The sequence below is a fragment of the Limimaricola variabilis genome (genome assembly GCF_034371605.1).
GTDB classification, from domain to species: Bacteria; Pseudomonadota; Alphaproteobacteria; order Rhodobacterales; family Rhodobacteraceae; genus Limimaricola; species Limimaricola variabilis.
Genome location: NZ_CP139691.1, coordinates 1764841 through 1989218 on the forward strand (window position 1 = coordinate 1764841; position 224378 = coordinate 1989218).

222 protein-coding genes, 1 tRNA gene and 1 pseudogene (2 of these 224 only partly in view) are annotated in these 224378 nt (G+C 68.0%); 138 read left to right on the plus strand and 86 right to left on the minus strand.

The features are described 5' to 3' along the window. On the plus strand, window positions 1-812 hold the 3' end of the coding sequence (locus T8T21_RS08780) for a hypothetical protein (protein WP_456085782.1). 1477 nt of this gene lie to the left of the window's left edge; 812 of the gene's 2289 nt are visible here — the last part of the coding sequence; the start codon falls outside the window, past its left edge; the stop codon is at window positions 810-812. A 69-nt stretch (window positions 813-881) separates the two neighbouring features. Here T8T21_RS08780 and T8T21_RS08785 read toward each other — a convergent pair whose 3' ends face one another. Together T8T21_RS08785 and T8T21_RS08790 are read right to left on the minus strand one after the other, a co-directional pair. After that, window positions 882-1118: a DUF2842 domain-containing protein gene (locus tag T8T21_RS08785; protein WP_322335314.1), complete on the minus strand. Its 237-nt coding sequence runs from the start codon at window positions 1116-1118 to the stop codon at window positions 882-884. Next, complete coding sequence (locus tag T8T21_RS08790; RefSeq protein ID WP_183475145.1) at window positions 1118-2410, minus strand: adenylosuccinate synthase; 1293 nt, start codon at window positions 2408-2410, stop codon at window positions 1118-1120. The genes T8T21_RS08785 and T8T21_RS08790 overlap by 1 nt, the downstream gene beginning before the upstream one ends. Before the next feature lie 174 nt (window positions 2411-2584). Between T8T21_RS08790 and secG the strand changes: the two genes are divergently transcribed. Both secG and T8T21_RS08800 read left to right on the plus strand, forming a co-directional pair. Next, entirely contained in the window at window positions 2585-2950 is a 366-nt protein-coding gene (gene secG / locus T8T21_RS08795; RefSeq protein ID WP_183475144.1) for a preprotein translocase subunit SecG, read from the plus strand. A gap of 173 nt (window positions 2951-3123) precedes the next feature. After that, window positions 3124-4767 (plus strand): CTP synthase, encoded by a 1644-nt coding sequence (locus T8T21_RS08800; protein ID WP_183475143.1) that lies wholly within the window; start codon window positions 3124-3126, stop codon window positions 4765-4767. Window positions 4768-4805: 38 nt separating this feature from the next. Here T8T21_RS08800 and T8T21_RS08805 read toward each other — a convergent pair whose 3' ends face one another. Both T8T21_RS08805 and T8T21_RS08810 read right to left on the minus strand, forming a co-directional pair. Then, on the minus strand, window positions 4806-5273 hold the full coding sequence (locus tag T8T21_RS08805; protein ID WP_183475142.1) for a lysozyme inhibitor LprI family protein: 468 nt from the start codon (window positions 5271-5273) through the stop codon (window positions 4806-4808). Window positions 5274-5395: 122 nt separating this feature from the next. After that, a complete protein-coding gene (locus T8T21_RS08810; RefSeq protein WP_322335315.1) occupies window positions 5396-6196 on the minus strand; it encodes a MipA/OmpV family protein in 801 nt (266 codons plus the stop codon). A 167-nt stretch (window positions 6197-6363) separates the two neighbouring features. Between T8T21_RS08810 and T8T21_RS08815 the strand changes: the two genes are divergently transcribed. The 10 genes from T8T21_RS08815 to T8T21_RS08860 all read left to right on the plus strand — a co-directional run bounded on the left by T8T21_RS08815 (window position 6364) and on the right by T8T21_RS08860 (window position 15786). After that, window positions 6364-7149: a 23S rRNA (adenine(2030)-N(6))-methyltransferase RlmJ gene (locus tag T8T21_RS08815; RefSeq protein WP_322335316.1), complete on the plus strand. Its 786-nt coding sequence runs from the start codon at window positions 6364-6366 to the stop codon at window positions 7147-7149. A 38-nt stretch (window positions 7150-7187) separates the two neighbouring features. Further along, window positions 7188-7634 carry a tellurite resistance TerB family protein gene (locus tag T8T21_RS08820; protein ID WP_322335317.1) on the plus strand — a complete coding sequence of 149 codons (447 nt, stop codon included), beginning with the start codon at window positions 7188-7190 and terminating at the stop codon, window positions 7632-7634. A 113-nt stretch (window positions 7635-7747) separates the two neighbouring features. Then, on the plus strand, window positions 7748-8536 hold the full coding sequence (locus tag T8T21_RS08825; protein WP_183475138.1) for an ABC transporter ATP-binding protein: 789 nt from the start codon (window positions 7748-7750) through the stop codon (window positions 8534-8536). Between the two features lie 41 nt (window positions 8537-8577). Further along, on the plus strand, window positions 8578-9315 hold the full coding sequence (locus T8T21_RS08830; RefSeq protein ID WP_322335318.1) for a transporter substrate-binding domain-containing protein: 738 nt from the start codon (window positions 8578-8580) through the stop codon (window positions 9313-9315). 43 nt (window positions 9316-9358) lie between these two features. Continuing rightward, complete coding sequence (locus T8T21_RS08835) at window positions 9359-10264, plus strand: ABC transporter permease (protein WP_322335319.1); 906 nt, start codon at window positions 9359-9361, stop codon at window positions 10262-10264. Further along, complete coding sequence (locus T8T21_RS08840; protein WP_322335320.1) at window positions 10261-11070, plus strand: ABC transporter permease; 810 nt, start codon at window positions 10261-10263, stop codon at window positions 11068-11070. Before T8T21_RS08835 ends, T8T21_RS08840 begins: the two co-directional genes overlap by 4 nt. Then, window positions 11067-12398 carry a glutamine synthetase family protein gene (locus T8T21_RS08845; protein ID WP_322335321.1) on the plus strand — a complete coding sequence of 444 codons (1332 nt, stop codon included), beginning with the start codon at window positions 11067-11069 and terminating at the stop codon, window positions 12396-12398. Before T8T21_RS08840 ends, T8T21_RS08845 begins: the two co-directional genes overlap by 4 nt. Window positions 12399-12458: 60 nt before the next feature. Beyond that, complete coding sequence (locus T8T21_RS08850; RefSeq protein ID WP_322335322.1) at window positions 12459-13136, plus strand: type 1 glutamine amidotransferase; 678 nt, start codon at window positions 12459-12461, stop codon at window positions 13134-13136. Next, complete coding sequence (locus T8T21_RS08855; RefSeq protein ID WP_183475132.1) at window positions 13133-14485, plus strand: glutamine synthetase family protein; 1353 nt, start codon at window positions 13133-13135, stop codon at window positions 14483-14485. Before T8T21_RS08850 ends, T8T21_RS08855 begins: the two co-directional genes overlap by 4 nt. Then, complete coding sequence (locus T8T21_RS08860) at window positions 14482-15786, plus strand: NAD(P)/FAD-dependent oxidoreductase (protein WP_322335323.1); 1305 nt, start codon at window positions 14482-14484, stop codon at window positions 15784-15786. Before T8T21_RS08855 ends, T8T21_RS08860 begins: the two co-directional genes overlap by 4 nt. A 69-nt stretch (window positions 15787-15855) precedes the next feature. Here T8T21_RS08860 and T8T21_RS08865 read toward each other — a convergent pair whose 3' ends face one another. Both T8T21_RS08865 and T8T21_RS08870 read right to left on the minus strand, forming a co-directional pair. After that, window positions 15856-17154 (minus strand): NAD(P)H-dependent oxidoreductase, encoded by a 1299-nt coding sequence (locus T8T21_RS08865; protein ID WP_322335324.1) that lies wholly within the window; start codon window positions 17152-17154, stop codon window positions 15856-15858. Window positions 17155-17302: 148 nt separating this feature from the next. Then, the gene (locus T8T21_RS08870; RefSeq protein WP_322335325.1) at window positions 17303-18235 is read right to left on the minus strand and encodes a LysR family transcriptional regulator; all 933 of its coding nucleotides are present in this window, start codon (window positions 18233-18235) and stop codon (window positions 17303-17305) included. A gap of 140 nt (window positions 18236-18375) precedes the next feature. Here T8T21_RS08870 and T8T21_RS08875 point away from each other — a divergent pair, with 140 nt between their 5' ends. Then, window positions 18376-20037, plus strand: coding sequence for a GMC family oxidoreductase (locus T8T21_RS08875; RefSeq protein ID WP_322335326.1), 1662 nt, complete (start codon window positions 18376-18378; stop codon window positions 20035-20037). A 28-nt stretch (window positions 20038-20065) separates the two neighbouring features. Here the strand turns inward: T8T21_RS08875 and gcvA are convergent, their stop codons facing one another. The 4 genes from gcvA to T8T21_RS08895 all read right to left on the minus strand — a co-directional run bounded on the left by gcvA (window position 20066) and on the right by T8T21_RS08895 (window position 26605). Then, window positions 20066-20962 (minus strand): transcriptional regulator GcvA, encoded by an 897-nt coding sequence (gcvA, locus tag T8T21_RS08880; protein WP_322335327.1) that lies wholly within the window; start codon window positions 20960-20962, stop codon window positions 20066-20068. Between the two features lie 150 nt (window positions 20963-21112). Further along, the gene (locus T8T21_RS08885; RefSeq protein WP_322335328.1) at window positions 21113-23626 is read right to left on the minus strand and encodes a CoA transferase; all 2514 of its coding nucleotides are present in this window, start codon (window positions 23624-23626) and stop codon (window positions 21113-21115) included. A 295-nt stretch (window positions 23627-23921) separates the two neighbouring features. Further along, window positions 23922-25592, minus strand: coding sequence for a BCCT family transporter (locus tag T8T21_RS08890; protein WP_322335329.1), 1671 nt, complete (start codon window positions 25590-25592; stop codon window positions 23922-23924). A 527-nt stretch (window positions 25593-26119) separates the two neighbouring features. Further along, the gene (locus tag T8T21_RS08895) at window positions 26120-26605 is read right to left on the minus strand and encodes a DUF421 domain-containing protein (RefSeq protein WP_322335330.1); all 486 of its coding nucleotides are present in this window, start codon (window positions 26603-26605) and stop codon (window positions 26120-26122) included. A 222-nt stretch (window positions 26606-26827) separates the two neighbouring features. Here T8T21_RS08895 and T8T21_RS08900 point away from each other — a divergent pair, with 222 nt between their 5' ends. After that, window positions 26828-27631: an alpha/beta fold hydrolase gene (locus T8T21_RS08900; RefSeq protein WP_322335331.1), complete on the plus strand. Its 804-nt coding sequence runs from the start codon at window positions 26828-26830 to the stop codon at window positions 27629-27631. Beyond that, on the plus strand, window positions 27631-28974 hold the full coding sequence (locus tag T8T21_RS08905) for a sensor histidine kinase (protein ID WP_322335332.1): 1344 nt from the start codon (window positions 27631-27633) through the stop codon (window positions 28972-28974). Before T8T21_RS08900 ends, T8T21_RS08905 begins: the two co-directional genes overlap by 1 nt. A 124-nt stretch (window positions 28975-29098) precedes the next feature. Here T8T21_RS08905 and iolB read toward each other — a convergent pair whose 3' ends face one another. Beyond that, on the minus strand, window positions 29099-29902 hold the full coding sequence (gene iolB, locus T8T21_RS08910) for a 5-deoxy-glucuronate isomerase (protein ID WP_322335333.1): 804 nt from the start codon (window positions 29900-29902) through the stop codon (window positions 29099-29101). A 213-nt stretch (window positions 29903-30115) separates the two neighbouring features. On the opposite strand from iolB, the gene iolG reads away from it, so the two are divergent. Beyond that, on the plus strand, window positions 30116-31117 hold the full coding sequence (gene iolG, locus T8T21_RS08915) for an inositol 2-dehydrogenase (RefSeq protein WP_322335334.1): 1002 nt from the start codon (window positions 30116-30118) through the stop codon (window positions 31115-31117). A 268-nt stretch (window positions 31118-31385) separates the two neighbouring features. Here iolG and T8T21_RS08920 read toward each other — a convergent pair whose 3' ends face one another. From T8T21_RS08920 to T8T21_RS08935, 4 genes are all read right to left on the minus strand, one after another. Next, window positions 31386-32294: an MBL fold metallo-hydrolase gene (locus T8T21_RS08920; RefSeq protein WP_322335335.1), complete on the minus strand. Its 909-nt coding sequence runs from the start codon at window positions 32292-32294 to the stop codon at window positions 31386-31388. Window positions 32295-32355: 61 nt separating this feature from the next. Then, on the minus strand, window positions 32356-33402 hold the full coding sequence (locus T8T21_RS08925) for a YeeE/YedE family protein (protein ID WP_322335336.1): 1047 nt from the start codon (window positions 33400-33402) through the stop codon (window positions 32356-32358). A 38-nt stretch (window positions 33403-33440) separates the two neighbouring features. Next, on the minus strand, window positions 33441-33776 hold the full coding sequence (locus tag T8T21_RS08930) for an ArsR/SmtB family transcription factor (RefSeq protein WP_183475178.1): 336 nt from the start codon (window positions 33774-33776) through the stop codon (window positions 33441-33443). Between the two features lie 89 nt (window positions 33777-33865). Then, window positions 33866-34249, minus strand: coding sequence for a thioredoxin family protein (locus T8T21_RS08935; RefSeq protein WP_322335337.1), 384 nt, complete (start codon window positions 34247-34249; stop codon window positions 33866-33868). 95 nt (window positions 34250-34344) lie between these two features. On the opposite strand from T8T21_RS08935, the gene T8T21_RS08940 reads away from it, so the two are divergent. From T8T21_RS08940 to T8T21_RS08995, 12 genes are all read left to right on the plus strand, one after another. Then, on the plus strand, window positions 34345-35085 hold the full coding sequence (locus tag T8T21_RS08940) for a cytochrome c biogenesis CcdA family protein (RefSeq protein ID WP_322335338.1): 741 nt from the start codon (window positions 34345-34347) through the stop codon (window positions 35083-35085). A 12-nt stretch (window positions 35086-35097) separates the two neighbouring features. Then, window positions 35098-35658: a thioredoxin family protein gene (locus T8T21_RS08945; RefSeq protein WP_183475181.1), complete on the plus strand. Its 561-nt coding sequence runs from the start codon at window positions 35098-35100 to the stop codon at window positions 35656-35658. A gap of 114 nt (window positions 35659-35772) precedes the next feature. Beyond that, complete coding sequence (gene soxX / locus T8T21_RS08950; RefSeq protein ID WP_322335339.1) at window positions 35773-36249, plus strand: sulfur oxidation c-type cytochrome SoxX; 477 nt, start codon at window positions 35773-35775, stop codon at window positions 36247-36249. A 23-nt stretch (window positions 36250-36272) separates the two neighbouring features. Further along, window positions 36273-36695, plus strand: a complete 423-nt coding sequence (gene soxY / locus T8T21_RS08955) for a thiosulfate oxidation carrier protein SoxY (RefSeq protein ID WP_183475183.1) — start codon at window positions 36273-36275, stop codon at window positions 36693-36695. A gap of 23 nt (window positions 36696-36718) precedes the next feature. Continuing rightward, on the plus strand, window positions 36719-37048 hold the full coding sequence (gene soxZ / locus T8T21_RS08960; RefSeq protein ID WP_085897779.1) for a thiosulfate oxidation carrier complex protein SoxZ: 330 nt from the start codon (window positions 36719-36721) through the stop codon (window positions 37046-37048). Window positions 37049-37085: 37 nt separating this feature from the next. Further along, window positions 37086-37946 (plus strand): sulfur oxidation c-type cytochrome SoxA, encoded by an 861-nt coding sequence (soxA, locus tag T8T21_RS08965; RefSeq protein ID WP_322335340.1) that lies wholly within the window; start codon window positions 37086-37088, stop codon window positions 37944-37946. Between the two features lie 86 nt (window positions 37947-38032). Then, a complete protein-coding gene (gene soxB / locus T8T21_RS08970) occupies window positions 38033-39727 on the plus strand; it encodes a thiosulfohydrolase SoxB (RefSeq protein ID WP_322335341.1) in 1695 nt (564 codons plus the stop codon). Window positions 39728-39762: 35 nt separating this feature from the next. Further along, window positions 39763-41022, plus strand: a complete 1260-nt coding sequence (gene soxC, locus T8T21_RS08975; RefSeq protein WP_322335342.1) for a sulfite dehydrogenase — start codon at window positions 39763-39765, stop codon at window positions 41020-41022. After that, complete coding sequence (locus T8T21_RS08980; protein ID WP_322335343.1) at window positions 41006-42331, plus strand: c-type cytochrome; 1326 nt, start codon at window positions 41006-41008, stop codon at window positions 42329-42331. Before soxC ends, T8T21_RS08980 begins: the two co-directional genes overlap by 17 nt. Before the next feature lie 108 nt (window positions 42332-42439). Then, window positions 42440-42871, plus strand: a complete 432-nt coding sequence (locus T8T21_RS08985; protein ID WP_183475188.1) for a DUF302 domain-containing protein — start codon at window positions 42440-42442, stop codon at window positions 42869-42871. A 3-nt stretch (window positions 42872-42874) separates the two neighbouring features. Next, window positions 42875-44098: a 5-aminolevulinate synthase gene (gene hemA, locus T8T21_RS08990; RefSeq protein ID WP_322335344.1), complete on the plus strand. Its 1224-nt coding sequence runs from the start codon at window positions 42875-42877 to the stop codon at window positions 44096-44098. Window positions 44099-44110: 12 nt separating this feature from the next. Continuing rightward, a complete protein-coding gene (locus tag T8T21_RS08995) occupies window positions 44111-44692 on the plus strand; it encodes a rhodanese-like domain-containing protein (protein WP_322335345.1) in 582 nt (193 codons plus the stop codon). A 27-nt stretch (window positions 44693-44719) separates the two neighbouring features. Here T8T21_RS08995 and T8T21_RS09000 read toward each other — a convergent pair whose 3' ends face one another. Continuing rightward, window positions 44720-45190, minus strand: coding sequence for a DsrE family protein (locus T8T21_RS09000; protein ID WP_322335346.1), 471 nt, complete (start codon window positions 45188-45190; stop codon window positions 44720-44722). Between the two features lie 232 nt (window positions 45191-45422). On the opposite strand from T8T21_RS09000, the gene T8T21_RS09005 reads away from it, so the two are divergent. Next, window positions 45423-46820 (plus strand): MBL fold metallo-hydrolase, encoded by a 1398-nt coding sequence (locus T8T21_RS09005; RefSeq protein ID WP_322335347.1) that lies wholly within the window; start codon window positions 45423-45425, stop codon window positions 46818-46820. Window positions 46821-46828: 8 nt separating this feature from the next. Next, window positions 46829-47281 (plus strand): beta-lactamase hydrolase domain-containing protein, encoded by a 453-nt coding sequence (locus T8T21_RS09010; RefSeq protein WP_322335348.1) that lies wholly within the window; start codon window positions 46829-46831, stop codon window positions 47279-47281. Window positions 47282-47610: 329 nt separating this feature from the next. Here T8T21_RS09010 and T8T21_RS09015 read toward each other — a convergent pair whose 3' ends face one another. The 6 genes from T8T21_RS09015 to T8T21_RS09040 form a co-directional block, all read right to left on the minus strand. Then, window positions 47611-49314, minus strand: a complete 1704-nt coding sequence (locus tag T8T21_RS09015) for a M14 family metallopeptidase (protein ID WP_322335349.1) — start codon at window positions 49312-49314, stop codon at window positions 47611-47613. Then, window positions 49311-50135, minus strand: coding sequence for an ABC transporter permease (locus tag T8T21_RS09020; RefSeq protein WP_085897032.1), 825 nt, complete (start codon window positions 50133-50135; stop codon window positions 49311-49313). The genes T8T21_RS09015 and T8T21_RS09020 overlap by 4 nt, the downstream gene beginning before the upstream one ends. Window positions 50136-50139: 4 nt before the next feature. Next, a complete protein-coding gene (locus tag T8T21_RS09025) occupies window positions 50140-51066 on the minus strand; it encodes an ABC transporter permease (RefSeq protein ID WP_322335350.1) in 927 nt (308 codons plus the stop codon). A gap of 63 nt (window positions 51067-51129) precedes the next feature. Continuing rightward, window positions 51130-52653, minus strand: coding sequence for an ABC transporter substrate-binding protein (locus T8T21_RS09030; protein WP_322335351.1), 1524 nt, complete (start codon window positions 52651-52653; stop codon window positions 51130-51132). Beyond that, window positions 52650-54485, minus strand: coding sequence for an ABC transporter ATP-binding protein (locus tag T8T21_RS09035; RefSeq protein WP_322335352.1), 1836 nt, complete (start codon window positions 54483-54485; stop codon window positions 52650-52652). The genes T8T21_RS09030 and T8T21_RS09035 overlap by 4 nt, the downstream gene beginning before the upstream one ends. Window positions 54486-54595: 110 nt before the next feature. Next, on the minus strand, window positions 54596-55144 hold the full coding sequence (locus T8T21_RS09040; RefSeq protein WP_246391420.1) for a winged helix DNA-binding protein: 549 nt from the start codon (window positions 55142-55144) through the stop codon (window positions 54596-54598). Between the two features lie 166 nt (window positions 55145-55310). On the opposite strand from T8T21_RS09040, the gene T8T21_RS09045 reads away from it, so the two are divergent. The 4 genes from T8T21_RS09045 (at window position 55311) to T8T21_RS09060 (ending at window position 58248) form a co-directional block, all read left to right on the plus strand. Next, complete coding sequence (locus T8T21_RS09045; protein ID WP_322335353.1) at window positions 55311-56045, plus strand: 5-oxoprolinase subunit B family protein; 735 nt, start codon at window positions 55311-55313, stop codon at window positions 56043-56045. Between the two features lie 80 nt (window positions 56046-56125). Then, window positions 56126-57106 (plus strand): 5-oxoprolinase subunit C family protein, encoded by a 981-nt coding sequence (locus tag T8T21_RS09050; RefSeq protein ID WP_322335354.1) that lies wholly within the window; start codon window positions 56126-56128, stop codon window positions 57104-57106. Next, window positions 57103-57873, plus strand: coding sequence for a LamB/YcsF family protein (locus T8T21_RS09055; protein ID WP_322335355.1), 771 nt, complete (start codon window positions 57103-57105; stop codon window positions 57871-57873). The genes T8T21_RS09050 and T8T21_RS09055 overlap by 4 nt, the downstream gene beginning before the upstream one ends. Window positions 57874-57996: 123 nt before the next feature. After that, window positions 57997-58248 carry a hypothetical protein gene (locus T8T21_RS09060; protein ID WP_322335356.1) on the plus strand — a complete coding sequence of 84 codons (252 nt, stop codon included), beginning with the start codon at window positions 57997-57999 and terminating at the stop codon, window positions 58246-58248. A 157-nt stretch (window positions 58249-58405) separates the two neighbouring features. Here the strand turns inward: T8T21_RS09060 and T8T21_RS09065 are convergent, their stop codons facing one another. Continuing rightward, window positions 58406-58792 carry a hypothetical protein gene (locus T8T21_RS09065; RefSeq protein WP_322335357.1) on the minus strand — a complete coding sequence of 129 codons (387 nt, stop codon included), beginning with the start codon at window positions 58790-58792 and terminating at the stop codon, window positions 58406-58408. Between the two features lie 254 nt (window positions 58793-59046). On the opposite strand from T8T21_RS09065, the gene T8T21_RS09070 reads away from it, so the two are divergent. Further along, window positions 59047-60006, plus strand: a complete 960-nt coding sequence (locus tag T8T21_RS09070) for an aldo/keto reductase (RefSeq protein ID WP_322335358.1) — start codon at window positions 59047-59049, stop codon at window positions 60004-60006. A 404-nt stretch (window positions 60007-60410) separates the two neighbouring features. After that, window positions 60411-60746, plus strand: a complete 336-nt coding sequence (locus T8T21_RS09075; protein ID WP_322335359.1) for an H-NS histone family protein — start codon at window positions 60411-60413, stop codon at window positions 60744-60746. A gap of 214 nt (window positions 60747-60960) precedes the next feature. On the opposite strand, the gene T8T21_RS09080 is transcribed toward T8T21_RS09075, so the two are convergent. Next, a complete protein-coding gene (locus T8T21_RS09080; RefSeq protein ID WP_183475203.1) occupies window positions 60961-61461 on the minus strand; it encodes a hypothetical protein in 501 nt (166 codons plus the stop codon). A gap of 393 nt (window positions 61462-61854) precedes the next feature. Beyond that, window positions 61855-62981, minus strand: a protein-coding gene (locus tag T8T21_RS09085) for an IS3 family transposase (protein ID WP_322335360.1) whose coding sequence is annotated in 2 segments (ribosomal slippage) — window positions 61855-62717 and window positions 62717-62981 — 1128 coding nt in all. Because the reading frame shifts where the segments join, the coding sequence is not laid out codon by codon here. A gap of 89 nt (window positions 62982-63070) precedes the next feature. Between T8T21_RS09085 and T8T21_RS09090 the strand changes: the two genes are divergently transcribed. Further along, window positions 63071-63460, plus strand: coding sequence for a hypothetical protein (locus T8T21_RS09090; protein ID WP_322335361.1), 390 nt, complete (start codon window positions 63071-63073; stop codon window positions 63458-63460). 109 nt (window positions 63461-63569) lie between these two features. Here T8T21_RS09090 and T8T21_RS09095 read toward each other — a convergent pair whose 3' ends face one another. After that, window positions 63570-65846: an adenosylcobalamin-dependent ribonucleoside-diphosphate reductase gene (locus T8T21_RS09095; protein WP_183473738.1), complete on the minus strand. Its 2277-nt coding sequence runs from the start codon at window positions 65844-65846 to the stop codon at window positions 63570-63572. Between the two features lie 200 nt (window positions 65847-66046). Here T8T21_RS09095 and T8T21_RS09100 point away from each other — a divergent pair, with 200 nt between their 5' ends. Continuing rightward, window positions 66047-66469 carry a DUF1489 family protein gene (locus tag T8T21_RS09100; protein ID WP_322335362.1) on the plus strand — a complete coding sequence of 141 codons (423 nt, stop codon included), beginning with the start codon at window positions 66047-66049 and terminating at the stop codon, window positions 66467-66469. A 1-nt stretch (window position 66470) separates the two neighbouring features. Here the strand turns inward: T8T21_RS09100 and hisG are convergent, their stop codons facing one another. Genes hisG through hisS form a run of 3 tightly spaced genes read right to left on the minus strand, consistent with a single transcriptional unit; the run spans window position 66471 to window position 69759 of the window. Continuing rightward, on the minus strand, window positions 66471-67163 hold the full coding sequence (gene hisG, locus T8T21_RS09105; protein ID WP_322335363.1) for an ATP phosphoribosyltransferase: 693 nt from the start codon (window positions 67161-67163) through the stop codon (window positions 66471-66473). Next, window positions 67160-68254 carry an ATP phosphoribosyltransferase regulatory subunit gene (locus T8T21_RS09110; RefSeq protein ID WP_322335364.1) on the minus strand — a complete coding sequence of 365 codons (1095 nt, stop codon included), beginning with the start codon at window positions 68252-68254 and terminating at the stop codon, window positions 67160-67162. Before T8T21_RS09110 ends, hisG begins: the two co-directional genes overlap by 4 nt. Further along, window positions 68251-69759 carry a histidine--tRNA ligase gene (hisS, locus tag T8T21_RS09115; protein ID WP_322335365.1) on the minus strand — a complete coding sequence of 503 codons (1509 nt, stop codon included), beginning with the start codon at window positions 69757-69759 and terminating at the stop codon, window positions 68251-68253. The genes T8T21_RS09110 and hisS overlap by 4 nt, the downstream gene beginning before the upstream one ends. Before the next feature lie 109 nt (window positions 69760-69868). Between hisS and T8T21_RS09120 the strand changes: the two genes are divergently transcribed. Beyond that, window positions 69869-70072, plus strand: coding sequence for a SlyX family protein (locus tag T8T21_RS09120; protein WP_183473726.1), 204 nt, complete (start codon window positions 69869-69871; stop codon window positions 70070-70072). A gap of 3 nt (window positions 70073-70075) precedes the next feature. Here T8T21_RS09120 and T8T21_RS09125 read toward each other — a convergent pair whose 3' ends face one another. Together T8T21_RS09125 and dnaE are read right to left on the minus strand one after the other, a co-directional pair. Further along, on the minus strand, window positions 70076-70633 hold the full coding sequence (locus T8T21_RS09125) for a hypothetical protein (RefSeq protein ID WP_322335366.1): 558 nt from the start codon (window positions 70631-70633) through the stop codon (window positions 70076-70078). Window positions 70634-70701: 68 nt separating this feature from the next. Continuing rightward, window positions 70702-74211, minus strand: a complete 3510-nt coding sequence (gene dnaE, locus T8T21_RS09130) for a DNA polymerase III subunit alpha (RefSeq protein ID WP_322335367.1) — start codon at window positions 74209-74211, stop codon at window positions 70702-70704. 315 nt (window positions 74212-74526) lie between these two features. Here dnaE and xdhA point away from each other — a divergent pair, with 315 nt between their 5' ends. The 8 genes from xdhA (at window position 74527) to T8T21_RS09170 (ending at window position 84598) form a co-directional block, all read left to right on the plus strand. After that, on the plus strand, window positions 74527-76011 hold the full coding sequence (xdhA, locus tag T8T21_RS09135; RefSeq protein WP_322335368.1) for a xanthine dehydrogenase small subunit: 1485 nt from the start codon (window positions 74527-74529) through the stop codon (window positions 76009-76011). Continuing rightward, a complete protein-coding gene (gene xdhB / locus T8T21_RS09140) occupies window positions 76008-78410 on the plus strand; it encodes a xanthine dehydrogenase molybdopterin binding subunit (protein ID WP_322335369.1) in 2403 nt (800 codons plus the stop codon). The genes xdhA and xdhB overlap by 4 nt, the downstream gene beginning before the upstream one ends. Then, the gene (gene xdhC, locus T8T21_RS09145) at window positions 78407-79336 is read left to right on the plus strand and encodes a xanthine dehydrogenase accessory protein XdhC (RefSeq protein ID WP_322335370.1); all 930 of its coding nucleotides are present in this window, start codon (window positions 78407-78409) and stop codon (window positions 79334-79336) included. Before xdhB ends, xdhC begins: the two co-directional genes overlap by 4 nt. Then, on the plus strand, window positions 79333-80856 hold the full coding sequence (locus T8T21_RS09150; RefSeq protein ID WP_322335371.1) for an ABC transporter ATP-binding protein: 1524 nt from the start codon (window positions 79333-79335) through the stop codon (window positions 80854-80856). Before xdhC ends, T8T21_RS09150 begins: the two co-directional genes overlap by 4 nt. Window positions 80857-80915: 59 nt before the next feature. Next, window positions 80916-81998, plus strand: a complete 1083-nt coding sequence (locus T8T21_RS09155; RefSeq protein ID WP_322335372.1) for an ABC transporter permease — start codon at window positions 80916-80918, stop codon at window positions 81996-81998. Further along, the gene (locus T8T21_RS09160; RefSeq protein ID WP_085896867.1) at window positions 81995-82906 is read left to right on the plus strand and encodes an ABC transporter permease; all 912 of its coding nucleotides are present in this window, start codon (window positions 81995-81997) and stop codon (window positions 82904-82906) included. Before T8T21_RS09155 ends, T8T21_RS09160 begins: the two co-directional genes overlap by 4 nt. 31 nt (window positions 82907-82937) lie before the next feature. Next, window positions 82938-84014 (plus strand): BMP family ABC transporter substrate-binding protein, encoded by a 1077-nt coding sequence (locus tag T8T21_RS09165; RefSeq protein ID WP_322335373.1) that lies wholly within the window; start codon window positions 82938-82940, stop codon window positions 84012-84014. 104 nt (window positions 84015-84118) lie between these two features. Continuing rightward, window positions 84119-84598, plus strand: coding sequence for a VOC family protein (locus T8T21_RS09170; RefSeq protein ID WP_322335374.1), 480 nt, complete (start codon window positions 84119-84121; stop codon window positions 84596-84598). Window positions 84599-84615: 17 nt separating this feature from the next. Here T8T21_RS09170 and T8T21_RS09175 read toward each other — a convergent pair whose 3' ends face one another. Next, complete coding sequence (locus T8T21_RS09175) at window positions 84616-87114, minus strand: GcvT family protein (RefSeq protein WP_322335375.1); 2499 nt, start codon at window positions 87112-87114, stop codon at window positions 84616-84618. 161 nt (window positions 87115-87275) lie between these two features. Between T8T21_RS09175 and T8T21_RS09180 the strand changes: the two genes are divergently transcribed. The 4 genes from T8T21_RS09180 to T8T21_RS09195 all read left to right on the plus strand — a co-directional run bounded on the left by T8T21_RS09180 (window position 87276) and on the right by T8T21_RS09195 (window position 90244). Continuing rightward, window positions 87276-87923: an alpha/beta hydrolase family protein gene (locus T8T21_RS09180; RefSeq protein WP_322335376.1), complete on the plus strand. Its 648-nt coding sequence runs from the start codon at window positions 87276-87278 to the stop codon at window positions 87921-87923. Between the two features lie 70 nt (window positions 87924-87993). Continuing rightward, a complete protein-coding gene (panC, locus tag T8T21_RS09185; RefSeq protein ID WP_322335377.1) occupies window positions 87994-88851 on the plus strand; it encodes a pantoate--beta-alanine ligase in 858 nt (285 codons plus the stop codon). Further along, the gene (gene panB / locus T8T21_RS09190) at window positions 88848-89660 is read left to right on the plus strand and encodes a 3-methyl-2-oxobutanoate hydroxymethyltransferase (RefSeq protein WP_183473687.1); all 813 of its coding nucleotides are present in this window, start codon (window positions 88848-88850) and stop codon (window positions 89658-89660) included. Before panC ends, panB begins: the two co-directional genes overlap by 4 nt. A 23-nt stretch (window positions 89661-89683) precedes the next feature. Next, a complete protein-coding gene (locus T8T21_RS09195) occupies window positions 89684-90244 on the plus strand; it encodes a hypothetical protein (RefSeq protein WP_322335378.1) in 561 nt (186 codons plus the stop codon). 16 nt (window positions 90245-90260) lie between these two features. Here the strand turns inward: T8T21_RS09195 and T8T21_RS09200 are convergent, their stop codons facing one another. Beyond that, on the minus strand, window positions 90261-90461 hold the full coding sequence (locus T8T21_RS09200) for a hypothetical protein (RefSeq protein ID WP_322335379.1): 201 nt from the start codon (window positions 90459-90461) through the stop codon (window positions 90261-90263). Between the two features lie 269 nt (window positions 90462-90730). Between T8T21_RS09200 and T8T21_RS09205 the strand changes: the two genes are divergently transcribed. Both T8T21_RS09205 and T8T21_RS09210 read left to right on the plus strand, forming a co-directional pair. After that, window positions 90731-91363, plus strand: a complete 633-nt coding sequence (locus tag T8T21_RS09205) for an SH3 domain-containing protein (protein ID WP_322335380.1) — start codon at window positions 90731-90733, stop codon at window positions 91361-91363. A 4-nt stretch (window positions 91364-91367) separates the two neighbouring features. Next, on the plus strand, window positions 91368-92243 hold the full coding sequence (locus tag T8T21_RS09210) for a cation diffusion facilitator family transporter (RefSeq protein ID WP_322335381.1): 876 nt from the start codon (window positions 91368-91370) through the stop codon (window positions 92241-92243). 2 nt (window positions 92244-92245) lie between these two features. Here the strand turns inward: T8T21_RS09210 and T8T21_RS09215 are convergent, their stop codons facing one another. After that, entirely contained in the window at window positions 92246-92542 is a 297-nt protein-coding gene (locus tag T8T21_RS09215; RefSeq protein ID WP_183473777.1) for a hypothetical protein, read from the minus strand. A 118-nt stretch (window positions 92543-92660) separates the two neighbouring features. Here T8T21_RS09215 and T8T21_RS09220 point away from each other — a divergent pair, with 118 nt between their 5' ends. Beyond that, on the plus strand, window positions 92661-92912 hold the full coding sequence (locus T8T21_RS09220) for a hypothetical protein (RefSeq protein ID WP_322335382.1): 252 nt from the start codon (window positions 92661-92663) through the stop codon (window positions 92910-92912). 50 nt (window positions 92913-92962) lie between these two features. Continuing rightward, window positions 92963-93361: a cytidine deaminase gene (locus T8T21_RS09225; RefSeq protein ID WP_322335383.1), complete on the plus strand. Its 399-nt coding sequence runs from the start codon at window positions 92963-92965 to the stop codon at window positions 93359-93361. Between the two features lie 108 nt (window positions 93362-93469). Here the strand turns inward: T8T21_RS09225 and T8T21_RS09230 are convergent, their stop codons facing one another. The 5 genes from T8T21_RS09230 to T8T21_RS09250 form a co-directional block, all read right to left on the minus strand. After that, the gene (locus T8T21_RS09230; RefSeq protein ID WP_322335384.1) at window positions 93470-95485 is read right to left on the minus strand and encodes a M3 family metallopeptidase; all 2016 of its coding nucleotides are present in this window, start codon (window positions 95483-95485) and stop codon (window positions 93470-93472) included. 22 nt (window positions 95486-95507) lie between these two features. Continuing rightward, a complete protein-coding gene (locus T8T21_RS09235; RefSeq protein WP_322335385.1) occupies window positions 95508-96572 on the minus strand; it encodes a HesA/MoeB/ThiF family protein in 1065 nt (354 codons plus the stop codon). Then, window positions 96569-97045, minus strand: coding sequence for a dUTP diphosphatase (gene dut, locus T8T21_RS09240; RefSeq protein WP_322335386.1), 477 nt, complete (start codon window positions 97043-97045; stop codon window positions 96569-96571). Before dut ends, T8T21_RS09235 begins: the two co-directional genes overlap by 4 nt. Before the next feature lie 13 nt (window positions 97046-97058). Continuing rightward, the gene (gene coaBC, locus T8T21_RS09245; RefSeq protein ID WP_322335387.1) at window positions 97059-98276 is read right to left on the minus strand and encodes a bifunctional phosphopantothenoylcysteine decarboxylase/phosphopantothenate--cysteine ligase CoaBC; all 1218 of its coding nucleotides are present in this window, start codon (window positions 98274-98276) and stop codon (window positions 97059-97061) included. A gap of 64 nt (window positions 98277-98340) precedes the next feature. Then, window positions 98341-99219, minus strand: a complete 879-nt coding sequence (locus T8T21_RS09250; protein WP_183473654.1) for an RNA polymerase factor sigma-32 — start codon at window positions 99217-99219, stop codon at window positions 98341-98343. Between the two features lie 108 nt (window positions 99220-99327). On the opposite strand from T8T21_RS09250, the gene cobU reads away from it, so the two are divergent. The 3 genes from cobU to T8T21_RS09265 all read left to right on the plus strand — a co-directional run bounded on the left by cobU (window position 99328) and on the right by T8T21_RS09265 (window position 101988). After that, window positions 99328-99852 (plus strand): bifunctional adenosylcobinamide kinase/adenosylcobinamide-phosphate guanylyltransferase, encoded by a 525-nt coding sequence (gene cobU, locus T8T21_RS09255; RefSeq protein ID WP_322335388.1) that lies wholly within the window; start codon window positions 99328-99330, stop codon window positions 99850-99852. Next, window positions 99849-100415, plus strand: a complete 567-nt coding sequence (locus T8T21_RS09260) for a histidine phosphatase family protein (RefSeq protein ID WP_322335389.1) — start codon at window positions 99849-99851, stop codon at window positions 100413-100415. The genes cobU and T8T21_RS09260 overlap by 4 nt, the downstream gene beginning before the upstream one ends. Window positions 100416-100476: 61 nt before the next feature. Then, window positions 100477-101988, plus strand: coding sequence for a YifB family Mg chelatase-like AAA ATPase (locus T8T21_RS09265; RefSeq protein ID WP_322337476.1), 1512 nt, complete (start codon window positions 100477-100479; stop codon window positions 101986-101988). Here T8T21_RS09265 and gshB read toward each other — a convergent pair. The 3 genes from gshB to rsmI form a co-directional block, all read right to left on the minus strand. After that, window positions 101985-102929, minus strand: a complete 945-nt coding sequence (gene gshB, locus T8T21_RS09270; RefSeq protein ID WP_322335390.1) for a glutathione synthase — start codon at window positions 102927-102929, stop codon at window positions 101985-101987. The two genes, T8T21_RS09265 and gshB, sit on opposite strands and share 4 nt — an antisense overlap. A 93-nt stretch (window positions 102930-103022) precedes the next feature. Continuing rightward, a complete protein-coding gene (locus T8T21_RS09275) occupies window positions 103023-103439 on the minus strand; it encodes a YraN family protein (RefSeq protein ID WP_322335391.1) in 417 nt (138 codons plus the stop codon). A 136-nt stretch (window positions 103440-103575) separates the two neighbouring features. Further along, window positions 103576-104463 (minus strand): 16S rRNA (cytidine(1402)-2'-O)-methyltransferase, encoded by an 888-nt coding sequence (gene rsmI / locus T8T21_RS09280; protein WP_322335392.1) that lies wholly within the window; start codon window positions 104461-104463, stop codon window positions 103576-103578. Between the two features lie 74 nt (window positions 104464-104537). On the opposite strand from rsmI, the gene T8T21_RS09285 reads away from it, so the two are divergent. Genes T8T21_RS09285 through murJ form a run of 3 tightly spaced genes read left to right on the plus strand, consistent with a single transcriptional unit; the run spans window position 104538 to window position 110084 of the window. Beyond that, the gene (locus tag T8T21_RS09285) at window positions 104538-105722 is read left to right on the plus strand and encodes a penicillin-binding protein activator (protein WP_322337477.1); all 1185 of its coding nucleotides are present in this window, start codon (window positions 104538-104540) and stop codon (window positions 105720-105722) included. Further along, window positions 105682-108501 (plus strand): [protein-PII] uridylyltransferase, encoded by a 2820-nt coding sequence (locus T8T21_RS09290; RefSeq protein ID WP_407660024.1) that lies wholly within the window; start codon window positions 105682-105684, stop codon window positions 108499-108501. Before T8T21_RS09285 ends, T8T21_RS09290 begins: the two co-directional genes overlap by 41 nt. Next, the gene (murJ, locus tag T8T21_RS09295) at window positions 108498-110084 is read left to right on the plus strand and encodes a murein biosynthesis integral membrane protein MurJ (RefSeq protein ID WP_322335393.1); all 1587 of its coding nucleotides are present in this window, start codon (window positions 108498-108500) and stop codon (window positions 110082-110084) included. Before T8T21_RS09290 ends, murJ begins: the two co-directional genes overlap by 4 nt. Here the strand turns inward: murJ and T8T21_RS09300 are convergent. Further along, entirely contained in the window at window positions 110081-110794 is a 714-nt protein-coding gene (locus T8T21_RS09300) for a rhomboid family intramembrane serine protease (RefSeq protein ID WP_322335394.1), read from the minus strand. The two genes, murJ and T8T21_RS09300, sit on opposite strands and share 4 nt — an antisense overlap. Before the next feature lie 78 nt (window positions 110795-110872). Here T8T21_RS09300 and trpS point away from each other — a divergent pair, with 78 nt between their 5' ends. Continuing rightward, entirely contained in the window at window positions 110873-111889 is a 1017-nt protein-coding gene (gene trpS / locus T8T21_RS09305; RefSeq protein WP_183473615.1) for a tryptophan--tRNA ligase, read from the plus strand. 227 nt (window positions 111890-112116) lie between these two features. Here the strand turns inward: trpS and T8T21_RS09310 are convergent, their stop codons facing one another. Continuing rightward, window positions 112117-112668, minus strand: a complete 552-nt coding sequence (locus T8T21_RS09310; RefSeq protein WP_322335395.1) for a L,D-transpeptidase — start codon at window positions 112666-112668, stop codon at window positions 112117-112119. 382 nt (window positions 112669-113050) lie between these two features. Between T8T21_RS09310 and T8T21_RS09315 the strand changes: the two genes are divergently transcribed. The 14 genes from T8T21_RS09315 (at window position 113051) to T8T21_RS09380 (ending at window position 125767) form a co-directional block, all read left to right on the plus strand. Then, entirely contained in the window at window positions 113051-114277 is a 1227-nt protein-coding gene (locus tag T8T21_RS09315; RefSeq protein WP_322335396.1) for a hypothetical protein, read from the plus strand. 9 nt (window positions 114278-114286) lie between these two features. After that, a complete protein-coding gene (locus T8T21_RS09320) occupies window positions 114287-114742 on the plus strand; it encodes a universal stress protein (protein WP_183473605.1) in 456 nt (151 codons plus the stop codon). Window positions 114743-114823: 81 nt separating this feature from the next. Beyond that, window positions 114824-115393, plus strand: coding sequence for a NifU family protein (locus T8T21_RS09325; protein WP_322335397.1), 570 nt, complete (start codon window positions 114824-114826; stop codon window positions 115391-115393). After that, a complete protein-coding gene (gene tsaB / locus T8T21_RS09330) occupies window positions 115393-115971 on the plus strand; it encodes a tRNA (adenosine(37)-N6)-threonylcarbamoyltransferase complex dimerization subunit type 1 TsaB (protein ID WP_322335398.1) in 579 nt (192 codons plus the stop codon). Before T8T21_RS09325 ends, tsaB begins: the two co-directional genes overlap by 1 nt. Further along, on the plus strand, window positions 115968-116384 hold the full coding sequence (locus T8T21_RS09335; protein WP_322335399.1) for a GNAT family N-acetyltransferase: 417 nt from the start codon (window positions 115968-115970) through the stop codon (window positions 116382-116384). Before tsaB ends, T8T21_RS09335 begins: the two co-directional genes overlap by 4 nt. Window positions 116385-116571: 187 nt before the next feature. Next, window positions 116572-117567, plus strand: coding sequence for a BMP family lipoprotein (locus T8T21_RS09340; protein WP_183473593.1), 996 nt, complete (start codon window positions 116572-116574; stop codon window positions 117565-117567). 73 nt (window positions 117568-117640) lie between these two features. Next, complete coding sequence (locus tag T8T21_RS09345; RefSeq protein WP_183473590.1) at window positions 117641-119242, plus strand: ABC transporter ATP-binding protein; 1602 nt, start codon at window positions 117641-117643, stop codon at window positions 119240-119242. A 1-nt stretch (window position 119243) separates the two neighbouring features. Continuing rightward, the gene (locus tag T8T21_RS09350; RefSeq protein WP_183473587.1) at window positions 119244-120365 is read left to right on the plus strand and encodes an ABC transporter permease; all 1122 of its coding nucleotides are present in this window, start codon (window positions 119244-119246) and stop codon (window positions 120363-120365) included. Window positions 120366-120369: 4 nt separating this feature from the next. Continuing rightward, complete coding sequence (locus tag T8T21_RS09355; RefSeq protein WP_183473584.1) at window positions 120370-121338, plus strand: ABC transporter permease; 969 nt, start codon at window positions 120370-120372, stop codon at window positions 121336-121338. Continuing rightward, a complete protein-coding gene (locus T8T21_RS09360) occupies window positions 121322-122125 on the plus strand; it encodes a purine-nucleoside phosphorylase (protein WP_322335400.1) in 804 nt (267 codons plus the stop codon). The genes T8T21_RS09355 and T8T21_RS09360 overlap by 17 nt, the downstream gene beginning before the upstream one ends. 87 nt (window positions 122126-122212) lie before the next feature. Then, window positions 122213-123130, plus strand: a complete 918-nt coding sequence (locus tag T8T21_RS09365; protein ID WP_183473578.1) for a sulfite exporter TauE/SafE family protein — start codon at window positions 122213-122215, stop codon at window positions 123128-123130. After that, complete coding sequence (locus tag T8T21_RS09370) at window positions 123127-123879, plus strand: TIGR02186 family protein (protein ID WP_322335401.1); 753 nt, start codon at window positions 123127-123129, stop codon at window positions 123877-123879. The genes T8T21_RS09365 and T8T21_RS09370 overlap by 4 nt, the downstream gene beginning before the upstream one ends. A 97-nt stretch (window positions 123880-123976) precedes the next feature. Beyond that, a complete protein-coding gene (locus T8T21_RS09375; RefSeq protein WP_322335402.1) occupies window positions 123977-124183 on the plus strand; it encodes a hypothetical protein in 207 nt (68 codons plus the stop codon). Window positions 124184-124234: 51 nt separating this feature from the next. Beyond that, on the plus strand, window positions 124235-125767 hold the full coding sequence (locus tag T8T21_RS09380) for an ATP-dependent DNA helicase (RefSeq protein ID WP_322335403.1): 1533 nt from the start codon (window positions 124235-124237) through the stop codon (window positions 125765-125767). On the opposite strand, the gene T8T21_RS09385 is transcribed toward T8T21_RS09380, so the two are convergent. Then, window positions 125742-127148, minus strand: a complete 1407-nt coding sequence (locus T8T21_RS09385; RefSeq protein ID WP_322335404.1) for a 1-acyl-sn-glycerol-3-phosphate acyltransferase — start codon at window positions 127146-127148, stop codon at window positions 125742-125744. The two genes, T8T21_RS09380 and T8T21_RS09385, sit on opposite strands and share 26 nt — an antisense overlap. Window positions 127149-127425: 277 nt before the next feature. Here T8T21_RS09385 and T8T21_RS09390 point away from each other — a divergent pair, with 277 nt between their 5' ends. The 3 genes from T8T21_RS09390 to deoD all read left to right on the plus strand — a co-directional run bounded on the left by T8T21_RS09390 (window position 127426) and on the right by deoD (window position 130048). Then, window positions 127426-128853: a methylmalonyl-CoA mutase family protein gene (locus tag T8T21_RS09390; RefSeq protein WP_322335405.1), complete on the plus strand. Its 1428-nt coding sequence runs from the start codon at window positions 127426-127428 to the stop codon at window positions 128851-128853. A gap of 111 nt (window positions 128854-128964) precedes the next feature. Then, window positions 128965-129285 (plus strand): H-NS histone family protein, encoded by a 321-nt coding sequence (locus tag T8T21_RS09395; RefSeq protein WP_322335406.1) that lies wholly within the window; start codon window positions 128965-128967, stop codon window positions 129283-129285. A 58-nt stretch (window positions 129286-129343) separates the two neighbouring features. Further along, the gene (deoD, locus tag T8T21_RS09400; protein ID WP_322335407.1) at window positions 129344-130048 is read left to right on the plus strand and encodes a purine-nucleoside phosphorylase; all 705 of its coding nucleotides are present in this window, start codon (window positions 129344-129346) and stop codon (window positions 130046-130048) included. Here deoD and T8T21_RS09405 read toward each other — a convergent pair. From T8T21_RS09405 to T8T21_RS09445, 9 genes are all read right to left on the minus strand, one after another. After that, entirely contained in the window at window positions 130045-130890 is an 846-nt protein-coding gene (locus T8T21_RS09405) for an urea carboxylase-associated family protein (RefSeq protein ID WP_322335408.1), read from the minus strand. The two genes, deoD and T8T21_RS09405, sit on opposite strands and share 4 nt — an antisense overlap. Beyond that, entirely contained in the window at window positions 130887-131666 is a 780-nt protein-coding gene (locus T8T21_RS09410; protein ID WP_183473552.1) for a succinate dehydrogenase iron-sulfur subunit, read from the minus strand. Before T8T21_RS09410 ends, T8T21_RS09405 begins: the two co-directional genes overlap by 4 nt. Window positions 131667-131730: 64 nt before the next feature. After that, window positions 131731-132015: a hypothetical protein gene (locus T8T21_RS09415; protein WP_183473549.1), complete on the minus strand. Its 285-nt coding sequence runs from the start codon at window positions 132013-132015 to the stop codon at window positions 131731-131733. Further along, window positions 132015-133820, minus strand: coding sequence for a succinate dehydrogenase flavoprotein subunit (gene sdhA / locus T8T21_RS09420; RefSeq protein ID WP_183473546.1), 1806 nt, complete (start codon window positions 133818-133820; stop codon window positions 132015-132017). The genes T8T21_RS09415 and sdhA overlap by 1 nt, the downstream gene beginning before the upstream one ends. 13 nt (window positions 133821-133833) lie before the next feature. Then, window positions 133834-134205 (minus strand): succinate dehydrogenase, hydrophobic membrane anchor protein, encoded by a 372-nt coding sequence (sdhD, locus tag T8T21_RS09425; protein ID WP_183473543.1) that lies wholly within the window; start codon window positions 134203-134205, stop codon window positions 133834-133836. An 11-nt stretch (window positions 134206-134216) separates the two neighbouring features. After that, window positions 134217-134600, minus strand: a complete 384-nt coding sequence (gene sdhC, locus T8T21_RS09430) for a succinate dehydrogenase, cytochrome b556 subunit (protein ID WP_183473540.1) — start codon at window positions 134598-134600, stop codon at window positions 134217-134219. Window positions 134601-134834: 234 nt separating this feature from the next. After that, the gene (locus T8T21_RS09435; protein WP_183473536.1) at window positions 134835-135038 is read right to left on the minus strand and encodes a DUF1737 domain-containing protein; all 204 of its coding nucleotides are present in this window, start codon (window positions 135036-135038) and stop codon (window positions 134835-134837) included. Continuing rightward, window positions 135035-135583, minus strand: a complete 549-nt coding sequence (locus tag T8T21_RS09440) for an NnrU family protein (RefSeq protein ID WP_322335409.1) — start codon at window positions 135581-135583, stop codon at window positions 135035-135037. The genes T8T21_RS09435 and T8T21_RS09440 overlap by 4 nt, the downstream gene beginning before the upstream one ends. Beyond that, window positions 135580-136407, minus strand: coding sequence for an HpcH/HpaI aldolase/citrate lyase family protein (locus tag T8T21_RS09445; RefSeq protein WP_322335410.1), 828 nt, complete (start codon window positions 136405-136407; stop codon window positions 135580-135582). The genes T8T21_RS09440 and T8T21_RS09445 overlap by 4 nt, the downstream gene beginning before the upstream one ends. Window positions 136408-136653: 246 nt before the next feature. Here T8T21_RS09445 and T8T21_RS09450 point away from each other — a divergent pair, with 246 nt between their 5' ends. The 11 genes from T8T21_RS09450 to lpdA all read left to right on the plus strand — a co-directional run bounded on the left by T8T21_RS09450 (window position 136654) and on the right by lpdA (window position 148671). After that, the gene (locus T8T21_RS09450) at window positions 136654-136884 is read left to right on the plus strand and encodes a hypothetical protein (RefSeq protein WP_322335411.1); all 231 of its coding nucleotides are present in this window, start codon (window positions 136654-136656) and stop codon (window positions 136882-136884) included. 151 nt (window positions 136885-137035) lie between these two features. Next, entirely contained in the window at window positions 137036-138289 is a 1254-nt protein-coding gene (locus T8T21_RS09455; protein WP_322335412.1) for a PRC-barrel domain-containing protein, read from the plus strand. A 162-nt stretch (window positions 138290-138451) separates the two neighbouring features. After that, on the plus strand, window positions 138452-139414 hold the full coding sequence (gene mdh / locus T8T21_RS09460) for a malate dehydrogenase (protein WP_322335413.1): 963 nt from the start codon (window positions 138452-138454) through the stop codon (window positions 139412-139414). 248 nt (window positions 139415-139662) lie between these two features. Further along, window positions 139663-140856 carry an ADP-forming succinate--CoA ligase subunit beta gene (gene sucC / locus T8T21_RS09465; protein ID WP_183473518.1) on the plus strand — a complete coding sequence of 398 codons (1194 nt, stop codon included), beginning with the start codon at window positions 139663-139665 and terminating at the stop codon, window positions 140854-140856. A 5-nt stretch (window positions 140857-140861) separates the two neighbouring features. Beyond that, window positions 140862-141743, plus strand: a complete 882-nt coding sequence (gene sucD, locus T8T21_RS09470) for a succinate--CoA ligase subunit alpha (protein ID WP_322335414.1) — start codon at window positions 140862-140864, stop codon at window positions 141741-141743. Window positions 141744-141852: 109 nt separating this feature from the next. Further along, the gene (locus T8T21_RS09475) at window positions 141853-144816 is read left to right on the plus strand and encodes a 2-oxoglutarate dehydrogenase E1 component (protein ID WP_322335415.1); all 2964 of its coding nucleotides are present in this window, start codon (window positions 141853-141855) and stop codon (window positions 144814-144816) included. A 2-nt stretch (window positions 144817-144818) separates the two neighbouring features. Next, window positions 144819-146063 (plus strand): 2-oxoglutarate dehydrogenase complex dihydrolipoyllysine-residue succinyltransferase, encoded by a 1245-nt coding sequence (gene odhB, locus T8T21_RS09480; protein WP_183473509.1) that lies wholly within the window; start codon window positions 144819-144821, stop codon window positions 146061-146063. A 57-nt stretch (window positions 146064-146120) separates the two neighbouring features. Further along, window positions 146121-146363: a hypothetical protein gene (locus T8T21_RS09485; protein WP_183473506.1), complete on the plus strand. Its 243-nt coding sequence runs from the start codon at window positions 146121-146123 to the stop codon at window positions 146361-146363. Window positions 146364-146446: 83 nt separating this feature from the next. Next, window positions 146447-146833, plus strand: coding sequence for an MAPEG family protein (locus tag T8T21_RS09490; protein ID WP_322335416.1), 387 nt, complete (start codon window positions 146447-146449; stop codon window positions 146831-146833). A gap of 16 nt (window positions 146834-146849) precedes the next feature. Continuing rightward, entirely contained in the window at window positions 146850-147263 is a 414-nt protein-coding gene (locus tag T8T21_RS09495) for an MAPEG family protein (RefSeq protein ID WP_183473501.1), read from the plus strand. 19 nt (window positions 147264-147282) lie between these two features. Further along, the gene (gene lpdA, locus T8T21_RS09500; RefSeq protein WP_322335417.1) at window positions 147283-148671 is read left to right on the plus strand and encodes a dihydrolipoyl dehydrogenase; all 1389 of its coding nucleotides are present in this window, start codon (window positions 147283-147285) and stop codon (window positions 148669-148671) included. 78 nt (window positions 148672-148749) lie between these two features. Here lpdA and T8T21_RS09505 read toward each other — a convergent pair whose 3' ends face one another. From T8T21_RS09505 to T8T21_RS09515, 3 genes are all read right to left on the minus strand, one after another. After that, window positions 148750-149799, minus strand: coding sequence for a CAP domain-containing protein (locus T8T21_RS09505; protein WP_322335418.1), 1050 nt, complete (start codon window positions 149797-149799; stop codon window positions 148750-148752). A 289-nt stretch (window positions 149800-150088) separates the two neighbouring features. Then, window positions 150089-150164: transfer RNA gene (locus tag T8T21_RS09510), tRNA-Ala, on the minus strand. A gap of 112 nt (window positions 150165-150276) precedes the next feature. Further along, the gene (locus tag T8T21_RS09515) at window positions 150277-150612 is read right to left on the minus strand and encodes a TIGR02300 family protein (RefSeq protein WP_183473493.1); all 336 of its coding nucleotides are present in this window, start codon (window positions 150610-150612) and stop codon (window positions 150277-150279) included. A 148-nt stretch (window positions 150613-150760) separates the two neighbouring features. Between T8T21_RS09515 and T8T21_RS09520 the strand changes: the two genes are divergently transcribed. From T8T21_RS09520 to T8T21_RS09530, 3 genes are all read left to right on the plus strand, one after another. Next, a complete protein-coding gene (locus T8T21_RS09520; protein ID WP_322335419.1) occupies window positions 150761-151471 on the plus strand; it encodes a M48 family metallopeptidase in 711 nt (236 codons plus the stop codon). After that, complete coding sequence (locus T8T21_RS09525; RefSeq protein WP_183473487.1) at window positions 151468-152130, plus strand: GntR family transcriptional regulator; 663 nt, start codon at window positions 151468-151470, stop codon at window positions 152128-152130. Before T8T21_RS09520 ends, T8T21_RS09525 begins: the two co-directional genes overlap by 4 nt. A 93-nt stretch (window positions 152131-152223) precedes the next feature. After that, window positions 152224-152691, plus strand: coding sequence for a hypothetical protein (locus tag T8T21_RS09530; protein WP_183473484.1), 468 nt, complete (start codon window positions 152224-152226; stop codon window positions 152689-152691). On the opposite strand, the gene T8T21_RS09535 is transcribed toward T8T21_RS09530, so the two are convergent. Together T8T21_RS09535 and T8T21_RS09540 are read right to left on the minus strand one after the other, a co-directional pair. Further along, on the minus strand, window positions 152672-153778 hold the full coding sequence (locus T8T21_RS09535; RefSeq protein ID WP_322335420.1) for an ABC transporter ATP-binding protein: 1107 nt from the start codon (window positions 153776-153778) through the stop codon (window positions 152672-152674). The two genes, T8T21_RS09530 and T8T21_RS09535, sit on opposite strands and share 20 nt — an antisense overlap. Beyond that, window positions 153763-154818: a LacI family DNA-binding transcriptional regulator gene (locus tag T8T21_RS09540; RefSeq protein WP_322335421.1), complete on the minus strand. Its 1056-nt coding sequence runs from the start codon at window positions 154816-154818 to the stop codon at window positions 153763-153765. Before T8T21_RS09540 ends, T8T21_RS09535 begins: the two co-directional genes overlap by 16 nt. Window positions 154819-155011: 193 nt before the next feature. On the opposite strand from T8T21_RS09540, the gene malE reads away from it, so the two are divergent. The 6 genes from malE (at window position 155012) to T8T21_RS09570 (ending at window position 161459) form a co-directional block, all read left to right on the plus strand. Continuing rightward, entirely contained in the window at window positions 155012-156178 is a 1167-nt protein-coding gene (gene malE, locus T8T21_RS09545) for a maltose/maltodextrin ABC transporter substrate-binding protein MalE (protein ID WP_322335422.1), read from the plus strand. 112 nt (window positions 156179-156290) lie between these two features. Continuing rightward, complete coding sequence (malF, locus tag T8T21_RS09550) at window positions 156291-157835, plus strand: maltose ABC transporter permease MalF (protein ID WP_322335423.1); 1545 nt, start codon at window positions 156291-156293, stop codon at window positions 157833-157835. Further along, window positions 157832-158722, plus strand: a complete 891-nt coding sequence (gene malG, locus T8T21_RS09555; protein WP_183473469.1) for a maltose ABC transporter permease MalG — start codon at window positions 157832-157834, stop codon at window positions 158720-158722. Before malF ends, malG begins: the two co-directional genes overlap by 4 nt. A 258-nt stretch (window positions 158723-158980) precedes the next feature. Further along, a complete protein-coding gene (locus tag T8T21_RS09560; protein WP_183473466.1) occupies window positions 158981-159310 on the plus strand; it encodes a hypothetical protein in 330 nt (109 codons plus the stop codon). A gap of 116 nt (window positions 159311-159426) precedes the next feature. Next, window positions 159427-160614 (plus strand): NAD(P)/FAD-dependent oxidoreductase, encoded by a 1188-nt coding sequence (locus T8T21_RS09565; protein WP_322335424.1) that lies wholly within the window; start codon window positions 159427-159429, stop codon window positions 160612-160614. Between the two features lie 11 nt (window positions 160615-160625). Continuing rightward, a complete protein-coding gene (locus T8T21_RS09570; protein WP_322335425.1) occupies window positions 160626-161459 on the plus strand; it encodes an NAD-dependent epimerase/dehydratase family protein in 834 nt (277 codons plus the stop codon). Window positions 161460-161625: 166 nt separating this feature from the next. Here the strand turns inward: T8T21_RS09570 and rpe are convergent, their stop codons facing one another. Beyond that, window positions 161626-162312, minus strand: a complete 687-nt coding sequence (rpe, locus tag T8T21_RS09575) for a ribulose-phosphate 3-epimerase (protein WP_322335426.1) — start codon at window positions 162310-162312, stop codon at window positions 161626-161628. A 101-nt stretch (window positions 162313-162413) separates the two neighbouring features. Between rpe and T8T21_RS09580 the strand changes: the two genes are divergently transcribed. Continuing rightward, window positions 162414-163259 (plus strand): helix-turn-helix transcriptional regulator, encoded by an 846-nt coding sequence (locus T8T21_RS09580; RefSeq protein ID WP_322335427.1) that lies wholly within the window; start codon window positions 162414-162416, stop codon window positions 163257-163259. Here the strand turns inward: T8T21_RS09580 and T8T21_RS09585 are convergent. From T8T21_RS09585 to T8T21_RS09595, 3 genes are read right to left on the minus strand one after another with little or no spacing between them, the layout of a single operon-like run. Then, window positions 163256-163867: a DUF1523 family protein gene (locus T8T21_RS09585; RefSeq protein ID WP_322335428.1), complete on the minus strand. Its 612-nt coding sequence runs from the start codon at window positions 163865-163867 to the stop codon at window positions 163256-163258. The two genes, T8T21_RS09580 and T8T21_RS09585, sit on opposite strands and share 4 nt — an antisense overlap. A gap of 53 nt (window positions 163868-163920) precedes the next feature. Beyond that, window positions 163921-164253 carry a hypothetical protein gene (locus T8T21_RS09590; protein WP_322335429.1) on the minus strand — a complete coding sequence of 111 codons (333 nt, stop codon included), beginning with the start codon at window positions 164251-164253 and terminating at the stop codon, window positions 163921-163923. 1 nt (window position 164254) lies between these two features. Beyond that, window positions 164255-165097: a L,D-transpeptidase gene (locus T8T21_RS09595; RefSeq protein WP_322335430.1), complete on the minus strand. Its 843-nt coding sequence runs from the start codon at window positions 165095-165097 to the stop codon at window positions 164255-164257. A gap of 219 nt (window positions 165098-165316) precedes the next feature. Here T8T21_RS09595 and T8T21_RS09600 point away from each other — a divergent pair, with 219 nt between their 5' ends. Beyond that, entirely contained in the window at window positions 165317-166297 is a 981-nt protein-coding gene (locus T8T21_RS09600) for a P1 family peptidase (RefSeq protein WP_322335431.1), read from the plus strand. Window positions 166298-166368: 71 nt separating this feature from the next. Here the strand turns inward: T8T21_RS09600 and T8T21_RS09605 are convergent, their stop codons facing one another. Continuing rightward, window positions 166369-167151 (minus strand): alpha/beta hydrolase, encoded by a 783-nt coding sequence (locus T8T21_RS09605; protein WP_322335432.1) that lies wholly within the window; start codon window positions 167149-167151, stop codon window positions 166369-166371. A gap of 79 nt (window positions 167152-167230) precedes the next feature. On the opposite strand from T8T21_RS09605, the gene T8T21_RS09610 reads away from it, so the two are divergent. Next, a complete protein-coding gene (locus T8T21_RS09610) occupies window positions 167231-168709 on the plus strand; it encodes an NAD-dependent succinate-semialdehyde dehydrogenase (protein WP_322335433.1) in 1479 nt (492 codons plus the stop codon). A gap of 227 nt (window positions 168710-168936) precedes the next feature. Here T8T21_RS09610 and T8T21_RS09615 read toward each other — a convergent pair whose 3' ends face one another. Beyond that, window positions 168937-169524, minus strand: a complete 588-nt coding sequence (locus T8T21_RS09615) for a DUF1285 domain-containing protein (RefSeq protein ID WP_322335434.1) — start codon at window positions 169522-169524, stop codon at window positions 168937-168939. Between the two features lie 59 nt (window positions 169525-169583). Here T8T21_RS09615 and T8T21_RS09620 point away from each other — a divergent pair, with 59 nt between their 5' ends. From T8T21_RS09620 to T8T21_RS09635, 4 genes are read left to right on the plus strand one after another with little or no spacing between them, the layout of a single operon-like run. Then, entirely contained in the window at window positions 169584-170600 is a 1017-nt protein-coding gene (locus T8T21_RS09620) for an AAA family ATPase (protein ID WP_246391269.1), read from the plus strand. Next, window positions 170597-171487, plus strand: coding sequence for a DUF58 domain-containing protein (locus T8T21_RS09625; RefSeq protein WP_322335435.1), 891 nt, complete (start codon window positions 170597-170599; stop codon window positions 171485-171487). Before T8T21_RS09620 ends, T8T21_RS09625 begins: the two co-directional genes overlap by 4 nt. Beyond that, window positions 171487-174270, plus strand: a complete 2784-nt coding sequence (locus T8T21_RS09630) for a DUF4159 domain-containing protein (RefSeq protein WP_322335436.1) — start codon at window positions 171487-171489, stop codon at window positions 174268-174270. Before T8T21_RS09625 ends, T8T21_RS09630 begins: the two co-directional genes overlap by 1 nt. Then, window positions 174267-176339, plus strand: coding sequence for a hypothetical protein (locus T8T21_RS09635; protein ID WP_322335437.1), 2073 nt, complete (start codon window positions 174267-174269; stop codon window positions 176337-176339). Before T8T21_RS09630 ends, T8T21_RS09635 begins: the two co-directional genes overlap by 4 nt. Window positions 176340-176425: 86 nt before the next feature. Here the strand turns inward: T8T21_RS09635 and T8T21_RS09640 are convergent, their stop codons facing one another. Next, window positions 176426-176986 (minus strand): DUF599 domain-containing protein, encoded by a 561-nt coding sequence (locus T8T21_RS09640; protein WP_322335438.1) that lies wholly within the window; start codon window positions 176984-176986, stop codon window positions 176426-176428. A gap of 235 nt (window positions 176987-177221) precedes the next feature. Between T8T21_RS09640 and T8T21_RS09645 the strand changes: the two genes are divergently transcribed. From T8T21_RS09645 to T8T21_RS09665, 5 genes are all read left to right on the plus strand, one after another. Continuing rightward, entirely contained in the window at window positions 177222-178652 is a 1431-nt protein-coding gene (locus T8T21_RS09645; RefSeq protein ID WP_183473420.1) for an FAD-linked oxidase C-terminal domain-containing protein, read from the plus strand. Then, complete coding sequence (locus T8T21_RS09650) at window positions 178649-179758, plus strand: FAD-binding protein (RefSeq protein ID WP_322335439.1); 1110 nt, start codon at window positions 178649-178651, stop codon at window positions 179756-179758. The genes T8T21_RS09645 and T8T21_RS09650 overlap by 4 nt, the downstream gene beginning before the upstream one ends. A gap of 10 nt (window positions 179759-179768) precedes the next feature. Continuing rightward, entirely contained in the window at window positions 179769-181058 is a 1290-nt protein-coding gene (gene glcF / locus T8T21_RS09655; protein WP_322335440.1) for a glycolate oxidase subunit GlcF, read from the plus strand. Between the two features lie 81 nt (window positions 181059-181139). Further along, window positions 181140-181958 (plus strand): trypsin-like serine peptidase, encoded by an 819-nt coding sequence (locus tag T8T21_RS09660; RefSeq protein WP_183473411.1) that lies wholly within the window; start codon window positions 181140-181142, stop codon window positions 181956-181958. Window positions 181959-182114: 156 nt separating this feature from the next. After that, on the plus strand, window positions 182115-182585 hold the full coding sequence (locus tag T8T21_RS09665) for an Hsp20 family protein (RefSeq protein WP_183473408.1): 471 nt from the start codon (window positions 182115-182117) through the stop codon (window positions 182583-182585). 121 nt (window positions 182586-182706) lie between these two features. Here the strand turns inward: T8T21_RS09665 and T8T21_RS09670 are convergent, their stop codons facing one another. From T8T21_RS09670 to T8T21_RS09680, 3 genes and pseudogenes are all read right to left on the minus strand, one after another. Beyond that, a complete protein-coding gene (locus T8T21_RS09670; RefSeq protein WP_183473405.1) occupies window positions 182707-183201 on the minus strand; it encodes a pyridoxamine 5'-phosphate oxidase family protein in 495 nt (164 codons plus the stop codon). An 83-nt stretch (window positions 183202-183284) separates the two neighbouring features. Continuing rightward, window positions 183285-186086: a DNA polymerase I gene (gene polA, locus T8T21_RS09675; RefSeq protein ID WP_322335441.1), complete on the minus strand. Its 2802-nt coding sequence runs from the start codon at window positions 186084-186086 to the stop codon at window positions 183285-183287. A 165-nt stretch (window positions 186087-186251) separates the two neighbouring features. Beyond that, window positions 186252-186425 (minus strand): annotated as a pseudogene (locus T8T21_RS09680) (zinc-finger domain-containing protein); the annotation flags it as partial. A gap of 108 nt (window positions 186426-186533) precedes the next feature. On the opposite strand from T8T21_RS09680, the gene T8T21_RS09685 reads away from it, so the two are divergent. Both T8T21_RS09685 and T8T21_RS09690 read left to right on the plus strand, forming a co-directional pair. After that, on the plus strand, window positions 186534-187484 hold the full coding sequence (locus tag T8T21_RS09685) for an ABC transporter ATP-binding protein (RefSeq protein WP_183473397.1): 951 nt from the start codon (window positions 186534-186536) through the stop codon (window positions 187482-187484). 30 nt (window positions 187485-187514) lie between these two features. Continuing rightward, window positions 187515-188519, plus strand: a complete 1005-nt coding sequence (locus tag T8T21_RS09690; protein ID WP_322335442.1) for a mechanosensitive ion channel family protein — start codon at window positions 187515-187517, stop codon at window positions 188517-188519. Window positions 188520-188564: 45 nt separating this feature from the next. Here T8T21_RS09690 and T8T21_RS09695 read toward each other — a convergent pair whose 3' ends face one another. Both T8T21_RS09695 and T8T21_RS09700 read right to left on the minus strand, forming a co-directional pair. Further along, window positions 188565-188930, minus strand: a complete 366-nt coding sequence (locus T8T21_RS09695; protein ID WP_322335443.1) for an HIT domain-containing protein — start codon at window positions 188928-188930, stop codon at window positions 188565-188567. Window positions 188931-188940: 10 nt separating this feature from the next. Further along, the gene (locus T8T21_RS09700) at window positions 188941-190512 is read right to left on the minus strand and encodes a DUF5928 domain-containing protein (protein ID WP_322335444.1); all 1572 of its coding nucleotides are present in this window, start codon (window positions 190510-190512) and stop codon (window positions 188941-188943) included. A gap of 147 nt (window positions 190513-190659) precedes the next feature. Here T8T21_RS09700 and T8T21_RS09705 point away from each other — a divergent pair, with 147 nt between their 5' ends. Together T8T21_RS09705 and T8T21_RS09710 are read left to right on the plus strand one after the other, a co-directional pair. Then, on the plus strand, window positions 190660-191478 hold the full coding sequence (locus T8T21_RS09705; RefSeq protein WP_322335445.1) for a sulfotransferase family protein: 819 nt from the start codon (window positions 190660-190662) through the stop codon (window positions 191476-191478). Window positions 191479-191519: 41 nt separating this feature from the next. After that, window positions 191520-192245 (plus strand): phosphatase PAP2 family protein, encoded by a 726-nt coding sequence (locus tag T8T21_RS09710; protein WP_322335446.1) that lies wholly within the window; start codon window positions 191520-191522, stop codon window positions 192243-192245. Between the two features lie 14 nt (window positions 192246-192259). Here T8T21_RS09710 and T8T21_RS09715 read toward each other — a convergent pair whose 3' ends face one another. Together T8T21_RS09715 and nth are read right to left on the minus strand one after the other, a co-directional pair. Beyond that, window positions 192260-193243 (minus strand): adenosine kinase, encoded by a 984-nt coding sequence (locus T8T21_RS09715; protein WP_322335447.1) that lies wholly within the window; start codon window positions 193241-193243, stop codon window positions 192260-192262. Further along, entirely contained in the window at window positions 193240-193884 is a 645-nt protein-coding gene (nth, locus tag T8T21_RS09720) for an endonuclease III (RefSeq protein WP_322335448.1), read from the minus strand. Before nth ends, T8T21_RS09715 begins: the two co-directional genes overlap by 4 nt. Before the next feature lie 118 nt (window positions 193885-194002). Here nth and T8T21_RS09725 point away from each other — a divergent pair, with 118 nt between their 5' ends. The 4 genes from T8T21_RS09725 to T8T21_RS09740 all read left to right on the plus strand — a co-directional run bounded on the left by T8T21_RS09725 (window position 194003) and on the right by T8T21_RS09740 (window position 196847). After that, entirely contained in the window at window positions 194003-194833 is an 831-nt protein-coding gene (locus T8T21_RS09725) for a bifunctional helix-turn-helix domain-containing protein/methylated-DNA--[protein]-cysteine S-methyltransferase (protein ID WP_322335449.1), read from the plus strand. A gap of 153 nt (window positions 194834-194986) precedes the next feature. Continuing rightward, entirely contained in the window at window positions 194987-195646 is a 660-nt protein-coding gene (locus T8T21_RS09730; protein ID WP_183473369.1) for an OmpA family protein, read from the plus strand. 112 nt (window positions 195647-195758) lie between these two features. Then, window positions 195759-196532 (plus strand): FadR/GntR family transcriptional regulator, encoded by a 774-nt coding sequence (locus T8T21_RS09735; protein WP_183473366.1) that lies wholly within the window; start codon window positions 195759-195761, stop codon window positions 196530-196532. Between the two features lie 60 nt (window positions 196533-196592). Next, window positions 196593-196847: a hypothetical protein gene (locus T8T21_RS09740; RefSeq protein WP_322335450.1), complete on the plus strand. Its 255-nt coding sequence runs from the start codon at window positions 196593-196595 to the stop codon at window positions 196845-196847. A gap of 86 nt (window positions 196848-196933) precedes the next feature. Here the strand turns inward: T8T21_RS09740 and T8T21_RS09745 are convergent, their stop codons facing one another. From T8T21_RS09745 to T8T21_RS09765, 5 genes are all read right to left on the minus strand, one after another. Further along, window positions 196934-197494, minus strand: a complete 561-nt coding sequence (locus T8T21_RS09745) for a F0F1 ATP synthase subunit B (RefSeq protein ID WP_322335451.1) — start codon at window positions 197492-197494, stop codon at window positions 196934-196936. Then, on the minus strand, window positions 197491-198048 hold the full coding sequence (locus T8T21_RS09750; protein ID WP_407660031.1) for a F0F1 ATP synthase subunit B': 558 nt from the start codon (window positions 198046-198048) through the stop codon (window positions 197491-197493). Before T8T21_RS09750 ends, T8T21_RS09745 begins: the two co-directional genes overlap by 4 nt. 81 nt (window positions 198049-198129) lie before the next feature. Further along, the gene (locus tag T8T21_RS09755; protein ID WP_183473356.1) at window positions 198130-198366 is read right to left on the minus strand and encodes a F0F1 ATP synthase subunit C; all 237 of its coding nucleotides are present in this window, start codon (window positions 198364-198366) and stop codon (window positions 198130-198132) included. A gap of 67 nt (window positions 198367-198433) precedes the next feature. Then, entirely contained in the window at window positions 198434-199210 is a 777-nt protein-coding gene (locus T8T21_RS09760; protein ID WP_183473353.1) for a F0F1 ATP synthase subunit A, read from the minus strand. Between the two features lie 4 nt (window positions 199211-199214). After that, window positions 199215-199550 (minus strand): AtpZ/AtpI family protein, encoded by a 336-nt coding sequence (locus T8T21_RS09765; protein ID WP_183473350.1) that lies wholly within the window; start codon window positions 199548-199550, stop codon window positions 199215-199217. A gap of 215 nt (window positions 199551-199765) precedes the next feature. On the opposite strand from T8T21_RS09765, the gene T8T21_RS09770 reads away from it, so the two are divergent. Continuing rightward, window positions 199766-200125, plus strand: coding sequence for an ArsR/SmtB family transcription factor (locus tag T8T21_RS09770; protein ID WP_322335452.1), 360 nt, complete (start codon window positions 199766-199768; stop codon window positions 200123-200125). A 139-nt stretch (window positions 200126-200264) separates the two neighbouring features. On the opposite strand, the gene T8T21_RS09775 is transcribed toward T8T21_RS09770, so the two are convergent. Further along, window positions 200265-201140, minus strand: coding sequence for a LysR family transcriptional regulator (locus tag T8T21_RS09775; RefSeq protein WP_183473344.1), 876 nt, complete (start codon window positions 201138-201140; stop codon window positions 200265-200267). A 235-nt stretch (window positions 201141-201375) separates the two neighbouring features. Here T8T21_RS09775 and ffh point away from each other — a divergent pair, with 235 nt between their 5' ends. The 11 genes from ffh to T8T21_RS09830 all read left to right on the plus strand — a co-directional run bounded on the left by ffh (window position 201376) and on the right by T8T21_RS09830 (window position 207924). Next, on the plus strand, window positions 201376-202872 hold the full coding sequence (ffh, locus tag T8T21_RS09780; RefSeq protein WP_183473341.1) for a signal recognition particle protein: 1497 nt from the start codon (window positions 201376-201378) through the stop codon (window positions 202870-202872). Continuing rightward, window positions 202869-203390, plus strand: a complete 522-nt coding sequence (locus T8T21_RS09785; protein ID WP_322335453.1) for a GNAT family N-acetyltransferase — start codon at window positions 202869-202871, stop codon at window positions 203388-203390. The genes ffh and T8T21_RS09785 overlap by 4 nt, the downstream gene beginning before the upstream one ends. Next, window positions 203387-203683, plus strand: coding sequence for a chorismate mutase (locus tag T8T21_RS09790; RefSeq protein WP_183473334.1), 297 nt, complete (start codon window positions 203387-203389; stop codon window positions 203681-203683). Before T8T21_RS09785 ends, T8T21_RS09790 begins: the two co-directional genes overlap by 4 nt. A gap of 39 nt (window positions 203684-203722) precedes the next feature. Continuing rightward, a complete protein-coding gene (rpsP, locus tag T8T21_RS09795) occupies window positions 203723-204085 on the plus strand; it encodes a 30S ribosomal protein S16 (RefSeq protein WP_183473331.1) in 363 nt (120 codons plus the stop codon). Further along, entirely contained in the window at window positions 204085-204735 is a 651-nt protein-coding gene (gene bluB / locus T8T21_RS09800) for a 5,6-dimethylbenzimidazole synthase (protein WP_322335454.1), read from the plus strand. Before rpsP ends, bluB begins: the two co-directional genes overlap by 1 nt. Window positions 204736-204793: 58 nt before the next feature. Beyond that, window positions 204794-205303, plus strand: coding sequence for a ribosome maturation factor RimM (gene rimM, locus T8T21_RS09805; protein WP_183473314.1), 510 nt, complete (start codon window positions 204794-204796; stop codon window positions 205301-205303). A gap of 83 nt (window positions 205304-205386) precedes the next feature. After that, entirely contained in the window at window positions 205387-205551 is a 165-nt protein-coding gene (locus T8T21_RS09810; RefSeq protein ID WP_183473311.1) for a DUF1328 family protein, read from the plus strand. A gap of 75 nt (window positions 205552-205626) precedes the next feature. After that, on the plus strand, window positions 205627-206457 hold the full coding sequence (trmD, locus tag T8T21_RS09815; RefSeq protein WP_322335455.1) for a tRNA (guanosine(37)-N1)-methyltransferase TrmD: 831 nt from the start codon (window positions 205627-205629) through the stop codon (window positions 206455-206457). Window positions 206458-206508: 51 nt separating this feature from the next. Continuing rightward, window positions 206509-206901, plus strand: coding sequence for a 50S ribosomal protein L19 (gene rplS, locus T8T21_RS09820; RefSeq protein ID WP_183473305.1), 393 nt, complete (start codon window positions 206509-206511; stop codon window positions 206899-206901). Between the two features lie 11 nt (window positions 206902-206912). Beyond that, window positions 206913-207134, plus strand: a complete 222-nt coding sequence (rpmE, locus tag T8T21_RS09825; protein WP_183473302.1) for a 50S ribosomal protein L31 — start codon at window positions 206913-206915, stop codon at window positions 207132-207134. A 247-nt stretch (window positions 207135-207381) separates the two neighbouring features. Further along, the gene (locus T8T21_RS09830) at window positions 207382-207924 is read left to right on the plus strand and encodes a hypothetical protein (protein ID WP_183473299.1); all 543 of its coding nucleotides are present in this window, start codon (window positions 207382-207384) and stop codon (window positions 207922-207924) included. A gap of 58 nt (window positions 207925-207982) precedes the next feature. Here the strand turns inward: T8T21_RS09830 and T8T21_RS09835 are convergent, their stop codons facing one another. Then, on the minus strand, window positions 207983-209254 hold the full coding sequence (locus T8T21_RS09835; protein ID WP_322337481.1) for a DEAD/DEAH box helicase: 1272 nt from the start codon (window positions 209252-209254) through the stop codon (window positions 207983-207985). Between the two features lie 372 nt (window positions 209255-209626). On the opposite strand from T8T21_RS09835, the gene T8T21_RS09840 reads away from it, so the two are divergent. Both T8T21_RS09840 and T8T21_RS09845 read left to right on the plus strand, forming a co-directional pair. Continuing rightward, complete coding sequence (locus T8T21_RS09840; protein ID WP_183473293.1) at window positions 209627-210436, plus strand: division plane positioning ATPase MipZ; 810 nt, start codon at window positions 209627-209629, stop codon at window positions 210434-210436. Window positions 210437-210453: 17 nt separating this feature from the next. After that, window positions 210454-210936: a GNAT family N-acetyltransferase gene (locus tag T8T21_RS09845; protein ID WP_322335456.1), complete on the plus strand. Its 483-nt coding sequence runs from the start codon at window positions 210454-210456 to the stop codon at window positions 210934-210936. A 31-nt stretch (window positions 210937-210967) separates the two neighbouring features. Here T8T21_RS09845 and T8T21_RS09850 read toward each other — a convergent pair whose 3' ends face one another. Then, the gene (locus T8T21_RS09850; protein ID WP_183473286.1) at window positions 210968-211822 is read right to left on the minus strand and encodes an SDR family oxidoreductase; all 855 of its coding nucleotides are present in this window, start codon (window positions 211820-211822) and stop codon (window positions 210968-210970) included. Window positions 211823-211980: 158 nt separating this feature from the next. Between T8T21_RS09850 and T8T21_RS09855 the strand changes: the two genes are divergently transcribed. Beyond that, on the plus strand, window positions 211981-213288 hold the full coding sequence (locus T8T21_RS09855; RefSeq protein ID WP_322335457.1) for a dihydrolipoyl dehydrogenase family protein: 1308 nt from the start codon (window positions 211981-211983) through the stop codon (window positions 213286-213288). Window positions 213289-213536: 248 nt separating this feature from the next. Beyond that, a complete protein-coding gene (locus tag T8T21_RS09860; RefSeq protein ID WP_322335458.1) occupies window positions 213537-214769 on the plus strand; it encodes a hypothetical protein in 1233 nt (410 codons plus the stop codon). Between the two features lie 269 nt (window positions 214770-215038). On the opposite strand, the gene glgX is transcribed toward T8T21_RS09860, so the two are convergent. The 3 genes from glgX to treZ form a co-directional block, all read right to left on the minus strand. Continuing rightward, window positions 215039-217159: a glycogen debranching protein GlgX gene (gene glgX / locus T8T21_RS09865; protein WP_322335459.1), complete on the minus strand. Its 2121-nt coding sequence runs from the start codon at window positions 217157-217159 to the stop codon at window positions 215039-215041. A 154-nt stretch (window positions 217160-217313) separates the two neighbouring features. Then, a complete protein-coding gene (treY, locus tag T8T21_RS09870) occupies window positions 217314-219719 on the minus strand; it encodes a malto-oligosyltrehalose synthase (RefSeq protein WP_322335460.1) in 2406 nt (801 codons plus the stop codon). Further along, on the minus strand, window positions 219716-221473 hold the full coding sequence (gene treZ / locus T8T21_RS09875; protein ID WP_322335461.1) for a malto-oligosyltrehalose trehalohydrolase: 1758 nt from the start codon (window positions 221471-221473) through the stop codon (window positions 219716-219718). The genes treY and treZ overlap by 4 nt, the downstream gene beginning before the upstream one ends. A 145-nt stretch (window positions 221474-221618) precedes the next feature. On the opposite strand from treZ, the gene T8T21_RS09880 reads away from it, so the two are divergent. After that, window positions 221619-222413, plus strand: a complete 795-nt coding sequence (locus T8T21_RS09880; protein ID WP_322335462.1) for an SDR family NAD(P)-dependent oxidoreductase — start codon at window positions 221619-221621, stop codon at window positions 222411-222413. Window positions 222414-222467: 54 nt separating this feature from the next. Here the strand turns inward: T8T21_RS09880 and T8T21_RS09885 are convergent, their stop codons facing one another. Both T8T21_RS09885 and T8T21_RS09890 read right to left on the minus strand, forming a co-directional pair. Continuing rightward, window positions 222468-222839, minus strand: coding sequence for a rhodanese-like domain-containing protein (locus T8T21_RS09885; protein WP_322335463.1), 372 nt, complete (start codon window positions 222837-222839; stop codon window positions 222468-222470). Between the two features lie 77 nt (window positions 222840-222916). Continuing rightward, window positions 222917-224098 (minus strand): ammonium transporter, encoded by a 1182-nt coding sequence (locus T8T21_RS09890; protein ID WP_322335464.1) that lies wholly within the window; start codon window positions 224096-224098, stop codon window positions 222917-222919. 231 nt (window positions 224099-224329) lie between these two features. Between T8T21_RS09890 and T8T21_RS09895 the strand changes: the two genes are divergently transcribed. After that, window positions 224330-224378, plus strand: partial view of a THUMP domain-containing class I SAM-dependent RNA methyltransferase gene (locus tag T8T21_RS09895; RefSeq protein ID WP_322335465.1) — the beginning only. It continues 1094 nt past the right edge of the window; the window shows 49 of its 1143 coding nt (coding positions 1-49); the start codon lies at window positions 224330-224332; the stop codon falls past the right edge of the window.

The following is a 224378-nucleotide window of genomic DNA, read 5'->3' on the forward strand; positions in this document are numbered from 1 at the left end:
CCAAAGCCGATGCACCGGCCACGTCCGAAGAAACCCGCGCCCATCCGGTGAACAGCCATCCGGCGCTGGCCACCGACGAAGCCGACCTGTCGCGGATCATGTCCGCCACCGATGCCCGCATGGCCGACCCCGAATCGGGCCGCCGCCGCGACTCGATCTCCCAGCTCAAGGCCGCGGTCGCCGCGACCGAGGCCGCGCGTCAGCTCGGCGACGTGGCCAAACCCGACCACGCCGAAGAGGCCTTCCGCGACGATCTGCGCCAAGCGGTGCGTCCGCGCCGCCCGGCCATGCCGTCGCGTGGCGACGAGGGTACCGCGGCACAGCCCGAACGGCCGCGCCCGGCCCCGCTCAAGCTGGTCGCTGCGCAGCGCGTCGATCTCGGCCAGACGGCACCGCGCCCCGAGCGGGTGGTCCCGGTTCGGCCCCGCCGGGTCGTCTCGGGCGACAGCGCGGCGCAGGAGCTGCATCACGACGCGGTCGAGGCGCAGCCCCAGCGCGCCGCCATGCCGGACGCCACCCCTGCCCCGGCCGAGAGCTTTGCCGCCTTTGCCGCACGGATGGGCGCTCAGGAGCTGGGCGAGCTGCTGGAGGCCGCCGCTGCCTACACCGCCTTCGTCGAAGGGGCCGAGGATTTCTCGCGCCCGCAGCTGATGGAGCGGGTGCGCGAGGCCAGCCCCGAACCGGTCAGCCGCGAGGATGGGCTGCGCTGCTTCGGCACGCTGCTGCGCCAAGGCGCGCTGACCCGCGTGCGCGGCGGCCGCTTCGCGGTGGCTCGCTCCAGCCGCTTCAACCCCGAGCGCCGCGCCGGCTGACGATCGGCAGCGGACATGAAAAAGGGGCGGCACCGCGTGGTGCCGCCCCTTTTTTCTTGCCGGTCCCGCTCAACGCTCGCCGGGATCCTCTTCCGGGTCGGGTTTGCCCACCCCCAGAAAGATTCTGCGGAACGGCAGGGCCCAGAGAATGCCAAGCCCGACATAGATCGCCAGCTCGACGAGGATCGAGGGCCGGTCGATCAGCCCGACCAGCGTGATCGCCACCACGATATAGGCCGGCAGGCCGACCAGCAGGATCAGCAGCGACAGCCTGCGCCGGGTCTTGTGGCTGAGCTTGCGCGCCATCAGTCCGAGAACGGATCGGTGACGAGGATCGTGTCGTCGCGCTCGGGGCTGGTCGAGACCATCGCAACCGGGCACTGGATCAGTTCCTCGATCCGGCGAATGTACTTGATCGCCTGCGCCGGGAGGTCGGCCCAGCTGCGCGCGCCCGCCGTGCTTTCCTGCCAGCCCGGCATCTCTTCGTAGATGGGGGTGCAACGGGCCTGCTGGTCGGCGGCGGTGGGCAGGTAATCGTAGCGCTCGCCATCCAGCTCGTAGCCGGTGCAGATCTTGAGCGTCTCGAAGCCGTCGAGCACGTCGAGCTTGGTCAGCGCGATGCCCGAGACACCGCTGGTCGCGCAGGTCTGGCGCACCAGGCAGGCGTCGAACCAACCGCAGCGGCGCTTGCGCCCCGTCGTGGTGCCGAATTCGTGGCCCCGCTCGCCCAGGCGCTGACCGTCATCATCGTCGAGCTCGGTCGGGAACGGGCCCTCGCCGACGCGGGTGGTGTAGGCCTTTACGATGCCGAGCACGAAATCAATCGCGCCGGGCCCGATGCCGGTGCCCGTCGCCGCCTGTCCCGCGATCACGTTCGAGGAGGTGACGAAGGGATAGGTGCCGAAATCGATGTCCAGCAGCGCACCCTGCGCACCCTCGAACAGGATCCGCTGGCCGGCGCGACGGCGCTCGGTAAGCACCTTCCAGACCGGGGCCGCGTATTCGAGGATGGCGGGCGCGATCTCGCGCAGCTGCTCCAGCACCGCGTCGCGGTCGATCGGCTCCAGCCCGAGGCCGTTGCGCAGCGCGTTGTGATGCACCAGCGCACGGTCGACCCGAAGCTCGAGGGTAGCGGCGTCGGCGAGATCGGCGACGCGGATCGCGCGGCGACCGACCTTGTCTTCATAAGCCGGCCCGATGCCGCGCCCGGTGGTGCCGATCTTGGCGACGGTGTTCTGACCTTCGCGCGCCCGGTCCAGCTCGCCATGGAACGGCAGGATCAGCGGGGTGTTCTCGGCGATCATCAGCGTCTCGGGGGTGATTTCGACGCCTTGGGCACGGATGCCCTCGATCTCCTTGAGGAGATGCCACGGGTCGAGCACGACGCCGTTGCCGATCACCGAGAGCTTGCCGCCGCGCACCACGCCCGAGGGCAGCGCGTGCAGCTTGTAGACCTCGCCGCCGACGACCAGTGTGTGACCTGCGTTGTGGCCGCCCTGGAAGCGCGCGATCACGTCGGCGCGCTCGGACAGCCAGTCCACGATCTTGCCCTTGCCCTCGTCGCCCCACTGGGTACCGACGACCACCACATTCGCCATGAACCTGTCCTCTCCGGTCATGCAATCCGGCGTCCCTATAGCGCCGGGGGCGGCAGCGCGAAACCGCAAACTGCCCCGGTCGGTGCGCCTGCCCCCACTTCGGGGTTGCGACAGGACCGCCCCTCTTCTAGATACGGCGCGTTCCGCCCCGCCCCGCCGCAAGCAGAGGTCCGCATGGAAAACGTCGTCCTGATCGTCCACCTGATCCTCGCGCTGTCGCTGATCGGCGTGGTGCTGCTGCAGCGCTCCGAGGGCGGCGGCCTCGGCATGGGAGGCGGCGGTGGCGGCGTGATGTCCGGCCGCGCCGCGGCGACCGCGCTGGGCAAGGTGACCTGGGGCCTCGCGGCCGCCTTCATCGTGACCTCGATCGCGCTGACCATCATCGCGGCCGAGAACTCGGCCGGCGGTTCGGTGCTCGACCGGCTGGCCGACAGCCCCGAGGAAACGGTCGGCACGCCCGGTACCGCGCCCGAAGAGAACGGCCTCGGCAGCGACCTTCTGCCGCCGTCGAGCGGCCCGGTCGTGCCGCAGGCGGACTGACGAGAATCCACAACCACTGGGCGTCGGCCGGTTTCGGCCACATGATCTTGCGCCCCCGGTTGCGGTCACGGGCCGAATCCGGATATCCTCAAATCCCGTGATGCCGCGAAACCCACGTTTCGCGGCAGTCTTCCATTCGATGCTCATTCGACGATCACGGGGTACTTCCGACCATGGCGCGTTACATCTTCATCACCGGCGGCGTTGTCTCCTCGCTCGGCAAGGGACTGGCTTCGGCGGCGCTGGGCGCGCTCCTGCAGGCGCGGGGCTACACGGTGCGGCTGCGCAAGCTCGATCCGTATCTCAACGTCGATCCGGGCACGATGAGCCCGTTCGAGCATGGCGAGGTCTTCGTCACCGATGACGGCGCCGAGACCGATCTCGACCTCGGCCATTACGAGCGCTTCACCGGGGTGGCCGCGCGCCGCACCGACTCGGTCTCCTCGGGGCGGATCTATTCGAACGTGCTGGAGAAGGAGCGCCGCGGCGACTACCTCGGCAAGACGATCCAGGTGATCCCGCACGTCACCAACGAGATCAAGGACTTCCTCTCGATCGGCGCCGACGAGGTCGATTTCCAGCTTTGCGAGATCGGCGGCACGGTCGGCGACATCGAGGGCCTGCCCTTTTTCGAGGCGATCCGGCAATTCGCGCAGGAGCGCCCCCGCGGCCAGTGCATCTTCATGCACCTGACGCTGCTGCCCTATGTCGCCGCCTCGGGCGAGCTGAAGACCAAGCCGACGCAGCACTCGGTCAAGGAGCTGCGCTCCATCGGCATCGCGCCCGACGTGCTGGTCTGCCGCTCCGAGCACCCGATTCCCGAGAAGGAGCGCGAGAAGATCGGCCTCTTCTGCAACGTCCGCAAGGAGAGCGTGATCGCGGCCTACGACCTCAAGTCGATCTATGAGGCGCCGCTGGCCTATCACCGCGAGGGCCTCGACCAGGCCGTGCTCGACGCCTTCGGCATCGCGCCCGCCCCCAAGCCGAACCTCGCGCGGTGGAACGACGTGATGGACCGCCTCACCCATGCCGAGGGCGAGGTCCGCGTGGCCATCGTCGGTAAATACGTGCAGCTCGAGGACGCCTACAAGTCGATCAAGGAAGCGCTGACCCATGGCGGCATGGCCAACCGGGTCAGGGTGACGGTCGAATGGGTCGACAGCGAACGCTTCGACCGCGAGGACCCGGCTCCGCATCTCGAGGGCTACCACGCTATTCTCGTGCCCGGCGGCTTTGGCGAGCGCGGCACCGAGGGCAAGATCAAGACCGCCCAGTTCGCACGTGAGCGCGGCATCCCCTACCTGGGCATCTGCCTTGGCATGCAGCTCGCGGTAATCGAAGCCGCGCGCAACGTCGCGGGCTTCAAGACCGCCGGCTCCGAGGAGTTCGACCACGAGGCCGGCAAACGCCGCTTCGAGCCGGTCGTCTATCACCTCAAGGAGTGGATCCAGGGCAACCACGTGGTCGAGCGGGCGGTGACCGACGACAAGGGCGGCACGATGCGGCTCGGCGCCTACACCGCCGCGCTGGCCGAGGGCAGCAAGGTCGCCGAGGTCTATGGCGCGAGCCGCATCGAGGAGCGCCACCGTCATCGCTACGAGGTCGACACCAAGTATCGCGAGGCGCTCGAGGCCAAGGGGCTGTGCTTCTCGGGGATGTCGCCCGACGGGCGCCTGCCCGAGATCGTCGAGTGGAAGGACCACCCGTGGTTCATCGGCGTGCAGTTCCACCCCGAGCTGAAGTCCAAGCCCTTCGCGCCGCACCCGCTCTTCGCCGATTTCGTGCGTGCGGCGGTCGAGACGTCGCGGCTGGTCTGAACGGATTTCCGGGCCGTCCGAGCGGCGGCCCGGACCCTTCAGCGATAGAGGCTGAAGTAGAACTCGATCGCCTTGCGGGCGGTGAGATCGCGGTGGCAGGCCGCGCCGTAGATCACGCGCAGCGATCCACCATCCACGCTGTCATAGGCGCGGAAGCATTCGGCATCCCGATCCTTGATCCACTGGCGTTGCGCGGCGAGCAGCCGCTCCCACGAGCCATTCGCCTCTGCGCGCGTGCGCATCGGCTTCCACCAGGCGTTCAGCCAGGTATCCCAGGCATTGGTCTCGCGCATCAGGCAATCGGCGATCTCGAGAGTCGTCCCGTTGCGGCACGGGCCGGCGATGAGCTCGGTGCAACTCCTGAACACCTGTCTCTGGTTTCCGCGCGCGCCGACCGATCGCACGCATTGTTCAATATTCGCAATGTCTTGCTGGGTCGGGGTCGTCTCGGCCGAGGCAGTACTGGCAAAGGCCAGCGCGCCGAGAAGGGCGGCTAGGCGGCGCATGGGGAACCTCCCGTAACTGGTGAGAACGGGGCCATGCTACCACGGATTGAGAAACGGCCACAGGTCGCGGGCTGCGAAAGCGCGCCGGGCCGGTCTCGTCAGGGACGGCGCGCGGGCCCTTCTCAGAACCGGAAGTCGAGTTGCCGGGTGATTCCCAGCCGCGCCCCGAACTGCTCGTCATCTTCGGTCACGGGGCTGTCGGCGGCATCGTTCATCAGCCGTTCATAGGTAACGGCGGCGTCGACGCCCCAACGGTCGTCGATCTCGTAGACGCCACCGATTTCGGCCCCCGCCGAGATCAGGCCGCCACGCGCTTCGAAACCCGGTGCACCGAAATAGGTCTGCGCGTAGTCATCCTCAGCGAAGAGGGCGCGCGGTCCGGCCCGCAGCGTCAGCCGGTCGTTGGGATAGAAATAGGCATCGGCGCCCAGCTCGGCCACGTAGCTTTCATGGCCGCCAAAGCCACGACGCACATCCGCGAAGACCCCGAAGTTTCGCGTGTCGTAGCCTGCGCCCAGCCCCAGCTCCAGCGCCGCATCGACATCGTCGAGCCCGGCCACGGCATCCACGTCGGCCGCCTCGCGCTCGCCGATATAGCGGAACGAGCCGCGCAGCCCGAATCCCTCGGAGACGAAATCGGGATCGTCGCTGCCGATGTCGAAGGGGCCGAAACGCAGCCGGTCGAGTGCAAAGCCCAGATCCGGGCCGACCACGTAATCATCCGAGCCGAAATATTCCGGCGAGACCGCCAGACCGCCGCGCAGCGTGAAGCCCAGCGCGTTGGCAGGCGCGGCCTGAACCGGGGTCGGCGCGGGCAGGACCGTCACCGGTGCCTCGGACACGGGCTGGTCCAGCGATCCGGCGAGCGCGGTCAGCGGCGCGAGGGCCATGATCGGGGCAATGGCGAGCATGATCCGGCGCATCGGCGAAATCCTTTCGGCAGTCGGGGCTTGTTCTAGAGATACGCCTCCCGCGGCGCCGGACAATCCCCCCGCCCCGGTATCGGTGGGCGACGCGGCGTCGATGCCACGGCTTGCCCCGCCACCGCCCCCCCGCTACCAGCGGGGCGCACGCGCCAAGGGAGATGATCATGCTGTCCTACCAGCACGGCTATCATGCCGGAAACCTCGCCGACGTGCACAAGCACGCGGCGCTGGCATGGATGCTCGGCTATCTCGCGGCCAAACCCAAGCCGCTGAGCTATCTCGAAAGCCATGCGGGCCGGGCGCTCTACCGGCTTGACGCGGCCGAGGCGGAAAAGACCGGCGAGGCGGCACAGGGCATCCTGCGGGTGCGCGACTGGTTCGCGCCCGATCACCCCTATGCGCAGGTCATCGAGGCGGTGCGCGCCGATCACGGGGCGCAGGCCTATCCCGGCTCGCCGGAAATCGCGGCCCGGCTCTTGCGCGAGACTGACCGGATCGACCTTGCCGAGCTGCACCCTCAGGAGCATGCGGCGTTGGCCACGGCGATGGGTGACCGCGCGCGGACGCATCGCCGCGACGGCATCGAGATGGCCGTGGCGCTGACCCCGCCCGAGCCGCGGCGCGGGCTTTTGCTGATCGACCCGAGCTGGGAGATCAAGGAGGACTACCGCGCCATCCCGCAGGCGATGCTCCGCATCGCGCGCAAATGGCCGGTGGGCGTGATCGTGCTGTGGTACCCGATCCTGCGCGATGCGCCGCATGCGCCCATGCTGCGGCAGCTGGAGCGCGACATTCCCGAGGGCGTGCGCCACGAGGTGGCCTTTCCGCCCGCCCGAAAGGGGCATGGCATGACCGGCTCGGGGCTGTTCGTGGTCAACCCGCCCTATGGCTTCCACGCGCAGGCGCAGTGGCTGAGCGATCGCTTCGCCACCATGGCGCCGCAACCCTGACCCCTTTCCCGCGGACCGGGAACCTCTATATTCGCCGCATGTTCGCAGATCTCCTCCGCCGCCTCACCGATCCCGCGCCCGCGCGCCTTCCCGATGCCGACGCCCGGCTCGCGCTCGGCGCGCTGCTGGTGCGGATCGCCCGCGCCGACGGGCATTACAGCCCCGAAGAGGCCCGGCGCATCGACCGCATCCTCGGCGCGCGCTACCGGCTCGACCCCGCCGCCGCGGCGCGGCTGCGCGCCGATTGCGAGGTGATGGAGAGCGAGGCCCCCGACACGGTCCGGTTCACCCGCGCGATCAAGGACGCGGTGAGCTACGAGGACCGCGAGGCGGTGATCGAGGCGCTGTGGGAGGTCGTGCTGGCCGATGGCCAGCGCGACGACGAGGAGGACGCGCTGATGCGGATGGTCGCGCCGATGCTGGGGGTGTCCGATCCCGACAGCGCACATGCCCGCCAGCGCGCCGCCGAACGGATGCACAGCTAAGCGGCAGCGTTTTTTCCGTTGCGTGCGTGACGCCGGGGCAAAGGCCCCGCCCCCGTTGCATTTTCGGTGAAACTGTCCCCTACTCCCTCGTCAGAAAAGGGACATGAGAGCACGTGAGCGACAGCAAGCCGGTCATCGAGATCCGCGATCTGCACAAATCCTATGGATCGCTCGAGGTCCTCAAGGGGGTCGACATCCGTGCGCCCGCCGGCCACGTCGTGTCGATGATCGGCTCCTCCGGGTCAGGAAAGTCGACGCTGCTGCGCTGCTGCAACCTGCTTGAGGACAGCCAGCAGGGCGAGGTGATCTTTGAGGGCGAACCGGTGCGTTGGAAGGGCCAGGGGCTGAACCGCCGTCCCGCCGATCCCAAGCAGGTCACGCGCATCCGCACCAACCTCGCGATGGTGTTCCAGCAGTTCAACCTCTGGGCCCACATGTCGATCCTGCAGAACGTCATGGAGGCGCCGGTGACGGTGCTGGGCCGGCCTCGCGACGAGGTCGAGGCCAAGGCGCGCGAGTATCTCGACAAGGTCGGCATCGGCGACAAGGCCGACGCCTGGCCCGCGCAGCTCTCGGGCGGCCAGCAGCAACGTGCCGCGATCGCCCGCGCGCTGTGCATGGAGCCGCGCGCGCTCCTGTTCGACGAGCCGACCTCGGCGCTCGACCCGGAGCTGGAGCAGGAGGTGGTGCGGGTGATCAAGGATCTGGCCGCAGAGGGCCGCACCATGATCATCGTCACCCATGACATGCGCATGGCGCATGACGTGGCCGACCATGTCGTGTTCCTGCACCAGGGGCTGATCGAGGAGCAGGGCCCGCCCGCCGAGCTTTTCGGCAACCCGAAGTCAGAGCGGCTGCGGCAGTTCCTGTCGCATTCCGCCCCGCACCCGCAGCCCGCCTGAGAGCGGGCACGGCACTATCCCCAACAGGAGACCACCTGACGATGAAGACGCTGATCCTCACGACCGCCGCGCTCGCACTGAGCGCCGGTGCCGCGCTGGCCGAGAGCCACTCGCAGACCGTGCGCTTGGGCACCGAGGGTGCCTACCCTCCGTACAACTTCCTCAACGATGCGGGTGAGGTCGACGGGTTCGAGCGCGAGGTCGGCGACGAGCTGTGCGCGCGCGCCGAGCTGACCTGCGAGTGGGTCACCAACGACTGGGATTCGATCATCCCCAACCTCGTTTCGGGTAACTACGACACGATCATCGCCGGGATGAGCATCACCGACGAGCGTGACGAGGTCATCGACTTCACCCAGAACTACTTCCCGCCCGCGGCGTCGGCCTATGCCGCGCCGTCTGACGACGTGGATCTCGAGGGCGGGGTGATCTCGGCCCAGGCCACCACGATCCAGGCCGGCCATGTCGCCGACAGCGGCGCCGCGCTGCTGGAATTCGCCACCCCCGACGAGGCGGTCGCCGCGGTGCGCAACGGCGAGGCCGACGCGGTCTTCGCCGACAAGGACTTCCTGGCGCCGATCGTAGAAGCCTCGGGCGGCGAGCTGATGTTCGTGGGCGACGACGTGCCGCTCGGTGACGGCATCGGTGTCGGCCTGCGCGAGAGCGACGGCGAGCTGCGCGACAAGCTCGATGCCGCGATCCAGTCGATGAAGGATGACGGCTCGCTCAACGAGCTTATCCTGAAATGGTTTGGCGAAAACGCCAACACCTTCGAGTGACACTTGACGGGGCGGCCACGCGCCGCCCCGATCGGATCCTTTGATGTTCGCTTCCTGCGCCGATCCCGAAACGCTCTCCGGCCTGAACTGGCTCGCGTGCTACCTCACCACGGGCAAGCACCTCGCCTTCTATGGTGCCTTCGGCACGGTGCTGCTGCTGCTCGCGGTCACAGCACCGGTGGCATTGCTGTTCGGCTTCGGCGGGGCGGTGGCGGCACGCTCGCGCTTCGCGCCGCTGTCCTGGCTGGGACGCAGCTACATCGCGGTGGTGCGCGGCGTGCCCGACATCGCCTTCTTCCTGTTCTTCGTGATCGCGCTCGACCAGGGCATCGAATGGCTGCGCCACAAGGCGAAATGCCCTGACTGGGACCAGCCGATCCGGCAGGGCAACGATTTCATCGTCTGCGCCGAGGCCAAGATGCCGCTCTCGACCTCGGCCCAATGGGTGCATGAGGTCTACGGCTTCTGGCTCGCCGTCTTCACCTTCGCACTGGTCTTCGGCGCCTTTGCCGCCAACGTGCTTTTCGGTGCGATGCGCGCCGTGCCGCGAGCCCAGATCGAAACCGCCGAGGCCTATGGCATGACCCGCGCGCAGGTGTTCCGCCGCGTGCTTGTGCCGCAGATGTGGGTCTATGCCCTGCCCGGCCTGTCAAACCTGTGGATGGTGCTGATCAAGGCCTCGCCGCTGCTGTTCCTGCTGGGCGTCGAGGACATCGTCTACTGGGCGCGCGAGCTGGGCTCGACCAAGACGCCGCAATTCACCGCCTACCCGCATGGCGACTGGCGGATGTGGTACTTCCTGTTCCTGCTGGTGTTCTACCTCGGCTTCACCCGGATCTCCGAGATCGTGCTCGACCGGATCATGCTGCGCCTGAGCCATGGCCGCGAGACGCTGGCCAACCACGCCCGCACCGGACCCATCGGCATGAACAAGGCAGGCCCGCCATGAGCTGCTACGACACGATCATGGATTACGGGCTGCGCTCGCTGGGCTATGGCGAGCGGCTGCTGCCGCGCTCGGACTTCACCTTGTGCCAGCAATTCGTGCTGATCGGCTCCGGCATGATCTGGAACGTCTATTTCGGCCTCGTGGCGCTGCTGTCGGGCTTCGCCCTCGCCACCGCGCTGGCGGTGGGCAAGGCGTCGCGCTCGCCCTGGTTCCGCAAGCCGGCTGAATGGACGATCTTCCTGTTTCGCGGCTCGCCGCTCTTCATCCAGTTCTTCTTCGCCTATTTCCTGTTCCTGTCGCTCAAGGGACAGGTTCCAGCCTTCGACGCGCTGACCAGCGCCTGGCTCGGCGCCGCGGTGGTGCTGTTCTTCAACACCGCCGCCTATTCGGGCGAGATCTTCTACGGCGCGCTGCGCTCGGTGCCCAAAGGCGAAATCGAGGCCGCCGACGCCTATGGGCTGTCGGGCTGGGCCAAGTTTCGCCGCGTGGTCTGGCCGACGACGCTGCGCCTGGCCTGGCCCGCCTACACCAACGAGGCGATCTTCCTGTTCCACGCCACCACGCTGGTGTTCTTCTCGGGCTTCCCGGCCTCGCGGCAGCAGGGCGACGCGCTTTACTATGCGTCCTATTTCGCAGACAAGACATTCAACCCTTTCGTGCCCTACCCCATCCTCGCAGGCTATTTCGTCCTGCTGACGCTGGTGGTCATCGCTGCGATGGGGCTGATCGGGCGCCGTCTCAACCGTCACCTCCCCGATGCCGCGGGCGCCCCGCGACGCGGCGGTCTCAGGACGATTTTCAGATGAGCTGGCTCGACGAGCACCCAGAGGTTCGCAACATCCGCGTCGGCGCCGCCGACCTCAACGGCCAGGCCCGCGGCAAGCGCGTTCCGGTCCGCTTCGCCCGCAAGATCGAGGAAGAGGGCACCCGCTTTCCGCTCTCGGTGCTCAATCTCGACATCTGGGGCGAGGATGTCGAGGACAGCCCGCTGGTCTTCGAGATCGGCGACCCGGACGGGGTGCTGAAGCCGACCGAACGCGGTTACGTGCCGATGCCCTGGCTGTCGATCCCCTCGGCGCTGCTGCCCTTGTGGATGTATACCGAGGCCGGCGAGCCCTTTGACGGCGATCCGCGCCATGCACTGGCCCGGGTGGTCGAGCGCTACAAGGCGCGCGGCCTCAAGCCGGTGGTTGCGACCGAGATGGAATTCTACCTCGTCGATGACAGCGGCAAGGAGATCCGCCAGCCGAAGAGCCCCCGCTCGGGCAAGCGGCGCATGGGCGCCGACATCCTCAGCCTGCGGGCGCTGGACGCCTTCGACATCTTCTTCAACGATCTCTACGACGCCTGCGAGGTGATGGACATCCCGGCCGAGGCGGCGATCTCGGAGGTGGGTCTCGGCCAGTTCGAGGTCAATCTCGTCCACGTGCCTGACGCGCTCAAGGCCGCTGACGACGCCTGGCTGTTCAAGATGCTGGTGCGCGGGCTGGCCCGCAAGCATGGCATGGCCGCGAGCTTCATGGCCAAACCCTACGAGGAATTCGCGGGCAACGGCCTGCACACGCATTTCTCGGTGCTCGACGAAACCGGCCGCAACATCTTTGCCGATGGCAGCCACGAGGGCACGCCGGTGCTGCGTCACGCCATCGCCGGCTGTCTCAAGGGCATTCCGGACTGCGCGCTGGCCTTCGCCCCGCATGCCAACAGCTACGACCGGTTGGTCCCCGAGAGCCATGCGCCGACCGGCATCTGCTGGGCCTATGACAACCGCACCGCCAGCGTGCGCGTGCCCGGCGGCTCGCCCATGGCGCGGCGGATCGAGCATCGCGTCGCCGGCGGCGACGTGAACCCCTATCTCTTCCTCGCCGCGGTGCTCGGCGCCGCGCTGGTGGGCATCGAGGACGCGATGACCCCGCCGCCGCCGATCGTCGGCAACGCCTACGAGCAGGAGATGGCGCAGATCCCGCAGACCTGGGGGGCCGCGATCGACGCCTTCGAGGCCTCGCCGCTGGTCAAGCGGATCTTTCCGCAGCTCCTGATCGACAATCTGGTGATGACCAAGCGGCAGGAGCTGCACTACATGGCGGAGTTGAGTCCCGATCAGCAGCTCGAGCTCTATCTCGACACTGTGTGACCGGCTTGCCGAGCGGGGCTGCGGGGACTAGCTTCGGGCCATCCACAAACACGGTGCTTCATGCAGATCGGCATTCTTGAGACCGGCCACGCGCCAGACGCGCTGCGCCCGGAACTCGGCGACTATTCGGACCTGTTCGAGCGGCTCCTCGGGGGGCACGGCTTCGCCTTTCGTCGCTTCGACGTCGAGGCGATGGAATTCCCGGGGGGCGCCAACGCCTGCGACGGCTGGTTGATCACCGGCTCGAAGCATGGCGCCTACGAGGATCACCCCTTCATCGCCCCGCTCGAAGAGCTGATCCGCGAGATCCACGCGCAGCGGATCCCGCTCGTCGGCGTCTGCTTCGGCCACCAGATCATCGCCCAGGCACTGGGCGGCCGGGTGGAGAAATTCGCCGGCGGCTGGTCGGTGGGCCGCAAGAGCTATGATTTCGAAGGCCGCGAGATCGCGCTCAACGCCTGGCACCAGGACCAGGTGGTGACGCTGCCCGAAGGGGCGCGGGTCTGCGCCAGCAACGATTTCTGCGCGCATGCGGCGCTGGCCTGGGGGGATCACGTCTTCACCATCCAGCCGCATCCCGAGTTCGGGTCGCGCTTCATCGAGGGGCTGGCCACCACCCGCGCCATCGGCGTGGTGCCGCAGGACCAGATCGATTACGCGCTCGCCAATCTCGACAAGCCGGTCGATGCCGACATCCTGGCCGACCGCATGGCGCGTGTTTTGAAGGGGGCTGCATGAGCTGGCTCGACGAGATCCCGGAAGCCGCTCGCCTCTATCTCGACCAGCATCGCCTCGACGAGGTGGAATGCGTGATCGCCGACCTGCCGGGCATCGCCCGCGGCAAGGCGGTCCCCGCAGCCAAGTGGGAGCGCCAGCAGTTCTTCCACCTGCCCAACTCGATCTTCTTTCAGACCATCACCGGTGACTGGGGCGAAGCGGCGGGGCCGGAAGGCTTCGTCGAGCCGGACATGATCCTCAAACCTGATCTCTCGACCACCACCGCAGCCCCATGGGCCGCCGACGGCACGCTGCAGGTGATCCACGACGCCTTCGACCAGAAGGGCCGGCCGGTGGGCTGCTCCCCGCGCAACGTGCTCAAACGCGTGGTGGATCTCTACAAGGCCGAGGGATGGACCCCGGTGGTGGCGCCCGAGATGGAGTTCTACCTGGTCGGCCGCAACGTCGACCCGGCCAAGGCAATCGAACCGATGATGGGCCGCACCGGCCGCCCGGCCGCCGCGCGGCAGGCCTACTCGATGACCGCCGTCGACGAATACGGCCCGGTGATCGACGACATCTACGAATATGCCGAGATCCAAGGCTTCGAGATCGACGGCATCACCCAAGAGGGCGGCGCCGGCCAGCTGGAGATCAACCTGCGCCATGGCGACCCGGTCAAGCTCGCCGATGAGGTGTTCTACTTCAAGCGGCTGATCCGCGAAGCCGCACTCAAGCATGACTGCTTCGCCACCTTCATGGCCAAGCCGATCGAAGGCGAGCCGGGCTCGGCCATGCATGTCCATCACTCGATCATCGACGCCAAGGGGCGCAACCTCTTCACCGGCCCGCAGGGCGGCGAGACCGATGCCTTCTTCAACTTCATCGGCGGGTTGCAGGAGCACATGCCGAGCGTGATCGCGATGATCGCGCCCTATGTGAACTCCTTCCGCCGCTACGTGCGCGACCACGCCGCCCCGATCAACCTCGAATGGGGCCGCGACAACCGCACCACCGGCATTCGCGTGCCGATCTCGCCGCCGCAGGCGCGCCGGGTCGAGAACCGATTGGCGGGCATGGACTGCAACCCCTATCTCTGCATCGCCGCTTCGCTGGCCTGCGGGTATCTGGGCATGAAGAACGAGATCTGGCCCGACAAGCGGTTCCGCGGCGACGCCTACGAGGCCGCCGACGAGATCCCGCAGGGGCTTTATGCGGCGCTCGACCTGTTCGACGGGGCCAAGGAGTTGCACGAGGTGCTGGGACCGGAATTCGTACGCGTCTACTCGATCGTCAAGCGGGCCGAATATAACGAGTTCCTGCAGGTCATCAGCCCCTGGGAGCGTCAACACCTGCTGCTCAACGTATGAACCCGCTCTACCGTAACGACCGCCCCGGCCAGATGCCGCGCAGCTGGTACGTGGCCTCGGCCGAGCCGGCAGCCGACCGCGATCCGCTCGACGCCGACCGGCGCTGCGATCTCGCCATCGTCGGCGCGGGCTTGACCGGGCTCTGGGCCGCGTTGACGGCGGCGCGGGCCGGGCTCGACGTCGTCGTGCTCGACGCCCACCGCGCAGGCTTCGGCGCCTCGGGGCGCAATGGCGGCCAGGTCGGATCGGGTTTCAACAAGGGGCAGCTATGGCTCGAGGACAAGCTCGGCACCGGCCCCGCGCGGCAGCTCTGGAATCTGGCCGAAGAGGCCAAGCGGCAGCTGCGCGACTTCTGCGACGCGCATGCGCCCGAGGCCCGGTTCCTTCCCGGCGTGGTGCATGGCGCCTATTCCGAGAAGGAGGCGGCGGGCGACCGGGCCGAGGCCGAGCACCTGTCGAAGCGCTACGGCTATGACGCGATCCGGCCGCTCGGGCGCGACGAGATCCGCGACATCGTCAGGACCGAGGCCTATCACGGCGGGCTGATCGACGAAGGCGCAGGCCACCTTCACCCGCTGCGCTACGCCCGGGCGCTGGCCCGCGAGGCGGAAAAGGCGGGCGCCACGATCCACGAGCTGACCGAGGTGACGCGGGTGGAGCGGGGCACCCCTGCGGTGCTGCACACGCCACATGCCAAGGTGACCGCCGATCACGTGATCCTTGCCGGCAATGGCTACCTGCCCGGCATCATGCCCGAGGTCGCGGCCCGGGTGATGCCGATCAACAGCTTCATCGCCGCGACCGAGCCCTTGGGCGAGCGCTGGCGCGAAGTGCTGAGCCGCGACATCGCCGTGGCCGATTCCCGTTTCGTGGTGAATTACTACCGGATGACCGAGGATCGTCGTTTCCTCTTCGGCGGGCGCGAAAGCTACTCCATCGGCTTCCCGACCGACATCACCTCCGCACTGCGCGGCCGGATGGAGAGCCTGTTTCCGCAGCTCGCGGACGTGCGCATCGACAATGTCTGGGGCGGAACGCTGGGCATCACCATGTCGCGGCTGCCGTCGCTGCAGCGCATCGGTCCCAACATCTTGTCGGGCGCGGGCTTTTCCGGCCATGGTGTGGCGCTGTCGGGCATGGCCGGTCGGGTGATGGCCGAGGCGGTGGCCGGACAGGCCGACCGCTTCGACACCTTCGCCACCCTGCCCGTCCCCCCGTTTCCGGGCGGCGGCCGCTTCCGCGCGCCGCTGCTGACGCTGGCGATGACCTGGTACGCGCTGCGCGACCGGCTCGGGGTCTGATCCCGCAGGGGCGGTTGGCGAGCATGGGGCGACATGGCCTCAAGACCCGCCGGAGACTGGGCTCTAGCCCTACGCCATGGCGAGGCAGTCGCGGTAAAGCCGCACGGCCTCGTCCTCGCCGATCTCGACATCCGCGAAGCGCAGGGCCGTGCCCTTGGCCACCGCGCGGCGCAGCGTGATCCCCTGCGCCAGACCGATCGGCAGCACCTCGTCGCGCGCCGCCCGGGTGGCGGGCATGACCCGACCCCAGACGGTATAGCCGCCTTCGCCATCGAGCCGGTCGCCGGGGCCGAGTTCCCGCTTGGCGATGGCGGCGACCGTCGCGTGAAAGCCTAGGGGCGCTCCCGTGGCCTCGCCCCTGAGCGCCGCTGACAGCACCGAGGTCGCGAGTTCCAAGCCGATCATGTGAAACGGCCGGTACATCGCGGCATAGCGCCCGGTCGCGTCGGTCGGCAGGCCGTATTGTGCGAAGCAGGCGGCTGCGTAGTCGCTCTGCGCCTCGATCACCACGTAGACGCCCCAGCGCAGATCCCGAAACACCGGCCGCCCATCGCGTTCGAGGCTTGAAACCACCTCGACCATGCCGGACCTCTCCAGCTGCCCGCCGATCTCGCGTGGCCGCAGCACGCGGGCGAGATCATCCGCGCCGCAAGGCGGGAAGGCCAGCCCCTCTTCGGGCACCGAAAGCCCGGTGGCGTTGGCGATCGCCGCCGCCTCGATCGCGCTCTTGGTGCCGTCGAGAAAGGAGTTGAACATTTGCGGGTTCATCCCCGCCGCCTTCGCCGCCTCTGGCGTCAGCCCGTAATGCTCCCAGACTGCGTCCGGCGTCACCTCGTGATAGGCGGGCAGGTATTTCGTCCCCTTTCCCGCCGCGACCACGCGAAACCCGTTCGAGCGCGCCCAATCCACCATCTCGCAGACCAGCGCCGGCTGGTCGCCGAAGGCCATGGAGTAGACCACGCCCGCCTCGGCGGCACGGCGCGCCAGCACGGGGCCGGCCAGCACGTCGGCCTCGACATTGACCATCACCACGTGCCGCCCCGCCGCAATCGCCGCTTGCGCGTGGCGGGTGCCCGCGCGCGGATGGCCGGTGGCCTCGATCACCACCTCGACCCCGTCCATCGCCGCCAGTTCCGCCCCGTCGGTGACGAAGTGCGTGGCCGCGATCCGCGCCTCGTCCCAGCCGACCTCGCGGCAGGCGGCGCGGGCGCGCTCGGGGTCGAGATCGGCGATCGCCGCCACCTGCAGCCCTTCGACATGCGGCACCTGCGCCAGGAACATCGAGCCGAACTTGCCCGCGCCGATCAGGCCGGCGGTGACGGGCCGCCCCTCGGCCGCGCGCGCTGCGCAGAGCTTCGCCAGATTCATGGATGCCTCTCCTTCTCCCTGTGCGCAGTGAAGGCGAAAACCTGGGCGGGGTCCATGCATCCCGTCATGGGGCCATAGGAGTGCCTGCCCCTGTGTCTGCCCAATCCAACACGGCGTGCGTCCGATTATAGAAACGGCGCGCCGCCCGTCAGAATTCCGACGCCCAGACCCGTTCCAGCGTCTGCAGGGCGAGGGCCAGGCTGGGCTCTTCCATGCGCGACGTTGCCATCGAGAAACCGAGCGTGGCCGGCAGGCGATGTTCGCCGACGATGGTCAGCCCCCGGACCTGGTTCTCATGCAGGGCGATCGCCTCGCGGCAGAGGCTCAACCCCACGCCGGAGCGGACCATGGCCAGCATCGAGGGTTCCTGATCCACGAGCGCGACCCGGTTCTGCACGACACCGGCCTCCTCGAACCGGCGCTCGAGCAGCCGCGAATGGATCGAACGGGGCGGCGTCCCGATCCAGGGCAGTCGCGCCAGCCCGGCCCAATCCAGCCCGGCGGTGCGGCGCTGCCAGCCGGCCGGTGCCAGAATGCGGTAGGCAAAGCTGGTAAGTGGTCGGAACAGCAGGTCCGTGGCGAGCGCCGATCCGCCAAAGGCCGTCCCCTGCACTGCCCCGGGATCCTCAAGCATGAAGCCGGCATCGATCTCGCCCCGGTCGAGCCGCACCGGCACGTCGCCGCTCATGCCCTGAACCAGCTCGGTCCGCAGCTCCGGCGCCGCCTCGAGCAGCCCCGCAAGAAAGCTTCCGAGCCGGATGAAGTCAGGATCGATGATGGTCCCGATCCGCAGCGTGCCGCGCACGCTGCCGGTCATCCGGCGCGCGGTCTGGCCCAACTCCTCGACCGCCTTCAGCACCTGCTCGGCCTTCTTCAGCAGCAATTCGCCATCCGGCGTCAGGTCGAGGCCCTTGGCGGTGCGGCGGAACAGTTCCAGCCCGGCCTCCTCGGCGAGCCGTTTGAGCTGCAGGCTCACGGCCGGCTGGGTCAGGTGCAGCCGCTCGGCCGCGCGGGAGACATTGCCCTCGCGCGCCACGGTGACGAAGGACCGCAGGGTCCGCAGATCGGCGAGTGGCTTCATAAATCCGGCTTATAATGATCGGGTCCAATAGTCATTGGATTTTGCCGGCCGCGCGGCGCATCGCTTGATGCAGCAACCGAATGGGCGGCCTGCGCTGGGAGTGAGCAGCGGACGGCCCTCGGCGAGGGGAGGGAAATCGAATGACGCGTGACTGTTTCGACCACATCGTCGTCGGCGCCGGCTCGGCCGGTTGTCTGCTCGCCAACCGGCTCAGCCGTGACCCCGGGCGGCGCGTGCTGCTGCTCGAGGCGGGCAAGCGCGACAACCATCCCTGGATCCATATCCCGGTCGGCTATCTCTACTGCATCGGCAACCCGCGCACCGACTGGCTCTACCAGACCGCGCCCGAGGCCGGGTTGAACGGGCGCTCCTTGCGCTATCCGCGCGGCAAGGGGCTGGGCGGCTGCTCCTCGATCAACGGCATGATCTACATGCGCGGCCAGGCGCGGGACTACGACAACTGGGCCCGGCTTACCGGCGATGACGACTGGAGCTGGGACAAGGCGCTGCCAGACTTCATGGCGCATGAGGATCACTACCGGCGCGACGGCGGCGCCGACCCGGCGACCGGGCATAACGGTCGCTTCTCGGACCTGCACGGCCATGGCGGCGAATGGCGGGTGGAGAAGCAGCGCCTGCGCTGGGACGTGCTCGAGGATTTCGCCACCGCCGCCACGCAGGCGGGCATACCGCGCAGCGACGATTTCAACACCGGCGACAATGGCGGGGTCGGCTATTTCGACGTGAACCAGAAGAACGGCTGGCGCTGGAACGCGGCCAAGGCCTTCCTGCGCCCCGCGAAGGGACGGGCCAACCTCGTGATCTGGACCGAGGCGCAGGTCGAACGGCTCGTCTTCGAGACCGGCGCCGACGGCCGGCCGCGCTGCAGCGGCGCAGTGGTGCGGCGCGGCGGCGAAACGGTGACGGTGCAGGCCAGTCGCGAGGTCATCCTCTCGGCCGGGGCGATCGGCTCGCCGCAGATCCTGCAGCTGTCCGGCATCGGCCCGGCCGCGCAGTCGAAAGCGCACGGGATCGAGGTGAGGCAAGACCTGCCCGGCGTCGGCGAGAACCTGCAGGACCACCTGCAGATCCGCGCCGTCTACAAGGTGAAGGGCGCGAAGACGCTGAACACGCTGGCCGGCAGCCTGTTCGGCAAGGCGCGGATCGGCCTCGAATACGCGCTCAGGCGCTCCGGGCCGATGAGCATGTCGCCCAGCCAACTCGGCGCCTTCACCCGCTCCGAGCCGGAGCGGGCGCACCCCAACCTTGAATACCACGTGCAACCGCTCAGCCTCGACGCCTTCGGCGAGCCGCTGCACGGCTTTCCGGCGATCACCGCGAGCGTGTGCAACCTCAACCCCACCAGCCGGGGCGCGGTGCGGATCCGCTCGGCCCGCTGCGAGGACGCGCCGCTGATCGCGCCGAACTACCTCGCCACCGAGGAGGATCGTCGGGTCGCGGCCGCCAGCCTGCGGCAGGTGCGCGAGATCCTGTCGCAGCCCGCGATGGCGAAATACGCGCCCGAGGAGTGGAAGCCCGGCCCGCAATACCAGACCGACGCGGAGCTGGCCCGGCTCGCCGGCGACATCGCCAACACCATCTTCCACCCGGTCGGCACCGCCAAGATGGGCCGCGCCGACGATCCGATGGCGGTGGTCGACTCGCGGCTCAGGGTGCGGGGCGTGGACGCCCTGCGCGTCGTGGATGCCAGCGTCATGCCCGAGATCACCAGCGGCAATACCAGCGCGCCCACGATGATGATTGCCGAAAAGGCGGCGCGCTGGATCCTCGAAGACGCCTGAACGCCCGGGCCGCCGCAGGGCATGTTCTTCAGCCGGCGGCGGCCTCCTCGACCAGCCAGTCGCGGAAGGCCCGCGCCTGCGGCGGCTGATACTGGCCGCGGGCGCTGACTACATAGAACGCCTCGGAGGTCGGCGCCTCAACATCGAATGGTGCCACGAGCCCGCCTTCGGCCAGAGCGCCTGCGACCAGCGAGGTCCGGCCCAGCGCGATCCCGTGACCGCGCTCGGCCATCTCGAGCGCGGTGATCAGCGTGTCGAACTGCATCCCGTGCGAGGCGTCGAGATGGGTGAAACCGGCACGCCGGAGCCAGTAGCCCCAGCCTTCCTCGTATCCGATGACGTGCAAAAGGGTGTTGACGGTCAGCGCCTCGTCCATGCTCTGCGCCGCGACGCCCCGGGCCAGTTCCGGGCTGCAGACCGGCATGAGCGAGTCCCAGGTCAGCCGGTCGGCGTCGAGACCTGGCCAGTTGCCCTTGCCGTAGCGGATGTCGAGCTGGGCGGCGACCTTTTCGTGCTCGGTCAGCCAGATGTTGCTGTTGAAGCGCAGGCCGATATCCGGGTGCCGGTCGCGAAACCGCGCTAGCCGCGGCGCGAGCCACCGGGTGAAGAACACCAGATTGACCCGAACCGTGAGCAACCGTCCGCGTCCCTCGCCGAAGATCTCGTTGGTGGCGGCGGCGAGCCGCTCCATTGCCTCATGCACGGCAGGCAGATAGGCCTTGCCGGTCTCGGTCAGCTCGAGACTGCGCGGAAGCCGGTTGAACAGGCTGGCGCCGAGATGCGCTTCGAGTCCTTTGATCTGCTGGCTGATCGCGGCCTGCGTCATGTTGAGCTCCGCAGCCGCGCGCGTGAAGCTCATGAGACGCGCGGCCGCTTCGAAGGAGCGCAGCCAGTTCAGTGGCGGCGTGTTCTTCTTGCGTGCCATGAATTCGACACCCCTCCCCTCGTCCCTGCCCAGACGCTCGGCCAAGCGCGCTGCGAGCGCAACCCGCAACCGCCGCCCCGGCAGATGGCAAGGCCCGGACCGTTGACCGGTCCGGGCCGCCGCAGTCGCGGATGAAACCCTCGGGCAGGCTCAGCTCGGCAGGAACTCCCGGCTCCAGCCGAGGCTCGCCACGTTGGTCTCGATCAACCGGGCGATCTCGGGCTCCTCGTAGCCGATGCTGCCCAGCACTTCGCGGGTCGAATGTCCCCAGCGCTCGGGGAGCGAGATCGCGCGGATCCGCGAATTCTCGGGCCGGATCGCGTAGTGGTCGATCTGGGTGACGGTGTGTCCGCTCGGGTGATCGCGGTGGATCGTGAAGGCAAAGCTGCCAAGATCCGTCCCGACCCGATCGTCGGCATCGCGGGCATGCATCTCGCGCAGCTTCTCGATCGACATCGGCTCGGCGGCCGCGATGTCGGCCGCACGCAGGCGTTCGGCCCAGTCGGCGGCAGGCGCCGTGCGGAAGGCCTCGGACAGGAAGGCGCCGATATCGTTGGTGCCGGCGATGCCTTCGAGGCCGGGCACCTGATCGAGCAGCGGCACCTCGTCGAAATGCGAATCTAGGAAGAGCCAGCCCTCCGCGGTCTCGTAGAAGCGCGACATCACGCCATTGCCGAGCACGCCGCGGCCCGAGGGCTCGTCGAAGGGCGCGCGCCCCTCGTAGTCGAAGGCGAAGGGGATCTGCGCGAGGTTAGTGACCGCCGAGAGCGAGGTCCGCGACCGCGACACGGCGCCGGTCCGCTGCTTGCGGTAGAGCGCCACCGCCACGCTGAGCCCGGCGGCAAAGCCGCAGTTCACATCGAGCGTGCCGAGATGGGCGTGCTCCTCGGGCGTGTCGACCCCGCCGAAGCGGCTCATGATACCGCTATGGGCCTGGATGATGTCGTCATAGCCGATGTAGTTGCTCTTGGGTCCCGGCAGGGGGCCGCCGAGGCAATCGAGCCGGCAGAACAGCACGCCGGGGTGCAGCGCCTGCAGCGCCGCGTGATCGAGGCCCAGCCCGGCGAGCTGTCGCTCGGCGGCGTTGATCACCACGACATCGACCGAGCGCACCAAGCGGTTGAAGATTTCGCGCCCTTCCGGCGTGGTCATGTCGGCCAGCGCGCTGCGTTTGCCCATGCCGGTCTGGAAGGTGAACAGCGTGCCGATCAGAGGATCATAGAGCGGCTTCACCGGGTCGAGCTTGATTACCTCGGCGCCGAAACGGGCGAGGAAGGCGGTCGAATGCGGGCCGGCGATGACGTTGGTGAGGTCGAGCACCCGCACCCCGTCGAGCCAGCCGCCCGAGCCCTCGGGGGCGATCGCATCACCGGTCGGACGGGTGATCGTCTCCGCTGCCTCCACCGCGGCCAGCTCGGCCAGCGCCTCGTCGAAGCCGACCTCGCGGCGCGGGCGCGGGGTCACCATCAGATGCGCGCAATCCTCCATCCAGACCACCGGGCCGGGCTGCTTCATCAGCCCGTATTGCGGATCCTCGACCTCGACGATCAGCTTGGCGGTGTTGGTATGCTCCATGTTCACCCATTCCTGGGTAGTGCGGTGGGGCGCGCCGGGGATCTTGCCCTCGCCGAAGATCCGGCCCCATTCCTCCGAGGTCTTGGTGAGAAAGACGCGCTTCATCTTGGCCGAGATGATGTCGGCCCACTTCTTCGGCAGCGGATAGACCCCGATCGAGGTCTCGCCCTTCCACTCGCTGATCGGGGCGTGCAGATCCTCGACCTCGGGCAGGCCCTCCGCCAGCAGCTCCTCGTAGAGACCCATCGCTTCCAGCGCGCGCTTGGCGTGGTTCCGGTGCGAGGGGCAGACGCAGTAGAAGTAGCGGCCGTCGGCGCACAGATAGGTGCGGTAGAACGGGTCGAGATACTCCTGCAGATCCTCGTAGCTCAGATCCATCGGGATGCCCGCGGCGCGGCGGCGCTCGATCTCGGTCTCGCGCATGGTCTTGTAGCGCTCGGGCAGCCCGTCAATGACGTAGGAGTTGTAGGACAGCCCCTCCATCAGCGCCGCGACGACCGGTACCTCGATGCTGTCACCGCGCCCGGTGCGCTCGCGCGCCTGCAGCGCCAGCGCCACCGAACCGGCAGCCAAGGTCGAGGCATAGGCCGAGCCCAGCGGCAGCGGCGAGAAGCTCGGATTGAGGCCCATCAGCACGCGGTTGAAGCCCATGTCGGTGAAGGCGCCGGCCGTGGCAGCGATCACCGCCTCGGTGGCCTTCCATTCACGCCGCAGCGTGTCATTGCTGGCAAAGCCAGGCACCGACAGAGTGATCAGCTCGGGGCGCGCGGCGCGCAGCGCGGCGAAATCGATGCCGGCCGCCTTCATCGCGCCGGGGCGGTCGCTCTCGATCACGATGTCGGCGCGGGCGATCAGCGCATGCGCCTGTGCGAGGCCTTCCGCCTGCCGAAGGTCGAGCCGCAGGCAGAGCTTGTTGCGGTTGAGCACGGCATTGGCCGGGTGATCCCACAGCGGCCCGTCGATCGGATCGATATGCACGACCGTGGCGCCGAGATCGGCCAGGATCATCGCGACCGCCGGTCCGGCGATCTGCTGCCCGAAATCGACGACCCTGACACCGTTCAGGGGCAACTTGTTGGTGACTTCCATTTCGACCTCCCGCCGAGGAATTCTGATCCCTGAGACAATCCGCAATTCCTCCTTCGCGGGCCGCGTTGCGGCCGCGTCGGGTGTCGTCGAATTCGGAAAACCTCTCTGGCATCGGTATCCGCCATGAGCCCAATTCGAACAAAGGAAATAAATTCGCTCTGAGGCCTCAGAAAATTTATCGACATGCCAGGATGTGCCGCGCTCACTTTCCGCATGGCGCGGCAGGCGCCATCTCACGCAAACGAAAGGGCCCCCCGCTTGCGCGGGAGGCCCCGTTCCGGCCTCTCAAACCGCGCTATTCGGCGGCGGTCAGCACGACCTCCGAAGCGACAAGGCCCCGCCGCATCCGCAGCGAATCCCGCCAGATCGCCTTGATCAGCGCCAGCCCCATCAGCACCATCACGAGGCTGAAGGGCAGTGCGCCGATCACCATCGCCATCTGGATTGCGCCGAGGCCCCCGGCCATGATCAGGCCGCCCACCACCAGTGCCAGCGCCGCGCCCCAGAAGACGATGTGGGGGCGCGATTTCGGGCCCTCGTCACCTGCCGCGGCGATGGTGTTGATGATCAGCACCGCGCTGTCGGCCGTGGTCACGAGGAAGGTCAGCAGCAGCACCACCACCACGATCGACAGCAGATAAGCCAGCGGGCCGTTCAGGATCACGCCCAGCATGGCGAAGAGCTGATCCGCCTGCCCCGCTTCGGCGATCGCCCCCTGGGCCACCCCCGACAGCTCGAGGTCGATCGCCGTGCCGCCGACGATGGCGAACCAGACGAAGCACATGAAGGCCGGGATGATGATCGCGCCGAGGACGAATTCACGCACTGTGCGCCCCTTGGAGATACGGGCCAGGAACAGCCCGACGAAAGGCGCGAACGCGATCCACCAGGCCCAGTAGAAGATGGTCCAACCGCCTTGCCAGGCCGCCAGCGCATCGCCGGTCTCGGTGCCGTCCTCCACCCAGACCGCGAAGAGGTTGCCGGGCATCGATGCGAGGTAGTCGAAGACGCCGACGAACAGCGTCGTCAGGCCGAACCAGGTCGAGCCCAAGGCCACGAAGAACAGCAGCAGGAACAGGCTCAGCACCATGTTCAGGTTGGAGAGCCACTTGATGCCCTTGCCGACGCCCGAGAGCGCTGACAGCGTCGACAGCCCCATGATCACCGCGAGCGAGACGACGATACCCATGGCTGAGGTCGACTTGGTGCCGTCCGCGGCCACCGTGTAGAGCCAGTCGCCAGCCCCGATCCGCCACAGTCCGGAGACGAACTGTTCGGAGCCGAAGCCCAGCGTCTGCGACACGCCCAGCACCGTGGCGACCACCGCGAAGATGTCGACGGCGTGGCCGAGCGGACCGGACATGGCCCGGCCGAAGAGCGGCGTCAGCGCCGAGCGGATCGTCAGCGGCAAGCCGCGACGATAGCAGAAATAGGCCAGCGCCAGACCGACGATGGCATAGGCCGACCAGGCGGCAATGCCCCAATGGGTAAAGGACCAGACATAGGCCTCGCGCACGTTGCCGGCGGTGCTGCCCTCGGTGAGTCCCATGATCGTGCTGGGGTTCTTGGCAAAGTGATACATCGGCTCGGCGGTGGCGAAGGTCAGCATACCGACCCCGATGCCGGCGCCGAACATCATCGAGAACCACGAGAAGTTGGAGAATTCCGGCCGATCGCCCTCGCGCCCGAGCTTCAGGCGTCCGGATGCCGGCAGCAGCGCCAGCCCGACGCAAAGCAGGAAGAAGAAGGCCGTCACGTAGACGTACCAGTAGTTGAAGCTGGCGAGGATGAAGGCGTTGAACGCCCCGAGAATGGCGGCGGCGTGCTCGGGAAAGGCGATGGCCCACAAAATGAGGGCACCGACGATCACCTTTGCGGTGACCGCCACGTCCTTGGCAAATCCGCGGTAGAAGCCGGAGTCCGCGACCCGGATCGGCAGCTCGGTCAGTGGTGGTTTCATGGGCATCAGATCTCCTCCCGTAGATCTCGTGAATGTCGTCTCGCCTCTGCCGGACCCGCGCGGCAGGCTCCTCCCTGCCTGCCGGCGCAGCCGACCGCAGCGCGCAATCCTTTCCCGATCGGCGCGCTCGCGGAGCGGACGCGGCCGTCTGCTCTGGCCGGTTCGTAGGGTCGAACAGGTCAGGTCACCTGTTTTGTCAGCAGACTCATTTTCGGTAGAAACGCGCCTATTCGCGCGATGGGGCATTCGATTTCGAAACGTGCCGGCTGCCCTCGCTCCGAGAATGAAACTGCACAATTCCTGCGCCCGAACTTAACTTCGGTCAAAACAGAAAAAACAAGCCTGAGCCTGCGCTGCACTTATTCGTCCCGCAGGTAGGATTGGCTTCCGCCCCGCAATCAACAAGTGAAATGGAATGGCCCGATGACCGATACCGCCAGGTCCGACCGATCCTTCGGTCATGTTTCTAATACAGGCTGGACTGCGGTCTCGAAGTTCGTAGGTCTGACTATCGGTTGGCCCTCAGTACCGCGTCACTCCCGCGATACCACGGAGACCGAGCCGTTGCGTTCGATATAGGCCAGCGGCACGTCCTCCACCCGTCGATATCCCTGCCCGCGGATCTTCTGCTCGAGATCGCGCCGCCCCATATGCGCGCGGCGCAGGGCCGCCTCGTCCACCTTGCCGTCACGGATGATCTCGAGCGGCCGGCCCTTGAGCAGCCGCGACGCCCATTCGCTCCTCATCGCCAGCATGCCCATGCCGATCCAGAGCGCGGCCAGCACGATGCAGGCCACGAAGGTCGGACCGATCGCCGCGTTGCCGGTCAGGGCCCGGCTCAGGCTCGAACCGATGAGCAAGGTCAGCACCAGGTCGATGACCGACGTATCGGCCAGCGACTTGCGCGGCAGCAGCCGGAAAAGCGCGACCGCGAAGAGGAACACCAGTACCGCCCGCAGGCCGACCTGCAGGGCCGTGAGGTCGGAAGAGGCATCTCCCAGAAGATTCGTCAGGTCCATGCAATTCACCTAGGGCGGCGCGCCTGTCAGCCCACCGGCGCCGGTCGAACGCTCCCGACAACCCAAGCTCATCGAACCGGCCACGCTTGGCATCTCCGGTTGAAAACAGGTCGTTGCGACATTCGGGACAGGCCACTTCTCATTCGTCCAGTGGCGCAATCCCACCTCATGCGGTAGGCACGAAGGAGAGCCGAAGAACCGATACCGCGGAAAGGGACCGGCATGATCGTCGAGCGCAACCAAGTCGTCGTTTCCGGCCAGCCCCAGGGACGGCCCATCGTCTTCGTTCATGGGTTCGGCTGCGATCAGTCGATGTGGCGCCAGGTTGCCCCGTCTTTCGAGGCGGAGATGCGGGTCGTGACCTACGACCTGACCGGAATGGGCCGCTCGGATCTCTCGGCCTATGACATGAGGCGCTATGCCGATCTCGAGGCACATGCCGAGGACCTGCTTTCGATCCTGAGCGAGCTCGATCTCCGGGATGCTGTGATCGTCGGCCATTCGATCGGCGCGACGATCGCGCTCCTCGCCGCCAACCAAGCGCCCGAGCGGGTGTCGCGGCTCGTGTTCGTCTCCCCCACCCCCTCTTTCCTTGAGGATCAGGCGCATGGCTATCACGGCGGGTTCTCCGCCGCGGATCTGGGCGAGCTGATAAGCTTTCTCGACGAGAACCATCTCGGCTGGTCGGCCCAGATGGCGCCGACCATCGCGGGCCAGCCGGCCGGCGAGCCGGCTGCGGAAGAGCTGACGCAGAGCTTTTGCCGCACCGATCCCGCCATCGCCCAGCATTTCGGGCGGGTCACCTTCTTTGCCGATCGCCGATCGGAATTCGAGCACGCCGCCCGGCCGGCGCTGATCATCCACTGCAGCAACGACGCGCTGGTGCCGATGCAGGTCGCCGACTGGATGCGCGAGAACGTGCCGGGCGCGACCCTGAAGGTGTTGGACGCGACCGGCCACACCCCGCACATGACCGTCCCTTCGGAGGTGACCGCCGCGATACGTGAGTTTCTCGAGGATATTTGATGGCGAAGGACGCCGGTGACGAGCGACTCCAGACCCTCGCCGAAATGGTCGAGGACGCGCCTTGCGGGATGGTCGTCACCGATCCGAACGGGCGGCTGCGCTATGTCAACGAGACCCTGAGCCGGTGGCTCGGACTGCCGGCGGCGCCGGCAGACCGCCCCTCCCGGCTGCCGGAATTGATGACCCTGCCTGGCCAGCTCTATTACGAGACGCACTTGGCCCCGATGATGCGCTTGCAGGGTTTCGCGCGCGAGATCTCCTGCTCCCTCAAGGTCAGGGACGGCGCACCGCTGCCGGTGCTGCTCAGCGGGGTCACCCGCTACGATACGGCCGGCGATCCCGTCCGCTTCGACTACACCATCTTCGATGCCCGCGAGCGTCGGATCTACGAGGACGAACTTCGCAGCGCCCGGCGCAAGGCCGAGGAACTGGCCGCGATCGTACGCACCTCCCCGAACGCCATACTGAGTGTCGATCAGTCCGGCTGCATCAGCAGTTGGAACGCGGGCGCGGAACGGCTCCTCGGCCAATCTCTCGAATCCGTTCTGGGGCACCCAGTCCAGGAGGCCGTTCGTTTCGACGAGCAGCCGAACTGGTTCGATGACGCCGTGGAGGTCTGCAGGGCGGCCGAGGAAGCCACCTTCGAGACCACCTCTTCGCAGGGCCATCACTTCGAGATCACGGTGGCCCCGATAGACGAACAGGAACCCCTCCCGGCGACGCGGCACTATTCCGTCGTGCTGCGCGACATCTCCAAGCGCAAGCGGGCGGAGCGTCGCCTTCAGATGGCGCTGGGCGAAATGAAGCATCGGGTGAAGAACACGCTCGCGGTGGTCTCGGGCATTGCCCGGCAGACCCTGCCCGCCGAGGTGTGCCACGGCTTCATCGCCCGCCTGCATGCGCTTTCGCGTGCGCATGACGCGCTGGCGTCGGAAGATCAGAAGGGCGCGGATCTGCGAGACCTGCTCGCCTTCACCGCGGAGGAGGCGGGCGGCCGCGAGCGTTTCCGCATCACGGGGCCGAGCGTCGTCCTGCCGCCGCATCAGGCGACGAGCCTGTCGATGGCGTTTCATGAACTCGCGACGAACGCTCTGAAATACGGCGCGCTCTCTCAGCCCGGAGGGCATGTCTCGGTCGGGTATGAGCAGGACGAAGCGGGCCAGGTCCGCTTTGTCTGGCAGGAAAAGGACGGCCCCCCCGTCACCCCGCCGACCCGCCGGGGCTTCGGCAGCAAGATGATCAATTCCGTGGTCAAATCCGACCTCTCCGCCCAGGTGGATTTCGACTACCGGCCCGACGGCGTCCGCTGCGAAATCCTGTTCACTCCGGGCGAGGCGGAGTAATTAGCGGCGCGTAGGTTCGACCGGTTGTCCCTCCGACGCTGACGCCGCAGGGCCCGCTAGCGTAGGCAATCTCACATCAGAACTCGGCACCACCCGCGTTGTGCGTCATCTCTGGGCAGGCCTGTCAGCTGTCCCGCTTCATGATCCACTCGACCTCCGGCGCGGGCACGAAGCGCCAGTTGCGGCGCGGACCGGCCATGACGTTGAGGTAATACATCTCGAAGCCGTAGGGCGCGCCGCAGGGATGGTGGCCGCGCGGCACGAGCACCACGTCGTGGTCCTTCACCGCCATGGTTTCGTCGAGGCTGCCATCATCGGTGTAGACCCGCTGCACGCCAAAGCCCGAGGCGGGGTTGAGGCGATGGTAGTAGGTCTCTTCGAGATAGGTGATGCGCGGGAAGTCGTCCTCGTCGTGGCGATGCGAAGGATAGGACGACCAGTGGCCCGCAGGGGTGAAGACCTCGGTGACCAGCAGGCTATCGGCGTAGTCCTCGTTCTCCATCGCGATGTTGTTGATGTGGCGGGTGTTGGTGCCCTTGCCGCGTTCGGTGAGTGTGATGCCGTCGGGGCCGATGCGGCGCGCTTCGTGACCGCCCCTGCCAGGTGCCGAGCAGACCGCAATTGTACAGTCGGTCGTGGCCTCGGCCTGCCATTCGCTGCCATTCGGCAAATAGAGGCAATGCGGCGGGGTCTTTTCGAACACATCCATGCGGTCGCCCAGCTCGCCCCATTCCCGACCGGCGCCGGTCAGACGGGCCTTGCCCTCGACCATGACGAGGATCACCTCGCGATTGCCGGTGACGTCGGCCACCCGGTCGCCCGGGCGCAGCCGGTGCAGCGCAAAGCCGACATATCGCCAGCCCGCGCTCTCCGGGGTGATCCGGTGCACCTCTCCACGGGTGCCGAAGGGTTTGCGCAAAAGGGTCATCTCGTCTCTCCGTCCGTATCCGTCCGTGGGCCGCGTAGTGGCCCCGAACCACCGCGCGCTGCCATGCTCCGACGCACCATCGCATTCTGCATGCCGATCCGTCCCGATTTTACCGATGAATTTGTCGCGGAAGCGGTGAATTATGGAATGGACGTCTCGGCCCGGCGGGGCCGTCGCGTCATGCCCTGACCCCGATTCCAGAAGGTACTCCCCATGAAAGTCGCACTCTTCGGCGCCGGCCGTATCGGCAAGGTCCACGCCGCCTCGATCAAGACGGATCCCCGCTCCGAGCTGGTCGCCGTCACCGACGTGATGACCGAGGCGGCGCAGGCTCTCGCGCAGGAACACGGCATCGCGGTGCGCAGCCCCGAAGAGATCCTCGCAGACCCGAGCATCGATGCGATCCTGATCGCCTCGTCAACCAACACCCATGCCGACCTGATCGAGGCGGGCGCCAAGGCGGGCAAGGCAGTCTTCTGCGAGAAGCCGATCGATCTCGACCTGAAGCGCGCGCTCGAGATCGGGCGCATCGCCAAGACGCATGACAAGCCGATGATGATGGGCTTCAACCGCCGCTTCGACCCGAACTTCGCCGCCGTGAAGGCCGCGCTCGACGCCGGCGAGGTCGGCAAGGGTGAACTTCTGGCCGTGACCTCCTACGATCCCGCCCCGCCGCCGGTGAGCTACATCGAGGTTTCTGGCGGGCTCTACCGCGACATGATGATCCACGACTTCGACATCTGCGCCTTTCTCTTCGGCATGCCCAAGACGGTGATGGCGCACGGGTCCTGCCTTGTGGACCCCGAGATCGGGGCGGCCGGCGATATCGACACCGCCGTCGTGGTGCTGACCTATGCCGACGGCCGTATCGCCACGATCCGCAACTCGCGCCGCGCGCCTTACGGCTACGACCAGCGGGTCGAGCTGCTGGGCTCCGAGGGCACACTCGAGGCGCGCAACGAGGTCGAGAACACGGTGGTCAAATCAACCGCCGCCGGCACCGTCTCGGCCAAGCCGGTCTTCTTCTTCCTCGAGCGCTACATGCGCGCCTACGCGATCGAATGGCGGGCCTTCGTCGATGCCTGCGTCGACGGCAAACCGGTGCCCGCCACGGTGCAGGACGGGGTGAACGCGCTGGCGCTGGCCGAAGCCGCGAACCTGTCCTTCCGCGAGGGCCGGCCGATCGAGGTCACATCGGAGATGACCGGCGTCTGAACGCCCAAGGCTTTCCAGGAACCGTCTGCACCAAGGGCGCCCGCTCTATTGGTGCAGATCGGTGAGGGCTTCGAAGACGATCCTTGAAGTGGACCGGCTTCCTAAGGGGCAGGTCGGAGCGCTCCGACCTGCCCAGCGCGCGCGGATATCCATCTCGACGGATGGATGCTCCGGGTGCGGGCGCAGATGCAGCTGGTCCATCGCGGGCCTATGGAAGCCGCCCTATTTCGTCGAGGACCGATCATCGCATCGCCGACGCCTCCCGCGGCTACACCTCCGGAACAAAGGAATAGCCCTCGTCACCCTTCGTCACCCTGCCCACGCCCCCGTCCGGAAGGTGGAAGCCAATCAGCGGCACCCCGCGCTCGGCCAGCTCCTGCAGCAAGGCCAAACGGGTCCGGGCAGCCAGTTCCGGATCCTGATCGGCGGGCATCGGCCAGTCGGGGCGGGCGAAGGCCAGATGCGCGTTGCCAATCGCGTCACCGGCGATCAGCGCCCGCCCACCGCCAATCTCGAAGGACATGTGTCCCGGCGTATGGCCGAAGCTGGCCCGTGCCAGAACACCGGGCAGTACCTCGTCCCCTTCCTCGAACGTCTCCAGCATGTCCTGAAGAAGCTCGATCCGCCGCGCGGCGCCGGCGGCGAAGCTCTGCCGTTCGGCGCCGATCGTCTCCGGCGTTTCCGGGTCGATCCAGTAGTCACGCTCGACCCGCCCCATGAGATGCCGCGCATTGGCGAAGAGGGGTTCGTCGAAATCGTCGATCGCGCCCCAGAGATGATCCGGGTGGCCATGGGTGAAGACAACATGGGTGACGTTCTCGGGCGACAGGCCGAGAGCTGCGAGCGCATCCGGCAGGCGCCCCGTGCTGTCCATGAAGCCAGGCCCCGCCCCCGCGTCGAACAGCACCACGTCCTCGCCCGAACGCAGCAGCGTCACGTTGCAGGGCGGCTCGTAGCCCCCTGCCGCGACGCCGGCCGCGTCGAGAATCGCGCGCGCTTCGTCCCCCGGCAGATCGCCGATCAGGAAGCTCTCCGGGAGTTGCAGATACCCGTCGCTCAGCGTGGTGATCCGCAGATCGCCGAGATCCATCTCCGTCGCGGCCCAGACCCGACCGAAGGCAAGCGAGGCACCCAGGCCCGCCGTGCCGCGCAACATGTTGCGTCTCGTGATCCTCATCGTCCCTCCCCGATCAATACATTCGCATCATTGCATGCGAAGCGTCGGAGCGTCGAGGGGTTCACTCGGCCATGGCAAATCCGTCGATCAGCTGCCGCAGCCCGATCGCGGCCCCCAGTGCGATCGCGGCCAGCGTCACCGGGGCGCTGATCGCCAGAACCGAAAAGGCAGTGATGCCCTGACCGATGCTGCAGCCTGCTGCCGTCACCGCGCCCCAGCCCATCAGCCCTGCACCGAGGATCTGGCGCTTGAGTTCGCGCGGGTCCTCGCAGGCTTCCCAACGGAAATGCCCCTTCCAGAGGCTGCCCGCGAAGGCGCCCGCCAGCACGCCGACCACCGATCCGACGCCGAAGCTCAGCGCCGTGCCGCTCGAGGTCATGGTGTAGAGCATGGTTTCGCCGAGCGGGGCCGAGAAGCTGTGGGACAGCACCGGCAGCGCGTCGAACCCGGTCCTGAACAGCCAGGCCGTGCCCGCCCATCCCATCGCGACGGCCAAGCCGACCGAGGCGCCGCAGAGGATCACGCCCCGGCCCAGCGCTTCGCCGCCACGCAGTGACAGGGCGAGGATGGCCAGACCGGCGAACAGGCCGCAAGCCCAGAGCGGCAGGCCCGTCGCCTGTGCCATCCAGTAGCCGATGCTCGGCGTCGGTTCACCGCCTGGCGCGAAAAGCGCGACCCGGAGGCCGGAGAGCGGGCCGGAAAGCGTCGCGTAGGCCGCGAGGCCCATGGCCAGCACGATCACGAAGGAGCGCATGTCGCCACCGCCCAGCCGGGCCAGCGCGCCGTAGCCGCAATTGCCCGCCAGCGCCATGCCGTAGCCGAAGGCCAGCCCACCGAGGATCGCGCCGGGCAGGCTCCAGCCCTGCGCGAGATAGAAGCTGTCCATCGGGTCGAACAGCCCCGCCCCGATCAGGCCGAAGGCGGCGATGACCGCGATGCCGATCGCGATGCCCCACATCCTGAGCCTCGAGAGGCTGTCGCCGTAGAGCGCGTCCTCGATGGCGCCGAGCGTGCAGAAGCGGCCCAGCCGCGCGGCCGCGCCCAGCACCGCGCCGCTGCCCATGCCGATGAGCGCCGCGACGGTCGGCTCGTCGAGCCAATCCAGCATATCGTGATCCTCCCCGCGCGCCCTCCCCGGCGCGCCTGTCAGCCCGAGCGACAGAACAGCTCGTAGACGAGTTCCATGATCCGGCGCGGCCGGTCGTCGGTCAAGCTGTAGTAGATCGTCTTGCCCTCGCGCCGCGGCGTCACGAGCCCCTCGAGCCTGAGCCGTGCGAGCTGCTGCGAGACGGCAGCCTGCCGCGCCGAGAGCAACTGTTCGAGCTCGGTCACCGACTTCTCGCCAGTGACGAGATGGCACAGGATCATCAGCCGACCTTCATGACCCAGCGCCTTGAGAAAATCCGAGGCCTCCTGCGCGTTGCGCATCATGAGGTCCATGTCGGCGTCGCTCATGTTGTCGGTAATCTTCGGCAGGGTCATGGCTGCGCTCCCCGTTTCGGCGAAGCGGCTCCGCCCGATGTCAGGCGGATCATTTATGGGCTCGCGCCCTTTATCGCAATGCGATGCGATCATCCGGGCGGGTCCTGAGGCACCAAAGTCGCGCCCGGCGTCTCTCCGAGCAGCCGCGCCAGCAGACCCCAGAAGAAGTCCTCGCCCGGATAGCCCTCGATCCGGCCCAGCTCGCGCCCGTCCTCGACCAGCAGGAAGGTCGGCGTGAAGACGACCTTGCCCTCGAGTTCCATCCCGTCCGGCAGCTCGCCGATGTCGATCCGGCGCAGCGGCGCGGCTTCGCCCTCTTCGGTCTTGGGATAGATCGGTCCGATCTCGTCGTTCCAGCGCGCGCACCATGGGCAACCCGCTTGCTCGACCATGACGAGTTCGAGCGCCGCCGCGGCAAGGCCGGGTGGGAAGGCCATGAACAGGCCGAGGCAAAGGGCTGCGACGCGCGGCATGCGGATCCTCGATCGGGGCCGGTTCAGGGTTCAATTGACTGACCGATGCCTTCGCATAATAGTATTGCAATATGATTTAGGCAATCGGAGGCGGCATGTTCGAGGTCACGCTGGGCGGCGCCGTGCTGGCGGGGCTGCTGTCCTTCCTGTCTCCCTGCATCCTGCCGATGGTGCCGTTCTATCTCGGCTATCTCGCCGGCACCGGTGCGCGACAGGCCGAAACGGCTGGCACCGAGCCCGGGCGCGGCCGCACATTGCTCTTCACGGCGTTGTTCTCCGCCGGGATCATCACCGTCTTCGTGGCGCTAGGTGCCTCGGCATCCTTCGCCGGGCAGTTCCTGCGCGAATGGTTCGACCTGCTGCGCTGGATCGCGGCCGGAATCATCGTGCTGATGGGGCTGCACTTCCTCGGCCTCCTGCCGATCGGCCTGCTCTATCGGCAGTTCCGCCTCGACGGCGCCGCCGGACCCGCGGGCGACATCGGCCTCGCGGGGGCCTTTGTCATGGGGCTGGCCTTCGCCTTCGGCTGGACGCCCTGCGTGGGCCCGGTGCTCGGCGTGATCCTGTTCACCGCCGGCAGCCTGCAGACCGCCGCTGAGGGCGCATGGCTGCTGCTGGCCTACGGGATCGGCATGACCCTGCCCTTTCTGCTCGCGGCGGTCTTCGTCGCCCCCTTCACCCGCCTGATGCGCCGCTTCAGGCGGCATCTCGGTACGGTCGAGAAGCTGACCGGCGCGCTGCTCGTGGCCTTCGGGCTGCTGATCGCCACCGACTCGGTGAACCTGATCGCGCAGTGGATGCTCGACGAATTCGCCATCTTCAGCCGCTATGGATGACAGGAGCCTGCCATGATCCGTCTCAGACACGCATTCGCCCTTCTTCTCCTCTCCGCGCTGCCAGCGGCGGCGGAGATGGGCGATGACGGGCTGCACAAGGCGCCCTGGATGCGCCAGACCTTTCTCGACCTGCGCGAGGACCTGGCCGAGGCGAACGCGGCCGGACAGCGGCTGATGCTCCTCGTCGAGCAGCGCGGCTGCATCTATTGCCGCAAGATGCACGAGGAGATCTTCGTCCTGCCGGAGATCGAGCAGAGGCTCGAGGAGGACTACTTCGTCGTGCAGCTCAACATGTTCGGCGATCTCGATGTGACCGATTTCGACGGCACCACCCTGCCCGAGAAGGAGATGGTCTCGCGCTGGGGGCTGCTGTTCACGCCGACCATGATGTTCCTGCCCGAAGAGGTACCGTCCGGCAGCACGGCGGCCGAGTCGGCGGTGGCGGTGATGCCCGGCGCCTTCGGTCCCGCGACCACCGAAAACCTGCTGAGCTGGGTGCTCGAGCGCGGCTATGCGGGCGAGGAGTCGTTCCAGAAATACCACGCGCGGATGCTTGGAAACCAAGGCGAATAGCCGCGAGAGCCGGGCTGCGCCCGACCGTATTCAAGAAATTAAATATGATGTTGATTGGAACGTACGGTCCGGGGTAACGTGACTTCGGAGGACAAAATGCCGCAGGGAGGACACATGTCGCGACAAATCACCCTTGCCGTGGCGCTCGCGCTCACGGGCGTGGCCGCGCAGGCCGAGGTCGCGCCGCAGGAGGTGGCCTTTGGCGAATACGGCGCCATCGAGACCTCCCTGACCGGCACCCCCGGCGATCCGAAAGCCGGGGCCGAGGTCATGGCCGATCGCGGTCTTGGCAACTGCGTCGCCTGCCATGCGGTCGGCGCGCTCGAGGAGGTACCGTTCCACGGTGAGGTCGGACCGCCGCTCGACGGCGCTGCCGACCGTTGGACCGAGGCGGATCTGCGCGGGATCGTCGCCAACGCCAAGATGACTTTTCCGGGCACGATCATGCCCGCCTTCTACAAGACCACGGGCTTTATCCGCCCCGGCGACGGCTTCACCGGCAAGGCCGGCGAGGAGCCGCTGCCGCCGCTGCTCACCGCGCAGCAGATCGAGGACGTGGTCGCCTATCTTATGACGCTGCACGAGGAGTGATCGTGCGGCAGGAGAGGAGAGAGATGAGCTTTTCACGCAGACAGACGCTGGCCATCATGGCCGGCAGCGGGCTCTCGGTGATGCTGGGCGGGCGCATGGCGCTGGCCACGCCCACCGAGGAGCTGATCGCCAACTTCACCGGCGGCGCCGAGATCACCGGCGAGGGGCTGACGCTCACCGCGCCCGAGATCGCCGAGAACGGCAACACGGTGCCGGTCGAGGTCGACGCCCCCGGCGCCGAGTCGATCATCCTGCTGGCCACCGGCAACCCGAACCCCGATGTGGGCGTGTTCCATTTCGGCCCGCTCGCGGGCGCGCAGATGGCCTCGACCCGGATCCGCCTCGCCGGCACGCAGGAGGTCGTCGCCATCGCCAAGATGTCAGACGGCAGCTTCGCGCGCGCGGCGCAGGAGGTGAAGGTGACCATCGGCGGCTGCGGCGGCTGAGTTCGGGACAAGGAGCAAGAGACATGGCAGAGAACGTCACCCCCCGCGTCCGCGTCCCCAAGGAAGCCGCCGCCGGAGAGGTCATCACCATCAAGACCCTGATCAGCCACCCGATGGAATCGGGTCAGCGCAAGGACAAGGAGGGCAACCTCATCCCGCGCTCGATCATCAACCGCTTCACCTGCACTTTCAACGGCGAGACGGTGATCGACGTGGCGATGGAGCCCGCGATCTCGACCAACCCCTATTTCGAATTCCAGGCCAAGGTGCCCGAGAGCGGCACCTTCACCTTCACCTGGATCGACGATGACGGGTCGACCTACGAGGACACCAAGGAGATCGCCGTCGCCTGACGGGATCGGGGCGCACGGGGCAAGGGAGGAGACCTTGATGAGACAGATGCTGAGGACCGGCGCCGCATGGACGGCGCTCGGGCTGGCCGGGTCGGCCGCCCTTGCCCCCGCCGCGACGGCGCAGGAGGCGAACCTCGTCATCAACGACGAGATCGAGATCGTGACCCGGGCGCCCGCGCCCGAGCACATGGAATACATGAGCGAGGTCGTCTCGGGCTGGGAATACCGCTCGCCCGAGACGCAGGCGCTGCAGATGGATGATTTCGAGAACCCCGGCATGATCGGCGTCGACAATGCCCGCGCCGATTTCGAAACCGCCATGGGCGCCGACGGCCAGTCCTGCGCGTCGTGCCATGACAGCCCGGAGGCGCTCGAAGGCGTCCGCGCCGTCTATCCCAAGTGGGACGAGGCCAAGGGCGAGGTGCAGACGCTCGAGATGCAGGTCAACGAATGCGTCACCGAGCGCGCCGGGGCGGAGCCTTGGGACTATACCGGTGACCGGATGACCGAGATGGTCGCGCTGATCTCCTCGGTCTCGCGCGGCATGCCGGTGGACGTGGCCATCGACGGCCCGGCCCAGGAGACCTGGGAGAAGGGCAAGGAGATCTACTACACCCGCTACGGCCAGCTCGAGCTCGCCTGCGCGAATTGCCACGAGGACAATTACGACAACATGATCCGGGCCGACCATCTGAGCCAGGGCCAGATCAATGGCTTCCCGACCTACCGGCTCAAGAACGGCGCGCTCAACGCGGTGCATGACCGCTTCAAGGGCTGCGTGCGCGACACTCGCGCCGAGACCTTCGCACCGGGCAGCCCGGAATTCGTGGCGCTGGAGCTCTATGTCGCCTCGCGCGGCAACGGCCTCTCGGTCGAGGGCCCCTCGGTCCGCAACTGACACTACACCCCGCCCGGCTTTCGCCCGGCGGGGTTCTTCTGCCCAAACATATTCAAGAATACGCATCCGATGACAGGGAACCGCCCATGATCGCCCGCCGCCACTTTCTTCAGGCCGGCCTTGCCGCCTCCGCCCTTTGGGGCGCCTCCGGCTTCGGCAACTGGTCGCGGCTCGCGGCCCAGCAGCGGCTCAGCCAGGAAGACCTGATCGGCACCGGCGGCCCGGGCAACGTCACGCTGATCCACATCACCGACATCCATGCCCAGACCCAGCCGATCTGGTTCCGCGAGCCCGAGATCAATCTCGGCGTCGGCGAAGCGCGCGGCCTCGTGCCCCACGTCACCGGCGCCGCCTTCCGCAAGCTCTACGGCATCGAGGACGGCTCGCCGCTCGACTACGCGCTGACCTATGACGACTTCGTGGCACTGGGCCGCGAATACGGTCGGATGGGCGGACTCGATCGCATCGCCACCGTCCTCAAGGCGATCCGCGCCGAGCGGCCCGACGCGCTGCTGCTCGATGGTGGTGACACTTGGCAGGGCTCGCTGCCCGCGCTCAGAACCGAGGGCGCCGACATGGTGCGGCTGTTCAACGCGCTGGGCACCGACGCGATGACTTCGCACTGGGAATTCACGCTGGGCATCGACCGGGTGAACCAGATCGTCGAGAACGAGCTCGATCCCGCCTTCCTCGGCGCCAACATCTTCGACGCCACCTGGGACGAGCCGGCTTACGAGCCCTTCAAGATGTTCGAGCGCGGCGGCACTTCGATCGCGGTGATCGGCCAGGCCTTCCCCTATCTGCCGATCGCCAACCCGAGCTGGATGTTCCCGGATCTCAGCTTCGGCGTCCGCCAGGAACGTATGGCTGAGGTGGTGCAGGAGGCACGCGACGCCGGTGCCGAAGTGGTCGTGGTGCTGTCGCATAACGGCTTCGACGTGGACCGCAAGATGGCCGCGCAGGTGCCCGGCATCGACGTGATCCTGACCGGCCATACCCATGACGCCCTGCCCGAACCGGTGCTGGTCGGAAGCACCCATCTCATCGCTTCGGGCAGCCATGGCAAGTTCGTCTCCCGCGTCGATCTCGACGTGCAGGACGGCGCGTTGAAGGGGCTGACCCACCGGCTGATCCCGATCTTCTCGGACGTGATCGCCCCCGATGCGGAGATGACCGCGCTGGTCGAGGAGACCCGCGCGCCCTTCAAGGACGAGATGGCCGAGGTGCTCGGCACCACGGACTCGCTGCTGTACCGGCGCGGCAACTTCAACGGCACTTGGGACGACCTGATCTGCAACGCGCTGATTTCCGAGCGCGAGGCCGACATCGCGCTCTCCCCCGGCTTCCGCTGGGGCGCCTCGCTGATGCCCGGGCAGGAGATCACCCGCGAGGACGTCTTCAACGCCACCGCGATGAGCTATCCGGAGGCCTACCGCTCGGAGATGGCCGGCGAGACGCTGAAGCTCATCCTCGAAGACGTCGCCGACAACCTCTTCAACCCCGACCCCTACTACCAGCAGGGTGGCGACATGGTCCGCGTCGGCGGCATGGGCTACAGGATCGACATCGCCCAGCCGCAGGGCAGCCGCGTCACCGAGATGACGCTGCTGTCGTCGGGCGAGCAGATCGATCCGTCGAAAACCTACGTCGTGGCCGGATGGGCCAGCGTCAACGAGGGCACCGAGGGCCCGGCGATCTGGGACGTGGTCGAGAGCCACATCCGCAAGCAGGGCACCGTTTCCATCGACCCAAACACCAGCGTCGACGTGGTGGCCGGATGAGCCGCCCCGACATGGACGACAAGAGGACCCCGAGCATGAGCAACGATTCCGCCCCCTCGCGGCGCGGCTTCCTGACCGGTGCGCTCGCCGCCGGCGGCGCGATCGCGGGCAGCCGCGTGGCGGCGCAGACCCCCGATCCGGCGATCACCGAGCTGCAGCCTTGGATGCAGTATCTGGGCGACGGCGTCGACGCGCGGCCCTACGGTACGCCGTCGAAGCACGAGGCGCATGTCATCCGGCGCAACGTCGAATGGCTGACCGCCGACCCGGTCTCCTCGGTGAACTTCACGCCGCTGCACGAGCTCGACGGAATCATCACCCCGAACGGGCTGTGCTTCGAGCGGCATCACGCCGGTATCGCCGAGGTCGACCCGGCGGCGCACCGGCTGATGATCAACGGCCTCGTCGACAAGCCGCTCGTTTTCACGATGCAGGACCTGATGCGCTTCCCGCGCGAAAACCGGGTCTACTTCCTCGAATGCGCGGCGAACTCGGGCATGGAATGGGCCGGCGCGCAGCTCAATGGCTGCCAGTACACCCACGGCATGATCCACAACGTCATGTATACCGGCGTGCCGCTGCGGCTCCTGCTCGAAGAGGCCGGCGTAAAGACCAACGGCAAGTGGATCATGCCCGAGGGCGCCGACGCGAGCGCAATGACCCGCTCGATCCCGATCGAGAAGGCGATGGATGACTGCCTCGTCGCCTTCAAGATGAACGGCGAGGCGCTGCGCCCCGAGCAAGGCTACCCGGTCCGCCTCGTCGTGCCTGGCTGGGAAGGCAACATGTGGATCAAGTGGCTGCGCCGGATCGAGGTCGGCGACCAGCCCTGGCATCACCGCGAGGAGACGTCGAAATACACCGATCTGCTGGATAACGGCATCGCCCGCCGCTTCACTTGGGAGATGGACGCCAAGTCGGTCATCACCAATCCCAGCCCGCAGGCGCCGATCCTGCACTCCCAGGGACCGACCGTGCTCACCGGCGTCGCCTGGTCGGGTCGCGGCACCATCCCGCGCGTCGACGTGACGCTCGACGGCGGCAAGAACTGGCACGAGGCGCGGATGTCGGGGCCGAGCTTCGACAAGTCGATGCACCGCTTCTACTTCGAGTTCGACTGGGACGGGAAACCGCTGCTGCTGCAGAGCCGGGCGCACGACTCTACCGGCTACGTGCAGCCGACCAAGGACGAGCTACGTGAGATCCGCGGCGAAAACTCCATCTACCACAACAACGGCATCCAGACCTGGCATGTCAACGAGCGCGGCGAGGCGGAAAATGTCGAAATTTCTTAAGATTCTCGCCCCCGCCTCCGCCGGCACAGCGAGCGTGCTGACCCTGGCCTACGTGCTCGCCGACCAGTTCGTGGTCGACATGCCGGCACCTGCGCGCGTGTCCTTCGTGGCCGCCGCCAACGCTCAGGAGACCGAGGCGCCCGCCCCGGCCCCCGAGGCGGCCGTGCAGACCGCCGCCGAGGCCCCTGCCCCCGCCCGCGATGGCGGCTATGGGCTGGGCCGCGAGGCGCTGCCCGAGGAAATCGCGGCCTGGGACATCGACATCCGCCCCGACGGGCAGGGTCTGCCGGTGGGGTCGGGCGATGTCTGGACCGGCGAGGAAGTCTTCGTCGCGAAATGCGCCTCCTGCCACGGCGATTTCGGCGAGGCGGTCGGCCGCTGGCCCCAGCTGGCGGGCGGTCAGGGCACGCTCGAGCGCAAGGACCCGGTCAAGACCATCGGCTCCTACTGGCCCTATCTTTCGACCGTCTGGGACTATGTGCACCGCGCCATGCCCTTCGGCGATGCGCAGTCGCTGGAGCCCGACGAGGTCTACGCGATCACCGCCTACCTGCTCTACCTCAACAATATCGTCGAGGATGATTTCGAGCTGTCGAACGAGAGCTTCGCCGAGGTCGAGATGCCGAATGCCGAGGGCTTCAAGCCCGACGACCGGCCCGAGACCGAGCTCGCCGTCTTTACCGGCGAAGTCTGCATGGAGAGCTGCAAGGACAGCGTCGAGATCACCATGCGCGCCGCCGTGCTCGACGTGACGCCCGGTTCCGAGGAAGGCGAGGCCGAGGTGGTGGAGACCGCCGTCGAGGTCGAGGAGCAGGCCGAGGCGCAGCCCATGGATGCGGAACCCGCCGAAGAGGCGGTGGCGGGCGACCAGCCCACGGCGCCGGAAGACGCGGCCGCCGAAACCGAGGCAGGGGATGCCTCCGCCGAAGGTGCCGACGCGGAAGCGGCCCCGGCGGAGGCGGCCGAGGAGGCCAGCGCCGCGCCCGACCCGGAATTGGTCGCAGCGGGTGAGCGCGTCTTCAAGAAATGCTCCGCCTGCCACCAGGTCGGCGAGAACGCCAAGAACCGCAGCGGCCCGCAGCTCAACGGCATCGTCGGGCGCACCGCCGGCACGGTCGAGGGTTTCCGCTATTCCGGCGCGATGGAAGAAGCCGGCGCGAACGGGTTGGTCTGGGATCACGAGAGCCTCGCGGGCTTCCTCGCCGATCCGCGCGCCTATCTGAAGGGCACCAAGATGTCCTTTGCGGGCCTGCGCAGCGACGAGGACATCGCCGCCATCACCGCCTTCCTCGAGGCGCAGGGCGAGTGAACCATATCGGGCGGCCCGAGCCGGGCCGCCCGCATCGCCATTTCGGTGGCAGGAGGGAGAAGGCCGGGCCATGCCCGGCCGGACCCGCAACAGGGGAGGAGTAAGGCCATGAGACGGATCCTTTTGGCGGCTGTGGCCGCGATTGCGGGTGGGGCCGCGTCGGCGCAGGAGGTGATCACCTACCCCTTCGACGGCAGCTTCGAGGACGCGACCTTCAGCGTCGAAAGCGCCATCGTCGGCGAGGGGCTGGTGGTCGACTATGTCAGCCGGGTCGGCGACATGCTCAACCGCACCGGCGAGGATGTGGGCAGCGACGTGACGATCTTCGACGCGGCCGATGTCTTCCTGTTCTGCTCAGCCGTGGTGTCGCGCAAGGTGATGGAGGCCGATCCCTCCAACATTGCGCATTGTCCCTACGGAATCTTCGTCACCGACAAGGACGGCGCGGTCGAGATCGGCTACCGGGCGATGCCGGAAGGCCCGATGCAGGATGTGCAGTCGCTGCTCGACGGCATCGCGCGCGAGGCGGCGGGACAGTAGCGGGTGGCCTTCGACAGCTTCTTCACCGCCGAACTGAACCGCCTGCGCGACGAGGGCAACTACCGCCGCTTTGCGGAGCTGGAACGGCATCGCGGCGCCTTTCCCTCCGCGACGCGGCATGACGGCCCCGCACCCTCCGAGGTCACCGTCTGGTGCTCGAACGACTATCTCGGCATGGGCCAGCATCCGAAGGTGCTGGCCGCGATGCACGAGGCCATCGACGAAGTCGGTGCCGGCGCGGGCGGCACGCGCAACATCTCCGGCACCACCCGCTACCACGTCGCGCTGGAACGCGAACTGGCCGATCTGCACGGCAAGGAAGCGGCGCTGCTGTTCACCAGTGGATACGTCTCGAACTGGGCCTCGCTCGGCACGCTGGCGTCGCGCATCCCCGGCTGCGTCGTGCTGTCGGACGCCGGCAACCACGCCAGCATGATCGAGGGCATCCGCCACAGCCGCGCCGAGAAGGTGATCTGGAAGCACAACGACCTCGCCGATCTGGAGACGAAGCTCGCCGCGCTGCCCGCCAATTCGCCCAAGATCGTGGCCTTCGAAAGTGTTTACTCGATGGATGGCGACATCGCGCCCATTGCGGGCATCTGCGACCTGGCCGAGCGCTACGGCGCGATGACCTATCTCGACGAGGTGCATGGCGTCGGCCTCTACGGCCCGCGCGGCGGCGGTGTCGCCGAGCGCGAAGAGCTGATGGGGCGCATCGACGTGATCGAGGGCACGCTGGGCAAGGCGTATGGCGTGATGGGGGGCTACATCGCGGCCTCGGCGGCGCTGTGCGATTTCGTGCGCAGCTTCGCCTCCGGCTTCATCTTCACCACCGCCCTGCCCCCGGCCGTAGCGGCGGGCGCGCGCGCCGCCGTACGGCACCTCAAGACCTCGGAAGCCGAGCGCCGCCTGCAGGCCAAACGGGTCGCCATGCTGCGGGCCCGGCTCGACGCGGCGGGCATCCCGCATCTGCCGAACCCGAGCCATATCGTGCCGGTCATGGTGGGCGATCCGGTCAAATGCCGCTGGCTGTCGGACCTGCTGCTCGACGAGTTCGGCATCTACATCCAACCGATCAACTACCCCACCGTGCCGCGCGGGACCGAGCGGCTGCGCATCACGCCGTCGCCGGTGCACTCCGAGGCCGACCTCGACCGGCTCGCCTCGGCGCTTGAAACCTTGTGGGACCGCTGCCGCATCGCGCGCGTGCCTCGGGCCGCGCAATAAGGGAGACCAGCCATGATCCGCCTCGCCGTCGCCTTCGCCCTCCTCGCCGCCCCGGCCCTGGCCGAACCGGTCGGCATCGACGCCGAGCGCATGTCGGTCACGGTCGAGACCGAGAACGGTCCGATCGAGATCATGCGCGAGCAGGACAACGAGGCGGTGCTCACCGGCGATTTCGCCAAGACCTCGCGCGCTTGCCCCCCGTTCTGCATCCAGCCGATGACCCCCGCCGAGGGCGTTGCCACCATTGGCGAGCTGGAATTGCTGGAGATGCTGGAGGACCCGGAGGCGGTGGTGATCGACAGCCGCACCCGCGAGTGGTTCGAAGGCGGCACCATCCCAGGCGCGATCCACATGCCGTGGGATCGGATCACCGACCGGCTGGGCGAGTTAGGCTGCGAGCCGGATTTCGAGGGCTGGGACTGCACGGAGGCGCCGCGCGTGGCGCTGTTCTGCAACGGCCCATGGTGCGGCCAGTCGCCGACCGCGATCCGCGCGATGATCGGCGCGGGCTACCCGGCGGACCGGATCAGCTACTATCGCGGGGGCATGCAACTCTGGCGGCTGCTCGGTCTCACCGTCGCCGGGGGACGCTGAGCCGCGACGCGCGGCTCAGCCTCGGCTTCACGGCTTGACGTAGGTATAGCCCTGCCCTTGCAGGTAGCTCAGCTCGGCCACGCCGGATGGGACGATCTGGTCCTCAAACACCTCGAAGAGATCGGTCTCGTAATCGATGTCGCGCCCAGTCAGGGTGTTGTTGCACACGAGGAAGGAGACGTTCTGGCCACGCAGGCTGGTCACGTCCATCTGCAGCTGCTCGTTTTCCATCGCGTTCTGCAACAGCCCGATGCCATTGCCGTGCAGTACAACCTTGACCTCGATGTTGTCCTTGCCCACCGCGTTGATGTGGTTCTGCACGTTGCGCAGGGCCCCGCGATAGGCCTTGTCCACCTCCCCGCCATCGCCGTTGATGTGATAGACCACCTTCTGCTGGCCGTAGCGGTCGCTCTCGGCCGTTGCCACGCCCGCCGACAGCAGCGTCAGCGCGGCCAGGCCCACTGCCAGTGCGCCACGCATCCTTTTCAGTATCTTCATTTCGTCCTCCCTTGAGCGGTCATGGGCGGCATGCCCCACCATGCCGGGCACCTGCACGGTTCCTCCTCCGCTCGGGCCCGGCCGCGCCGCTCCTACGCATTCATACATTCAACTACGTCTCTACTATCTGTCCACCCTTCATCCGGGCATCGGCAGAGGCATGCTTTCGCCCGTCGGTCTGAGGAACCCGGCCCCAAGCATTCCCGTTCTCGCATGTGAAGGAGGACCTGCCATGACCCTGCGCTTCGAACAGATCCTGGCCGACGGCGTCGCCGAATGCTCCTATCTGCTGGGCGACGATGCCGCACATGTCTGTGCCGTCGTCGACCCGCGCCCCGACGTCGAGATCTACCTCGAGGCGGCGCGCCGCTTCGGCCTCGCCATCACCCATGTGTTCGAAACCCACATCCACGCCGACTTCATGAGCGGCGCGCGCGAGCTGGTCGACCGGCTCGGCGGTCAGGCCAAGCTCTATGTCAGCACCGAGGGCGGCGCCGAATACGGCTTTGCGCACGAGGCGGTCCGCGACGGCGATGAATTCCGCTTCGGCGGGCTGCGGATCAAGGCGCGCTTCACCCCCGGCCACACGCCCGAGCACATGTCCTACCTCCTCTATGACGGCGACACCGAGACGCCATGGGGCGTGCTTTCGGGCGATGCATTCTTCGTCGACAGCGTCGGCCGCCCTGACCTGATGGGCGATGACCAGACCGAGGAGTTGACCGAAAAGCTGTTCCACACGGTGCGCGACGTGTTCATGGCGCTGCCGGACGACGTCATCATCTATCCCTGCCACGGCGCCGGCTCTGCCTGCGGGCCCGATATCGGTGACCGCATGTCCTCGACCATCGGCTACGAGCGGCGTTTCAACGACTACGCAAAAATCGAGAGCCTCGATGAATTCAAGAAGGTGATGCAAGCGGACGCGCCGCCCGTCCCCACCCATTACCCCCGGCTGAAGAAGGTGAACGCCAAAGGCCCGGAGGTATTGCGCAACCTTCCGCGTGTGCCGCCCCTCACGGTCGAGCAATTCGCCAAAGCGACCGAGAGCGGCGCGCAGATCCTCGACGTGCGCGACATGATGGGGTTCGGCGCGGGTCACGTGAAGGGCGCGCTCAACATCGGCGCGCGGCCCGAGCTGTCGGTCTGGGCCGGGTGGCTGCTGGACCCCGAGCGTCCGATCCACCTCGTTCTGGGCGACGATCGCGAACTGCCGGACGTCGTGAAGCTGCTGTGGCGCACCGGCTTTACCGACTTCGGCGGCTATCTCGCCGGCGGCATGAGTGCTTGGCGCGAGGCCGGGCGCGACTTCGCACAGATCCCGCAGATCTCGGTGCATGAGCTGAAGGAGGCCAAGGACATCACCCCGCTCGACGTGCGCAAGCCCGATGAGTGGGAGGGCGGCCATATCCCCGGCGCGACCCATGCCTTCCTTGGTGAGTTGCGGGAGAAGCTGGACGAGCTTGATCGCTCCGCGATCTACGCCACCTACTGCGCCAGCGGCTTTCGCGCGAGCATCGCGTCGAGCCTGCTCGCGGCGCGAGGCTTTTCAAACATCTGCAACGTGCCGGGGAGCTGGAAGGCCTGGACCGCCGCCGGCTACCCCACCGAAACCCCCGAACACCAGTGAGGACCCAGATGGACAACGTCGTCGAGATCGACAGCAATCACAGCGTCGCGCGCTTCGCCCCGGACGAGGCCGCGCTGCGGCAGGCAGCCGATCAAGGCTTTCGCAGCGTGGTGAACTTCCGCACGGCGGAGGAAAAGCAGGAGATCACGCCGGACGAGGAACGGCGTCTCGCCGAAGCGGCGGGCCTCACCTACCTGCACCACCCGGTGGCGCCGGACGCGCTTGACGACGCGCTGGTGGACGATTTCCGTCAGAAGCTTGCGGACCTGCCGGGACCGGTGCTGTTCCACTGCGCCTCGGGCAAGCGCGCGGGCGCGATGACGCTCATGGCCTTGGCGGCTCGCGAAGGGCTGGACGGCGATGCGGCCCTCGCAAAGGGCCGTGAACGCGGCCTCGACCTGTCGCAGGAGAAGATTGGCCAGTTCGTAAAGGATTATGTGGACCGCAAGGGCCGGAGCTGAGGCACCGGTTGGCGGTCGACTGACAACCATCACCGCCACCACGAGAGCGTCGGCAACATCACCCCAGCCGACGCCTATCTCGGCAAGGCCTGAGCCATTCCCAATCCACGAAAGGAAATCAAAGCCAAGACCATCGAGAAGCGCCGTTCGTCGCATCGCCAGACGGCGACATGAACAGAAGCCCGAACGAGCCAGAGCCTCTGTTCGACATCAGGCCACCGTGTCCCAAATCATCTGACGACGGACACGCCGCACGGCGGCGCCTCATATGCCGTAGCGGTTTCATTGGAACCATCTGAAGAACACATCGATAGGTGAGGCGCAAAGGCTCAGCTGCTTTGGCTGCGCCGTCGTAGCATGTCGCTCACCGCGCGCACGACGCGGTACTGGCCTTCCTGCGCGATGCGGAAGTCCTCTCCGCCGACGGTTTCGTCTGCCGCCTCCGTGATCAGCGTTACCGGATAGAGTGCCTCGGCCTCGCGGCTTACCGTGAACGGGATGCAGCCCGCATGCACCTCGAAGCTCTCCGCCCCGACATAGCGGCGATAGAGATCGAGCATTCGACGGTTCTGCGCCATGAGCTCTGGAAAATCGACGAGCGCGTCGAGGCCGGCCTGCAGCACCGCGCGGGCCAACGCTTCTTGCGCCGGATCATGGCGCAGTATCAGGAAAAATCCTTTGGGTATGGTCCATTGGGCGAACCCACGCGGAATGTAGCCGGTCATTGGTCGGGTCCATTCATGCGAAGGGTAGCCATGCAGGTTCACATGCACCTCGGCCGGCAGCCGCGCATAGGCGAGGTCACGGATCGCGCTCTCGTAACGCCCGGCCCCGTGGCTCAGGTCAGCGCCGCTCGCGGTGTAGCGGGCGGCATGGTGCATGTGGCGCGGATTGTCGGCGCATAGGTCGCGGAACAGCGCATAGCCATCCGGATTCTCGAGCGGGTTCAGCGTGAAGCTCACCTCGCCTTCGGCGGCCAGATCCCGCCCCGCGCGCAGCGCCCCGACCATGGGCGAACTTTCGTTGGCATGCTGCCCGGCCGAAATCGCGATCCGCGCCGGACCATGTCCGACGACGTGCCGCCCCTCGACCGCCCGCCCCTGCCGCGAGCGGGCGGCATAGGCCACACCGCCGATCCCGGCGAGATGGGCCGAGATCTGGGCCGGATAGAGCCACTGCGTCGCCGCGTCGAGCGCAGGGCGCCCGGGCTGGTCGCGGTCGAGCGCTGGCTCTGCCCGCACGGTCTGGATCTCCAGCCGGGGCGTGCCGCCGCGCTGCACCAGCGGCACGATCTGACCGGCCTTGACCGAGCGCTGCCCCGGTGCAAGGCCGAGCCGCTCCTGGAAGATCTCCAGCGCAGTGAAGTAGATTTCCTCATGCATTGCCTCGGCCAGCGAGATCACCTCGGAGCCGACCGGCAGGACCTGATCTTCGTAGGGTAGCTCGACGATCACTTCGAGCCGGTCGAAGAACGGCCCATCGGGCTCATCCGGTGAGAGCGGATCGAGCGGCATCGCGCGCAGATGCACGCAGACCGTCTCGAAGATCGTCTCGTATTCAGTATGCAGGTGCCGCCCGCCCTGCCCGTCCTCGACCCAGCCACAGGCGGCGAGCGCCCGGCTGCCATCATCGAGTTCGACCCAGCGCACCGGCACCGGCACGATGTGGCGTGCCTCCGGCGTCTCGATCTCGTAGGCGGGCAAGCCCTCCGCCTCGTGCGGGCGCGGCGCAAAGGTGATTTCGCAATGCGAGACCAGTGCGTGCAGCGGGTAGCATTCGAGCCGGAACCGGTCCACGGGGCAGCCCTCGACCACCGGGTAGTGGATCGTGGCGCGGGGGGCATCGTCGAGCAGCCCCTGTTCCAGCACCTCATGCAGCAGCGTCTTGTAGGCCGAGCGCAGCCGCAGATCGCGCCCCTCGGCACGGGCCCGTGCCTGCGCTGCGCGCCGCGCGCTCGGGCCTTCGAAGACCCAGGCGGCGGTCGCGGTCGCGGGCAGCGTGTCGATCGTGCGGGCGAAGTCGCGTCTCGTCACTTCGTCGCCCCCAGAGGATCGAGCCGGTCGCGCAGCCAGTCGCCCAGCAGGTTCAGGCCCAGAACCGTCAGCATGATCGCGAGACCGGGAAAGATCGTGACCCAGGGCGCGGTCTGGATGTAGTTGCGGCCATCCGCCAGCATGCCACCCCAGCTCGGCACCAGCGGGTCGATCCCGAGGCCGAGGAAGGTCAGGCTGCTCTCCAGCAGGATGTTGTTGGCGACGTTCAACGTGGCGAGGATCACCAGCGGCCCCATCGCGTTGGGCAGGATGTGGCCGAACAGGATCTTGCGGTCCGGCAGGCCGTAGCTCTGCGCCGCCTGCACGAACTCCGCCTGCCTGAGCGAGAGGACAGAGCCGCGGATCAGCCGGGCGTATTGCACCCATTGCGCGACGATCATCAGCACGATGATCCGGTCGAGCCCGGGCCCGATAATCGCGATCACGGTCATCGCCAAGAGGATGAAGGGCAGCGCCAGTTGGATGTCGGCGAAGCGCATCAGGAACATGTCCCAAGGCCCGCGGTAATAGCCCGCCAGAAGGCCCACCACAGTGCCGATCACCACCGCGCCGAGCGCCGAGACGATGCCGACGAAGAACGACACGCGGCCCCCCACGACGACGCGGGCGAGAATGTCGCGTCCGAGCGGATCGGTGCCCAGGGGGTGGTTCCAGCCAGTGAATGGGGCGGTCAGCCGCGCTGTCAGGTCCATGGCGCGGCCGCCATCGGGAAACAGCAGCCCCGAGAGCGCCACGGCACCGCCGATCAGCACGATCAGCACGAGGCCTGCGACGAACTCGAAATTCTTGAAGCCCGTCATGGCGTCACTCCAGTCTGATGCGGGGGTCGAGCAGCATGTAGGTGAGATCGACCAGAAGGTTCACGGCGACGATCAGCACCGCGAGGATCGAGATCACCGTCTGCAGGATCGGGTAGTCGCGCTGCGCGATCGCCTCGATCGCGAGCGTGCCCATGCCGGGCCAGTTGAACACCAGTTCGACCACCACGAGACCGCCCATCAGCGAGCCGAACTGCAGGCCGAGATAGGTGACCAGCGCGATCGAGCTGTTGCGCAGCGCGTGCTTGTAGATCACCGCGGTCTGCGACAGCCCCTTGGCGCGGGCCACCATGATGAACTGCGACGACAGCACGTCGAGCATGGTGGTGCGCACGATGCGCAGGTTGGTCGAGGTCAGGATCACGCCGATGGTCACGGCGGGCATGATCAGCGATTGCGGCCCGATGAAGCCCGATGGCGGCAGCCAGCGCAGCGTCACCGAGAAGATCAGCACCAGCATGATGCCGAGCCAGAAATTGGGGAAGGACAGCCCCGCGAGAGACAGCACCCGCACCAGCTGATCCCCGAAAGAGCCACGATGCGTGGCGGCATAGATGCCCAGCGGCACCGAGATCAGCAGCGACACCGCCAGCGAGGTCAGCGCCAGAAGCAGGGTCGCACCAAGCGCGCCGGAAATCAGCGGCGCGATCGCGCCCCTGAAGAAGCTGTTGCCCAGTTCGCCGGTCAGCAGCCCGCCGATGAAATCGCCGTACTGCACGAGGAAGGGTCGGTTCAGGCCTAGCCCCTCGCGGATTCGCGCGAGATCTTCCGGGGTCACGTTCGCGGATTCCCGCAGCATCATCACCGCCGGGTCGCCGGTGAGACGGATCGCGAAGGAGACGAAGAGCGTCACCGCGGCCAGCACGAAACCGGCTTGGATCACGCGTTTGAGGATGAAGGAAAGGATGGGCAAGTCGGCCTCCGGACGGCAAAGCCCGGCGCGGAAAACAGCTTTCCCCGCGCCGGTTATGGGGTCTTACTCGGCGACGCTCACCTCGGTGAGGCGCAGCCGCTTGTCGGGGGCGGGCACGAAGCCCTCGACCCGGTCGGCCACCGCGTAGACCGTCTCCTCGTTGTAGAGCGGAATGTGGTAGGCCTCTTCATGCGCGAGCTGGGCGACCTTCTGCAGGATCTCCTCGCGCAGCTCCTGATCGGGCGACTGCCGCTGCTCGTCGAGAAGCGCGTTCATCTCCTCGGAGGTGCCGTAGGGGTTCCACTTCTCGCCTTCGTGGTAGGTCAGATAGGCGGTGTTGTCGAAGTCGAAGGTCCAGCCGCCCCAGCTGAACTGGTACATCTCGTTGGTCCGGCCCTGCGGCACGATCTCGTTGAGGAAGACGCCATCCTCGACCGGGTTCAGACCGACATTCAGCCCCACCGCGGCGAAGAAGCCGGTCAGCGCCTGTGCCACCTCGTTGAAGGTCGAGTTGCCGGCGCGGTAGTCGATGGTCATCTCGGTGCCCGGCGCGACGCCGGCCTCCTCGAGCAGCGCCATCGCCTGCTGCGGGTCGAAGGGATAGCCCTCAAGCTCGGGATCATGGCCGAAGGACAGCTCGCCCTGCAGGCTGGCGATCGGGCTGCCGCGCCCGGCGAGGAAGGCGTCGATCAGCGCCTGCTTGTCGACGGCCATGTTGAGCGCGCGGCGCACCCGCACGTCCTCGGTCACGGCGTCCTTGGTCTTCAACGCCAGCGAGTAGATGGAAGGCCCGGCCACCGCGACGATCCCGGCATTGTCAGCGGCCTCGATGGTCGGCACCGCCGAGAAGGCGACGTCGGTGACGAGGTCGACACCGCCCGACTGCAGCTCGGCCAGACGCGTCGCATCCTCGCGGATGAAGCGGAACACCAGCCCGTCGAGCTCCGGCGCACCCTCGAAGTACTCCGCGTTGGCCTCCAGCTCGATCCGCGCGCCCTGCTCGTAGCTGACGAATTTGAACGGGCCGGTGCCGACCGGGTTCATGTCGAAATGCTCCTGGCCGTTTTCCTCGATGTATTGCGGCGGTACGATCATCGCGCCGTAGCCCGACAGCTTGGTCAGAATCACCGGATCGGGCTGGGCCATGTGGAAATCGACGGTGGTCGCGTCGACGACCTCGACGCGGTCGATGGTGGTGTAGTTCGACTGCTGCGGACCGGCGCCGCCGACCTCGCCCAGAAGCCGGTCGAAGGTGTATTTCACCGCCTCGGCATTGAACGGCTCGCCGTTGTGGAACTGCACGCCCTCACGCAGCTGGAAGCGGATGCGCATGCCCTCGTCGAGCACTTCCCAGCTTTCGGCGAGGCCGGGCTGCAGATCGAGGTTCTCGTCGCGGCGCACGAGGCCGTCATAGATGTTCGAAGCGACCGAGCCCCAGGCGACAAGGAAGGTGTCGACCGGGTCCCAGTTGGCCGGATCCTGGCGCTGCGCCACGGTGAGCGTGCCCTCGGCGAGCGCGGGGGCGGCCGTAAGCGCGGTGGTGGCGGCCAGCGCCGCGATCAGCAGGCGCGATTTCAGATCCGTCATGATGCGATACCTTCCCTGTATTTTTCGAAGTCTTGATGATTGTCGGCCAGCAGGTGACCCGGCGCGACCTCGACGAAACCATGGCTGCGCCGCGGATCGCCGACCGGTCTGACCGGGCTTGGGATGTCGCCCGTCAGCGTGACGCGTTCCGGCGGACGGGTCGGGTCCATCACCGGAACGGCGCGCAGCAGGCGCTTCGTATAGGGGTGTTGCGGGGTCTCGAAGACCTGGCGACGGGTGCCCATCTCGACGATCTCGCCCAGATACATCACCGCGACGCGGTGGCTGACCCGCTCGACCACGGCCATGTCGTGGCTGATGAAGAGATAGGCCAGCCCGCGCCGGGCCTGGATGTCCATCATCAGGTTGATCACCTGCGCCTGCACGCTGACGTCGAGCGCCGAGACCGCCTCGTCGGCGATGATCAGTCCCGGATCGACCGAGAGCGCGCGGGCGATGGCGATGCGCTGGCGCTGGCCGCCGGAGAACTCGTGCGGGTAGCGCCCGGCGTGTTCGGGCTTGAGCCCCACCGAGGTCAGCAGATCGGCCACCTGCGCATCGGCGTTCGTCAGAAGCCCATGCGTCGCCATCGGCTCTGTCAGGCTCTGCTTCACCGTCTTGCGCGGGTTGAGCGAGCCGTAGGGGTCCTGAAAGATGTACTGGATCTCGCGCTTGAAGCGCTGCCGCTCGGCCGGATCGAGCGACAGGATGTCGGTGCCGCGATAGAGAATGCGCCCCGAGACGGGGGTGACGAGCTGCTGCAGCGTCTTGCCCACGGTCGACTTGCCCGAGCCACTCTCGCCCACCAGCGCCAGCGTCTCGCCCGGGTGGATCTCGAAGCTGACCTCCTCGGCGGCGTGGACGCGGTGGCTGATCCGGCCGAAGAAGCCCGAGGTTAGATCGTAGCGCGTCGTCACCTTGTCGAGCCGGACCAGCGGCTTGGTCCGTTCCGGCGCCGGATGCGCGTCGGTCTGATCGGCGGCCTGCCCGGGCAGGTCGAACTTGCGCGGATTTTCCTGGCCCTGCATGGCGCCGATCTTGGGTACTGCGGCCATCAGCGCCCGGGTGTAGTCGGCCTTGGGCCGCAGGATCACATCCTCGGCGCGGCCCGCCTCGACCATCTCTCCATGGCGCATCACCACGATCTCGTCGGCCATTTCCGAGACCACGCCCATATCGTGACTGATGAACACCACCGAGGTGCCGAACTCGGACTGCATATCGCGGATGATCTGCAGGATCTGCGCCTGGATCGTGACGTCGAGCGCGGTGGTCGGCTCGTCGGCGATCAGCAGGTCGGGGCGGCAGGATACCGCCATCGCGATCATCACCCGTTGCCGCATGCCCCCCGAAAGCTGGTGCGGGTAGCGGTCGAGCTGGGCGCGGGCATTGGGCAGCCGTACCAGCTCCAGAAGCCGCGCCGCCTCGTCGCGCGCTGCCCGTCCGCGCAGGCCCCGGTGCAGCTTCAGCGCCTCGCCGATCTGGCTGCCGATCGTGAAGACCGGGTCGAGCGAGGTCATCGGCTCCTGAAAGATCATCGAGATCCGGTTGCCGCGGATGCGGCGCAGCTCGGCTTCCGAGGCACCGGTGATCTCGGTCTCGCCCCCCTTGCCGTGCAGCTGGATGCGGCCCGAGGTGACGCGACCGCCGGTGAACTTCAACAGCCCCATCGCCGCCATGGAGGTGACCGACTTGCCCGAGCCGCTTTCGCCGACGATGGCGAGCGTGCCGCCGCGTGGAACTTCGAAGCTCAGGCCGCGCACGGCCTGAGTGTCGCCAAAGGAGATCGACAGATTCTCGACGGTTAGGATCGGAGCGGTCGTGGCATGCAAATCGGATTTCCTCCGGCCCTTTCACGGCAGTTACGTAACGCTAGTCGCGGCCAGCGTTAGTTGTAAACAAGTTCTTGGCGATTTACCGATATTTTTTCAGCGTACCGCGCTCAGACCGAGGCGACGGATCGCGCCGCTTGATCGTAAAGTCCTGACATTCCACGAAGAACTGTCGCCAACCGGCGCAATTCCTCGCTATCGGAGTCCATGGAGTGAAGCGTGTCTAGCAGGCAGATTTCCCGCAATTGCCGATATTTCTGGCAGATTTCGGCTCCGTGTTCGGTGGTGGCGTAGTAGCGCTCCTTGCCGCGGCGCTCACCTTCAACCAGCCCCTCGGCCACCAGCTTCTTGAGCGCGTAGGTCACGGTGTGCTGATCCTCGATATTGAGCACGAAGCATATGTCAGACAGGCGCTTCGGGCGCCCGCGATGATTGACGTTGTGCAGCACCAGCACGTCGAGCGCGCTGAAATTGGAGTGGCCGACCACCGCGGCGAGGCAGCGCGCCATCCAACGCGTGAAGGCGTTATGCGCCACGATCAGCCCGTATTCGTACTCCGAAAGCTCCCAGCCCTCATCTTGGGCGAGATGCTCCGACGACACGATCTTGGGTGTCTTCCTATCCTGCGCATCTGCGCCTCTTTTCATCCGTCCGCTCATGTCCGTCACGTCCTTTCGCTGTCTCCGTCAGGCTGCAACGCGGGCGCTTAACAATCAATCTATCGATTATCGTCGCGATCTTTGTCGGTAATTTATCGACATATTGTTGATATCTGCTGGGGACCGCTCTAGCGTCCCGGTAACCCTGCTGATCCGGAGATCCGAGATGGAGCTGATCGCCGCCCGCCCCCTGGCCGACCGGGCCGTCACTTTCGAGCTCGCGACCCGGGTGGGCCCAGAGGCCACGGCGCGCGTCGGTGCGGCGCAGGCGCGGCTGGCCGCGATGCTCGAGAGCGGCGAATTGCCCGGTGCGCTGGAGCTGTCGCGCGCCTTCTGCTCGATCACCCTGCATTACGATCCGCTCCAAGGCCGTCAGGCCGATCTCGTCGCGCGGGTCCGCCTCGCCCTCGAGGGCACCCCGCCCGAGGCCCGCGAGGGCGGTCGCCTATGGCGGCTGCCCTGCTGTTACGAAGGTGAGGATCTCGATGATCTGGCTGCCCGGCTCAAGCTGAGGCGTGAGGAAATCGTGACCCGCCATGCCGCAAACGAGCACCAGGTCTACGCGATCGGTTTCCTGCCCGGCCTGCCCTTCATGGGCGAACTTCCCGAGGGCTTTTCGGTGCCGCGCCGCACCAGCCCCCGCACCCGGGTGCCGCAAGGCTCCGTTGCCATCGCCAACGGATTAACGGTGATCTACCCCTTCGAGAGCCCCGGCGGCTGGCACATCGTCGGGCGCTGCCCGGTGCCGCTCTTCGAGGCAGAACGTGCTGCCCCGGCCCTGCTCGAGGCCGGCGATCGCGTCCGCTTCGACCCGGTGTCGATGAAGGAGTTCGAACGGATCGGGGCCGCGCTGGCGCAGGGCACCATCGATCCTGCCAGCTTCGCGGAGACGGCCCGATGAACGCCCGTCTTCTCCTCCTCCGCGCCGGAGCGCGTAGCCTTCTACAAGACACCGGCTTTCGGGGCGGACGCGGAATCGGCGTGCCGGCTGCGGGTGCACTCGACGGCGACGCGCTCTATTTGCTGAATCGGCTTCTGGGCAACGCCTCCGATGCCGCTGCGATCGAAGTTGCCCTCGTGGCGCCGAAACTGCGGGCCGAGGACGGGCCGGCGCGGCTCGCGCTCGGGCCCGGGCTGAGCGGACAGGTGTCTGGTGACAACCCGCGCAAAGTGAGCGCTTGGACCGCCTTCACCTTGCATCCGGGCGAGACCGTCGCACTGACGCTCGACGCGGGCTGTCCTGTGGCGCTGATCGGGATCGGCGGCGAGATCGACCTGCCCATGTCGCTTCGTAGCCGCTCCACCCTGCCACGCGCCGGTCTCGGCCCCGTCGGTCGAAGATTGGAAGACGGCGACGTTCTCCCCATCCAAGGCTCGGCGAGGGACCCGGGCGACCTGACTTTCGCCGCACCCCCCCGGGCCGAAACAGGCCCGCTGCGCGCCGTTCCCGGTCCGCAGACCGAGTGGTTCACCGACGCCGCGCACGAGACCTTCTTCGCCGCCGATTACGGCGTCAGCGTCGAAACCGACCGCATGGGCATGCGTCTCGAAGGACCGCGGCTCACCCATTCCGGACGGGGTGCCGACATCGTCTCGGACGGCATTGCGCCCGGCGCGATCCAGGTGCCCGGCAGCGGCCAGCCCATCGTGCTTCTGGCCGATGCCCAGACCACCGGCGGCTATCCCAAGATCGCCACGGTGATCGGCGCCGATCTGTCGCGCCTCGCCCGGCTCGCGCCCGGCGACAGGCTGCGCTTTACCGCCGTGAGCATCGAGGAGGCCGAGACCGCCGCACGCGCGCGGCGTGCCGAGCTCGACCGGATCGCAGAAGCTGTCATCCCCGCCAGCGCCGGACGGATCGATTTGCGCGCATTGTGGCAGGTCAACCTCGTGGGCGGCGCGGTCGACGCGCTCCGCCCCGATCATTTCCCGCATCACTCCGAGCCGGAGGTCCGCCCGTGAAGATCAACCTCAACGCCGATCTCGGCGAAAGCTTCGGCCGCTATGTCATCGGCAATGACGAGGAACTGCTCGGCGTGGTCGGCGCAGCCAACATCGCCTGCGGCTTTCATGGCGGAGATCCGGTGGTGATCGCACGCGCCATTGCGCGCGCGAAGGAGACCGGTGCGAGCATCGGCGCGCATCCCGGGCACGCCGACCTGCAGGGCTTCGGTCGACGCGCCATGGCGCTCTCGAGCGAGGAGCTGCGCCTTTCGGTGATCTACCAGATATCGGCGGTGACGGGCATGGCCCATGCCCTCGGCCATCCGATAACCCACGTCAAACCGCATGGGGCGATGAACAACCAGGCCTGCGTCGATCGCGCCATGGCCGATACCATCGCCCGCGCCGTGGCTGAGACCGATCCGGATCTGATCCTGCTCGCCCCCGCCCTGTCCCAGCTCGCGGCCGCGGGCGATGCGGCGGGCCTGCGCGTCGCGCTCGAGATTTTCGCCGACCGGACTTACGAGGCTGACGGCAGCCTGACCCCGCGCAGCCGCCCCGGATCGGTTCTCCATGGGAAAGGCGAAGCGCTCGCGCATGTGAAGCGCATGATCGAGGCGGGCGGCATCGTCACCCGCGAGGGCTCGGTACTGCCGACGCCGTTCCATTCGATTTGCGTGCATGGCGACGGCGCAGAGGCGCTCGCCACCGCCCGCGCGCTGCGCGCGGCACTTGCCGATTGGGGCCATGCGCCGGTCACTTTGCCCGAAGCCATGGCGGGCTGAGCCCAGCCGCGCCCATCGCGTGACCGCCGCGCAAAGGCCTACGACGATGCCTCAAAAGGTGGCGTCGAGCCCCCAGAGCGAGGCTCTCGACGCGGTCATGACAATGGGGAGCAATCCGGCCACATGGTCGGCGAAGAGATTGCAGCGCTTATTTTACCGGGATTTTGGCTTGAAGCCCGGTCCTACGGATTGACCCGGCACTTCCAGCACACTGTGGGCATAGCTGGTCTTTATCCGGCTGGTTTCGGCGAGGGATTCTTCAGCCCTATCGCTTGGCAGCCCTTCATTCCGTCCCTATCGAAAGACTGGTTCTCGGTAACTTTTTCGGTACCGGCTTTGCAGGAGCCTATTGCCGACGTCCGGCGCGCTCGCTGAAGGCGGCGACCGTCTTAAGCCTAAGGCCACTGCGCCAAAGATGGTGCAGCGGCCTCATTTATCTTGTATCTTGCGAGAATGGTCGAAAGAGCCGGCCGATGGTCAACTTGTCGTTGGTTTCTCAACTCGGACCCCGAATAGGGGGCCGAGCGGAGGCTCAGGAAGCGAGCGGGTCCTTGCCCGCGAGCAAGGGCCGGTCGATCTGATACAGGAGATCTTCGAGCAGCTCGGTCAGCAGGCAGATCGTTTCGACTTCCGCCGAGCCCGGGTGCAAGTTCGAGAACAGTTCGCTCTCAAGGCAGTCGGGATCACCGACGTTCTCGAGCGCCAGTAGGCGATGGATCACGACGAGATCCCGCCTGGTGCGAGGATTCATTCGCGTCGCCGCCTCCAGTTGGAGCGCGCACGAGCGGACCCGGCTCTCGCCTGCCTTCCCGCCCAGATGCCGTGCTGCATTCGCCAAGTCCTGTCCATGGTCGAGGAAAAGGGTACGCGCGAGGTCGAAGGTCTCACGCGCGGGTTCAGTATGAGTGAAGTCGAACATCGACTATCTTTTCTCAGTTTGCGCTGCTCCGCTGCGGCAGCTTCAAGGCCCCCTACCCTCCTCTCTGGGGATGTGCGTCGTGGCTTCAAAAGGAAGGTTGGCCGGGCGGAAAAAACACGAAACGAAATTCTGGATTTTTCTCAGTGCGGCCGAACCGTGCCGAGAGCTGGACTTGTCTCTCCGGCTGATCTCGAATGCGATCCAAATGTTGGAGCGAAGCAATGGAACAGCGGCAAGTCGGACGAACTGGTTTGATGATCGACACATTCGGGCTTGGCGGCGCGCCGCTTGGCGGAAACTTCGTCGATCTGGATTATGCCCAGGCAGCCGAACTGATCCGAGCCGCCCAAGAGGCAGGACTGAGCTACTACGACACGGCACCGTGGTACGGCTTCGGCCGATCGGAACGCGTCATGGGCGACATGCTGCGCGGTACGGACTACGTCTTGTCGGACAAGGTCGGTCGGCTTCTGAAGCCCGGTGGGGTCGAGAACCCCGAGGACTACGGCATGATCGATCCGCTGCCGTTCCACGTCGTCTACGATTACGGCTATGACGGGATCATGCGGGCCTTCGAGGATAACCTCCAGCGCCTGGGGCTCGACCGTATCAATATCCTGCTGGCACACGACATTGGCGCCTTCACCCATGGCGAAGACAACGCCCGCCACTTCGCGGATCTCGCCGAAGGCGGCTATCGCGCCATGGACGAGCTGCGCAGATCCGGCCACGTCAAGGCGATCGGCCTGGGCGTCAATGAGAACCAAGTCTGCATGGACGCGCTCGGGATCGGCGATTGGGACGTGTTTCTTCTTGCGGGCCGATACACGCTTCTGGAGCAGTCACCGCTCGATACGCTCTTCCCGGCTTGCCGGAGCGCCGGCACCACGATCATCTGTGGTGGCCCCTTCAACTCGGGTATCCTGGTGGGCCGCGAGACCTGGAACTACGCGGAGGCCCCGGTCGAGATCGCCGACAAGGCACGCGCGCTCGCAGATGTGGCTGATGCATTCGGGGTGCCACTGGCAGCGGCCGCCCTGCAATTCCCACTTGGAAGCGACATCGTCACCTCGGTGATCCCGGGGCCCCGAGACAAGGCCGAGCTCCAGCAGAACCTCGAATGGTTCACGACGCCAATCCCGGATGAACTTTGGATTTCGCTGAAATCGAAAGGTCTGCTACACGAGGCCGCTCCGGTTCCATCAGGGCCCTGAAGGGCTCAAGGCACCCTTCGGCTACCAAGAGCCCCATTTGCGCTTGCAGAGTTGATGCAGCCGTTCGTCGACGGGCTCTCCCCATATGCACGAGGTCAAAGGATCTCGATTAACGCCCAAGACGCGCTCAACTGGAAATTGCTTCCCCACGCAAAGCTCAGCCAAACGGCAGCTAAGGGTTCTCTATCACCACTTCCTCGAATGAGGCCAAAGTCATTCATAGAGGTCACAATCTTCGAGAAAATACCCACTGCGGCAAGGAACGCTTGATGTCGGGAATGGGATTGATAGGAACGCCTTCCACGCGCCCGCGCGGAATGAGATAAAATGAATTGGCGACCAAGGCGGATGAGCCCGAGCGGGCTCAGTCTTGGTCGCTGGCCACTCACAGAAGGACGCCAGGAATGGCTAATTATGATCTCGACAAGATGGACCTCGACGAGCTGAAGAAGCTGCAAAAGGCGGTCAATAAGGCGGTGGAAGATTTCCATGAGCGCAAGCGTCGAGAGGCACTCGCCGCTGCGGAAAAGGCGGCTGCGGAGCTGGGCTTTAGCCTCGGCGAGTTGACCAGCGGCCAGAAGACCAGCAAGAAGACTAATACTGGAATGCCGCCGAAGTATCGCAACCCGCAAAATCCCGATCAGAGCTGGAGTGGACGTGGTCGGCGACCGCAGTGGGTTGTCGAAGCGACTGAAAACGGCATCGATATCGAAGAATTCAGAATCGATCGAGCTGCCTAATCATCGGTCAGCCAAGAGCCTCATCTGACCTCTTGGTATCTATCGGAGGCCAGCGCCAGGAGCGACTAAAGCCTACACTCTTTATTCCAAGCCATTGCATTCAATGCTCGAATTGCAGACCCGAGGATCACTCCATTTTTATCGGGTCTCACCCAAACGCGGAGTGGCCCCCACAGAAGCCACTCCGCAATTTTCCAATTTTCGCCTTCGACCATCACTCCATCGGGATCATCAGATGGGCGTAGGGCGTTCCAGGCCACATAACCCACGGCTCGTTAGCGCCGCTCGGAACTTTCTGCGGATAAGCGTCGAGCATCGGTTTCGCCTCCGAGCCAACGATCATCACGTGTGGTCCGGCGGCTATCCACTCGTTGTCCCCAGTCTCGCCCTCGGCATATGGATCAATATTGCTGGCTCCCTCGTCACCGAGAAGCATATAGACGAAGCCAAGCGTTTGCGGCGGGTCCTCTTTATTCATCCATGCTTGCAGGAACGACATAGCGGCCTCATCGGCGCACATCGGGTCAGTGCCGGGATACATGCACGTCCAGCCGTTGCTGCCTTCGCGGAGCGTCGTCATCTCGCCCTCTGCGGAAACGTTCAGGAGCGTTGCATTTTCGAGTACGGCAGCGGGTGCAACGCCATTAAGCCGCTGCATGAGGTCCTCGGGAGAAGCATCATCTGTCTGCGCGATGCCAGAGGAGGCAATCAGCATGCAGATTAGCACAGTCGCAGTCCTTGACGAGAGTTTCATGGGAGCGCCTTCCTATTGAGGTTCACGCTATCGCCATCAAATATCACCGCGCGATGGCGGTAGTGCTGTAGACTCTACGCCCATGCTCAAGCGTTGGCAAAGACTTCCTATTTCTCTTCTACTTTCAATCTCGCGGGTACAGCCACCATAAGGCACATTCCCCTAAGACCAAACCTGGCGTTGACCAGTAGGATTGGTGCGGCGGCGCGAGTGGCCAGTTTAGGACATTGGCAACCACATCTGCGTTAGTTGAGCCTCGCCGGGCAAGTCGAGTCAATTTCTTCGGAAAGAAAAGGTTAATTAAGCGGCACCCTTCCACTTGAGCTGCCCCACCTGAGTGCTCCAGGTCAATTGTTAGTGCATGGTCGGTCTCCGCTCGATGGGCACGATGTTTTCCGGTGCCGGCGGGCGATAGCCTAAGGCACTGTGGGGCCTGACCGTGTTGTAGTGCTTTCGCCATCGCTCGATCAGGATCTGCGCCTCGCGCAGTGAGTAGAAGATTTCCCCATCGAGCAGCTCGTTGCGGAAGCGGGCGTTGAAGCTCTCGCAATAGCCGTTCTCCCAAGGTGATCCGGGTTCGATGAAGGCGGTCTTGGCACCGACGGCCTCGATCCAGTCCCGCACCTTCGTGGCCACGAATTCGGGGCCATTATCTGAGCGAATGAACTCGGGCGGCCCGCGCAGGATGAACAGGTCCGTCAGGGCATCGACCACGTCGGTGGAGTTGAGCTTCCGATCGACATGGATCATCAGCGCCTCCTTCGTGAACTCGTCGATGATATTGAGGGTGCGGTAGGCTCGGCCGTCATGCGTCCGGTCCTGGACGAAGTCGTAGGACCAGACGTGGTTCGGTCGCTCCGGTCGCAGCCGGACGCACGAGCCGTCATTCAGCCAGAGCCGGCTTCGTTTCTTCTGCTTCTGCGGGACTTTCAGCCCCTCACGCTTCCATATGCGTTCGACCCGCTTGAGGTTCACCTGCCAGCCGGACTGGTTCAGCAGCGCCGTGATGGGGCGGTATCCGTAGCGGCCATACTGGCGCGCCAGCTCGATGATGTCCGCCGTCAGGCGCGCTTCGTCCGGTCGGCCGCGTGGCACCTTTCTCTGCGTGGAGCAGTGCTGGCCCAGCGTGCGGCAGGCGCGACGCTCGGAGACGCCCAGTTCCCGCCGCACATGGTCGATGCATTGGCGTCGGCGCGAGGGGCTCAGAAGTTTCCCCGCGCCGCCTCGGCCAGGATGAGCTTGTCGAGCGTCAAATCGGAGACCGCCCGCCTGAGCCGTTGGTTCTCCTTCTCAAGCTCCTTCAGCCGCTTCAGCTGGCTCCGGCTCATGCCGCCATATTGCCGGCGCCAGCGATAGTAGCTCTGCTGCGTGATCCCGACTTGGCGCACCGCATCGGCGACCGGCATGCCTTGGCCATGCAGCACCTCAATCTGCCGCAGCTTCAGCACGATGTCTTCGGGCTTCTCTCGCTTTCCAACCATCCAGTGGTCCTCCTCCTAACGAGATAAATCAATCTCAGTGGGCGGAGCACTTCAGTGGGGGCAGCTCATCGGGCTACGCCTCGATTCTCGTGGACCGAGACGAACTGCAGAGCAAGTTGCACAACGATCGGGCCCCCGGCCTTACGCTAGAGGTGTTCGCCAAGTCGATGGGGCTCAAGCCGACACAGGCGACGCAACTGGTTGCCTCCGGGCACATTTGCGCCACCAAAGTTGCCAACCCAAAGCGCAAGACGGTTCAATCGTATATCACCGACAGCGATCTTCGAGACTTCCAATCGGTCTTCGCCCCGCTGCGCCAGTTGTCGCTGGATACAGGATGGTCATGGCAGAAGCTGCTGTCGCCCGCTTTCGGCCTGCAGGAATGGCGGTTTTCCAACGGCGGGGTGGAACACAAGAACCTCTTCATGTGGTCGACCCTCGAACACCACTTTCTGTGCCGGTGGCCGAAACGAGAATGACCCCGGCATGGCTGCCAGGGTCATCGAAGAAACTGCTTGACGTGCAACTCGCAGGCTTATGCCTTCAATTCGCACTCATATGCCTTTCTGGCAACTGTGACAGCTCAGCTCATCCGCACTTCGAATGACCGCAGCTGCCGCAGGTCATGCAACCTTCGACCATGCGCATCTCGAAGCCGCCGCAGGAGGGGCAGGACTTGCCGCGTGGCGCGTCGAGATTGACGACCTGCTGTTGCGGATCTTCCTTGAGCCCCTGCCCTTCCCCGGCGAGGAAGCCGGTGGAGATCATGTGCTTCTCGATCACGCCGCCGATCGCCGCGAGGATCGAGGGGACGTATTTGCCCTGCATCCAGGCGCCACCGCGCGGGTCGAACACCGCCTTGAGCTCCTCGACCACGAAGGAGACGTCGCCGCCGCGCCGGAACACCGCCGAGACCATCCGGGTCAGCGCCACGGTCCAGGCGAAATGCTCCATGTTCTTGGAGTTGATGAACACCTCGAAGGGCCGGCGATGGCCGCCGACGACGAGGTCGTTGACGGTGATGTAGATCGCGTGCTCGCTGTCGGGCCACTTCAGCTTGTAGGTCGCGCCTTCGAGCTCGGCGGGCCGGTCGAGCGGCTCGGACATGTAGATCACCTCGCCGCCCGTGGCCTCCTTCGGCGCCGACTTGGCCTCGGGTGCCTTGGCGGGCTCGGAGACCGACAGCACCGAACCGGTGATGTCGTTCGGGCGGTAAGTGGTGCAGCCTTTGCAGCCGGTCTCGTAGGCCTCCATGTAGACGTCCTTGAACGCCTCGAAGGAGATGTCCTCGGGGCAGTTGATCGTCTTGGAGATCGAGCTGTCGATCCACTTCTGCGCCGCGGCCTGCATCTTCACGTGGTCCATCGGGGCCAGCGTCTGGGCGTTGACGAAGTAGTCGGGCAGCTCCTTGTCGCCGAACTTCTCGCGCCAGGCCTGCACGGCGTAGTCCACCACCTCTTCCTCCGTGCGCGAGCCGTCCTTCTGCAGCACCTTGCGGGTGTAGGCATAGGCGAAGACCGGCTCGATACCCGAGGACACGTTGCCCGCATAGAGCGAGATGGTGCCGGTCGGCGCGATCGAGGTCAGCAGCGCGTTGCGGATGCCGTGCTTGGCGATCGCGTCGCGCACGTCCTTGTCCATCTGCTGCATGTTGCCCGAGGCGAGGTACTTCTTGGCGTCGAACAGCGGGAAGGCGCCCTTCTCCTTGGCCAGCTCGACCGAGGCAAGATAGGAGGCCCGCGCGATGCGCTTCATCCAGGCTTCGGTCTGCGCCGCCGCCTCGTCCGAGCCGTAGCGCAGGCCGACCATCAGCAGCGCGTCGGCAAGACCGGTCACGCCGAGACCGATGCGGCGCTTGTTGCGGGCCTCTTCGGCCTGCGCGGGCAGCGGGAAGTTCGAGGCGTCGACGACGTTGTCCATCATCCGCACGGCAGTCGCCACGAGATCGTCGAGCGCGGCCTCGTCGAGACGGGCACCCTCCTCGAAGGCGTCGGTCACCAGCTTGGCGAGGTTGATCGAGCCCAGCAGGCAGGCGCCGTAGGGCGGCAGCGGCTGCTCGCCACAGGGGTTGGTGGCGCTGATCGTCTCGCAGTAGCCCAGATTGTTCATCTGGTTGATGCGGTCGATGAAGATCACGCCCGGCTCGGCCTGCTCGTAGGTCGACTTCATGATCGCGTTCCACAGGTCACGCGCCTGCACGGTCTTGTAGACCTTGCCCTTGAAGACGAGATCCCACGACCCGTCGGCCTTCACCGCTTCCATGAAGGGATCGGTGACCAGCACCGACATGTTGAACATGCGCAGGCGGGCCGGGTCGGACTTGGCGGTGATGAAGTTCTCGACGTCGGGATGGTCGCAGCGCATCGTCGCCATCATCGCGCCGCGACGCGAGCCGGCCGACATGATGGTGCGGCACATCGCATCCCACACATCCATGAACGACAGCGGGCCGGAGGCGTCGGCCGCGACGCCCTTCACCTCGGCGCCGCGCGGCCGGATGGTCGAGAAGTCGTAGCCGATGCCGCCACCCTGCTGCATGGTCAGCGCGGCTTCCTTGAGCATGTCGAAGATGCCCGACATCGAATCCGGCACGGTGCCCATGACGAAGCAGTTGAACAGCGTCACGGCGCGCGCGGTGCCGGCACCGGCGGTGATCCGGCCGGCGGGCAGATAGCGGAAATCCTCGAGCGCGGCGTAGAACTTGTCCTCCCACAGCGCCGGGTCCTTCTCGGGGGCGGCCAGGGCCTTGGCGATGCGGCGCCAGCTGTCCTCGACGGTGGCGTCGATGGGCGTGCCGTCGCTTTGCTTGAAGCGGTACTTCATGTCCCAGATCTGTTCGGCGATGGGCGCGGCAAAGCGGGTCATGGGACGATCCTTCGGCTTGAAACTTATCGGAATTTCAGGGGACTTGGCTGCCCCGACGGTGATCGTGGATATAGTGTATCATAGCACGTTCCAAGCTACAGATTGTGTTTGACACAGCCTTATCCACAAGAAATTGCGATTTTGCCACAACACGAAATCGAGAGTTGCGGCTCTGCCCCCGGGCTCCTAAGTCGTTAACCATGCTGCATCTCATCAAGCTTTCGGTCGGAACGGAGGATGTCTCCGATCTCGCTGCCTGGCAGGGCGACCGCCGCGGGCAAGGCCCCGACGGTCTGCCGCGCCACGTCACCCGCATGTGGCCCAAGCGCGCCGAGGAAGTGCTCGGCGGCGGATCGATCTACTGGGTGATCAAGGGGGTGATTCTGTGCCGGCAGCGGGTGCTACGATTCGATGAGGTCGATCGCGGCGACGGCATCCGCCGCTGCGCGATCGTCTGCGAGCCGGGACTGGTGCGGGTGGCGGCGACGCCCAAGCGCGCCTTCCAAGGCTGGCGCTACCTCGCCGAAGGCGACGCGCCGCGCGACCTCGCGCCGGGACGCGAGCACGAGGAGCCGCTGCCGCCCGCATTGCAGGCGGCACTGGCCGAGATCGGCGTTCTCTAAATCAGATCCCGAGCCGGTCCTCGAGCGCGTCGAGCGTGGCGCGATGCGCATCCGACCAATCGGCGCTGTTCGACTTGAACAGCGTCGCCTGGCTCGAATGGATCAGCCCGTCGGAGAGAATCTTCAGCCCGTTGGCCCGCAGCGTCTCGCCGGTCGAGGTGATGTCCGAGATCGCCTCGGCGGTCTCGTTGCGCACCACGCCCTCGGTCGCGCCCTGGCTGTCGACCAGCTGGTAGTCGGCGACGCCGTGCTCGCGCAGGAACTCGCGCGTCAGCCGGTGATACTTGGTCGCGATCCTGAGGCGGAAACCATGGCTGCGGCGGAAGGCCGAGGCCACCGCGTCGAGATCGTCGAGCGTGTCGACATCGACCCAGCCCTGCGGCACCGCGATTACCAGATCGGCGCCGCCGAAGCCCATCGGCGCCAGCTCGCGCAGGCGCAGATCCCAGCCCGCCACCTTCTCGCGCACGAGGTCTGAGCCGGTGACGCCGAGATGCAGCCGCCCGGCCGCCAGCTCGCGCGGGATCTCGCCCGCGGAGAGAAGCGCCAGTTCGACCCCGTCGATTCCCTCCACCACACCGGCATATTCGCGGTCGTTGCCGCGCTTGCGCAGGCTCAGCCCGCGCGCACCGAACCAGTCGAAGGTCTTTTCCATGAGCCGCCCCTTGGACGGCACGCCGAGACGGATCGTCATGCCCGGCCCTCCCTAATGCGGACCACGAGCTCGGGCCGGACCACGCCGCCCACCGCCGGCACCGCGCGCCCCTGCCCCAGCACCCGGGTCAGCGCGTCGTAGCGCCCGCCCGTGGCCACGGGCGGCAGATCGGCGCGCGTCGCATGGTGAAAGCCGAAGACGAAGCCGTCGTAGTATTCGAGCGTGGTGCGCCCGAAGCTGCCCTCGAAGGGCAGCGTGCCGACATCGACGCCGCGCGCCGCCATGGCGTCGAGACGGCGCGACAGCCCGGTCACGGCGTCGCCGATGGCGGGCATGTCCACCGCGATGTCGCGCAGGCTCGACAGCACGTTGGGTGCGGTCTCGCGCAAGTCGAGGATCGCGTCGATCAGCGCCACTTCCTCTTCCGAAAGCGGGGGCGTCTCGGCCTCGGCGCGCAGCGTGGCGATCCGGGCCCGGACCTCCTCGCGCGAGCGCAGCCCGACCACCGGGCCCGCCGCTTCGAAGGGATCCTTCATGGCGAGCAGCGCCTTCTTGTGCGCCGGCAGCGGCACCCGCGCGCCGTAGCGATCGAGAAGCGCCCGGAATCGGCGGGGCCGCCAGACATGGCGCGACAGCGCCGCCTTGCGCGCCTCGGTCGTGCGCAGCCCGCGCACCGCAGCCATCAGGATGCCGATGTCGCCGGTCGCCGGGCGCAGGTCCAGCCCGGCCAACGCCTCGGCGATGGTGGCGAAGACCTCGGCGTCGGCCTGTGCCGGATCGCCGCCGAAATGCTCGAACCCGACCTGCAGGAACTCGATCGGCCGCTCCGGGTCGGTCTCCTGCCGCCGGAACACCTCGCCCGCGTAGCAGTAGCGCGCCGGGTCGCCGCCCTCTTCCATATGCGCCCGCACCACCGGCACGGTGAAGTCGGGCCGCAGCATCATCTCGCCCCGGAGCGGGTCGGCGGTGACATAGGCGCGGGCACGGATGTCCTCGCCATAGAGATCGAGCAGCACATCGGCGGGCTGCAGGATCGCGGTGTCCACCGCCTGCGCGCCCAGCCCTTCGAAGATCGCGCCGAGCCGCGCCGCCTCCGCGCGGGTCGCGGCGCCCATGGGACCGGGCATCATGAGGATTGTCCCTCGATCATCGCGCGGACGCGCGCCACCAACTCGGCGCGCGGCACCTCGATCTGCGAGGGGCGGTCCTTCCACTCTTCCAGCGTCGCGTTCTCGGCGATCTGCGCGCCGAGGATCAGGTCCTTGATCTGCACAACGCCGCGCTCTTTCTCGTCGCCGCCTTCGATCACCGCGACCGGGCTGCCGCGCCGGTCGGCGTATTTCATCTGGTTGCCGAAGTTCTTGGGGTTGCCGAGATAGACCTCGGCGCGGATGCCCGCGGCGCGCAGCTCGGACGCCATCGCCTGGTAATCGGCCATGCGGTCGCGATCCATCACAGTGACGACGACCGGACCCTGCGCCTCGGTCGCGCCGCGCCCCTTGGCGGCCAGCGCCGCCAGCAGCCGGTCGACCCCGATCGACACGCCGGTGGCGGGCACGGTCTGGCCGGTGAAACGCTTGACCAGATCGTCGTAGCGCCCACCGCCCGCGACCGAGCCGAACTGGCGCGGACGGCCCTTCTCGTCGAGGATCTCGAAGGTCAGCTCGGCCTCGAAAACCGGACCAGTATAGTAGCCGAGACCGCGCACCACCGAGGGGTCGATCACGACACGATCGGGCCCCATGCCCTGCGCCGCCAGCAGCCCGGCGATGGTCTCCAGCTCGTCGACGCCCTCGGTGCCGATGGCGGAGGCGCCGACCAGCTCGCGCAGCCGCGCCAGCGTGCCTTCGGCCGTGTCACGCCGCGCATCCATGAAGCCCATGACGACCTCGGCCTGCGCGGCCCCGAGACCCGCGCCCTTGGTGAAGTCGCCGCTCTCGTCCTTGCGGCCCTCGCCCAGCAGCATCCGCACGCCATCGGTGCCGAGCCGGTCGAGCTTGTCGATGGCGCGCAGCACGATCCCGCGCTCGGCGGCGAACTTCTCCGGGTCGGACGGGTCAAGGACGCCCGCCACTTCCATCACGCCGTTCAGAACCTTGCGGTTGTTGACGCGGACGATGTAGTCGCCGCGCGAAATGCCGACGGCTTCCAGCGTGTCGGCGAGCATGGCGCAGATCTCCGCATCGGCGGCGACCGACGGCGCGCCCACCGTGTCGGCATCGCATTGATAGAACTGCCGGAACCGGCCCGGTCCGGGCTTCTCATTGCGCCAGACCGGCCCCATCGCATAGCGCCGATAGGGCGTGGGCAGGTCGTTGCGATGCTGGGCATAGACCCGCGCCAGCGGTGCGGTCAGGTCGTAGCGCAGCGCCAGCCAGTCGCCGGGCTTCGCACCCTCGACGTCCTCTTGCCAGGCGAAGACGCCCTCGTTCGGGCGGTCCACATCGGGCAGGAACTTGCCCAGCGCTTCGACGGTCTCGACGCCGGAGGTTTCGAGCGCGTCGAAGCCGTAGCGATGATAAACCTCCGCGATCCGACGCAGCATCGCGGCGCGCGCGGTGACCTCGGCGCCGAAATAGTCGCGGAACCCCTTCGGCGTCTCGGCGCGGGGGCGGCGGATCTTGTCCTTGGCCATGGATGGCGTCCTCGTCAGGAGCGGGAGTCGCGCGCGGGCTTAGCGCGGGGCGGGTCCGGGGGCAACCTCCGGGCTTGAAACCGGGACGCCGCTGATGTGTTTAGGGGGCATGACAGACCAGATCGACATCGAAGAGCGGCTGAGCCATCTGATCCGAACGGTCGAGGACCTGTCGGACGTGGTGGCGCGGCAGGAGCGTGACATCGACGCCCTGACCCGGCGCATGCGGATGCTGGGCGAAAGGCTCGCCGAAGCGGAGGCCGAGTCGGATAGCGGCGTCACCATCGGCAACGAGCGCCCGCCGCACTACTGAGGTTCAGCCCTCCACGCCCCGGGCCACAAGCCGCCCGTCATGCAGCAGCATGTCGGCATGCCGTCCGCTCGCGCCGAAGGCGGCATAGGCGGTGAGCAACGTGGTGTTGCGCGCCAGCCCGGCGCTGGCGCGCCCACAGGGCTGGCCGACGGGCACGCCGCAAAGCTCGGCCTTCACTGCCTCGTAGGCCGGCTGCACCGGGCTGTGGGTGATACCGGCCCCGTAGGCCGTGGCCTCGAGCGTGGCCGCATCGCCGAACAGGGCCAGTGCCGCGGTGAACTGGACCGCGCAGCCATCATCGAAGCCGGTGAGGTAATGCGTTCGCGGCGCGGTCGTGCCCGGCGCGGTGTCGTACAAGGTGAAGCCCGCCTCACGTGCGACCGGCGCGCCCAGCGCCGCGTTTGATAGGCCACAGCGCTTCGCCGCTGGCCCGAAGGCCAATGTCGTGCCGGCACCGACCTCGGGCAGGTCGAGCCCGGGAAGCGAGGCACTGCCACCACCGCCGGTCGCGCAGGCGGCGAGCAGCGCGAGGGCCGAGAAGGCGGGAATGGCACGGCGCATGTGGGACCTCCGGGTGTATCGCTAGCGTTCTAGCGCCTGATCCCGTCGCGTCCATCCCGCGGGCTGGCTCAGACCTCCTCGACCTCGATCACCCCGGGCAGCGATCTGAGCGCGCCCTTGATCTGCGGTGTCACCGGAAACTCGGCCCCGCAATCGATCTCCACCTCGCCGGGCAGCCCGTCGGCCATCAGGCAGATGCTGATCGGCCCGCGCGCGATGCGCTGGCCCTTGGGCAGGTCGCGCCCGGCCCGCTCCAGCACGCCCGCCAGCATGGTGATCGCGTCCGGCGCGTCGAGGAACACCCTGAGCCCGGCGCCGCCCGCATCCGCGACCACCCCCTCGATCGGGGCGACCGAGCGGCCCAGAAGCTTGAGCTGATCGCTCTCCATGGTCGCTTCGACCTGCACCACGATCTGGCTGCCGGTCTCCAGATGCTCGCGCGCGGTCTCCAGCGTGTCGGAGAACATCGTCACTTCGAACTGCCCCGTCGGGTCGGACATCTGCACGAAGGCAAAGCGGTTGCCGCGCGCCGACTTGCGCTCCTGCCGCCCGGCGACGGTCCCGGCCATCTTGCCCACGAAGGCGCCGCGCGCGGCAGCCTGCTCGGTCACCTCGTCGAGCGTCATCACACCCTTGCGCTTGAGCGGCGCGAGATAGTCGTCGAGCGGGTGACCGGAGAGGTAAAACCCCACCGCCTTGAATTCCTCGGCGAGACGTTCGGCCGGGAGCCAGTCGGTGACCTGCGGCATGCGCGGCTCGGGCAGATCCTCGCCCGCCTCGCCGAAGAGCGAGACCTGCGCGCTGGCTTTCTGCTCGTGGATCGCGGCCGAGTAGGCGACCAGCGCGTCGAGCCCGGAGAACACCCGGCGGCGGTTGCGGTCGAGCGCGTCGAATGCCCCAGCGCGGGCCAGCATCTCCAGTGGCCGTTTGCCCACTTTCTTGAGATCGACGCGACGTGCGAGGTCATAGAGCGTGGCGAATTGCTTTTCCGCGCGCCCCTCGACGATCAGCCGCATCGCATCGACGCCGACATTCTTGAGCGCGCCCAGCGCGTAGACCAGCTTGCCATCCTTCACATCGAAGGTAGCCTGCGAGCGGTTCACGCAAGGCGGCGTCCATTCGAGACCGAGCCCCTTGCGGACCTCCTGGAAATAGATGCCCAGCTTGTCGGTGAGATGGATATCGCAGTTCATGACACCGGCCATGAACTCGACCGGATGGTTCGCCTTGAGCCAGGCGGTCTGGTAGCTGACCACGGCGTAGGCGGCGGCGTGCGACTTGTTGAAGCCGTAATTGGCGAACTTCTCCAGAAGGTCGAAGACCTCCATCGCCTTCTTCTTGTCGACGCCGTTCTTCTGCGCGCCCTCGACGAATTTCGGGCGCTCCTTGGCCATCTCCTCGGCGATCTTCTTGCCCATGGCGCGGCGCAGCAGGTCCGCGCCGCCGAGGCTGTAGCCCGCCATGACCTGGGCGATCTGCATCACCTGTTCCTGGTAGACGATGATGCCCTGCGTCTCGGCGAGGATGTGGTCGATGCTGGGATGGATCGACTGCAACTCGCGCTGCCCGTGCTTGACCTCGCAATAGACCGGAATGTTCTCCATCGGGCCGGGACGATAGAGCGCCACCAGCGCCACGATGTCCTCGATGCAGGTGGGCTTCATGCGCTTGAGCGCATCCATCATGCCCGAGGATTCCACTTGGAACACCGCCACCGTCTTGGCACGCGAATAAAGCTCGTAGGTCCTCTCGTCGTCGAGCGGGATCAGGTTGATCTGGTTTTCGCCACCCTCGGGCGGCTGGTAGAGTTCGGTCCCGTCGGCGGCCCTGTGCAACGGGCGGCCCGATTTCGCGATCAGGTCCATCGCGTTCTGGATGACCGTGAGCGTCTTGAGACCGAGGAAGTCGAACTTCACCAGGCCCGCCTGCTCGACCCATTTCATGTTGAACTGGGTTGCCGGCATGTCCGAGCGCGGATCGCGGTATAGAGGCACCAGCGCATCCAGCGGTCGGTCGCCGATCACCACGCCGGCGGCGTGGGTGGAGGCGTTGCGGTAAAGCCCCTCGACCTGCTGGGCATAGGTCAGGAGGCGGTTCACCACCTCCTCGTTCCTTGCCTCCTCGCGCAGCCGCGGCTCGTCGGCCAGCGCCTTTTCGATCGAGACCGGCTTCACCCCTTCGACCGGGATCATCTTTGACAGACGATCGACCTGGCCATAGGGCATCTGCAGCACCCGGCCCACGTCGCGCACCGCCGCCTTGGACAGCAGTGCACCGAAGGTGATGATCTGCCCCACCTTCTCGCGGCCGTACTTCTCCTGCACGTAGCGGATCACCTCCTCGCGGCGGTCCATGCAGAAGTCGATGTCGAAGTCGGGCATCGAGACCCGCTCGGGGTTGAGGAAGCGCTCGAACAGCAGCGAGTAGCGCAGCGGGTCAAGGTCGGTGATGGTGAGTGCGTAGGCCACCAGCGAGCCCGCACCCGAGCCACGGCCCGGTCCCACGGGGATGTCGTGATCCTTCGCCCATTTGATGAAGTCGGCCACGATCAGGAAGTAGCCGGGGAACCCCATCCCCTCGATGATGCCGAGCTCGAAGTCGAGCCGGGCGTGGTAGTCCTCGACGCTCACCGCATGCGGGATCACCGCGAGACGGGCCTCGAGCCCCTCCTTGGCCTGCCGACGAAGCTCCTCGACCTCGTCATCGGCGAATCTGGGCAGGATCGGCGCCCGCTTGTACGCCTTGAAGGCGCAGCGGCGCGCGATCTCGACGGTGTTCTCCAGCGCCTCGGGCAGATCGGCGAACAGCGTCGCCATCTCCTGCGGGCTCTTGAAGTAGTGCTGCGCGGTGAGCCTGCGACGCGGCTCCTGCTGGTCGACATAGGCGCCCTGCGCGATGCAGATCAGCGCGTCGTGGGCTTCGTAGATCTCCGGCTTCGGGAAATAGACGTCGTTGGTCGCGACCAGCGGCAGGTCCATCGCATAGGCCATCTCGACATGGCCGCGTTCCGACAGCTTTTCGGCCTCGGGCAGACCGTCCTCGCCCGGGTGGCGCTGCAGCTCGACATAGAGCCGGTCGGGGAACGCCGCCTTGAGCCGCTGCATCAGCGCCTCGGCCTTGGGTCGCTGACCCTGCCGCAGAAGCCGCCCGACGGGGCCATCGGGGCCGCCCGACAGGCAGATCAGCCCGCCCGACAGCGCCTCGATCTCCTCGATCGAAACCTGCGGAAGCTGTCCGTCGCTCTTCAGGTAGAGACAGGAGTTCAGCTTCATGAGGTTCATGTAGCCCGCCTCGGACTGCGCCAGCAGCACGATCGGCGCGGGCAGTTCGGGCCGCTTGCCCGGCTCGGGCGGCAGATAACACAGGTCGACTTGGCAGCCGATGATCGGCTGCACCCCCGATTTCGCCGCCGTCTCGGAAAACTCGAGGGCTGCAAACATGTTGTTGGTATCGGTGATGGCGACAGCCGGCATCTCGGCCTTGGCGGCGAGGCCCGGCAGCTTCTTCACGGGGATCGCGCCCTCGAGCAGCGAATGCTCGGTGTGGACGCGCAGATGGATGAATCGGGGATCGGCCATGGAGTGGTTCTATCCCGGCCGACCGTTCGCGGGAAGCACGGGCAGGCTTGCCGCATGGTCAGCCGCGCCGATGTGATCGGCGGCACGCGCCATGCCACTGAAACGGGCAGAAAGCTCGTCACGCTATCGTATCGCGAGCACATGTAGGGAAAATTGCCCTGCCTCGGGGCGGTCTGCCGCAACGGCAGGCACGCGAGGCTTGCCAAACGCGCATGCCATCGGCTTTCATGATCTGGACGTGAGGGCCGCCCGGTCTACGCCGCATCGACCGGGCATCGCGGCCCGGACCCATCCGGTAAGGCGGCGGATCTAGCGATGACCGAGATCGCGTTTCTTCTCAATGGAGAGACGGTACGCGCAGGCGGAGCGCCGACGCGCAGCCTGCTCGATTACCTGCGTGAACAAAGGGGCCTGACGGGCACCAAGGAAGGCTGCAACGAGGGCGACTGCGGCGCCTGCACGGTGATCGTCACCGACCCCGAGGGGGGACTGCGCGCGCTCAACGCCTGCATCCTGTTCCTGCCGCAGCTTGCCGGTCGCGCCGTGCGCACCGTCGAAGGGCTGGCCGAGGGCGGCGCGCTGCACCCCGTCCAGCAGGCGATGGTCGAGCATCACGGCAGCCAGTGCGGCTTCTGCACCCCGGGCTTCGTGATGGCGATGGCCGCAGCCCATGCGCAGGGCCGCACCGACCATGACGACCAGCTTGCGGGCAACCTGTGCCGCTGCACCGGCTACGCGCCGATCATCCGTGCCGCCGAGGCCGCCGAGGGCGCGCCCTTGCCCGCATGGATCGTGAGCGACCGCGAGAAGCTGAAGACCCTCGCCCCTGCACAGACGGGCGGGGCAGCGACCCAGAGCCCCGATGCCGCCGCCGCGCCCGCGGCAGGTCGTGCCCCCTACGAGCCGGAGACCGGCCGGGGCACGGATGCGACGCTGACCGAGGCGCCGGGCTTCATCCCCGAGACCGCCGACGAACTGGCCGGGTGGTATCTCGACCACCCCGACGCCACGTTGATCGCCGGGGCCACCGATGTCGGCCTGTGGGTCACCAAGGGTCTACGCGCCCTGCCCGAGACGGCCTTCCTCAATCGCTGCGAAGACCTCAAGACGATCACCCGCGCGGATGGCCGGACCCGCTTCGGTGCGGGTGTGACGATGACGCGAGTCATGGAAACGCTCGCCGCGCCCTACCCCTCCTATGCCGAGATGGTGCGCCGCTACGGCTCGGTTCAGGTGCGCAACGCCGCCACGATCGGCGGCAGCCTCGCCAACGGCTCGCCCATCGGCGACAACGCCCCCGCGCTGATCGCGCTGGGCGCCACGATCCACCTGCGAAAGGGCGACGCGCGCCGCGAGCTGCCGCTCGAGGACTTCTTCATCGATTACGGCAAGCAGGACCGGCAGCCCGGCGAGTTCGTCGAGGCCGTGAGCCTGCCCGAGGGGCGCGAGCGCTTCCGCGTCTACAAGATCTCCAAGCGTTTCGACCAGGACATCTCCGCGGTCTGTGGCGCCTTTGATGTGACCATCGAAGACGGCACGATCACGCATGCCCGCACCGGCTTCGGCGGCATGGCGGCAACGCCCAAGCGCGCGAAGGCTTTCGAGGCCGCGCTCACCGGCAAGCCGTGGAACATGCAGACCGTCGAGGCGGCGCTGCCGAGGCTGGCCGACGACTTCACCCCGCTCACCGACATGCGCGCCTCCGCGCAGTACCGGCTCGAGGCAGCACAGGGCCTCGCGCGGCGCTATTTCGCGGAAGTGTCGGGCCAAAAGACCAGCGTGCTGGAGGTGCGGGCATGAGCGTCGGAAAACCCCTCCCGCATGACAGCGCGGTGCTGCACGTTACCGGACAGGCGCGCTACATCGACGACATCCCCGCGCCCGCCCATGCGCTGCATCTCGCCTTCGGCCTGTCGCGCATCGCGCGCGGGCGCATCGTGTCGATGAATCTCGACAAGGTGCGCAAGGCCCCCGGCGTCGTGGCCGTGCTGAAGGCCGAGGATCTCGATCGTCCCGCCGACTGTTCGCCCAGCGCGCATGACGAGCCGCTGCTCTCCGACGGCGCGGTGCATTACCTTGGCCAGCAGCTCTTCCTCGTCGCCGCCGACAGCCACCTCGCCGCGCGCAAAGCGGTGCGTCTGGCGGAGGTCGAATACGAGGAAGAGGAGCCGATCCTCACCGTGGAGCAGGCGCTCGCCGCCAATTCGCGCTTCGAGGACGGGCCGCGCATCTGGTCCAAGGGCGACGCCGAAGCCGCCATCGCGAACGCCCCGCGCAGGCTCAGGGGCCGGATCGAGATGGGCGGCCAGGAGCATTTCTACCTCGAGGGCATGGCCGCGATGGCCCAGCCACAGGAGGACGGGGTTACGATCCATTCCTCGACCCAGCACCCGACAGAGATCCAGCACAAGGTGGCCGACGCGCTCGGCCTGCCGATGTCGGCGGTGAAGGTCGAGTGTCGCCGCATGGGCGGCGGCTTCGGCGGCAAGGAAAGTCAGGGCAACGCGCTCGCCGTCGCCTGCGCGATCATGGCCTCGAAAACAGGCCGCGCCTGCCGGATGCGCTACGACCGCGACGACGACATGACCATCACCGGCAAGCGGCATGATTTCCGGGTCGACTACGAGGTGGGCTACGACGAGAGCGGCCGGGTTCTGGGCATCGACTTCACCCATTACACCCGCTGCGGCTGGTCGCTCGACCTGTCGCTGCCGGTGGCCGACCGGGCGATGCTGCATTCCGACAACGCCTATCTGCTCGATGCGGTGCGGATCACTTCGCATCGGCTCAAGACCAACACCCAATCTGCCACCGCCTTCCGCGGCTTCGGCGGGCCGCAGGGCGTGCTGGGCATCGAGCGGGTGATGGATGAGGTGGCGCACGAGCTGGGCCTCGACCCGGTCGAGGTGCGCCAACGCAACTACTACCGCGCGGCCGGCGCGCTGAACGAAAAGGCGCAGCACCACGACGACCCGGCACCTGCCCTGCCCGCCGACGGCGACACCGATCTCGCCTCGCGCGGCGCTCAGGCGCAGCTCCCGGCGGGTGACGCCCGGCCGGAAGAGGGGCGCAACACCACGCCCTATGGCATGGAGGTCACCGACTTCATCCTGCACGAGATGACCGAGCGGCTGCTGGAGACCTCGGACTACAAGGCACGTCGCGAGGCCATCGCGCAGTGGAACGCCGAGAACCCGATCCTCAAGCGCGGCATCGCCTTCTCGCCGGTGAAGTTCGGCATCTCCTTCACGCTGACCCACCTCAACCAGGCGGGTGCTCTGGTGCATGTCTACCAGGACGGCTCGATCCACCTGAACCATGGTGGCACCGAGATGGGCCAGGGCCTGTTCCGCAAGGTGGCACAGGTCGCCGCCTCCCGCTTCGGCGTCTCGCCCGAGCGGGTGCGGATCACCGCGACCGATACCCACAAGGTGCCCAACACCTCGGCCACCGCCGCCTCCTCCGGCTCGGACCTGAACGGCATGGCGGCGAAAGCCGCCTGCGACACGATCCGGACCCGGATCGCCGAGTTCCTCGCCGGGCTGCACCAGTGCAGCGCCTCCGAGGTGCGTTTCGCCGATGACCAAGTGCATGTCGGTGGCGAAAGCTTGAGCTTCGAGCAGGCGGTGAAGCTTGCCTACGAGGCGCGGGTCAGCCTGTCGGCCACTGGCTTCTACAAGACGCCGGACCTGAAATGGGACCGGATCAAGGGCCAGGGCCGGCCATTCTTCTACTTCGCCCACGGCGCCGCCGTGACCGAGGTGGCGATCGACACGCTCACCGGCGAGAACCGTATCCTGCGGACCGACATCCTGCACGATGCGGGCCATTCGCTGAACCCGGCGCTCGACAAGGGTCAGATCGAGGGCGGCTATGTGCAGGGCGCGGGCTGGCTCACCACCGAGGAGCTGGTCTGGGACGACAAGGGCGCGCTCAGGACCCACGCCCCTTCGACCTACAAGATTCCCGCCTGTTCGGATCGACCGGACCTGTTTCACGTGGATCTGTGGGACGCGCCGAACCCGGCGCAGACGATCTACCGTTCCAAGGCGGTGGGCGAGCCGCCCTTCATGCTCGGCATCTCGGCCTTTCTCGCGCTGAGCCACGCGGCCTCGGCCTGCGGGCCGAACTATCCGCGTCTCGACGCGCCTGCCACGGCCGAGCGCGTGCTCACCGCCGTCCGGAGGGCAAAGGGGTGAGCTTCGACCGCGACACCCTCGCTGCCGCTGTCGCCGCGCATGGCCCGGTGATCAGGGTGCTGGTGGTCGCGACCGCCGGATCGGCCCCGCGCGACGCCGGCACCTCGATGCTGGTCTGGCAGGGCGGCCAGTCCGGCACCATCGGCGGTGGCGCGCTGGAGCACGAGGCGGTGGAAACGGCGCGTGACATGCTGGCCATGGGCCGGGCCACGGCCCAGCGGCGGCTGCCTCTGGGCCCTGCGCTCCGCCAATGCTGCGGCGGCGCGGTCACGCTGATCTGGGAACGCTTCGCGGCAGGCGAACTGCCCGAGACCCTGCCCCGGGCCCGCCCGCTCGGGCCCGCCGGAGAGATGCCCACCGCCGTTGCGCGCAAGCTTGCCGCCATGCCCGCCGGCGCGGCCCCGGCCATCGTCGAGAACTGGCTCGTCGAGGCACCCCTGCCCGAGGCCCGGCCGCTCTGGGTCTGGGGCGCGGGCCATGTCGGCCGCGCCGTCGTCTCGGTCATGGCGCCGCTGCCGGGCCGGGCGATCACCTGGATCGACCTCGCGCCCGATTGCTTCCCCGAGGTCGTCCCCGAAGGCGTCACGGTGATCCCCGCCGCGACCCCACCCGCGCTGATGCCGCGCGCGCCGCGCGACGCCGACCACCTGATCCTGACCCGCGACCACGATCTCGATCTCGCGCTGTGCCACGCCGCTCTCACCCATGGCTTCGCCAGCTGCGGGCTGATCGGCTCGGCCACGAAATGGGCGCGTTTCCGGTCGCGGCTTTCGGCGCTGGGCCATGCCAACGCCTTGATTTCCCGCATAGCCTGTCCGATAGGCGACACCTCATTGGGGCGCGATCCGCAGGCCATTGCCGTCGGCGTCGCCGCCGCGCTACTGAGGAGCGGGAACGAAAGAATGACGAGGGACCGCGCCGGATGAGCACGCCGCTACTGCAGCTGTCCGGCCTGACCAAGGCCTATCCCGGGGTCGTGGCCAATGCCGACGTCTCCTTCGACATCGCCAAGGGCGAAGTGCACGCGCTTCTGGGCGAGAACGGCGCCGGAAAATCGACGCTGGTCAAGACGATCTACGGCCTCGTCCAGCCCGATGCCGGGACCATGCGCCTCGATGGCGCCCCCTTCGCGCCAGCCGAACCGCGCGCCGCCCGTGCCTCGGGCGTCGCCATGGTGTTCCAGCACTTTTCGCTCTTCGACGCGATGAGCGTGGCCGAGAACGTGGCGCTGGGCATGGAGAACCCGCCCGCGCTGAACCGGCTCGCCGCGCAGATCAGCGAAGTCTCTCAATCCTACGGCCTGCCGCTCGATCCCGACCGGATCGTGGGCGACCTGTCGGCTGGCGAACGGCAGCGTGTGGAGATCATCCGCTGCCTGCTGCAGGAGCCGCGGCTGCTGATCATGGACGAGCCGACTTCGGTGCTGACCCCGCAGGAGGTGGCGATCCTGTTCGAGACCCTGCGCAAGCTACGCGAGGAAGGGGTTTCGATCCTCTATATCAGCCACAAGCTCGAGGAGATCCGCACGATCTGCGACAGCGCCACGATCCTGCGTCACGGCAAGGTGGTCGGCAAATGCGACCCCAAGACCACGGCGGCGCGCGACATGGCCGAGCAGATGGTCGGCGCGACGCTGTCCACACCGTCGCGCGCGGGCGGCCGCACCGGGGACGTCGTGCTCGAACTCGCGGGCCTTTCGGCCCCTGCGCCGCGCGCCTTCGGCACCGCGCTGCACGCGATCGATCTGGAACTGCGCGCCGGGGAGGTGCTGGGCATCGGCGGGGTCGCGGGCAACGGCCAGGACGAACTGGCGATGGCGCTGTCTGGTGAGATGCACGTGGCGCCGGGCATGATCCGCTTCAAGGGGCGCGAGATCGGCCGCGAGGGGGTCACGGCCCGGCGCCGTATGGGGCTTCTTTGCGCCCCTGAGGAGCGGATGGGCCATGCTGCCGCTCCGGATATGAGCCTGACCGAGAACGCGCTGCTGACCGCCGGTCCGCGCGAGGATCTGGTGCGGCACGGCTTCCTGCGCTGGGGCCGCGCCCGCGGCTTCGCCGAGCGGGTGATCGAGCGCTTCGACGTGCGCACGCCGGGCCCCGGCACGGCGGCGCGCGCGCTGTCGGGCGGCAACCTGCAGAAATTCGTCATCGGGCGCGAGATCCTGCAGCGGCCCGAGGTGCTGGTCGTCAACCAGCCGACATGGGGCGTCGACGCCGCCGCCGCGGCAACCATCCGGCAGGCGCTGCTGGATCTGGCCGAGGCCGGCGCCGCGCTGATCGTCATCAGCCAGGACCTCGACGAGCTGATGGAGATCTCGGATCGCTTTGCCGCGCTCAACGCCGGTCGGCTGAGCGCGCCGCGCCCCATGGCGGGGCTGGGGATCGACGAGATCGGGATGATGCTGGGGGGTGCGCATGACATGGCCCCGGCACAGGTGGAAGGCTGAGGGATCTTGCGTATTTTCGGAGTGATGAAGACGGGGCCGCGCGCCATGGGGATCGACGCGTGATCCGGCTCGAACGCCGCCCTGAACCGTCCCGCGCCTGGACTTTGGCCACGCCCTTCGTGGCGGTGGCGCTGACTATGGTCGCGGGCGGCCTGCTGTTCGCGCTGCTGGGCAAGGATCCGATCGAGGCGATCCGCACCATCTTCTGGGATCCGCTTTTTGGCGATTTCGCCTCCTATTCGCGGCCGCAGTTGCTGGTGAAGGCCGGGCCGCTGATCCTGATCGCCATCGGGCTGTCGCTGGGCTTCCGGGCCGGCATCTGGAACATCGGCGCCGAGGGGCAGTACATCCTCGGCGCAATCTTCGCTGCCGCCACCGGCCTGGCCTTCTACCCGGCCGAGAGCTGGCTGATCTTTCCGGCGATGATCCTCGCAGGCGCGCTGGGCGGTCTGCTCTGGGCGATGATCCCGGCGCTGCTGCGGGTCCGCTTCGGCACCAACGAGGTGCTGGTCTCTCTCATGCTGGTCTATGTCGCCGAGGCGCTCTTGGCCTCGATGGCGCTGGGCCTGCTGCGCAATCCCGACGGCATGGGCTTTCCCGGCTCGCGCAACCTCGCGCAATACCCCTCCGCCGCCAACCCCGAACTGATCGCGGGCACCGGCATGCATTGGGGCGTCGTGCTGGCGCTGGTCGCGGTGATCGTCGGGCAGGTGGTGATGACGCGCCACCAGCTCGGCTTCCGGGTGCGGCTGGCCGGCCAGAGCCCGCGCGCCGCGGTGTTCGGCGGGGTCAACCCGAGCTGGCTGGTCGTGGTCTGCATGGGGCTGTCGGGCGCGCTGGCCGGTCTCGCCGGGATGTTCGAAGTGGCGGGCCCGGCAGGCCGGCTCGGCATCGACTTCAACGTGGGCTACGGCTTCACCGCGATCATCGTGGCCTTCCTCGGCCGGCTCAATCCGATCGGCATCCTGCTGGCGGGGCTGCTGATGGCGCTCACCTATATCGGCGGCGAACTGGCGCAGCTGCAGATGAACCTGCCGCTCGCCGCGATCCAGATGTTCCAGGGGATGCTGCTGTTCTTCCTGCTGGCGATCGACGTCCTGACGAATTTCAGCTTCCGGTTCGGCCGGAGGGCGGTGGCATGAGCAACATCGATCCGATCCTGCTGCTGTCGGCGATCATCGTCGTCTCGACACCGATCCTGCTGGCCGCGATCGGCGAGCTGGTCGTCGAGCGCGCGGGCGTGCTCAATCTCGGCGTCGAGGGCATGATGATCACCGGCGCGGTCTGCGGCTTCGTCGTGGCGACCGCGACCGGCTCGCCATGGCTGGGCTTCGCGGGCGCGGCGCTGGGCGGGGCGCTTCTGTCGATGGTGTTCGGCATCCTGACCCAGCTCTTCCTTTCCAACCAGGTGGCAACCGGGCTTGCGCTGACGCTGTTCGGCCTCGGTCTCTCGGCCCTTTTGGGCCAGGGCTATATCGGCGTGAAGGGCCCCGTGGTGCCCGACCTCTACTTGCCGGGGCTGCGCGACATCCCGTTTCTCGGGCCGGTGATGTTCCGCCATGACGCGATGGTCTACATCGCGCTGCTGATCGTCGCGCTGGTCTGGCTGTTCCTGAACCGGACCCGCGCCGGTCGGGTGCTGCGCGCCGTCGGCGAAAACCACGACGCCGCCCATGCGCTGGGCTACAAGGTGGTGCGTCTGCGGCTCGCCGCGATTGCCTTTGGCGGCGCCTGCGCCGGACTTGGCGGCGCCTATCTGAGCCTCGTGCGCGTACCGCAATGGACCGAGGGCATGACCGCCGGGGCGGGCTGGATCGCGCTCGCGATCGTGGTCTTCGCCAGCTGGCGGCCCGGCCGCCTGGTGTTGGGCGCCTGGCTGTTCGGCGGCGCGACCGCGCTGCAGCTGGCGCTGCAGGCCTCGGGCGGCGTGCAGATCCCGATCGAATACCTGCAGATGGCGCCCTACCTCGCGACCATCCTCGTTCTCGTCATCCTGCGGGCGGGACGCGCTCCCGGCTCGCTCGGCCGCCCCTTCCACGCCTCGAGCTGAGGCGGAAGATCCACCAACAGGGAACAACGACATGACCTTCAAGACAGTGCTTCTCGGTGCCACCGCCGCCGCAGCCTTCGCCACCGGGGCGATGGCGCAGGACGACAAGACCAAGGTGGGCTTCATCTATGTCGGGCCGGTGGGCGATCTCGGCTGGACCTACCAGCACGACCAGGGCCGCCTCGCCGTTGAGGAGGAATACGGCGACAAGGTCGAGACCGTCTATGTCGAGAGCGTCCCTGAGGGCCCCGACGCCGAGCGCGTGTTGACCCAGATGGCGCTGCAGGGCGCGGACCTGATCTTCACCACCTCCTTCGGCTTCATGGAAGCGACGATGAACGTCGCCCAGAAGTTCCCGGACGTGAAGTTCGAGCACGCCACCGGCTACCAGCGCGCCGACAACGTCTCGACCTACTCCGCCCGCTTCTACGAGGGCCGCGCGGTGCAGGGCCTGATCGCGGGCGAGATGACCGAGAGCAACATCATCGGCTATATCGGTTCCTACCCGATCCCCGAGGTGATCCGCGGCATCAACGCCGCCTACATCCAGGCCAAGAAGGTGAACCCCGAGGTCGAGTTCCGCGTGGTCTGGGCCTACACCTGGTTCGACCCGGCCAAGGAAGCCGAGGCCGCCAAGGCGCTGATCGACGCCGGCGCCGACGTGATCCTGCAGCACACCGATTCCACCGCGCCGCAGGCCGCCGCGCAGGAGGCGGGCGACGTCATCACCTTCGGCCAGGCCTCGGACATGCTCGACTACGCGCCGAAGCCGCGCGTCAGCTCGATCATCGACAACTGGAACCAGTACTACATCGACCGCGTCGGCGCGGTAATCGACGGCACCTGGGAGTCGAAGGACACCTGGGACGGCATCGATGCCGGCATGGTCGAGATCGGCGAGATCACCGACGCGGTCCCCGCCGAGGTGAAGGAGGCCGCGCTGGCGCTCAAGGATGCGATCGCAGCGGGCGAGGTGCACCCCTTCACCGGCCCGCTCAAGAAGCAGGACGGCTCGGACTGGCTCGCCGAGGGCGAAGTGGCCGACGATGCGACGCTCGCTGGCATGAACTTCTACGTCGAGGGCCTGACCGGCGAGATCCCGCAGTAAGCGGCGCTCCCGACAGACCAGCGAAGGCCCGCCCCCGTGGCGGGCCTTTTTTTACGCGGTGGCGCGTCTTGATGTGGCATCCTACCACCGGAGGAGGATTCGACATGCCGAAGATCAGACCCTGCCTGTGGTACGACGGACAGGCGGAGCAGGCCGCCGAATTCTACGTCTCGGTGTTCCCGAACTCGCAGGTCACCGCCCGCAACACCAGCGCCGTCGACTGGCCCGGCGGCAAGGCGGGCGACGTCGTCCTCGTCGAGTTCAGTCTCGACGGGCAGGAGATGCAGGCGCTGAACGGCGGGCCCTACACCACCTTCAACGAGGCCGTGTCGCTGTCGGTCCCCTGCGCCGATCAGGCCGAACTGGACCGGCTCTGGTCCGCCCTGCTCGCGGATGGCGGAGAGGAGATGCAGTGCGGCTGGCTGAAGGACCGCTTCGGCCTGCGTTGGCAACTGGTGCCAGAGCCCTTCGAGCAGATGATGCGCGACGCCGACGAGGAGCAGTCGAAACGGTTGATGGCAGCGATGATGGAGATGGTGAAGCTCGATCTCGCGGCGCTCCGCCGCGCCTGGGAGGGCGGCTGACGCCGCCCCTTCCCTTCTCAGCCGTCGGCCCGGATCGTCGCGTTGGTCGGATCGTAGGGGCTGTCCTCGCAGACCTCGGCATCCCACAACTCGCGGAACATCCGGACCTTGAGCTTCGTCCCCGGCGCGGCCAGATCGGCGCGCACGTAACCCATGCCGATGGACTTGCCAAAGGCCGCCGACCAGCCGCCGGAGGTCAGACGCCCGACCTTCTCGCCGCCCGCATAGAGCGCCTCGCGGCCCCATGGATCGGCATCCGCCGGTCCGTCGATCAGCAGCGTCACGCATTTCGAGCGGATGCCGATGCCCTCCATGGCCGCCTTGCCGTGGAATTCCTTGGACAGGTCCACGAAGCGGGCGAGACCGGCCTCGAGCGGCGTCGCATCCCGGCCCAGCTCGGTGCCGAAGGCGCGATAGGACTTCTCCTGGCGCAGCCAGTTCTGTGCCCGCGCGCCAACCAGCTTCATGCCTGAGGCCGCGCCCGCCTCCACGAGCTTGTCCCACAGGTGGTTCTGCATCTCGATCGGGTGGTGCAGCTCCCAGCCCAGCTCGCCCGTATAGGCCACGCGCAGCGCCCGCACCGGCACCATGCCCAGCTCGATCTCGCGGCAGGACAGCCACGGAAAGCGCTTGTTCGACAGCACAGTCTCCGGCTCGGCATCGCGCACCAGCCGGTTCAGCACCTCGCGCGAGCGCGGCCCGGCGATGGCGAAGACCCCCCATTGCGTGGTGACGTCCTGCACGTCGATCCGGCCGAACTCGGCCTCCTTGTCCTCGACGGCCTTCCTCAGGAAATCGCCGTCATAGGCGGCCCAGGCCCCCGCCGAGACGAGGTAGAACCGGTCCTCGGCCAACCGCACGATGGTATATTCGGTGCGCGTGGTGCCGGCATCGGTCAGCGCGTAGGTGAGGTTGATGCGGCCCACCTTGGGCAGCTTGTTGGTGGTGAACCAGTCGAGGAAGGCTGCCGCGCCCGGCCCTCTCACCTCGTGCTTGGCAAAGGCGGTGGCGTCGATCAGGCCGACACCCTCGCGGATCGCCTTGGCCTCGGCGGCAGCGTATTCCCACCAGCCGCCGCGCCGGAACGAGCGGGCGTCGTGGTCGAAGCCCTCCGGCGCGCCCACCGGACCATAGTAGTTCGGCCGCTCCCAGCCGTTCACCTGCCCGAACTGGGCGCCCTTCTCCTTCTGCCGGTCATAGGCGGGCGAGGTACGCAGCGGCCGCGCCGCCGGGCGCTCCTCGTCGGGGTGGTGCAGGATGTAGACGTGCTCGTAGGCCTCCTCGTTCTTGGCCACGGCATAATCGGTGGTCATCCACGAGCCGAACCGCTTGGGGTCGAGGCTCGCCATGTCGATCTCGGCCTCGCCCTCCACCATCAACTGCGCGAGGTAATGCCCCGCGCCACCGGCGGCAGTGATGCCGAAAGAGAAACCTTCGGCCAGCCACATGTTGCGCAGCCCCGGCGCCGGGCCGATCAGCGGGTTGCCGTCGGGTGTGTAGCAGATCGGGCCATTGAAATCGTCCTTGAGCCCCACCGTCTCCGAGGACGGGATGCGGTGGATCATCGACATGTATTCCTCCTCGATCCGGTCGAGATCGAGCGGGAACAGGTCGGCGCGGAAGCTGTCGGGGACACCATAGGGAAAACGCGCGGGCGCGCCGCGTTCGTAGGGGCCAAGAATCCAGCCGCCGCGCTCCTCGCGCACGTACCACTTGGCGTCAGCGTCGCGCAGCACCGGGTGCTGCTCGTTGGTCTTGCGCCATTCGACCAGCGCCGGGTCGGGCTCGGTGACGATGAACTGGTGCTCGACCGGGATCGCCGGGATCTTGATGCCGAGCAGGCGCGCGGTGCGTTGGGCGTGGTTGCCGGTGGCGGTGACGACATGCTCGGCGGTGATCACTTGGCTCTCATCAGATGGCACGAGGTTGCCGCCCTTCTCGACCATCTTGGTGACGGTCACGCGCCACTCCGACCCGGTCCACTCGTAGCCGTCGACCTGCCATTTGCGCTCGATCGTGACGCCCCTCTGCCGGGCACCCTTGGCCATCGCCATGGTGACGTCGGCGGGATTTATGTAGCCGTCCGTGGGGTGGTAGATCGCGCCTTCGAGATCCTCGGTCCGGACCAGCGGCCAGCGCTCCTTGATCTGCGCGGGCGTCATCCATTCGAACGGCACGCCCACCGTCTCGGCCGTCGAGGCATAGAGCATGTATTCGTCCATGCGCGCCTTGGATTGCGCCATGCGCAGGTTGCCCACGACGAAGAAGCCTGCGTCGAGCCCGGTCTCCTCCTCCAGCGTCTTGTAGAGCTTGATCGAGTGGTCGTGGATCCAGGTGGTCGCATAAGACATGTTGAAATAGGGCAGAAGACCGGCCGCGTGCCATGTCGAGCCCGAGGTCAGCTCGTCGCGCTCGAGCAGCATCACGTCCTGCCAGCCTGCCTTGGCAAGATGGTAGGCGATCGAGGTGCCGACGGCGCCGCCGCCGACGACAAGGGCTTTCACATGGGTCTTCATCGCGCGCACTCCGGACTGGCCTTGCCCGCACCATCGCGCGATTGGCCGCGAAAGCGCGGAGCCGGGCGACATCTCGCGCGCCGAATGCGACAAGCCGCGCCCGGGACTGGACAGGCAGGGGCCGCGCGGCCTGAATGGTCGGACCCGGAGGGAGGACCGCCATGAAGACGCTCGACGTCAGCGAGGCCGCGCGGATCATCGAGAGGATGGATGGCGGGCTGGACGGGCCGGACGTGGTCGAGACCATCGATCTCAAGGGGGTGCAGGCCGCGATGCTCAAGCGCGGGATCCTCTATATCGCCGGCACCAACGAGTTCTCGGACTGGTTCGAGTTCAACTTCGACTTCATCCACGACCGCGCCCCCGATGCGCACGGCTTCCGCATGGCGGCGGGCGACAGCGGCGCGATCTGGCATGCGGGGTTCCTCGAACATGCGCGGATCGTCTACGCCTTCGCCAAGCCGCAGAAGCCCGCCTTCATCATCGGCCATTCGCTGGGCGGCGCCTCGGCGCAGATCGTCGGTGCCTCGCTCGGCGTGCCGAGCCTCTCCTTCGGCAGCCCGCGCACGCATCTGGGGCGCGCGCATTTCGGGCGCGAGGGCTTCGTGCTCAACATCTGCCGCACCGACGACACGCTGTGCCATCTGCCGCCGCGCTTCTTCGGCTTTCGCCATGTCGGCTCGGTGCACTGGCTGAGCCCGCCCGCCGGCGAGGTCGAGGAAGGGCATTCGATCGCGAGTTATGCCGAGCTGCTCGAGGCAGCCCCCCTGCCCCAGGGCTTTCCCGAGGCATGGCCGCCAAGCGCCTGAACGCGGGCCCTGAACGGTTGTGAAGCCTCCCGCCCGCCCTTAAAAGACGCCCAAGGTCTGGGAGGACATCATGCATATCTGCCGCTCCATCGCCGCCATCCGCGACGCGGTCGCGGCGTTTCGTGCCGACGGCCACAGCGTCGGGCTTGTGACCACGATGGGCGCGCTGCATGCCGGGCATATGAGCCTGATCGCGGCAGCGCGGCGCGACCATGACCGGGTGGTGGCGACGATCTTCGTCAACCCGACCCAGTTCGGCGATCCCAAGGATCTCGAGACCTATCCGCGCACCGAGGAGGCGGATCTCGCGATGCTCGAGGCGGCAGGCTGCGATGCGGTGCTGATCCCGCGCGCCGAGGAGATCTATCCCGAAGGCGACGAGACCATCGTCGAAACCCGCGACCTCGCGGTGCGGCTGCACGGCGCGGTGCGGCCCGGCCATTTCCGCGGCGTCGCCACGGTCGTCACCAAGCTGTTCAACATCACCCGCCCCGACGCCGCCTATTTCGGCGAGAAGGATTACCAGCAGCTGCAGGTGATCCGCCGCATGACCACCGATCTGCATATGGGCATCGACATCGTCGGCGTGCCGACCATGCGCGAGGCGGACGGGCTGGCCATGTCGTCGCGCAACGTTCGGCTGACGCCCGAGGACCGCGCCGCCGCGGTGGTCCTGAACCGCGCGCTCGACAGGGCGGAGCGGCTCGCGATCGAGCGCGGCAGCCCGGCGCAGATCGAGGCGGCGATCCGCGCCACCATCGCCGACGAGCCGCGCGCCCGGCTCACTGGCCTCGACATCGCCCGGCCGCACGACCTCGCGCCGCTGTCGCAATCGGCCGACACACCGCTGTCGGAACCCGCAGCCATCATGATCTCGGCCCAGTTCGGCGAGGTCCTCTTGATCGATCAGAGGGAGATCGCCCCATGAGCACCCAGACCCAGACGATCCGCCGCACCACCGTGCCGCAGATCGCCCGCCGCAAGGGCGGCGAGCCCATCGTCTCGCTGACCTCCTACCACGCCCATACCGCGGCCATCGTCGACCGGCATGCCGACTTCATCCTCGTGGGCGACAGCCTCGGCATGGTGATGCACGGCATGGAAAGCACGGTCGGCGTTTCGCTCGACCTGATGATCATGCATGGCCGCGCCGTGGTGCGCGGCACCAAGAAGGCGCTGATCGTCGTCGACATGCCCTTTGGCAGCTACGAGGAAAGCCCCGCCATGGCCTTCCGCAACGCCGCCCGGGTGATGAAGGAAACCCAGTGCGGCGCGGTCAAGCTCGAGGGTGGCGCCCGCATGGCCGAAACCATCCGCTTTCTCGTCGAACGCGGCATCCCGGTGATGGCCCATATCGGCCTGACGCCGCAGTCGAGCCACGTCATGGGCGGCTTCAAGACCCAAGGCCGCGACGAGGAAACATGGGAGGCGCATCTCGAGGATGCGCGCGCCGTGGCCAAGGCCGGGGCCTTCGCCGTCGTGCTCGAGGGCATGGTCGAGCCGCTGGCCGCCAAGATCACCAAGGCGGTCGACATTCCGACCATCGGAATCGGGGCATCGGCCGAATGCGATGGCCAGATCCTCGTGCTCGAAGACATGCTGGGGCTGAACCCCTGGACCCCGAAATTCGTGAAGGTCTATGGCCAGCTCGGCCCGATGATCGAGGATTCGGTGAAACGCTATGCCGAGGACGTGAAGTCACGCGCCTTTCCCACGGAGGATGAGGTATACCGCTGATATCTCAACCCGAAGGAGCCGACATGCCGAACCGCCGCCACCTGATCGCCCTCGGTCTTGCCGGACTCCTCGCCGCCTGCGGCGCGCCGGATCCGAACCCGCTGTCGCGCGCCGCCCGGTCCGAACTCCAGCTCGCGGGTATCGAGGTGACGGCCATGGGTGCAGGCTTCGAAAGCGGCGCGGCACGCGACTATACCAGCCGGATCGCCCCCGATCTCGAAGCCGCGCTCAAGCGCGAATTCGCGGATCGGCTGGGACGCGGCGGGCAGTGGCGGATGCTGGTAGAGGTTTCGCGCCTCAACCTCGCGGGCGGCACTTCGACGGCGCTGGGCCGCGATCAGTCGCGGCTTTCGGGCGCGGTGCGGGTGCTCGATCCTTCCGGGGCGCTGCGCGCCAGCTACACGATCCAGGTTCTGGCCGGTGAAGCCGCCGAAAGCCGCACCGGCACGCTGGTCGGCGCGGTGGCGAACTCGGCGGGCGGGTATTACCGCGAACTGCTGACCGCTTTCGCGCGCGACGCACGTACGCAGGTGCTGGGCGCGGATCTGCCGGGACAGCGGCTGGCGCGGCGCATCGCCAACTGATCGCGTCGGGGAGCGCTCAGAGTTCGATCGGACCGCCCCGGCGCGGCCGGTGACGGCTGCGGGCCAGCGCATGCGAAGCCGCCGCATAGGCACCCAGCGCGCCAAACACCACCATGAGCACCCGCGCGAATGACAGGGTGTCATGCGTGTTGGCGCCCAGGCAGGCGAGTGCCGAGAGCAGCGCGAGCAGGCTGAAGGCGATGGCCCAGTTTCTCATATGCGGTCCGTCGGGTTGATCCGTATCGCGCGCCTAACGCCTGTTTCGCCGTGCCGGTTCCCGTTCCGCGCGTCCGATTCGACGCCTGCTCCTCACGCGCGGAGCCCAAGCCGGTCGGCCGTGTCACGGATACGCCATTCGTGAACCGGCTCCGGTGCGGGGCGACTTTTCCCGGCTCCGGCTTCGTGGCAATGTCCCCGAACCGGGCGCCCCGCGCGCCTGCCGGGCGCGCCGCGCGGTGGCATCGGGACCAGACGGACAAGGCTGACATGACGCATTTCGGACGAATCGTGACGCTGCTCGCGGCCCTCGCGGCGCAACCGGCTTGGGCCCAGAGCACGGAGGGCAGCCGACCCCGCACGCGCCCCGAGGGCCTGGGCGTCGCAACCGCCCCTGCTCCGGCGGCCCCGGCCTCTCCCGAAGCCCCTGCCTCGCCGCCGCCGCCGCGCGAGATCGCGATCCCCGAAGGGCCGACCCGCGGCCCCGAGACCAACCTGCCGCTGCCGCGCTTCGTCTCGCTTTCGACCGATCGCGGCAATGTCCGGCGCGGCCCCTCGCTGTCGCATCGCATCGACTGGGTGTTCCTGCGGCGCGACATGCCGCTGCAGGTAACCGCCGAATACGGCCACTGGCGCCGGGTCACCGACCGCGAAGGGGTCGGCGGCTGGATGCATTACGCGATGCTGTCGGGCGTGCGGACGGTGATCGTCGACGCCGAGCTTCTGGATCTGCGCTCCCGTCCGCAGGAAAACGCGACCGTCGTGGCGCAGATCGAAGGGGGCGTGGTGGCCCGGCTGCTCGAATGCCGGCCCGAATGGTGCGAGTTGAGCGCCGGCGGCTACAAGGGCTGGGCTCCCAAGTCGCGGCTCTGGGGGGTTGCCCCGGACGAGCTTCTGGACTGAGCCGGTGGCGGCGCGCGGTACGGAAGAGCGGCTGAATCTCTCGGCCGGGCTGGCATCCGTTGCGGTGGCGCTGCTGCTGATCGCGGCCAAGCTCTGGGCGCTGTTCCAGACCGGCGCGCTGTCGGTCGCGGCGACTTTGGCGGATTCGGCGCTCGATCTGGCGATGTCGCTCGGCGCGCTCGCGGCGATCGCCTATGCCGCCCGCCCCGCCGATGACGACCACGCCTTCGGCCATACCGCCGCCGAGGACCTCGCGGCGCTGGCCCAGAGCCTGTTCATCCTCGTCTCAGCGGCGCTGATCGGCGGCGCGGCGGCGCATCGCCTGGCCGAGCCTGCCGCCATGCCGGTGCGCGAAGGCGCAGGCATCGCGGTGATGGGGCTGTCGATCGTGCTCACCGTGGCACTGGTCGGCTGGCAGCGCCACGTCGCCCGCGCCACCGGCAACCGCGTCGTGGCCGCGGATTCGCTGCACTATCTGGGCGATCTAGTCCCGGCGCTGGGGGCGATCGTGGCGCTGTGGACCTCGCGCCGCTTCGGCGTCTCATGGGTCGACCCGGTCGTCGCCATCGGCGCGGCGCTGCTGATGGCGCGCGGCGCGTTGGTGATCGGCCGCGCCGCTTGGGACGCGCTGATGGATCGGGCAGTGGATGCCGAAACGGTGGCCGGGATCGAGTCGGTCGCGCGCGGCTTTCCCGGCGTGCGCGGCCATCACGATCTGCGCACGCGCCGCTCGGGCGGGCGGGTCTTCATCAACCTGCATGTCGAACTCGATGGCGACCAGAGCCTGCACGAGGCGCATGCGATCGGCGCCGCGCTCAAGCGTGCGATTCTGGCACGCTATCCCGGCGCCGATGTCATCATCCACAAGGATCCGGTCTGAGTTCAGTAGCTCGACGGCGGATCAGAGGCCGGGAAGCTTTCGTCCACGGTCTCGTCCTGCAGGTCCCAGCGCCGCGGCGGATCGCGCATTTCCTCGCGCCCGGCCTGGCGCACCGGGCCGCCCTCGTCATGGGCGAAGGCCGCGCCGCCGCCATGGTGAGAGGTGCCCTGCATCCGGTCCATGCCCGCTTCGGCCATCCCCCGGATCTCACCGCGGTAGCGTCGCGCCAGCCAGATCGCGCCGCCCAGCAGAGCCAGCGTCGGCAAGAGCGCAGGCCCGCGCCTCCTGTGATGTCGCATGATGTCTCTCCGGTTGTCGTCCTCGGATGCAAAACGCCTCGGCCGGAACGGCGTTCCGGGAACGCCCTGCCCTCTGCTGACGTTGGACTTGCAGATGCATTTGACCGGAGGCCGCCCGATGTCCGCAAATCCCGATACGCTCGAAGGCCGTCTCTTGGCCCAACGCAAGGTAATCGCCCGGCTGGTGGCCGTCGTCGAGGGCCCGGCAGGTGACGAACTGCGCGAATATATCCGCGACCGCAGCCATATGAGCGCTGCCGAGGAGGATCCCGGCGCCGTGCCCGGCGAGGGTTTGTCGATCGAGGGCGCGCTCGCCGACGAGATGCACCACATCGCCGAAGCCGCCGAGGCGCACCGCAAGGCGACCTGAAGCGCCACCGTTTCGCGCGGGATCTGTCCGCCGCTAGTCTGGCAAGGCCAATGAACACGGAGCAGCAGCTATACGCGGCCGCCGTCGATCTGGTGAAGCACCGCTACCCCACCGGTTGGGGCGGCGCCGCCGCGGTGCGCCTCGAAAGTGGAGACATCGTCACCAGCGTCGCGCCCGATACCGATTTCGACGCCCTGTCCGTCTGCATGGAGCTTGGCGCCTTTCTCGAAGCGCACAAACGCGATCTGAAGGTCACCCATAGCCTCTGCCTGTTTCGCGAGGATGAGACCTCTCCCTTCAACATCCTGTCTCCCTGCGGGATCTGTCAGGAGCGCCTGAGGTTCTGGGGAACCGACGTGCTCGTCGCGGTCACGAACCCGGACAATGAATTGCTGTTTCGGCCGCTCGCCGAGCTTCAGACCCATCATTGGTCCGGAGCCTACAGGTGATGGTTGCCAAGCTGGATAGGTACGGATCGATACAGCCCCTTGGCAGAGCAGATGTAAAAAGGGGCGCAGAGAACCGCGCCCCTTCCTGCATCTCCTGAGCAACCTCTCTCAGGCCGCCAAGCCGCGCCCGCGCAGCAATGCCTCGACATTCGGCGTGGCGCCGCGGAAACGCTCGTAGAGCAGCCCCGCCTCTTCCGAGCCGCCGCGCGACAGCACATGTGCCTCGAGCCGGCGCGCCGTCTCCGGGTCGAAGGGATCGCCGGTCTCGCGGAACGCCTCGAAGGCGTCGGCGTCCATCATCTCCGACCACAGGTAGCTGTAGTAACCGGCGGCATAGCCATCGCCGGCGAAGACATGCGCGAAATGCGGCGTGGCATGGCGCATGGTGATGGCACGGGGCATGCCGATCTCTTCGAGGATCTCGGCCTGCCGCTGCATCGGATCGGCAGGGGCCGGGCCGCAATGGAACTCCAGATCGACAATGGCGGAGGCGGTCTGCTCGACCGTCGCGAAGCCTTGGTCGAAATTCGCCGCCGCCAGCATCCTGTCCATCAGCGCTTCGGGCATCGGCGCGCCCGTATCTGCATGGAGGGCGAACTCGCGCAGCACCTTCGGCACTTCGAGCCAATGCTCGAACAACTGGCTCGGCAGCTCCACGAAATCGCGCGCGACCGAGGTACCGGAGACGCTCTCATAGGTCACGTCGGACAGCATCTGGTGCAGCGCGTGGCCGAATTCGTGGAACAGCGTGCGCGCGTCGTCGAAGGACAGGAGCGCAGGCTCGCCCGCATCCGGCTTGGCGAAGTTGCAGACGTTGAGAACCAGCGGCCGCACATCGCGCCCGCCCATGCGGTGCTGGTCGCGCATCGTCGTGCACCACGCGCCCGAACGTTTGGAGGGCCGGGCGAACCAGTCGCCGATGAAGACGGCGAGGTGCTCCCCGTTCCGCGTCACCTCGAAGGTACGGCAGTCGGGGTGGTAGAGAGGTGCCTCGATCTCGCGCGCCTCGATCCGGAACAGGCGATGCGCGACCGAGAAGGCGGCCTCGATCATCCGGTCGAGCTGGAGATAAGGCTTGAGCGTGCCGTCATCGATCTCGTGCTCGGCCCGGCGGCGCGCCTCGGCATAGTAGCGCCAATCCCAGGGTTCGAGCGGGCCGTCATGGCCGTCGGCATGCAGCATCTCCTCGTAGATCTGCGCGTCGGCATTGGCCGCGGCCCGGGCGGGCGTCCAGACCGCATGCAGCAGTTCGCGCACGGCCTGCGCGTTGCCGGCCATCTCGGTCTCGAGCTTCCACGAGGCGTAGTCGTCGTGACCCAGAAGCTTCGCCCGCTCCTCGCGCAGCTTCAGCGTTTCGGCGGCAATGGCACGGTTGTCGGTCTCGCCGCCATTCATGCCGCGCGCGGTCCATGCTTCGAATGCCTTCCGCCGCAGCGCCCGGTCCGGCGAATATTGCAGGAAGGGCACCACCAGCGAGCGGGACAAGGTGATGATCGGCCCCTTGTCGCCACCCGCCGCCCGCGCGGCGGAGCGCAGCCCCTCGGGCAGAGCGGCGAGATCGCCGGGGGAAAGCGGCAGGCTCCAATCGGCTTCGTCCTTGAGCAGGTTCTGCGTGAACTGCGTACCCAGCACCGAGAGCCGGGCCCGGATCTCGGCCATCCGCTCGGCCTGCGCGCCTTCGAGCCTCGCGCCCGCCCGCACGAACCGGCGATGGGTCAGCATCAGTACCCGCGCCTCCTCATCGCCAAGGTCCAGCGTCTCACGCGCCTGCCACAACGCCTCGACCCGGTCGAACAGCGCGCGGTTGCCGATCACCCAGGACGTGTGGGCCGAGAGCATCGGCGCGAAATCGCGTTGCAGCGCCTGCAGCGCGGGCGAGCTGTCGGCGCTGGCCACCGCGTAGAAGGCGCCAAAAACCCGGCCCATCGGCTCATCCGCCATCTCCAGCGCGGCGATGGTGTTGGCAAATGTCGGCGCCTCGGGATCGGCGGCGATGGCCTCGATCGCAGCGCGGGCCTGCGCGATGGCCGCTTCGGCGGCAGGTTTCCAGTGATCGTCCTCGATCCGGTCGAAGGGCGGAAGGCCGAAGGGCGTGTCCCAAGGCTCCAGTAGCGGGTTGGTCATGCGGGTCTCCTTTGCGGGAAACCTATGGGGCGGCAGGCCCCGCTTCCAGCCCCCGCCCGCCACAGACCGCGCAGTCGCGGCGCGGCTTCACCCGGATGGTCCGCGTCTCGGAATAGAGCGTGTCGTGGATCAGCAGCCGCCCGGCCAGCGTCTCGCCCGCCCCGGTCAGCCGCTTCACAGCCTCGGCCGCCATCATCGCCCCGACGATGCCCGGCAGCGGCGACAGCACCCCCGCCTCGGCGCAGGAAGGGATGAGCGAGGCGTCGGGCCGCTCGGGAAAGACGCAGGCCCAGCAAGGCGTGCCGCGCGCGGGCTCGTAGAGGGAGATCTGCCCCTCCCACTGGGTGAGCGCGGCGGCGACGAGCGGCTTGGCCCCGGCGACCGCGGCGGCGTTGACGATCTCGCGCGTGGCGAAGTTGTCGGTGCCGTCGAGGACGAGGTCGTAATCCTCGAGCAGATCGTCCGCGATCTCGCTGGTCAGTCGCCGTGCATAGGGGCGGATTTCCACATGGGGGTTTTGCGCGCGCAGCTTTTCGGCGGCAGCATGGACCTTGGGCATGCCGATCTGGCCTTCGTCGAACAGCACCTGCCGACCGAGATTGCTCAGATCGACCTCGTCGTCATCGATCACGCCGATGGTGCCCACGCCCGAGGCCGCGAGATAGGTCAAGGCCGGACAGCCCAGCCCCCCGGCGCCCACGACCAGCACCCGCGCACGGCGGAGCGCGCCCTGCCCCGGCCCGCCGATCTCGCGCAGGGTGATGTGGCGGGCGTAGCGGGTGAGCTCGGTCTCGGAAAAGCCCTTGCGCGGGGCCTCGGGCGCCTTGTCGGCGGCGATGCGCACCTTGATCCGGCGCAGCCCCCGCCCATACAGCCAGACCAGCCCTGCCCCGGCCAGGATCAGCAGCCACAGCGCCGCCTCGCCACCCAGCGCCTCGCGCAGCGGATGGCCATCGGGCAGCACCAGATGCGCGGCGATGACGCCGGTCATCAGCAGGCCGATCATGTAGAGACGGGCCCGGCGCGGTGCGCCGGTGAGCGCGCCGATGCCCCACAGCACCGCCGCCATGACACCGACGAGGATCACGCGACCCCTCCGGTCGAGCCGAAGCCACCCTGCCCCCGGGCGGTGTCGTCCAGCTCCTCGGCCATCTCGAACGCCACCAGCACGACGGGCGCCAGCACTGCCTGAGCGATGCGCATGCCATGGGTCACGGTAAAGCTCTCCTGCCCGGCATTCATCACGATGACCCCCAGCGGGCCGCGGTAGTCGCTGTCGATGGTGCCCGGGCTGTTGGGCAATGTGATGCCGTTCTTGAGCGCCAGCCCGGACCGCGGCCGCAATTGCAGCTCGAAGCCCTCCGGCACCGCGACCCGCAGCCCCGTGGGCACCAGCGCCCGTGCACCGGGCGCAAGGGTGATGCCGCCCTCGCGATCGGCGGGCGCGAGATTGGCCACCAGATCGGCGCCGGCGGCGCCGGCGGTCTGGTAGGTGGGCAGAGGCAGCGACCGGTCCGCCGTCTCGGTCCAGCACAGTCTCACCCCGATGCGCGATCCCATCGTCCCCACTTCCTCAAACCGTCCCGGAGGCGCTCTCGCCGCCGGCGCCGAGCGCCTCGGCTAGCCGCTGCGCGAGCCGCTCGGCCACGGCGCGCTTGGTCATGCGCGGCCACTCCTCGGACCCATTCCGGGTGATCAGCGTCACCGCGTTTTCGGTGCCGCCCATGATCCCGGTGCCCGGCGAGACATCGTTGGCGAGGATCCAGTCGCAGCCCTTGCGCACCCGCTTAGCGGTGGCGTTGGCGATCACGTCATCGGTCTCGGCGGCAAAGCCCACGACGAGATCGGGCCGTCCGACCGCCATCCCGGCGATGCGGGCGAGGATGTCGGGGTTCTCGACAAGCCGCAAATCGGGCAGCGCGCCCTCGCGCTTCTTGATCTTGCTGCCCGAGGCTCCCTCGACCCGCCAATCGGCCACGGCCGCGGCAAAGATCGCGGCATCGGCCGGCAGGGCTGCTTCGACCGCCATGCGCATCTGCTCGGCCGTCTCGACCGGCACGATCCGCGCCCCTTCGGGTGGCGGAGCCTCGGCCGGGCCGGAGACGAAGGTGACCCGCGCACCCAGCAGCAGCAATGCCGCCGCGATGGCGCTGCCCTGCGCGCCAGAGGAGCGGTTGGCGATGTAGCGCACCGGGTCGATCGGCTCATGGGTCGGCCCGGAGGTGACGATCACGTGCCGCCCTGCGAGCGGTCGCTCGGCCGGCAGCGCCGCCTCGATCGCGGCGAGGATCGCGGCGGGCTCGGCCAGCCGTCCCGGTCCGTATTCGCCGCAGGCCATCTCGCCCTCGGTCGGCCCCACCACCATGATGCCGTCGCTCTTCAATGTCTCGAGGTTGCGCCGGGTCGCCGGATGCTCCCACATCCGCACGTTCATCGCGGGCGCGATCAGCACCGGCGTATCGGTCGCCAGAAGCAGCGTCGACGCGAGGTCCGAGGCCCGGCCCTGCGCCATCCGCGCCATCAGGTCCGCGGTGGCCGGCGCCACCACGACGAGATCGGCCACGCGCGACAGCTGGATATGCCCCATCTCGGCCTCAGCGGTGAGGTCGAACAGCGCCTCATGGACCTTCTTGCCAGCCAGCGCAGACACCGAAAGCGGCGTCACGAACTGTGCCGCGCTCTCGGTCATCACCGGCGTCACCTCGTGGCCCGCCCCGGTGAGAAGCCGGATCAGTTCGAGCGACTTGTAGGCCGCGATACCGCCGCCGATGATCAGGAGGATATGCGACATGGCTTCGCCCCGCGGTTAATGCGGGGCGACCCTAGGCGTTGCCGCGTCCGGGGGCAATCGGCGCTCAGGCGAAGAAGCCACGCACCTCGCGCGACTGACCCTCGAGGCTGCGGCGCATCTTGCCGAAGGCGGCGGCTTCGAGCTGGCGGACCCGCTCCTTGGAGAGGCCAAGCTCATCGCCGAGGCTTTCCAGCGTACGCGGCTCGTCGCGTAGCTTGCGCTCGCGGACAATGAACTGCTCGCGCGCATTGAGAGAGGAGAGCGCGACCAGAAGCCATTGCCGCAGCATGTCGGTGTCGTGGCTGTTCTGGACCAGTTCGGCGGCCTGGATGCCGTCATCCTCGAGCGCCTCGATCCACTCGCGGCCCTCATCCTCGGTCGACTGCGTGGCGTTGAGCGAGAAGTCCGAGCCGGAGAGCCGCCCTTCCATCATCTCCACATCGGCGAGCGGCACGCCCACCTCCTTGGCGATCATCTTGCGCAGCGTCGCACCGTCGAGTTCGCGGCCCTCGGCGGCGGCCTCGCGCTCGATCCGGGCTTGAACCCGGCGCATGTTGAAGAACAGCGATTTTTGCGAGGAGGTCGAGCCGGTGCGCACCATCGACCAGTTGCGCATCACGTAATCCTGGATCGACGCCTTGATCCACCACACCGCATAGGTCGAGAAGCGCACGCCGCGATCGGGGTCGAACTTGTCGGCGGCCTTCATGAGACCCAGCGACGCCTCCTGGATCAGGTCGTTCATCGGCGCGCCGTAACGCCGGAACTTCGACGCCATGGAGATGGCGAGACGCATATAGGCGGTGATCAATCGGTGCAGCGATTTCTCGCATCTCTGGTCGCGCCAGGCATAGGCGAGGCGCAACTCGGTTTCAGCATCTAGGAGTTCTGCCCGCATCGCGTTGCGGGTCATCGACTGGTCCGCAAATCCGTCAAAAGCCATGTCATCGTCCCCGGGACATTAAAGGGTCGGTGCGCTTGCCATGGCCGGGCGGCCTGCTAGTCACCTTTCTGCACCCTTAACGCCGCGCCCTCTCGGAAAGTTTCCCGCATGGCCTTGCAGAAATTGACGTTGGTTCTAGGCGGCGCCGCCTCGGGCAAGTCCGATATCGCCGAAACCCTTGTGTGCAGGAGCGATCGGCCGCGCGTCTACATCGCCACCGCGCAGGCCTTCGACGCGGAAATGCGCGAAAAGATCGCCCGCCATCGCGCCGATCGCGGCCCGGATTGGCGCACAATCGAGACGCCGCTCGACCCGGCTTCGGCAATTTCCAGCGTCGCGGAAGGCGAAATCGCGCTGATCGACTGCGCGACGCTGTGGCTGTCGAACCTGCTTCTGGCCGAGGCCGACATCGCCGCAGAAGAGGCGCGGCTTTTCGCGGCGCTGGACGCCTGCGCCGCCCCGGTGGTTGTCGTGTCCAACGAGGTCGGCGCCGGGATCGTGCCCGACAACGCGCTGGCGCGGCGGTTCCGCGCGCTGCAGGGCGGGTTCAACCGCCGCCTCGCCGCCCGGGCGGACACCGTGATCGGCGTGATGGCCGGGCTGCCCTTTGCGCTCAAGGGAGAGATGCCGTGAGCGGGCTGTGGTTGATCCGGCATGGGCCGACCCATGCCAAGGGCATGTGCGGCTGGTCCGACCTGGCCGCCGACCTGACGGACGGAGCCGCCCTCGCCCGGCTTGCGGCGCGGCTGCCGGAGGCGCGGGTGGTTTCATCGGATCTCGACCGCGCGGTGCGCACGGCCGACGCGCTGGCCGGCGATCGGCCCCGCCTGCCGCACGCCCCGGAGCTGCGCGAGATGCATTTTGGCGACTGGGAGTTGAGACGGCATGACGAGATCGAGGCCGAGACGCCCGAGCTGATCCGCGCTTTCTGGGACACACCCGGCGATGTGGCGCCGCCCGGCGGTGAAAGCTGGAACGCGCTGCGGGTGCGCTGCGACGCCGCGATCGACCGGCTGCAGGAGGGGGCCGACCTGATCGTCGTCGCCCATTTCGGCGTAATCCTCACCCAGCTGCAGCGCGCGCTGAACTGCAGTGCGCGCGAGGTCTTCGCCCATAGGATCGAGCCGCTGTCGCTCACCCGGATCGAGACTGGCCCGACGGGCTGGCGCCTGCTGGAGGTCAACGCGCTTCCCTGACCGCGTTAAACCTTTCTCAACCTCCTCGGCCAAGTCTCGAAACGAGCGGGAGGGCATGGGCATGGTGGCGCGGGCCTACACGGTGGCGTTCGAAGGGGTCGAGGCGCGACTGGTCGAGGTGCAATGCGCGGTGACGGCCGGACTGCCGGGCTTCACCATCGTGGGCCTGCCCGACAAGGCGGTGAGCGAGGCGCGCGAAAGGGTCCGCGCCGCGCTCGCGGCGCTTTCCATCGCGCTCCCGTCCAAGAAGGTGACGGTGAACCTTTCGCCCGCCGACCTGCCCAAGGAGGGCTCGCATTTCGACCTGCCGATCGCGCTGGCCCTGCTCGCGGCGATCGAGGTGCTCCCCGAGGAGGAGGTGGCCGGCACGGTGGCCTTGGGCGAACTGTCGCTCTCGGGCGATCTGGTGCCGGTGATCGGGGCACTGCCAGCCGCGATGGCGGCCGCCGAGGAGGAGCGCCGCCTGCTCTGCCCGGCCGCCTGCGGTGCCGAGGCCGCTTGGGTCGACGCGGTTGAGGTGATCGCGGCGCCCTCGCTCGCCCGCGTGATCCGGCACTTCACCGGCCAGCAGCTCATCGAGCCGGCACAGGCGGGGCTGGCCACCGCCCCGGACAGTCCGCGCGACCTTCGCGACGTGAAGGGGCAGGAACGCGCCAAGCGCGCGCTGGAGATCGCCGCCGCCGGGCGGCATCATCTGCTGCTCGTCGGCACGCCCGGCTCGGGCAAGTCGATGCTGGCCGCCCGGCTGCCCGGCATCCTGCCGCCGCTCTCGCCCGAGGAGGCGCTGGAAACCTCGATGATCCATTCGGTCTCGGGGCTGCTGACCGAGGGCGGGATCAGCCGGACGCGCCCGTTCCGCGAGCCGCACCACACCGCCTCGATCGCCGCCATCGCCGGTGGCGGACGCGGTGCCAAGCCGGGCGAGATCAGCCTTGCCCATAACGGCGTGCTGTTCCTCGACGAGCTGCCGGAGTTTCCGCGCGCCGTGCTGGAAACGCTGCGCCAGCCGATCGAGACCGGCGAGGTCATCGTCGCCCGGGCCAACGCGCATCTGCGCTATCCCTGCCGCTTCCTGTTGATCGCCGCCGCCAATCCCTGCCGTTGCGGCTATCTCTCCGATCCGGAACGAGCCTGCGCCCGCGCGCCCGGCTGCGGCGAAGAATATTTGGGCCGCATCTCGGGCCCCCTGATGGATCGCATCGACCTTCGGGTCGAGGTGCCGCCCGTCGCCTTCACCGATCTCGACCTGCCCACTCCGCCCGAGGGCTCGACCGAGGTCGCGATCCGGGTTCATGCCGCACGCGAGATCCAGACGGCGCGCTTCGCGCAGGGTCCTGCCCGGGTCAATGCCGACGCCGAGGGGCGCCAGTTGGAGGAGATCGCCGCGCCGGATGCCGAGGGGCGCGACCTGCTGCTGCGCGTCGCCGAACGCTTCGGCCTCTCGGCGCGCGGATATCACCGTGTGCTGCGGGTGGCGCGCACCATTGCCGATCTCGACGGCTCCGAGGCCGTCCGCCGACCGCATGTGGCCGAAGCGGTGGGATACCGGCTCGCGCTGGGGCGCGAGGCCTAGCGCTTCGCCTCGATCGCTTCCCAGATCTTGGCGGCGACGTTGATGCCGTCGAAACGCTCCAGCTCCTGGATGCCAGTGGGCGAAGTCACGTTGATCTCGGTCAGCCAGTCGCCGATCACGTCGATGCCGACGAGGATCTGCCCCTTTTCGCGCAGAAGCGGGCCAATCGCGGCGCAGATCTCGCGGTCCCGATCGGTCAGCTCGACCTTTTCGGGCCGCCCGCCGACATGCATGTTGGAACGGGTCTCGCCCTTGGCCGGCACGCGGTTGATCGCACCCACGGGCTCGCCATCGACCAGCAGCACGCGCTTGTCGCCCTTGGTCACGGCGGGCAGGAACTTCTGCACGATCAGCGGCTCGCGCGAGATGCCGGTGAACATCTCGTGCAGCGAGGCGAGGTTGCCGTCCTCGGAGTGCAGCTTGAACACCCCCGCGCCGCCATTGCCGTAAAGCGGCTTGAGAATGATGTCGCCATGCCTGTCGCGGAAGGCGCGCAGCGTGGCGAGGTCGCGAGCGATGGCGGTGGGCGGCGTCAGGTCGGGGAAGTTCAGGACCAGCAGCTTTTCGGGGTAGTTGCGCACCCAGAAGGGGTCGTTCACCACCAACGTGCCGGGGTGGATCATGTCGAGCAGATGGGTGGTCGTGATGTAGCCCATGTCGAACGGGGGGTCCTGCCGAAGCCAGACCACGTCGAAGGTCGAGAGATCGACCTCCTGCTCCTCGCCCAAGCTGTAGTGGTTGCCCTTTTCGCGGCGCAACTCGAGCGGCCAGCCGCGCGCCGTCACCCGGCCTTCCTGAAAGGCGAGCCGGTCGGGCGTGTAGTAGAAAAGCTCGTGTCCGCGGGCCTGCGCCTCTTCGCCGATGCGAAAGGTGGTGTCGGCATCGATGTTGACGCTGCCGATCGGGTCCATCTGGAGAGCGACCTTGAGGGGCTTGGGCATGGCGGCGATCTTTCGCTGGAATTGCGGTCCCAGATCCATGCCCGATGCGCGCGCCCTCTGCAATGCACGCGGCCTGTGCCCGGACGGGGGGGATCAGTCGCCGTCGAAGGCTCCATCGATCACCCGCACCCTGCCCTGCCCGTCCACCAGCGCGAGGTCGAAGCGCATTTCGGTCAGCTGCCCATTGGGCACGGTCCCGCAAAATGCCTCGGCCGAGCGGCGGATACGGTCGATCTGACGGTTGCCGATCCGGCCGATCGCGGCGTCGAAGCTTCGTGCCGCCTTGACCTCGACGAAGACGAGGCGCCGACCTTCGCGCAGGATCAGGTCGATCTCGCCGCCCCGACCGCGCCAGCGCCGCGCTACGATCACCCGCCCGCTGCGCGCATAGTGTCGCGCGACGCTTTCCTCGGCCGCGAGACCGGAAAGATATCCGCGCCGGCCACGCTCGACGCGGACAGGCGCTTCGCCATCAGTGCATTGGGCCCCCGCAGCATCCGGGCGCCGCATCGACGGCTCGATGCAGGGCTCAGCATCCGTCGCAGGCACCGGACTGGCGAGTTCGAGGGCAAGCTGCCCTTCCCTTTCCTCACGCGATCGCGTCTGACCTAACCGCGCGCGTCGCGCTCTTGGCCAAGAGCCTCCCTCAAGCCCCATCTCCATCTGCATCATCCGGCTCCTTCGCCAGGTTCAGCGCCGCCTGATAGACCTCCCGGCGTGGCAGGCCGAGCGCCCCGGCCACCGCCGTCGCCGCATCCTTGATCCGCATGCTGCGCATCGCCTCGCGCAACGCGGTCTCGAGGTCGCTACCGGTCACCTCCTCGGTTTCGGCCCGGCCGACCAGCACGACGACCTCTCCCTTGAGCGTACGTCCCTCGATCTCGGCGCAGACCTCCGCCGCCGTCCCGCGGATGACCTCCTCGAACCGCTTAGTCAGTTCGCGGCACAGCGCCACCTGCCGGTCACTCCCGAGAATATCGCGCAAGGAAGCTAATAATTCGTGAACGCGCTTGGGGCTCTCATAGAGCACCAGCGTGAAGGGCAGCGCCCTGAGCGCGGCGATCTCGGTCTCCCGCTGGGTCTTGGCCGGCGGCAGAAAACCGGCGAAGGCGAAGCGGTCGGTCGGCAGCCCAGACACTGCCAGCGCCGCCAGCACCGCCGAGGCGCCCGGCGCGGCGAGAACCTTGTGCCCGGCGGCGATCGCGGCGCGACCCAGCGCATAGCCCGGATCGGCGACCAGGGGCGTGCCGGCCTCGGAAACATAGGCCACCGAGCCGCCGCGCTCGAGCACCGCGAGGATCCGCGCCCGGTCCCCCGCCCCCGAATGGTCGTGATAGGCCAGCAGCGGCCGACCGTTCAGCGGCACACCGTGAATCTCCATCAATTTGCGCAAGGTCCGCGTGTCCTCGGCGGCGAGCGCATCGGCCCCGGCCAGCAGGTCGAGCGCCCTTAGCGTGATGTCCCGCGCCGTTCCGATCGGCGTCGCCACGAAGTGCAGCCCCGGCGGAACCGGTCTCGTTTCGAAATTCGTCACTGGACCGCCGCCCGCCCCGGTTTATGATTGCGTTGGAACCCGCCCCCGCGCCCGTGCCGGAGAAAGTGATGCCCATGTTCGCCCGTTTGCCGCAGCCCCGCAAGGCCGCGGCCCGCCTCGTCGCCCTGTTCTCCATGTTCTGGCTGGCCGCATGCCAGCCGATTGTCGCCACCGGCCCCGTCTCGGACGCCCAGCGCGTCACCGCCGGCGCCCCCGTCAAGGTGGCACTCCTGGTGCCCGCCGGCTCGTCTTCGCAAGGCGATGCGCTGGTTGCCGCCAACCTCGAAAACGCCGCCCGCCTCGCCATCGCCGACCTTTCGGACGTCGAAATCGAGATGAAGGTCTATCCCACCGCCGGCGATCCGGGCCGCGCCGCCCAGGCGGCGACCACCGCCGTGGCCGAGGGCGCGCAGATCATCCTCGGGCCGCTCTACGCCGAGGCCGCCAACGCCGCCGGCGTGGCGGTGTCGAACCAAGGCATCAACGTCCTCGCCTTCTCGAACAACCCGACCATCGCGGGCGGCAACGTCTTCGTGCTCGGCTCGACCTTCGCCAACACCGCCAACCGGCTGGTGCGCTACGGCATGCGCAACGGCATCCAGCGCTACGCCGTGGCCTTTGGCAACGACCTGCAGGGCACGATCGGCCGCGACGCCATCGTCAACGCCGTGAACGGCGCCGGCGGGGCCGTGGCCGGGACCCAGGCCTACGAGCTGAGCCAGGCAGGCGTGCAGGCCGCGGCGCCGCGCGTCGCCGAAACGGTCCGCTCGACCGGCGCCACCGGCGTCTTCACCACGGCCGGCGTCAACGCCGACCTGCCGATCCTCGCCACCGCGCTCAACGATGCCGGCATCACGCCGCAACAGGCCCGGATGCTGGGCCTGACCCGCTGGGACGCGGCGCCGCAGGCGCTGGCGCTGCCGGGGCTGCAGAACGGCCTCTTCGCGGTGCCCGACACCGCTCGCAACCGCGGCTTCGAACAGCGTTACGCCGCGACCTACGGCGCGCAGCCGCACCCGCTTGCCGGGCTTGCCTATGACGGCATCGCCGCCATCGGCGCGCTGGCCGCCACGGGCCGCGCCGACGCGCTGACCCGCAACGCGCTGACCCAGAGCCAGGGCTTCAAGGGCACCTCCGGCATCTTCCGCCTGCTGCCCGACGGCACCAACCAGCGTGGCCTCGCGGTCGCCACGATCCGCAACAACCAGGTGGTTATCCTTGACCCTGCTCCCACAAGCTTCCGCGGCGCCGGCTTCTAGCCCGGCGACGCAGTCCACGACCGAAGCTTTCGACGCGCCGGAAGATCTCATTCTTCCGGCGCGCGACATATTCGACGCCGAGAAGGTCGGGGCGCGCCTCTCCGAGGCGCTCGCCGGAGCCGAGGACGCCATGGCCGCGCGGCGCGCGGTGGTCGGCGTGCTGGCCGAGACCCGCCGCGACGGTCGTGCGGCGATCGCGCGCGCCTTCGCCACCCGCCCCTTTGCCGCCCGGCCAGCGACCCGGGCCTATGCCTGGCTTACCGACCGGATCGTCACGGCCTGCTTCGACGCCGCTCGGACGCTGCACCCGCTGCACAACCCGACGGAGGGCGAGCGGCTGTCGCTGATGGGGGTGGGCGGTTACGGCCGCGGCGAGATGGCGCCGCATTCCGATGTCGACCTGCTGTTCCTGACGCCTTGGAAGATCACCCCATGGGCCGAGAGCGTCATCGAGACGATGCTCTACATGCTGTGGGACCTGAAGCTGAAGGTCGGCCATGCCAGCCGCACCGTGAAGGACTGCCTGCGGCTGGCTCGCGAGGATTTCACCATCCGCACCAGCCTCGTGGAATGCCGCCGCCTCGCCGGCGACCCGGCGCTGGCCACCAGCCTTCGGGACCGGCTCTGGGCCGAGCTGTTCCGCACCACCGCGCCCGAATTCATCACCGCTAAGCTCGCCGAGCGCGACGCCCGCCATCTCAAGCAGGGCGGCCAACGCTATGTCGTCGAGCCCAATGTCAAGGAGGGCAAGGGCGGGCTGCGGGACCTGCAGTCGCTCTACTGGATCGGCAAATATGTCTACGGCGTGCAGGATGCGGCCGAGCTCGTCGGGCGCGGCGTCTTCACCGACGAGGAATATGCCGAGTTCGTGCGGGCCGAGGATTTCCTCTGGGCGGTGCGCTGTCACCTGCACCTGATCACCGACCGGGCGATGGACCAGCTCACCTTCGACATGCAGGTCGAGGTGGCGGAGCGGATGGGCTATGCCGATGGCGGTGGCCGGCGCGCGGTCGAGCATTTCATGCAGGACTACTTCCGCCACGCGACCCGGGTGGGCGAGCTCACGCGGATCTTCCTGACCGCGCAGGAGGCCACGCATCTGAAATCCGAGCCGATGCTGACCCGGTTGCTGGCGCGACGCAAACGCGCCCGCCCGCCCTACCGCATCGTGCACAACCGGCTCGACGTGGCCGACGAGGCGGCCTTTCTCGCCGATCCGGTGAACCTGTTGCGGATCTTCGACGAATCCCTGCGCACCGGGCACCTGCTGCACCCGGACGCGATGCGGCTGGTGGCGGCGAACCTGCAGCTGATCGATGCCGGCCTGCGCGAGGATCGCGAAGCCAACCGCATCTTCCTCGACCTGCTGATCCGGCGCGGCAACCCCGAGCGGGCGCTGCGGCGGATGAACGAGCTCGGCGTGCTCGCGGCCTTCCTGCCCGAATTCGCGCCGATCGTCGCGATGATGCAGTTCAACATGTATCACCACTACACGGTGGACGAGCACACGATCCAATGCATCTCCACGTTGGCGCAGATCGAGCGCGAGGAGCTGGTCGAGGAGCTGCCGGTGGCCTCCGGCATCCTCAAGGCGGGGGTGAACCGCCGGGTGCTCTATGTCGCGCTCCTGCTGCACGACATCGGCAAGGGCCGCGACGAGGATCACTCCGTGCTGGGCGCACAGATCTCCCGCCGGGTCTGCCCGCGGCTCGGGCTGTCGAAAAAGGAATCCGAGACCGTCGAATGGCTGGTGCGCCATCACCTGCTGATGTCGGACATGGCGCAGAAACGCGACATCTCCGAGCCCCGCACGGTGCGCGACTTCGCCCGCGCGGTGAAGACCAAGGAGCGGCTCGACCTGCTCTGCGTGCTGACCGTCTGCGACATCCGTGGCGTCGGCCCCGGCACTTGGAACAACTGGAAGGCCATGTTGCTGCGCGGGCTCTACACCGCGACCGAGGAGGCGCTGGCCACCGGGCTCGAGGATCTCAACCGCGGCGCCCGCGAGGCCGAGGCCAAGAAGGCGCTGCGCGATGCGCTGTCGGACTGGCCGCAGCCGGAGCTGCGCGCCGAGACGAGCCGGCATTACGGCCCCTACTGGCAGGGCCTGCCGCTCGACAGCCACCTCACCTTCGCGCATCTGCTGCGCGGGTTGCGCACCGACGAGATCCGCACCGACCTGATGCTCGACGCCGACCGCGACGCGACCCGGGTGAGCTTTGCCACCACCGACCATCCGGGGCTGTTTTCGCGGCTCACCGGGGCCTTGGCGCTGGTCGGCGCCAACATCGTCGACGCGCGCACCTACACCGCCAAGGACGGGCTCTGCACCGCCGTCTTCTGGATTCAGGACGCCGAGGGGCATCCTTACGAGGAGGCCCGCCTGCCGCGCCTCGAGCAGATGATCGGCAAGACCCTGCGCGGCGAGGTGGTGGCGCGCGACGCCATCAAGGACCGCGACAAGATCCGCAAGCGCGAGCGCGCCTTCCGCGTGCCGACCTCGATCGCCTTCGACAACGAGGGTTCGGAGATCTTCACCATCATCGAGGTCGACACCCGCGACCGGCCCGGTCTGCTCTACGACCTGACCCGGACGCTGGCGGCGGCAAACGTCTATATTTCCTCCGCCGTCATCGCGACATATGGCGAGCAGGCGGTCGATACTTTCTACGTCAAGGACATGTTCGGATTGAAATACCATTCTGAGTCGAAGCAGCGCGCCCTCGAGCGTCGCCTGCGCGAGGCCATCGAAGCGGGCGCACGGAGGGCCGTGTCTTGAAGCCCATCCGCTTGGTGCAGGGCTTTCTCACCGTCGGCATCTGGACCCTGCTGAGCCGGGTCTTCGGTTTCGCCCGCGACATCATGATCGCCGGCTATCTCGGCGCAGGCCCGGTGGCCGAGGCCTTTCTCGTGGCCTTCTCCCTGCCCAACATGTTCCGCCGCTTCTTCGCCGAGGGCGCCTTCAACATGGCCTTCGTGCCGATGTTCTCGAAGAAGGTCGAAGGCGGCGAGGATGCCGAGGCCTTCGCGCAGGAAGCCTGGGTCGGCATGGCCTTCGTGCTGACCGTGTTCACGGTGGCCGGTATCGTCGCGATGCCGGGCCTGGTGCTGCTGATGGCCTCGGGCTTTGCCGGGGACGAGCGTTTCGACCTCGCCGTGGAATACGGCCGGCTGGCCTTTCCCTATATCCTGTTCATCTCGCTCGCCGCGCTGGCCTCGGGCGTGCTCAACGCCACGGGCCGCTTCATGGCCGCGGCCGCGGCGCCGGTGCTGCTCAACATCGTGTTCATCGTTGCGGTGCTGATCGGCGCGGCGCTCGGGCGCGATCCGTCCGAGAGCCTTGGCCTCGGCATCGACCGGGCACTGGGGCTCCGGGTCGGTGACACGCTGGCACTGTCGGTGCCCTTCGCGGGCGCGGTGCAGCTCGGCCTCGTCTGGTGGGCGGCCAAGCGCGCGGGCTTCCACCTGCGGCTGGGCTGGCCGCGGCTGTCGCCCGACATGCGCAAGCTCTTCGCCATCGCCGCCCCCGCCGCGCTGGCGGGCGGCGTGGTGCAGATCAACCTGCTGGTCGGCCGCCAGGTCGCGAGCTTCTTCGAAGGCGCGGTGGCCTGGCTCAACTATGCCGACCGGCTCTACCAGCTGCCGCTGGGCGTCGTCGGCATCGCCGTCGGCGTGGTGCTGCTGCCGGACCTGTCGCGACGGCTGCGCGCCGGCGACGAGGCAGGTGGTCGCGACGCCTTCAACCGCGCCGCCGAGATGAGCCTCGCGCTCACCATCCCCGCTGCCGTGGCGCTGGTGGTGATCCCGGTACCGCTGGTCTCGGTGCTGTTCGAACGCGGCGCCTTCACCTCTGACGACACGATGGCGACGGCACTCACCGTCGCGGTCTATGGCCTCGGCCTGCCCGCCTTCGTTCTGCAAAAGGCGCTGCAGCCGCTGTTCTTCGCGCGCGAGGACACCCGCTCGCCCTTCCGCTACGCGGTGGTGGCGATGCTGGTGAACGTCGTGGTGGCGGTCGGCCTCGCACCGGTCATCGGCTTCATCGCCGCCGCGCTGGGCACGACGCTGGCGGGCTGGGCGATGGTCTGGCTGCTGTGGCGCGGCTCGCGGCAAATGGGTGCGGCTGCGGAATGGGATGACCGCTTCCGCCGCCGGCTGTGGCGGATCTGCGGCGCGTCGGCCTTGATGGGGGCGTTGCTCTTGGCCGCGGCGGCGCTGCTGGGGCCGTTCCTCGCTACCGCATCGGTGCGCTACCCGGCCCTGGCGCTGCTGGTTGCGATCGGCATGGCCGGGTATTTCGGCTTCGGCCAGCTCCTCGGGGCGTTTCGGCTGGCCGAGTTTCGTCGGGCGGTGCGGCGCTAGCGCGTCCGCATCCGCGCGAGAAAGCCGCGCGCGCCGCCCGGCGCGAGCAGCGACGCCAGCGCGATCCCGGCGATGAAACCGGCGGCGTCGGCCACCCATGCGGGGTCGGCGCCGAACAGCAGCCCGAAGACGAGCTGCAGTCCCAGCAGCACCCCGATCAGCCGGAACGCCGCCAGCCGGTTCGACCCGGCCTGCCCAAGCCTGAGCCACATCAGGTAGGTGAAGGCGCCGATCAGCCCGTAGATCGCCGGATAGGCGCCGATCAGCGGGTAGCTCGCCGTCACGAAGAGCCCGAAGCCCACCGCTCCGGCCAGCGTCGTGACGACCAGCAGCAGCGCCAGTGCCACCGGGTGCAGGACCTCGCCGACGAACTTGCCCAGCGCCAGCAGAAGCGCCACGGCAAAGAGCGCATGGGTCAGGCTCATATGCACGAACGGGTAGCTCAGCAGCCGCGCGGCGAGCCCCCAGTCCCAGGCCACAAGCAGGCGGTCGAACACGGCCGGGGCAAAGCCATGCCCCTCGATCGCGGCGATCCGCCAGCCCACGGCCTGCGGCCCGCCGACGAGGCCGGTGGCACCGAGGCTGAGCGCGGCCTCGATCAACGCCATGACCAGCGCCAGCACGACAATCAGCGGCGGCAACGAGCCGAACGGCCCCTCGATCGGCGCGTGGTTCGGGTCGGGGCGGTCGTAATAGCCTTGCGGTCGCATCCTTAGGTCCCTTCGGTTGACCTCGACAGGGGGCATGGCTAATCGGAATGCCACCCGGTTTCCAGCAGGACACGCGCCATGACCGACACCACGTTCGCCCCCCGCGTCTTTTCCGGCATCAAGCCCTCGGGGGGTCTGACGCTCGGCAACTATCTGGGGGCCATCAAGCGGTTCGTCGAGATGCAGGGCGGCGAATTCGAGACGCTCTACTGCGTGGTCGACCTGCACGCGATCACCGTCTGGCAGGATCCCGAGGAGCTGCGCCGCGCCACCCGCGAGGTGGCGGCGAGCTACCTGGCCTCGGGCATCGATCCGGAAAAATCGATCCTGTTCAACCAGTCCCGCGTCTCGGCCCATGCCGAGTTGGGCTGGCTGTTCAACTGCGTGGCGCGCGTGGGCTGGATGAACCGGATGACCCAGTTCAAGGAAAAGGCGGGCAAGAACGCCGAGAAGCAATCGCTCGGCCTTTACGCCTACCCGTCGCTGATGGCCGCGGACATCCTCGCCTATCACGCCACCCACGTGCCGGTGGGCGAGGACCAGAAGCAGCACGTGGAGTTGACCCGCGACATCGCGGCCAAGTTCAACCACGACTACAAGACCGACTTCTTCCCGCTCACCAACCCGGTGATCGAGGGGCCGGCGATGCGGGTGATGAACCTGCGCGACGGCACCCAGAAGATGTCGAAGTCGGGCGAGAGCGACATGGAACGCATCAACATGACCGATGATGCCGACGCCATCGCCAAGAAGTTCAAGAAGGCCCGCACCGACCCCGCCCCCCTGCCCGAGAGCGTCGAAGGCCTCGCGGATCGTCCCGAGGCGAAGAACCTCGTCAACATCTATGCCGGGCTGTCGGGCATGACGGCAGAGCAGGTGATCGCCGAGCATGGCGGCGCGGGCTGGGGCCAATTCAAGCCGGCGCTTGCGGATCTGGCGGTCGAGAAGCTGGCGCCGATCTCGTCCGAAATGGCGCGGCTGATGGACGACCCGGCCGAGATCGACCGGATCATGGAGCGCGGCGCCGAGCGTGCCCGCGCCATCGCCGACCCGATCCTGTCGAAGACCTGCGAGATCATGGGTCTCATCCGCTGAAGACCCTCGGGCGGGGCGCCGCGCGCCCTGCCCGTCCCCTTCGAATACGCATGACTGGCCAGGCTGATCGGCCAAGAGGCCCACGGCGGGACTGACCGCCGATGGCGGGATTTGCGTATTTAAGGAATGGTGAAGGACGAGCGCCGGTCCTTCGGCGGCCGCTGTTCGACGGACCCGCCGATAGGCGCAGGGAAAGGGGCGGCGTGCCCCTTTCCCGCTTTCGAAGCTCAGATCAGCCGCACTTTCGTGCCGACCTCGGCAAGCGCGTAGAGCTTGGCGATGTGTTCGTTGTAGAGACCGATGCAGCCGTCGGAGGAAGGCCGCCCAATCTTGCGCGTGTCATGGGTGCCGTGGATCCGGTAATACTGCCACGACAGGTAGAGCGCATGGGTGCCGAGCGGGTTGCCCGGACCGGCGGGCACCACCTTGGGGAGCGAAGGATCGCGCTCGCGCATCGAGGGCGTCGGCGTCCAGGTCGGTCCCTCAACCTTGCGGACCACCTCCGTGTAGCCGAGCTTGGTCAGCTCGGGGCTGACCGGCACCGAAGAGGGGTAGAGGCGATATGTCTCGCCGTCGCCGCCCCAGTAATGCACCGCCCGGGCCTTGGTATCAGCGACGATCACGCCCACGCCCAGCGCGTCGAAATGGTCGCGCCAGTCGATCTTCTGCAGCGCCGAGACGTTGCGCTGCACCGCGCCGGGCACGGCGAATGCCGGGGCCGCGAGCGTGGCGAGGCCGGCGGCGCCGGCGACGAGGAAACCGCGTCTGCTACGGGTCATGGGAACTCCTTGCCTGTTTTGTCCGGGTATACCCCCGCCGGGTAACCGATGTTCAACTCACGAGAGCGCGAGGCCCAGACATGTTGCGTCGGTGCCGTACGAATCCTGTGGCCGTCGGAAGGAGTCGTACGGCACCTATGGTCGGGGCTGCCCAGGCACAAGGAAGGCCAGCCGGAGACATGGCCCTCTCCCCCTCGGTCAAGCGCTTTTGCGCGGCGTGAGCGCAACGCCGCCGGGAAGGATCTCGGCTGGCGGCGCGGCATCTCTGGACCCCTGCTGGCCGCCTGCCTAGCCTGCCCGCAGAGCGGAGGATCATGACCATGGCAGGCGCGCGGAAGGCGAGCGCTCTTCAACGGCGCGGTGTACGGGGCACGGGCGGCTGATGCGGCCCTGGCGTATCCTCGACCGCCTGCTCGCGCTGGTCCCTCCGGTGCTCAGCGCCTTGGCGCTGGTCCTGCTGCTGACGCAGAATCCCTTCGCCACGCCCTATCTCCAGCGCAGCACCGAAGCGGTGGCGCTCGAGTTGCGGGCCGCGCTGGCGCGCGAAGTTACCCCCGAATGGTACATGGCCGAGATGGACCGCGCGCTTCTGGCCGAGGATCTCGACGCGATGCGCATGGTCTCTGCGGTGGGCGGCCGGCACGGTATCGCCCCCTCGCCCGCGCTGCTGGGGCGGATGCAGGCGCTCGAGGCGCAGGAGACCGGGGCTCTCGCGGCGGCGCGCGACTGCGCGGTCTGCGCCGCCGACATCACCGCCTGCCCGCGCGTGGCGCTCCTGGCGATGTGCGGCGTGACGGTCGAGATGACGCCTCTGGGCGATCTGAACGCGCTGCGCCGCGCGGCGCAGACCGCGCTGCGCGGCGAGGAGGTCGACCGCATCGAGGTGGCGCTGGCCGGGGTCGGCCTCGGCGCGACCGGGCTCGTGCTCGCGTCGGGCGGGACCAGCGTCACGGTCAAGGCGGGCGCGACCGCGCTGCGGCTGGCGCGGCGGCTGGGAACGGTGACGGGCCGCTTCGGCGAGGAGCTGCGCGGCATGGCCGATATCGGGCTGCGGCTCGACCGGGTCGACGACCTGGCGCTGGGCCGGGCCCGGCTCGATGAGGTGGCGGACGGGGCGCGGGTGGCGCGGATCGGCGATCTGGCGTCGGATCTGGGCCGGATCGCGGCCAACAGCTCGCTCACCGATGCGGTGCTGATGCTGCGCCATGTCGACGACGCCGACGATGCGCGCCGGCTTGCAAGGCTGTCGGAGGTCGCCGGTCCCGACACGCGCGCCACGCTCGAGATCCTCGGCAAGGGCCGGGCCTTCCGGGCGCTGGTGCGGCTGTCGGATATCGCCATCGGCGCGGCGGCACTGGCATGGCTGCTGGCGGGACAGGTTCTCCTACTACTCGGCGAGCGGATCGGGCGGATGATCCTCGCGCTGCTGCGCGTACCGGTGCGCCAGCGCGCCACCGGTGAGGCACCGCGCCCGCGCCGCGCCGCGCAGGCTGCCGCGATCCGGCCAGAGCCGCCGCTGACCCGGCCCGCGCCCCGGCTGCGCCCCGATCCGCCGCTGCGCCGCCCCGTTGCCATGCACCCCGGCCTCGGCCACACTCCGGCCGAATAGGGAGAATTCATGCGCAAGTTCCTTGTGATCCTCGACGACAGCCGCGAATGCCTCAACGCGATGCGCTTCGCGGCGATGCGCGCCGGCAAGACAGGCGGCGGCGTCACCATCCTGTCGGTGATCTCTCCGGACGAGTTCAATCATTGGGTCGGGGTGGGCGAGATCATGCGCGCCGAGGCCCGCGAGCGGATCGAGGTGCATTTCGAAGTGTTCGCCAAGTGGATGCGCGACCGCCAGAACGTCCATCCCACACTCGTGATCCGCGAAGGCGACACCGTGCCCGAGATCCTCGCCCAGATCCGCGAGGATGCGGAGATCGGCGTGCTGGTGCTGGGCGCGGGCTCGGACCGCAAGGGGCCGGGCCCCCTGGTCACCCAGCTCACCCGCGAGGCAGGCTCGCTGCCGGTGCCGATCACCATCGTGCCGGGCGACATTTCCAAGGAGCGGCTCGAGGCGATCACCTGAGCGCGATTTAGAATCGTTCCAAACATTGACTTCGCGGGTCCGGAAGCGCATATCGGGGGCCTGCAACGAAAGGTGGCCGCGATGTTCATCCAGACCGAATCCACGCCGAACCCCGCGACGCTCAAGTTCCTGCCGGGGCAGACCGTTCTCGAGATGGGCACCGCCGATTTCCCCTCTGAGGAAGCCGCGCAGTCGAGCCCGCTGGCCAAGCGCATCTTCGCGACCGGCGGCGTGGCAGGCGTGTTCCTCGGCTCGGACTTCGTCACCGTGACCAAGACCGAAGCCGTCGAATGGGACCACATCAAGCCCGCCGTGCTGGGCGCGGTGATGGAGCATTTCCAGTCCGGCGCCCCGGCGATCGATGACGGCACTTCGAACAGCGCTTCGGGCGGTCATGCCGAGCATACCGGCGAAGACGGCGCCATCGTCGAACAGATCAAGGAACTGCTCGACACCCGCGTTCGTCCGGCCGTGGCCCAGGATGGCGGCGACATCACTTTCCACGGCTTCGACCGCGGCATCGTCTACCTGCATATGCAGGGCGCCTGCGCCGGCTGCCCCTCCTCGACCCTGACGCTCAAGATGGGCATCGAGAACCTGCTGCGGCACTACATCCCCGAGGTGGTCGAGGTCCGGCCCGTCGCGGCCTGATGACCCCGCTTCTGGCGATCGACACGTCGGCCGCGCATTGCGCGGCCGCGCTGCTTCTGGGGGACCGGGTCGCAATCCGGGTCGAGCCGATGGCCAAGGGCCAGGCCGAGCGGCTGATGCCGCTGCTCGAGGAATTGCTCGCGGCCGAGGGCTTCGGCTGGCGCGACCTCGCGGCGATCGGCGTCGGCACCGGTCCGGGCAACTTCACCGGTCTCAGGATCGGCGTTTCGGCGACGCGTGGGCTGGCGCTGGGGCTGGGCGTCCCGGCAATCGGCGTCTCGGGCTTCGAGGCCGCAGCTCTGGGCCACCCGCGCCCGGTGACCGTCGCCCTGCCCGCCCCGCGCGATCACCTCTGGCTTCAGCATCTGACCGAGACCGGCGCCGAGCCGCCCCGCCTTGCCCCGGCCGCGGAGGTGGGAGAAGTTCTGCACGCGCCCGATGCCGAGACGCTGGTGCGGGCCATAGCCCAGCTTGCATGCGAGCGTGCCGGCACACCGCAGCCGCGCCCCGCCCCGCTCTATGTCCGCCCTGCCGACGCGGCCCCGCCGCGCGATCCCGCGCCGCTGCTGATCGAATGAGCGACCCTCAGGCGCTGGCCGACACCTACGCGGCGGCCTTCCCGGCCGAGCGCGGCTGGAGCGCGACCGAGTTCGCAGCACTGCTCGCCGCGCCGGGCGCGATCTTCACCGGGGATACGACCGCCTTCGTGCTGGGCCGCGTGACGCTCGACGAGGCGGAGATCCTGACGCTCGCCGCCCATCCCGATCACCGCCGCAAGGGCCGGGCGCGCACCGCCCTCGCCGCGTTCCATGCCGTCGCCCATGCCGCGGGGGCCACGACCGCCTTCCTCGAAGTCGCCGAGGACAACGCGGCGGCGCGCGCGCTTTACGAAGCGGCAGGCTATGTGCGCGCCGGGCGACGCCCGGGCTATTATCCCCGGCCTGGGCAGGCGCCCGCGGCCGCGCTGATCCTGCGCCGCCCATTGCGATAGACTACCCTTGCGTCAGTCGCCCTCCGCGTGGGCGGAACGGCCCGAAACGCCCGGTGACTTGGCGCAAATCAGGGAAAAATCAGTTGACCCCAAAGGGTCGCGCATTGCCTTATCCTGCCATGAGCCGGCGCATGACCGGCACGGCGCATGCCCTCCGGGCGGCGCCAGACCTGACAGGGAGCTATGAATGACCCATCTCGCGAAATTCCTCGGCGCGACCGCCGCGCTCGCCCTTTCCGCTGGCGCCGCGCTGGCCGATCCGGCGCTGATCTTCGATCTCGGCGGCAAGTTCGACAAGTCGTTCAACGAGAGCGCCCATAACGGTGCGACCCGTTGGGCCGAGGAGACCGGCAACTCCTATGCCGAGGTCGAGCTGCAGTCCGACGCCCAGCGCGAGCAGGCGCTGCGCCGCTTCGCCGAAGCCGGCAACAACCCGATCGTCACGGTGGGCTTCTCCTTCATGACCCCGCTCGAAGAGATCGCCGGCGACTACCCGGAGACCAACTTCGTGATCATCGACGGCGTGGTCGATCAGCCCAACGTCCGCTCGGTCGTGTTCAACGAGCACGAGGGCTCCTACCTCGTCGGCCAGATGGCGGCCATGGCCTCCGAGAGCGGCACGATCGGCTTCATCGGCGGCATGGACATCCCGCTGATCCGCAAGTTCGCCTGCGGCTATGCCCAGGGCGCCAAGGCGGTGAACCCCGACATCACCGTGCTGTCGAACATGACCGGCACGACCCCGGCGGCCTGGAACGACCCGGTCAAGGGCTCCGAGCTGACCAAGGCGCAGATCTCCCAGGGCGCCGACGTGGTCTACGCGGCCGCCGGTGGCACCGGGATCGGCGTGCTGCAGACCGCTGCCGACGAGGGCAAGCTGTCGATCGGCGTCGACAGCAACCAGAACTACCTGCAGCCCGGCTCGGTGCTGACCTCGATGGTCAAGCGCGTCGACAACGCCGTCTACGACGCCTTCCAGGCGGGTGAGAACATCGAGACCGGCTTCTACGTGATGGGCGTCGACAACGAGGGCGTCGGCATCGCCGTGGACGAGCACAACGAAGCGCTCGTCACCGAAGAGATGACCGCCGCCGTCGAGGACGCCAAGGCCAAGATCGCCTCGGGCGAGATCGAAGTGCACGACTACATGAGCGACGAAGGCTGCCCCTCGCTCGATTTCTGATCGCCTCACAGGCAGGAAAGAAGGGGCCGCGCCGCGATGCGCGGCCCCGTTTCGCTCCGAAGGACCGAACCGCATGACCGACCAGACCCCCGCGATCGAGCTCAAGGGCATCTCCAAGGCCTTCGGACCGGTGCAAGCCAACAAGGATATCTCGATCCGGGTGATGCCGGGCACGATCCACGGCATCATCGGCGAGAACGGCGCCGGCAAGTCGACGCTGATGTCGATCCTCTATGGCTTCTACAAGGCCGATGCCGGCGAGATCTTCATTAACGGCAAGCACACCGAAATCCCCGACAGCCAGGCCGCGATCCGCGCCGGCATCGGCATGGTGTTCCAGCACTTCAAGCTGGTGCAGAACTTCTCCGTGCTCGAGAACGTGGTGCTGGGCGCCGAGGACGGCGCCTTGCTGCGCCCCTCGCTCGCCAAGGCACGGCGCGAGCTCAAGGCGCTGGCCGCCGAGTACGAGCTCAACATCGATCCTGACGCGAAGATCGAGGATATCGGCGTCGGCATGCAGCAGCGGGTCGAGATTCTGAAGGCGCTCTACCGGCAGGCCGACATCCTGATCCTCGACGAGCCCACGGGCGTGCTGACCCCGGCCGAGGCCGACCACCTGTTCCGCATCCTCAAGGGGCTGCGCGACCAGGGCAAGACGATCATCCTGATCACCCACAAGCTGCGGGAGATCATGGAGATCACCGACACGGTGAGCGTGATGCGCCGCGGCGAGATGACCGCCACCGTCAAGACCGCCGAAACCTCGCCGCCCGAGCTGGCCGAGCTGATGGTCGGGCGCAAGGTGCTGCTGCAGGTCGAGAAGGCCCCCGCCACGCCCGGCAAGACGATCCTCGAGGTCGAGAACCTGCGGGTGATCGACAGCAAGGGCGTCGAGCGGCTTCGCGGCATCGGTCTGGAGATCCGCGCCGGCGAGATCCTCGGCCTCGCCGGGGTCGCCGGAAACGGCCAGTCCGAGCTCCTCGAGGTGCTGGGCGGCTACCGCAAGGCCGAGGGCCGGATCCGTCTCAACGGCGAGGAGATCGACCTCACCGGCCGCAAGTCGGACGCTCGCACCCGCCGCGCGCGCGGCATCGCCCACGTGCCGGAGGACCGGCACCACGAGGGCCTGATCCTCGATTTCGCCGCGTGGGAGAACGTGGCCTTCGGCTATCACGACAAGCCGGAATTCAACAAAGGCATCTTCATGGACAACGCGGCCATCAAGGCCGACGCCGCCGCGAAGATGGAGCGCTTCGACGTGCGCCCCCCGAACCCCAACCTCGCCGCCAAGAACTTCTCGGGCGGCAACCAGCAGAAGATCGTCGTGGCGCGCGAGATCGAGCGCAACCCGGACCTGCTGCTGATCGGCCAGCCGACGCGCGGCGTCGACATCGGCGCGATCGAATTCATCCACCAGCAGATCGTGGCGCTCAGGGACATGGGCAAGGCTGTGCTGCTGGTCTCGGTCGAACTCGACGAGATCATGTCGCTCTCCGACCGCATCGCGGTGATGTTCGACGGCCAGATCATGGGCGAGCGCGTGCCATCCGAGACCGACGAGCGTGAGCTCGGCCTGCTGATGGCCGGCATCACCGACACCGACAAGCCGCACAGCGAGGCCGAGATCGAGGCCAACCTCGCCCGCAAGCGCGCCAGCGCCGCCAAGGAGGCCTGAAATGCAACGTATGCCGCAATGGGCCGACGTGGTGCTGATCCCGCTGATCAGCCTGCTGCTCGCCGCCCTGCTCTCCGCCCTCGTCATCCTCGCCATCGGCGAGAACCCCTGGGCCGCGCTCAAGCTGATGGTCGATGGCTCGATGGGCTCGACCTATGCCTGGGGCTACACGCTCTACTACGCGACCAACTTCATCTTCACCGGCCTCGCCGTGGCGATCGCCATCCATGCGCGGCTGTTCAACATCGGCGGCGAAGGCCAGGCGATGCTGGGGGGCCTGGGCGTGGCATTGGTCGCGCTCTACATTCCCTGGCCGCACTGGACGCTGGCGATCCTCGGCGGCGCGGTGGGCGCCGCGCTCTTCGGCGCGGCCTGGGCCTTCATCCCGGCCTGGCTGCAGGCCAAGCGCGGCAGCCACATCGTGATCACCACGATCATGTTCAACTTCATCGCCGCGGCGCTGCTGAACTACCTGCTAATCGGCGCGCTCAAGCCCTCGGGCTCGATGGAGCCCGCGACGGGCCGCTTCCCCGAAGCGACCCACCTGCCGACCTTCCAAGACATGTTCTCGACCGCCGAGACGGCGCTGTTCCGCGGCGCGCCGGTCAACGTATCCTTCTTCGTGGCGCTTCTCGCCTGCGTCGCGGTCTGGGCGCTGATCTGGCGCACCCGGCTGGGCTACGAGATCCGCGCCTTCGGCCAGTCGGAATCGGCGGCGAAATACGCGGGCATCTCGCCTACCCGGATCATCGTCGTGACCATGCTGATGTCGGGCGGTCTCGCGGGGATGATGGCGATCAACAACGTGATGGGCGAGGCCGAGCGACTGGTCCTGAACGCGGTCGAGGGGGCGGGCTTCATCGGCATCGCCGTGGCGCTGATGGGGCGTAGCCACCCCTTCGGCGTGCTGCTCGCGGCGCTCCTGTTCGGCTTCCTCTATCAGGGCGGCGCGGAACTGGCGCTGTGGACCTCGATCCCGCGCGAGCTGATCGTGGTGATCCAGGCCCTCGTGATCCTCTTCACCGGCGCGCTCGACAACATGGTCCGCATGCCGCTGGAGGCGATGTTCCTGAGGCTGCGGCCCGCGCCGAAGCCCGCCCGCAAGACCGAACCGGCGGAGTGAGCCCATGGATTTCCTGACCCTTCTGCAGGTGCTCGACACCACCATCCGGCTGGCTACGCCGCTGCTTCTGGCCTGTCTCGCGGGCCTGTTCTCCGAGCGCGCGGGCATCTTCGACATCGGCCTCGAGGGCAAGATGCTGGCCTCGGCCTTCCTCTCGGCCGCCGTCGCCGCCGCCACCGGCTCGGTGCTGATCGGCGCCGCGGCGGGGATCGGCGCGGCGCTGTTGCTCTCGGGCATCCACGGCCTCGCCTCGATCACCTTCCGCGGCAACCAGCTGATCTCGGGCGTGGCGATCAACTTCCTCGCCGCCGGCCTGACGGTGGTGATCGCCCAGAGCTGGTTCGGCCAGGGCGGCCGCACGCCGCAGCTGTCGGGCAATGCCCGTTTCGAAACGATCACCCTGCCGCTCGCGGCCGAATTGCGCGACATCCCCATCCTCGGGCCGATCTATGCCGAGCTGATCTCGGGCCACACGCTTCTGGTCTACGTGGCGCTGCTGGCGGTGCCGCTGACCTGGTGGGTGCTGTTCCGAACCCGCTTCGGCCTGCGGCTGCGCGCGGTGGGCGAGAATCCCGCTGCGGTCGACACCGCCGGCGTCTCGGTCGTGGGTCTGCGCTTCGCCGCCGTGGCGATCTGCGGCCTGCTCACCGGCCTCGCGGGCGCCTATCTCTCGACCGGCCTGCAGGCGGGCTTCGTCAAGGACATGACCGCGGGGCGCGGCTACATCGCGCTGGCGGCGCTGATCTTCGCCAAGTGGCGGCCGTGGTACGCGCTCGGCGCCTGCCTGCTGTTCGGCTTCCTGCAGGCGCTCGCGCTGCGCCCCGACGTGATCGAGAGCACGATCGGCTTCGAGGTCGGCGTGCAGCTGTTGGACGCCCTTCCCTACATTCTCACGGTGGTGATCCTCGCGGGCTTCGTCGGCCGCGCGATCCCGCCCCGCGCCGGAGGCGAACCCTATGTCAAAGAGCGTTGAACTTGCGGGCCTGATCAAGGCCCAGGCCGGGGCCGAGCCCGTCAAATACGGCCTGATCCTCGGCTCCGGCCTCGGCCATATCGCGGGCGCCGTGGACGGCGTGACGATCCCCTATGACCAGCTCGCCGGGTTTCCCCATGCGGGCGTCTCGGGCCACAATCCGGTCCTCGCGGTGGGCAACCTCGAAGGCCAGCGGGTCGCCGTCTTCGGCGGCCGCGCCCACTATTACGAGCGCGGCAACCCGAACGAGATGCGGCTGCCGCTCGAGGTGCTCAAGGAGCTCGGCGCCGAGGCGGTGATCCTGACCAACGCGGCCGGCTCGCTGCGCGCCGAGATGCCGACCGGCTCGATCATGGCGCTATCTGACCACATCAACTTCTCCGGCCTCAACCCGCTGATCGGCGAGACGACCGACCGGCGCTTCGTGCCGATGGGCGACGCGCATGACCCTGCCCTGCGCGACCGCCTGCGCGCGGCCGCCGAGGCCGAGGGCGTCGAGATGCATGAAGGCGTCTACGCCTGGTATTCCGGCCCCTCCTTCGAAACCCCGGCCGAGATCCGCGCGATCCGCACGCTGGGGGCCGACGCGGTCGGCATGTCGACCGTGCCGGAGGTGATCCTCGCCCGCTTTCTCGGGATGCGGGCGCTGGCGATCTCGGCGATCACCAACATGGCGGCCGGCATGTCCGACGAGAAGATCGGCCACGAGCACACCAAGGCGATGGCCCCCCTCGGCGCGGCCAAGCTCGAGCAGGTGTTGCGGCGAATGCTGCGCGACGCGGAATAAACACCGCCACGGAACAGTTTCTCCGGCCGGGGGCTTGGAAATCCCGGCCGGGCTTGCGTTAATCGGGCCCATCCGCCGGGAGCCCGCATGCAGCTCTATCTTCCCATCGCCGAGGTTTCGGTCGACATTCTGCTGATCCTCGGCCTGGGCGGGCTGGTCGGGGTGTTGTCCGGCATGTTCGGAGTGGGCGGCGGCTTCCTGATTACGCCGCTTCTGTTCCTCGCAGGCATCCCGCCCGCCGTAGCGGTGGCCACCTCGACCAACCAGATCGTCGCTTCCTCCTTCTCGGCATTGCTCGGCCATCTCAGGCGGCGCACCGTCGACATCGCCATGGGCTCGGTGCTGCTGGCCGGCGGGCTGATCGGCTCGGGCCTGGGCATCATGGTGTTCAACTGGCTCAAGGCGCGCGGCCAGGTCGATCTGTTGGTGGAGCTGAGCTACGTGCTGTTTCTCGGCACCGTCGGCGCGATGATGTTCATCGAAAGCGTGAACGCGCTCCTGCGGGCGCGCCGCCCCGGCGCCCGGCCGAAACGCCGTAAGCACTACTGGGCGCACGCGCTGCCCTTGAAGATGAAGTTCCGGGTCTCCGGGCTCTACATCTCGGCCATCCCGCCGCTGATGGTCGGGCTGTCGGTCGGCGTGCTGGCCGCGATCATGGGGGTGGGCGGCGGCTTCGTGATGGTGCCGGCGATGATCTATCTCCTCGGCATGCCCACCAAGGTCGTGATCGGCACCTCGCTGTTCCAGATCATCTTCGTCACCGCCTTCACCACCATGCTGCATGCCGTCACCAACCAGACCGTCGACATCGCGCTGGCGCTGCTGCTGATCGCCGGGGGCGTGATCGGCGCGCAGCTCGGCACCCGGATCGGCGCGCGGATGAAGGCCGAGCAACTGCGCATCCTGCTGGCGCTCCTGGTGCTGGCGGTCTGCGGGCAGCTCGCGCTCGGCCTCGTGCTGAGGCCGTCGGAGCTCTACGTCGTCGAAACGGTGCGCCCGGCATGATCCTGCGTCTCGCGCTCCTACTGGTCGCGCTCGCCCTGCCCGCCCGGGCCGAGGAGATCGTGCTCGGGCTGAGCCAGGACCAAGTGGCGATCACCGCCACATTCGACGGCTCCGACATCCTGATCTTCGGCGCGGTCCGGCGCGAGGCGCCACCACCCGAAGCGCCGCCGCTCGAGGTGATCGTCACCGTTTCCGGTCCGCTCGCCCCGGCCACGGTGCGCCGCAAGGAGCGCCGGGCCGGCATCTGGGTCAACACCGAGGTCTTCGAGGTCGACGCCGCGCCCTCCTTCTACGCCGTGGCGACCACCGGCCCGCTGGAGGAGATCCTGACCGCCACCGAAGATCTGCGCCACGCCGTGTCGATCCCGCGCGCCATCCGCGCCGTCGGCAACCGCGTCTCGGGCGCGGGCGACTACGTCGCCGCGCTGCTGCGGATTCGCGGCGCGGAGGGCCTCTACCGCTACGAGGAAGGGGCGGTCGACCTCGAGCGGGAGACGCTGTTCCGCACCGCGCTGACGCTGCCCGCCGACTTGGTCGAGGGCAACTACACGACGCGGATCTTCCTGACCCGGGGCGGCGCGGTGGTCGACCGCTACGAGACGGTGATCGGCGTGCAGAAGGTCGGCATCGAGCGCTGGCTCTACAATTTCGCGCAGCAGCAGGCGGCGCTCTACGGGCTGATGGCGCTGGCGCTGGCGGTGCTGGCCGGCTGGGCCGCGTCGCTGGCCTTTGCCGGCTGGCGCCGCTGACCGGTAAAATTCCGGCTATTCCCCGCCTCCCCGCCGCTGCCCCGCCCATGCTAACCTCGCGCCCGGGGGTCCACCGGCGCAGGCGCAAGGAGAACCGATGTCACATCGCTGGATGTTCGACGTGCTGAACGATCTCGAGACCTATGCGATCCGCAACGGCCTGCCCGGGCTGGCGCATCGGCTGTCCGAGGCGGCAGGTCATGCCACGCAGGAGCTGGCGCACCGCGCCCCGCCCGACCGGGGCGACCGGCCCCGGCATCCCGCCCGCCTCCCGCCCAACCGCCCGGCCGGGCACAGGGACTGACCGCCACGGCGCCTCTGGCCCCCGGCTCGCGGCACGGGTAGGGTCGCGCCCATGACGCTTCCCGCCGTGACGTTCTCCTCCGACCAGGCCGAGGCCTGGGATGCCGTGACTCAGGTCCTGCGCCTGAGCGGCATCGATCTCGACGACGAGCTTCTGTCGGCGCCGGCCTCCGAAGCGCGCCACGCCATCGCCGTGATCGGCAAGGCAGGCTCCGGCAAGACGCTGCTGCTGGCCGAGCTCACCCGGCGGCTCAAGGAGGCAGGGGTCGACATCGTCTCGGGCGACTGGGAGGGCCGTCGCAAGAAGGACCGCCGCACGCTGGCGATCCTCGCCCCGACCAACAAGGCGGCGAGCGTGCTGCGCAATCGCGGCGTGCCGGCGACGACGATCCACCGCATCCTCTACACCCCGGTCTACGATCCGGAATACGAGAAGATCGCCGAATGGCTGGCCGGCGAAGGCGAGCGCCCGAACATCGAGGCGCTCACCGACGAGGCGCTCGACCGCGCGGCGGGCGCCTTCGCCACCCATGGCTCGGTCCCCGCGGCATTGGCAGCGGCCGGTCTCAGGGGCTCGGACTTCATCACCGGCTGGAAGCGCCGCGAGGAGCCGCTCGACCTCGGCTTCATCGACGAAAGCTCGATGCTCGATGAGAAGCAGGTCGAGGATCTCAAGGAGATCTTCCCGACGCTGGTGCTGTTCGGCGACCCGGCGCAGCTCCCGCCGGTCCAGTCCTCGGGCGGCATGGTGTTCGACACCATGAAGGATGCCGACAAGCACGTGCTGCACCGCATCCACCGGCAGGACGCGGACAACCCGATCCTCGATCTCGCCCACGCACTGGCCGATCCGCAGGTGGATTTCTACGCCTTCGAGCGGATGGTGCGCGAGGCGTCCGAGCGCGACGAGAGGGTGGTCTTCGCGCCGCGTGTGGAATCGGACCTGATGGCCCGCTCCCCGGTGCTGGTCTGGCGCAACGCCACGCGGATCCGGCTGATCCACGCCTTCCGCGCCGCGCATGGCGCGCCCGAGGGCGACCTGCTGCCGGGAGAGCCGCTGATCTGCGACGGCATCGAGCTGCCCTTGAAGCATCGCAAGAAACGGCTCGACCTCGAGGCGCGCGGTCTGATCAAGGGCGCGCAGGTGATCTATATGGGCCCCGGCCGCAAGCCGGGCTTCTCCCGGCTGCACGTGATGGGCGCGCCCGAGCCGCAGCTTTCCGCCGCCTCGATCGTGCGGATCGAGCAGGAGGGCGATGCCGAGCCCTTCATTCCTTATGCCGCACGCATGGGCGCGACCTTCCTGCACGGCGCCGCCGTCACCATCCACAAGGCCCAGGGCTCGCAGTGGGACACTGTGCAGGTCTTCGCCCCCGACATCGAGATCGCGGCGCGGATGGGCCGGGTCGAAGCCGGCCAGCCCTTGTGGAAGCGGCTGGCCTATGTGGCGATCACCCGCGCCGAGCGCGAGCTGCGCTGGGTGGTGCGCTCGATGCTGGCCAAGCCCTCCGAGCCGCTGAGGACCGATGATCTCGTCGCGCCCGCGGCCCCCTTCGAGCTCAGCGCCCCTCAGGCGGCTGGCTGACCGGACCGGCCAACGCCGTCGGCTCGAAATGATGCGCGATCGAGGCGGCGTAGAAGCCGAGCACCGTCTCGGCGCCCGGCGCCGGACGCAAACCGCCTGCCTCCTCGACCAGCAGCCCGCGCTGCCCGAGCAATTCGAGCGCATCGGCGGTGACCCGTGCGGCGTCGCGGCGCGGCAGGGCGATGCCGCGCGCCTGCAGCATGGCCAGCCGTGCCGCCACCCGGATCTCGATCCGGCCCGGCGGCAGCGGTGCGGCGTCGAGCAAGATTCCCGCCACGAGCGGGACCGGCAACACCGGCATCACCGCCTCGATCCGGGCCATCATCTCGCGCGCCAGCCGGGCGGTATCCTGCGGCGTCGGCTGCCGATCCCCCAGGAACTCCGCGAGCGACACGGGCCGGCCGAACCCGACCGAGGCCGTGCCGAAACCTTTGAACCGTCCTGTCAACTGGCGCAGCAGGTGCCCCAGCACCACACGCACCAGACGTGAGGGCGGCACCCGGAAGCGGCGATTGCCCGCCCGCGCCGCCCCGATCAGCACCCGGTCCTCAAGCACCCGGTCGTAATTGAGCGCCACCGGCACGAAGATCACGTCGCGAGGGTGGCTGCCGAAATCCTCGACGATATGCCCCAAGAGCCCGGTCTTGGCCGAGGCGAGCCGTCCATCGAGGCTCAACCCGCCCTCGGGAAAGATCGCCTGCGTCACGCCGCCCGCGGTCGCCATCTGCACGTAGCGCTGCAGCACCCGGCGATAGAGTGCGCCGCGATCGCGCCTGCGGATGAAATAGGCGCCCATCATCCGGATCAGCGGCGTCAGCGGCCAGATCCGTGCCCATTCGCCCACGGCATAGGACAGCGCGGAGGTCCGCGCCGCCAGCCAAGTCACCAGCACGTAATCCATGTTGGAGCGATGGTTCATCACGAAGACCACCGCCGCGTCGGGGTCGATCGCGTCGATGGCGCTACGGTCGAACGCCCCCAGCCGGATCCGGTAGAGCGCCCGGCTGAGCCACTGCGCCGCGCGGGTTCCGAAGGTGAAATAGGCGGTCGCCGAAAAGGAAGGCACGATCTCGCGGGCGTAATCCCCGGCGAGTTCGAAAGCGACGTTCTCGGGCACCCCGTGGCTCTTGGCGTGCTCGACCACCGCTTGCGCCACCAGCGGGTCGTAGATCAGCCGCTGGATCATGTCGTGGCGGCGGGCCAGCTTGAACGGCTCGATCGGCCGCGCGAGCCGGGTGTTGAGGCGGGCCACGGCCCGCTCCATCCGCTTGCGGAAGAACCAGCGCACCGAGGGAAACAGGAAATGCGATGCGAATGTGACCGCCGCGAAGAGCAGGATCAGCACCAGCAACCAAAGTGGGATCTCGACGGGACGGAACATGGGCCGACCCTGCCGCAATCGTCGTCGCTGCGGTAGCGCCGGGCGGCCTGATCGGCCCTCGGGCAGGCATCCGCAGCGCAAAGCGATGCGCGCAGAACACGCTGTCCGCTCGACCGGTGAAGCCTTGGACCCTTACGAGGTGCCGCGGTCTGGACGCTCGGCCCGCGACGGCCCATCATACGGGCCTCCGCAGAACGCGGCGTACTATCCCGTGCGGCGCGCGCCGCGGGCCGCTGAGGCCCGGCCGGCCCGCCGCCCCCGCGAACCGGACGAGGCCATGACCCTTCACCGCTCCAAGACGCCCCGGACGCCGGGGGCTGCCCCCGCCACCTTGCGGCCCGACCTGCCGAGCCGGGCGGGCTTCGATTCAGATCACCCGCTGGCCACAGGGCTGGTCGGGGTGGAGGGGCCCGCGCTGGGTCATCTTGGCGATCTCGAGGCGCTCTGGCCCGACCGGCTGCCGGACGTGCTGGAGCTTGATGGCGGCGCGGCCGGTCCTTGGCACCTGGCCCTGGTGGCGGCACTGGCCGAACGGCGCGGCGTCGCGCCCCCCCAGGGGGCCCTGCTCCACGACCCGTTGGCGCTGCGCCACGCCGCCGCCGCCCCGGCCTGGTCCGACCGGGCGGCGCTCGGGCTCGGGGCGGATGCGCTGTGCTGGGCCGGACGACGCCTGCCCGGCCTGCGCGGCGCCCGGCTGCGCATGCCCGCGCTCAGCCCCGAAGGGATGGCGCTGACGCTTCGCTCCGGCCTTGCGCTCCTCGCCGCCACGGCGCGGCGCGAGAAGCCCGAGCACCTGCGCGCCGCCGCCTGCGGGATCGACATCGTGATGCCGGCCGACGACGAAGCGGCCCGCGGCTGGGGGGCGGTTCTGACGACGCTCTGGCAGGAGCTGGTCGCCGAGCGGCACGGCCCCGGCTTCGCGGCCCGGCCCGACCTTATCCAGTACCGGCACGGCGCCTCGGAAATTGCCCCGCCCGACCCCGACGCAGCAGCTCAACTGCGGGCCGCGCTGCTGCGGGCCGAGGCCGAGGAGCTGCCCTGGCCGGAAACTGATCCTTCTCGCCCGGCCGATACCGCCCCACCGCTTTCCGAGCCCGATCGCGCGGCAGCGCTGCTCGCCTGGCGACGGCAGCGTGACGGCAACGCGGTGCAGAAATCGCTGCTGGCGCTGCGCGAGGCCGCCAAGCGCGGCATCAACGTCATGGGCCCCTCGGTGGCCTGCGCCAAGGCGGGGGTGACCACGGGCGAATGGGGAACGGTCATGGCAGGGGCACTGCCCGGCACCGCGGCAAAACCCGAACCCGCGCCGCCTTCGGGCGTCACGTTCCTACTGGCCCGCCCCGGGCTCGACGCGAGGCTGCCGCGCGCCCTGCCCTCCCCCGCCGAAGCCCGTAACCGTGGGATCGAGCTGCGCGATACCGGACCACGTCGATTGCCCTCCGATATCGTCGCGGCGGTGCTCGACGATCGCCCCCAGGCACTGCTGCTGTCCCTGCCCAGTCCACAATCGGCGCAAATGGCCATCGAAACCCTTGCCGAATTGCGCCGTGCCGGTTTCGGCGCCATGCCGGCGCTCGGTCTGATTGAATTTCAGCTTGACGCACCGCTCGAAAAGGCGCTTGAAGCAGCCGGGCTGCCCTTGAAGCGAGCGCGCAGCTTCGCCAACGGCGATTTCTTGCAAGAAATTGTGAATTTGGTGACGTGACGAAAAACAATCGTTGCGCTTAATCTATTCTTTTAGATATCTCGTAATTGACGGTTATCCATTACATTGGATCCTTAGAAACCTGTCGATTATCGAATGGAAAGAGAGATCATGGCACAAGACCTGCACGAAATGTCCCGCAAGGAGCTGGAAAAGCTTCGCCGGGATATCGACGAGGCGCTGTCCACCGTGTCGCAACGCGAAAGAAAAGCCGCGCTCGAAGCTGCCGAACGCGCGGCTGCGGAACATGGCTTCTCGCTGGCCGAATTGGCTGAAGCAGCCTCGAAAGGCCGCAAGACCAAAGCCAAGACCCCTGCGAAATATCGCAATCCCGAGGATCCGAACCAGACCTGGTCCGGCCGTGGCCGCAAGCCGCGCTGGATCAACGAAGCAGAGGCCGCCGGGCGGCCGCTCTCGGATTTCGAGATCTGATTAGACAGGGGCCGGCGTGATCGCCGGCCCTTTCCACGACCATGGCGGAGTTCGCGCAATGAGCACGCATATCGGCGCAGCCCCGGGCGATATCGCCCCGACCGTTCTGATGCCGGGCGATCCGCTGCGAGCGAAATGGGCCGCGGAGAAATTCCTCGACACACCGCGCTGCATCAACGAGGTGCGCGGCATGCTGGGGTTCACCGGCAGCTGGCGCGGCCATCCGGTAACAATTCAGGGGTCCGGCATGGGCATGCCGTCGCTCTCGATCTACGCCAATGAACTGATCCGCGAATATGACGCGCAAACCCTTATCCGCATCGGCTCCTGCGGGGCGATGCAGAAGGATATCGGCCTGCGCGACGTGGTGCTCGCGATGACCGCGTCAAGCGTCGGAAACCCGTCACGCGCAATGCTGCGCGAAATTCATTACGCACCCCATGCCGATTGGGGCTTATTGCGCGCCGCGCATGACTCGGCAAATGCACGCGGAACGCGACTGCATGTCGGCGGCATCTATTCTTCGGATACATTCTACGACGAGCGACCCGACCTGCACGAACAGATGGTGCGACACGGCATCCTCGCGGTGGAAATGGAAGCGGCCGAGCTCTACACCCTCGCCGCACGGCATGGGCGCCGGGCGTTGGCGGTGCTGACCGTGTCGGACCACCTCGTCACCGGCGAGGAACTACCCGCCATAGAGCGCGAGCAGAGCTTCGGCGAGATGGTCGAAATCGCGCTGGAAGCGGCCTTCGCCTAAATCCCGTGCCCGCCCGCATAGCCGTTGCGCGGCGGGCTTGTCCAATCGCCTAGGCTACCGGGGGCCGGGCGCAGCACCGCCATCGACAGCGGATGGCAGGCGGCCTGGTCGCTCGAATGCCCGGCGCCGCAATCGCCGCCCGGGCAGGCGCTCATCACAGCCAGCAGGTCGATCTCCGCGAAGAGATCGAGATGGTCCCCGGCCCGCACCGGGCTCGCCTTCATGAAATAGCGGCCGGTGTCGCGGGTGAAGCCGGTGCACATGAAGAGGTTGAGCACGTCATGCACATGCGGCTCGGCCTCGGCCAGCGATAGCCCCCGATGCGCCGCCAGCGCCCGGGTGAGGTTGGAATGGCAGCAGCGATCGTAATCCCCGCTCGAAAGCAGGTGGTGCGTGTAGGGGTCGCAGCGCGTGCCGATCACGTCATGCACCGAGGCCCCGTCGGCGTCGATGCCGTACCATGACAGGCTGTCGGCGATGATCGTGGCCATCGGACGCAGATGGGGAAAGCACGACCAGAGCCGGTCGCCGGTGCTCACATGGGTGCCGTGCAGGGCCCGGGTCTTGCCGGAGAAGAAGCGCTCGGTGAGATCGTCGCGGGCAAAGAGGTTGAGGTCGCCGACCTGCGGCCCCTCGGGGCAGCCGAGCCGCAGGATCGAGCCGGCCGGGACCTCGATCGCCGCCGCATCGCGCGGCGGCACGATCACTTCCGCCTCCAGGTGCGCCGAGGCGGCGGCGCGGGCATAGAGCTCCATCGGTGGCGGGGGCAGGCTCCCGTCGGGGTAGACGAGAACCGGGCGCGCCGCCCGGCGCGCGTCGGCGTCGGGCGGCGGCTGCGTCATACGGCGCGCTCGACCATCATGTGCTTGATCGACTGGATCGCCTTGGCCGGGTTGAGCCCCTTGGGGCAGGTCTTGGCGCAGTTCATGATGGTGTGGCAGCGGTAGAGCTTGAACTCGTCCTCGAGATCGTCGAGCCGCTCGCCGGTCGCCTCGTCACGGCTGTCGACGATCCAGCGATAGGCGTGCAGCAGAGCGGCCGGCCCGAGATAGCGGTCGCCGTTCCACCAGTAGGAGGGGCAGGCCGTCGAGCAGGAGGCGCACATGATGCACTCGTAGAGCCCGTCGAGCTTCTTGCGATCCTCGATCGACTGGCGCCATTCCTTGGCCGGGGTGTTGGTCTCGGTCTCGAGCCACGGCTTGATCGAGGCATGCTGGGCATAGAAATGCGTCAGGTCGGGGATCAGGTCCTTAACCACCGGCATGTGCGGCAGCGGGTAGATCTTGATGTCGCCCTCGACCTCGTCGAGCCCGTAGGTGCAGGCCAGCGTGTTGCGCCCGTCGATGTTCATCGCGCAGGAGCCGCAGATCCCTTCCCGGCAGGAGCGGCGGAAGGTCAGCGTCGGGTCAATCTCGGATTTAATCTTGATCAGCGCGTCGAGAATCATCGGACCGCAGCTGTCGACGTCGACGAAATAGGTGTCGACGCGCGGGTTCTTCCCGTCATCGGGGTTCCAGCGATAGATCTGGACCTTGCGCAGGTTGGTCGCGCCTTCGGGCTTGGGCCAGGTCTTGCCGTGGGTGATGCGGCTGTTCTTCGGAAGGGTGAGCTGGACCATGGTCAGGTCTCCTTGGGGAAAGCGCCGGGGGGCAGGCCCCCGGTCGTCGTCGCATGGATCTGGATCATCTGAGCCGGGGCGGGCGGACCGGCGGCTGGCCGCTACGCGCGACCACGCAGTCCTCGTAGACCTCGTAGGGATCGCGACCGCGCAGGTAGTCGTCGGTGACGCCGATCGAGATCCCGGTCGAAAGCCCGCTGCGCGAGTTCGCCCCGACGCTGACGCTGCCAGAGGGCCCTTGCGCCTGCCGCGCCCGCTGCTCGCAGACCCGTGCCGCGTCGAGCGGCGACAGCGGGGTCTGCGTGCAGGCGGCCGCGAGAAGCGGCAGCGCGAGAAGCGCGGCGCGCATCAGTAGACCCGCGCCTTGGGCGCGATCTTCTTGAGGTCGATGCCGCCCTCCTCCGCCTTGGTCAGCGGATCGAGATGCACCGGGCGGTAATCGAGCCGCGCCGTGTTGCCCTCGATCCAGGCAAGGGAGTGCTTGCGCCAGTTCTCGTCGTCGCGGTCGGGATAGTCCTCATGCGCATGCGCGCCCCGGCTTTCCTTGCGCGCCTCGGCGGCGGTGATGGTGGCCAGCGCGTTGGGCATCAGGTTGGCCAGCTCCAGCGTCTCCATCAGGTCGGAGTTCCACACCAGGCTGCGGTCGGTGACGTGGATGTCATCCATCTTGGCCGCCGTGTCCTGCATCTTCTTCATGCCTTCCGCGAGCGTCTTGTCGGTGCGGAACACCGCCGCGTCGGCCTGCATGTTGCGCTGCATCTCGAGCCGCAGCTCGGCGGTGGGGACGCCGCCCTTGGCATGGCGCAGGCCGTCGAAACGATCGAAAGCCTTCTCGATCGCCGCCTTGGCCGGAGCCTTCACCGCGGTCGCGGGGTCGACGACTTCGCGCGCGCGGATCGCCGCGGCGCGGCCGAAGACCACGAGGTCGATCAGCGAGTTGGAGCCGAGACGGTTGGCACCGTGCACGCTGGCACAGCCCGCCTCGCCCACCGCCATCAGGCCCGGCGTCACCGCGTCGGGGTTCTCGGCCGTCGGGTTGAGCACCTCGCCCCAGTAGTTCGTCGGGATGCCGCCCATGTTGTAATGCACGGTCGGCAGCACCGGGATCGGCTCTTTCGTCAGGTCGACACCCGCGAAGATCCGCGCCGATTCCGAGATGCCGGGCAGACGCTCGGCCAGGGTCTCGGGCGGCAGGTGGTTGAGGTGCAGGTGGATGTGATCGCCATCCTTGCCGACGCCGCGGCCCTCGCGGATCTCCATGGTCATGCAGCGCGAGACCACGTCGCGCGAGGCGAGATCCTTGTAGGTCGGTGCGTAGCGCTCCATGAAGCGCTCGCCCTCGGAGTTGGTGAGGTAGCCACCCTCGCCGCGCGCGCCTTCGGTGATCAGGCAGCCCGCGCCGTAGATGCCGGTCGGGTGGAACTGCACGAATTCCATGTCCTGCAGCGGCAGGCCCGCACGCGCCACCATGCCGCCGCCGTCGCCGGTGCAGGTGTGGGCGGAGGTCGCGGAGAAATAGGCGCGGCCATAGCCGCCGGTCGCCAGGACGACTGTCTTGGCGGCAAAGACGTGCATGGTGCCGTCGTCGAGCTTCCACGCCAGGACGCCGCGGCAGGTGCCGTCATCATCCATCAGCAGGTCGATGGCGAAGTACTCGATGTAGAACTCGGCCTTCTGCTTGAGCGACTGGCCGTAGAGCGTGTGCAGGATCGCGTGGCCGGTCCGGTCCGCGGCGGCACAGGTGCGCTGCACCGGCGGGCCTTCGCCATACTCGGTGGTGTGGCCGCCGAAGGGGCGCTGGTAGATCTTGCCCTCTTCGGTGCGCGAGAACGGCACGCCGTAATGCTCGAGTTCGTAGACCGCCTTAGGCGCCTCGCGGGCGAGATACTCCATGGCGTCGGTGTCGCCGAGCCAGTCGGAGCCCTTCACCGTGTCGTACATGTGCCACTGCCAGCTGTCGGGGCCCATGTTGCCAAGCGAGGCGGCGATGCCGCCCTGCGCCGCGACGGTGTGCGAGCGGGTCGGGAAGACCTTGGAGATGCAGGCGGTGCGCAGACCCTGCTCGGCCATGCCGAGCGTGGCGCGCAGGCCCGCGCCGCCGGCGCCGACCACCACCACGTCGTATTCGTGCGTTTCGTATTCGTAGGCTGCCATGAGGGGGCTCCGGTCAGAGGGCGAGGCGGATCAGGGCGAGAACGCCGATCGCGGCCAGGGCATAGGAGAGACAGGTCACGCCGACGATCAGCGCCTTGCGGGTGAAGCCGCGGCTGTAATCCTCGATCATGATCTGCGCGCCGGCGCGGAAGTGCCAGAAGCCGACGATGAAGGTCAGCACGGCGATCGCCGCAGGGATCGGGCGCTGGTAGTAGATCACCACCTCTTCGTAGGTGCCGCCGAGCACCGCGCCGAAGGTGAAGACGAAGAGCGGGATCAGGATCGCCAGCGCCACCGAGGACATGCTCATGCGCCAATGCTGGCGGGTGCCGGAATGCGAGGCGCCGAGGCCATGCGCGCGCTTGCGGTCGGTCAGGTAAGCCATATCGATGCCCCTCAGAGAACGACGACGGTGAAGATGGTGAGCAGAACCGAGACGATCAGGATGATCTGGCCGAGCAGCTCGGCCTTGTCGATCTCGAGCATCTTAACCTCGTCCCAGATCAGGTGCCGGATGCCCGCCAGCGTGTGGTACCACAGACCGAGCACCGAGAAGAACATCACCAGATCGCCGAACCAGCTGCGCAGGAAGCCATCGGCCACGGCAAAGCTCTCGGGGCCGGCCGCGGCGGCCGCGAACCACCAGACCACCAGCAGCGCCGTCACGATCAGCGCGTTGCCGGTGATCCGCGTCAGGATCGAGGTCAGCATCGGGATGTGCCAGCGATAGATGGAGATATGCGGCGAAAGCGGGCGGTTGCCCCGGTTCACGTCGGCCATGGCGTCGTCCTTATCTGGCGTGGGGGCCTGCCCATGGGCGGCCCCGGCTGGCATCATCCCTAGCGATTTTGGCCGGGCTGTCACCCGCCACGGTGCCTGAAACCGTGGAAAAATCGCCGCAACGGGCAGGATTCCGCCAAGCGTGATCACAGCCCTCGGCGCCGTGATCACAGCGATAGCGGTAACGGTCGGTCCGCTGCGCTGGCGACCGCGGACCGGCTTGAGCGGTTCGGCTCAGAGCTGGCCGAGCCGGAGATCGGAGGAATATTCGACATCCGCCTCCTTGGTGACGGCTTGCCCGCAGCGCATCACGCCATTGGCGGCGTCATAGGCATAGGTCGGCTCGCCATAGAGCGCCCAACCCTTGGACAGCGCCTCGGTCACCTTGTGACAGAAGGCCGAATTGTCGTCGCCGGTGAGAAAGCGGTAGATCTTCATGACATCGCTCCGAAAGGGTTGGGTCCGATCCAGCCATGCACCAGCGCGATGAGGATGAAAACCGCCCCCGCGCCGAGGAGTGCCGCGGCCTCGCGCCCGACCGGGGCGGGTGCTGACGCCACGGCAATCTGGGCCCGGGCGTCGAGCAGCGCCATTTCGGCCACCGCCCAGATCGCCAAGCCGCCGAAGAGCAGACCCGCTGCCCAATGCGTGTTGACCAGAAGATGCGCCCCGCCCCACAGCGCGACCGCGAGGAGCTGCGGATGGCGCAGCCACGCGGCGGCGCGAGTCTTCATGCCGGACGCGGCGAAGAGATAGACCGCGACCAGCACCATCAGATTGTTGAGGTGCCACGCCCATGGCGCCGGCGCAAAGCGCGGCGCGGCATCCTGCGCGCCATAGCCTCGGATCATCAGCCCCAGCACCACCATCACCGCCACCACGCCGCGCGCGGCCCGGCCCAGCCGCGCATGCAGTCCCGGCGCGACCCGGGGCAGGGCATGGGCCCCGCTCCACAGGGCCAGACCGGCAAGCACCTGGATCATCGCCCCTCCTTCGCCGCGACCGCCTCGGCGAGCGCCAGCGTCTCGCGCGCGGTGGCGACATGCAGCGCCTCGACGATCTCGCCATCGACTACGGCCACGCCCTGCCCCTCATCCTGCGCTGCCTGATAGGCGGCGATCCGGCGCCGCGCGCGGTCGATCTCGACGGCATCGGGGGCGAAGGCCGCATTGGCGGCGGCAATCTGCGCCGGATGGATCAGGCTCTTGCCGTCGAAGCCCATGTCGCGCCCCTGCGTGCATTCGGCGCGCATCCGTTCGGGGTCGTCGAGCGCGTTGCACACGCCGTCGATCGCCCGAACACCGGCGGCACGCGCCGCCAGCAGCGTCGTCTGCAGCGCCGCCATGAGCGGCATGCGATCGGGCCGGTCGCGCGCGCGCAGCGCACGCGCGAGATCGTTGGTGCCCATCACCACCCCTTCGAGCCGCGGATGCGCGCAGATCTCGGCGGCGGCGAGAACGCCGGCCGGTGTCTCGATCATCGCCCAGAGCGAGCGGTCGACGCGCGCCGCAACCGCGTCGAGATCGGCGGGCGATCCGACCTTGGGCACCACCACCCCGGCGCAGGCGATGTCTTGCACCGCCGCCAGATCCGCGTCGCCCCAAGGGGTGTCGAGCCCGTTGATCCGCACCAAGGCGGTCGGGCCTGCCTCGTCCCGCCCGGCCAACGCCGCCCGGGCCGCGGCCTTGGCGGCGGGTGCGACGGCGTCCTCGAGGTCGAGGATCAGCGCATCGCAGTCGAGATCGACCGCCTTGCGCATCGCGCGGGCGTTTGAGGCGGGAACGTAGAGCATCGAGCGAAACGGCATTTCGGTCCTTGGTCGGCCTGAAGTTCGCCTCAGCCTGCCGCGCCCGGTCGCGCGGCGCAACGGTGGCATCGTTAACACCATCTTCGGCGGGTGCGGGGAGACTGCATGGATCAGGCCCGCCCTATCGATGGAGATCGCCATGACCCCCGCCAACTTCCTGCTCGCGGCCCTGCCCCTCTTTGCGCATGGGCGCTGCCCGCCCCCGCCGCACCGCGCTGCGCCCCGCATGACCGGATCGTCGCGGAGGTGGCAGAGCGTTTCGGGGAGCGCCGGCAGGCCCTCGTGCCCGATGGTGCCCGGCGGGTGATGGAGATCTTCGCCTCCGACGAAACCGGCAGCTGGACCTTGCTGCTGACCCGCCCCGGCGGACCCAGCTGCCTGATCGCGACAGGGCATGTCTTCGAGTGGCTCGACCCGCCGCCGCCCCGGGCGATCCGGCCAACTGATCAGCGGTCGATGGCTGTCCGAAGTGCCTGATCTGCGCAGGATTCCGCCCGATGGTCGGGATGGAAGAAATATTTGCCAAAGCATGCAACCCAGCCGAACTACGCGGGTTCTTCTGCCAGATATTGGCCGCCGTCGTCCCATTCGGGCGCCGGGCTGCGCCTCAGGACAAAGGTCTGGAAAGATGAAACTACTTCTTACCACTGCCGCGACGGCGCTCGTCATGGGCTCCGCCGCCTACGCCGAATCCCATGCCATGGCGACCGGTGCCTATGAGGTCTCGGCCGATGACTTCTACGCGTCCAACCTGATGGGCATGCGCATCTATTCCTCCGAGCAGGAGCTCGGTGAGAATGGCGACATGATCAACTTCGAAGAGCAGGAATGGGACGATATCGGCGAGATCAACGACCTGATCATCTCCGAGGACGGCAGTGTCCAGGCGGTGATCATCGGTGTCGGCGGCTTCCTCGGGATCGGCGAGAAGGACGTCGCCATCACCATGGATCAGGTCCGCACCTATGACGACGAGAACGGCGAGCGTTTCCTCGTGGTGAACTCGTCGCAGGAAGCCCTCGAGGCCGCCCCCGCTTTCGAGCGCGCGAAGGTCGAAGGCGCGATGACCGATGACGAGGCCGCCGAGCCGGGCATGGTCGAGCAGACCAGTGCCGCCGCGACCGCTGCCGCCACCGCGACCATGGCCGAAGGTGAGACCGAGGTCGAAGCCGAGGCCGGTGCCGAGCCGGGCAGCGTGACCGCCGAAGTGTCGGACGAGATGTCTGACGCCGCCGAGGATGTCGAGCAGGTCCTCGATGGCGAGCCGAGCGACGAGGCCCAGGACGAGCAGGAAGAGGCCGCCGAGGAGATGGCCGAGGGCGAAGCCGAGGCCGCCGAGGAAATGGCCGAGGGTGACACCGAAGACGCCGCCGAAGCCATGGCCGAGGGCCAAGAAGAGGCCGCCGAGGAGATGTCCGACGCTCAGGAAGAAATGGCTGAGGGTGAGACTGTTCCCGCTGCCGGTGGCACCGCGATGACCGAGATCGAGCGCGAAGGCTACACCACCACCAGCGTCTCTGACCTGTCGACCGACGAGCTGACCGGCGCGACCGTCTATGGCGTCGAGGACGAGAACATCGGCGAGATCGAGGACCTCGTGGCCTCCGACTCCGGTGAGATCAGCCGCGCCGTGATCGGTGTCGGCGGCTTCCTCGGCATCGGCGAGAAGAAGGTCGCCGTGGACTTCGAGGACCTGCAGATTCTGACCAACGAAGACGGCTCCGACATCCGTGTCTACATCAGCGCGACCGAGGACGAGCTGAAGGCACTGCCGAAATACGAGGCGCCCGAGGAGCAGATGGAGACCGAGGCGGAGATGGAAACCGAGATGGAGACCGAAATGGAAACCGAGATGGAGACCGAGACCGCGCCCGCGCAGTAACGGCCCATCCTCTCCCCTACGCGGCCGCCCCTCCCCGGGGCGGCCGCTTTCGTTTGCGCAAACATCGTGCAAGCGGCGGCCGGTGGCAGGCCACAGCCTTGCAACGCGGTGCCGCGCGGCTTAGGCAAAGCCTCGCAAACCATTTCTCGACAGGAGCCATTCATGGCCAGACCCAAGATCGCCCTCATCGGCGCCGGTCAGATCGGCGGCACGCTCGCCCATCTCGCCGCGATCAAGGAACTCGGCGATGTCGTGCTGTTCGACATCGCCGAAGGCACTCCCCAGGGCAAGGCGCTCGACATCGCCGAATCCGGTCCGGCCGAGGGCTTCGACGCCGTGCTCAAGGGCACCAACGACTATGCCGACATCGCCGGCGCCGACGTGTGCATCGTCACCGCCGGCGTGCCGCGCAAGCCCGGCATGAGCCGCGACGACCTGCTCGGCATCAACCTCAAGGTCATGAAGTCCGTGGGTGAGGGCATCGCCAAGCACGCCCCCGACGCCTTCGTGATCTGCATCACCAACCCGCTCGACGCGATGGTCTGGGCTCTGCGCGAGTTCTCGGGCCTGCCGCACGAGAAGGTCTGCGGCATGGCTGGCGTGCTCGACAGCGCCCGCTTCCGCCACTTCCTGAGCCTCGAATTCGACGTCTCGATGCGCGACGTCACCGCCTTCGTGCTGGGCGGCCATGGCGACACTATGGTGCCGCTGGCCCGCTACTCCACCGTTGGCGGCATCCCCCTGCCCGACCTGGTGCAGATGGGCTGGACCACCCAAGAGAAGCTCGACGCGATCATCCAGCGCACCCGTGACGGCGGCGCCGAGATCGTCGGCCTGCTGAAGACCGGCTCGGCCTTCTACGCCCCGGCGACCAGCGCCATCGAGATGGCCGAAGCCTATCTCAAGGACCAGAAGCGCGTGTTGCCCTGCGCCGCCTATGTCGATGGCGCGCTCGGCCTGAATGGCATGTATGTCGGCGTGCCGACGGTGATCGGCGCCGGCGGCGTCGAGCGGGTCATCGACATCAAGATGAACCGCGAAGAGCAGGCGATGTTCGACAAGTCGGTCGAGGCCGTGAAGGGCCTCGTCGAGGCCTGCAAGGGCATCGACTCCAGCCTCGCCTGAGCCCAGGCGAAGGAATGCGAGGAAAAGGGCGCCTTCGGGCGCCCTTTTTCGTGAAGATGTCACGGGCTTGAGCGCGAGGATCGAATCGCGCCGCCGCGACAGCCGGTCGCAGTTCGTACTCTGTGATCACGCCTTGAAATTGCGTGATCACATATGTCGCTTTTCCTCGGATGCCGCTCCGAAAGCAGTTCTTTCGTACCGATGCCTGTGCTTGAAGGGGCCAAATCACGGCAACCGAGGACCGGTCCATGAACATCCACGAATACCAGGCCAAGGCCCTTCTGCGCAGCTACGGCGCGCCTGTCTCCGACGGACGTCCGGTGATGCGCGCCGAAGAGGCGAAGACAGCGGCAGGCGAACTCGACGGCCCGCTTTGGGTGGTGAAGGCGCAGATCCATGCCGGCGGCCGCGGCAAGGGCCACTTCAAGGAGGCCGACGCCGGCGAGAAGGGCGGCGTCCGCCTCGCCAAGTCCGTCGAGGAGGCGGCCGAGGAAGCCAAGAAGATGCTCGGCCGTACCCTGGTCACGCACCAGACCGGCCCGGCGGGCAAGCAGGTCAACCGCATCTACATCGAGGATGGCTCGGAGATCGAGACCGAGCTCTACCTCGCGCTGCTGGTCGACCGCGCCACCAGCCGCATCTCCTTCGTCTGCTCGACCGAGGGCGGCATGGACATCGAGGAGGTCGCCGCCTCCACGCCCGAGAAGATCCTGAGCTTCTCGGTCGATCCGGCCACCGGCTACCAGCCCTATCACGGCCGCCGCATCGCCTTTGCCCTCGGCCTCAAGGGCCAGCAGGTCAAGCAGTGCGTCAAGTTGATGGACACGCTCTACCGTCTCTTCGTCGAGAAGGACATGGAGATGCTGGAGATCAACCCGCTGATCGTCACCGACAAGGGTGACCTGAAATGTCTCGACGCCAAGATGGGCTTCGACGGCAACGCGATCTACCGCCATGACGACATCGCCGCCCTGCGCGACGAGACCGAGGAAGACAGCAAGGAGCTGGCCGCCTCGAAATACGACCTGAACTACATCGCGCTCGACGGCGAGATCGGTTGCATGGTCAACGGCGCAGGCCTCGCCATGGCGACGATGGACATCATCAAGCTCAAGGGCGCGGAGCCGGCCAACTTCCTCGACGTGGGCGGCGGCGCCACCAAGGAGAAGGTCACCGAGGCCTTCAAGATCATCACCTCCGACCAGAACGTCAAAGGCATCCTGGTCAACATCTTCGGCGGCATCATGCGCTGCGACGTCATCGCCGAAGGCGTGATCGCGGCCGTGAAAGAGGTCGGCCTGAAGGTGCCGCTGGTCGTGCGTCTCGAAGGGACGAACGTCGATCAGGGCAAGGAGATCATCAACAATTCCGGTCTGGACGTAATCGCGGCGGACAACCTGTCCGATGCTGCCGAAAAGATCGTCAAAGCGGTGAAGGGATAACAGCAATGGCGATTCTCGTCGACGAAAACACCAAGGTCATCTGCCAAGGTCTCACCGGCAGCCAGGGCACCTTCCACACCGAGCAGGCCATCGCCTACGGCACCAAGATGGTCGGCGGCGTGACCCCGGGCAAAGGCGGTCAGACCCATCTCGACCTGCCGGTCTTCGACAGCGTGCACGAGGCCAAGGCCAAGACCGAGGCCAACGCCTCGGTGATCTACGTGCCGCCGCCCTTCGCCGCCGACTCCATCATGGAAGCGATCGACGCGGAGATGGAGCTGGTGATCTGCATCACCGAAGGCATCCCGGTGCTCGACATGATGAAGGTCAAGCGCGCCCTCATCAATTCCAAGACCCGCCTGATCGGGCCGAACTGCCCCGGTGTCATCACCCCCGACGCCTGCAAGATCGGCATCATGCCCGGCCACATCCACAAGCGTGGCTCGGTCGGCGTCGTGTCGCGCTCGGGCACGCTGACCTACGAGGCGGTCAAGCAGACCTCGGATTCGGGCCTCGGCCAGTCCACCGCGGTGGGCATCGGCGGCGACCCGATCAAGGGCTCGGAGCATATCGACATCCTCGAGATGTTCCTCGCCGACCCCGAGACCCAGTCGATCATCATGATCGGCGAGATCGGCGGCACCGCCGAGGAAGAAGCGGCGCAGTTCCTCGCCGACGAGAAGAAGCGCGGCCGCTGGAAGCCCACCGCCGGCTTCATCGCCGGGCGCACCGCCCCTCCGGGCCGCCGCATGGGCCATGCCGGCGCGATCGTGTCGGGCGGCCAGGGCGACGCGGAGAGCAAGATCGAGGCGATGAAATCCGCCGGGATCGTGGTCGCCGACAGCCCCGCCTCGCTCGGCGAAGCCGTGCTCAAGGCGATCGGCTGACACCTATCGGAAGGGGGCGCACGCCCCCTTCCCCCCTGACATCCGCGCCGCGCGCCCTATCTGGGCCCGGCGCATCACCGTTCTTGCCCCGCGGATCGAGGATCCTGCCATGACCGAGCAAAGCCCCAACGACGTGTTCCACGCCTCCTCCTTCCTGCAGGGTGCGAACGCCGACTACATCGAGCATCTGCACGCGCGCTATGCCGAGAACCCGTCGAGCGTCGACGCGGCCTGGCAGGAGTTCTTCCGCAGCCTGGGCGACAGCGGCTCGGACGCCCGCGCCGAGGCCGCCGGCCCCTCCTGGGCCCGCCGCGACTGGCCGATGCAGCCGAATGACGACCTGACTGCCGCGCTCGACGGGCAGTGGCCCGCCGCTGCCGAAGCCAAGGGCGCCCGCGACAAGATCGCCGCCAAGGCCGCCGAGAAGGGCGTCGGGCTCTCCGAGGAGCAGCTGCGCGCCGCGGTGCTCGACAGCATCCGCGCGCTGATGATCATCCGCGCCTACCGGATCCGCGGCCATCTCGCCGCCGACCTCGATCCGCTGGGCTTGCGCGAACAGACGCCGCATCCCGAGCTGGATCCGGCCAATTACGGCTTCACCAAGTCCGACATGGACCGGCCGATCTTCATCGACAACGTGCTCGGCCTCGAGATCGCGACGATGAACGAGATCCTGGCGCTGGTGAAGCGGACCTATTGCGGCACCTTCGCGCTGCAATACATGCACATCTCCGACCCCGAGCAGTCGGCCTGGCTCAAGGAGCGGATCGAGGGCTACGGCAAGGAGATCCAGTTCACCAAGGAAGGCCGCAAGGCGATCCTCAACAAGCTGGTCGAGGCCGAGGGCTTCGAGAAGTTCCTGCACGTCAAGTACATGGGCACCAAGCGCTTCGGCCTCGACGGCGGCGAGGCGCTGATCCCGGCGATGGAGCAGATCATCAAGCGCGGCGGCCAGCTCGGCGTGAAGGACATCGTGATCGGCATGCCGCATCGCGGCCGCCTCTCGGTGCTCGCCAACGTCATGCAGAAGCCCTACCGGGCGATCTTCCACGAGTTCCAGGGCGGCAGCTTCAAGCCCGAGGAAGTGGACGGCTCCGGCGACGTGAAATACCACCTCGGCGCTTCTTCGGACCGCGAGTTCGACGGCAACAAGGTCCACCTGTCGCTGACCGCCAACCCCAGCCACCTCGAGGCGGTGAACCCGGTCGTGCTCGGCAAGGCGCGCGCCAAGCAGAGCCAGCTCGGTGACCAGGACCGCACCCAGGTGATCCCGGTGCTGCTGCATGGCGACGCGGCCTTCGCCGGCCAGGGCGTCGTGGCCGAGGGCTTCGGCCTGTCGGGCCTCGTCGGTCACCGCACCGGCGGCACGATCCACATCGTGGTGAACAACCAGATCGGCTTCACCACCGCGCCGCACTTCTCGCGTTCGTCCCCCTACCCGACCGACATCGCGCTGATGGTCGAGGCGCCGATCTTCCACGTCAACGGCGACGATCCGGAGGCGGTGGTGCACGCTGCCAAGGTGGCGACCGAGTTCCGGCAGAAGTTCCACAAGGACGTCGTCATCGACATCTTCTGCTACCGCCGCTTCGGTCACAACGAGGGCGACGAGCCCATGTTCACCAACCCGGTGATGTACAAGAAGATCAAGAGCCAGAAGACCACGCTCACGCTCTACACCGAGCGGCTCGTCAAGGACGGGCTGATCCCCGAGGGCGAGATCGAGGACATGAAGGCGCAGTTCCAGGCGCTGCTGGGTGAGGAGTTCGAAGCCGGCAAGTCCTACCGCCCGAACAAGGCCGACTGGCTCGACGGGCGCTGGAGCCATCTCGACCGGCGCGACCACGAGAGCTACCAGCGCGGCCAGACCGCGATCGACGAGAAGACCATGACCGAGATCGGTCGCGCCCTCACCCGCGCGCCCGAGGGTTTCCCGCTGCACCGCACCGTCTCGCGCCTGCTCGAGGCGAAGGGCCAGATGTTCGAGAGCGGCAAGGGCTTCGACTGGGCCACCGCCGAGGCGCTGGCCTTCGGCTCGCTGCTGACCGAAGGCTACCCGGTCCGGCTCTCGGGCCAGGACAGCACGCGCGGCACCTTCAGCCAACGCCACTCGGCCTTCATCAACCAGGAGAACGAGGAGCGCTACTACCCGCTCAACAACATCCGCGACGGCCAGGCCCGCTACGAGGTCATCGACTCGATGCTCTCGGAATACGCGGTGCTGGGCTTCGAGTACGGCTACTCGCTCGCCGAGCCCAACGCGCTGGTGATGTGGGAGGCGCAGTTCGGCGACTTCGCCAACGGCGCGCAGATCATGTTCGACCAGTTCATCTCCTCGGGCGAGTCGAAGTGGCTGCGCATGTCGGGCCTCGTGATGCTGCTGCCGCATGGCTATGAGGGCCAGGGCCCCGAGCACTCCTCGGCACGGCTCGAGCGCTTCCTGCAGATGTGCGGTGGCGACAACTGGATCGTGGCGAACTGCTCGACCCCGGCGAACTACTTCCACATCCTGCGCCGGCAGCTGCACCGCACCTTCCGCAAGCCGCTGGTGCTGATGACGCCGAAATCGCTGCTGCGTCACAAGATGGCGGTCTCGGATGCCGAGGACTTCGTCACCGGCTCGTCCTTCCACCGGGTGCTGTGGGACGACGCCGAGAAGGGTCATTCGGACACGCAGCTTAAACCCGACTCCGAGATCAAGCGCGTGGTGATGTGCTCGGGCAAGGTCTATTACGACCTGCTCGAGGAGCGCGACGCGCGCGGGCTCGACGACGTCTACCTGATGCGGATCGAGCAGTTCTATCCCTTCCCGGCGCTGTCGCTGGTCAAGGAGCTGGAGCGCTTCAAGGGCGCCGAGATGATCTGGTGCCAGGAAGAGCCCAAGAACCAGGGGGCCTGGAGCTTCATCGAGCCCAACATCGAATGGGTGCTGAGCCGGATCGACGCCGCGCATAAGCGCCCCCGTTACGTCGGCCGTCACGCGAGCGCCTCGCCCGCGACCGGCCTCGCCAGCCAGCACAAGGCCCAACAGGAAGCGCTGGTGAACGAAGCGCTGAGCATCGAAGGAAACTGAGAATGAGCACCGAAGTCCGCGTCCCCACCCTGGGCGAGAGCGTCACCGAAGCGACCGTCGCCACCTGGTTCAAGAAGCCGGGCGACGCCGTGGCGGTGGACGAGATGCTGTGCGAGCTCGAAACCGACAAGGTGACCGTCGAGGTTCCCTCGCCGGTCGCCGGCACCCTGTCCGAGATCGTTGCCAACGAGGGCGACACCGTCGGCGTCGACGCGCTGCTGGCCCAGGTGAGCGAGGGCGACGCGCCCGCCAAATCCGCGCCCGAGGCCCCGGCCGAGGACGGCCCCAAGGAGCAGCAGGCCGCGAGCAACGTCTCGGGCGAGCCCGCCGGCGAGCCGGCCGAGAAGGGCGATGCCAAGGGCGACACCGAGGATGCGCCCTCGGCCAAGAAGCTGATGGCCGAGAACGACCTCAAGCCCGGCGACGTGAAGGGCTCCGGCAAGGATGGCCGGGTCATGAAGGAAGACGTGCTCAAGGCGCTCAACGCGCCGAAGGCGGCCGAGACCTCCAAGCCCGCCGCGCGCGGCCCGGTCTCGTCGGACGACGCCGACCGCGAGGAGCGGGTCAAGATGACCCGCCTGCGCCAGACCATCGCCCGTCGTCTCAAGGAGGCGCAGAACACCGCCGCGATGCTGACCACCTACAACGAGGTGGACATGACCGCGGTCATGGAGCTGCGCAACGAGTACAAGGGCCTGTTCGAGAAGAAGCACGGCGTGAAGCTCGGCTTCATGTCCTTCTTCACCAAAGCCTGCGTGCACGCCCTCAAGGAAGTGCCGGACGTCAACGCCGAGATCGACGGCGATCACGTGGTCTACAAGAACTACGTCCACATGGGCATCGCGGTGGGCACCCCCACCGGCCTCGTGGTGCCGGTGGTGCGCAACGCCGACCAGATGGGCTTTGCCGAGATCGAGAAGACCATCTCCGAGCTGGGCGTGAAGGCGCGCGATGGCAAGCTGTCGATGGCCGACATGCAGGGCGGCTCCTTCACCATCTCGAACGGTGGCGTCTACGGCTCGCTGATGTCCTCGCCGATCCTCAACCCCCCGCAGTCGGGCATCCTCGGCATGCACAAGATCCAGGACCGCCCGATGGCGATCAACGGCAAGGTCGAGATCCGGCCGATGATGTACCTCGCGCTGAGCTACGATCACCGCATCGTCGACGGCAAGGGCGCCGTGACCTTCCTCGTGCGCGTCAAGGAAGCGCTCGAGGATCCGCGCCGGCTGCTGATGGATCTGTGAACATGTGAGGGGGCCGGGCGTTGAGCCTGGCCCCGCTTTGCAACAAAGGTCCGCGCCATGCAGATGCTCTGCCAGATCGACACCCCCGACTACGCCTCCTGGAAGACCGCCTTCGACGGTGACTACGAGGAGCGGATGCAGGCCGGTCTCAGCCAGCTTCAGATCTGGCGCGACGCCGATCACGGCTCTACCGTGCTGGTGCTGTTCAAGGTCAACGACCGCAAGCGCGCCGAGGCCTGGATCGCCAAGGAGCAGGGCTTTGGCGGCGCCATGACCTGCACCTTTCTCGAGACCGCCTGAAATGAGCCCCTCCCCCTCCGACCACCGGCCGCGCGTGATCGTGCTACACTCGCCGCGTGCATACCGGTTGCGGGAGGGGTCTCATGTCACACGAACTGGATATTCTGGCGCTCTACGGGCTTTTGGTGATCATATTGATCGTCATCCAGGTGCTCTTCGCCATTTCGCAGGTCGGCCTGCCGATGCTGGCGCGGCCGCGCGACGACATGCCCCGGCTGACCGGCACGGCCGGCCGGATGGAACGCTGCGTGGCCAACTCGGTCACGGCGATGGCGCTCTTCGCCCCTGCAATACTGATCCTCGCGGCGCGCGAGGGCTTCGGCGGCGGCACGCTTCTGGCGGCGCAGGTCTTCCTGATCGCGCGGCTGGCCTATGCCCTGCTCTACCCCGCCGGCATCCCCTGGGCGCGCACCGCGGTCTGGGGCTTGGGCTTCGTCGCGACGCTCTATCTCTACATCGCCGCGTTCTAGATCCCCGAGGGCCGCGATGACGGCCCCCGAATTGCAGGTCCTGGCCCTGGCAGGGCTCTTGCAGGCGCTGCAATACGCCTGGCTGTCGGTGCGCGCCAATCGAGAGCTGGGTTTCGCGAAGACCCTCTCTCCGCGCGATCCGCAGCGGCTCGGCGGGACGCTGGAATCGCTGGCCAGCCCGCGCACCGGGCGGCTCTACCGGGCGCTGAACAACCACTTCGAGGGGCTGATCCTCTTCACCCTCGCCGTCGTCGTGCTGATCCTCGGCGACAAGACCACAGGTCTTTCGGCGGTGTTCGCCTGGACCTATCTCGCGGCGCGCATCCTCTACGTGCCGGCCTATTATTTCGGGCTCCGGCCCTGGCGATCGCTGATCTGGCTGGTGGGCTTTCTCGCCACCATCGCCATGATCGGCCTCGCCCTCGTCTGACACCCCACAGGAGTTTTCCATGGCATCCTACGATCTCATCGTCATCGGCGCCGGCCCCGGCGGCTATGTCTGCGCCATCAAGGCGGCCCAGCTCGGCCTCAAGACCGCGGTGGTCGAAGGGCGCGAGACGCTGGGCGGCACCTGCCTCAACGTGGGCTGTATCCCCTCCAAGGCGCTGCTGCACGCCACCCATGCGCTGCACGAGGCCGAGCACAACTTCGCCAAGATGGGCCTGAAAACCGAAAAGCCCGAAGTCGATTGGGACCAGATGCTCGCCTACAAGCGCGACAGTGTCGGCCAGAACACCGGCGGCATCGAATTCCTGTTCAAGAAGAACAAGATCGACTGGCTCAAGGGCTGGGGCTCGATCCCCGAGAAGGGCAAGGTCAAGGTCGGTGACGACGTCCACGAGGCCAAGCACATCGTGATCGCGTCCGGCTCCGTCCCCGCCTCGATCCCCAATGTCGAGATCGACGAGAAGGTCGTCGTGACCTCGACCGGCGCGCTGGAGCTGGGCCGCATCCCCGAGAAGATGGTTGTGATCGGCGCGGGCGTCATCGGGCTGGAGTTGGGCTCGGTCTACCGCCGCCTCGGCACCGAGGTCACCGTGGTCGAGTATCTCGACGCGATCACCCCTGGCATGGACGCCGAGATCGCCCGCAACTTCCAGAAGATCCTGACCAAGCAGGGGCTGAAATTCGTGCTCGGCTCGGCGGTGCAGGGCGTGACGGTCGAGGGCGACAAGGCCACCGTCACCTGGAAGAGCCGCAAGGATGACAGCGAGCAGAGCCTCGAGGCGGATTGCGTGCTCGTGGCGACCGGCCGGAAGCCCTATGTCGACGGGCTGGGTCTCGAAGAGCTTGGCGTCGAGATGACCGATCGCGGCCAGATCAAGATCGACGATCACTTCAAGACCAGCGTCGACGGCGTCTACGCGATCGGTGACGCGGTGCCGGGCCTGATGCTCGCGCACAAGGCCGAGGACGAGGGCGTGGCGATCGCCGAGATCCTCGCCGGTCAGAAGGGCCACGTGAACTACGAGGTGATCCCGGGCGTGGTCTACACCCATCCCGAGGTGGCGACCGTCGGCAAGACCGAGGAGCAGCTCAAGGAAGAGGGCCGCGCCTACAAGGTCGGCAAGTTCCCGTTCATGGGCAACGCGCGGGCCAAGGCCAACTTCTCGGCCGAGGGCTTCGTGAAGATCCTGGCCGACAAGGAAACCGACCGGATCCTCGGCGCGCACATCATCGGCCCGATGGCCGGCGACCTGATCCACGAGGTCTGCGTGGCGATGGAGTTCGGCGCGGCGGCCGAGGATCTCGCCCGCACCTGCCATGCCCACCCGACCTATAGCGAGGGCGTGCGCGAGGCGGCTCTGGCGCTGGGCGACGGCGCGATCCACGCCTGACCCGGCCCCTGCCCCAAAAACGACATGGCCGCGCCCGAGGGCGCGGCCATGTGCGTTTCCAGCGGTGGTTCGCCAGCCTCAGCCGTGGAACCAGTCGTCGAAGCCGGCAAAGGCGAACGCGAAGGTGTCCTGCCCGGCATCGTCATCCGACACCGCCACTTCGGTCTTCGTGTCGCGGCTCTTGCGGCCCCAGTCGAAGGTGTCGAACATGTTGTCCCAGTCGTTGGCGCGCTCGCCCCAGCTGGTCTTGAAGTTGAAACCGTCGACAGAGTCGCCGGACTTCTCGACGGTCTCGACACGGTCGTTGTGACGCGTGTTGATCGACACGTTCCACTTGAAGTTGTCGTCGAAGAAGCGCGACCAGTTGCGGCCTTCCTCGACGACGGTGGTCTCGACGACGTCGGGCGTCTCGATCACCGGCGCCTTGGCGACCGGGGTCTCCTGGACGGGGGTCTCTTCGACGGTCGGCTTGGCCACCGGCGCTTCCACGACCGGGGTGTCCTCGACGGCCGGCTTGGCGACGGGCGCGGTCTCTTCCGGGGTCTCCTGGACGGGAGCCTTCTGGACGGGAGCCTCCTCGACCGGGGCCTTCTGGACGGGAGTGTCCTCGACCGGCTGCTGGACCGGGGTCTCTTCGACCTGGGCCGGGGCGGCCGGCGTGGCCGCGCCGCGGTCGAGATCGACGGTGCCATCGGTGCTGGCGAAGTTCTGGGTGACCATGACGCTGTCATAGCCGCGGAACTTGCCGACCTCGATGCCGATGCCGATCACTTCATGGTCGGGGTTGAGGATGTTGGCCCGGTGGCCCGGGCTGTTCATCAGCGAGTTGTGCAGGTCGACGACATCGTCGGACAGACCCGGGGCACCGCGCTGGCTCTGCCAGGCGATGTTCTCAGCCGAGGTCCAACGGCCGGAAAAATCGAAATCGGCGTCGGCCATCCGGTCACGGGAGGACGAGCCACCGACACCGGTGTGGGAGAAGGTGCCGGTTTGCAGCATCCAGCTGCTGTGATCCTCGCTCGACTGGTTCAGGTTCAGTTCGAGCTTCAGGGGATTCAGACCGCGCGCGGCGCGTTCCTCGTTGATGAGGTCGAGCATCTGGCGCTCGAGGTCGTTCGCGATGGACATGTGATCCGATCATCCTAGTTAGGTTAACGTGACGCCGATCTAATCGCTCCTTTCGGGGAGTCGAATGGCCGCCGCCGGTTCGCGCCGGATCAGGCGCCTTGGTGCCGCGCCTTGTCCAAAGGTCTGGCCGGGTTCCGCCGATGCTGCGGTCGCGAAAGGCTGGGCGCATTCCGAGCCGGCACGCACGCAAAAAGCCGCCGACGCGAAGCATCGCGGGCGGGCTGATTTCGATCGAAACGGCCACGGTTCACCGCGGCGTTTCTATCGTTCGATTCTCATGTGAGAGTGATGGTGGAGCCTAGGGGGATCGAACCCCTGACCTCTTGCATGCCATGCAAGCGCTCTCCCAGCTGAGCTAAGGCCCCATCATGTCCGGCGTTTCCGCCGTGTCGGTCAGCGTCGCTGCCCGTGTGCCGCTCTCTAAGGGTGGGGCCGGGCGGGTGCAAGCGGAAAACACGCGCCCGGGCCGAAAAACTTTTACTCGTCGTCCTCGGCGGGCACGTCGGCCAGTTCGTCGAGCGAGACGTCGTCGCTGTCGTCGTCGTCGTCGAGCACGTCATCGCCGAGATCGACGTCGTCGCTCTCGTCCTCGTCGTCGTCGTCGAGCAGCAGCTCCTCGTCATCCTCCGAGGACTTCTTCATCTTCTTGGTCTGCCCATCCTCGGCATCCGCCACCATGGTGCGGTTCTTGCCGGTATCGAGCGTCACGACCTGACCCGTGTAGGGGCTGACGATCGGGTTGGCGTTCAGGTCGTAAAAGCGCTTGCCCGTGGTCGGGCAGATGCGCTTGGTTCCCCATTCTTCCTTCGGCATGGGCTGTCCTTCCAGTTCCGTGCGGCGATGATCGGCGGACGCGCTGGCCCGGGCGCGAAAAGCGCCTCGGCCTTGCGGCGGATCGCGCTCCCCTGCCATAAGCACGGCAGGCTGTCAAAGCCTTTGGGCAGGGAGAGGCACGGGCGATATGGGCGAACATGTGCTGCCGGGCGACCCGCCCCTGACGGTGGCGCTCAGGCGGTCGGACCGGGCGCGGCGGATCACGCTGCGCGTGTCGCACCGCGACGGGCGCGTCACGCTCACCCTGCCCCGGCGCACGCCCGAGCGCGAGGGGCTGGCCTTTCTGCGCGCGCGCGAGGATTGGGTGCGCGGGCATCTCGACCGCGTGGCACCGCCGCGCCCCGTCCAGCTCGGCGGCACGATCCCCTATCTTGGCCGCGAAATCGCGCTTCGTCCCGGCCCGGTGCGGGCGCCACGGCTCGAAGACGGCGCGCTGCTGCTGCCCCGCGACCCGGATCGCGCACCGGCCCGCGCCATGGCCTTTCTCAAGGCCCGCGCGCGTGACGTGCTGGCCGAGGCGGTGGATCGCCACGCCGCCGCATTGGGCCGGCGCGTGGGCAGGCTCTCCCTGCGCGACACCCGCTCGCGCTGGGGCTCGTGCAGTTCCACGGGCGACATCATGCTGTCCTGGCGCCTGGTGATGGCACCCCCCGCGATCGGCGACTACGTCGCCGCGCACGAGGTCGCGCATCTGGCCGAGATGAACCACTCCGCCGCCTTCTGGGCGGTCTGCGAGCGGCTCTATCCCGATCACCGCGCCGCGCGGGACTGGCTGCGCCGGAACGGCGATGCGCTGCAGCGAATCGACTTCGCGCCGATGACGGAGGCCGCCTCGTGATCCCGCCCGCCACCGCCACGCCGCGCATTCCCGATCCGACCGGCGCGGCGCATGACCGCGTCTACCGCGCGCTGCGCACCCGGATCATGCATGGCGAGCTGGGGCCGGGCGAATCTCTGACACTGCGCGGCATCGGCAAGCTGTTCGGCGTTTCCATGACCCCCGCGCGCGAAGCCGTGCGGCGGCTGGTGGCCGAAGGGGCGCTGACGCTGTCCTCATCGGGCCGGGTGGCGACACCGGCCCTCACCAACGAGCGGATCGAGGAACTGGCCAGTCTGCGGGCCATGCTCGAACCGGAGCTGGCCTCCCGCGCCCTGCCCCGCGCGCATTTCGCGCTGATCGACCGGCTCGAGGCGATCAATGCCGGGGTCAGCCAGATGGTCGCGCGGCACGACGCCACCGGCTATATCCGAATGAATCTCGAGTTTCACCGCACGCTCTACCTGCGCGCCCAGTCGCCCGCGATCCTCGCCATGACGGAAACGGTGTGGCTGCAGCTCGGCCCCACCATGCGGGCGCTTTACGGGCGGCTGCGGCGGACCGAGCCGCCCTATCATCACAAGCTGATCCTCGCCGCGCTGCGGGCCGGGGACGAGCCGGGGTTGCGTCTGGCGGTGCGGACCGACGTCACCCAAGGGCTGCGCCTGCTCAAGGGGTGATTGACATACCATACAATTATAGTCAGGAATAGGTCAGCCACGACGCACGACCGCGCGTCGCAAGCCGGAGATGCTGGACCACCGAGGTGCGCCATGCCCCGCGACTTTCCCGATGACTTCCACGACGGCACGCCGCGCCCGCCGCAGGGCGGTGCGCCGGTCGGCCGGATCGACGACCTGTCCCCGATCGAGGCACGCGCCGTCCGCCTGCTGCGGTTGTGGTGCGATGCGGGCCGCGCCTCGGTCGCGGCGCGGCTGACGCCCGATCTCGACCCCGGCCCGGCCGAGGCGGCAGCGCAGGCACTCGACGCGCTGGCCCGGCTGTGCGGGACGCATGGGCGCCGTCCGCTGATGCGCCACGCCGCCGAATGCGCCTGCCTCGGCGCAGATGAGGCATGGTTCGCGCGGCTGGTGGGTCACGGTGCCGAGGCCGCGCACGAAGAGGCGCTGATGCTGGCGCTGGCCTTCCTGCGGGTCGACGCCGCCTTCGATGCGGCGCATCTGGCCGAGGCGCTGGGCCTCGGCCTGCGCCGCGCCGGGATCAGCCGACGGCTGCACTGAGCGCAGGCGTGCGCTCGATCCGACGGCCGGTCTCGATGTCGAACAGGCACAGCCCGTCGCGCGCCACGGCCAGATCGACATGCTCGGTCGCGCCCTCGGGGATGCGGCCCGGCAGCCGCGCGGTGATCGTCTCGCCGCCAAGCTCGAAGCTCACATAGGCTTCGGCACCGGTGTTCTCGATCAGCTTGGGCGCCACCACGAGATCGGCCGCGCCGGCCGCGCGCGACAGATGCTCGGGTCGGATGCCGAGCGTCACCCGCGCAGGTAGCGCAGCGGCGTCCCAGCCGGGCCCCATGGAAAGCGGCGTGCCGTCGATGTCGAGTCCCTCCGGCGTCACCCGGGCCGGAACGAGGTTCATCGGCGGCGAGCCCATGAAGTCGGCGACGAAGGTGTTGGCGGGGGTGTCGTAGATCTCCTGCGGCGTGCCGATCTGCTGCACCACCCCGCCCTTCAGCACGACGATCCGGGTGGCCAGCGTCATCGCCTCGATCTGGTCGTGGGTGACATAGACGATCGAGGCATGGGTCGTCTTGTGAATCCGCTTGATCTCGGCACGCATCTCGACCCGCAGCTTGGCGTCGAGGTTCGACAGCGGCTCGTCGAACAGGAACAGCTTGGGATCGCGCACCAGCGCCCGGCCCATCGCGACGCGCTGGCGCTGACCGCCCGAGAGCTGCGACGGCTTGCGGTCGAGCAGGTGGTCGATCTGCAGAAGCTTCGCGACCTGCTCGATCTTGCGCTGCGCCTCGGCCTTGGGAACCTTGCGCACCTTCATGCCGAAGCCGATGTTCTCGGCCACGTTCATGGTCGGGTAGAGCGCGTAGGATTGGAACACCATCGCGATGTCGCGGTCCTTGGGCGGCTCGTTGGTGACATCCCGGCCGCCGATCTCCAGCACCCCGCCCGAGATTTCCTCGAGCCCGGCGATGCAGTTCAGCAGCGTGGACTTGCCGCAGCCCGATGGGCCGACGAGGACGAGGAACTCGCCCGGCTTCATGTCGATGTCGATCGCGTGCAGCACCTCGACGGCGCCGTAGCTCTTCTTGAGCCGCTCGGCACGCAGGACGCTGGTCACGGGGTCTGCCATGGTCTCTCCTCTCCCTTCGGGACGGGCCCGGTCGAGGCGCGGACGATCAGCCCGGCCCGGATCACGGTTTGCAGTCGCGCCGGATCGGCGCCGTTGAGGTGGTCGATCAGCATCCGGGCGAGCGGCGCGCAGGCATCGCGCATCGGTGCATGGGTGACGGTGAGCGGCGGCGTGAAATGCGCCGGACCGATCCCGGGCAGCGCGTCGTCATGCGCGATCACCGACAGGTCGCCCGGCACCGACAGGCGCAGATCGCGCGCGGCGCGCAGCACCCCCTGCGCCATCGCGGTGGTGGCGCACAGGATCGCCGTCGGACGCGGTCCGGCCCGCCCCGCCAGCCAGGCCAGCGCCATGGTGTAGCCGGTGCTTTCGGTCGGCGCCCCGCCCTGGACGAAACCATCCGGAACGGCCAGCCCTGCCCCTGCCATGGCGGCCCGAAATCCGGCCTCGCGATCTCCGGCGAAGGCGAAGCGCGCCTCGCCATTGACCAGAGCGATCCGGGCATGACCCAGATCGGACAGCAGCGCGACCGCGTCGGCGCTGACCGCGCGATTGTCGATGCCGAAGAAGGCGTAGTCCGGCGCGTCATGGGCCTGGCCATGCATCACGAAGGGCACGCCGCGCGAGCGCAGGAAGCTGGGGCGCGGATCATCCGGCACCGGCGCGTTGAGCACGAAGCCATCGAGCAGGTCACGCTCGAGCATCCGCGCATAGGGCGCGGTCGGGTCGCTGCCCTGATCGACCGAGAGCACGAGATCGAGGTCGCATGCGGCCAATTCGGCTGTGAGCGTCGTCAGCACGTCGAAGAAGGTCTGGTCGGCCGACATGTCGGCGCGCAGCTTGACGATCATGCCGACCACGCCGGAGCGGCCGGTCGCCAGCCGCTGCGCCGAGCGGTTGGGCCGGTAGCCCAGCCGCGCCGCCGCCTCCTGCACCCGGGCACGGGTCTTGGCGCCCACCTCGGGAAACCCGTTGAGCGCCCGGCTGACCGTCGCGACCGAGAGGCCGAGCTCGGTGGAGATATCCTTGAGAGTCGCCATGCCGCGACCCCTCCCCCGGTCGTTCAAAGCGCTTGCAGCGACAATCTAGGCGCATCCATTCGTCGATTGCAACGAAAAGAGAAATGCTCCGGATTCATTTTCAAAACGGTTTGAGATGGAGGTTCGCTTTGCTATCTTGCCGCGAATCGCGCCGATCGGAGGAGCCGGCGGCGGGACGATCTGGGAGGATGACATGATCAAGACCAAGACCCTCGGCGCCGTGGCGCTGCTGATGCTGTCGGCCGCGCCGGCGCTGGCCTTCGAGGACGGCAAGCTGCTGATCTGGACCGGCGACAACCGCGCCCCCGATGCGCTGCGCGAGATCGGCAAGCGCTTCGAGGAAGAGTTCGGCGTGCCGGTCGAGGTGGCCGTGGTCGAGCCGCTGCCCGAGAAGTTCCAGCAGGCGGCCGCCACCGGCGACGGCCCGGACATCGTGATGCACGCCCATGACCGCCTCGGCGAATGGGCCACGGGCGGCATCATCGCCCCGGTCAGCCCCGGCGCGGAGTTCGTCGACGGCATCCTGCCCGCCGCCATGGAGGCGGTGACTTTCGACGGCTCCACCTGGGGCTACCCCGTCGCGGTCGAGGCGGTGCACCTGATCTACAACAAGGAATTCGTCGACACGCCGCCGGCCGATTTCTCCGAGATCGCAGCCATGGAGTTGCCCGAGGGCGTGGCGCCGATCCTTTGGGATTACAACAACACCTATTTCACCTTCCCGCTACTCGCCGCCAATGGCGGCTTCGCCTTCCAGAAGGTCGACGGCTCCTATGACGGCTCGACCTCCGGCGTGAACACCGAGGGCGCGGTCGAGGGCGCCGAGGTGCTGGCCTCGCTCATCAAGGACGGCGTGATGCCCAAGGGCGTCGATTACGGCGTGATGGAAGGGGCGATGAACAATGGCGAGGTCGCCATGGTCATCAACGGGCCCTGGGCCTGGGCCAACCTCGCGAGCTCGGGCATCGATTTCGGCGTGGCGCCGCTGCCCAAGGTCGATGGCGAGCTGGCCCCGCCCTTCCTCGGCGTGCAGGCGCTGGCGCTCAACGCCGCCTCGCCCAACCTCGACCTCGCGCAGGAATTCATCGAGAGCTACCTGCTCACCGATGAGGGTCTCGCCACCTGGAACGGCACCGGGGCACTGGGCGCGCTGGCCGACCAGTCGGCCGCCGAAGCGCAGGACGACGAGAAGGTGAGCGCCATGCTCGACGTCGCCAAGGATGGCGTGCCGATGCCCTCAAACCCCGAGATGGGCGCATTCTGGGCCGCGATGCAGCCGGCGCTGACCAATATCACCAATGGTGCGCAGGAGCCGCAGGCCGCGCTCGACGACGCCGCCGCACGCATCAAGGGCGAGTGAGCGACGCGCCGGGGCGGTCCGCCGCCCCGGCCACGCGACCGAAACGGCCCCGCCCCTGCCGCCGCCGGGGGAGCCTCGGGACGGGCGACGCGGCACCGGGGAGACCACCGACATGACCATCGCCGATGCGGGGCCCGCTCCGCTTGAGAGCCCAGGCGCGCGCAGGCCTTGGGCGCGCCTCGCCGTGGTGGCCGTGATCGGCCTCGCCATGCTCTACGGCGCCTTCTTCCTCTACCAGATCGCCCAGCCGCTTTTCGGGGCGATCCTGCTGGCGGTCGCCACCGGCTTCGTGGTGATGTTCGGCGCCAACCGCTTCTACGGCGCGCGCTTCATCTTCCCGGGCGTGGCGGCGGTGCTGGTCTTCATCGCCTTTCCGGTCGCCTACACGATCTGGCTGGGCTTCACGAACTACTCCTCGTTCAACCTGCTCTCCTATGAGCGCACGATCGAGGTCCTGACCTCGCGCGGCACCGTCGACCCCGCCACCGAACAGCCCTTCGCGGTGGCACCCGACGGCGACGGCTACCGCATCTGGCTGCCCGAGAGTGAATTGCTGTCGGCGCCGGTGACACTGGCTGCCGATGAGGAAGCGGTCACGCTGGCGCCGGGCACGGCGCCGCTCGAATTGCTGAGCCCGCGCGACGCGATCAAGCTGCGCGCCGGGCTGCAGAGCCTGACGCTGACCACCCCGGACGAGGTCGCCTTGCGCAATGCGGGGCTGCGGACATTCGCCAGCGTCACGCCCGACTATGTCCGCACCGGCGAGAACGAGCTGACCCGCAGCGCGGACGGGCTCAAGCTCACCGCCAACCACGAGACCGGCTTCTTCGAGACCCCAGAAGGCGAGGCGGTGCCGCCGGGCTGGCGCGTCGCAGTGGGCTTCGACAATTTCGAGCGCATCCTCGAATCCAAGGGCGTGCGCGGCCCGATGCTGTCGATCTTTGCCTGGACCTTCGCCTTCGCGGCGCTGTCGGTGCTGGGTGTGTTCACCGTCGGGCTGACGCTGGCGGTGATCCTCCAATGGGAGCATCTGCGCTTCAAGACGCTCTACCGGATCCTGCTGATCCTGCCCTACGCGGTGCCCGGGTTCATCTCGATCCTCGTCTTCCGCGGGCTGTTCAACCAGAACTTCGGCGAGATCAACATGATCCTGGAGGCGCTGTTCGGCCTTCGGCCCGACTGGTTCACCGACGGCAATCTCGCCCGGGTGATGATCCTCTTCGTCAATATCTGGCTGGGCTATCCCTACATGATGCTGCTGGCGATGGGCTTCCTGCAGGCGGTGCCGCAGGACCACAAGAAGGCCGCCGCTCTCGAAGGTGCCTCCAGCCTGCGGGTGTTCTTCACCATCACCCTGCCGCAGATCATCCCGCCCTTCCTGCCGCTGCTGATCGCGGCCTTCGCCTTCAACTTCAACAACCTCGTGCTGATCCTGCTGCTGACCCGCGGCGGACCCGACATCCCCGGCACGGTGATCCCGGCAGGCGAGACCGACATCCTCGCCTCCTTCACCTACCGCCTGGCCTTTCAGGATTCGGGCCAGCAATTCGGCCTCGCAGGCGCGATCACATTGCTGATCTTCCTCGTCGTGGCCGCCATCTCCTATGCCAACTTCGTGGCCATGCGCCGCGCCGCTCAGAAGAGGTCCGGCCGATGATCGTCGAACGCCCGCGCGACCTGAGGATCAAGAAGATCGCGGCCCATGGTTTCATGCTGGGCTTTCTGGTGCTGATCCTGTTCCCGTTCTTCATGATCGTCTCGATCAGCTTTCGGGAAGGCAATTTCGCCACCGGCGCGCTCTGGCCCGAGAACCCGACGCTGGAGCACTGGTACCTCGCCTTCGGGCTCGACTACACCCGCGCCGACGGCACGGTGGTCTCGCCGCCCTACCCGGTGCTCCTGTGGATGTGGAACTCGATCAAGATCGGGCTGATCGCCAGCGCCGGCGTGCTCGCGCTCTCGACCATCTCGGCCTACGCCTTCTCGCGCATCCGTATCCGCGGCAAGCAAGGCATGCTCGACGGGCTGTTCCTGATCCAGATGTTCCCGACCACGCTGGCGCTGGTGGCGATCTTCGCGATCTTCGACGCGCTGGGAGAGGTATCCCCGACCCTTGGCATCAACAGTCACGCCGCGCTGATCCTCGTCTATCTAAGCCAGATCACCCTGCATATCTGGACCATCAAGGGCTATTTCGACAGCGTCGACACCGCGCTCGACAAGGCCGCCGAGATCGACGGCGCGACGCCGTGGCAGACCTTCCGCTACATCTTCCTGCCGCTGGCGGTGCCGATCATGGCGGTGGTCTTCGTGCTGAGCTTCATCGGGGTGATCAACGACTACCCGATCGCCAGCGTGCTGATCCGCTCCGAAGACAAGATGACCCTCGCGGTGGGCTCGCGGCTCTATCTCAACGAGTTCAAGTATCTCTGGGGCGACTTCGCCGCCGCCGCGATCCTGTCGGGCCTGCCGATCACGGTCGTCTTCCTGATCGCCCAGCGCTACCTCGTCTCCGGCCTGTCGGATGGCGCCGTGAAGGGCTGATCCGCCCCTCCGGCAAGGTATCAGCGCCGCGGAGTCTCTCCGCGGCGCTATTCTTTTGAATAGGTTTTTCAACGTGTTGTGTTGCAACAGTTTTCTTTTACGTAGGGTCGAATTCCAAACAACGTCGGGTTCCAGAATCGCCGGGGCCACCCGCCCCATTCCCGCCACAATCGGCCATGACACGGGCCTTGTGCCGATGATTAATCAATCTCTCGGATTTAATCATCCGGCGCGGGACATGGATCGGAGGAAAGCGGCATGTATCATCAGGCAAACGCGTTTTCGGGCTCTGCCGCCACGCTCGTCACCCGCCACCGCGCCAGCCGCGCCCGCAATGTCGAACTCATCCACAGCCGGTTCTCGCGGGTCCGGCGGCACCGCTTCTCGAATGGTATCGAGGCGATGGTGACCGTGACCTTTCGCTACCATCCCGCCCTGCCGCCCCGCCGCGAAACGCTTCTCGTCAGCCTGCCGCGCCGCGCCCGCAGCCGGCCCGGCGCGATGCGCAGGCAATTGACTGGCATGGCCCTCGATCTGGCCGTGCTGATGCACCGCACGGACCGGGGCGCCGTCCTGCGCGCCGTCTGACCCCTTATCCCTTACCGGGCCGCCTCGCCCGGACAACTTACAGCGCTCCTTCGGGAGCGCTTTTTTCATGCGCGCCACCTCTTTCGCGGCGCGGTTTCCCGTTCTAGCCTCCGCGCATGGCAACCGAGAATTCCTCCTGCGACGTGGCGATCATCGGCGGGGCGATGATCGGCAGCGCCGTGGCCTGGTGGCTGGCGCGCGACCCGGATTTCGACGGCCGCATCCTGGTGATCGAGCGCGATCCGAGCTTCGAATCCGCCGCGACCAGCCATACCAATTCCTGCATCCGGATGCAGTTCGGCACCGCCGTCAACGTCGAGATCAGCCGCTTCGGCCTCGACTTCATCCGCCGGTTCCGCGACTTCGCCGGTGCCGAAGCGCCGGTGCTGCATACGGATTTCTTCGGCTATCTCTACCTCGCCGGCGATGCGGAAACGGCCGAACGGCTGCGCGCGGCCCAAACCTTGCAGGCAGGCCTCGGCGCGGGCACGCGGCTGCTCTCACCCGCGCAGCTGCATGCGGCCTTTCCGTTCATGCAGCTCGACGACGTCATCCTCGGCAGCCACAACCCCGGCGAAGAGGGATATTTCGACGGCGGCACGATGTTCGACACCTTCCGCCGCCAAGGCCGGGCCATGGGCGTCGAGACCGTGCGGGCCGAGGTCGTGGGGCTCGACCGCGACGGGGACCGGGTCACCGGGCTGCGCCTGTCGGATGGCAGCCGGGTCGCCTGCGGCCAGGTGGTCGCCGCGGCGGGGCCGCGCACGGCGCGCATTGCGGCGATGGCCGGGATCGACCTGCCCATCGAACCGCGCAAGCGCTACACCTTCGTGTTCGAGGCCGAGGACGCCCTGCCCCGCAAGCTGCCGCTGACGATCGATCCTTCGGGCGTGCACATGCGTTCGGACGGGGCGCTCTACATGGCGGGCTGCCCGCCCGAGGCCGACGCGCCCTGTGCCCCCGAGGATTTCGGCATGGACCACGCGATCTGGGAGGACCGGGTCTGGCCGGCGCTGGCCGCGCGGGTTCCGGCCTTCGAGCGGATCCGGTTGCGCAATGCCTGGGTCGGGCATTACGACTTCAACCGGCTCGACCAGAACGCCCTGCTCGGGCCCCACCCGGCGGTGGCCAACCTGCATTTCGCCGCCGGATTCTCCGGCCATGGGCTGCAACAGGCGCCTGCGGTCGGGCGCGGCATCGCCGAGCGCATCATCCACGGCGAGTGGCGCAGCATCGACCTGTCGCCGCTCTCGACCGCCCGCCTGGCCGAGGGCCGGGCGCTGACCGAGGCGGCCGTCATCTGAAGGGAGACCACATGAAGAAGATCGTCCTGACCGGCGCGCGCGGCGCCTTGGGATCCTTGCTGCGCGCACCGCTCGCGGCGCTGGCTGAGGAGCTCGTATCCACCGACATCCGCGAAGCGCCCGCCGATCTGCTGCCGAACGAACGCTTCGTGCAAGCCGATCTTACCGATCTCGCGGCGTTCGAGGCGCTGATGCAGGGCGCCGAGATGGTCGTGCATTTCGGCGCCATCCCCGACGAGGCCCCTTTCGAGGAGCTGCTCGGCCCGAACTTCATCGGCGCCTATACGGTCTGGGAGGCAGCGCACCGGGTCGGTGCCCGGCGGGTGGTCTACGCCTCATCGGTGCACGCGGCCGGCATGTCCGAGACGATGGCCGGTCTCGACACCGACGCGCCACACGACCCCGACACCTTCTATGGCCTGTCGAAATGCTTCGCCGAGGATATGGGGCGGATGATGTGGAAGAAGCGCGGCCTCGAGGCGGTGTGCCTGCGTATTATGTCCTGCACGCCCGAGCCGCAGAACGCCCGCGCGCTTCACACCTGGCTGAGCCATGGCGATCTGGTACGGCTGGTCGAGGCGGCCGTCACCACGCCCGTCACCGGCTTCACCGTGGCTTGGGGGGTTTCGGCCAATACCCGCGCGCCAGTGTCGAACCACAAGGTCGCCTTTCTCGGCTACCGCCCACGCGACAACGCCGAGGACTGGGCCGATCGGCTTCTGCCGACGCCCAAGACGCCCGACCCCTCCGATCCGGCGCAGCGCTCGCTGGGCGGCCCCTTCGCGGTGGTGCCGCTGGGCGAAAGCGGCGTCGCGGCGATCAAGCGGATGAGCGCGGGCGACTGACGGCACCCCACCCCCGGCGGCAGCGCGGCAGTCGACGGGGGGATTCGCGTATTTATCGGAATGGTGAAGCGGCATGGCGCGCCCGGCCACCGGGATGCGCGCCGCGGTCCTTCACCATTCCCCAAATACGCATGGCGAACCGCCGCAGCCAGTGTGCGGCCCGAGGTCAGCCCCTTGCCGCGGCCCGGATCGCGGCGATGTTCTCGCCATAGATTTGCGCCTCGTCGACCGAGCCGCCGCGGAACACCGCCGAGCCCGCGACCAGCGCGTCGGCGCCCGCCTTGGCGACGAGCGGCGCGGTCGCGACGTCGACGCCGCCATCGACCTCGAGATGGATCTCGCGGTCGCCGATCATCTCGCGCAGGGCGGCGATCTTGTCGATCGTGGCATGGATGAACTTCTGCCCGCCAAAGCCCGGGTTCACCGACATTGCCAGCACCAGGTCGACATCGTCGAGCAGCGGCGCCACCGCCTCGGCCGGGGTGCCGGGGTTGAGCGCGACGCCCGCCTTCATCCCCGCGCCGCGGATGGCCTGCAGCGTGCGGTGGATATGCGGCCCGGCCTCGACATGCGCGGTCAGAATGTCGGCGCCCGCATCGGCGAAGGCGTCGATATAGGGATCGACCGGCGCGATCATCAGATGCACGTCCATCACCGTCTTCACATGCGGACGAATGGCCTTCACCAGCTGCGGGCCGAAGGTCAGGTTGGGGACGAAATGCCCGTCCATCACGTCGACATGGACCCAATCGGCACCCTGCGCCTCGATCGCGCGCACCTCGGCGCCGAAGGCTGCGAAATCGGCGGAAAGGATCGACGGCGCGATCTTGATCTGGCGGTCGAAAACGGTCATCGGCGGGGCTCCTCCTGCTGTCGCGCACGCCCTAGCGCGAAAAGCGGCACAGGTCACGCGCCGGCTCTCGCATCCGCGGAAAACCTTGCTAACGTGGCGTCATGCCGGACGCGCCTGTCATCCTTCGCCACACCGATATCCTCGCCCACGGCGAATGCGCCGCGCTGACCCGCGCCGCACTCTCGCCGGCGCGGCCCGCCCTGCACGGGCACGATTTCTTCGAGCTGGCCTGGGTGCAGAACGGCCGCGTGCGCCATCACCTGCCCGACGGGCGCGAGGATCTGGCCGAGGGAAGCGTGATCTGCGCGGGGCCGGGGCATCTGCACGGGCTTCAGGGCCGGGGCGAGCATGCGCTGGTGGTCTCGGTGACGCTGCATCCGGATCTGGTGACCGATCTCGCGCGGCGGCACCCCGACCTCGCCGGGCGGCTGTTCTGGTCCGGCGCTGCGGCGCCGGTGCGGCTGACACGCGACAGCCGGCAGATGGCCGAGCTGAACCGGGCGGCGCTCAGGCTGGAGCGTGGGCGGCGCGACGCGCTGGGCGCCGAGGCGTTCCTGCTGCCGATCATCTGCGGGCTGACCGAAGAAGAGGCGCCATTGCCCGCCCAGGCGCCGGTCTGGCTGGCACGCGCCTGCGCCGCGGCGCGCGACCCGGCGGTGTTTCAGGAGGGCGCGGCGGGATTCGCGCGCGCAGCCGGCAAGGCGCATCCGCATGTCAGCCGGTCGATGCGGCGCTTCCTCGACATGTCGCCTTCGGACTGGATCAACGCGCAGCGGATGGACTATGCCGCGCGGCGCCTGACCGGCAGTGCCGACAGCCTGGCCGAGATTGCCGCCGAATGCGGCGTGCCGAACCTGTCGCATTTCCACAAGCTGTTCCGCGAGGCGCATGGCCAGACGCCGCAGCGGTTCCGGCGCGCGCGCCAGCGCGACGTGGTTCAGCCCTAGCGGCCGCGCCGTCGCCGGATCGCGTCGCTCCACTCGGCCACGCGCCGGTCGCCCCGGTCGAGCCAGGGCGAGACATGCACCCGCGACCAGCGCCGCAGGCGCACGCCGACCGCCCAGATCACCGCGACGAGCAGCGTCAGCACGACGATGTTGAACCAGGGGATCAGCCGGACGTCCGGCCCGTCGACGGGTCGCACCGACAGCGCGTTGGGATAGACCGACAAAAGCGGGATGCGCCAGCCATAGTAGCGCATCGCCACCCATTGCGGGTCGGCGGCGGTGGACACGAGGTTGCGTGCCTCGGCCTGCAGGTTGGCGCTGTCGAACTTGAAATAGGGCGGCCAGCCGCCGCCGGTGTCCTCGTTGCGGAAGACCATCACGCCGCCATCGGCGCGCACCGTGTCGATGAAACGCACGTCGCGCTCGACGGGGCCGGTCGCGGCGCCCCCTTCGGAGGCGGCCCAGAACACCGAATCGGGATCGATCCGCTCCAGCTTGATCTCGACCCCGGTGATCCGGACGATCTCGCGGCGTGGCAGGTTGTAGTGCAGCAACGCCACAAGCAGCGCCGCCAGCGTTCCCCAGAAGATCCAGCCGATCCAGCGCATCGCGTCGCTCCTTGCCCGTGTCCCGATGGGTTAGCCCATTGGCGCCCCGGCGGCTACCAGCTTGCCCGTCGCCAGCGCCGAGGCAGTCCGGCCACCGACAGCACCAAGAGCGGCCCCCAGATCAGAGCAGAGGCCGCACCGAGCCGCGCGAGGTGCAGCAGGAGCGATCCGTGCCCCGGCCGAACCAGCTCGGAGAACGGCACGCCCTGCAGAAGGTAGAGGCCGAGAAACAGCGCCATCGACAGCGCCTGCATCGCCAGCGCCGACGTCAGCGCCAGCCAAAGCAGTGGCCGCACCCCTTCGGGAAACAGCCGCGCCAGAAGCCGGGGCACCGCCCAGCCGGCGAGGGCGAGGCCCAGCGCCGGCAGCACGAGGCCCCAGCCCATCTCAGTAGCCGAAGCTCTCGACGTTCGAGGCGGCGCCGAATTGCGGCGGGCCGCTCTGCGCGGCGGCGGTGTAGATTTCCTCCGGCGGCACGTAGGTCGGCGGCAGCTCGCTGCCCCGGTTGGCCACGGCCTCGCCCTCGATCGCGATCGAATCCGCGCGGTTGCGGATCACCACCTTGGTGCCGAGCGGCACCTTGGGATAGAGGAAGATGACGTCGTGGTTGAACATCCGGATGCAGCCGGCCGAACCCGAATTGCCGATCGAGGCAAGGTCGTTGGTGCCGTGGATCCGGTAATAGGTGTCGCGGTTGCCCTGGTAGAGATAGAGCGCACGTGCGCCCAGCGGGTTGGCGAGACCGCCCGGAACGCCGCCGGCATACTCGCCATAGATCTCCGGCTCGCGCCGCAGCATGTTCTGGGTCGGCGTCCAGCTCGGCCATTCCTGCTTGCGCTTGATGACCGTGTCGTAGGACATCGACAGGCCCTGACGGCCGACGCCGATCGGAAAGCGCCATGCCATGCCGCCCGGCTCGATCCAGTAGAGCAGCTTGGCGTGCAGGTCGGCCTCGATCGTGCCGGCGGACTCGTAGCCGCGATAGGGCACGTAGGCACGGCGGTTCAGCCCCTGGAGGTATTTCGGCGGCACCGGCGGCAGGCGGTACCCGGCATCCTCGATCAGGCCATAGCCATCGACGATCTGGCTCAGCGGCACGCCGCCGATCTCCTGCTCGGACGAGGTGGCGACGGTGGTAGGCACCTGCGCCGCGCAGGCGGGCAGGACGGTCAATGCGGCCGCGCCGGTCAGCAGTCGACGGCGCGTGAGCGCGGGAGTATTGGACTTCATGAATGGCAGCCTTTGACGCAAGGTTTCCCGGCAACCTATCATCACGGTCCGGAACCGCAATGTTCGCGGTTCCCCGAAGGGCATTTGCGCCGGTAGGCGTGGCATTCGATCGATGGGAAGGGTGATGGCAGCGGAATCAGGGTTTTACGGCCGACGCCACTCCCCTGCCCCGTCCCATGGCGGGGCCAGCGGCGGTCAATTCTGCTTGAGCATGGCGCGATGAGGACCGGCCCGCGCAATGCCCTTACCGATGTCGCCGGGCTTCTGGTGGGGCAGGCCCACGACGCCAAGCTGCGCTCGGGTGTCACCGTCGTGACCGCCGGAAGGCCCTTCGCGGCCTCGGTCGCGGTGACCGGCGGCGCACCCGGCTCCCGCGAAACCGAGCTGCTCGCTCCCGACAAGCTGGTCCAGGGCGTCGACGCGCTGGTCCTCTCCGGCGGCTCGGCCTTCGGGCTCGACGCGGCCTCGGGCGTGGCCGAGGGGCTGCGCGAGATGGGGCGCGGCTTCGAGGCGGCGGGACAGCGCGTGCCGATCGTGCCGGCCGCGATCCTGTTCGACCTCGGCAATGGCGGCGACAAGGGCTGGAGTGCGAACCCCTATGCCGCGCTGGGCCGCGCCGCGCTCGAAGCGGCAGGATCAGAGTTGGCCGAGGGCAGCCATGGCGCAGGTTTCGGCGCGACGACTGCGGATCTGCGTGGCGGCCTTGGCACCGCATCGGTCATGTTGGAGAGCGGCCACACGGTCGGGGCGCTGGTGGCGGTGAACGCGGTCGGATCGGCCTGCATCGGCGGAGGCCCCCATTTCTGGGCGGCACCGTGGGAGGTCGGGGCGGAGTTCGGCGGGCTGGGACCCGCCATGCCGCCGCCCGGTCCGCCGCCGACCAAGCTCGCCCGACCGGGCGAGGCCACGACCATCGCCGTCGTCGCCACCGATGCCACGCTCGACAAGGCGGGCTGCCTGCGGATGGCGGTGGCCGCGCAGGACGGCATCGCCCGGGCCCTGCTGCCCGCCCATACGCCGCTCGATGGCGATCTGGTCTTCGCTGCCGCGACCGGGGCGCGGCCGCTGGCCGAGCCCGTGACCGATGCGCTGTGGCTCGGCCATGCGGCGGCGGTCTGCCTCGCCCGCGCCATCGCCCGCGCGGTGTACCATGCCGCCCCGAACGGGTCGCAGCCGTGCTGGCAGGAACGGTTCGGCTGATCCCGCCGACCATTCCCGGCAATCACGGGCCTCGGCACAAAACGAGATACGCGCGACGAGCGCGCTCGAGTTCAGCTCAGGAGCGCGGTCATCAGCGGGCTATCGGGCTCGGCCAGCTCCTCGATAACGTCGAAATGGTGGCGCCCCGGCGCCTCGACCAACGGGCAGTTGCGCCGTGCGGCGAGCAACCGGGCCTGTTCGATGAAGGCGGGCCGCTCGGCCGCGCCGACCCAGACCGTCATCGGCAAAGCGACCTGGTCGCGCAGCGCCGGGCTCTCCGCCTCGGCCTCGGCCATGTCGAGCCGCAGATCGTCATTCATCGTGGCCACGATCAGCGGCCGCAGGTCGGCCAAGGGCGAGATCGGCACGATCCGCTCCACCCGGTCGCGCCAGCCGGGCGCGAGATCGGCGCAGGCCATGCGCGCCACTAGATGCCCGCCCGCCGAATGCCCCGCGAGGCGCAGCTTGCCCGGCACCGCCCCGGCCACCGCGCCGATCGCCGTTTCGATTTCGCGGGTCATCGCCGAGATGCGGGCCTCGGGTGCCAAGGTGTAAGAGGGCATCGCCACGGCCCAGCCATGCGCCAACGCGCCCGCTGCCAGATGCGACCATGCGCTCTTGTCGAAGGCGCGCCAGAAACCGCCATGCACGAACACCACCGTGCCGCGCGTCGCGCCCTCGGGGCGAAACAGGTCGAGCCGCTGGCGCGCACCATCGCCATAGGCGATTTCCTGGGGCGAATGGTCTTCGCGGAAGGCGGCGGCGGCGGCGGCCCAGCGCGCCGGATATTCCATGCCGCCGGGGATATGGCTGGCATTGGCATAGGCCTCGTCGATCTCGGCGCGGCTGGTCATCCTCGTCCTCCCTGTTCCGGGGCTGGACCTGCCCTACCCTCGCGGTGAAGGATGCGCCCGAACCTCTGGAGGACAAGTCATGCTCGACGACCGCACCGACATCAAGTCACTGCTCAAGCGCCCGGACCTGCTGCGCGACCGCGCCTTTCTCGGGGGCAAGTGGGTCGCGGCCGAGGACGGCGCGACCTTCGATGTCACCAACCCCGCCCGCGGCGACGTGCTGGCCTCGGTACCCGATCTGAGCCGGGCCGAGGTCGCCCGCGCCATCGACACCGCCTATGTCGCGCAGAAGCCCTGGGCCGCGAAAACCGGCAAGGAGCGCGCCAAGATCCTGCGCCGCTGGTACGACCTGATGATGGAGCATCAGGAGGATCTGGCGATCCTGATGACCGCCGAACAGGGCAAGCCGCTGACCGAGGCCCGGGCCGAGGTGGCCTATGGCGCCAGCTTCGTCGAATGGTTCGGCGAGGAGGCCAAGCGCGTCTATGGCGAAACTATCCCCGGCCACATGCCCGACAAGCGGATCACCGTGATCCGTCAGCCGATCGGCGTCGCCGCCGGGATCACGCCCTGGAACTTCCCCAACGCGATGATCGCCCGCAAGGTCGCCCCGGCGCTGGCGGCCGGCTGCTCCTTCGTGATCCGCCCCGCCTCGCAGACGCCGCTCTCGGCGCTGGCCATGGCGGTGCTGGCCGAAGAGGCAGGCGTGCCCGAGGGCGTGTTTTCGGTCGTCACCTCCGACAGCGCCTCGGAGATCGGCAAGGAGTTCTGCGAGAACCCCAAGGTGCGCAAGCTGACCTTCACCGGTTCGACCGAGGTGGGCCGCATCCTGCTGCGGCAGGCCGCCGATCAGGTGATGAAATGCTCGATGGAGCTGGGCGGCAACGCACCCTTCATCGTCTTCGACGACGCCGATCTGGATGCGGCAGTCGAGGGCGCGATCCAGTGCAAGTTCCGCAACAACGGCCAGACCTGCGTCTGCGCCAACCGGATCTACGTGCAGAAGGGCGTGCATGACGCCTTTGCCGAGAAGCTGAAGGCCGCCGTCGAGAAGCTGCGCGTCGGCGACGGGCTCGCCGAGGGCACCGATCTCGGGCCGCTGATCGAGCCGAAGGCGATCGACAAGGTGCGCGAGCACCTCAAGGACGCGCTCGACAACGGCGCCACCCTGCTCACCGGCGGCGAGGCACACGACCTCGGCGGTCAGTTCTTCCAGCCCACGGTGGTCACCGGCGCGAAACAGGGCATGAAGGTGGCCCATGAGGAGACCTTCGGCCCCTTCGCACCGATCTTCGCCTTCGAGGACGAGGACGAGGTGATCGAGATGGCGAACGACACGATCTTCGGCCTCGCCTCGTATTTCTACGCCAAGGACCTCTCCCGTGTGACCAAGGTGGCCGAGGCGCTGGAATACGGCATCGTCGGCATTAACACCGGAATCATCTCGACCGAGGTGGCGCCTTTCGGCGGCGTGAAGCAGTCGGGGCTGGGCCGCGAGGGCTCGCGGCACGGGATCGAGGACTATCTTGAGATGAAATATCTCTGCGCATCGGTCTGACGGATCGGTCAACCGGCTGCCTGACGCAGGGGCACCTGCGCCCAGCAGCTGTGCATGCCCCCCCTCCGGGGCCGGCGATCCGGCCCCGGAGGGAGGGATTGTATCCTAATTGTCGCAATCCTGTTGCAGGATAGGTCGACGTCCGGTGCAGCCCCGTGGCGTCGTCTTTACGAGTTCTGCCCTTTGACGCGTGCCGTGGAAGTCCCCCCGGGGCTTCCACGTGCGCGTCAGGGCAGCTCGACCGAGGGGATGATCGGGAAGAACACCCCGCCCGAGCGCACCCCGAACCAGTCCTCGCCCTCATGCGGCGCCGTCTCGCCCAGCTCGACCAGTCGGTAGAAGCTCTTGCGGTCGATCAGCGCCTCGAGGCCCGAGCGGATCTCGACATAGGGGGCGGGCTCTCCGGTGGCGGCGTCGCGCACCACCCGGATCGGATGCTCCGGCCCGGCCAGCGCCGACTCGCCCAGATTGGTGGTGAAGCGCAGGTCATAGCCGTCGCGCGCGACGTCGACCGCGACGAAGGGCGCGTCCTCGACGACGATGCCGACCTTCTCGACCGGGGTAACGAGGAAATGGCGGTCCTGCTCGCGCTTGAGGATCGAGGCGAAGAGCTTGACCATCCGCTCGCGCCCGATCGGCGTGCCCTCGTGGAACCAGGTGCCGTCGCGGGCGATGCGGATGTCGATCTCGCCGCAATAGGGCGGGTTCCACAGATGCACCGGCGCCGGTCCCCGTGCGCCTGCCTTTCCGGCCGCGGATGCGAGGCTTTCCGCCGATGGTGCGGCCGATCCCTCACCGTTCTTTGTGTTTGCCATCCCTACCCGTCACGGTATCTGCTGAGACCGCGATAGTAGATCAGGACGGGAAGGCTGTCATGCCCGAGCAGATGAACGACACCGATCTCCTTGCCGGGATCGAGGCGCTGGGCGACCGGCTGGCCCTGGCCCGCGACAGCGTGGCGCGGCGCTTCGTCGGCCAGGAGCGGGTGGTTGAGCTGACGCTGTCGGCGCTGCTCTGCGGTGGCCATGCGCTGCTCGTGGGCCTGCCCGGTCTGGGCAAGACCCGGCTGGTCGAGGCGCTATCGACGGTGATGGGGCTCGACGGCAACCGCATCCAGTTCACCCCCGACCTGATGCCCGCCGACATCCTCGGCTCCGAGGTGCTCGAGACTGGCGCCGACGGCTCGCGCGCCTTCCGTTTCATCGAGGGGCCGGTGTTCTGCCAGCTGCTGATGGCCGACGAGATCAACCGCGCCAGCCCGCGCACCCAGTCGGCGCTGCTGCAGGCGATGCAGGAGCGCGAGGTGACCATCGCCGGGCAGCACCGCCGGCTCGGACCGCCCTTCCACGTGCTGGCGACCCAGAACCCGCTGGAGCAGGAGGGCACCTACCCGCTGCCCGAGGCGCAGCTGGACCGGTTCCTGTTCCAGATCGACGTGCCCTACCCCGACCGCGATACCGAGCGGGCGATCCTGCTGGCCACCACCGGCATCGAGGAGGCCGAGGCGCAGGCGGTGTTCTCCGCCAGCGAGCTGATCGATGCCCAGCGCCTGCTGCGCCGGATGCCGGTGGGCGAGAACGTCATGGAGCTGATCCTCGACCTCGTCCGCGCCTGCCGTCCCGACGGGGCCGAGGCCTTGTCCGAGATCCGCGAGTCGGTGAGCTGGGGCCCCGGGCCGCGCGCCGCGCAGGCGCTGATGCTCGCGGTACGCGCCGAAGCGCTGCTCGACGGGCGGTTGGCGCCGGGGCCGCAGGACGTGGCCCGGCTCGCCGTGCCGGTGCTGGAGCATCGCATGGCGCTCGGCTTCGCGGCCCGCGCGCGGGGCGAGACCCTGCCCGGGCTGATCGAGCGCGCGGCGGCGCAGGTGACGCGGGTCGAGGCGGCGGCGTGACCGCCGCGGCGGCCCCGGACAGCACGACGCTCGGTCTCCGGAGCCGGGCCGAACACCTCGCCGCTCCGCTGCCGCCGCTGCTCGCGGAGGCCGAACAGCTCGCCCGCACGGTGCTGATGGGCGAGCATGGCCGCAGGCGCGCCGGCGCCGGCAGCAATTTCTGGCAATATCGGGCGGCGCAGCCGCACGACACCGCGCGCGCCATCGACTGGCGTCGCTCCGGCCGTGCCGACCAGACCTTCGTGCAGGAGAAGGAATGGCAGATCGCCCAGAGCGTCGCGCTGTGGGTCGATGACGGCGCGGCGATGCGCTTTGCCTCGACCGCCAAGCTGGCGCCCAAGGGCGACCGGGCGCGGCTGGTGGCGCTGGCGCTGGCGGTGCTGCTGACCCGGGGCGGCGAGCGGGTCGGCCTCGCCGATGCCCGACTGCCGCCGCGCCGCGGCGCGGGCCAGCTGACCCGGCTCGCCGCGCTGCTGTCGCAGGATGCGGAGGGCGATCACGGCGTCCCGCGGGCGCGCGACCTCGCGCCGCGCTCCCGCGCGGTCCTGGTCTCGGATTTTCTCGGCCCGGTCGAGCCGGTCGAGGCGATGCTGACCGAAGCGGCCGATCGCGGCGTGCAGGGCGCGCTGCTGCAGGTGCTCGACCCGGCCGAGGAGGCGTTTCCCTATGATGGCCGCACGATCTTCGAAAGCATGACCGGCGCGCTGCGCCACGAGACGCTGAAGGCAGGCGATCTGCGCGACCGCTATCTCGAGCGGCTGGCCCAGCGCCGCGACCGGCTGGCAGGCCTCGCGCGGCTCACCGGTTGGCAGTTCTCCACCCATCGCACCGATACGAGCGCCGCCGCCGCGCTGCTGTGGCTCTACGCGGCGCTGGAGCGGCGCTGATGTGGAGCCTCGGCCCTGTCGGTTTTCTCTCGCCCTGGCTGCTGGCCGGGCTGGTGCTGCTGCCGGTGCTGTGGCTGATCCTGCGCGCGGTGCCGCCGGCGCCGCTGCGCCGCCGCTTCCCCGGCGTGGCGCTGCTGCTGGGGCTCGACGACCGCGAGAACCAGTCCGACCGCACGCCCTGGTGGCTGCTGCTGCTGCGCATCCTCGCCGTCGCCGCCGCGATCATCGGCTTCGCCGGGCCGGTGCTGAACCCCGCCGAGCGCCCGGCGCCGGGCAGCGGGCCGCTCCTGGTCGTGGCGGACGGCACATGGGCCGACGCCCGTGACTGGCCGGTGCGGATCGAGCGGATCGAGGCGCTGCTCTCTGAAGCGCGCCGCGCCGGTCGTCCCGCCGCCGTCGCGATGCTGACCGACCTGCCCAACGAAATCCGCTTCGATCCGGCCGAGGCGGTGCTTGGCACCCTGCCCGGCCTCGCCCCGAAACCGTGGGAGCCCGATCCGCAGGCCCTCTCGGCGTGGAGCGACGGGCTGGAAGGCCGGTTCGAGACCGTCTGGCTGTCGGACGGCCTCGCCCGCGAAGGGCGCGAGGACCTGCTGGCGGCGCTCGAATCCCATGGCGAGGTGCGGGTGATCCAGACCCCGCGCCGGATCCTCGCGCTGCGCCCACCGGTGCTCGACGGCGCCGAGATCGCGCTCGAGGCGGTCCGGACCCCGACCGGCGGCGCGGCGCAGGCCGATGTGGCGGCGCATGGCCTCGACCCCGCCGGGGTCGAGCGGCGGCTGGCCACCGCGACCCTCGATTTCGCCCCGGGCGAGGCGGTCGCGCGCGCTGCCCTGTCGCTGCCGCCCGAGCTGCGCAACCGTGTGACCCGCTTCGAGATCGAGACCGCGCGCTCCGCCGCCGCCGTCGCCCTCACCGACGACGCGCTGCGGCGCCGCGAGGTCGGGCTGGTGGAGAGCCGCGCGGCACGCGAGGCCGGCGCGCTGCTCTCGCCGCTGCACTACCTGCGCGTGGCGCTCGTGCCGCAGGCGGACCTCGTCTCGGGCGATCTCGCGACGCTGATCCCCGCCAATCCGGACGTGATCGTGCTGGCCGATGCCGGCAGCCTGCCGCCCGCCGAGGCTGAGGCCCTGCAAGATTGGGTCGAGGCGGGCGGGCTGCTGCTGCGGTTCGCGGGCCCCCGTCTTGCCGCGTCGGACGCCGGGCGCGCCGGGGACGATCCGCTGATGCCGGTGCGGCTGCGTGCCGGCGGCCGTTCGGTCGGTGGCACGATGAGCTGGGGCGAGCCCAAGACCATCGCCCCCTTCGACACCGACAGCCCGTTCCACGGTCTGGCCGTGCCCGGGGACGTCACCGTGCGGGCGCAGGTCGTGGCCCAGCCCGGCCCCGAGCTCGCCGCGCGTGTCATCGCGCAGCTTTCGGATGGCACGCCGCTGGTCACCCGCAAGGAGCAGGGCGACGGGCAGGTCGTGCTGTTCCACGTCACCGCCAATGCCGAGTGGTCGTCGCTGCCGCTCTCGGGGCTGTTCGTGTCGATGCTCGAACGTCTCGCCATTTCGGCCCGTACCGAGGCCGACGCGGCCGCCGATCTCGCCGGCACCAGCTGGCAGCCGGCCGAGCTTCTGGACGCGCAGGGCCGGCTGACTGCCACTGACACCCGCGCCGCCGTGGCCGGCGAAGACCTGGCCCGCGGAGAGCTCGGCCCCGAGCTGCCGCCAGGCCTCTACGAAGGCGAGGCCGGGCGCTTCGCGCTCAACGTCACGCAGGCCGACACCACCCTCGCCCCGGCCCGCTGGCCGGCCCGGATTGCGGTCGAGGGGCTCGATCGTCCGGCGGAACGTCCGCTCGGCGGCGCGCTGCTGGCGCTGGCCGTGGCGCTCATGGCGCTCGACACGCTGGCCTCGCTCGCGGTCGGCGGGCGGCTGCGCCCCGACGTCGCCCTGCTGCTGCTGGCGTTGCTGCTGCCGCCCGTCTCTGAGGCGCAGGCGCAGGCAGGCGCGCCGGCCGAGGCGCGGATGGATCCCGGCGTCGAGGCCTTCGCCCAGGCGGCCACCGGCTCGGTGGTACTTGGCCATGTGCTCTCGGGTGACCCGCAGGTCGACGAGATCGCCCGCGCCGGGCTCGAGGGGCTGGGCCGGACGCTGTGGCAGCGCACCTCGGTCGAACCCGCCGCGCCGATGGCCGTCGACCCCGAGACCGACGAACTGGCCTTCTTCCCCCTTCTCTACTGGCCGGTCACCGCCGAGACCCCGATCCCCTCCGGCGCGGCCTATGACAAGCTCAATGCCTATCTGCGCGGTGGCGGCATGATCGTGTTCGACACCCGCGATGCAGGCATCGCCGGGCTCGGCACGACCACGCCCGAAGGGCAGCGACTGCAGGCGATCGCCCGGCCGCTCGACATTCCGCCGCTCTCGCCGGTGCCGGAGGATCACGTGCTCACCCGCACCTTCTACCTGCTGCAGGATTTCCCCGGCCGCCATCAGGGCCGCGCCGTCTGGGTCGAAGCCGCCCCCGACGAGGAACCGACGCCGGGCATGCCGTTCCGCAATCTCAACGACAACGTCACGCCGGTGGTGATCGGCGGCAATGACTGGGCCTCGGCCTGGGCGATGGACGAGATCGGCATGCCGCTCTACCCGGTCGGGCGCGGCATGGCGGGCGAGCGCCAGCGCGAGATGGCGTTCCGCTTCGGGGTGAACCTGGTGATGCATGTGCTGACCGGCAACTACAAATCCGATCAGGTGCACGTGCCGGCGCTGCTCGAAAGGCTCGGCCAGTGAACGGCACGGTGATCTTCGACCCGCTCCTGCCCTGGCCTGCGCTGGCGGCGCTGGCAACGCTTACTGTTATTGCGGCGGCTCTGGCGCTGTGGCGCGGCCTGCCGGGCTGGTGGCTCCGGGTGCTGGCGGGGCTGGCGCTGATCCTCGGCCTGTCGAACCCGGCGCTCCGGCGCGAGGAACGCCAGCCGCTGTCTGACATCGTGGTGGCCGTCGTCGACGAAAGCGCGAGCCAGGGCCTGTCGGACCGCCCGGCGCAGGCCGAGGCGGCGCTCGAGGATCTGCGCCGCAAGGTCGCGGCGCGCGAGAACACCGAACTGCGCGTGGTGCGGCTGGGCGACGCGCCGGAGGATGGCGGCACGCAACTCATGGGCGCGCTGTCCGAGGCGCTGGCCGAGGAACCGGCGGGCCGGGTCGCGGGAATCGTGATGCTGACCGACGGAAGGCTGCACGACGCGGCGCGTGCCCCAGATCTGCCGGCGCCTGCGCATGTGCTGCTGACCGGTCGGGAAAGCGACTGGGACCGTCGGCTGGTGGTGCGCAACGCCCCCGCCTTCGCCATTCTGGGCGAGGAGGTCGAGCTGACGCTGCGGGTCGAGGACAGCGGCGCCGCTCCGGCCTCCGGCGGCACCGTGCCGTTGACCATCGCCGTCGATGGCGGCGAGCCGATGCGCTTCGAGGTGCCGCTCGGTCGCGACATCCGCCTGCCGGTGGCGCTGCCGCATGGCGGCATGAACGTGCTGCAATTCGCCACGCCCGAGGTCGAGGGCGAACTGACCGCGCGCAACAACCAGAGCGTCGTGCAGATCAACGGCGTGCGGGATCGCCTGCGGGTGCTGCTGGTCTCGGGCGAGCCCTATGCGGGCGAACGGACATGGCGCAACCTGCTGAAATCCGACCCCTCGGTCGATCTCGTGCATTTCACCATTCTGCGCCCGCCCGAAAAGCAGGACGGCGTGCCGGTCGAGGAGCTGTCGCTGATCGCCTTTCCGACCCGCGAACTGTTCATCGAGAAGATCGACGAGTTCGACCTGATCGTCTTCGACCGCTACCGCCGGCGGGGCATCCTGCCCTCGGAGTATTTCGCCAATGTCGCCCGCTACGTCGAGGAGGGCGGCGCGGTGTTGGTCACGGCCGGGCCGGAATATGCGGGCGTCGACAGCATCTTCCGCAGCCCGCTGGGCTTCGTGCTGCCGGGCGCGCCCAGCGCCCGGGTGGTCGAACGGGCCTTCCGCCCCGAGCTGACCGAGCTTGGTGCGCGCCACCCGGTCACCGCCGGGCTCGCAGATCCCTGGCTCGATGCCGAGGACGCGCCGCTTGAGCCGCATTGGGGCCGCTGGTTCAGACAGGTGCAGATCGACCCGACCCAGAGCGCCACGGTGGCGCTCACCGGGCCCGGCGGGCCGCTTCTGGCGCTCGACCGCGTCGGCGACGGGCGCGTGGCGTTGCTGGCTTCCGACCAGGTCTGGCTCTGGGGCCGGGGCTATGATGGCGGCGGGCCGCAGCTCGATCTGCTGCGCCGGCTGGCGCATTGGATGATGAAGGAGCCGGAGCTTGAAGAAGAAGCGCTCTGGGCCGAGCCCTCGGGGCTGACCATGCGGATCGTGCGCCGGTCGCTGGCCGAGGAGATCGGCCCGGTCAGCGTGACCGGCCCCGATGGCGGCGAGACCGAAGTGCTGCTCGATGAAACCGAGCCGGGCCGGTTCGAGGCGATCTGGGCCGCGCCGATGATGGGACTCTACCGGCTTTCGGAGGGGGACCAGTCAGCGGTGATCGCCCTCGGCCCCGCCGCCCCGCGCGAATTCGAGGAGACCATCGCCGATGGCGCGGCGCTGGAGGAGATCGTCGCCCCCGCACGCGGCGGCATCAAGGCGATCGAAGAGGGTCTGCCCGCCCTGCGCGAGGTCCGGCCGGGCCGCCCGGCCGCCGGGCGCGGCTGGATCGGGATCACCCCGCGTGGTGCCTACCGTACCCTCGACCTCACCGTGATCCCGCTGGTTCCGGCCTGGGCGATGCTGCTCCTGGCGGCGGCGCTCATGATCGGCGCGTGGCTGCGCGAGGCGCGGCGCTAGGCGGGGCTGACCAGATGTCGTGAGTGACGGCGGATCGGTTGGCGCCGCTGCCGTCTCGCCGACAGGATGGCACGTTCGAAGCCCGCTCAGCCCTGCTCCAGAAGCACCGCGCGCGGGACGGAGGCGAATTCCCGGCTCCACAGCAGCCACAGCACCGCCGTCATCGCCAGCACCAGCGCCCAGCCCCCCAAGAGCCAGGCCACGGCGCCCAGCGCAAAATACATCGCCCTGAGGCCGCGATTGAAGTTCCAGGCGGCGCGGATGTTCAGCTCCGCCGCCTGCATCGCGCGCGGCAGCGCGCGCGGGTCGCTCGCCTCGTTGGGCACCGAGGCCATCAGCACCGAGCAATAGCCGAAGATCCGGTGCGCCCAGACGAATTTGAGAAAGGCGTGGGTCAGCAGCAGCGCCACCGGCAGCAGCTTGATCTGCCACAGCACAGCGGGCTGGCGCCCCTGCCCGAACCCCTCGGCCACGCCCTGCAGCGGTTCGGTGTTGCCGATCAATGCAAGAACCCCGCCCACGGCCAGAAGGCAGGTCGAGGCGAAAAACGATGTGCCCTGCCGCAGGCTGCTCATGATCGTCGCATCAAAGATCCGGTTGCCGCGCTGCACGAAGGCCCGCATCCATTCGCGCCGATGCTCGGCCATCAGCACCGTCACCGAGGGCCGTCGGCCCGGGTGTTCGATCCGCCAGCCGATCGCCTAATAGCCCAGCCACAGGAGGGCGAGGCCCAGAAGGTCGAGAGGCGTCAGATGCGGCAGGCTGTCGAGCGGGTTCATGCTGCGCAACCTAGCCGGGGCGTGAAGCGCTTGCCATGGGGGAGGTTTGGTTATATTTCTTTACCAATCCGCGAAGCCTCCCTTGCGGCACAGGAGATGTTCCATGCAGATGCCATCCCCCGACGCCAAAATCATGGCGAAGAAGGCACAGGTCGTGCAGCGCCTGACCGAGGTCCTGGGGGCGCGTGGCGTGATCCACGACCCGGCCGAGACCCGCGCCTATGAGTGCGATGCGCTGACCGCCTATCGCTGCCCGCCGCTCTGCGTCGTGCTGCCCGCCACCACCGAGGAAGTCTCGGCGGCGCTCAGGGTGTGCCACGAGGAAAACGTGCCGGTGGTGCCGCGCGGCTCGGGCACCTCGCTCGCCGGTGGCGCGTTGCCCACCGCCGATTCGGTGATCCTCGGCGTCTCGCGGATGAACCGGGTGCTGGAGATCGACACAGATGACCGGATCATCCGGGTCCAGACCGGGCGCACCAATCTGAGCGTGACGGGCGCGGTCGAGGAGTTGGGCTTCTTCTATGCCCCCGACCCGTCGAGCCAGCTCGCCTGCGCGATCGCCGGCAACATCGCGATGAATTCGGGCGGCGCGCATTGCCTGAAATACGGGGTGACGACCAACAACCTGCTCGGCGTGACCATGGTCCAGATGGACGGCACCGTGATCGAGATCGGCGGCGCGCATATGGATGCGGGCGGGCTCGACCTGCTGGGCGTGATCTGCGGATCAGAGGGCCAGCTCGGCGTCGTAACCGAGGCCACATTGCGGATCCTGCCCAAGCCCGAAGGCGCGCTGCCGGTGATGATGGGCTATGACAGCGCCGAGGCGGCGGGTGCCTGCGTGGCCGACATCATCAAGGCCGGCGTGCTGCCTGTCGCCATCGAATACATGGACCGCCCCTGCATCCGCGCCTGCGAGGCCTTTGCCAAGGCGGGTTACCCCGATTGCGAGGCGCTGCTGATCGTCGAGGTCGAGGGCTCGGCCGACGAGATCAGTTACCAGCTCGACACCATCCTGAAGATCGCCCGCGACCACGACCCCGTGGAAATCCGCGCGGCGCAGGACTCCGACGAGGCGGCGCGGATCTGGCTGGGGCGCAAATCGGCTTTCGGCGCGATGGGGCAAATCAATGACTACATGTGCCTCGACGGCACGATTCCGGTCTCGGCCCTGCCTGAGGTACTTAAGCGCATCGGCGAGCTCAGCGACCAGTATGGCCTCGGCGTCGCGAACGTGTTCCACGCTGGCGACGGCAACATGCATCCGCTGATCCTGTTCGATGCGAACAAGGAGGGCGACCTGGAGAAATGCGAGGAGATGGGCGCCGACATCCTGCGGCTCTGCGTCGAGGTGGGCGGCTGCCTCACCGGCGAGCACGGGGTCGGCGTCGAGAAGCGCGACCTGATGAGCGTGCAGTTCGCCCGCGAGGATCTCGAGGCGCAGATGAAGGTGAAGGACGTGTTCGACCCGAAATGGCTCCTCAACCCGGCCAAGGTCTTTCCGCTCGACGTCAGCGAAGGGCGGCGGGCATGATCCGGCCGGCATCCGAGGCCGAGCTGGCCGAGGCGGTGCGCGCGGCGCACGGACCGATCTCGGTACGTGGCGGCGGCACGCGCGGCCCCCTGCCCGCGGGCGAGGCGCTGACCACCTCGGGCCTGACCGGCATCACCCTGCACGACCCGGCGGCGCTGACGCTGGTGGCGCGGGCCGGCACCCCGGTCGAAGAGATCGAGGCGGCGCTGGCCGAGGCGAACCAGCGCCTCGCCTTCGAGCCGATGGACCATCGCGGCCTCCTGGGCACGACCGGCACGCCGACCATCGGCGGCGTCGTCGCGGCCAACGTCTCGGGGCCACGCCGGATGCAGGTGGGGGCCGCGCGCGATCACCTGCTCGGGCTGCGCTTCGTCGATGGCGAAGGGACCATCGTCAAGAATGGCGGCCGGGTGATGAAGAACGTCACCGGCTACGACCTCGCCCGGCTGGTCGCCGGCAGCCGTGGCGCGCTTGGCGTGATCACCGAGGTTGCCCTCAAGGTGCTGCCCGGCACCGAGAACTGCGCCAACCTCGTGGCCCGCGGGCTCGACGACGCCGCAGCGGTGCGCGCCATGTCGGCGGCGCTCGGCACGCCCTTCGAGGTGTCCGGCGCGGCGCATGACCCGCATGCCGAGGGCGGGCCGCGCACCGTGCTCAGGATCGAGGGCTTCGCGCCATCCGTCGCCTATCGCTGCAAGGCGCTGGCCGAGCGGCTGGCAGCGCATGGCGGCTGGAAGATCGAGACCGACCGCGAGGCGGTGCGGGCCGAATGGCGCGGCATCCGCGACGTCGCCCCCTTCCACGGAGAGCAAGGCGATGTCTGGCGCGTTTCGGTGCGGCCAAGCCAGGCCGCCGACCTCGTCGCCAGAGCCGGAGCCAAGCGCGCCTTCTACGACTGGGGCGGCGGGCTGATCTGGCTGCTGACTGCGGAAGGCGACGATCTGCGCGCGAAGCTCGGCCGCTATGACGGCCATGCGACGCTCCTGCGCGCCACGCCCGAGACCCATGCAAAGCTTCACACGCTCCAGCCCGAGCCGCTGGCGCTGCAGGCGCTGACCCGCGGCCTGCGCGAGACATTCGACCCGCGCGGCATCCTCGCCGCCTGACGGAGACCCCATGCAGACCAATTTCACGCCTGCGCAGCTGCGCGATCCCAAGACCGCCGAGGCCAATGCGATCCTGCGCTCCTGCGTGCATTGCGGCTTCTGCACCGCGACCTGCCCGACCTACCAGGTGCTGGGTGACGAGCTGGATTCACCGCGCGGCCGGATCTACCTGATCAAGGACATGCTCGAGAACGAGCGCATCCCCGACGACAAGACGGTCACCCATCTCGACCGCTGCCTCGGTTGCCTCGCCTGCATGACGACCTGTCCCTCGGGCGTGCATTACGGTCACCTGATCGACCAGGCACGCGGCTATATCGAGAAGAACTACGAACGCCCGCCGATGGACCGGTTCCTGCGTTGGGTGCTGTCGCGGATCCTGCCCTATCCGGGCCGGTTCCGGCTGGCGCTGCTCGCGGCCCGGATCGGCAAGCCCTTCAAGGGGCTGATGCCGGACAAGCGGCTGCGCGCGATGCTCGAGATGGCGCCCGCCAAGCTTCCGCCGGTGTCGCGCAACGACGACCCGCAGGTGTTTCCGGCCAAGGGCGAGCGGCGAATGCGCGTCGGCCTGTCGATCGGCTGCGCCCAGCGCGCTCTGGACACGGATATCAACGACTCGACGATCCGGCTTCTCACCCGGCTCGGCTGCGAGGTGGTGATCCCCGAGGGCGTCGGCTGCTGCGGCGCGCTGACCGAGCATATGGGCAAGCACGACGAGGCGCGCGGCACCGCGGCCAAGCTGATCCGCTCCATGGCCTCGATCGAGGGGCTCGACGCGGTGGTGATCAACACCTCCGGCTGCGGCACCACGATGAAGGATTACGGCCACATGTTCGCGGGCCACGAGCTGGAGGCCGAAGCCACGAGGATCGGCGGGCTGTGCCGCGACGTGACCGAGGTCGTGGCCGAGCTGGGCCTGCCTCAGCTGGTCAAGGCCGAACCGGTGCGCGTTGCCTATCATGCCGCCTGCTCGCTGCAGCACGGCCAGAAGCTCAAGGCCGGACCGAAGGCGCTGCTGAAGCAGGTCGGCTTCGAGGTGCTGGAGCCGGCGGACAGCCATCTGTGCTGCGGCTCGGCGGGCACCTACAACCTGATGCAGCCCGAGATTTCGGCCGAACTGCGCAACCGCAAGGTCGAGACGCTCGAGGTGCTGAAACCGCAGCTGATCGCCGCCGGCAATATCGGCTGCATGATGCAGATCGGCCGTGGCACCGACATCCCGGTGGTGCATTCGGTGCAGCTTCTCGATTGGGCGACGGGGGGTCCACAACCGTCCGCGATTTCGGAACAATTCGCTTGATGGGGCTTTGAAGCGGTCGCGCGCTGTCCTAGTCTCGCGCATGGGTCGCACGCTTTCTGAGCGACCATGACGGGAGGAGTGATGCGCCAAGCCATCGCGATCGCCTTGCTGGTACTGGTGGCGCTGTCGCTGCCGGTGCGCGCCGACCGGCACGATCTCGTGGAGATGGTGACCGGCGACGACGCCCGCGGCTGGGAGGGCGTGGGCCGGCTCGACCTCGGCGGGCGCGGTTTCTGTACCGGAGCGCTGATCGCGCCGGACCTCGTGCTCACCGCGGCGCATTGCCTCTATGACCGCGACAGCGGCGCCCGCATCGACCCCACCGAGATCGAGTTCAAGGCCGGGATGCGCAACGGTCGGGCGCTGGCCTATCGCGGCGTGCGCCGGGCGCTGCAGCCCGAGGGCTACGCCTTCACCGGCGCGGGCTCAGGCGCGGCCAGCCCCGAGGACGTGGCATTGCTGGAACTGGCCCAGCCGATCCGCTCCGCCCGCATCGCCCCCTTCGAGACGGTGCGCGGCATCGCAGCGGGCGCGCAGGTGGGCGTCGTCTCCTACGCGCATGACCGCGCCGAGGCGCCTTCTCTGCAGGAGACCTGCGACGTGCTCGGCGAGGAGAACGGCTTGCTGGTGATGGGCTGCGACGTCGATTACGGCTCTTCCGGATCGCCGGTCTTCAGCTTCGAGAACGGCGTGGCCCGGATCGTGTCGGTGATCTCGGCCAAGGCCGAGATGGATGGCCGCAACGTCGCCATCGGCGTGGCGCTCGACCGCCCCCTGCCCGACCTGCGGGCGCGCATGGCGCAGCGGGTCGGCGCCTTCGGCGGGCTGTCCTCCAACCAGGTCCGGGTGGTCGGCGCGGGACAGCGCACCGAGACCGGCGCGCGCTTCGTGCGCCCCTGATTTCGCCCGCAAAATCCCGCCAAGCGGGACTTGAAACCCCGAAAACTCTCCCCCACATCCCTGTCACGGAGCGCCGATCCGGGCTCCGCAAAACACGGCCTGTCCCACCCGGGAAGGCCACCACGACGTTATCGCTTGAGACAGAGGATGACCAACATGCGTACGTTCGATCTTGCCCCGCTCTACCGTGCCACCGTGGGCTTCGATCAGGTCGCCGACCTGATGGACCGCGTGCTCGCCGGTGAGACCGCCACGAATAACTATCCGCCCTACAACATCGAAAAGACCGACGAGAGTGCCTGGCGCATCTCGATCGCCGTCGCCGGCTTCGGTGCCGACGACCTCGCCGTCGAGGTCCGCGAGAACGCGTTGATCGTCACCGCCCGCAAGTCGGAGGATGATCAGGAAGGCCGCACCTTCCTGCATCGCGGCATCGCGACGCGCGCCTTCGAGCGCCGCTTCCACCTCGCCGACCATGTGAAGGTGACGGGCGCCAGCCACCTCGACGGCATGCTGCACATCGACCTGGTGCGCGAGGTCCCGGAGGCGCTGAAGCCGCGCCGCATCGAGATTTCGAGCCAGAAGCCGCAGAATGCCAATCTGATCGAGGAGAAGTCGGTCAACTGATCGGCCGGAACTCCAGCCGGCCGTGCAGGGTACGGCCGGCCGGTGAGGCGCCGGTCGCAACCGTGCCGTGCGAGGGCGCGGGTCCGAAAGGGCCCGCGCCTTTCATGTCATGCGCGCCGGTTCAGAACCGCAGCGTGTAGTTGTCGCCGACATCCGGCTTGGCTTCGCGCACCGCCTTGGCCTTGGCGATCTGGAACAGGAAGGCCGCCGAGCTGGTGGTGGTCGTCCAGATCTCTGCCTCGCGCAGCCGCAGGCACAAAAGCCGCACATCCGGATCGTCGCGCCCGTCGTCGAACCAGCTTGCCGCGACCCCGTTCCAGACCTCGTCGAGCTTGGCCTTGTCATGGCTCAGCTCCAGCGTGCCATGGGCGTGGGCATAGAGCCCGTGCTTGTCCGAGGAGACCGAGAACAGCGCATCGCGCGGTCCCGCCTCGACGGCATTGGTCAGCTCCTCGCCATGCGCGGCGATGAACCACAGGCACCCGGCCTCGGCGTCGACGTGATGGCTCATCGGCACCAGCCGGTCGGTGCCCTTGATGCCGACCATGCCGGCGCGCAGATCGGCCAGCCGGTCCCAGAACTGCTTCACGCGCTGTTCGTTGCTTTGCTCGCTCATGTCTCGTCCCAATCTCTGGACGGGCGGCCACGATGCCGCCGCCCGCTTCGAGACCGCAACGATGCGAAGCAGACGCGGTTCCGTCAGTGCGCGAGCGCCCAGTTCGGCCCCTGCCCGGCCTCGGCGGCGAGATGCACGTCGAGATGCACCGCCGGATGGGCCGCCCCCTCCATCACCTCGCGGGCGATGGGAATCAGCGTCTCGGCCTCGGCCTCGTCCACCTCGAACAGCAATTCGTCGTGGACCTGCAGCAGCATCCGCGCCGAGGGCACGGAGGCGATGGCCTCGTCCATGCGGATCATCGCGCGGCGGATGATGTCGGCCGCGGTGCCCTGGATCGGCGCGTTGATCGCGGCGCGCTTGGCAAAGCCCGCGCCGGGACCCTTGGCGTTGATCTCGGGCGTGTTGATCCGCCGCCCGAACAGCGTCTGCACGTGGCCATTGGCCTTCGCGAAGGCCGTGGTCTCGTCCATGTAGGCGCGGATACCGGGGAAGCGCTCGAAGTAACGGTCGATGAAGCCCTGTGCCTGATCGCGTGGGATCCGCAGGTTGCGGGCGAGGCCGAAACCCGAGATGCCGTAGATCACCCCGAAATTGATCGCCTTGGCCTGGCGGCGAATCTCGGGCGTCATCTCGTCGAGCGGCACGTTGAACATCTCGGACGCGGTGGCGGCGTGGATGTCCTGCCCCTCCCGGAACGCCTGCTTGAGCGCCTCGATATCGGCCATGTGGGCGAGGATGCGCAGTTCGATCTGGGAGTAGTCGAGCGAGACGAGCGTGCGGCCCTTCGGCGCGACGAAGGCCTCGCGAATGCGGCGGCCCTCCTCGGTACGGATCGGGATGTTCTGCAGGTTCGGGTCGGTCGAGGCGAGACGGCCGGTGTTGGCGCCTGCGATCGAATAGGAGGTGTGCACCCGCCCGGTCTCGGGATGGATGTGTTCCTGCAGGCTGTCGGTATAGGTCGATTTCAGCTTCGAGATCTGCCGCCAGTCGAGCACGAGGCGCGGCAGCTCGTGCTCGGTGGCGAGATCTTCGAGGATGTCGGCGCCGGTGGCATAGGCGCCGGTCTTGCCCTTCTTGCCGCCGGGCAGACCGAGATCGTCGAACAGGATCTCGCCCAGCTGCTTGGGGGAACCCACGTTGAAGGGCCGCCCGGCCTTGGCGTGGATCTCCGCCTCCAGCCCCGCCATCTTCTGCGCGAAGGCATTGGACATGCGCGACAGCACCTCGCGGTCGACCTGCACGCCCGCCCGCTCCATCCGCGCCAGAACCGGTACCAGCGGGCGCTCCAGCGTCTCGTAGACGGTGGTGACGCGGGTCTTGTGCAGCTCAGGCTTGAAGCGCTTCCACAGGCGCAGCGTGATGTCGGCGTCCTCGGCGGCGTATTTCACCGCCTCTTCGATGCCGACGCGGTCGAAGGTCACGGCGGATTTGCCGGTGCCGATCACCTGCTTGATCGGGATCGGCAGGTGGCCGAGGTAACGCTCGGACAGGGTGTCCATGCCGTGATTGTGCAGCCCCGCATGCATCGCGTAGCTCAGCAGCATCGTGTCGTCGAAGGGGGCCACGTCGATCCCGAGACCGGCGAAGATCTTCAGGTCGTACTTCATGTTCTGGCCGATCTTGAGGATCGAGGAATCCTCCAGCACCGGCTTCAGCATCGCCAGCGCCTCCTCCATCGGCATCTGCCCCGCGCAGAGCTGGGCACCCCCGAACAGATCGTCGCCGCCCTCACTGTGGCACAGCGGAATGTAGCAGGCATGGCCCGGCGTCAGCGCCAGCGAGATGCCGACGAGCTCGGCACGCATCTCGTCGAGGCTCGTCGTTTCGGTGTCGACGGCGACATGGCCCAGCTCGTAGATCGCATCGATCCAGAGCTGCAGTTCGTCACGCGTCGTCACCTTGTGATAGGCGGCGTGATCGAACGGCGCCTCGGGCTCGGGCGCGGCCTCCTCGGCGGCGGCGGGGGCCGTCTCGGGCACGGCGGGCGCCTCGGTCCCGAGCTTTTCGGCCACGCGGCGGGTGATTGTGCGGAACTCCATCTCGGCGAGGAAGCCCAGCAGCACCTCGGGGTCCGGCTCGCGGATCTCCAGATCGTCGAGCGTGAAATCGAGCGGGCAGTCGCAATCGAGCGCGACGAGCTGCTTGGACAGGCGGATCTGCTTCTCGTGCTCGATCAGGGTCTGGCGGCGCTTGGGCTGCTTGATTTCACCCGCGCGCTCGAGAAGCGTCTCGAGATCGCCGAACTCGTTGATCAAGAGCGCGGCGGTCTTGATGCCGATGCCCGGCGCGCCCGGCACGTTGTCGACCGAATCGCCCGCGAGCGCCTGCACGTCGACCACACGGTCGGGCCAGACGCCGAACTTCTCGAACACGCCGTCGCGGTCGATGCGGCGGTTCTTCATCGGATCGAGCATCTCCACCCCGTCGCCGACCAGCTGCATCAAGTCCTTGTCCGAGGAGATGATCGTGACCCGCCCGCCCGCGTCGCGCGCCTGGCATGACAGCGCGGCGATGATGTCGTCGGCCTCGAAGCCTTCCTTTTCCTTGCAGGCGATGTTGAACGCCTCGGTGGCGCGCCGGGTCAGCGGGATCTGCGGGCGCAGATCCTCGGGCATTGCCTCGCGGTTGGCCTTGTAGAGATCGTAGAGATCGTTGCGGAAGGTGTGCGAGCCCTTGTCGAAGATCACCGCGATATGGGTGGCGGCGTCGGGGCCGGTGTTGCCGTCGATATAGCGCTGCAGCATGTTGACGAAGCCCGAGACCGCGCCGACCGGCAGCCCGTCGGACTTGCGCGTCAGCGGCGGCAGCGCGTGGTAGGCGCGGAAAATGAAGGCCGAGCCGTCGATCAGGTGCAGGTGGCACCCTTTGCCGAATTGCGTCATGCCCGCGTCCCCTCTTGCGATGTCGCGTGTCTGTCTAGCCGAAACCTTGCCGGGTTTCGGAGAAATTTCGTCGGTACTGTCCGGGAGTGGCCCGCCTCAGCGGGTCTCGTTCTCCTGCCCCGAGCGGTCCTGCCCGCGGGTGATCTCATCGAGCCCCTCGGCGCCCTTCTCGGCGTACTCGCGATGGATGTAGCGGGCATCGCAGTAGGAGCAGTCGACCCAGCCGGTGTCGTGCGGGATCATCAGCCAGACGCGGGGGTGGCCGAGACCCGCGCTGCCGCCGTCGCAGGCGATGCGCCAGGTGTCGACGATCTTGGTCTCGGGCGCGGGAAGTGTCATGAGGGGCCTTGCCTTGCAAACGGGAGCGGCCGGGCATGGACCCAGCCTCGAACGCGCTACATTCTAGCCGCCCCGCCCGCAGGGACAAGACGCGAAAGGACCCGAGCCATGACCGACGCCGCCATCGAGATCACCGGCCTGAAGAAGACCTATGCGCCCAGCGCCAAGTCCCCGGCCAAGGTCGCGCTCGACGGCGTCGACCTGACCGTGCCGGCGGGCTCGATCTTCGGCCTGCTCGGCCCCAATGGCGCGGGCAAGTCGACCATGATCAACATCATGGCCGGGCTGGTGCTCAAGAGCGCCGGGAACGTGAAGATCTGGGGCTTCGATCAGGACGTGAACCCGCGCCAGTCGCGCGCCGCGATCGGGGTGATGCCGCAGGAGCTGGTGCTTGACCCGTTCTTCACGCCGCGCGGCGCGCTCGACGTGCAGGCCGGGCTCTGGGGCGTGCCCAAGTCGCAGCGCCGGACCATGGAGCTGCTGGATCTCGTCGGCCTCGCCGACAAGGCCGACGCCTATGCCCGCTCGCTCTCGGGCGGCATGCGTCGACGGCTGCTGCTCGCGAAGGCGCTGGTGCATTCCCCGCGCGTGCTGGTGCTCGACGAGCCGACGGCGGGGGTCGACATCGAGCTGCGCAACATGCTGTGGCGCAACGTGCGACGCCTCAACGAGCAGGGCACGACGATCATCCTGACGACCCATTACCTCGAAGAGGCGCAGGAGATGTGCGACGAGATCGCGATCATCGACCAGGGCCGGGTGATCACCCGCGACACCACGGCCAATCTGGTGGGTCGGGTCGGCGCCAAGACTCTGGTCGTGACGCCGGACGGCCCGGCGCAGATCCCGGCCCTGCCCGAGGGCGTCAGCGTCAGCGAGCGGCCCGGCGGGACCTTGGCCTTCGGCTACGACGCGCGGGTGATGGGTGCGGGCACCGTGCTCGATGCGATCCGTGCGGGCGGCATGCGGATCGCCGACGTGCGCACCGAGGAGGCGGATCTGGAAGACGTGTTCCTGCAGCTGACCTCCAAGGCGCGGGAACCCTCCTCCGCCGCCTGAGGTTGGCCCTCCGCTGATCACGGAGGCCGCATGGAAGAAGAGACCCAGACCGCACCGCGCGAGGATGTCGACAGCCTCGCGGCCGTCGATGCCGACACCGGCAACATCTTCGAGAAGCTCGACGCATGGGCGGACGGTTTCTTCAGGCTGCTGCCGAACATCGCGGTGGCGCTGGTACTGCTGGTCCTCTTCTGGTTCCTCGCGCGGGGCGTGGCGGCGCTGGTGCGCCGTTCGGGCCGGGCGCGTGGGCGCGACAATCTGGGCGATGTGGGCGCGAGCCTGCTGCGCTGGCTGGTGATGATCCTGGGCGTCATGCTCGCCGTCACCATCGTCGCCCCGTCGATCTCGCCGGGCGATCTCTTCGCCGGTCTCGGCATCGGCTCGGTGGCGATCGGCTTCGCCTTCAAGGACATCCTCCAGAACATGCTGGCGGGCATCCTGATCCTGGTGCGCCAGCCCTTCGAGGTCGGCGACCAGATCGTCTCGGGCGGGCATGAGGGCACGGTCGAGCGGATCGAGACCCGCGCCACCCTGATCAAGACCTATGATGGCCGCCGCGTGGTGATCCCGAATGCCGACATCTACACCGACGCCGTGGTGGTCAACACCGCCTTCGACAAGCGTCGGTCGCAATACGACGTGCTGATCGGCTGCTCCGACGATTTCGACGAGGCCTGCCGCATCATGGTCGAGGCCGCGCAGGGGTGCGAAGGCGTGCTCTCCGACCCGGCGCCCGAGGCGATCCCGTGGGGCATGGATGCGGATGGCAATACGGTTCGGCTGCGCTGGTGGACGGATTCGAAGCGCTCGGACGTGGTGCATGTCTGGGGCCGGGTGATCCGCGATGCCTACAACGCGCTGAACGCGGCGGGCGTCGACCTGCCCTACCCGACCCGGATGGTGCTGTTCCACGACCAGACCGAAGCCACCGACGGCGACCGCACCGCCCAGCGCGAGGGCTGGCCCGCGAAGGGCGACAGCCCCGAGGCGCGCCGTATCGCCGACGCGATCCGCACGGCCGCGACGCGGGGCTGACCTGCCACCCCTTGATGCTGCGGCAGAGCGGTGCCCCGCCCGGCCTCAGCCGCGTTCCAGCATCCGACCCAAGGGGCGTCCGCCGAGGATGTGCACATGGAAATGCGGCACCTCCTGTACCCCATGGGCGCGGGCATTGGTGATGGCGCGGAAGCCCTCCTCGACGCCGGCCTTCTCGCAGACGGCCGCCACGGAGCGGTTGAAATCGATGATCTCCGCGTCGGAAGCGTCGCGCGCGAAATGGTCGTAGCTGACATAGGCCCCCTTGGGGATCACCAGCACATGCACGGGCGCCTGCGGCGCGATATCCTCGAAGGCGAGCGTGTGCTCGGTTTCGAGAAAGGTCTTGTTGGGGATCTCGCCGCGCAGGATCTTCGCGAAGATGTTTCCGTCGTCGTAGTCGAAGCGCATCGCTTCCTCCTCAGTCATCGAACAGATGCGGCGTCCGGGCGATATCCCCCGCCAGCTCGGCCGGCACGTCGAGAAACGCCTGCAGCGCTCTGGAGTTGTCCTCCGTCGGCGCCCCCGCGACAAGCCGGTAATGCCCGGCGAAACCGGCCTCCCGCAGATTGCGGATCTCGGCCTCGAGATGCTGGCGCAGCGTCGGCATCAGCAGATCGAGCCCCGACTCGCTCTCGCCGGCCAGGCCGGTGCGCATCGCGTGTCGGCGCAATTGCTGGTCGTCGAGCGCGGCCTCGATCTCCAGAATCCGTACCGTGGCCCGGTCACCGGACAGGTCGCGGATCAGCTCCAAACGCCCCGGATCGACGCAGATCACCATCCGCTCGGCCCCCAGTACTTCGTAAAGCACGCGCAGCAGCGCCCGCCGGTGGCGGCCCCTCTTCTCCAACCCGCGTTCGAGCCCGCCGAGATTGGGCAGCGGGCAATCCTTTTCGTCGAACAGGTAGTCGAGCGCGGCCATCGAAGTGTGATGCTTGATCGAGCCGACCAACCGCTTGGCGAGCTCGCGCTTGTGCGCGACCACCAGCATCAATTCGCGCCCAGCGCCGATCGTGCCCCCGTCCTCCCAAGCGCGGCGACCGAACCGCTGGCCGATCCGGCCCCGCCCGGTGAGGAAGCGGTGCAGCTGCCGCCCGTCGCCGCCCTGCGGAAAATCGCGCCGCCCCGAGGTCCACAGATCCGCGAGCCGTGCCCTGAGACGGGTGGCATTCGGGCTGATCTTGCGCGCGAACAGCGCGTTCTGGCCCAGCAGCAGGCCGTAATGATCGTCGTGGAACGTCGCCGGCATCCCGTAATCGGTGAATGTCAGGAAGGTCAGGCTGCGCGAGCGGATCTCCTCCCCCGGCACGAGATGGCGCACCAACGTCTGGAACAGCGTCTCGTCCGGGATCCAGCTCCAGCGGAACAGCCGCCGCACATCCGCGCGCGCCGCAAGAAAGGCCAGCACAGCCTCCACGGTGCCGCGCCGCAGGCACCACCATTGCGAGCCGATCATCGGGCAGATGTCGTCCGGCAGTCGGCGGCGGATATGCAGGCGGCGTTGCAGGTCGAGGCTGGCATAGAACAGCTTCTTGCGGTCGCGCTCGTTGAACAGGTGCCAGCGGGTCAGCCGTTCCTCGACGATCCCGGTCTTGATCCAGCCGCTTTCGAAGAAATCGACGCTTTCGATCCAGTCGGCATCCTCAGCCGCCAGCAGCGCGTGGGCATGCTCCGCCGACTTGATCGCCATGCAGTCTCCGGACAGCAGGTAGAAATGCGTGGCGTCCGGAAAACGCTCCAACGCAAGGCGCAGCGCCGCGATCGTGGCGGCGACGAGGCTCCAGCCGCCCCAGCCGCAACGCTGCCGCCGCTCGACCAGTGCCACGCCAAGCTGGCCGTCGAGCCCGGCGCGCAGCCGCGCCCAATCGTCGGCCGGTGCCCGCGCATCGAGGTGCACCGCCACCGCGTCGCCCGATGCGGCGAGGCCGCGCGCCTGCGCGACGACCGCGTCGACGTCCTTGTGGCACAAGAGGATGAAGGCGATCCGCGTCATGTCCGTTCCCGATGCGCCACGCGCGCGCGGCGGTCGGCGCGTCATGTGGTTTGCGCCTTGATAGCCCGCGAAGCGGCCGCATAAACAGGGCCGGGGCCATTTCGCCAGTGCTTGTGGCCCGCGCGCGGCAGGAAGCGGGAGGACGGCATGGGGTTTCCAGGCACCTGGATGACCGAGAGCGAGAGCATGGTCTACCGCGTGGTGCCCAAATGCGCCTGCTCGACCATCGGCCAGATCATGTACCGCTCGGATCACGGCCGGTTCTTCGACGGCGACATCCACGACGCGCAGGACGGGCTGCACAAATGGGGGCTCGAGCATAGTCGCGGCCCGATCGAGGCCAACGTCACCGTGCATCGAAGCCTCGTCTTCACCTGCGTGCGCAACCCCTACGGGCGCATCCTGTCCTCGTTCTTCGACAAGATCTGCGGCATCCAGCGCAACGGCCGCCGCTATCGCGGCAACCTCGTGCCGATGCTGATTCAGAAATACGGGGTCGAGGTCGGCGACCCGGAGACCGGCTTCGAGTTCGACCAGATCCGCAGCTTCCGCCGCTTCCTGCTCTTCGTCCGCGACACCATCCGCTTCGGCAAGCCGATGGACCCGGACATCCACTGGTCGGCGATGTCGGGCCATGTCTCGACCCTGATCAAGGGCGGCGGGCGCTATGACATGATCCTGCATGTCGAGGATTTCGACGCAGGCATGGCACAGGTGCTGGAACGCGCGCCGCTGCGCCACCCGGTCGATCTCGCCGCGATGCCCCGCTTCAACGAAAGCGAGGGCCACGGACCCAAGCGCGCCCATCCGATCGAGGCGTATTTCGACGACCTCTCGCTGCATCTCGTCCGCGAGGTCTATGGCCGGGATTTCGAACTCTTCGGCTATGATATCGACGATCCTTCCCGGCGCGCGCCCCTGCGCGAGATCGATCTCGACGCCGTGCATGCCAAGCTCGGCGCCTGAGCGCCGGAACCCTGCCGCCCCTGCCCCGTTGGAGCCCCGATATGACCGATCCCACCGGAGCCGACATTCCCGCCCGCCTGCGCCGCCGTCCCGAGTTGTGGATGGTGCTGCTGTTCCTCGTCTCCCTCGCGGCGCTGGGCTTCTTCCTGCTCGCCGGTGAGGTGGTCGAGGGCGACACCGCCGCCTTCGACGAGACCATCCTCCTGGCGCTGCGCACGCCCGGAGATCTGAGCGATCCCATCGGCTCGCCTTGGGTGGAGGAGATGGCGCGCGACATGACCGCGCTGGGCGGCGTCGCCTGGCTCACGCTGCTGACGCTGGGCGTGGCGGGCTACCTCGCGCTGTCGCGCCACACCCGAACCATGTGGTTCCTGCTGATCGCGATCGGCAGCGGCACGGCGCTCAGCCGCACCGCCAAGATGCTGTTCGAGCGCGCCCGCCCCGACCTCGTGCCGCATGGCTCCTACGTCTACACGGCGAGCTTTCCCTCGGGCCACACCATGCTCTCGGCGGTGACCTATCTCACCCTCGCGGTGATGCTGTCCCGGCTGGAGCCGCGCCGGGTGATCAAGGTCTACATCATGACCTGCGCGATCCTGCTGACCGGGCTGGTCGGCGCGAGCCGGGTCTATCTGGGCGTGCACTGGCCCACCGACGTGATCGCCGGCTGGACCGCCGGTGCCGGCTGGGCCGTGCTGTGCCTGCTGGTGGCGCAGTGGATGCAGCGCCGTGGCCAGATCGAGCCGGCCGAGGACGCCAAGGACTAGAGCAAGCCCGGGGCTTAGAGCAGGCCTGCCTGCGCGAAGAGCTCCTTGAGATCGGCCTCGGGCCGCGCCCCGAAATGCGAGATCACCTCGGCGGCGGCAACGCAGCCCATGCGGCCCGCCGTCTCGAGATCCCGCCCGGTGGCGAGGCCGTAGAGGAAGCCGGCGGCGAAGAGATCGCCCGCCCCGGTGGCATCGACCGGCGTCACCTTGCGCACCGGCACGACCACCCGCTCCTCGCCCCGGATCAGCACCACGTCCGCACCCGAACGGGTGCAGATCACGAGCTTGCCATCGGCTGCGGCCCGCGTCAGCGCCTCGTCGAGGCGGCATTCATAGAGGCTTTCCCATTCGTGCTCGTTGCCGATGACGAAGTCGAGATCGCGCACCAGACGCTGGAAATCGGCACGGTGACGGTCGGCGCAGAACGGGTCCGACAGCGCGATCCCGGCCATGCCGCCGCCCTTCTGGGTCAGTCCGGCGGCGCGCTCGAAGGCCTGCTTGCCCTTGGGCTTGTCGTAGAGATAGCCCTCGAGGAACAGGATCCCCGCCTGCCCCGCCACCTCGTCGGCGACGTCGTCGGGACCAAGCTCGGCCGAGATGCCGAGATAGGTGTTCATCGACCGCTCGCCATCGGGGCTCACGAAGATCATCGAGCGCGAGGTCGGCAGCTCGCCCCCTTCCACCGGTGGGTTGGCAAAACGCGTGCCGCCCGCTTCCATGCTCTCGGCATAGAACCGGCCCAATGCGTCGTCGCGCACCCGCCCGATGAAGGCCGTGTCGAGCCCGAGGATGCCCAGACCCGCGATCGTGTTGGCGACCGAACCGCCGGGCGCCTGACGGCGGTCTTCCATTGCGCCGTAGAGCGTCTCACCGCGCTCGCGCTCGACCAGCTGCATGATGCCCTTCTCGATGCCCATCAGGTCGAGGAAACTGTCATCGGCCTGCGCGAACACGTCGACGATGGCGTTGCCGATTCCGAGAATGGTGGGGGTGCTCATAGGGTTTTTTCCTCGTAGAGGCACAGATCGCGGATCGGACAGGCCGGGCATTTGGGCTTGCGCGCCACGCAGATGTAGCGCCCGTGCAGGATCAGCCAGTGATGCGCGTGGCCCTGCCAGCGCGCGGGAATGTGGTCCTCGATGCCGCGCTCGACGGCGTCCACATCCTTGCCCGGCGCGATGCCGGTGCGGTTGCAGACCCGGAAGATGTGGGTGTCCACCGCCTGCGCGGGGTGCTTCCACCACATGTTGAGCACGACATTCGCCGTCTTGCGCCCGACACCCGGCAACGAGACGAGCGCGGCGCGCGAGGAAGGCACCTCCCCGCCGAAGCGCTCGACCAGGATCTCGCTCATGCGGATCACGTTCTTCGCCTTGTTGCGAAAAAGGCCGATCGTCTTGATGTGCTCGATCAGCCCCTCTTCGCCAAGCGCCAGCATCTTCTGCGGCGTGTCGACGATCTCGAACAGCTTCTTCGTCGCCCTGTTGACGCCGGCATCCGTGGCCTGCGCCGAGAGCGCCACGGCGACCAGCAGCGTGTAGGCGTTGATATGGTCGAGTTCGCCCTTCGGCTCGGGCTCGGCCGCGTGCAGTCGGGTGAAGATCTCGTCGATCTCGTGATAGTCGAGCTGGCGGGTCATCGCGCTTCTATGCCCGCCCGCGCTCGCGCCGACAAGACCGGCGGCCCGCGCCTGGCCCCGCGCCGCTATGCGCAGCTTCCGGGTCGCGCGGCGCCGCCGCGCCGCCTATTCTCGGTGCATGGAACAGAGCCAAGCCTATCACTACGGCGTCATGCGCCGCGCCCTCGACGAGATCGACGCCGCAACGGCGCCGCTCGCGCTGGACGACCTCGCGGCGCGGATGGAGATGTCGCCCGCGCATTTCCAGCGCGTCTTCTCGGCCTGGGTCGGGGTATCCCCCAAGCGCTACCAACAATATCTCGCGCTCGGCCATGCCAAGGCGCTGCTGCGCGAACGCTGCTCGACGCTCGAGACGGCGCAGGCGGTGGGACTGTCGGGCACGGGGCGCCTGCACGACCTGTTCCTGCGATGGGAGGCGATGAGCCCCGGCGATTACGGCGCGAGGGGCGCGGGGCTGGTAATCCGGCACGGCGTCTTCGACAGCCCCTTCGGCCCGGCGGTGGCAATGGGCACCGATCGCGGGCTGTGCGGTTTGGGCTTTGCTGCCGAAACCGGGATCGAGGCGACCTTCAATGATCTGCGGGCCCGCTGGCCCGCCGCCGAATTCCACCCGGACGCGGCGGCGCTGGCACCGTGGGTCGAGGCTGCCTTCTTGGGGCGCGGCGAGGCGCGGGTCGCGCTGATCGGCGCGCCCTTCGCGATCAAGGTCTGGCAGGCGCTGCTCGAGGTGCCCACCGGCCATGTCACCACATACAGCGACATCGCCGCCCGCATCGGCGCGCCGCGCGCGGTCCGGGCAGCGGCAAGCGCGGTCGGCCGCAACCCGGTGAGCTGGCTGATCCCCTGCCATCGGGCGCTGCGGAAATCCGGCGAGCTCGGCGGCTATCACTGGGGGCTTCCGGTCAAGCGGGCGATGCTGGCTTGGGAGGCGGCGCGGGCCGAGGCCTGAGGCAGATCGGCCACAGCCCGATCGGTTCCCGAACAAGGCGGAACCTGCCTATCAAAGCGTCGTTATTGCATAGCAGCCGTAAGCGGCCTCTATTCCACCGGGACAGGCGTGCACATGTCGCGCCTTGCGCCTCGCAAGAAATTGGAAAGACAAATGATCACCAAGCTTCCCCTCGCGCTCGTCACCGTTTCGGCCCTGGCCGTGGCCGCCTGCCAGCCGGTGACCCCGAACAACCCCGATCCGAATGCCAACACCCGCCGCGGCGCGATCGTTGGTGCGGGCCTCGGCGCCGCCGTCGGCGCGCTGACCGCCGACGACAAGGACGAACGGCTCCGCCGCGCGGCCGTGGGCGCGGCCCTGGGCGGCGCCGCGGGTGCCGGCACCGGCGTGCTCCTCGATCGCCAGGAAGCTGAGCTGCGCAACCAGCTCGGCTCGAATGTTGGCATCGTCAACACCGGCGAGCAGCTGGTCGTGACCCTGCCGCAGGACATCCTCTTCGCCACCGACAGCGCCCAGCTGACCGGGTCGATGACCAATGACCTGCGCGCCATCGCCGGCTCGCTCAACAACTACCCCAACACCACCGTCAACGTGGTCGGCCATGCCGACAACACCGGCGCCGCGTCCTACAACCAGTCGCTCTCCGAAGCCCGCGCCCGTTCGGTGGCCAACGTGCTCACCTCGGCCGGCGTGTCGCCCGCCCGCGTGCGCGCCATCGGCCGTGGCGAGGACCAGCCGATCGCCTCGAACCTCACCCCCGAGGGCCGCGCCAAGAACCGCCGGGTCGAGATCATCATCACCCCGAACAGCTGATAAGGCTGATCGATGGTTTGGAGGGGCCGCCCGATGGGCGGCCCCTCTTTCGTTAGGAGTTGAGCGCCTTCGCGTGTGGTCATATAAAATGACCAATCACGGGAGGCCAACCATGCCGTTCAAACCGATCCAGCCGGAAAAGCTTTCTCATGGCGTCGTACGCCAGATCGAGGAGCTGGTGCTGCGCGGCATCCTCCGCCCCGGTGACCGCCTGCCGCCCGAACGCGAGCTCGCCGAGCGGCTCGGCGTGTCCCGGCCCAGCCTGCGCGAGGCGCTGGCCGAGCTGCAGACCCGCAAGCTGGTCGAGACCCGCGCCGGGGCCGGCGTCTATATCTCCAACGTCATCGGTTCGGCCTTTTCGCCGGCGCTGGTCCGGCTCTTCGCCACCCATGAAGAGGCGGTGTCGGACATGGTGGCCTTTCGCCGCGACATCGAAGGGCTCGCCGCCGAACGCGCAGCCCGGCTCGGCTCCGACAGCGATCTCGCGGTGATCGATGCCGTCTTCGCCCGGATGGAGGCGGCCCAGGCCAAGCCTACCGCCGATGCCGAGGGAGAGGCCGCGCTCGACGCCGAGTTTCACCTCGCCATCGTCGAGGCCAGCCATAACGTCGTGATGCTGCACATGATGCGCTCGATCTACGACCTGCTGCGCGAGGGCGTCTTCTACAATCGGCAGGTCATGTTCCGCCAGCGCACCACCCGAGCCTCGGTGCTCGAGCAGCACCGGGCCATCAACGACGCGCTGCAGGCCCGCGATCCCGAAGCCGCCCGCGCGGCGGTGGCGTCGCATCTCGACTACGTGCAGGGCGCTCTGTCGGACCAGCGACAGGCCGATCGCAACGAGGAGGTGGCGAAGCGCCGCCTGAGTCGCGAGACCGGGCGCTGAGGCGCGACTGGCCCGGCATTTCGTGCTAGCATCACGCATCGCACCACAGGAGGATGCGCGATGACACGACTGCTCCTGACGACGATGGCCGCAATGCTGGCGGCCTCCGCCGCCCTCGCCGGGCCCGGAGGCTGCGGTGGCCGGTCGCATGACGCCACCGCCGACGCCGGCACTTCGGTCAACCCGACCCCTGCCGCGCCCGAGATCGCGGCGGCGGAGGAGACGGGGACCACCCCTTCGATCGACATGCTGGCACTGCTGAACGGCGCACTGCCGAGCGAGGCGCTCGACGGGCCGGTCAGTTCGCTGCGCTGATCAGCGGCGGCTGAGGCACGAAAAAGCGAAAGGCCCGGGTCGCATCGCGCGCCCCGGGCCTTTCGATTTCGCGTCGAGGCATGGCCTCAGTGCAGCTTGGCACCCACGGTCTTGATCGACTCGTCGATCAGGTTATCACCGCGCTGCGGCGTCATCTGCTCGGCGATGACCTGGCGGGCCGCGGCGATGGCCACGGCGACGGCCTGGTCGCGGACGTCCTTGACGGCCTTGTCCTGAGCCGACTGGATCTGCTCCTCGGCGGCGGTCAGACGACGCTGGATCGATTTCTCGATGTCCAGCTTGGCCTGCTCGGCCGAACGGTTGGCCTCGTCACGCGCATTCGAGACGATGCGCTCGGCTTGGACCTGCACGTCCTTCTGCTTGCGCTCATAGGAGGCCAGCAGCGACTGCGCTTCTTCGCGTAGGCCACGTGCCTCGTCGAGCTCGGCACGGATGCCGTCGGCCCGCTTGTCGAGCATCTTGCCCACTTCGCGCGGGACGCGGAAGTAGAGCAGCACGCCGACGAACAGCAGGAACGCCAGCAGCACGATGAAGTCGGTGTTGCCGAGCGAGAAGAACGGTCCCGTCGCGGCCATCGCCGGAGCGGCGGCCAGGCTCAGGGCCAGCGTTGCAAGAAGCAGTTTCATGCGCGCTCTCCCAGCTTGGCGTCGACCGCGGCGTCGACCTTGGCCGCATCGGCCTCGGCACCGAACGCGGCGACGATCTCGCGCGCGACGTCGCGAGCCACTTCGCTCACGTTGCGCGCCGAGCTTTCGCGAATCTCGTCGATCGCCTTCTGGCTCTCGGCGGTCTTCGCGGAGATCTGAGCGTCGGCCTTCTCCATCTCGGCGTCGAGATCGGCCTGAATCTGGGCCTTGGTCTCGGCGACGATCCGGTTGGCTTCGGCGCGCGCGTCGGCGAGCGCCTTGTCATAGGCGGTCTCGGCCTCGCGGGCGCGGTGCCGCAGCTCTTCGGCGGCGGCGATGTCGTTGGTGATCGTGCCTGCGCGCTCGGCCAACACCGCGCCGATGCGCGGCAGGGCGAAGCGGGACAGGACGAAATAGATCACGCCGAGCGTGACAATGAGCCAGAAGATCTGGTTCGGGAAGCTGGAGACGTCGAGCTGGGGCATGCCCGGCCCAGCGGCTTCGGCTCCGTGCACCGCCAATGCGTCTTCGGCGGGAATGGGTTCGGTCGCCACGGCGTCCTCCGTCGAGCCCTAAGGAAATGGCGGCGCGGGGTTTCGCGCCCCGCGCCGCCGGTCAGGAGATCGAGGTCCGGATCAGACCGCGAACATCAGCAGCAGCGCGACCAGGAACGAGAAGATCCCGAGGGCTTCCGCGAAGGCCAGGCCGATGAACAGCGTGGCGGTCTGCGAGGCAGCGGCCGACGGGTTGCGCAGCGCGCCGCCCAGGTAGTTCGCCGCGACCGAGCCCACGCCGATGGCCGCGAGGCCCGAGCCGATGGCCGCGAGGCCGGCGCCGATGAACTGACCGAAGAGAGCGATATCGCCTTCCATTGGGGTATCTCCTGATTTGGAATTGCGTGTTTGGTGAAGGGTGAACCGACCCCGGGGCGTGCTGCCGTCAGTGCGACGGGTGCAGCGCGTCCTTGAGGTAGATGCAGGTGAGGATGGTGAACACGTAGGCCTGGATGCCGGCCACCAGCACTTCGAGCCCGTAGATCGCGGTGATCGCGACGATCGAGAGCGGCGAAAGGGCGGCGATGGCGGCAAAGCCCGCGAACACCTTGATCATCGCGTGACCGGCGACGAGGTTGCCGGCGAGACGGATGGAGTGGCTGACGGGGCGCACGAAGTACGAGATCACCTCGATGATCGCGATGATCGGGCGCAGGAAGAGCGGCGCATCCTTCATCCAGAACAGGCCGAGGAAGGCCATGCCGTTCTTGACGAAGCCGAGGATCGTCACGCCGAGGAACACGCCGAGCGCCAGCACCGCCGTCACCGCGATGTGCGAGGTGGTGGTGAAGGCCATCGGCAGCAGGCCGAGATAGTTCGAGAACAGGATGAACAGGAACAGCGTCATGATCCAGGGGAAGTACTTGAGGCCTTCCTTGCCGGTGACGTCCTCGACCATCTTGTAGACGAAGCCGTAGACCAGCTCGGCCGCCGACTGCATCCGCGAGGGGATGACGGCGCGGCCGCGGGTGCCGAGCACCAGAAGCCCGATCACGCAGAGCACCGAGAGCGCCATCCAGAAGGTGACGTTGGTGATGGTGTACCACGAGACCGGATCGCCGATCTCGCCGAACAGCGGCTTGACCTCGAACTGGTCGAAAGGATGGAACACCAGGCCGCCCGGCTCTTCACCCTCGACCAAAGCCACCGTTTCTGTCGCCATTCTCTCAGCCCTCGTCGTCGCCAGCCTGTTCGGCCTGCTGTTTAACCTGCAGCTCCTTGGCCGTGCGCAACATGGTTTTCACACCTGCCGCGAGGCCGAAGAATATGAAGGGGATCAGGAATATCGGCATGGTCCCGAACAGGGTATCCAAGCCGTACCCGACCCCGAAGCCGATCCCCAGACCGGCCACAAGCTCGATCACCATCCGCCATGCGACCTGCGCCTGGCTGTAATGGCTCTCCTGATGACGGGGCGGCTCCGCCTGATCGCGGTGCCGGGCCAGACGCTCCTCGAGCGCACGCATTCGCGCAGCGTGGTCGTCGTCGTGGCTGTCGGACACTGCGGCCCCCTCATCGGTCGAGCAGGGTGCTATATTGCGGGGGCGGATTGGTCAAGCGCGGGGATTCCGCCGCACCAGATCGGCTTGACCATTGTTATAACAGGAAATTTCGAGATAGACGGCGGTTCTGCAGGACGCCTGCAACCTTTGGGACGCCCTTCGGCATATTCAACCGCGCGGTTGACGTTTCGCCCGGCGCAAGGTCAGGTCGCGGCATGGCCGCCTCGCTAGATCTGGTGTTTTCCGCCCTTGCCGACCCGACCCGGCGCGCGATCCTCGCGCTGCTGCTCGAGGATGACATGGCGGTCACCGACGTCGCCGCGCCCTTCGATATGTCGCTGGCGGCGATTTCCAAGCATCTGGGGGTGCTGGCCGAGGCAGGGCTGATCTCACGCGACCGGCGGGGCCGGGTCACGTGGTGCCAGCTGGAGCCCGACGGGCTGCGCGAAGCCTCGGTCTGGATGCAGGGCTTCGGGCAGATGGAGGGCATCGATCTCGATGCCTTCGAGCGTTTTCTCGAACGGGAACTGGGCACCTCCGCAGCCGTACCCGAAGGTCCGACGGCGGAGGGCTGAGTTCAGACCAGGCCGATCAGCGACAGGACCGCGATGACCACGACGACGAGACCGATGATGTAGATGATGTTGCGCATGTTTGCCCCTTTGGGATGAATCTGCCGGGCCAACGCTGCGCTCACGAAATCGTTCCTCAGGCTCAGCTCCAGTCTTTCGCCTGTGTCTTCAGCGCTTTCAGGAAGGCCTGAACCTTGGGTGTGCGGTGCAGGTCGACATGGGTGACCACCCAGATCGGCACCTCCCATTCGGGAAGCGGCCCGTGCACCACGGTCAGGTCGTCGCGCGCCTGCGCCTCGTGCAGCGGCACGAAGCCCAGCCCTGCTCCCGCCAGTACCGCGTCACGCTGGTTGCGCTCGCCATGGGCGCGGAAGGTGATCCGGTCGGTCGGCACGGTCTGGCGCAGCCAGCGGTAGAACGGCGCCCGACTGTCGAGATCGTCAGCGCAGACGAAGCGATGATTAGGGAGGTCCGACACCTCTTCGGGCAGCCCGTGCCGGGCGATATAACTGCGCGCTGCTACCAGCGCCACCTGCAGCCGCATCAGGGGCTGCACCACGTTGTCGGGCTGATCCGGTGCCGCGCCGGCGCGGATCGCGATATGCGCCTCGCCATATTCGAGGCGGAACAGCCGTGTGCCGGTCAGCAGCCGCACCATCACCGCCGGGTAATCCGCTTGGAAGTCGATCAGCAGCGGCATCACCAGGTCGGCCAGCGTGTCGAGCGTGGTCACCGCCAACTCGCCCTCGACCCCGTCGCCCTGCCCCCGCAGCCGGCTGACCAGCTGGGCGAACTGATCGTCGGTGGTCTGCGCGACCTGCAGCAGGTCGCGCCCCGCCTCGGTGGCGGTGTAGCCACGCGGATGGCGCTGGAACAGCTTCACCCCGAGCCGCGTCTCGAGCGCGTCGACATGCCGGATCACCGTGGCGTGGTGCACGCCCAGCACCTCGGCCGCGCCGGAGACCGTGCCGAGGCGGGCGACGTGGTATGCGGTGCGGATCTCGTCCCAATTGTCCATTCGGATCTCCTGCGAGCGGGGCCTCTCCTTCTAGGCCGCATCGCCCCCGGCTCCAAGCCGTGCCAGGCTCTTGACCGCGCGGCCGATCCGGCTTAGTTGCGCTCCCCAAACCCGGAAGCTTTGGCTTTCCGGTCCCCGGCCCGTTGCGGGGATCGCCGTCCGTCAGCGCGTTGCGCCCACGGGCGCCGTTCCGCATTGTGGTCCGGTCCAGACGCAACGGTCGGAAAGGACCGCCATGTTCGAATCGCTCTCAGACCGCCTCTCCGGCGTCTTCGACAGGCTCACCAAGCAAGGCGCGCTGTCCGACGAGGACGTGAAGACCGCGCTGCGCGAGGTGCGCGTGGCGCTGCTGGAGGCCGACGTCTCTCTCCCGGTCGCGCGCGATTTCGTCGCCGCGGTGCAGGAGAAGGCCGCCGGCCAGGCCGTCACGAAGTCGATCACCCCGGGCCAGCAGGTCGTCAAGATCGTGCATGACGAGCTGGTCTCGGTGCTCACGGGCGACAGCGATCCCGGCAAGCTCAAGATCGACAACCCGCCCGCGCCGATCCTGATGGTCGGTCTGCAGGGCTCGGGCAAGACCACCACCACCGCCAAGCTCGCCAAGCGTCTCACCGAGCGCGAGGGCAAGCGGGTGCTGATGGCATCGCTCGACGTGAACCGCCCCGCCGCGATGGAGCAGCTCGAGATCCTCGGCCGCCAGATCGGCGTCGACACGCTGCCGATCGTCAAGGGCGAGGACCCGGTGGCCATTGCCAAGCGCGCCAAGACACAGGCCAGCTTGGGCGGCTACGACGTTTACATGCTCGACACGGCCGGTCGGCTGCATATCGATCAGGAGCTGATCGCCCAGGCGGCGGCGGTGCGCGACGCCGTCTCCCCGCGCGAGACCCTGCTCGTGGTCGACGGCCTCACCGGCCAGGACGCGGTCAACGTTGCGACCGAGTTCGACGACAAGATCGGCGTCTCGGGCGTCGTTCTGACCCGGATGGACGGCGACGGTCGCGGCGGTGCCGCGCTGTCGATGCGCAAGGTCACCGGCAAGCCGATCCGCTTCGTCGGTCTCGGCGAGAAGATGGACGCGATCGAGACCTTCGAGGCCGAGCGCATCGCGGGCCGGATCCTTGGCATGGGCGACATCGTCGCCCTCGTGGAGAAGGCCCAGCAGACCATCGAGGCCGAGCAGGCCGAGCGGATGATGAAGCGGTTCCAGAAGGGCCGTTTCAACATGAACGACCTGAAGATGCAGCTCGAGCAGATGCTTAAGATGGGCGGCATGGAGAGCCTGATGGGCATGCTGCCCGGCATGGGCAAGATGGCCAAGCAGGCGCAGTCGGCCGGCTTCGACGACACCATGCTCAAGCGTCAGATCGCGCTGATCAACTCGATGACCAAGAAGGAGCGGGCCAATCCCGACATCCTTCAGGCCAGCCGCAAGAAGCGCATCGCCAAGGGTGCCGGGCTGGAGGTGTCGGAGCTGAACAAGCTGCTCAAGCAGCAGAAGCAGATGGCCGATGTCATGAAGAAGATGGGCAAGGGCGGCATGCTGAAACAGGCCATGAAGGGCATGTTCGGCAAGGGCGGCGAGATGCCCGACATGAACGACCCCGCCGCGATGGAAAAGGCCGCCAAGATGCTCGGCAAGCAGCTGCCGCCGGGCATGGGCAAGCTGCCCGGCATGGGCGGCGGCATGGGCCTGCCCTCGGGCCTGTCCGGCTTCGGCAAGAAGAAATGATCCCGTCGCTCGCCACCGACCGGCTGCACCTGGTGCCGCCCTCGCTCGCGCATCTGCCGGCCGAGCGCGAATTCCTCGCCTCCGAGCGGTCGAGCTTCGTCGGCGGCCCCGCGCCCCGGCACAAGGCGTGGCGGGTGATCGCCCTGCATCTGGGCCACTGGCAGATCCTCGGCTACGGCATGTGGGCCGCGGTCGAGCGCGAGACCGGCGCGCCGGTGGGCCTGGTCGGCCTCTGGGGCCCGGAGCCCTGGCCGATGCCCGAGCTGGCCTATCACCTCTACGAGGAGGCCGAGGGCAAGGGCTACGCCACCGAGGCCGGGCAGGCGGTGCTCGACTTCGCTCGCGACCGGCTCGGCATGCGCGAGCTGGCTTCGATGATCGACCCGGCCAACACCGCCAGCCAGTCGGTCGCGCGCCGCCTCGGTGCCGAGAACACGCATCGCGAATTCCGCGCCGACCCCGACGGCACCGCCGTCGAGATCTGGCGCCACGATCTCACCAAGGGGGCCCGCTCATGACCGATGCCGCCAGCCGCGCCGCGCAGCTTCTCAAGGAGCACCGCGAAAGCATCGACCGGCTCGACGCGATCCTCGTCTACACGCTGGGCGAGCGGTTCAAGCACACCCAGGCGGTCGGCCGGCTCAAGGCCGAGCACGACCTGCCCCCCGCCGACCCGATCCGCGAAGAAGCGCAGATCGCCCGGCTCACCGATCTTGCGAAGGAGGCCGATCTCGACCCCGAATTCGCCAAGAAATTCCTGGCCTTCATCATCCAGGAAGTCATCAAGCACCACGAGAAACATCAATCCTGAGACCTTCCGTCTCGACTGCCATTCAAAGGAGTTCTCCCAATGGCCATGAAGATCCGGCTCGCCCGCGGCGGTTCCAAGAAGCGCCCCCACTACTCGATCGTCGCCACCGACTCGCGCATGCCGCGTGACGGCCGCTTCCTCGAGAAGCTCGGCACCTACAACCCGCTGCTCCCGAAGGACAGCGAAGACCGCGTGAAGATGGACATCGAGCGCATTCAGGAGTGGATCGCCAAGGGCGCCCAGCCGACCGACCGCGTCGCGCGCATGCTCGAGGCCGCTGGCGTCACCGAGAAGAAGACCCGCTCCAACCCCAAGAAAGGCGAGCCGGGCAAGGCCGCCAAGGAGCGCGCCGAGAAAAAGGCCGCGCGCGAAGCCGCCCCGGCCGACGAGAGCGCCGAGTGATGGCCCCCGGCCCGGAACGCACCGGCGCGTTTTCGCCGGAGTTCCGGGCCGAGCTGGCCCGGCTGATGGACCGGCGGCGCGATGTGCGCCGGTTCCGCACCGATCCGGTGGACGAGGCAGCGCTGACGCGCTGCCTCGATTCGTTTCTGACTGCGCCTTCCGTGGGGCTGTCGGAACCGTGGCGGGTGATCCGGGTCGAAAGCGCACAGGCCCGCGCCGCGGCGCTCGCCAATTTCGAAGAGGCCAACGCCGCCGCGCTTGAGGACCAAAGCCGCGACCGCGCCACGCTCTACGCCCGGCTCAAGCTGTCGGGGATGCGCGACGCGCCGGTGCAGCTTGCCGTGTATTGCGACGACGCCACCGACAAGGGCCACAATCTCGGCGCCGCGACCATGCCTGAGATGCGCCGCTACTCGGTGGTCGCGGCGATCACCCAGTTCTGGCTCACCGCGCGCGCCGAGGGGCTAGGCACCGGCTGGGTGTCGATCCTCGACCCCGCGCGGCTGTCGCGCGACCTCGAGGTGTCCCCAGCCTGGTCGCTGGTCGGCTATCTTTGCGTCGGCTATGCCCAGACGCTCGACCGGGTGCCCGAGCTTGAGGCCGAGGGCTGGGAAACGCGGCGCGGTCACCTGCCCGTCGAGACGCGCTGAGCCTTGCGCTCGGGCGCGCGGCGGTGTTCCAACGGGGCAAAGGCTTGGAGGACAGGATATGGGCGATCTGATCTGCGTCGGGCGACTTGCGGGCGCTTTCGGGGTGCGCGGCGAGGTGCGGCTCAAGAGCTTTTGCGCCGACCCCGAGGCCATCGCCGATTACGTGCCGCTGCTCACGAAGGAAGGCCGCGAATTCCGGCAGGTGGTGATCACCGGTCAGGCCACCGGCGCCTATACCGCGCGGCTCGACGGCATCACCACCAAGGAGGAGGCCGACGCGCTCAAGGGCGCCGACCTGTTCGCCCCGCGCGACCGGCTGCCGGCCCTGCCGGATGACGAGTACTACCATGCCGACCTGATCGGCCTGCCGGTGCACGACACCGGCGGCGCGCTGCTGGGCACGGTGCGCGCCGTGCTCAATCACGGCGCCGGCGACCTGCTGGAGCTGCTGCCGCCCGATGGCGGAGCGACGGTTCTGCTGCCCTTCACGCTAGCCGCCGTGCCGACCGTCGACCTCGGCGCGGGGCGCATCGTGGCCGACCCGCCAGAGGGGCTCTTTCCCGGCTGAGCGGGGCGGAACCGCGCCCGGGTCGTCGTGTTGAGCCGTTGAAGCGGCGGAGTTTTTCCGCCCGACAACGGAAAGGCTCGACCATGATCGAATGGATTCTCATCCTTCTCGCCATCGCCGCCGTCGCCGGCCTGCTCGGCATGGGGCGTATCTCCGGCGCCGCGCTCACCGGCGCCAAATGGCTCGCCATCATCGCGCTGGTGCTGTTCCTGCTGGTGCTGTTCGGGGTGATCGGTCTCGCGACCTGATCCCGCGCGCATGACGACGCGATTCGGGCCGCCGGTTCTTTCCCGGCGGCCCGCTTTGCGCTAGGACCCGTCGCCATGAGCGACACCCCTCCCCCCTCCCGCGCCGCCGGCCGGCTCAGCGCCCGCCCCTCGGCCCGTCCGCGCGAGTTGATGACCGATCATCCTGACCTCGCCGGGGCCTGGACCGCGCAGGTCATCACCCTGTTCCCGCAGGCCTTCCCCGGGGTGCTGGGCGAAAGCCTGACCGGCAAGGCGCTGAAGGACGGGCTGTGGCAGCTGCAGCCGATCGACCTGCGCCCCTATGGCGAGGGCAAGCACCGCAACGTCGACGATACCCCCGCCGGCGGCGGCGCCGGCATGGTGCTGCGCCCCGACATCGTCGGCCGGGCGATCGAGGACGCGAAATCGCGGGCCAAGGGCGTCACCCCGGTCATCTATCTCTCCCCGCGCGGCCGCCGCTTCGATCAGGCGCTGGCGCGCGAACTGAGCCAGGCCGACGGGGTGATCCTGCTGTGCGGCCGCTTCGAGGGGGTGGACGAGCGGGTGATCGAGGAGCATGGCATCCTTGAGGTCTCGCTTGGGGATTTCGTCCTGACCGGCGGAGAGATCGCCGCGCAGGCCTTGATCGATGCCACCGTGCGCCTTATACCGCGCGTGCTGGGGAATCAGGCGTCCACGGAGGAGGAATCCTTCTCCCATGGTCTCCTCGAACACCCGCAATATACCAAGCCCGCGCTCTGGAAGGGTCGCGCGATACCCGAGGTTCTTCTCTCGGGGCATCACGCGAAGATCACCGACTGGCGCCGGGAGATGGCCGAGAGGCTGACGAAAGAACGGCGACCTGATCTCTGGCGGGCGTATTGCGCACAGCGCGGCACGGACCCGGATGAAGACCGAGAGCTCTGAGGTTGCGAGCAACGTCGCGGGATAACCGCGAGCAATCAAGGAGTGACAGGCATGGACCTGATCGCACAGCTCGAAGCGGAGCAGATCGCTTCGCTGGGAAAGACCATTCCCGACTTCAAGGCCGGTGACACCGTGCGCGTCGGCTACAAGGTGACCGAGGGCACCCGCACCCGCGTGCAGATGTACGAAGGCGTCTGCATCAGCCGCAAGAACGGCTCGGGCATCGCTGGCTCGTTCACCGTGCGCAAGATTTCGTTCGGCGAGGGCGTCGAGCGCGTCTTCCCGCTCTACTCGACCAACATCGACTCGATCGAGGTGGTGCGTCGTGGCCGCGTGCGCCGCGCGAAGCTCTACTACCTGCGTTCGCGTCGCGGCAAATCGGCCCGTATCGCCGAAGTCAGCAACTACAAGCCCAAGGCCGACACGGCCGCGGCCCAGGCCTGAGGAGCGCCGAGATGAAAGCGGATATCCATCCCGACTACCACATCATCGACGTCAAGATGACCGACGGCACCGTCGTCCAGATGAAGTCGACCTGGGGCAAAGAGGGCGACCAGCTCGCGCTCGACATCGATCCGTCGGTGCACCCCGCCTGGACCGGTGGCACCTCGCGTCTGATGGACGCCGGCGGCCGCGTGTCGAAGTTCAAGAACAAGTACGCCGGTCTCGGCTTCTGATTCTCGCGCCCTGCGCGAATCGTGCGACGCCGCCCTTCGGGGCGGCGTTTTGCGTTTGTGGCGCAAATGCGGCGAGGTTCGGGCGCGCAATTTGCCTCATTCGCCCTCGCAATAGGCCTTTTGGCAGAACAATGGCGAAACGCCCCCCGAATATGGCGTTTTCCGGGCAACAATAAGCATCCAATTGTGTCGCACAGCGTTAAGCCCTGCTACACCATGGCAAATGTGTCATTTCGGAGGCTTTTCGATGCAACATTCCGGCGCCCAGGCCTTCGGCGACAAAGCCCACCTGATCGATCATCACGAGATGATGCGTATTCTGGGCAAGGTACCGCCCGTGGAGCCTCGCGGCCGCCACGAAAAAGCCACGATGGGCCGCACGGCCTACGGCATGCACAAGGCCGCCGCCCGGCCGCGCGCGATGCGCGATCCCGACGCTACCGCCTACAGCACTTTTCATGACGCGAGCGCCCGCCGCGACGCGCCCATGCGCGAAGTCTGGGCGCTGGCCCCCAACGCGCAGCTGGTGTCCAAGGCGCTGGCCGAGGGCCGTGGCCGGGCGCTGGTGGCTCAATGGGACGAGCTGACCCGCACCGATCCCTGGTCGGGCATCGCCGCCGCCTTCGGCGCGGCACAGGCGGCGCGCCCGGGCGGCGCGCTGGCCAGCAAGCATCGGGCGCGGGCGGCTTCGGGCGGCTTCGACATCGTCACCGCCGATCAATGCGTGGCGCTGCGGGCCCGGCTGCTCGGCGCGACGCAGCCCCGGGAATATGTCGATCTCGATCTCTGAACGGCGACCGCCTATTCCAGATACGCGAACGCCGCCCCGAGGGGCGGCGTTCGTCGTTTCAGGCGGCCTTGCGCGCGGGCCTGCGCCGCCGGTTTGGGCGGCCCGGCTTGGCCCCCACGCCTTCCGGCTTGGGCGCACCACCGCCGAAGCGGCGTCCGCCGCCCCCGCCACCGCGGCGCGGCTTCTTCTCGGGCTCGACCGGGTCCCAGCGAGTGCCGGATGCCACCGGGATCGCGGCCTTCATCGCCTTTTCGATATCCTTGAGCTCGCCCATCTCGTCGGGCGCGCAGAGCGCCACGGCGCGACCATCGGCCCCGGCGCGTGCGGTGCGGCCGATCCGGTGGACGTAGTTCTCGGCCACGTTCGGCAGCTCGTAGTTATAGACGTGGCGCACGCCCGGGATGTCGATGCCGCGCGCGGCGACGTCGGTGGCGACCAGCACCCGGACCCGGCCCTCGCGGAAGTCGCGGATCGCCCGCTCGCGCTGGCCCTGGCTCTTGTTGCCATGGATCGCGGCGGCAGCGAAGCCGGCGGCGGCGAGCTGCTTCGACAGCTTCTCCATGCCGTGCTTGGTGCGGCCGAAGACCAGCGCGAGCTCGTCACGATGCTGGTCCAGCAGCTCGACCAGAACCTCGGTCTTGGCAGCTTTGGCGACGAAATGGATCGACTGGTCGATCTTGTCGGCGGCCTTGCCCGGCGGGTTGACCTGCACGCGCACGGCATCGGTCAGATAGGCCTGCGCCAGCTCTTCCATCTGCTTGGGCATGGTGGCCGAGAACAGCATGGTCTGCCGCTCTTTCGGCAGCAGCGGCGCGATCCGGCGCAGCGCGTGGATGAAGCCCATGTCGAGCATCTGGTCGGCCTCGTCGAGCACCAGGAACTCGGTCTGGCTCAGGTTCACGGCGCGGCGGTCGAGAAGGTCGATCAGACGGCCCGGCGTGGCGACCAGCAGGCTGGTGCCGCCTTCCATGCGCTTGATCTGGCCATTGATCCCGGCGCCGCCCACGACCAACACGGTCTTGAGGTGGCTGCCACGGGTATAGGCCTCGAGGTTGTCGGCGATCTGCTTGGCCAGCTCGCGGGTCGGCGCCAGCACCAGGGCGCGGGCCGATTTCGGCGCGGGCTTGCCGCCCGACTTGATCAGCCGGTCGATCATCGGCAGGCCGAAGGCCGCGGTCTTGCCGGTGCCGGTCTGGGCGAGACCCATCACGTCGCGGCCGTTCATGGCGTGCGGGATCGCCTGGGTCTGGATCGGGGTCGGGTCGGTGATGCCCTGCTCGGCGAGGGCGGAAACGAGACGAGGCGCGAGCCCCAGCATGTCGAAATCCATGTGCATCCTTGTAAGCAGCGCGAAACGCACCGCGGCATGGGCGCAGACCCGCGGCATGCGGGTCGACGGTCGGGTTGCGCCCTTGTACTCACGCGGGGCCGAATGCCCACGCGCCGACAGGACGCGGCCCCTTGCGTGAAATGGGAACCTGAGATCCGAAGCGGTGCGGGCGCCAGCGCAGATCCTGCGGGGGCGGCGCGGCTGCTCACGCGGGCCAAGCGCTTCGGTCTTGGACTGGCAGATGGACCCGAAAGCCGCACAAGTCAATGGGCAGGCCCGCAGATCCGCCCCGACACTTGCGCGGCTCTCCGCCATCCCCTACCCCGAAAGCAGTGCGGATACGGCCCCTCGTGGCCGGAGGGGACGGGACACATGGCGCATATCATCGTCGTGGGCAACGAGAAGGGCGGCGCGGGCAAATCAACCGTCGCCATGCATGTCGCCACGGCGCTGGCGCGGATGGGCCACAAGATCGGCACGCTCGATCTCGACCTGCGCCAGAAATCGCTGGGCCGCTACATCGAGAACCGCCGCCGCTACTGCCAGCGCGCCGGGCTCGACCTGCCCTCCCCCGCCCATGTCGAGCTGCCGGAGATCGACGCCGCGACGCTGCAGCCTGGCGAGAACCTCTCAGATCACCGGCTGTCGGCGGCGGTGGCGCAGCTCGAGGATGACAGCGATTTCATCCTGATCGACTGCCCCGGCAGCCACACCCGGCTCAGCCAGGTCGCGCATTCGCTGGCCGACACGCTGGTCACGCCGCTCAATGACAGCTTCGTCGACTTCGACCTGCTGGCCAAGATCGACAATGACGGCGAAACGATCCTCGGCCCGTCGGTCTATTCGGAAATGGTCTGGAGCGCCCGACAGCTCAGGGCGCAGGCCGGGCTCGATCCGATCGATTGGGTGGTGCTCAGGAACCGGCTCGGCGCGCAGCAGATGGTCAACAAGCAGCGCATGGAGAGCGCGATCAAGCGCCTGTCGGAGCGGATCGGCTTTCGCTCGGCGCCCGGCTTCAACGAGCGGGTGATCTTTCGCGAGCTGTTTCCGCGCGGTCTGACGCTTCTGGATCTTCGCGATGTCGGGGTCAGCCAGCTCAACATCTCCAACGTTGCGGCGCGGCAGGAACTGCGCGACCTGATGCGGGCGCTGGACCTGCCGGGTGTCGAGGTGGAGTTCTGAGCACGCCCCTGATCCGCTTGGCCGCGCCCGGCGACGCCGAGGCGATGTGCGCCGTTCTCAACCCGCTGATCGCCGCCGGCGGCAGCACCGCGCATCGCCGCCCCTTCGACGCGGAGCGGATGCTGCATCACTACCTCGCGCCGCCGATGCTGGTGAGCTGCGTCGTCGCCGAGGTCGAGGGCCGCGTCAGGGGATTCCAGAGTCTCGTACGCGCAGGCGACCCGGACGATCCGCTCCCCGATGGCTGGGCGGTGATCGCGAGCTTCGTGGCGCCCGGGATGGAGGGCCGGGGCATCGGCGGCAGGATGTTCGCCGCCACGCGCGCGGCGGCACGGGCGGCTGGCATCGTCGCGATCGACGCCACGATCCGGGCCGACAATTCCGCCGGGCTCGCCTATTACACCGCCATAGGCTTCGAGGACTGGGACCGGCTTCGCGCCGTGCCGCTCTCGGACGGCACTCCGGTCGACCGCATCCGCAAGCGTTTCGACCTGACGTGAAAGAGGGCGCCGAAGCGCCCTCTCAATCGCATCACGCGCCGACGATCTTGCCGCCGTTCGGATGCAGTGTCTGACCGGTGAAGTAATTGCCGTCGGACGAGGCCAGGAACAGGTAGGCGGTGGCCACCTCCCAAGGCTGGCCGGGTCGGCCAAGCGGCGTGTCGGCACCGAAATCCTCGACCATCTCGGGCGGCATGGAGCCGGGGATGAACGGCGTCCAGATCGGCCCCGGCGCCACGGCGTTGACGCGGATGCCCTTCTCGGCCAGCGCGCTGGCCATGGAACGCGACAGCGCCAGCGTCGCGCCGCGCGTGGTCGAGTAGGTGACGAGCCCGGCATTGCCTTTGAAGGCGTTCACCGAGGTCGTGTAGACGATCGCGTCGCCTTCCTTGAGATGCGGCAGCGCGGCCTGGGTGATGAACATCGGGTGCATCACGTTGCTGTCGACCGTGCGGCGCAGCCGCTCTTCCGAGATGTCCTCCAGCCCGTCGTCGAGCCATTGCTGCGCGGCGTTGACGATCAGGATGTCGAGCTGACCGAAACGCTCGACGGTCTTGGCCACGGCGCTCTCGCAATGCGCCTTCTGGCCGAGATCGCCGCGGATCAGCAGCGCCTCGGAGCCCTCCGCCTCGACCAGCTTCTTCGTGTCCTCGGCATCGCGATCCTCTTCGAGATAGGCGATCGCGACCTTCGCCCCTTCGCGGGCGAAGAGCACCGAGACGGCGCGGCCGATGCCGCTGTCGCCGCCGGTGACCAGCGCCACCTTGCCCTTCAGCTTGCCGACACCGGGATGGCGGGGGGTGTAGTCGGGGGCGGGATGCATCTCGTGTTCGTTGCCGGGCATGGTGTCCTGGCTCTGGGCAGGCACGTGTTCGGGTTCGCTCATGGCTGTCTCCCCTGTCGCTTGGGCGTTCCTGCGAACAACGGCGGCGGCTGGGCGCGGTTCCGGCAGGGACGGCGCGCGCGCGGCTGTCCGCCGGCCCGGGCGGAACCCGTCGCCCCGGCCCCCGGTTGCCCACCTGACCGGCACAAGGAGCATGGCGCATGGTGGATACGGAATACGACGCGATCGTCATCGGCGGCGGCTCGGCCGGGCTGTCCTTTGCCCGCCACGCGGCAGACCTCGGCGCGAAGGTGGCGCTGATCGAGCGGGCCGAGCTGGGCGGCACCTGCGTCAATCGCGGCTGCGTGCCCAAGAAGATGCTCTGGACCATGGCCGATGCGCTGCACCGGAGCGCGGGGCTGACGCGGGCGGGGCTCCTCGGCCCGGTGCCGCAGGTGGATCTCGCGCGGTTCTGCGCCGCTCGGGGCGATAAGCTGGAAAGCATCCGGCAAAGCTATCGCGACAAGCTCCGTGAGGCGGGTGTCACGCTGATCGAGGACACGGCCGAACTGACCGCGCCGGGCGAGGTCACGATCTCGGGCCAGAGGCTGCATGCGCCGCGCGTCGTCTTGGCCACGGGGGGTCGGCCGGTCAAACCCGACATGGAGGGGGCGGAGCTTGCCTGTGACAGCGATGCGGTGCTGAACTGGACCGCGCTGCCGCGCGACATGGCGATCATCGGCGGGGGCTATATCGGCTGCGAGATGGCGGCGATCCACGCCGCGCTGGGCGTGCGGGTGACGCTCGTCACCGATACCGACCGGGTGCTGACCGAGTTCTCGGAGCCCGCCGCGAATGTGGGCCAGGCTAACATGGTGGCGCAGGGCATCCGGATCATCACCGGCTGCACCCCCGAGGCGGTGCGCAAGGGCGAGCATGGGCTGGAACTGGTGCTCGACGCCGAGACCTCGCTGAAGGTCGAAAAGGTCGTCGCCGCCACCGGCCGCGCCCCCAATCTGGAGGCGCTCGGCGATCTGAAGGAGCGCGTGGCGCTGACCGAAAAAGGCGTGGTGAAGGTCGATGAGAGCTTCGAGACATCGCTGCCGGGGCTGCATGCGGTGGGCGACTGTGCCGACCGGCTGCCGCTGACACCAGTGGCGTCGAGCGATGGCGAGACCTTGGCGCGACAGCTTTTCGGCGCGCATCGCCCGCCCGTCGAGCTGCGCCATGTCGCCATCACCGCCTTCATCCTGCCGCCCGTGGCAGAGGTCGGACAGCCAGCGAAGGAGGCCATCTTCGAAGGGAACGCGCTCGCGCCGCTCTCGGCGGCGCTTCGCGCCGATGCGCCGCAGGATTACTACGGGCTTGGCGGATCGGAGCAGGCCGTCACCTCGGTCTCGCTGGTGGCCGAGGGCGCGCATGAGGCGATCGCCTGGGCCGCGCAGATGCTGCTGCATCGCCCCGACCGGGACAGCATGCGCCGGGCGTTGGGCGTGCATCCCTCGACGTCGGAGGAGGCGATGGGCTGACCGCCCGCCTGCTCCCATAAACCAAGAAAGACCCCGCTCCCGGAGATTGGCACGTTCCGGGAGCTAGAACACACAGGCCGGGATCACATTAGTCTCTCAGCCGAAATCGACACTTCGGCCCATCAACATGGGATTGATGCCCGAAGCAGGTACGTCGATCGAGAGTTGCGGCGCATTTTCTCGCATGACATCCATTCATTTCGAAAGCGTCTAGCTGGCCCCCGGATGCAGCGTCAGGAATGGATGACATGTCGACAAACGCCATTTCCGGGCCTTTCGCGCTGCTGGCACGCCACCCAAGTTACCTCACCCTGACCGCCGCGCAGACGCTGAGCCTCGTCGGCAGCGTCTTCACGGGCCTCGTCATATACAAGACCGTGTCGGAGGCCGATGCCGGGGCACCGATCTATGCCTTGATCTACGTTCTCGGGCTGCTGCCCGGGCTTCTCGCGGCGCAGGCAGCGCGGTTCTACCGCCACCTCTTCAACATCGGTTCGGCCCTGCGCGGCTCGACCCTGGTTGCGACGGCAGCCCTGCTCGTGACTTGGATTGGCTACGATCAGGGCAACCTGTTCCTGCTGCTGTTCAGCGAGATGGCCGTATCAGCCGCGACGGGTTTCCTGGCGGGCTACCAGTCGCTCTACGACCGCAAGAACTTCCACGAGGACGAATTGGAGGCGCTCGCCTCGGTCGATACCATCGCCTTCTCGGCGCAAACGCTGCTCGGCTTGGTAGGCGGCACGGTGCTGTTGTCGGCTGTCGATCCGGAGCAGCTGCTGCTGATCGACGCCCTCACCTTTGCCGTGGCCTATGTGGCGTTCTGTCTGCTGATCCGGCGCGGCCCCGCACGCTTCGCCCATCGCCCCGAACGAGACGCGCCCGAGCCAGCGCTCGGCGATCTCGCCCCGTTGCAGCGGCGCGCCTTCTGGATCGGTCCGATCCTCGCGGCCTTTGGCGGGCCACTGATGAGCCTCGGCCCGGCAATCATCGACGCCAAGGATTTCGACGGCAGCGACATAGGCATGGCGTTCTCGCCGGTGCTGGTCTTTCTGGTGGTGCGTGCCTTTGGCCAGATCGCGGGTCCGATCGTGGCACGACCCCTGTCGCTCGACTGTCTCGCCCGGATGCCATTGCTGCTCCCGGGCTGCCTGCTGGCCTATTGCGGCCTCTATTTCGCGATCTGGGCCACGGCCTCCGCGTCACTTGCCTACGGGTTGACCTTCGCCGCGCATGTCGTGTCGAACATCCTGTTCATGGTGGCGTATTACGCTCAACTGCGCTTCTTCTCTGCCGAGGAAATCAGCGCCATTTCGAGCAAGTCCTATGTTTATGGCACGCTGGCAGCGACCGGCGCATCGCTCCTGGCCTCCGGCGTGGTGGCACTGGCTGGCTACTTGGCCTTGTTTGTCGTGCTGATCGCCGGGTCGGCGGCCCTCGCCACGGTCGTCATCGCAACGGAGCGGTCGCGAAAGGGCACGTGAACAAGTTTGGCTGCTTGCCGGATTGAGCAAATGGCTGGTCAATCCGCCAAGAAGCGCCGGGCATGTTTTGCAATGGACGTTGATGCGGGGGAATGCCCCGGTACCCCTCCAAAGGCCACCGAACCCAGGACTCCAAAGTCAAACGCCTACCGGGGTTTTCCCGGTAGGCGCTAAAGGTATGTCTCAGTTTCCCGAACGTGCCATCCTAAGACCTAAGACTTCTGACCCTCAAATCTGCGTGGCGAACCCGTGCCCGCCACGCTTGGAGCTCAGGCCTCGTCTTCGGCTTCCGCCTCATCGGCTGCCGCGGCCTCCGGGTCCGGCACCCAGACGGCAACCGACTGCCAGCCGACGCCGACAACGCCCTGCTCGGGCAGATCGCAGCTGACCGGATCCAGCGTCGTGTCGATGGCCCGGCGCCAGCCGCCCTTGGGCAGCTTGAACTCGCAATTGTCGCCCGAGTTCAGCACCACCATCACCTCGCGCCCCTCGGCATGCGGCACCAGCCGCATCCCGAAGCAATCGAGATCGGGGTTCTCCCAGTCGCCCGGCTCCATGCGTCGCCCCTCAGGGTGGCGCCAAGTGACGGTCGGGCCGCCATCGGGGGCGTCCTCGGGCGCGCGGGCAAAGCGCAGCCGCGCCAAGCCGCCTTCGCCCTTGCGGAAGGCCATAAGGTCGGCCACCGCGCGGGTGATCTCTTCGCGCTTGTTCTCCCAGTCGAGCCAGGTGATTTCGTTATCCTGGCAATAGGCGTTGTTGTTACCGTCCTGGGTCTGGCCGAAATCGTCACCGGCGAGGATCATCGGCACGCCCTGGCTCATCAGCAGCGTGGCGAGCATCGCCTTGACCCGGCGGACGCGGCTTTCATTGACGGTCTCGTCATCGGTCGCGCCCTCGACACCCATGTTGTCGGAGAGGTTGTTGGAGTGGCCGTCCTTGCCATCCTCGCCATTCGCCTCGTTGTGCTTCTCGTTGTAGGACACCGTGTCCCACAGGGTGAAGCCGTCATGCGCGGCGATGAAGTTGATCGAGGACGTCGCCGGCCGGTGCGAATGGTTGAACTGCACCGGCGAGCCGGTGAGCCGTTCGGCCATCGCCGGCACCAGCCCCTTGTCGCGGCGCCAGAAGGCGCGGATGTCGTCGCGCGCCTTGTCGTTCCATTCGCGGAACGGCCACGGGAAACCGCCGACCTGATAGCCGCCATCGCCGATATCCCAAGGCTCGGCGATCAGCTTGACCTTAGAGAGCACCGGGTCCTGGCGGATCGCGGCGAAGAACGACCCCTCGCGCTCGAAGCCCTGCGCTTCGCGTCCCAGCGTCGAGGCGAGATCGAAGCGGAAGCCGTCCACATGCATCACCTGCACCCAGTAGCGCAGGCTGTCGAGCACCATGCGCAGCACCATCGGATGCGCCACGTTGAGCGTGTTGCCGGTGCCGGTGGTGTCGAAGCTGTGGCGCGGGTTCTCGGGCGACAGGAGGTAGTAGGAGGCGTTGTCGATGCCGCGGAACGACAGCGTCGGCCCCATCTCGTTGCCTTCGCAGGTGTGGTTGTAGACCACGTCGAGGATCACCTCGAGACCGGCGGCGTGGAACTTCTTCACCGCCTGCTTCACCTCTCGGTAGAAGCCCGATTTCAGATACGGTTTGTGCGGCGCGAAGAAGGAGAGCGTGTTGTAGCCCCAGTAGTTCGACAGTCCCTTGTCTACCAGATGCCCGTCATTGGCGAAGGCGTGGATCGGCAGCAACTCGACCGCGCTGGCGCCGATCCGGGTCAGGTGATCGATGAAGGCGTCCGAGGCGAGACCCGCGAAGGTGCCGCGATCCTCCTCGGGGACGTCCGGGTGGCGCATCGTCGCGCCCTTCACATGGGTTTCGTAGATCAGCCCGTTCTGCCAGCGGCGACGCAGCGCGCTGTCGGCCTCCCAATCGAAATCGGTATCGACCACCACGCCCTTGGGCATGAAGGGCGCGCTGTCGCGCGGGTCCGGTCCCTGCAGGTCGTCGCCCGGCTGGGTGTAGCCGAACAGCGCCGGATCCCACTTGATCTCGCCGATCAATTCGCAGGCATAGGGGTCGAGCAGCAGCTTGTTGGGGTTGAAGCGGTGCCCCTGCTCGGGCGCCCAAGGGCCGTGCACGCGGTAGCCATAGACCTGACCCGGCCCGATATCGGGCAGGTAGCCATGCCAGACCCCGCCTTCCATGCGGGGCAGGTCGAGACAGGCGATCTGCTCCTTGCCCTCGTCATCGAAGAGGCAGAGCTGCACGCGGGTCGCGTTGTCGGACCAGAGCGCGAAATTGGTGCCGTAGCCGTCATAATTGGCGCCCAGCTCGTCCGACCGCGACGCGGCCAAATCGAAAGCGGGCAGGTTCGGATGGGTGTCCTTGGCCATCGGGATGTCTGAACTCCATGGCGGCGCCCGACGGGCGGCGCGGATGACCGGCGCGGTGGCGCCGGAAAAATAGGGGGGAGGAGGCGCGCGAACACGCCCCCGACCGTGGGGAGGCTCCTGCGGCAACGCCGACCGAACCCAAGCGGTTCCTCGGTCAGCTTTCGGCTGCGAACCAATCCAGCCGGATCGCGGCGTCCCCGTCCGCCTCGTGGCGCGGCCAGACCGGCTCGCCGCCGCGCGGCGCCTCCGGGGCATGGCCCTGCCGGTCGATGCGCAACTCGAGCCGACCCTCGCCACCCTCGCGCACCAACAGCAGGGATTGCGCGGTCGGCGCCTCGACCCGCACATCGGCGGTCTCGAAGAAGCCGGGTCGCGCGCGACGCAGCGCCAGACCCGCGCAGATCAGCCGCGCCTTGCGGCCCGCGAAGCTGTCCTGTTCAGGCATCGGCTCCGGCGCGGGTCCATCAGTCGCGGCGGGCCCGGGGATCTCGTCCAGCGCCAGATCGCCTTGGAAGCACTCCGGTGCGCCCTTGGTGGCCAGCGTCGCAATGGCGCGGAAATCCACGGCCATGCGGTTGTCGGGATCGGTGAGCTGGAAGGCCCCGACCTCGGTCCCCTGATAGATGTCGGGGATGCCGGGCATGACCAGCTTCATCGCCGTCTGCGCCAGCGACAGCACCTCGCCGCGTGCCATCAGCTGGCCCGCGCCCGCGGGCAGCTCGCCCTCCCAGGCTCGCGCCAGCGCCTTGGCGAAACGCTGCGCCGCCGCCTCGGCATCGGCGTCGGGATGCGTCCAGGTGGTGACCTCCTTGGCCTCGCGCATTGCCTTCTCGACATGCTGGCCGAGCCGCTCGGCGATGTCGTCGCGTCCTTCCTCCCACATCGCCAGCAGGGTCTGCAGGATGTACCAGCGCAGGTTCGGGTCGATGTCGCGCGCGCCCTCGACGCTCTCGCTGTTGTCCCACAGTGCGAGGAAGGCCTCGGGCAGGTGGCTGATCGCGACCAGCCGCATCCGCGCATCCTCGGAGCGCTTGGTGTCATGGGTCGAAGTGAGCGTCATCTCCGACGCGGCGCGGCGCTGCATCCAGCCAGACAGCTCCTCGGGCGAGACGGTCGGCGCGTCGGGGTCCGCACCGACCTCGTTGGCGGCGATGAAGCGGTTCCAGCGGAAGCCCGCCGTATCCTCGTGCGCCTTGGCCAACAGCGCGCCTGTGACCTGCTGGAAACGGACCTGCAGCGCCCGTTCCTCGGGGGTCTCGGGGTCGGTGATGAAGCCCGCGATGCGCTTGACCGTGGCGTCCGAACGCAGCCCCTCCCCGGCCTCTTCGGCCACCTTTTCCATCAGCGCCCGCTCTTCCTCGGTGGGCGCCTTTCCTTCGGCGAAGTAGGTCCGGTAACGCGGGAAGGCTACGAGCAGCGCGATGATCGCCTCGCGCAGCGCCTCGTCGCCGATCTCGAGCGCGTCCTCGGGACCGACGGCGATCCGCGCCATGTCGATCAGCTGGTGCAGCTCGGCCGCCAGTTCCTGGCGGATCACCTCGTGCTTGGCCTTGAGCAGCGCGTCGTGGAAGCTGCCTTCGCGCCCGGTCTCGCGGCGCCAGCTCTCGTCGAGCCGCGACAGGCCTTCGGCGTCAGCGAGGATGCGGGCGATGGCGCGCGCCGCCTCGTAGCCGGTGGTCCCCTCGATCGGCCAATCCGATGGCACCGTCTCGTCGCCGGTGAGAATCTTCTCGATCCAGACCGGCGTGTCGCCGACCCGCTCGCGCAGCCGGTGCAGATAGGCGGCCGGGTCGGCCAGCCCGTCGATGTGATCGAGCCGGATGCCCTGCACCTGATCCCTGTCGAGCAGGTCGAAGAGCAGCGCATGCATGTCGTCGAACACCGTTTCGTCCTCGACCCGCATGCCGATCAAACCGGTCACGTTGAAGAACCGCCGATGGGTGACACCGTCACGCTCGTATTCCCAATGCGTCAGCCGCCAGGGCTGCGCGGTATGCGCCTCGCGGATCGCCTCGGGGTCGCGGCGCTGATCCTCGGGCGGCAGGGTGCCCTTGGCCATCGGCACGGCGAAGTATTCGGTGGCGAGCTGCGGTCCCTCCTCGCCCGCCTCGAGCCGGAAGGCCCCGGCCTCGAGCATCTCCTCGAAGGGCTGGCCGAGGAAGGGCAGTACCAGCCGCCCCTTGCTCCAGTCGATGTCGAAATGGCTGGCATAACGGCTGTCCTGGCCGTGACGCAGCACGTCGCGCAGCCAAGGGTTCTCGAGATGGAAGGCCGTGTGGTTGGGCACGATGTCGAGGATGATGCCGAGACCCGCCGCCTTTGCCGCCTGCGCCAGCGCGTCAAAGCCCTCCCGCCCGCCGAGGCAAGGGTCGATCTCGGCTGGGTTGGTCACGTCATAGCCATGGGTCGAACCCGAGGCGGCAGTGAAGATCGGCGACAGGTAAAGGTGGCTGATCCCCAGCCCGGCAAGATAGGGCACGAGCCGTCGCACCGTGTCGAAATCGACGCCCTCGCGCAGCTGCAGACGGTAGGTGGCGCGGGGAAGCTGGGTCGTGGTCATTTATGCGGGCTCACGGTCAGGGCGAAGGCAAAAGGGTCGACGGCAACGTCGCCCAGGGTGAAATCCTCCGGTTCGGAGGTGGGCGTGGTGTCGGGTGGCGATCCGAGATTGATCCGGGCCACGAGTTCCCCCTTAGCGAAGGGCCAGCATGCCGAGATCGCGCGCGGCCCGGTGCGGGTGACGCGTGCGGGACCGGCGCGGCCCGACTTCATCAAGGGCACGATGCGCTCCGCACGCAGCGACAGCAAGCGTCGCGTGAGATCGCGCCAATGTTCCATCTGGTCGGCGTCCCCCTCGAACGGGCGAGAGGCCTCGAAGGTCTGCTTTGCGTTCGGATCGGGCACTTCCTCGCCGAAGCTCAGGAAATCCTTGAACTCGCGGGCCCGCCCCTCTCGGGTGAGCCGCGCCAGTTCGCCGTCGTGATCGCAGAAAAACAGGAAGGGCGCGGTTTCGCCCACCTCTTCCCCCATGAACAGCATCGGGACGAAGGGCGCGGTCAGCAGCAGCGCATGCGCCACCTCGACCCCGCGCGGGTCCGACAGCGAGATCAGCCGCTCGCCCAGCGCCCGGTTGCCGACTTGGTCATGGGTCTGGTTGGAGTTGACGAAGGCGGTCCAGGGCAGGTGCCCAGCGGGGCGGCCGCGCCGGGTTTCCTTGCCATGGCGCGGCTGGCCCTCCTCGACATGGCCACGGGTCAGCGCCAGCACGAGGTCGCCGATCGGGTCATGCGCGAAGGGGGCGTAATAGCCTTCGCTCTCGCCGGTCAAGGCGACATGCACCGAATGGTGATAATCGTCGTTCCAGCTCGCGACATAGCAGCCGGTATCGCGCAGCTCCGGCTCGTTGCGCTCGTCCTCGGTGATCAGGTGGACAGGCCGGTCCAGCCCCGCGTCGCGCACCCGCTCCCCCAGTTCCACCAGCACATGGTGCGGCGAGGGATCTATGATCTGGTGCACCGCATCGAGCCTGAGCCCGTCGAGCCGGTAATCGCGCAGCCAGTAGAGCGCGTTCTCGATGAAGAACTCGCGCACCGCCGGCTCGGTGAAATCGATGGCCGCGCCCCAGGGCGTGTGCCGCTCCTCCTCGAAGAACTCGGGCGCATAGGCGTGCAGATAGGCACCGTCGGGGCCGAAATGGTTGTAGACCACGTCGAGGATCACCATAAGCCCGGCGGCCTGGGCCGCCTCGACCATTTCCTGCATTTCCTCGGGCGTGCCATAGGAGGGGTGCGGCGCATAGGGCAGAACGCCGTCATAGCCCCAACCGCGCGCGCCCTGCCATTGGCCCACCGGCATGAGCTCGATCGCGGTAATGCCGAGCGCGGCGAGGTCCTTCATCTTGGCCGCAGCGGCCTTGAACGTGCCCTCCGGCGTGAAGAGGCCGACATGCATCTCGTAGATCACCGCGTCTTCCCAAGCCCGGCCCTTCCAGCCGCCGGACCATTCGCGCGCGCCCGGATCGACGAGCCGCGAGGGCCCGTGCACGTCGCCTGCCTGCTGCCGGGCGGCCGGGTCGGGGCGACGCTCGCCATCGATCACGAAGGCATAGTCCTGACCCGTCTCCGCCGGAGCGGTGACGCTCCAGAAGCCGTCGTCATCCCGCTCCATCGCGGTCTCGGCGCCGTCGAGCCACAACGCGACGGTCTTGGCGGATGGCGCCCAGAGGCCGAAGCGCCACCGCTCGCCGTCACGATGTGCGCCCCAGCGCGATTGCGATGACGTGTTGCCCCGCGCGGGCGGCGTGTGCGTGCTCATGATCGTCCTCTCTGGCCCTCTGACGCGAACGGGTCAGCACAGGGGGCGGTTCCGTTCCGTCCCACCGATATCGGGGAACATCTCCTGTGGCCCTGCTCTTGACCCGCCGACAGGCTGAAAGGCCATCTCCAATAAGGAATGGAACATGGAACTGGGTATCAAGGGCAAGCGGGCGCTGATCACGGGCGGCTCCGGCGGCATGGGCAAGGAGGTGGCACGGCTGCTGATCGACGAGGGCGCAATACCGTTCCTGAGCGATATCGACGCCGAGGAACTGGACAGCGCCGCGGCCGAGATCGACGGGCTCGGCGGCCACATGGCCGCGGACCTGACCGATACCGGTGACATCGCGAAGCTCGCCGATCGCATGGCGCAGGAGGGCGGCTGCGACATCCTCGTCCACGCCGCGGGCGTCACCGGCGCCAAGGGCGATCCGCTGGAGATGACCGACGACGACTGGATGGAGGCATGGGAGATCGATTTCATGTCCGCCGTGCGCCTCAGCCGCGCGCTGGTGCCGCACATGGTCGACAAGGCTTGGGGCCGGGTGGTCTTCGTGACCTCCGAGAATGCGGTGCAGCCCTATGCCGACGAGGCCGTCTACAACGCCGCCAAGGCGGCGCTGCTGAACTTCACCAAATGCGTCTCGATGCCCTATGCGCCCAAGGGCGTGCTGTTCAACACCGTCTCGCCCGCCTTCATCGAGACGCCGATGACCGACGGCATGATGGACAAGCGCGCCGAGGAACTGGGCGTGAGCCGGGACGAGGCGATCGAGAGCTTCCTCAAGGAGGAGCGCCCCTTCCTGACGCTGGGCCGCCGCGGCCGGGTCGAGGAGGTGGCCCCGGTGATCGCGCTGCTGTGCTCGGACCGTGCCAGCTTCACCGTGGGCTCGGCCTACCGCGTCGATGGCGGCTCGGTCGGCACGATGAACATCTGAAACACGAAGGGGCCGCGCCATCGGCGCGGCCCCTGCCCTGCGATCCGTGTCGGATCACTCCTCCATCGGGCCACCGGCTTCCTTCCAGTCGCCGATGCCGCCGATGTTGGTGACCTTCTGGAACCCCATCTCCTTGAGGGTCTTGCCCGCCAGTGCCGCCTGCCCGCCCGCGCCGCAGACGAGGTGGATGTCGGCATCCTTGCGGAACTTCGGATCGTGGTACTGGCTGTTCTCGTCGGCCATGAACTCGATGAAGCCGCGCGGCGCATGCAGCGCGCCCTTGATGGTGCCGGTCTTGGCGATGGCGCCTGAATCGCGCACGTCGACGAAGAGCGCGTCGGTGCCGTGCTTCTTAATCGCCTCCTCGGCCGGGATGCGCGTGACCTGCGCGTTGGCCTCGTCGAGATAGTCCTTGGCGGTCTTCATGGATGCCCCCTGAATTGAAAACGGCGCGACACCCCGAGGATGCCGCGCCGCGAAATCTAGCCTGTCGCGGGCCGCCCTCAAGAGGCGGCGTCGTAGGCCCGCTCGCCATGCACCGCGAGGTCGAGCCCCTCGGTCTCGATGTCGCGGCTGACCCTGAGCGGCGTCACGAGGCCCACCAGCTTGATCAGCACCACCGTCGCCACCACGGTCCAGATCCCGACCACGGCGAGACCGCCGAGCTGCGCCGCCCACGTGCCCGCGCCGAAGACCGCGATCATGATCGTGCCGAAGATGCCGCCCACGCCATGCACCGCGAAGACGTCGAGCGAGTCGTCGATCTTCAGCTTCACCCGGAACAGGTGCACCGCCTCCTGACACAGCACGCCCGCCACCGCGCCGATGATCAGCGCCTCGACGGGGCCGACGAAGCCCGAGGCCGGGGTGATCGAGGCGAGGCCCGCGATGGTGCCGGTGACGAGGCCCACGAGGGAGGCCTTGCCGAACTTGATCCGCTCCCACAGCGCCCAGGTGAGGGAGGCGGTCGCGGCCGAGAGGTGGGTGACGGTGATCGCCATCGCCGCGCCGCCATCGGCGGCGAGCTGGCTGCCGCCGTTGAAGCCGAACCAGCCGACCCAGAGCATCGCCGCGCCGATCATCACGTAGCCGGGGTTGTGCGGCGGGGTGGTGGTGTTGCGGCGCGGACCGAGAAACATCGCCAGCAGCAGCGCCGCGATGCCGGCGGTCTCGTGCACCACGATGCCGCCCGCGAAGTCGCGAACGCCGGTTTCGCCGAAGATGCCGCCATCGGCCAGCATGCCGCCGCCCCAGATCCAGTGCACCACCGGCGCGTAGACGATCAGCATCCACAGCGCCGAGAACAGCAGCACGAAGCCGAAGCCCGCGCGCTCGACATAAGCGCCGACGATCAGTGCCGGGGTGATGATCGCAAAGGTCATCTGGAAGGCGAAGAACAGGATCTCGGGCAGCGTGCCGGCGAGGCTGTCGGCATCGACGCCCGCGAGCAGCGCCTTGCCCAGCCCGCCCCAGAGGCCGCCCTCGCCCGGGCCGAAGGCGATCGAGTAGCCCAGCAGGAACCACAGCACGCTCATCAGACAGGCGATGGCGTAGCAATGCATGAACACGCTCAACACGTTGCGGGAGCGCACCAGCCCGCCATAGAACAGCGCCAGACCCGGCAGGGTCATGAACAGTACCAGCGCCGTGGCCGTGATGATCCAGGCCGTATCCGCTCCATTCATCTCGTAGGCTCCTTCCGCCAATCCGCGAGGGTTGAGGCGAGAAAGCCGATGGGATCGACCAAATAAACGGCGACGCCTCGTGACGCTGCGCGATCAGGGGGCAATTCGTTAACCGCACAATAAACGAGCGCAATGCGACCTTGCCTGCATGTTTGCGCGGCTCTCCCGAAACCCGGCAACTGCGCGAGATTCCCGTCGCGCGCCCGCCTGCGAGCCGCTAAGGGAGGCCGCATGAGCGATGCACCCCTCGAGATATTCCTGCAAGCCCCGCCGGGTCTGG

Bases quoted from the DNA above. Each gene is read 5' to 3' on its own strand.
- T8T21_RS08785 (WP_322335314.1), bottom strand. From the start codon at position 1,118: ATGGCGCGCAAGCTCAGCCACAAGACCCGGCGCAGGCTGTCGCTGCTG.
- T8T21_RS08790 (WP_183475145.1), bottom strand. From the start codon at position 2,410: ATGGCGAATGTGGTGGTCGTCGGTACCCAGTGGGGCGACGAGGGCAAG.
- secG (WP_183475144.1), top strand. From the start codon at position 2,585: ATGGAAAACGTCGTCCTGATCGTCCACCTGATCCTCGCGCTGTCGCTG.
- T8T21_RS08800 (WP_183475143.1), top strand. From the start codon at position 3,124: ATGGCGCGTTACATCTTCATCACCGGCGGCGTTGTCTCCTCGCTCGGC.
- T8T21_RS08805 (WP_183475142.1), bottom strand. From the start codon at position 5,273: ATGCGCCGCCTAGCCGCCCTTCTCGGCGCGCTGGCCTTTGCCAGTACT.
- T8T21_RS08810 (WP_322335315.1), bottom strand. From the start codon at position 6,196: ATGCGCCGGATCATGCTCGCCATTGCCCCGATCATGGCCCTCGCGCCG.
- T8T21_RS08815 (WP_322335316.1), top strand. From the start codon at position 6,364: ATGCTGTCCTACCAGCACGGCTATCATGCCGGAAACCTCGCCGACGTG.
- T8T21_RS08820 (WP_322335317.1), top strand. From the start codon at position 7,188: ATGTTCGCAGATCTCCTCCGCCGCCTCACCGATCCCGCGCCCGCGCGC.
- T8T21_RS08830 (WP_322335318.1), top strand. From the start codon at position 8,578: ATGAAGACGCTGATCCTCACGACCGCCGCGCTCGCACTGAGCGCCGGT.
- T8T21_RS08835 (WP_322335319.1), top strand. From the start codon at position 9,359: ATGTTCGCTTCCTGCGCCGATCCCGAAACGCTCTCCGGCCTGAACTGG.
- T8T21_RS08840 (WP_322335320.1), top strand. From the start codon at position 10,261: ATGAGCTGCTACGACACGATCATGGATTACGGGCTGCGCTCGCTGGGC.
- T8T21_RS08845 (WP_322335321.1), top strand. From the start codon at position 11,067: ATGAGCTGGCTCGACGAGCACCCAGAGGTTCGCAACATCCGCGTCGGC.
- T8T21_RS08850 (WP_322335322.1), top strand. From the start codon at position 12,459: ATGCAGATCGGCATTCTTGAGACCGGCCACGCGCCAGACGCGCTGCGC.
- T8T21_RS08855 (WP_183475132.1), top strand. From the start codon at position 13,133: ATGAGCTGGCTCGACGAGATCCCGGAAGCCGCTCGCCTCTATCTCGAC.
- T8T21_RS08860 (WP_322335323.1), top strand. From the start codon at position 14,482: ATGAACCCGCTCTACCGTAACGACCGCCCCGGCCAGATGCCGCGCAGC.
- T8T21_RS08865 (WP_322335324.1), bottom strand. From the start codon at position 17,154: ATGAATCTGGCGAAGCTCTGCGCAGCGCGCGCGGCCGAGGGGCGGCCC.
- T8T21_RS08870 (WP_322335325.1), bottom strand. From the start codon at position 18,235: ATGAAGCCACTCGCCGATCTGCGGACCCTGCGGTCCTTCGTCACCGTG.
- T8T21_RS08875 (WP_322335326.1), top strand. From the start codon at position 18,376: ATGACGCGTGACTGTTTCGACCACATCGTCGTCGGCGCCGGCTCGGCC.
- gcvA (WP_322335327.1), bottom strand. From the start codon at position 20,962: ATGGCACGCAAGAAGAACACGCCGCCACTGAACTGGCTGCGCTCCTTC.
- T8T21_RS08885 (WP_322335328.1), bottom strand. From the start codon at position 23,626: ATGGAAGTCACCAACAAGTTGCCCCTGAACGGTGTCAGGGTCGTCGAT.
- T8T21_RS08890 (WP_322335329.1), bottom strand. From the start codon at position 25,592: ATGCCCATGAAACCACCACTGACCGAGCTGCCGATCCGGGTCGCGGAC.
- T8T21_RS08895 (WP_322335330.1), bottom strand. From the start codon at position 26,605: ATGGACCTGACGAATCTTCTGGGAGATGCCTCTTCCGACCTCACGGCC.
- T8T21_RS08900 (WP_322335331.1), top strand. From the start codon at position 26,828: ATGATCGTCGAGCGCAACCAAGTCGTCGTTTCCGGCCAGCCCCAGGGA.
- T8T21_RS08905 (WP_322335332.1), top strand. From the start codon at position 27,631: ATGGCGAAGGACGCCGGTGACGAGCGACTCCAGACCCTCGCCGAAATG.
- iolB (WP_322335333.1), bottom strand. From the start codon at position 29,902: ATGACCCTTTTGCGCAAACCCTTCGGCACCCGTGGAGAGGTGCACCGG.
- iolG (WP_322335334.1), top strand. From the start codon at position 30,116: ATGAAAGTCGCACTCTTCGGCGCCGGCCGTATCGGCAAGGTCCACGCC.
- T8T21_RS08920 (WP_322335335.1), bottom strand. From the start codon at position 32,294: ATGAGGATCACGAGACGCAACATGTTGCGCGGCACGGCGGGCCTGGGT.
- T8T21_RS08925 (WP_322335336.1), bottom strand. From the start codon at position 33,402: ATGCTGGATTGGCTCGACGAGCCGACCGTCGCGGCGCTCATCGGCATG.
- T8T21_RS08930 (WP_183475178.1), bottom strand. From the start codon at position 33,776: ATGACCCTGCCGAAGATTACCGACAACATGAGCGACGCCGACATGGAC.
- T8T21_RS08935 (WP_322335337.1), bottom strand. From the start codon at position 34,249: ATGCCGCGCGTCGCAGCCCTTTGCCTCGGCCTGTTCATGGCCTTCCCA.
- T8T21_RS08940 (WP_322335338.1), top strand. From the start codon at position 34,345: ATGTTCGAGGTCACGCTGGGCGGCGCCGTGCTGGCGGGGCTGCTGTCC.
- T8T21_RS08945 (WP_183475181.1), top strand. From the start codon at position 35,098: ATGATCCGTCTCAGACACGCATTCGCCCTTCTTCTCCTCTCCGCGCTG.
- soxX (WP_322335339.1), top strand. From the start codon at position 35,773: ATGTCGCGACAAATCACCCTTGCCGTGGCGCTCGCGCTCACGGGCGTG.
- soxY (WP_183475183.1), top strand. From the start codon at position 36,273: ATGAGCTTTTCACGCAGACAGACGCTGGCCATCATGGCCGGCAGCGGG.
- soxZ (WP_085897779.1), top strand. From the start codon at position 36,719: ATGGCAGAGAACGTCACCCCCCGCGTCCGCGTCCCCAAGGAAGCCGCC.
- soxA (WP_322335340.1), top strand. From the start codon at position 37,086: ATGAGACAGATGCTGAGGACCGGCGCCGCATGGACGGCGCTCGGGCTG.
- soxB (WP_322335341.1), top strand. From the start codon at position 38,033: ATGATCGCCCGCCGCCACTTTCTTCAGGCCGGCCTTGCCGCCTCCGCC.
- soxC (WP_322335342.1), top strand. From the start codon at position 39,763: ATGAGCAACGATTCCGCCCCCTCGCGGCGCGGCTTCCTGACCGGTGCG.
- T8T21_RS08980 (WP_322335343.1), top strand. From the start codon at position 41,006: ATGTCGAAATTTCTTAAGATTCTCGCCCCCGCCTCCGCCGGCACAGCG.
- T8T21_RS08985 (WP_183475188.1), top strand. From the start codon at position 42,440: ATGAGACGGATCCTTTTGGCGGCTGTGGCCGCGATTGCGGGTGGGGCC.
- T8T21_RS08995 (WP_322335345.1), top strand. From the start codon at position 44,111: ATGATCCGCCTCGCCGTCGCCTTCGCCCTCCTCGCCGCCCCGGCCCTG.
- T8T21_RS09000 (WP_322335346.1), bottom strand. From the start codon at position 45,190: ATGAAGATACTGAAAAGGATGCGTGGCGCACTGGCAGTGGGCCTGGCC.
- T8T21_RS09005 (WP_322335347.1), top strand. From the start codon at position 45,423: ATGACCCTGCGCTTCGAACAGATCCTGGCCGACGGCGTCGCCGAATGC.
- T8T21_RS09010 (WP_322335348.1), top strand. From the start codon at position 46,829: ATGGACAACGTCGTCGAGATCGACAGCAATCACAGCGTCGCGCGCTTC.
- T8T21_RS09020 (WP_085897032.1), bottom strand. From the start codon at position 50,135: ATGACGGGCTTCAAGAATTTCGAGTTCGTCGCAGGCCTCGTGCTGATC.
- T8T21_RS09030 (WP_322335351.1), bottom strand. From the start codon at position 52,653: ATGACGGATCTGAAATCGCGCCTGCTGATCGCGGCGCTGGCCGCCACC.
- T8T21_RS09040 (WP_246391420.1), bottom strand. From the start codon at position 55,144: ATGAGCGGACGGATGAAAAGAGGCGCAGATGCGCAGGATAGGAAGACA.
- T8T21_RS09045 (WP_322335353.1), top strand. From the start codon at position 55,311: ATGGAGCTGATCGCCGCCCGCCCCCTGGCCGACCGGGCCGTCACTTTC.
- T8T21_RS09060 (WP_322335356.1), top strand. From the start codon at position 57,997: ATGGTCGGCGAAGAGATTGCAGCGCTTATTTTACCGGGATTTTGGCTT.
- T8T21_RS09065 (WP_322335357.1), bottom strand. From the start codon at position 58,792: ATGTTCGACTTCACTCATACTGAACCCGCGCGTGAGACCTTCGACCTC.
- T8T21_RS09070 (WP_322335358.1), top strand. From the start codon at position 59,047: ATGATCGACACATTCGGGCTTGGCGGCGCGCCGCTTGGCGGAAACTTC.
- T8T21_RS09075 (WP_322335359.1), top strand. From the start codon at position 60,411: ATGGCTAATTATGATCTCGACAAGATGGACCTCGACGAGCTGAAGAAG.
- T8T21_RS09080 (WP_183475203.1), bottom strand. From the start codon at position 61,461: ATGCTGATTGCCTCCTCTGGCATCGCGCAGACAGATGATGCTTCTCCC.
- T8T21_RS09095 (WP_183473738.1), bottom strand. From the start codon at position 65,846: ATGACCCGCTTTGCCGCGCCCATCGCCGAACAGATCTGGGACATGAAG.
- T8T21_RS09100 (WP_322335362.1), top strand. From the start codon at position 66,047: ATGCTGCATCTCATCAAGCTTTCGGTCGGAACGGAGGATGTCTCCGAT.
- hisG (WP_322335363.1), bottom strand. From the start codon at position 67,163: ATGACGATCCGTCTCGGCGTGCCGTCCAAGGGGCGGCTCATGGAAAAG.
- T8T21_RS09110 (WP_322335364.1), bottom strand. From the start codon at position 68,254: ATGATGCCCGGTCCCATGGGCGCCGCGACCCGCGCGGAGGCGGCGCGG.
- hisS (WP_322335365.1), bottom strand. From the start codon at position 69,759: ATGGCCAAGGACAAGATCCGCCGCCCCCGCGCCGAGACGCCGAAGGGG.
- T8T21_RS09120 (WP_183473726.1), top strand. From the start codon at position 69,869: ATGACAGACCAGATCGACATCGAAGAGCGGCTGAGCCATCTGATCCGA.
- T8T21_RS09125 (WP_322335366.1), bottom strand. From the start codon at position 70,633: ATGCGCCGTGCCATTCCCGCCTTCTCGGCCCTCGCGCTGCTCGCCGCC.
- dnaE (WP_322335367.1), bottom strand. From the start codon at position 74,211: ATGGCCGATCCCCGATTCATCCATCTGCGCGTCCACACCGAGCATTCG.
- xdhA (WP_322335368.1), top strand. From the start codon at position 74,527: ATGACCGAGATCGCGTTTCTTCTCAATGGAGAGACGGTACGCGCAGGC.
- xdhB (WP_322335369.1), top strand. From the start codon at position 76,008: ATGAGCGTCGGAAAACCCCTCCCGCATGACAGCGCGGTGCTGCACGTT.
- T8T21_RS09150 (WP_322335371.1), top strand. From the start codon at position 79,333: ATGAGCACGCCGCTACTGCAGCTGTCCGGCCTGACCAAGGCCTATCCC.
- T8T21_RS09160 (WP_085896867.1), top strand. From the start codon at position 81,995: ATGAGCAACATCGATCCGATCCTGCTGCTGTCGGCGATCATCGTCGTC.
- T8T21_RS09165 (WP_322335373.1), top strand. From the start codon at position 82,938: ATGACCTTCAAGACAGTGCTTCTCGGTGCCACCGCCGCCGCAGCCTTC.
- T8T21_RS09170 (WP_322335374.1), top strand. From the start codon at position 84,119: ATGCCGAAGATCAGACCCTGCCTGTGGTACGACGGACAGGCGGAGCAG.
- T8T21_RS09175 (WP_322335375.1), bottom strand. From the start codon at position 87,114: ATGAAGACCCATGTGAAAGCCCTTGTCGTCGGCGGCGGCGCCGTCGGC.
- T8T21_RS09180 (WP_322335376.1), top strand. From the start codon at position 87,276: ATGAAGACGCTCGACGTCAGCGAGGCCGCGCGGATCATCGAGAGGATG.
- panC (WP_322335377.1), top strand. From the start codon at position 87,994: ATGCATATCTGCCGCTCCATCGCCGCCATCCGCGACGCGGTCGCGGCG.
- panB (WP_183473687.1), top strand. From the start codon at position 88,848: ATGAGCACCCAGACCCAGACGATCCGCCGCACCACCGTGCCGCAGATC.
- T8T21_RS09195 (WP_322335378.1), top strand. From the start codon at position 89,684: ATGCCGAACCGCCGCCACCTGATCGCCCTCGGTCTTGCCGGACTCCTC.
- T8T21_RS09200 (WP_322335379.1), bottom strand. From the start codon at position 90,461: ATGAGAAACTGGGCCATCGCCTTCAGCCTGCTCGCGCTGCTCTCGGCA.
- T8T21_RS09205 (WP_322335380.1), top strand. From the start codon at position 90,731: ATGACGCATTTCGGACGAATCGTGACGCTGCTCGCGGCCCTCGCGGCG.
- T8T21_RS09215 (WP_183473777.1), bottom strand. From the start codon at position 92,542: ATGCGACATCACAGGAGGCGCGGGCCTGCGCTCTTGCCGACGCTGGCT.
- T8T21_RS09220 (WP_322335382.1), top strand. From the start codon at position 92,661: ATGTCCGCAAATCCCGATACGCTCGAAGGCCGTCTCTTGGCCCAACGC.
- T8T21_RS09225 (WP_322335383.1), top strand. From the start codon at position 92,963: ATGAACACGGAGCAGCAGCTATACGCGGCCGCCGTCGATCTGGTGAAG.
- T8T21_RS09230 (WP_322335384.1), bottom strand. From the start codon at position 95,485: ATGACCAACCCGCTACTGGAGCCTTGGGACACGCCCTTCGGCCTTCCG.
- dut (WP_322335386.1), bottom strand. From the start codon at position 97,045: ATGGGATCGCGCATCGGGGTGAGACTGTGCTGGACCGAGACGGCGGAC.
- coaBC (WP_322335387.1), bottom strand. From the start codon at position 98,276: ATGTCGCATATCCTCCTGATCATCGGCGGCGGTATCGCGGCCTACAAG.
- T8T21_RS09250 (WP_183473654.1), bottom strand. From the start codon at position 99,219: ATGGCTTTTGACGGATTTGCGGACCAGTCGATGACCCGCAACGCGATG.
- cobU (WP_322335388.1), top strand. From the start codon at position 99,328: ATGGCCTTGCAGAAATTGACGTTGGTTCTAGGCGGCGCCGCCTCGGGC.
- T8T21_RS09265 (WP_322337476.1), top strand. From the start codon at position 100,477: ATGGTGGCGCGGGCCTACACGGTGGCGTTCGAAGGGGTCGAGGCGCGA.
- gshB (WP_322335390.1), bottom strand. From the start codon at position 102,929: ATGCCCAAGCCCCTCAAGGTCGCTCTCCAGATGGACCCGATCGGCAGC.
- T8T21_RS09275 (WP_322335391.1), bottom strand. From the start codon at position 103,439: ATGCGGCGCCCGGATGCTGCGGGGGCCCAATGCACTGATGGCGAAGCG.
- T8T21_RS09285 (WP_322337477.1), top strand. From the start codon at position 104,538: ATGTTCGCCCGTTTGCCGCAGCCCCGCAAGGCCGCGGCCCGCCTCGTC.
- T8T21_RS09300 (WP_322335394.1), bottom strand. From the start codon at position 110,794: ATGCGACCGCAAGGCTATTACGACCGCCCCGACCCGAACCACGCGCCG.
- trpS (WP_183473615.1), top strand. From the start codon at position 110,873: ATGACCGACACCACGTTCGCCCCCCGCGTCTTTTCCGGCATCAAGCCC.
- T8T21_RS09310 (WP_322335395.1), bottom strand. From the start codon at position 112,668: ATGACCCGTAGCAGACGCGGTTTCCTCGTCGCCGGCGCCGCCGGCCTC.
- T8T21_RS09315 (WP_322335396.1), top strand. From the start codon at position 113,051: ATGCGGCCCTGGCGTATCCTCGACCGCCTGCTCGCGCTGGTCCCTCCG.
- T8T21_RS09320 (WP_183473605.1), top strand. From the start codon at position 114,287: ATGCGCAAGTTCCTTGTGATCCTCGACGACAGCCGCGAATGCCTCAAC.
- T8T21_RS09325 (WP_322335397.1), top strand. From the start codon at position 114,824: ATGTTCATCCAGACCGAATCCACGCCGAACCCCGCGACGCTCAAGTTC.
- tsaB (WP_322335398.1), top strand. From the start codon at position 115,393: ATGACCCCGCTTCTGGCGATCGACACGTCGGCCGCGCATTGCGCGGCC.
- T8T21_RS09335 (WP_322335399.1), top strand. From the start codon at position 115,968: ATGAGCGACCCTCAGGCGCTGGCCGACACCTACGCGGCGGCCTTCCCG.
- T8T21_RS09340 (WP_183473593.1), top strand. From the start codon at position 116,572: ATGACCCATCTCGCGAAATTCCTCGGCGCGACCGCCGCGCTCGCCCTT.
- T8T21_RS09345 (WP_183473590.1), top strand. From the start codon at position 117,641: ATGACCGACCAGACCCCCGCGATCGAGCTCAAGGGCATCTCCAAGGCC.
- T8T21_RS09350 (WP_183473587.1), top strand. From the start codon at position 119,244: ATGCAACGTATGCCGCAATGGGCCGACGTGGTGCTGATCCCGCTGATC.
- T8T21_RS09355 (WP_183473584.1), top strand. From the start codon at position 120,370: ATGGATTTCCTGACCCTTCTGCAGGTGCTCGACACCACCATCCGGCTG.
- T8T21_RS09360 (WP_322335400.1), top strand. From the start codon at position 121,322: ATGTCAAAGAGCGTTGAACTTGCGGGCCTGATCAAGGCCCAGGCCGGG.
- T8T21_RS09365 (WP_183473578.1), top strand. From the start codon at position 122,213: ATGCAGCTCTATCTTCCCATCGCCGAGGTTTCGGTCGACATTCTGCTG.
- T8T21_RS09370 (WP_322335401.1), top strand. From the start codon at position 123,127: ATGATCCTGCGTCTCGCGCTCCTACTGGTCGCGCTCGCCCTGCCCGCC.
- T8T21_RS09375 (WP_322335402.1), top strand. From the start codon at position 123,977: ATGTCACATCGCTGGATGTTCGACGTGCTGAACGATCTCGAGACCTAT.
- T8T21_RS09380 (WP_322335403.1), top strand. From the start codon at position 124,235: ATGACGCTTCCCGCCGTGACGTTCTCCTCCGACCAGGCCGAGGCCTGG.
- T8T21_RS09385 (WP_322335404.1), bottom strand. From the start codon at position 127,148: ATGTTCCGTCCCGTCGAGATCCCACTTTGGTTGCTGGTGCTGATCCTG.
- T8T21_RS09390 (WP_322335405.1), top strand. From the start codon at position 127,426: ATGACCCTTCACCGCTCCAAGACGCCCCGGACGCCGGGGGCTGCCCCC.
- T8T21_RS09395 (WP_322335406.1), top strand. From the start codon at position 128,965: ATGGCACAAGACCTGCACGAAATGTCCCGCAAGGAGCTGGAAAAGCTT.
- deoD (WP_322335407.1), top strand. From the start codon at position 129,344: ATGAGCACGCATATCGGCGCAGCCCCGGGCGATATCGCCCCGACCGTT.
- T8T21_RS09405 (WP_322335408.1), bottom strand. From the start codon at position 130,890: ATGACGCAGCCGCCGCCCGACGCCGACGCGCGCCGGGCGGCGCGCCCG.
- T8T21_RS09410 (WP_183473552.1), bottom strand. From the start codon at position 131,666: ATGGTCCAGCTCACCCTTCCGAAGAACAGCCGCATCACCCACGGCAAG.
- T8T21_RS09415 (WP_183473549.1), bottom strand. From the start codon at position 132,015: ATGCGCGCCGCGCTTCTCGCGCTGCCGCTTCTCGCGGCCGCCTGCACG.
- sdhA (WP_183473546.1), bottom strand. From the start codon at position 133,820: ATGGCAGCCTACGAATACGAAACGCACGAATACGACGTGGTGGTGGTC.
- sdhD (WP_183473543.1), bottom strand. From the start codon at position 134,205: ATGGCTTACCTGACCGACCGCAAGCGCGCGCATGGCCTCGGCGCCTCG.
- sdhC (WP_183473540.1), bottom strand. From the start codon at position 134,600: ATGGCCGACGTGAACCGGGGCAACCGCCCGCTTTCGCCGCATATCTCC.
- T8T21_RS09435 (WP_183473536.1), bottom strand. From the start codon at position 135,038: ATGAAGATCTACCGCTTTCTCACCGGCGACGACAATTCGGCCTTCTGT.
- T8T21_RS09440 (WP_322335409.1), bottom strand. From the start codon at position 135,583: ATGATCCAGGTGCTTGCCGGTCTGGCCCTGTGGAGCGGGGCCCATGCC.
- T8T21_RS09445 (WP_322335410.1), bottom strand. From the start codon at position 136,407: ATGCCGTTTCGCTCGATGCTCTACGTTCCCGCCTCAAACGCCCGCGCG.
- T8T21_RS09455 (WP_322335412.1), top strand. From the start codon at position 137,036: ATGAAACTACTTCTTACCACTGCCGCGACGGCGCTCGTCATGGGCTCC.
- mdh (WP_322335413.1), top strand. From the start codon at position 138,452: ATGGCCAGACCCAAGATCGCCCTCATCGGCGCCGGTCAGATCGGCGGC.
- sucC (WP_183473518.1), top strand. From the start codon at position 139,663: ATGAACATCCACGAATACCAGGCCAAGGCCCTTCTGCGCAGCTACGGC.
- sucD (WP_322335414.1), top strand. From the start codon at position 140,862: ATGGCGATTCTCGTCGACGAAAACACCAAGGTCATCTGCCAAGGTCTC.
- T8T21_RS09475 (WP_322335415.1), top strand. From the start codon at position 141,853: ATGACCGAGCAAAGCCCCAACGACGTGTTCCACGCCTCCTCCTTCCTG.
- odhB (WP_183473509.1), top strand. From the start codon at position 144,819: ATGAGCACCGAAGTCCGCGTCCCCACCCTGGGCGAGAGCGTCACCGAA.
- T8T21_RS09485 (WP_183473506.1), top strand. From the start codon at position 146,121: ATGCAGATGCTCTGCCAGATCGACACCCCCGACTACGCCTCCTGGAAG.
- T8T21_RS09490 (WP_322335416.1), top strand. From the start codon at position 146,447: ATGTCACACGAACTGGATATTCTGGCGCTCTACGGGCTTTTGGTGATC.
- T8T21_RS09495 (WP_183473501.1), top strand. From the start codon at position 146,850: ATGACGGCCCCCGAATTGCAGGTCCTGGCCCTGGCAGGGCTCTTGCAG.
- lpdA (WP_322335417.1), top strand. From the start codon at position 147,283: ATGGCATCCTACGATCTCATCGTCATCGGCGCCGGCCCCGGCGGCTAT.
- T8T21_RS09505 (WP_322335418.1), bottom strand. From the start codon at position 149,799: ATGTCCATCGCGAACGACCTCGAGCGCCAGATGCTCGACCTCATCAAC.
- T8T21_RS09515 (WP_183473493.1), bottom strand. From the start codon at position 150,612: ATGCCGAAGGAAGAATGGGGAACCAAGCGCATCTGCCCGACCACGGGC.
- T8T21_RS09520 (WP_322335419.1), top strand. From the start codon at position 150,761: ATGGGCGAACATGTGCTGCCGGGCGACCCGCCCCTGACGGTGGCGCTC.
- T8T21_RS09530 (WP_183473484.1), top strand. From the start codon at position 152,224: ATGCCCCGCGACTTTCCCGATGACTTCCACGACGGCACGCCGCGCCCG.
- T8T21_RS09535 (WP_322335420.1), bottom strand. From the start codon at position 153,778: ATGGCAGACCCCGTGACCAGCGTCCTGCGTGCCGAGCGGCTCAAGAAG.
- T8T21_RS09540 (WP_322335421.1), bottom strand. From the start codon at position 154,818: ATGGCGACTCTCAAGGATATCTCCACCGAGCTCGGCCTCTCGGTCGCG.
- malE (WP_322335422.1), top strand. From the start codon at position 155,012: ATGATCAAGACCAAGACCCTCGGCGCCGTGGCGCTGCTGATGCTGTCG.
- malF (WP_322335423.1), top strand. From the start codon at position 156,291: ATGACCATCGCCGATGCGGGGCCCGCTCCGCTTGAGAGCCCAGGCGCG.
- malG (WP_183473469.1), top strand. From the start codon at position 157,832: ATGATCGTCGAACGCCCGCGCGACCTGAGGATCAAGAAGATCGCGGCC.
- T8T21_RS09560 (WP_183473466.1), top strand. From the start codon at position 158,981: ATGTATCATCAGGCAAACGCGTTTTCGGGCTCTGCCGCCACGCTCGTC.
- T8T21_RS09565 (WP_322335424.1), top strand. From the start codon at position 159,427: ATGGCAACCGAGAATTCCTCCTGCGACGTGGCGATCATCGGCGGGGCG.
- T8T21_RS09570 (WP_322335425.1), top strand. From the start codon at position 160,626: ATGAAGAAGATCGTCCTGACCGGCGCGCGCGGCGCCTTGGGATCCTTG.
- rpe (WP_322335426.1), bottom strand. From the start codon at position 162,312: ATGACCGTTTTCGACCGCCAGATCAAGATCGCGCCGTCGATCCTTTCC.
- T8T21_RS09580 (WP_322335427.1), top strand. From the start codon at position 162,414: ATGCCGGACGCGCCTGTCATCCTTCGCCACACCGATATCCTCGCCCAC.
- T8T21_RS09585 (WP_322335428.1), bottom strand. From the start codon at position 163,867: ATGCGCTGGATCGGCTGGATCTTCTGGGGAACGCTGGCGGCGCTGCTT.
- T8T21_RS09590 (WP_322335429.1), bottom strand. From the start codon at position 164,253: ATGGGCTGGGGCCTCGTGCTGCCGGCGCTGGGCCTCGCCCTCGCCGGC.
- T8T21_RS09595 (WP_322335430.1), bottom strand. From the start codon at position 165,097: ATGAAGTCCAATACTCCCGCGCTCACGCGCCGTCGACTGCTGACCGGC.
- T8T21_RS09600 (WP_322335431.1), top strand. From the start codon at position 165,317: ATGAGGACCGGCCCGCGCAATGCCCTTACCGATGTCGCCGGGCTTCTG.
- T8T21_RS09605 (WP_322335432.1), bottom strand. From the start codon at position 167,151: ATGACCAGCCGCGCCGAGATCGACGAGGCCTATGCCAATGCCAGCCAT.
- T8T21_RS09610 (WP_322335433.1), top strand. From the start codon at position 167,231: ATGCTCGACGACCGCACCGACATCAAGTCACTGCTCAAGCGCCCGGAC.
- T8T21_RS09615 (WP_322335434.1), bottom strand. From the start codon at position 169,524: ATGGCAAACACAAAGAACGGTGAGGGATCGGCCGCACCATCGGCGGAA.
- T8T21_RS09620 (WP_246391269.1), top strand. From the start codon at position 169,584: ATGCCCGAGCAGATGAACGACACCGATCTCCTTGCCGGGATCGAGGCG.
- T8T21_RS09630 (WP_322335436.1), top strand. From the start codon at position 171,487: ATGTGGAGCCTCGGCCCTGTCGGTTTTCTCTCGCCCTGGCTGCTGGCC.
- T8T21_RS09640 (WP_322335438.1), bottom strand. From the start codon at position 176,986: ATGGCCGAGCATCGGCGCGAATGGATGCGGGCCTTCGTGCAGCGCGGC.
- T8T21_RS09645 (WP_183473420.1), top strand. From the start codon at position 177,222: ATGCAGATGCCATCCCCCGACGCCAAAATCATGGCGAAGAAGGCACAG.
- T8T21_RS09650 (WP_322335439.1), top strand. From the start codon at position 178,649: ATGATCCGGCCGGCATCCGAGGCCGAGCTGGCCGAGGCGGTGCGCGCG.
- glcF (WP_322335440.1), top strand. From the start codon at position 179,769: ATGCAGACCAATTTCACGCCTGCGCAGCTGCGCGATCCCAAGACCGCC.
- T8T21_RS09660 (WP_183473411.1), top strand. From the start codon at position 181,140: ATGCGCCAAGCCATCGCGATCGCCTTGCTGGTACTGGTGGCGCTGTCG.
- T8T21_RS09665 (WP_183473408.1), top strand. From the start codon at position 182,115: ATGCGTACGTTCGATCTTGCCCCGCTCTACCGTGCCACCGTGGGCTTC.
- T8T21_RS09670 (WP_183473405.1), bottom strand. From the start codon at position 183,201: ATGAGCGAGCAAAGCAACGAACAGCGCGTGAAGCAGTTCTGGGACCGG.
- polA (WP_322335441.1), bottom strand. From the start codon at position 186,086: ATGACGCAATTCGGCAAAGGGTGCCACCTGCACCTGATCGACGGCTCG.
- T8T21_RS09685 (WP_183473397.1), top strand. From the start codon at position 186,534: ATGACCGACGCCGCCATCGAGATCACCGGCCTGAAGAAGACCTATGCG.
- T8T21_RS09690 (WP_322335442.1), top strand. From the start codon at position 187,515: ATGGAAGAAGAGACCCAGACCGCACCGCGCGAGGATGTCGACAGCCTC.
- T8T21_RS09695 (WP_322335443.1), bottom strand. From the start codon at position 188,930: ATGCGCTTCGACTACGACGACGGAAACATCTTCGCGAAGATCCTGCGC.
- T8T21_RS09700 (WP_322335444.1), bottom strand. From the start codon at position 190,512: ATGACGCGGATCGCCTTCATCCTCTTGTGCCACAAGGACGTCGACGCG.
- T8T21_RS09705 (WP_322335445.1), top strand. From the start codon at position 190,660: ATGGGGTTTCCAGGCACCTGGATGACCGAGAGCGAGAGCATGGTCTAC.
- T8T21_RS09710 (WP_322335446.1), top strand. From the start codon at position 191,520: ATGACCGATCCCACCGGAGCCGACATTCCCGCCCGCCTGCGCCGCCGT.
- T8T21_RS09715 (WP_322335447.1), bottom strand. From the start codon at position 193,243: ATGAGCACCCCCACCATTCTCGGAATCGGCAACGCCATCGTCGACGTG.
- nth (WP_322335448.1), bottom strand. From the start codon at position 193,884: ATGACCCGCCAGCTCGACTATCACGAGATCGACGAGATCTTCACCCGA.
- T8T21_RS09725 (WP_322335449.1), top strand. From the start codon at position 194,003: ATGGAACAGAGCCAAGCCTATCACTACGGCGTCATGCGCCGCGCCCTC.
- T8T21_RS09730 (WP_183473369.1), top strand. From the start codon at position 194,987: ATGATCACCAAGCTTCCCCTCGCGCTCGTCACCGTTTCGGCCCTGGCC.
- T8T21_RS09735 (WP_183473366.1), top strand. From the start codon at position 195,759: ATGCCGTTCAAACCGATCCAGCCGGAAAAGCTTTCTCATGGCGTCGTA.
- T8T21_RS09740 (WP_322335450.1), top strand. From the start codon at position 196,593: ATGACACGACTGCTCCTGACGACGATGGCCGCAATGCTGGCGGCCTCC.
- T8T21_RS09745 (WP_322335451.1), bottom strand. From the start codon at position 197,494: ATGAAACTGCTTCTTGCAACGCTGGCCCTGAGCCTGGCCGCCGCTCCG.
- T8T21_RS09755 (WP_183473356.1), bottom strand. From the start codon at position 198,366: ATGGAAGGCGATATCGCTCTCTTCGGTCAGTTCATCGGCGCCGGCCTC.
- T8T21_RS09760 (WP_183473353.1), bottom strand. From the start codon at position 199,210: ATGGCGACAGAAACGGTGGCTTTGGTCGAGGGTGAAGAGCCGGGCGGC.
- T8T21_RS09770 (WP_322335452.1), top strand. From the start codon at position 199,766: ATGGCCGCCTCGCTAGATCTGGTGTTTTCCGCCCTTGCCGACCCGACC.
- T8T21_RS09775 (WP_183473344.1), bottom strand. From the start codon at position 201,140: ATGGACAATTGGGACGAGATCCGCACCGCATACCACGTCGCCCGCCTC.
- ffh (WP_183473341.1), top strand. From the start codon at position 201,376: ATGTTCGAATCGCTCTCAGACCGCCTCTCCGGCGTCTTCGACAGGCTC.
- T8T21_RS09785 (WP_322335453.1), top strand. From the start codon at position 202,869: ATGATCCCGTCGCTCGCCACCGACCGGCTGCACCTGGTGCCGCCCTCG.
- T8T21_RS09790 (WP_183473334.1), top strand. From the start codon at position 203,387: ATGACCGATGCCGCCAGCCGCGCCGCGCAGCTTCTCAAGGAGCACCGC.
- rpsP (WP_183473331.1), top strand. From the start codon at position 203,723: ATGGCCATGAAGATCCGGCTCGCCCGCGGCGGTTCCAAGAAGCGCCCC.
- bluB (WP_322335454.1), top strand. From the start codon at position 204,085: ATGGCCCCCGGCCCGGAACGCACCGGCGCGTTTTCGCCGGAGTTCCGG.
- rimM (WP_183473314.1), top strand. From the start codon at position 204,794: ATGGGCGATCTGATCTGCGTCGGGCGACTTGCGGGCGCTTTCGGGGTG.
- T8T21_RS09810 (WP_183473311.1), top strand. From the start codon at position 205,387: ATGATCGAATGGATTCTCATCCTTCTCGCCATCGCCGCCGTCGCCGGC.
- trmD (WP_322335455.1), top strand. From the start codon at position 205,627: ATGAGCGACACCCCTCCCCCCTCCCGCGCCGCCGGCCGGCTCAGCGCC.
- rplS (WP_183473305.1), top strand. From the start codon at position 206,509: ATGGACCTGATCGCACAGCTCGAAGCGGAGCAGATCGCTTCGCTGGGA.
- rpmE (WP_183473302.1), top strand. From the start codon at position 206,913: ATGAAAGCGGATATCCATCCCGACTACCACATCATCGACGTCAAGATG.
- T8T21_RS09830 (WP_183473299.1), top strand. From the start codon at position 207,382: ATGCAACATTCCGGCGCCCAGGCCTTCGGCGACAAAGCCCACCTGATC.
- T8T21_RS09835 (WP_322337481.1), bottom strand. From the start codon at position 209,254: ATGGATTTCGACATGCTGGGGCTCGCGCCTCGTCTCGTTTCCGCCCTC.
- T8T21_RS09840 (WP_183473293.1), top strand. From the start codon at position 209,627: ATGGCGCATATCATCGTCGTGGGCAACGAGAAGGGCGGCGCGGGCAAA.
- T8T21_RS09850 (WP_183473286.1), bottom strand. From the start codon at position 211,822: ATGAGCGAACCCGAACACGTGCCTGCCCAGAGCCAGGACACCATGCCC.
- T8T21_RS09855 (WP_322335457.1), top strand. From the start codon at position 211,981: ATGGTGGATACGGAATACGACGCGATCGTCATCGGCGGCGGCTCGGCC.
- T8T21_RS09860 (WP_322335458.1), top strand. From the start codon at position 213,537: ATGTCGACAAACGCCATTTCCGGGCCTTTCGCGCTGCTGGCACGCCAC.
- glgX (WP_322335459.1), bottom strand. From the start codon at position 217,159: ATGGCCAAGGACACCCATCCGAACCTGCCCGCTTTCGATTTGGCCGCG.
- treY (WP_322335460.1), bottom strand. From the start codon at position 219,719: ATGACCACGACCCAGCTTCCCCGCGCCACCTACCGTCTGCAGCTGCGC.
- treZ (WP_322335461.1), bottom strand. From the start codon at position 221,473: ATGAGCACGCACACGCCGCCCGCGCGGGGCAACACGTCATCGCAATCG.
- T8T21_RS09880 (WP_322335462.1), top strand. From the start codon at position 221,619: ATGGAACTGGGTATCAAGGGCAAGCGGGCGCTGATCACGGGCGGCTCC.
- T8T21_RS09885 (WP_322335463.1), bottom strand. From the start codon at position 222,839: ATGAAGACCGCCAAGGACTATCTCGACGAGGCCAACGCGCAGGTCACG.
- T8T21_RS09890 (WP_322335464.1), bottom strand. From the start codon at position 224,098: ATGAATGGAGCGGATACGGCCTGGATCATCACGGCCACGGCGCTGGTA.